The organism is Streptomyces sp. NPDC045846, from assembly GCF_056431605.1.
In genome coordinates, this window is the sequence record NZ_JBWKKJ010000001.1 from 1 (window position 1) to 225,319 (window position 225,319).

203 protein-coding genes and 2 rRNA genes (1 of these 205 cut by a window edge) are annotated in these 225,319 nt (G+C 72.0%); 116 read left to right on the plus strand and 89 right to left on the minus strand.

What is annotated here, in order from left to right; translation table 11 throughout:
* Window positions 1-1,173: ribosomal RNA gene (locus AC07F3_RS00005) — 23S ribosomal RNA — on the plus strand; the annotation flags it as partial.
* A 72-nt stretch (window positions 1,174-1,245) separates the two neighbouring features.
* Window positions 1,246-1,362, plus strand: a 5S ribosomal RNA gene (gene rrf / locus AC07F3_RS00010).
* 179 nt (window positions 1,363-1,541) lie between these two features.
* Here rrf and AC07F3_RS00015 read toward each other — a convergent pair.
* Entirely contained in the window at window positions 1,542-1,940 is a 399-nt protein-coding gene (locus tag AC07F3_RS00015) for a VOC family protein (protein ID WP_479108828.1), read from the minus strand.
* Window positions 1,941-1,998: 58 nt separating this feature from the next.
* Here AC07F3_RS00015 and AC07F3_RS00020 point away from each other — a divergent pair, with 58 nt between their 5' ends.
* From AC07F3_RS00020 to AC07F3_RS00030, 3 genes are all read left to right on the plus strand, one after another.
* Window positions 1,999-2,631: a nucleoside/nucleotide kinase family protein gene (locus AC07F3_RS00020; protein ID WP_479108829.1), complete on the plus strand. Its 633-nt coding sequence runs from the start codon at window positions 1,999-2,001 to the stop codon at window positions 2,629-2,631.
* A 41-nt stretch (window positions 2,632-2,672) separates the two neighbouring features.
* Entirely contained in the window at window positions 2,673-3,626 is a 954-nt protein-coding gene (locus AC07F3_RS00025; RefSeq protein ID WP_479108831.1) for a DUF1444 domain-containing protein, read from the plus strand.
* Between the two features lie 82 nt (window positions 3,627-3,708).
* Window positions 3,709-4,839, plus strand: a complete 1,131-nt coding sequence (locus AC07F3_RS00030; RefSeq protein ID WP_479108833.1) for an aminopeptidase P family protein — start codon at window positions 3,709-3,711, stop codon at window positions 4,837-4,839.
* A 36-nt stretch (window positions 4,840-4,875) separates the two neighbouring features.
* Here AC07F3_RS00030 and treZ read toward each other — a convergent pair whose 3' ends face one another.
* Together treZ and AC07F3_RS00040 are read right to left on the minus strand one after the other, a co-directional pair.
* Entirely contained in the window at window positions 4,876-6,615 is a 1,740-nt protein-coding gene (treZ, locus tag AC07F3_RS00035; RefSeq protein WP_479108835.1) for a malto-oligosyltrehalose trehalohydrolase, read from the minus strand.
* 72 nt (window positions 6,616-6,687) lie between these two features.
* Complete coding sequence (locus tag AC07F3_RS00040; RefSeq protein ID WP_479108837.1) at window positions 6,688-7,641, minus strand: N-acetyltransferase family protein; 954 nt, start codon at window positions 7,639-7,641, stop codon at window positions 6,688-6,690.
* Between the two features lie 190 nt (window positions 7,642-7,831).
* On the opposite strand from AC07F3_RS00040, the gene AC07F3_RS00045 reads away from it, so the two are divergent.
* From AC07F3_RS00045 to AC07F3_RS00055, 3 genes are all read left to right on the plus strand, one after another.
* Window positions 7,832-8,386 (plus strand): DUF1707 and FHA domain-containing protein, encoded by a 555-nt coding sequence (locus AC07F3_RS00045; RefSeq protein WP_479108838.1) that lies wholly within the window; start codon window positions 7,832-7,834, stop codon window positions 8,384-8,386.
* A 101-nt stretch (window positions 8,387-8,487) separates the two neighbouring features.
* Window positions 8,488-9,345, plus strand: coding sequence for a LysR family transcriptional regulator substrate-binding protein (locus AC07F3_RS00050; RefSeq protein ID WP_479108840.1), 858 nt, complete (start codon window positions 8,488-8,490; stop codon window positions 9,343-9,345).
* Window positions 9,342-10,382, plus strand: coding sequence for a cytochrome P450 (locus tag AC07F3_RS00055; protein ID WP_479108841.1), 1,041 nt, complete (start codon window positions 9,342-9,344; stop codon window positions 10,380-10,382). Before AC07F3_RS00050 ends, AC07F3_RS00055 begins: the two co-directional genes overlap by 4 nt.
* Here the strand turns inward: AC07F3_RS00055 and treY are convergent.
* Window positions 10,342-12,693, minus strand: a complete 2,352-nt coding sequence (treY, locus tag AC07F3_RS00060) for a malto-oligosyltrehalose synthase (RefSeq protein WP_479108843.1) — start codon at window positions 12,691-12,693, stop codon at window positions 10,342-10,344. The two genes, AC07F3_RS00055 and treY, sit on opposite strands and share 41 nt — an antisense overlap.
* 81 nt (window positions 12,694-12,774) lie before the next feature.
* Here treY and AC07F3_RS00065 point away from each other — a divergent pair, with 81 nt between their 5' ends.
* Window positions 12,775-14,130 carry an MFS transporter gene (locus AC07F3_RS00065; RefSeq protein ID WP_479108845.1) on the plus strand — a complete coding sequence of 452 codons (1,356 nt, stop codon included), beginning with the start codon at window positions 12,775-12,777 and terminating at the stop codon, window positions 14,128-14,130.
* Window positions 14,131-14,138: 8 nt separating this feature from the next.
* On the opposite strand, the gene glgX is transcribed toward AC07F3_RS00065, so the two are convergent.
* Window positions 14,139-16,259 carry a glycogen debranching protein GlgX gene (gene glgX, locus AC07F3_RS00070; RefSeq protein WP_479108846.1) on the minus strand — a complete coding sequence of 707 codons (2,121 nt, stop codon included), beginning with the start codon at window positions 16,257-16,259 and terminating at the stop codon, window positions 14,139-14,141.
* A 325-nt stretch (window positions 16,260-16,584) separates the two neighbouring features.
* Here glgX and AC07F3_RS00075 point away from each other — a divergent pair, with 325 nt between their 5' ends.
* Window positions 16,585-17,820 (plus strand): SAV2148 family HEPN domain-containing protein, encoded by a 1,236-nt coding sequence (locus tag AC07F3_RS00075; RefSeq protein WP_479108848.1) that lies wholly within the window; start codon window positions 16,585-16,587, stop codon window positions 17,818-17,820.
* Between the two features lie 106 nt (window positions 17,821-17,926).
* Window positions 17,927-18,649: an exonuclease domain-containing protein gene (locus AC07F3_RS00080; protein ID WP_479108849.1), complete on the plus strand. Its 723-nt coding sequence runs from the start codon at window positions 17,927-17,929 to the stop codon at window positions 18,647-18,649.
* Window positions 18,650-18,686: 37 nt separating this feature from the next.
* Here the strand turns inward: AC07F3_RS00080 and AC07F3_RS00085 are convergent, their stop codons facing one another.
* Together AC07F3_RS00085 and AC07F3_RS00090 are read right to left on the minus strand one after the other, a co-directional pair.
* The gene (locus AC07F3_RS00085) at window positions 18,687-19,598 is read right to left on the minus strand and encodes a phosphotransferase enzyme family protein (RefSeq protein WP_479108851.1); all 912 of its coding nucleotides are present in this window, start codon (window positions 19,596-19,598) and stop codon (window positions 18,687-18,689) included.
* Between the two features lie 185 nt (window positions 19,599-19,783).
* Window positions 19,784-20,092 (minus strand): hypothetical protein, encoded by a 309-nt coding sequence (locus AC07F3_RS00090; RefSeq protein WP_479108853.1) that lies wholly within the window; start codon window positions 20,090-20,092, stop codon window positions 19,784-19,786.
* Window positions 20,093-20,510: 418 nt separating this feature from the next.
* Here AC07F3_RS00090 and AC07F3_RS00095 point away from each other — a divergent pair, with 418 nt between their 5' ends.
* Both AC07F3_RS00095 and AC07F3_RS00100 read left to right on the plus strand, forming a co-directional pair.
* Window positions 20,511-21,719, plus strand: a complete 1,209-nt coding sequence (locus tag AC07F3_RS00095; RefSeq protein ID WP_479108855.1) for a S8 family peptidase — start codon at window positions 20,511-20,513, stop codon at window positions 21,717-21,719.
* Between the two features lie 77 nt (window positions 21,720-21,796).
* Window positions 21,797-22,354 (plus strand): DUF1697 domain-containing protein, encoded by a 558-nt coding sequence (locus tag AC07F3_RS00100; RefSeq protein WP_479108857.1) that lies wholly within the window; start codon window positions 21,797-21,799, stop codon window positions 22,352-22,354.
* 9 nt (window positions 22,355-22,363) lie between these two features.
* Here AC07F3_RS00100 and AC07F3_RS00105 read toward each other — a convergent pair whose 3' ends face one another.
* Window positions 22,364-23,212 (minus strand): aldo/keto reductase, encoded by an 849-nt coding sequence (locus AC07F3_RS00105; RefSeq protein WP_479108859.1) that lies wholly within the window; start codon window positions 23,210-23,212, stop codon window positions 22,364-22,366.
* A gap of 171 nt (window positions 23,213-23,383) precedes the next feature.
* On the opposite strand from AC07F3_RS00105, the gene AC07F3_RS00110 reads away from it, so the two are divergent.
* From AC07F3_RS00110 to AC07F3_RS00120, 3 genes are all read left to right on the plus strand, one after another.
* Entirely contained in the window at window positions 23,384-24,046 is a 663-nt protein-coding gene (locus AC07F3_RS00110; protein ID WP_479108861.1) for a mycothiol-dependent nitroreductase Rv2466c family protein, read from the plus strand.
* Window positions 24,047-24,117: 71 nt separating this feature from the next.
* Entirely contained in the window at window positions 24,118-24,696 is a 579-nt protein-coding gene (locus AC07F3_RS00115) for a TIGR03086 family metal-binding protein (RefSeq protein WP_479108863.1), read from the plus strand.
* A gap of 202 nt (window positions 24,697-24,898) precedes the next feature.
* Window positions 24,899-27,580, plus strand: coding sequence for a fibronectin type III domain-containing protein (locus AC07F3_RS00120; RefSeq protein ID WP_479108865.1), 2,682 nt, complete (start codon window positions 24,899-24,901; stop codon window positions 27,578-27,580).
* 112 nt (window positions 27,581-27,692) lie between these two features.
* Here AC07F3_RS00120 and AC07F3_RS00125 read toward each other — a convergent pair whose 3' ends face one another.
* Complete coding sequence (locus AC07F3_RS00125; protein ID WP_479108867.1) at window positions 27,693-29,030, minus strand: tetratricopeptide repeat protein; 1,338 nt, start codon at window positions 29,028-29,030, stop codon at window positions 27,693-27,695.
* A gap of 183 nt (window positions 29,031-29,213) precedes the next feature.
* Here AC07F3_RS00125 and AC07F3_RS00130 point away from each other — a divergent pair, with 183 nt between their 5' ends.
* Both AC07F3_RS00130 and AC07F3_RS00135 read left to right on the plus strand, forming a co-directional pair.
* A complete protein-coding gene (locus tag AC07F3_RS00130) occupies window positions 29,214-29,558 on the plus strand; it encodes a hypothetical protein (RefSeq protein ID WP_479108869.1) in 345 nt (114 codons plus the stop codon).
* Window positions 29,551-29,910: a hypothetical protein gene (locus AC07F3_RS00135; protein ID WP_479108871.1), complete on the plus strand. Its 360-nt coding sequence runs from the start codon at window positions 29,551-29,553 to the stop codon at window positions 29,908-29,910. The genes AC07F3_RS00130 and AC07F3_RS00135 overlap by 8 nt, the downstream gene beginning before the upstream one ends.
* A 93-nt stretch (window positions 29,911-30,003) precedes the next feature.
* Here AC07F3_RS00135 and AC07F3_RS00140 read toward each other — a convergent pair whose 3' ends face one another.
* The 14 genes from AC07F3_RS00140 to AC07F3_RS00205 all read right to left on the minus strand — a co-directional run bounded on the left by AC07F3_RS00140 (window position 30,004) and on the right by AC07F3_RS00205 (window position 43,447).
* A complete protein-coding gene (locus tag AC07F3_RS00140; protein WP_479108873.1) occupies window positions 30,004-30,744 on the minus strand; it encodes a sirohydrochlorin chelatase in 741 nt (246 codons plus the stop codon).
* A gap of 7 nt (window positions 30,745-30,751) precedes the next feature.
* Window positions 30,752-31,642 carry an ABC transporter permease gene (locus tag AC07F3_RS00145; protein WP_479108875.1) on the minus strand — a complete coding sequence of 297 codons (891 nt, stop codon included), beginning with the start codon at window positions 31,640-31,642 and terminating at the stop codon, window positions 30,752-30,754.
* Window positions 31,629-32,423, minus strand: coding sequence for an ABC transporter ATP-binding protein (locus AC07F3_RS00150; protein ID WP_479108877.1), 795 nt, complete (start codon window positions 32,421-32,423; stop codon window positions 31,629-31,631). Before AC07F3_RS00150 ends, AC07F3_RS00145 begins: the two co-directional genes overlap by 14 nt.
* A gap of 44 nt (window positions 32,424-32,467) precedes the next feature.
* Window positions 32,468-33,577 (minus strand): aliphatic sulfonate ABC transporter substrate-binding protein, encoded by a 1,110-nt coding sequence (locus AC07F3_RS00155; RefSeq protein WP_479108879.1) that lies wholly within the window; start codon window positions 33,575-33,577, stop codon window positions 32,468-32,470.
* Window positions 33,578-33,813: 236 nt separating this feature from the next.
* Window positions 33,814-35,163: a sulfate adenylyltransferase subunit 1 gene (locus AC07F3_RS00160; RefSeq protein WP_479108881.1), complete on the minus strand. Its 1,350-nt coding sequence runs from the start codon at window positions 35,161-35,163 to the stop codon at window positions 33,814-33,816.
* Window positions 35,164-36,099: a sulfate adenylyltransferase subunit CysD gene (gene cysD, locus AC07F3_RS00165; protein WP_479108883.1), complete on the minus strand. Its 936-nt coding sequence runs from the start codon at window positions 36,097-36,099 to the stop codon at window positions 35,164-35,166.
* Window positions 36,096-36,641 (minus strand): adenylyl-sulfate kinase, encoded by a 546-nt coding sequence (gene cysC, locus AC07F3_RS00170; RefSeq protein WP_469842064.1) that lies wholly within the window; start codon window positions 36,639-36,641, stop codon window positions 36,096-36,098. The genes cysD and cysC overlap by 4 nt, the downstream gene beginning before the upstream one ends.
* Window positions 36,642-36,670: 29 nt before the next feature.
* The gene (locus AC07F3_RS00175) at window positions 36,671-37,372 is read right to left on the minus strand and encodes a phosphoadenylyl-sulfate reductase (RefSeq protein WP_479108885.1); all 702 of its coding nucleotides are present in this window, start codon (window positions 37,370-37,372) and stop codon (window positions 36,671-36,673) included.
* Window positions 37,369-37,548: a hypothetical protein gene (locus AC07F3_RS00180; protein WP_388983630.1), complete on the minus strand. Its 180-nt coding sequence runs from the start codon at window positions 37,546-37,548 to the stop codon at window positions 37,369-37,371. Before AC07F3_RS00180 ends, AC07F3_RS00175 begins: the two co-directional genes overlap by 4 nt.
* Complete coding sequence (locus AC07F3_RS00185) at window positions 37,545-39,242, minus strand: nitrite/sulfite reductase (RefSeq protein WP_479108887.1); 1,698 nt, start codon at window positions 39,240-39,242, stop codon at window positions 37,545-37,547. Before AC07F3_RS00185 ends, AC07F3_RS00180 begins: the two co-directional genes overlap by 4 nt.
* A 114-nt stretch (window positions 39,243-39,356) precedes the next feature.
* Entirely contained in the window at window positions 39,357-39,440 is an 84-nt protein-coding gene (locus AC07F3_RS00190; protein WP_310591794.1) for a putative leader peptide, read from the minus strand.
* A 175-nt stretch (window positions 39,441-39,615) separates the two neighbouring features.
* The gene (locus AC07F3_RS00195; protein WP_479108889.1) at window positions 39,616-40,179 is read right to left on the minus strand and encodes a GNAT family N-acetyltransferase; all 564 of its coding nucleotides are present in this window, start codon (window positions 40,177-40,179) and stop codon (window positions 39,616-39,618) included.
* A 43-nt stretch (window positions 40,180-40,222) separates the two neighbouring features.
* On the minus strand, window positions 40,223-41,476 hold the full coding sequence (locus AC07F3_RS00200; RefSeq protein WP_479110549.1) for a helix-turn-helix domain-containing protein: 1,254 nt from the start codon (window positions 41,474-41,476) through the stop codon (window positions 40,223-40,225).
* A 336-nt stretch (window positions 41,477-41,812) separates the two neighbouring features.
* Entirely contained in the window at window positions 41,813-43,447 is a 1,635-nt protein-coding gene (locus tag AC07F3_RS00205; RefSeq protein WP_479108891.1) for an acyl-CoA dehydrogenase family protein, read from the minus strand.
* Window positions 43,448-43,464: 17 nt separating this feature from the next.
* On the opposite strand from AC07F3_RS00205, the gene AC07F3_RS00210 reads away from it, so the two are divergent.
* Both AC07F3_RS00210 and AC07F3_RS00215 read left to right on the plus strand, forming a co-directional pair.
* Window positions 43,465-44,646, plus strand: coding sequence for a YihY/virulence factor BrkB family protein (locus tag AC07F3_RS00210; protein WP_479108893.1), 1,182 nt, complete (start codon window positions 43,465-43,467; stop codon window positions 44,644-44,646).
* Between the two features lie 38 nt (window positions 44,647-44,684).
* Window positions 44,685-45,407 carry a helix-turn-helix domain-containing protein gene (locus AC07F3_RS00215; RefSeq protein WP_479108895.1) on the plus strand — a complete coding sequence of 241 codons (723 nt, stop codon included), beginning with the start codon at window positions 44,685-44,687 and terminating at the stop codon, window positions 45,405-45,407.
* On the opposite strand, the gene AC07F3_RS00220 is transcribed toward AC07F3_RS00215, so the two are convergent.
* The gene (locus tag AC07F3_RS00220; protein WP_114041065.1) at window positions 45,347-45,739 is read right to left on the minus strand and encodes a VOC family protein; all 393 of its coding nucleotides are present in this window, start codon (window positions 45,737-45,739) and stop codon (window positions 45,347-45,349) included. The two genes, AC07F3_RS00215 and AC07F3_RS00220, sit on opposite strands and share 61 nt — an antisense overlap.
* Before the next feature lie 85 nt (window positions 45,740-45,824).
* Between AC07F3_RS00220 and AC07F3_RS00225 the strand changes: the two genes are divergently transcribed.
* Window positions 45,825-46,229: an ArsR/SmtB family transcription factor gene (locus tag AC07F3_RS00225; protein WP_479108897.1), complete on the plus strand. Its 405-nt coding sequence runs from the start codon at window positions 45,825-45,827 to the stop codon at window positions 46,227-46,229.
* 117 nt (window positions 46,230-46,346) lie between these two features.
* On the opposite strand, the gene AC07F3_RS00230 is transcribed toward AC07F3_RS00225, so the two are convergent.
* Window positions 46,347-47,750 (minus strand): ABC transporter ATP-binding protein, encoded by a 1,404-nt coding sequence (locus AC07F3_RS00230; RefSeq protein ID WP_479108899.1) that lies wholly within the window; start codon window positions 47,748-47,750, stop codon window positions 46,347-46,349.
* A 28-nt stretch (window positions 47,751-47,778) separates the two neighbouring features.
* Window positions 47,779-49,527, minus strand: a complete 1,749-nt coding sequence (locus tag AC07F3_RS00235; RefSeq protein WP_479108900.1) for an ABC transporter permease — start codon at window positions 49,525-49,527, stop codon at window positions 47,779-47,781.
* A 773-nt stretch (window positions 49,528-50,300) separates the two neighbouring features.
* Between AC07F3_RS00235 and rsgA the strand changes: the two genes are divergently transcribed.
* The 4 genes from rsgA to asnB all read left to right on the plus strand — a co-directional run bounded on the left by rsgA (window position 50,301) and on the right by asnB (window position 56,270).
* Window positions 50,301-51,407, plus strand: a complete 1,107-nt coding sequence (rsgA, locus tag AC07F3_RS00240) for a ribosome small subunit-dependent GTPase A (RefSeq protein WP_479108902.1) — start codon at window positions 50,301-50,303, stop codon at window positions 51,405-51,407.
* 314 nt (window positions 51,408-51,721) lie between these two features.
* Window positions 51,722-53,092, plus strand: a complete 1,371-nt coding sequence (locus tag AC07F3_RS00245) for a DNA-3-methyladenine glycosylase 2 family protein (protein WP_479108904.1) — start codon at window positions 51,722-51,724, stop codon at window positions 53,090-53,092.
* A gap of 42 nt (window positions 53,093-53,134) precedes the next feature.
* Window positions 53,135-54,235 (plus strand): calcium:cation antiporter, encoded by a 1,101-nt coding sequence (locus AC07F3_RS00250; protein WP_479108906.1) that lies wholly within the window; start codon window positions 53,135-53,137, stop codon window positions 54,233-54,235.
* Window positions 54,236-54,428: 193 nt separating this feature from the next.
* Window positions 54,429-56,270: an asparagine synthase (glutamine-hydrolyzing) gene (gene asnB, locus AC07F3_RS00255; RefSeq protein WP_479108908.1), complete on the plus strand. Its 1,842-nt coding sequence runs from the start codon at window positions 54,429-54,431 to the stop codon at window positions 56,268-56,270.
* A gap of 10 nt (window positions 56,271-56,280) precedes the next feature.
* Here the strand turns inward: asnB and AC07F3_RS00260 are convergent, their stop codons facing one another.
* The 3 genes from AC07F3_RS00260 to AC07F3_RS00270 all read right to left on the minus strand — a co-directional run bounded on the left by AC07F3_RS00260 (window position 56,281) and on the right by AC07F3_RS00270 (window position 58,265).
* The gene (locus AC07F3_RS00260) at window positions 56,281-56,646 is read right to left on the minus strand and encodes a PPOX class F420-dependent oxidoreductase (RefSeq protein ID WP_479108910.1); all 366 of its coding nucleotides are present in this window, start codon (window positions 56,644-56,646) and stop codon (window positions 56,281-56,283) included.
* A 76-nt stretch (window positions 56,647-56,722) separates the two neighbouring features.
* Entirely contained in the window at window positions 56,723-57,205 is a 483-nt protein-coding gene (locus AC07F3_RS00265; protein WP_479108912.1) for a DUF456 domain-containing protein, read from the minus strand.
* 79 nt (window positions 57,206-57,284) lie between these two features.
* Window positions 57,285-58,265, minus strand: a complete 981-nt coding sequence (locus tag AC07F3_RS00270) for a helix-turn-helix domain-containing protein (protein ID WP_479110551.1) — start codon at window positions 58,263-58,265, stop codon at window positions 57,285-57,287.
* Window positions 58,266-58,706: 441 nt separating this feature from the next.
* Here AC07F3_RS00270 and AC07F3_RS00275 point away from each other — a divergent pair, with 441 nt between their 5' ends.
* From AC07F3_RS00275 to AC07F3_RS00285, 3 genes are all read left to right on the plus strand, one after another.
* Window positions 58,707-60,311 (plus strand): protein phosphatase 2C domain-containing protein, encoded by a 1,605-nt coding sequence (locus tag AC07F3_RS00275; protein WP_479108914.1) that lies wholly within the window; start codon window positions 58,707-58,709, stop codon window positions 60,309-60,311.
* A 27-nt stretch (window positions 60,312-60,338) separates the two neighbouring features.
* The gene (locus tag AC07F3_RS00280) at window positions 60,339-62,081 is read left to right on the plus strand and encodes a pyruvate dehydrogenase (protein WP_479108916.1); all 1,743 of its coding nucleotides are present in this window, start codon (window positions 60,339-60,341) and stop codon (window positions 62,079-62,081) included.
* A gap of 166 nt (window positions 62,082-62,247) precedes the next feature.
* A complete protein-coding gene (locus AC07F3_RS00285; RefSeq protein WP_479108918.1) occupies window positions 62,248-64,104 on the plus strand; it encodes a serine/threonine-protein kinase in 1,857 nt (618 codons plus the stop codon).
* A 22-nt stretch (window positions 64,105-64,126) separates the two neighbouring features.
* Here AC07F3_RS00285 and AC07F3_RS00290 read toward each other — a convergent pair whose 3' ends face one another.
* Complete coding sequence (locus tag AC07F3_RS00290; protein WP_479108920.1) at window positions 64,127-67,216, minus strand: alpha-mannosidase; 3,090 nt, start codon at window positions 67,214-67,216, stop codon at window positions 64,127-64,129.
* Between the two features lie 140 nt (window positions 67,217-67,356).
* Between AC07F3_RS00290 and AC07F3_RS00295 the strand changes: the two genes are divergently transcribed.
* Window positions 67,357-67,824, plus strand: coding sequence for an ATP-binding protein (locus tag AC07F3_RS00295; RefSeq protein WP_479108922.1), 468 nt, complete (start codon window positions 67,357-67,359; stop codon window positions 67,822-67,824).
* 71 nt (window positions 67,825-67,895) lie between these two features.
* On the opposite strand, the gene AC07F3_RS00300 is transcribed toward AC07F3_RS00295, so the two are convergent.
* Together AC07F3_RS00300 and AC07F3_RS00305 are read right to left on the minus strand one after the other, a co-directional pair.
* Window positions 67,896-68,957: a DUF2637 domain-containing protein gene (locus tag AC07F3_RS00300; protein WP_479108924.1), complete on the minus strand. Its 1,062-nt coding sequence runs from the start codon at window positions 68,955-68,957 to the stop codon at window positions 67,896-67,898.
* Window positions 68,958-69,150: 193 nt separating this feature from the next.
* Window positions 69,151-69,987 (minus strand): (2Fe-2S)-binding protein, encoded by an 837-nt coding sequence (locus tag AC07F3_RS00305; protein WP_479108926.1) that lies wholly within the window; start codon window positions 69,985-69,987, stop codon window positions 69,151-69,153.
* A gap of 124 nt (window positions 69,988-70,111) precedes the next feature.
* On the opposite strand from AC07F3_RS00305, the gene AC07F3_RS00310 reads away from it, so the two are divergent.
* Window positions 70,112-70,870: a GntR family transcriptional regulator gene (locus AC07F3_RS00310; RefSeq protein ID WP_479108928.1), complete on the plus strand. Its 759-nt coding sequence runs from the start codon at window positions 70,112-70,114 to the stop codon at window positions 70,868-70,870.
* A gap of 152 nt (window positions 70,871-71,022) precedes the next feature.
* Window positions 71,023-71,307 (plus strand): hypothetical protein, encoded by a 285-nt coding sequence (locus AC07F3_RS00315; protein WP_479108930.1) that lies wholly within the window; start codon window positions 71,023-71,025, stop codon window positions 71,305-71,307.
* Between the two features lie 7 nt (window positions 71,308-71,314).
* Here AC07F3_RS00315 and AC07F3_RS00320 read toward each other — a convergent pair whose 3' ends face one another.
* The gene (locus tag AC07F3_RS00320; RefSeq protein ID WP_479108932.1) at window positions 71,315-72,088 is read right to left on the minus strand and encodes a hypothetical protein; all 774 of its coding nucleotides are present in this window, start codon (window positions 72,086-72,088) and stop codon (window positions 71,315-71,317) included.
* Window positions 72,089-72,230: 142 nt separating this feature from the next.
* Window positions 72,231-73,901, minus strand: coding sequence for a PucR family transcriptional regulator (locus AC07F3_RS00325; protein WP_479108933.1), 1,671 nt, complete (start codon window positions 73,899-73,901; stop codon window positions 72,231-72,233).
* A gap of 263 nt (window positions 73,902-74,164) precedes the next feature.
* Between AC07F3_RS00325 and AC07F3_RS00330 the strand changes: the two genes are divergently transcribed.
* From AC07F3_RS00330 to AC07F3_RS00360, 7 genes are all read left to right on the plus strand, one after another.
* A complete protein-coding gene (locus tag AC07F3_RS00330) occupies window positions 74,165-75,061 on the plus strand; it encodes an FAD binding domain-containing protein (RefSeq protein WP_479108935.1) in 897 nt (298 codons plus the stop codon).
* Window positions 75,062-75,063: 2 nt separating this feature from the next.
* The gene (locus AC07F3_RS00335) at window positions 75,064-75,657 is read left to right on the plus strand and encodes a (2Fe-2S)-binding protein (RefSeq protein ID WP_479108937.1); all 594 of its coding nucleotides are present in this window, start codon (window positions 75,064-75,066) and stop codon (window positions 75,655-75,657) included.
* A gap of 2 nt (window positions 75,658-75,659) precedes the next feature.
* A complete protein-coding gene (gene pucD / locus AC07F3_RS00340; RefSeq protein ID WP_479108939.1) occupies window positions 75,660-78,065 on the plus strand; it encodes a xanthine dehydrogenase subunit D in 2,406 nt (801 codons plus the stop codon).
* 397 nt (window positions 78,066-78,462) lie between these two features.
* Window positions 78,463-79,926: an NCS2 family permease gene (locus AC07F3_RS00345; protein WP_479108941.1), complete on the plus strand. Its 1,464-nt coding sequence runs from the start codon at window positions 78,463-78,465 to the stop codon at window positions 79,924-79,926.
* A 46-nt stretch (window positions 79,927-79,972) separates the two neighbouring features.
* Complete coding sequence (locus AC07F3_RS00350) at window positions 79,973-81,124, plus strand: XdhC family protein (protein ID WP_479108943.1); 1,152 nt, start codon at window positions 79,973-79,975, stop codon at window positions 81,122-81,124.
* Between the two features lie 129 nt (window positions 81,125-81,253).
* Complete coding sequence (locus AC07F3_RS00355; protein ID WP_479108945.1) at window positions 81,254-82,486, plus strand: GNAT family N-acetyltransferase; 1,233 nt, start codon at window positions 81,254-81,256, stop codon at window positions 82,484-82,486.
* Window positions 82,487-82,858: 372 nt separating this feature from the next.
* Entirely contained in the window at window positions 82,859-83,740 is an 882-nt protein-coding gene (locus tag AC07F3_RS00360) for a polysaccharide deacetylase family protein (protein ID WP_479108947.1), read from the plus strand.
* 118 nt (window positions 83,741-83,858) lie between these two features.
* Here AC07F3_RS00360 and AC07F3_RS00365 read toward each other — a convergent pair whose 3' ends face one another.
* The 4 genes from AC07F3_RS00365 to AC07F3_RS00380 form a co-directional block, all read right to left on the minus strand.
* A complete protein-coding gene (locus AC07F3_RS00365) occupies window positions 83,859-84,497 on the minus strand; it encodes a GOLPH3/VPS74 family protein (RefSeq protein ID WP_479108949.1) in 639 nt (212 codons plus the stop codon).
* Between the two features lie 120 nt (window positions 84,498-84,617).
* Window positions 84,618-85,277: a response regulator gene (locus AC07F3_RS00370; protein ID WP_479108951.1), complete on the minus strand. Its 660-nt coding sequence runs from the start codon at window positions 85,275-85,277 to the stop codon at window positions 84,618-84,620.
* A gap of 470 nt (window positions 85,278-85,747) precedes the next feature.
* Complete coding sequence (locus AC07F3_RS00375; protein WP_479108953.1) at window positions 85,748-86,821, minus strand: sensor histidine kinase; 1,074 nt, start codon at window positions 86,819-86,821, stop codon at window positions 85,748-85,750.
* Window positions 86,822-86,943: 122 nt separating this feature from the next.
* On the minus strand, window positions 86,944-87,708 hold the full coding sequence (locus AC07F3_RS00380) for an SDR family NAD(P)-dependent oxidoreductase (protein ID WP_479108954.1): 765 nt from the start codon (window positions 87,706-87,708) through the stop codon (window positions 86,944-86,946).
* A gap of 426 nt (window positions 87,709-88,134) precedes the next feature.
* Here AC07F3_RS00380 and AC07F3_RS00385 point away from each other — a divergent pair, with 426 nt between their 5' ends.
* From AC07F3_RS00385 to AC07F3_RS00425, 9 genes are all read left to right on the plus strand, one after another.
* Window positions 88,135-88,338 (plus strand): cold-shock protein, encoded by a 204-nt coding sequence (locus AC07F3_RS00385; protein ID WP_100580096.1) that lies wholly within the window; start codon window positions 88,135-88,137, stop codon window positions 88,336-88,338.
* Window positions 88,339-88,725: 387 nt separating this feature from the next.
* Window positions 88,726-90,243 (plus strand): DEAD/DEAH box helicase, encoded by a 1,518-nt coding sequence (locus AC07F3_RS00390; protein ID WP_479108956.1) that lies wholly within the window; start codon window positions 88,726-88,728, stop codon window positions 90,241-90,243.
* 416 nt (window positions 90,244-90,659) lie between these two features.
* Window positions 90,660-90,749 carry a K(+)-transporting ATPase subunit F gene (gene kdpF / locus AC07F3_RS00395; RefSeq protein ID WP_063801986.1) on the plus strand — a complete coding sequence of 30 codons (90 nt, stop codon included), beginning with the start codon at window positions 90,660-90,662 and terminating at the stop codon, window positions 90,747-90,749.
* A gap of 8 nt (window positions 90,750-90,757) precedes the next feature.
* Entirely contained in the window at window positions 90,758-92,422 is a 1,665-nt protein-coding gene (gene kdpA, locus AC07F3_RS00400) for a potassium-transporting ATPase subunit KdpA (RefSeq protein WP_479108958.1), read from the plus strand.
* The gene (gene kdpB, locus AC07F3_RS00405; RefSeq protein WP_479108960.1) at window positions 92,419-94,545 is read left to right on the plus strand and encodes a potassium-transporting ATPase subunit KdpB; all 2,127 of its coding nucleotides are present in this window, start codon (window positions 92,419-92,421) and stop codon (window positions 94,543-94,545) included. The genes kdpA and kdpB overlap by 4 nt, the downstream gene beginning before the upstream one ends.
* Window positions 94,546-94,567: 22 nt before the next feature.
* A complete protein-coding gene (locus tag AC07F3_RS00410) occupies window positions 94,568-95,242 on the plus strand; it encodes a potassium-transporting ATPase subunit C (protein WP_479108962.1) in 675 nt (224 codons plus the stop codon).
* Window positions 95,243-95,334: 92 nt separating this feature from the next.
* Complete coding sequence (locus AC07F3_RS00415; RefSeq protein WP_479108964.1) at window positions 95,335-96,018, plus strand: response regulator; 684 nt, start codon at window positions 95,335-95,337, stop codon at window positions 96,016-96,018.
* A 269-nt stretch (window positions 96,019-96,287) separates the two neighbouring features.
* The gene (locus tag AC07F3_RS00420) at window positions 96,288-97,649 is read left to right on the plus strand and encodes a hypothetical protein (RefSeq protein ID WP_479108966.1); all 1,362 of its coding nucleotides are present in this window, start codon (window positions 96,288-96,290) and stop codon (window positions 97,647-97,649) included.
* Window positions 97,649-98,203 (plus strand): NUDIX hydrolase, encoded by a 555-nt coding sequence (locus tag AC07F3_RS00425; protein WP_479108968.1) that lies wholly within the window; start codon window positions 97,649-97,651, stop codon window positions 98,201-98,203. The genes AC07F3_RS00420 and AC07F3_RS00425 overlap by 1 nt, the downstream gene beginning before the upstream one ends.
* Here the strand turns inward: AC07F3_RS00425 and AC07F3_RS00430 are convergent.
* Window positions 98,200-101,448 carry an ATP-binding protein gene (locus AC07F3_RS00430; protein WP_479108970.1) on the minus strand — a complete coding sequence of 1,083 codons (3,249 nt, stop codon included), beginning with the start codon at window positions 101,446-101,448 and terminating at the stop codon, window positions 98,200-98,202. The two genes, AC07F3_RS00425 and AC07F3_RS00430, sit on opposite strands and share 4 nt — an antisense overlap.
* A gap of 273 nt (window positions 101,449-101,721) precedes the next feature.
* Here AC07F3_RS00430 and AC07F3_RS00435 point away from each other — a divergent pair, with 273 nt between their 5' ends.
* Entirely contained in the window at window positions 101,722-102,300 is a 579-nt protein-coding gene (locus AC07F3_RS00435) for a helix-turn-helix transcriptional regulator (protein ID WP_479108972.1), read from the plus strand.
* Between the two features lie 74 nt (window positions 102,301-102,374).
* On the opposite strand, the gene AC07F3_RS00440 is transcribed toward AC07F3_RS00435, so the two are convergent.
* The 12 genes from AC07F3_RS00440 to AC07F3_RS00495 all read right to left on the minus strand — a co-directional run bounded on the left by AC07F3_RS00440 (window position 102,375) and on the right by AC07F3_RS00495 (window position 116,329).
* Window positions 102,375-103,448 (minus strand): hypothetical protein, encoded by a 1,074-nt coding sequence (locus AC07F3_RS00440; RefSeq protein WP_479108974.1) that lies wholly within the window; start codon window positions 103,446-103,448, stop codon window positions 102,375-102,377.
* Window positions 103,449-103,486: 38 nt separating this feature from the next.
* Window positions 103,487-104,773 carry an MFS transporter gene (locus AC07F3_RS00445; RefSeq protein ID WP_479108976.1) on the minus strand — a complete coding sequence of 429 codons (1,287 nt, stop codon included), beginning with the start codon at window positions 104,771-104,773 and terminating at the stop codon, window positions 103,487-103,489.
* 53 nt (window positions 104,774-104,826) lie between these two features.
* Complete coding sequence (locus tag AC07F3_RS00450) at window positions 104,827-105,987, minus strand: ATP-grasp domain-containing protein (protein ID WP_479108978.1); 1,161 nt, start codon at window positions 105,985-105,987, stop codon at window positions 104,827-104,829.
* Window positions 105,980-107,146, minus strand: a complete 1,167-nt coding sequence (locus tag AC07F3_RS00455) for an ATP-grasp domain-containing protein (protein WP_479108980.1) — start codon at window positions 107,144-107,146, stop codon at window positions 105,980-105,982. Before AC07F3_RS00455 ends, AC07F3_RS00450 begins: the two co-directional genes overlap by 8 nt.
* Window positions 107,134-107,622 carry a GNAT family N-acetyltransferase gene (locus AC07F3_RS00460; RefSeq protein WP_479108982.1) on the minus strand — a complete coding sequence of 163 codons (489 nt, stop codon included), beginning with the start codon at window positions 107,620-107,622 and terminating at the stop codon, window positions 107,134-107,136. The genes AC07F3_RS00455 and AC07F3_RS00460 overlap by 13 nt, the downstream gene beginning before the upstream one ends.
* Window positions 107,615-108,406 carry a class I SAM-dependent methyltransferase gene (locus AC07F3_RS00465; RefSeq protein ID WP_479108983.1) on the minus strand — a complete coding sequence of 264 codons (792 nt, stop codon included), beginning with the start codon at window positions 108,404-108,406 and terminating at the stop codon, window positions 107,615-107,617. Before AC07F3_RS00465 ends, AC07F3_RS00460 begins: the two co-directional genes overlap by 8 nt.
* Before the next feature lie 6 nt (window positions 108,407-108,412).
* Window positions 108,413-109,795 carry an LLM class flavin-dependent oxidoreductase gene (locus AC07F3_RS00470; protein ID WP_479108985.1) on the minus strand — a complete coding sequence of 461 codons (1,383 nt, stop codon included), beginning with the start codon at window positions 109,793-109,795 and terminating at the stop codon, window positions 108,413-108,415.
* A 32-nt stretch (window positions 109,796-109,827) separates the two neighbouring features.
* On the minus strand, window positions 109,828-110,661 hold the full coding sequence (locus AC07F3_RS00475) for an isocitrate lyase/phosphoenolpyruvate mutase family protein (protein ID WP_479108987.1): 834 nt from the start codon (window positions 110,659-110,661) through the stop codon (window positions 109,828-109,830).
* 9 nt (window positions 110,662-110,670) lie between these two features.
* Window positions 110,671-111,246: an NADPH-dependent FMN reductase gene (locus AC07F3_RS00480; protein WP_479108989.1), complete on the minus strand. Its 576-nt coding sequence runs from the start codon at window positions 111,244-111,246 to the stop codon at window positions 110,671-110,673.
* A complete protein-coding gene (gene acnA / locus AC07F3_RS00485) occupies window positions 111,243-113,915 on the minus strand; it encodes an aconitate hydratase AcnA (protein WP_479108991.1) in 2,673 nt (890 codons plus the stop codon). The genes AC07F3_RS00480 and acnA overlap by 4 nt, the downstream gene beginning before the upstream one ends.
* 84 nt (window positions 113,916-113,999) lie before the next feature.
* Complete coding sequence (locus AC07F3_RS00490; protein WP_479108993.1) at window positions 114,000-115,145, minus strand: homocitrate synthase/isopropylmalate synthase family protein; 1,146 nt, start codon at window positions 115,143-115,145, stop codon at window positions 114,000-114,002.
* 305 nt (window positions 115,146-115,450) lie between these two features.
* Window positions 115,451-116,329 (minus strand): uracil-DNA glycosylase, encoded by an 879-nt coding sequence (locus AC07F3_RS00495; RefSeq protein ID WP_479108994.1) that lies wholly within the window; start codon window positions 116,327-116,329, stop codon window positions 115,451-115,453.
* Window positions 116,330-116,523: 194 nt separating this feature from the next.
* Here AC07F3_RS00495 and AC07F3_RS00500 point away from each other — a divergent pair, with 194 nt between their 5' ends.
* A complete protein-coding gene (locus AC07F3_RS00500) occupies window positions 116,524-117,657 on the plus strand; it encodes a winged helix DNA-binding domain-containing protein (RefSeq protein ID WP_479108996.1) in 1,134 nt (377 codons plus the stop codon).
* 184 nt (window positions 117,658-117,841) lie between these two features.
* Here AC07F3_RS00500 and AC07F3_RS00505 read toward each other — a convergent pair whose 3' ends face one another.
* Window positions 117,842-118,192, minus strand: coding sequence for an SAV_915 family protein (locus AC07F3_RS00505; RefSeq protein ID WP_479108998.1), 351 nt, complete (start codon window positions 118,190-118,192; stop codon window positions 117,842-117,844).
* 245 nt (window positions 118,193-118,437) lie between these two features.
* Window positions 118,438-119,097, minus strand: coding sequence for a LysE family translocator (locus tag AC07F3_RS00510; protein WP_479109000.1), 660 nt, complete (start codon window positions 119,095-119,097; stop codon window positions 118,438-118,440).
* 507 nt (window positions 119,098-119,604) lie between these two features.
* Here AC07F3_RS00510 and AC07F3_RS00515 point away from each other — a divergent pair.
* Window positions 119,605-120,489 (plus strand): LysR family transcriptional regulator, encoded by an 885-nt coding sequence (locus tag AC07F3_RS00515; protein ID WP_479109001.1) that lies wholly within the window; start codon window positions 119,605-119,607, stop codon window positions 120,487-120,489.
* Between the two features lie 148 nt (window positions 120,490-120,637).
* A complete protein-coding gene (dmpI, locus tag AC07F3_RS00520) occupies window positions 120,638-120,820 on the plus strand; it encodes a 4-oxalocrotonate tautomerase DmpI (protein ID WP_114036089.1) in 183 nt (60 codons plus the stop codon).
* A gap of 36 nt (window positions 120,821-120,856) precedes the next feature.
* On the opposite strand, the gene AC07F3_RS00525 is transcribed toward dmpI, so the two are convergent.
* Window positions 120,857-122,080 carry an MFS transporter gene (locus tag AC07F3_RS00525; protein WP_479109003.1) on the minus strand — a complete coding sequence of 408 codons (1,224 nt, stop codon included), beginning with the start codon at window positions 122,078-122,080 and terminating at the stop codon, window positions 120,857-120,859.
* A 63-nt stretch (window positions 122,081-122,143) separates the two neighbouring features.
* On the opposite strand from AC07F3_RS00525, the gene AC07F3_RS00530 reads away from it, so the two are divergent.
* Together AC07F3_RS00530 and AC07F3_RS00535 are read left to right on the plus strand one after the other, a co-directional pair.
* On the plus strand, window positions 122,144-122,959 hold the full coding sequence (locus AC07F3_RS00530) for a helix-turn-helix domain-containing protein (RefSeq protein WP_479109005.1): 816 nt from the start codon (window positions 122,144-122,146) through the stop codon (window positions 122,957-122,959).
* 125 nt (window positions 122,960-123,084) lie between these two features.
* Window positions 123,085-124,626 (plus strand): AMP-binding protein, encoded by a 1,542-nt coding sequence (locus AC07F3_RS00535; protein WP_479109007.1) that lies wholly within the window; start codon window positions 123,085-123,087, stop codon window positions 124,624-124,626.
* Window positions 124,627-124,731: 105 nt separating this feature from the next.
* On the opposite strand, the gene AC07F3_RS00540 is transcribed toward AC07F3_RS00535, so the two are convergent.
* Window positions 124,732-125,673 carry a ScbA/BarX family gamma-butyrolactone biosynthesis protein gene (locus AC07F3_RS00540; protein ID WP_479109009.1) on the minus strand — a complete coding sequence of 314 codons (942 nt, stop codon included), beginning with the start codon at window positions 125,671-125,673 and terminating at the stop codon, window positions 124,732-124,734.
* 353 nt (window positions 125,674-126,026) lie between these two features.
* On the opposite strand from AC07F3_RS00540, the gene AC07F3_RS00545 reads away from it, so the two are divergent.
* From AC07F3_RS00545 to AC07F3_RS00565, 5 genes are all read left to right on the plus strand, one after another.
* The gene (locus AC07F3_RS00545; protein ID WP_479109011.1) at window positions 126,027-126,650 is read left to right on the plus strand and encodes a ScbR family autoregulator-binding transcription factor; all 624 of its coding nucleotides are present in this window, start codon (window positions 126,027-126,029) and stop codon (window positions 126,648-126,650) included.
* Window positions 126,647-127,552 (plus strand): NAD(P)H-binding protein, encoded by a 906-nt coding sequence (locus AC07F3_RS00550; RefSeq protein ID WP_479109013.1) that lies wholly within the window; start codon window positions 126,647-126,649, stop codon window positions 127,550-127,552. Before AC07F3_RS00545 ends, AC07F3_RS00550 begins: the two co-directional genes overlap by 4 nt.
* Window positions 127,553-127,920: 368 nt before the next feature.
* Entirely contained in the window at window positions 127,921-128,691 is a 771-nt protein-coding gene (locus AC07F3_RS00555; protein WP_479109014.1) for an SDR family NAD(P)-dependent oxidoreductase, read from the plus strand.
* Between the two features lie 192 nt (window positions 128,692-128,883).
* On the plus strand, window positions 128,884-130,140 hold the full coding sequence (locus AC07F3_RS00560; RefSeq protein ID WP_479109016.1) for an MFS transporter: 1,257 nt from the start codon (window positions 128,884-128,886) through the stop codon (window positions 130,138-130,140).
* Between the two features lie 180 nt (window positions 130,141-130,320).
* Window positions 130,321-131,928 (plus strand): AMP-binding protein, encoded by a 1,608-nt coding sequence (locus tag AC07F3_RS00565; protein WP_479109018.1) that lies wholly within the window; start codon window positions 130,321-130,323, stop codon window positions 131,926-131,928.
* Here the strand turns inward: AC07F3_RS00565 and AC07F3_RS00570 are convergent.
* Window positions 131,916-132,638 carry a hypothetical protein gene (locus AC07F3_RS00570; RefSeq protein WP_479109019.1) on the minus strand — a complete coding sequence of 241 codons (723 nt, stop codon included), beginning with the start codon at window positions 132,636-132,638 and terminating at the stop codon, window positions 131,916-131,918. The two genes, AC07F3_RS00565 and AC07F3_RS00570, sit on opposite strands and share 13 nt — an antisense overlap.
* Before the next feature lie 284 nt (window positions 132,639-132,922).
* On the opposite strand from AC07F3_RS00570, the gene gcl reads away from it, so the two are divergent.
* Window positions 132,923-134,710 carry a glyoxylate carboligase gene (gcl, locus tag AC07F3_RS00575; protein ID WP_479109021.1) on the plus strand — a complete coding sequence of 596 codons (1,788 nt, stop codon included), beginning with the start codon at window positions 132,923-132,925 and terminating at the stop codon, window positions 134,708-134,710.
* A gap of 66 nt (window positions 134,711-134,776) precedes the next feature.
* Here the strand turns inward: gcl and AC07F3_RS00580 are convergent, their stop codons facing one another.
* Window positions 134,777-135,577: an ArsR/SmtB family transcription factor gene (locus AC07F3_RS00580; protein WP_479109023.1), complete on the minus strand. Its 801-nt coding sequence runs from the start codon at window positions 135,575-135,577 to the stop codon at window positions 134,777-134,779.
* 185 nt (window positions 135,578-135,762) lie between these two features.
* Here AC07F3_RS00580 and AC07F3_RS00585 point away from each other — a divergent pair, with 185 nt between their 5' ends.
* Together AC07F3_RS00585 and AC07F3_RS00590 are read left to right on the plus strand one after the other, a co-directional pair.
* A complete protein-coding gene (locus AC07F3_RS00585; protein WP_053725806.1) occupies window positions 135,763-135,984 on the plus strand; it encodes a hypothetical protein in 222 nt (73 codons plus the stop codon).
* A 278-nt stretch (window positions 135,985-136,262) separates the two neighbouring features.
* On the plus strand, window positions 136,263-137,435 hold the full coding sequence (locus AC07F3_RS00590; RefSeq protein WP_479109025.1) for an alpha/beta hydrolase family protein: 1,173 nt from the start codon (window positions 136,263-136,265) through the stop codon (window positions 137,433-137,435).
* 88 nt (window positions 137,436-137,523) lie between these two features.
* Here AC07F3_RS00590 and AC07F3_RS00595 read toward each other — a convergent pair whose 3' ends face one another.
* The 3 genes from AC07F3_RS00595 to AC07F3_RS00605 form a co-directional block, all read right to left on the minus strand.
* Window positions 137,524-138,180: an HAD family hydrolase gene (locus tag AC07F3_RS00595; protein WP_479109027.1), complete on the minus strand. Its 657-nt coding sequence runs from the start codon at window positions 138,178-138,180 to the stop codon at window positions 137,524-137,526.
* Window positions 138,181-138,253: 73 nt separating this feature from the next.
* Entirely contained in the window at window positions 138,254-138,439 is a 186-nt protein-coding gene (locus tag AC07F3_RS00600; protein ID WP_479109029.1) for a hypothetical protein, read from the minus strand.
* 202 nt (window positions 138,440-138,641) lie between these two features.
* Window positions 138,642-139,109, minus strand: a complete 468-nt coding sequence (locus AC07F3_RS00605) for a hypothetical protein (RefSeq protein WP_479109031.1) — start codon at window positions 139,107-139,109, stop codon at window positions 138,642-138,644.
* 265 nt (window positions 139,110-139,374) lie between these two features.
* On the opposite strand from AC07F3_RS00605, the gene AC07F3_RS00610 reads away from it, so the two are divergent.
* A complete protein-coding gene (locus tag AC07F3_RS00610) occupies window positions 139,375-139,554 on the plus strand; it encodes a hypothetical protein (protein ID WP_479109033.1) in 180 nt (59 codons plus the stop codon).
* 143 nt (window positions 139,555-139,697) lie between these two features.
* Here the strand turns inward: AC07F3_RS00610 and AC07F3_RS00615 are convergent, their stop codons facing one another.
* Window positions 139,698-139,889 carry a hypothetical protein gene (locus AC07F3_RS00615; RefSeq protein ID WP_479109035.1) on the minus strand — a complete coding sequence of 64 codons (192 nt, stop codon included), beginning with the start codon at window positions 139,887-139,889 and terminating at the stop codon, window positions 139,698-139,700.
* Complete coding sequence (locus AC07F3_RS00620) at window positions 139,886-140,374, minus strand: hypothetical protein (protein ID WP_479109037.1); 489 nt, start codon at window positions 140,372-140,374, stop codon at window positions 139,886-139,888. Before AC07F3_RS00620 ends, AC07F3_RS00615 begins: the two co-directional genes overlap by 4 nt.
* A 322-nt stretch (window positions 140,375-140,696) precedes the next feature.
* Here AC07F3_RS00620 and AC07F3_RS00625 point away from each other — a divergent pair, with 322 nt between their 5' ends.
* Window positions 140,697-141,452, plus strand: coding sequence for a DUF6879 family protein (locus AC07F3_RS00625; RefSeq protein ID WP_479109038.1), 756 nt, complete (start codon window positions 140,697-140,699; stop codon window positions 141,450-141,452).
* Between the two features lie 14 nt (window positions 141,453-141,466).
* Complete coding sequence (locus tag AC07F3_RS00630) at window positions 141,467-142,324, plus strand: helix-turn-helix domain-containing protein (protein WP_479109040.1); 858 nt, start codon at window positions 141,467-141,469, stop codon at window positions 142,322-142,324.
* A 438-nt stretch (window positions 142,325-142,762) separates the two neighbouring features.
* Here the strand turns inward: AC07F3_RS00630 and AC07F3_RS00635 are convergent, their stop codons facing one another.
* The 3 genes from AC07F3_RS00635 to AC07F3_RS00645 form a co-directional block, all read right to left on the minus strand.
* A complete protein-coding gene (locus AC07F3_RS00635) occupies window positions 142,763-144,220 on the minus strand; it encodes a catalase (RefSeq protein ID WP_479109042.1) in 1,458 nt (485 codons plus the stop codon).
* Between the two features lie 204 nt (window positions 144,221-144,424).
* Window positions 144,425-145,315, minus strand: a complete 891-nt coding sequence (locus tag AC07F3_RS00640; RefSeq protein ID WP_479109044.1) for a 2-hydroxy-3-oxopropionate reductase — start codon at window positions 145,313-145,315, stop codon at window positions 144,425-144,427.
* A gap of 50 nt (window positions 145,316-145,365) precedes the next feature.
* Window positions 145,366-146,199 (minus strand): TIM barrel protein, encoded by an 834-nt coding sequence (locus AC07F3_RS00645; protein ID WP_479109046.1) that lies wholly within the window; start codon window positions 146,197-146,199, stop codon window positions 145,366-145,368.
* A 124-nt stretch (window positions 146,200-146,323) separates the two neighbouring features.
* Here AC07F3_RS00645 and AC07F3_RS00650 point away from each other — a divergent pair, with 124 nt between their 5' ends.
* The 8 genes from AC07F3_RS00650 to AC07F3_RS00685 all read left to right on the plus strand — a co-directional run bounded on the left by AC07F3_RS00650 (window position 146,324) and on the right by AC07F3_RS00685 (window position 153,650).
* A complete protein-coding gene (locus AC07F3_RS00650) occupies window positions 146,324-146,575 on the plus strand; it encodes a YkoF family thiamine-binding protein (RefSeq protein WP_053725798.1) in 252 nt (83 codons plus the stop codon).
* The gene (locus AC07F3_RS00655; protein ID WP_479109048.1) at window positions 146,572-146,949 is read left to right on the plus strand and encodes a helix-turn-helix domain-containing protein; all 378 of its coding nucleotides are present in this window, start codon (window positions 146,572-146,574) and stop codon (window positions 146,947-146,949) included. The genes AC07F3_RS00650 and AC07F3_RS00655 overlap by 4 nt, the downstream gene beginning before the upstream one ends.
* Before the next feature lie 167 nt (window positions 146,950-147,116).
* Entirely contained in the window at window positions 147,117-147,629 is a 513-nt protein-coding gene (gene uraD, locus AC07F3_RS00660) for a 2-oxo-4-hydroxy-4-carboxy-5-ureidoimidazoline decarboxylase (protein ID WP_479109050.1), read from the plus strand.
* Window positions 147,629-148,018, plus strand: coding sequence for a hydroxyisourate hydrolase (gene uraH / locus AC07F3_RS00665; protein ID WP_479109052.1), 390 nt, complete (start codon window positions 147,629-147,631; stop codon window positions 148,016-148,018). The genes uraD and uraH overlap by 1 nt, the downstream gene beginning before the upstream one ends.
* 5 nt (window positions 148,019-148,023) lie before the next feature.
* Window positions 148,024-148,947, plus strand: coding sequence for a factor-independent urate hydroxylase (gene pucL, locus AC07F3_RS00670; protein WP_114036149.1), 924 nt, complete (start codon window positions 148,024-148,026; stop codon window positions 148,945-148,947).
* Window positions 148,948-149,015: 68 nt separating this feature from the next.
* On the plus strand, window positions 149,016-150,416 hold the full coding sequence (locus tag AC07F3_RS00675; RefSeq protein ID WP_479109054.1) for a nucleobase:cation symporter-2 family protein: 1,401 nt from the start codon (window positions 149,016-149,018) through the stop codon (window positions 150,414-150,416).
* 51 nt (window positions 150,417-150,467) lie between these two features.
* Entirely contained in the window at window positions 150,468-151,859 is a 1,392-nt protein-coding gene (locus AC07F3_RS00680; protein WP_479109056.1) for an 8-oxoguanine deaminase, read from the plus strand.
* Between the two features lie 381 nt (window positions 151,860-152,240).
* The gene (locus AC07F3_RS00685; RefSeq protein WP_479109058.1) at window positions 152,241-153,650 is read left to right on the plus strand and encodes a nucleobase:cation symporter-2 family protein; all 1,410 of its coding nucleotides are present in this window, start codon (window positions 152,241-152,243) and stop codon (window positions 153,648-153,650) included.
* Between the two features lie 174 nt (window positions 153,651-153,824).
* Here AC07F3_RS00685 and AC07F3_RS00690 read toward each other — a convergent pair whose 3' ends face one another.
* The gene (locus tag AC07F3_RS00690) at window positions 153,825-154,244 is read right to left on the minus strand and encodes an excalibur calcium-binding domain-containing protein (RefSeq protein ID WP_479109060.1); all 420 of its coding nucleotides are present in this window, start codon (window positions 154,242-154,244) and stop codon (window positions 153,825-153,827) included.
* Between the two features lie 187 nt (window positions 154,245-154,431).
* Window positions 154,432-155,298, minus strand: coding sequence for a chitosanase (locus tag AC07F3_RS00695; RefSeq protein WP_479109062.1), 867 nt, complete (start codon window positions 155,296-155,298; stop codon window positions 154,432-154,434).
* Between the two features lie 366 nt (window positions 155,299-155,664).
* Between AC07F3_RS00695 and AC07F3_RS00700 the strand changes: the two genes are divergently transcribed.
* The gene (locus tag AC07F3_RS00700) at window positions 155,665-156,525 is read left to right on the plus strand and encodes a pentapeptide repeat-containing protein (protein ID WP_479109064.1); all 861 of its coding nucleotides are present in this window, start codon (window positions 155,665-155,667) and stop codon (window positions 156,523-156,525) included.
* Between the two features lie 21 nt (window positions 156,526-156,546).
* Here AC07F3_RS00700 and AC07F3_RS00705 read toward each other — a convergent pair whose 3' ends face one another.
* A complete protein-coding gene (locus tag AC07F3_RS00705) occupies window positions 156,547-157,155 on the minus strand; it encodes a TIGR03086 family metal-binding protein (protein WP_479109066.1) in 609 nt (202 codons plus the stop codon).
* Between the two features lie 150 nt (window positions 157,156-157,305).
* Window positions 157,306-158,505, minus strand: coding sequence for an FAD-dependent monooxygenase (locus AC07F3_RS00710; protein WP_479109068.1), 1,200 nt, complete (start codon window positions 158,503-158,505; stop codon window positions 157,306-157,308).
* A 168-nt stretch (window positions 158,506-158,673) separates the two neighbouring features.
* Here AC07F3_RS00710 and AC07F3_RS00715 point away from each other — a divergent pair, with 168 nt between their 5' ends.
* Together AC07F3_RS00715 and AC07F3_RS00720 are read left to right on the plus strand one after the other, a co-directional pair.
* Window positions 158,674-160,032 (plus strand): M20/M25/M40 family metallo-hydrolase, encoded by a 1,359-nt coding sequence (locus tag AC07F3_RS00715; RefSeq protein ID WP_479109070.1) that lies wholly within the window; start codon window positions 158,674-158,676, stop codon window positions 160,030-160,032.
* Between the two features lie 20 nt (window positions 160,033-160,052).
* Window positions 160,053-161,633, plus strand: coding sequence for a YfcC family protein (locus AC07F3_RS00720; RefSeq protein ID WP_479110553.1), 1,581 nt, complete (start codon window positions 160,053-160,055; stop codon window positions 161,631-161,633).
* Window positions 161,634-161,697: 64 nt separating this feature from the next.
* Here AC07F3_RS00720 and aceB read toward each other — a convergent pair whose 3' ends face one another.
* Together aceB and AC07F3_RS00730 are read right to left on the minus strand one after the other, a co-directional pair.
* Window positions 161,698-163,317: a malate synthase A gene (gene aceB, locus AC07F3_RS00725; protein WP_479109071.1), complete on the minus strand. Its 1,620-nt coding sequence runs from the start codon at window positions 163,315-163,317 to the stop codon at window positions 161,698-161,700.
* A gap of 264 nt (window positions 163,318-163,581) precedes the next feature.
* Complete coding sequence (locus tag AC07F3_RS00730; RefSeq protein WP_479109073.1) at window positions 163,582-164,208, minus strand: nucleotidyltransferase family protein; 627 nt, start codon at window positions 164,206-164,208, stop codon at window positions 163,582-163,584.
* Between the two features lie 153 nt (window positions 164,209-164,361).
* Here AC07F3_RS00730 and AC07F3_RS00735 point away from each other — a divergent pair, with 153 nt between their 5' ends.
* Window positions 164,362-164,679, plus strand: a complete 318-nt coding sequence (locus AC07F3_RS00735) for a DUF5955 family protein (RefSeq protein ID WP_479109075.1) — start codon at window positions 164,362-164,364, stop codon at window positions 164,677-164,679.
* 49 nt (window positions 164,680-164,728) lie between these two features.
* On the opposite strand, the gene yczR is transcribed toward AC07F3_RS00735, so the two are convergent.
* The 3 genes from yczR to AC07F3_RS00750 form a co-directional block, all read right to left on the minus strand.
* Window positions 164,729-166,216 carry a MocR-like transcription factor YczR gene (gene yczR, locus AC07F3_RS00740; RefSeq protein ID WP_479109077.1) on the minus strand — a complete coding sequence of 496 codons (1,488 nt, stop codon included), beginning with the start codon at window positions 166,214-166,216 and terminating at the stop codon, window positions 164,729-164,731.
* 407 nt (window positions 166,217-166,623) lie between these two features.
* Window positions 166,624-167,265 carry a response regulator gene (locus tag AC07F3_RS00745; protein WP_479109079.1) on the minus strand — a complete coding sequence of 214 codons (642 nt, stop codon included), beginning with the start codon at window positions 167,263-167,265 and terminating at the stop codon, window positions 166,624-166,626.
* The gene (locus AC07F3_RS00750; protein ID WP_479109081.1) at window positions 167,262-168,443 is read right to left on the minus strand and encodes a sensor histidine kinase; all 1,182 of its coding nucleotides are present in this window, start codon (window positions 168,441-168,443) and stop codon (window positions 167,262-167,264) included. Before AC07F3_RS00750 ends, AC07F3_RS00745 begins: the two co-directional genes overlap by 4 nt.
* Before the next feature lie 133 nt (window positions 168,444-168,576).
* Here AC07F3_RS00750 and AC07F3_RS00755 point away from each other — a divergent pair, with 133 nt between their 5' ends.
* The 3 genes from AC07F3_RS00755 (at window position 168,577) to AC07F3_RS00765 (ending at window position 172,131) form a co-directional block, all read left to right on the plus strand.
* Window positions 168,577-169,620, plus strand: coding sequence for an ABC transporter permease (locus AC07F3_RS00755; RefSeq protein ID WP_479109083.1), 1,044 nt, complete (start codon window positions 168,577-168,579; stop codon window positions 169,618-169,620).
* Entirely contained in the window at window positions 169,617-170,321 is a 705-nt protein-coding gene (locus AC07F3_RS00760) for an ABC transporter ATP-binding protein (RefSeq protein ID WP_479109085.1), read from the plus strand. The genes AC07F3_RS00755 and AC07F3_RS00760 overlap by 4 nt, the downstream gene beginning before the upstream one ends.
* Before the next feature lie 160 nt (window positions 170,322-170,481).
* Window positions 170,482-172,131, plus strand: a complete 1,650-nt coding sequence (locus AC07F3_RS00765; RefSeq protein WP_479109087.1) for an alkaline phosphatase family protein — start codon at window positions 170,482-170,484, stop codon at window positions 172,129-172,131.
* Window positions 172,132-172,181: 50 nt separating this feature from the next.
* On the opposite strand, the gene AC07F3_RS00770 is transcribed toward AC07F3_RS00765, so the two are convergent.
* Complete coding sequence (locus AC07F3_RS00770; protein ID WP_479109089.1) at window positions 172,182-172,985, minus strand: IclR family transcriptional regulator; 804 nt, start codon at window positions 172,983-172,985, stop codon at window positions 172,182-172,184.
* 310 nt (window positions 172,986-173,295) lie between these two features.
* On the opposite strand from AC07F3_RS00770, the gene allB reads away from it, so the two are divergent.
* On the plus strand, window positions 173,296-174,633 hold the full coding sequence (gene allB / locus AC07F3_RS00775) for an allantoinase AllB (RefSeq protein ID WP_479109091.1): 1,338 nt from the start codon (window positions 173,296-173,298) through the stop codon (window positions 174,631-174,633).
* 4 nt (window positions 174,634-174,637) lie between these two features.
* On the plus strand, window positions 174,638-175,753 hold the full coding sequence (gene alc / locus AC07F3_RS00780) for an allantoicase (protein WP_479109092.1): 1,116 nt from the start codon (window positions 174,638-174,640) through the stop codon (window positions 175,751-175,753).
* 100 nt (window positions 175,754-175,853) lie between these two features.
* Here alc and AC07F3_RS00785 read toward each other — a convergent pair whose 3' ends face one another.
* On the minus strand, window positions 175,854-176,594 hold the full coding sequence (locus tag AC07F3_RS00785) for a 3-oxoacyl-ACP reductase family protein (protein WP_479109094.1): 741 nt from the start codon (window positions 176,592-176,594) through the stop codon (window positions 175,854-175,856).
* A 190-nt stretch (window positions 176,595-176,784) separates the two neighbouring features.
* Here AC07F3_RS00785 and AC07F3_RS00790 point away from each other — a divergent pair, with 190 nt between their 5' ends.
* Window positions 176,785-177,597, plus strand: coding sequence for an AIM24 family protein (locus tag AC07F3_RS00790; RefSeq protein WP_479109096.1), 813 nt, complete (start codon window positions 176,785-176,787; stop codon window positions 177,595-177,597).
* 101 nt (window positions 177,598-177,698) lie between these two features.
* Complete coding sequence (locus tag AC07F3_RS00795) at window positions 177,699-178,325, plus strand: dihydrofolate reductase family protein (protein WP_479109098.1); 627 nt, start codon at window positions 177,699-177,701, stop codon at window positions 178,323-178,325.
* Between the two features lie 254 nt (window positions 178,326-178,579).
* Here AC07F3_RS00795 and AC07F3_RS00800 read toward each other — a convergent pair whose 3' ends face one another.
* A complete protein-coding gene (locus AC07F3_RS00800; RefSeq protein ID WP_479109100.1) occupies window positions 178,580-178,786 on the minus strand; it encodes a hypothetical protein in 207 nt (68 codons plus the stop codon).
* 147 nt (window positions 178,787-178,933) lie between these two features.
* Here AC07F3_RS00800 and AC07F3_RS00805 point away from each other — a divergent pair, with 147 nt between their 5' ends.
* Genes AC07F3_RS00805 through AC07F3_RS00815 form a run of 3 tightly spaced genes read left to right on the plus strand, consistent with a single transcriptional unit; the run spans window position 178,934 to window position 182,051 of the window.
* Window positions 178,934-180,157 (plus strand): sensor histidine kinase, encoded by a 1,224-nt coding sequence (locus AC07F3_RS00805; RefSeq protein ID WP_479109102.1) that lies wholly within the window; start codon window positions 178,934-178,936, stop codon window positions 180,155-180,157.
* Window positions 180,154-180,837 (plus strand): response regulator transcription factor, encoded by a 684-nt coding sequence (locus AC07F3_RS00810; RefSeq protein ID WP_479109104.1) that lies wholly within the window; start codon window positions 180,154-180,156, stop codon window positions 180,835-180,837. Before AC07F3_RS00805 ends, AC07F3_RS00810 begins: the two co-directional genes overlap by 4 nt.
* A gap of 26 nt (window positions 180,838-180,863) precedes the next feature.
* Complete coding sequence (locus AC07F3_RS00815; RefSeq protein ID WP_479109106.1) at window positions 180,864-182,051, plus strand: cytochrome P450 family protein; 1,188 nt, start codon at window positions 180,864-180,866, stop codon at window positions 182,049-182,051.
* Between the two features lie 12 nt (window positions 182,052-182,063).
* Here the strand turns inward: AC07F3_RS00815 and AC07F3_RS00820 are convergent, their stop codons facing one another.
* Window positions 182,064-182,837, minus strand: a complete 774-nt coding sequence (locus AC07F3_RS00820) for a hypothetical protein (protein ID WP_479109108.1) — start codon at window positions 182,835-182,837, stop codon at window positions 182,064-182,066.
* 86 nt (window positions 182,838-182,923) lie between these two features.
* Here AC07F3_RS00820 and AC07F3_RS00825 point away from each other — a divergent pair, with 86 nt between their 5' ends.
* Window positions 182,924-183,361, plus strand: a complete 438-nt coding sequence (locus AC07F3_RS00825; protein WP_479109110.1) for a PaaI family thioesterase — start codon at window positions 182,924-182,926, stop codon at window positions 183,359-183,361.
* Between the two features lie 11 nt (window positions 183,362-183,372).
* Window positions 183,373-184,575 (plus strand): cytochrome P450 family protein, encoded by a 1,203-nt coding sequence (locus AC07F3_RS00830; RefSeq protein WP_479109112.1) that lies wholly within the window; start codon window positions 183,373-183,375, stop codon window positions 184,573-184,575.
* A gap of 1 nt (window position 184,576) precedes the next feature.
* Here AC07F3_RS00830 and AC07F3_RS00835 read toward each other — a convergent pair whose 3' ends face one another.
* Window positions 184,577-185,578: a Gfo/Idh/MocA family protein gene (locus tag AC07F3_RS00835; protein ID WP_479109114.1), complete on the minus strand. Its 1,002-nt coding sequence runs from the start codon at window positions 185,576-185,578 to the stop codon at window positions 184,577-184,579.
* A gap of 155 nt (window positions 185,579-185,733) precedes the next feature.
* On the opposite strand from AC07F3_RS00835, the gene AC07F3_RS00840 reads away from it, so the two are divergent.
* From AC07F3_RS00840 to AC07F3_RS00870, 7 genes are all read left to right on the plus strand, one after another.
* Window positions 185,734-186,453 (plus strand): GntR family transcriptional regulator, encoded by a 720-nt coding sequence (locus AC07F3_RS00840; RefSeq protein ID WP_479110555.1) that lies wholly within the window; start codon window positions 185,734-185,736, stop codon window positions 186,451-186,453.
* 122 nt (window positions 186,454-186,575) lie between these two features.
* On the plus strand, window positions 186,576-187,580 hold the full coding sequence (locus AC07F3_RS00845) for a sugar ABC transporter substrate-binding protein (protein ID WP_479109116.1): 1,005 nt from the start codon (window positions 186,576-186,578) through the stop codon (window positions 187,578-187,580).
* 98 nt (window positions 187,581-187,678) lie between these two features.
* The gene (locus tag AC07F3_RS00850) at window positions 187,679-188,692 is read left to right on the plus strand and encodes a sugar ABC transporter substrate-binding protein (RefSeq protein WP_388973804.1); all 1,014 of its coding nucleotides are present in this window, start codon (window positions 187,679-187,681) and stop codon (window positions 188,690-188,692) included.
* A complete protein-coding gene (locus tag AC07F3_RS00855) occupies window positions 188,689-189,726 on the plus strand; it encodes an ABC transporter permease (RefSeq protein WP_479109118.1) in 1,038 nt (345 codons plus the stop codon). The genes AC07F3_RS00850 and AC07F3_RS00855 overlap by 4 nt, the downstream gene beginning before the upstream one ends.
* A complete protein-coding gene (locus AC07F3_RS00860; RefSeq protein ID WP_479109120.1) occupies window positions 189,723-190,577 on the plus strand; it encodes an ATP-binding cassette domain-containing protein in 855 nt (284 codons plus the stop codon). Before AC07F3_RS00855 ends, AC07F3_RS00860 begins: the two co-directional genes overlap by 4 nt.
* Window positions 190,578-190,653: 76 nt before the next feature.
* Window positions 190,654-191,823 (plus strand): ROK family glucokinase, encoded by a 1,170-nt coding sequence (locus AC07F3_RS00865; protein WP_479109122.1) that lies wholly within the window; start codon window positions 190,654-190,656, stop codon window positions 191,821-191,823.
* Entirely contained in the window at window positions 191,823-192,410 is a 588-nt protein-coding gene (locus tag AC07F3_RS00870) for a hypothetical protein (protein ID WP_479109124.1), read from the plus strand. Before AC07F3_RS00865 ends, AC07F3_RS00870 begins: the two co-directional genes overlap by 1 nt.
* Before the next feature lie 201 nt (window positions 192,411-192,611).
* On the opposite strand, the gene AC07F3_RS00875 is transcribed toward AC07F3_RS00870, so the two are convergent.
* The gene (locus AC07F3_RS00875) at window positions 192,612-193,616 is read right to left on the minus strand and encodes a GlxA family transcriptional regulator (RefSeq protein ID WP_479109126.1); all 1,005 of its coding nucleotides are present in this window, start codon (window positions 193,614-193,616) and stop codon (window positions 192,612-192,614) included.
* A gap of 74 nt (window positions 193,617-193,690) precedes the next feature.
* Here AC07F3_RS00875 and AC07F3_RS00880 point away from each other — a divergent pair, with 74 nt between their 5' ends.
* The gene (locus tag AC07F3_RS00880) at window positions 193,691-194,278 is read left to right on the plus strand and encodes a cysteine hydrolase family protein (protein WP_479109128.1); all 588 of its coding nucleotides are present in this window, start codon (window positions 193,691-193,693) and stop codon (window positions 194,276-194,278) included.
* A gap of 109 nt (window positions 194,279-194,387) precedes the next feature.
* Window positions 194,388-195,110 (plus strand): dienelactone hydrolase family protein, encoded by a 723-nt coding sequence (locus AC07F3_RS00885; RefSeq protein ID WP_479109130.1) that lies wholly within the window; start codon window positions 194,388-194,390, stop codon window positions 195,108-195,110.
* A gap of 991 nt (window positions 195,111-196,101) precedes the next feature.
* On the opposite strand, the gene AC07F3_RS00890 is transcribed toward AC07F3_RS00885, so the two are convergent.
* From AC07F3_RS00890 to AC07F3_RS00910, 5 genes are all read right to left on the minus strand, one after another.
* Window positions 196,102-196,551: a hypothetical protein gene (locus AC07F3_RS00890; RefSeq protein ID WP_479109132.1), complete on the minus strand. Its 450-nt coding sequence runs from the start codon at window positions 196,549-196,551 to the stop codon at window positions 196,102-196,104.
* A 72-nt stretch (window positions 196,552-196,623) separates the two neighbouring features.
* Window positions 196,624-197,694: a hypothetical protein gene (locus AC07F3_RS00895; RefSeq protein WP_479109134.1), complete on the minus strand. Its 1,071-nt coding sequence runs from the start codon at window positions 197,692-197,694 to the stop codon at window positions 196,624-196,626.
* Window positions 197,691-199,706 (minus strand): hypothetical protein, encoded by a 2,016-nt coding sequence (locus AC07F3_RS00900; RefSeq protein ID WP_479109136.1) that lies wholly within the window; start codon window positions 199,704-199,706, stop codon window positions 197,691-197,693. Before AC07F3_RS00900 ends, AC07F3_RS00895 begins: the two co-directional genes overlap by 4 nt.
* A complete protein-coding gene (locus AC07F3_RS00905; protein ID WP_479109138.1) occupies window positions 199,703-200,461 on the minus strand; it encodes a toll/interleukin-1 receptor domain-containing protein in 759 nt (252 codons plus the stop codon). Before AC07F3_RS00905 ends, AC07F3_RS00900 begins: the two co-directional genes overlap by 4 nt.
* Before the next feature lie 13 nt (window positions 200,462-200,474).
* Complete coding sequence (locus AC07F3_RS00910; protein WP_479109140.1) at window positions 200,475-201,767, minus strand: helix-turn-helix domain-containing protein; 1,293 nt, start codon at window positions 201,765-201,767, stop codon at window positions 200,475-200,477.
* A 305-nt stretch (window positions 201,768-202,072) separates the two neighbouring features.
* On the opposite strand from AC07F3_RS00910, the gene pcaDC reads away from it, so the two are divergent.
* From pcaDC to AC07F3_RS00950, 8 genes are all read left to right on the plus strand, one after another.
* Window positions 202,073-203,371, plus strand: a complete 1,299-nt coding sequence (gene pcaDC, locus AC07F3_RS00915) for a bifunctional 3-oxoadipate enol-lactonase/4-carboxymuconolactone decarboxylase PcaDC (RefSeq protein ID WP_479109142.1) — start codon at window positions 202,073-202,075, stop codon at window positions 203,369-203,371.
* A 44-nt stretch (window positions 203,372-203,415) separates the two neighbouring features.
* Window positions 203,416-204,054 carry an MBL fold metallo-hydrolase gene (locus AC07F3_RS00920; protein ID WP_479109144.1) on the plus strand — a complete coding sequence of 213 codons (639 nt, stop codon included), beginning with the start codon at window positions 203,416-203,418 and terminating at the stop codon, window positions 204,052-204,054.
* A gap of 30 nt (window positions 204,055-204,084) precedes the next feature.
* A complete protein-coding gene (locus AC07F3_RS00925) occupies window positions 204,085-204,864 on the plus strand; it encodes an exodeoxyribonuclease III (protein WP_479109146.1) in 780 nt (259 codons plus the stop codon).
* An 83-nt stretch (window positions 204,865-204,947) separates the two neighbouring features.
* Window positions 204,948-205,382 (plus strand): DUF6278 family protein, encoded by a 435-nt coding sequence (locus AC07F3_RS00930; RefSeq protein WP_114036194.1) that lies wholly within the window; start codon window positions 204,948-204,950, stop codon window positions 205,380-205,382.
* A gap of 147 nt (window positions 205,383-205,529) precedes the next feature.
* Window positions 205,530-206,273 carry an amino acid ABC transporter ATP-binding protein gene (locus AC07F3_RS00935; RefSeq protein WP_479109148.1) on the plus strand — a complete coding sequence of 248 codons (744 nt, stop codon included), beginning with the start codon at window positions 205,530-205,532 and terminating at the stop codon, window positions 206,271-206,273.
* A gap of 18 nt (window positions 206,274-206,291) precedes the next feature.
* Window positions 206,292-207,197 carry a glutamate ABC transporter substrate-binding protein gene (locus AC07F3_RS00940; protein ID WP_479109150.1) on the plus strand — a complete coding sequence of 302 codons (906 nt, stop codon included), beginning with the start codon at window positions 206,292-206,294 and terminating at the stop codon, window positions 207,195-207,197.
* Between the two features lie 7 nt (window positions 207,198-207,204).
* Window positions 207,205-207,849, plus strand: a complete 645-nt coding sequence (locus AC07F3_RS00945; protein WP_479109152.1) for an amino acid ABC transporter permease — start codon at window positions 207,205-207,207, stop codon at window positions 207,847-207,849.
* Entirely contained in the window at window positions 207,846-208,730 is an 885-nt protein-coding gene (locus AC07F3_RS00950) for an amino acid ABC transporter permease (protein ID WP_479109154.1), read from the plus strand. The genes AC07F3_RS00945 and AC07F3_RS00950 overlap by 4 nt, the downstream gene beginning before the upstream one ends.
* 55 nt (window positions 208,731-208,785) lie before the next feature.
* On the opposite strand, the gene AC07F3_RS00955 is transcribed toward AC07F3_RS00950, so the two are convergent.
* Complete coding sequence (locus tag AC07F3_RS00955; RefSeq protein ID WP_479109156.1) at window positions 208,786-210,393, minus strand: CocE/NonD family hydrolase; 1,608 nt, start codon at window positions 210,391-210,393, stop codon at window positions 208,786-208,788.
* Window positions 210,394-210,504: 111 nt separating this feature from the next.
* Window positions 210,505-211,746 carry a L,D-transpeptidase gene (locus AC07F3_RS00960; RefSeq protein WP_479109158.1) on the minus strand — a complete coding sequence of 414 codons (1,242 nt, stop codon included), beginning with the start codon at window positions 211,744-211,746 and terminating at the stop codon, window positions 210,505-210,507.
* 202 nt (window positions 211,747-211,948) lie between these two features.
* Here AC07F3_RS00960 and AC07F3_RS00965 point away from each other — a divergent pair, with 202 nt between their 5' ends.
* The 8 genes from AC07F3_RS00965 (at window position 211,949) to AC07F3_RS01000 (ending at window position 220,299) form a co-directional block, all read left to right on the plus strand.
* Complete coding sequence (locus tag AC07F3_RS00965) at window positions 211,949-213,109, plus strand: lipid II:glycine glycyltransferase FemX (RefSeq protein ID WP_479109160.1); 1,161 nt, start codon at window positions 211,949-211,951, stop codon at window positions 213,107-213,109.
* Complete coding sequence (gene murJ, locus AC07F3_RS00970; protein ID WP_479109161.1) at window positions 213,106-214,746, plus strand: murein biosynthesis integral membrane protein MurJ; 1,641 nt, start codon at window positions 213,106-213,108, stop codon at window positions 214,744-214,746. The genes AC07F3_RS00965 and murJ overlap by 4 nt, the downstream gene beginning before the upstream one ends.
* A gap of 33 nt (window positions 214,747-214,779) precedes the next feature.
* On the plus strand, window positions 214,780-215,472 hold the full coding sequence (locus AC07F3_RS00975; RefSeq protein ID WP_479109163.1) for a response regulator: 693 nt from the start codon (window positions 214,780-214,782) through the stop codon (window positions 215,470-215,472).
* A complete protein-coding gene (locus tag AC07F3_RS00980; protein ID WP_479109165.1) occupies window positions 215,469-216,935 on the plus strand; it encodes an ATP-binding protein in 1,467 nt (488 codons plus the stop codon). Before AC07F3_RS00975 ends, AC07F3_RS00980 begins: the two co-directional genes overlap by 4 nt.
* The gene (locus tag AC07F3_RS00985) at window positions 216,932-217,426 is read left to right on the plus strand and encodes a hypothetical protein (protein ID WP_479109167.1); all 495 of its coding nucleotides are present in this window, start codon (window positions 216,932-216,934) and stop codon (window positions 217,424-217,426) included. Before AC07F3_RS00980 ends, AC07F3_RS00985 begins: the two co-directional genes overlap by 4 nt.
* 97 nt (window positions 217,427-217,523) lie before the next feature.
* Window positions 217,524-218,126 carry a hypothetical protein gene (locus tag AC07F3_RS00990; protein ID WP_479109169.1) on the plus strand — a complete coding sequence of 201 codons (603 nt, stop codon included), beginning with the start codon at window positions 217,524-217,526 and terminating at the stop codon, window positions 218,124-218,126.
* Between the two features lie 116 nt (window positions 218,127-218,242).
* A complete protein-coding gene (locus AC07F3_RS00995; RefSeq protein ID WP_479110556.1) occupies window positions 218,243-219,016 on the plus strand; it encodes an alpha/beta fold hydrolase in 774 nt (257 codons plus the stop codon).
* Window positions 219,017-219,027: 11 nt separating this feature from the next.
* On the plus strand, window positions 219,028-220,299 hold the full coding sequence (locus AC07F3_RS01000; RefSeq protein WP_479109171.1) for a cytochrome P450: 1,272 nt from the start codon (window positions 219,028-219,030) through the stop codon (window positions 220,297-220,299).
* On the opposite strand, the gene AC07F3_RS01005 is transcribed toward AC07F3_RS01000, so the two are convergent.
* Entirely contained in the window at window positions 220,296-221,039 is a 744-nt protein-coding gene (locus AC07F3_RS01005; RefSeq protein WP_479109173.1) for a hypothetical protein, read from the minus strand. The two genes, AC07F3_RS01000 and AC07F3_RS01005, sit on opposite strands and share 4 nt — an antisense overlap.
* 104 nt (window positions 221,040-221,143) lie before the next feature.
* Here AC07F3_RS01005 and ggt point away from each other — a divergent pair, with 104 nt between their 5' ends.
* Entirely contained in the window at window positions 221,144-222,958 is a 1,815-nt protein-coding gene (gene ggt, locus AC07F3_RS01010) for a gamma-glutamyltransferase (protein ID WP_479109175.1), read from the plus strand.
* A 154-nt stretch (window positions 222,959-223,112) separates the two neighbouring features.
* Window positions 223,113-223,817, plus strand: a complete 705-nt coding sequence (locus tag AC07F3_RS01015) for a glycoside hydrolase family 75 protein (RefSeq protein ID WP_479109177.1) — start codon at window positions 223,113-223,115, stop codon at window positions 223,815-223,817.
* A gap of 128 nt (window positions 223,818-223,945) precedes the next feature.
* On the opposite strand, the gene AC07F3_RS01020 is transcribed toward AC07F3_RS01015, so the two are convergent.
* Window positions 223,946-225,115 (minus strand): thiolase family protein, encoded by a 1,170-nt coding sequence (locus AC07F3_RS01020; protein ID WP_479109179.1) that lies wholly within the window; start codon window positions 225,113-225,115, stop codon window positions 223,946-223,948.
* 109 nt (window positions 225,116-225,224) lie between these two features.
* On the opposite strand from AC07F3_RS01020, the gene AC07F3_RS01025 reads away from it, so the two are divergent.
* On the plus strand, window positions 225,225-225,319 hold the 5' portion of the coding sequence (locus AC07F3_RS01025; RefSeq protein WP_479109181.1) for a winged helix-turn-helix transcriptional regulator. It continues 412 nt past the right edge of the window; 95 of the gene's 507 nt are visible here — the first part of the coding sequence; it begins with the start codon at window positions 225,225-225,227; its stop codon lies beyond the right edge, outside the window.

Here is a 225,319-nt window from a genome sequence, read left to right on the forward strand (position 1 = left end):
TGAGCTGGGGGTGGCCGCAGAGACCAGCGAGAAGCGACTGTTTACTAAAAACACAGGTCCGTGCGAAGCCGTAAGGCGATGTATACGGACTGACGCCTGCCCGGTGCTGGAACGTTAAGGGGACCGGTTAGTCACATTTCGGTGTGGCGAAGCTGAGAACTTAAGCGCCAGTAAACGGCGGTGGTAACTATAACCATCCTAAGGTAGCGAAATTCCTTGTCGGGTAAGTTCCGACCTGCACGAATGGCGTAACGACTTCTCGACTGTCTCAACCATAGGCCCGGTGAAATTGCACTACGAGTAAAGATGCTCGTTTCGCGCAGCAGGACGGAAAGACCCCGGGACCTTTACTACAGTTTGATATTGGTGTTCGGTTCGGCTTGTGTAGGATAGGTGGGAGACTGTGAAGCGGCCACGCCAGTGGTTGTGGAGTCGTCGTTGAAATACCACTCTGGTCGTGCTGGATGTCTAACCTCGGTCCGTGATCCGGATCAGGGACAGTGTCTGATGGGTAGTTTAACTGGGGCGGTTGCCTCCTAAAGAGTAACGGAGGCGCCCAAAGGTTCCCTCAGCCTGGTTGGCAATCAGGTGTTGAGTGTAAGTGCACAAGGGAGCTTGACTGTGAGACCGACGGGTCGAGCAGGGACGAAAGTCGGGACTAGTGATCCGGCGGTGGCTTGTGGAAGCGCCGTCGCTCAACGGATAAAAGGTACCCCGGGGATAACAGGCTGATCTTCCCCAAGAGTCCATATCGACGGGATGGTTTGGCACCTCGATGTCGGCTCGTCGCATCCTGGGGCTGGAGTCGGTCCCAAGGGTTGGGCTGTTCGCCCATTAAAGCGGTACGCGAGCTGGGTTTAGAACGTCGTGAGACAGTTCGGTCCCTATCCGCTGCGCGCGCAGGAACATTGAGAAGGGCTGTCCCTAGTACGAGAGGACCGGGACGGACGAACCTCTGGTGTGCCAGTTGTTCTGCCAAGGGCATGGCTGGTTGGCTACGTTCGGAAAGGATAACCGCTGAAAGCATCTAAGCGGGAAGCCTGCTTCGAGATGAGTGTTCCCACCTCCTTGAGAGGGTAAGGCTCCCAGTAGACGACTGGGTTGATAGGCCAGATGTGGAAGCCCGGTAACGGGTGGAGCTGACTGGTACTAATAGGCCGAGGGCTTGTCCTCAGTTGCTCGCGTCCACTGTGTTTGTTCTGAAGCAATGAACTCCCATGCCGGTTGAGTTCAACTTCATAGTGTTTCGGTGGTCATAGCGTTAGGGAAACGCCCGGTTACATTCCGAACCCGGAAGCTAAGCCTTTCAGCGCCGATGGTACTGCAGGGGGGACCCTGTGGGAGAGTAGGACGCCGCCGAACAAATTGTGGGGAAAGCCCCGCACCAGACCCGTAGGAATACGGGTCCATGGTGCGGGGCTTTTTCGCGTTCTGCGGCATGAGCCGGGACGTCGATAAGCGGCGGGCCCGGCAGGGCACCTCGTGCCGCCGGGCCCGGGCCGCGCAAGAAGCCCTGACCGGGCAGGCGGACCGCAGCGGCTCTACCCCGCCGCCGGCTCCAGCAGGTCCCAGCGGTTTCCGTAGAGGTCCTCGAACACCGCGACCGAACCGTACGGCTCGTGCCGGGGCTCCTCCAGGAAGCGCACCCCGGCCGCCAGCATGCGGGCGTGGTCGCCCCCGAAGTCCTCGGTGTGGAGGAAGAAGCCGACCCGGCCGCCGGTCTGGGCGCCCACGCTCGCCCGCTGGGTCTCGTCCTTCGCGCGGGCCAGGAGCAGTGAGGCCGCGCCGACGCCGGTACCGGGCGGGCGGACCACCACCCAGCGCGAGCCGTCCCCGCGGTCGGTGTCCTCGATCAGTTCGAAGCCCAGGGCCCGGGTGTAGAAATCGATGGCCTCGTCGTAGTCGCGGACGACGAGCGTGATCAGTGCGATGTGCGGCATGCCGCCAAGGTTATACGTACTACGTGGGTCAGCCGGGAGGCGATGGAACAATGCGGGGATGGAACTCGACCTTGAGCGACTGGTCGGGCGGGCCCGCGGGCTCGTCGTTCCCGGCCGTCGCCGCATCCTCGGCATCGCCGGGCCGCCCGGCGCCGGAAAGTCCACGCTGGCCGGGGAGGTGGTGGAGCGGCTCGGCGGAGAGGCCGTCCTCGTGCCGATGGACGGATTCCACCTGGCCAACCGCGAGCTGCGCCGTCTCGGACGTACCGAACGCAAGGGGGCGCCCGACACGTTCGACGCGGCGGGATACGCCGCGCTGCTCGCCCGGCTGCGTACACCGGAACCCGGCACGGTGGTCTACGCGCCGGACTTCGACCGGTCGTTGGAAGAGGCGCTGGCCGGAAGCATTCCGGTGGCGGCGGAGGTGCCGCTCGTCGTGACCGAGGGCAATTACCTGCTGCACGACGAGGGGCCCTGGGCGAAGGTCAGGGATCTCGTCGACGAGATCTGGTACCTCCATCTCGACGACGGCGAGCGGGTGCGCAGACTCGTCGAGCGGCATGTGCGGCACGGCAGACCCCGGCCTCGCGCGGAGCGGTGGGTCAGCGAGTCCGACGAGGTCAACGCACGTCTCGTGGCCGAGGGGCGCGCGCGGGCGGATCTTGTCATCACGGACCCGCTCACTGGGTAGGCTCGCAGCTCTGGCGACCGTGCGAGGGGAAGGCAGCAGACGTGGGGATATTCCGACGAGGGCCCAAGCGGGACGCGAGTGACGTTCCCAGGGACCCCGAGTTCGGCTTCTTCTCGAACGACGAGGGCGCCCGTTTCCGTGCCGTGGTCCGGGAGGCGTTCGCCGAGCTGGGTCTGGAGGTCACCGTCTACGCGGACATGGTCAAGGACAGCGCCGGCCGCCAGTTCGGTCTTGGCAATCTCGCGGCGGTCTGCCACAACGAACCGCGCGGCCCGCGTGTGTGGCCGGAACTGATCCGCAAGCACGTCGGCATGGTGCTGCGCACCATGGACGCGCCTTCCGCGCTCGAAACCATGGCGCCCGAACAGATCCGGGCCCAGCTCTATCCCCGGGTGATCAGCGGAGACGGGCTCGACGCACAGAGCTTCGGCTATGCCCGCAGCGTCGCGCCCGGCCTCTACGAGATCCTCGCGCTCGACCTCCCGGAGAGCGTCATGATGCTCACCGACGAGGCTCTGGAACCGCTCGGCAAGGTGCCTGACCTGCGTGAGCAGGCCCTGCGCAATCTGCGGGAGCTGCCCGTCGAGGCGCATGAGACGGTCAAGGGCGACGACGGGATGCGCTTCGACCTCGTCGTCGGAGACTCCTTCTACACGGCCAGTCGCGTGCTCGCCCTGGAAGCCGTCGTGCGTCAGGTCACCGGGCGCGAGCTCCCGCCGGAGGGGGCCCTGGTGGCGATGCCTTTCCGCCACCAGCTCGCCTTCCACGTCATCCGCGATTCCGGCATGGTCCTCGCCCTCAACGCCATGGCCTCGTTCGCGGCCTCGGGATACGAGGACACTCCCGGGTCGATCAGCCCGTACGTCTACTGGTGGCGCGGCGGCATGCTCACCCAGCTCAGCGACCGGGACGGCGACGGGCTGCGCATCGTGGTGGGCGAGGAGTTCGGCGAACTGCTCGAGCGCCTCGTCGACGAGGAGACGGAGGGACTGTGACCGGCTGAAGGGGATCGCGGGGACGGGCGGCAGCGCGTTCATTCCCCTCGCGTGCGCCGGGGCGTGCGGGCAGGATGAGGCCATGCCTACGACGCCCGCCCCCGCGCCCTTCACCGCCGACGACTACCGGGCCCGGATGGCCCGCGCCGCCGAGTCCGCCGCAGACGCTGGACTCTCCGGTGTGCTCGTCGCGCCCGGCCCCGATCTGGTCTACCTCACCGGCTACCAGCCGACCGCGATCACCGAGCGGCTCACCGTCCTGGTGCTGGCGGCCGGTCAGGACCCGGTCCTCGTCGTGCCGACCCTGGAGGCGCCCGACGCCGCGCACGCCGCCGGAGCCGCCGCGCTGACCCTGCGGGACTGGACCGACGGCAAGGACCCGTACACCGTGACGGCCCCGCTCCTCGATGTCGACGGGCGTTTCGGAGTCAGCGACAACGCGTGGGCGATGCATCTGCTGGGCCTGCAGAAGGAGTTGCCCGGCACGTCGTACGTCTCGCTGACCGAGGCGCTGCCCATGCTGCGGGCCGTCAAGGACGAGCACGAGCTGGCCCGCCTGGAGGCGGCGGGCGCGGCGGCGGACGAGGCGTACGGCGAGATCGTGAAGGTACGTTTCGCGGGCCGCAAGGAGACGGAGGTGGCCGCCGATCTGGCCGCACTCCTGCTGAAGTACGGTCACGCACAGGTGGACTTCACCGTCGTCGGCTCCGGGCCCAACGGGGCCAACCCGCACCACGAGGCCGGTGACCGCACGATCGAGCAGGGCGACATGGTCGTCCTCGACTTCGGCGGCCTCAAGCACGGCTACGGCTCCGACACGACCCGCACCGTCCACGTCGGCGAGCCCAGCGACGAGGAGCGGCGCGTCCACGACGTGGTGCGCGCGGCGCAGCAGGCGGGCTTCGACGCGGTCCGGCCCGGCGTCGCCTGCCAGGACATCGACCGTGCGGCCCGCGCGGTCATCGCGGACGCCGGATACGGCGAGTACTTCATCCACCGCACCGGCCACGGCATCGGCGTGACCACGCACGAGCCGCCGTACATGATCGAGGGCGAGGAGCGGCCGCTCGTGCCCGGGATGTGCTTCTCCATCGAGCCGGGCATCTATCTGCCCGGCCGGTTCGGCGTCCGGATCGAGGACATCGTCACCGTGACGGATGACGGCGGTCGGCGTTTGAACAACACCGACCGCGCCATGGCCATCGTCGAATAACCACCGCCGCTGGCAAGGGCGTTGGGCGAGCCGGCTTCAGCGGGCGAGGACCGCGCACGACTCCGGCGGCATCAGCAGCACCCCGTCCGCGCCGGGCGCTCCGACCGGCTCCCAGGCCGCGAGGACCCGGCCGCCGCCCCCGAGACCGATCCTGACCGGCTCCTTGGAGAGGTTGACCACGATCCGCAGGTCGCCGCGCCGGTAGGTCAGCCAGCGTGCCTCCTCGTCGTACGCCACCTTGACGGCCGCCAGGTCGGGGTCGGTCAGATCGGGCCGGGCGTGCCGCAGGGCGATGAGCTCGCGGTACCAGGCGAGCAGCCGGGCGTGCGGCTCGCCCGCGGGCTCCGTCCAGTCCAGGCACGAGCGCTGCCGTGTCGCCGGGTCCTGGGGGTCGGGGATGTCCTCGGCGGCCCAGCCGTGGGACGTGAACTCCCGGCGCCTGCCCTCCCGTACGGCCTGCGCTAGGTCGGGGTCGGTGTGGTCGGTGAAGAACTGCCAGGGGGTGCGCGCGCCCCACTCCTCGCCCATGAAGAGCATCGGCGGGAACGGTCCGGTCAGCGTCAGCGTCGCCGCGCAGGCCAGGAGGCCGGGCGACACGGAGGCCGAGAGGCGGTCGCCCTGGGCCCGGTTGCCGATCTGGTCGTGGGTCTGCGCATAGCCGAGGAAGCGGTGGGCGGGGGTGCGGGCGCGGTCGACGGGGCGCCCGTGCACGCGGCCGCGGAAGCTCGAATACGTACCGTCGTGGAAGAACACCCTGGTCAGGGTCTTGGCGAGGGCGGAGAGCGGGGCGCGTGCGAAGTCGGCGTAGTAGCCCTGGGATTCGCCGGTCAGGGCGGTGTGCAAGGCGTGGTGGAAGTCGTCGTTCCACTGGGCGTGCAGGCCGAGGCCGCCCTCGCCGCGCGGGGTGGTGGTGCGCGGGTCGCAGGTGTCGGACTCGGCGACGAGGAAGAGCGGCCGGCCCAGTTCGGCGGCGAGCACGTCGACCGCCGTGGAGAGCTCTTCCAGGAAGGTGAACGCGCGGGTGTCGGCCAGCGCGTGCACCGCGTCCAGCCGCAGCCCGTCCAGGCGGTAGTCGCGCAGCCAGGCCAGCGCGCTCTCCAGCAGGTAGGCGCGCACCTCGTCGGAGCCGGCGGCGTCCAGGTTGACGGCCGAGCCCCAGGGCGTGTGGTGGGTGTCCGTGAAGTACGGCCCGAAGGCGGGCAGGTGGTTGCCGGACGGGCCGAGGTGGTTGTGCACCACGTCCAGGACCACGCCGAGCCCCTGGGCGTGCGCCGCGTCGACGAACCGCTTCAGCGCGTCTGGCCCGCCGTAGGGCTCGTGCACGGCCCACAGGGAGACCCCCTCGTACCCCCAGCCGTGGCGTCCCGGGAACGGGCACAGCGGCATGAGCTCGATGTGCGTGATCCCCAACTCGGCCAGATGGGGCAGCCGTTGGACGGCCGCGTCCAGGGTGCCCTCGGGTGTGAAGGTGCCCACGTGCAGCTCGTACAGGACGGCCCGCTGGAGGGGGCGGCCTGCCCAGGGGTGCTGCCAGGTGAAGGTGTCGTGGACGACGACCGCGCTGAGGCCGTCCGGCCCGTCGGGCTGGCGGCGCGACCTCGGGTCGGGCCGCACCGGCCCGTCGTCCAGTACGTATCCGTAGCGGTCGCCGGGATGCCCTTCGGCCTCGGCCAGCCACCAGCCCGCGCGCACGGGATGGCGGCTCATGGGATGGGTCGCGCCCTCCAGGAGAAGGGCGGTCCGGTCGGCGTTCGGCGCCCACACTTCGAACAGCACTGGCGGTCCCCCTGTCGTAGCCGGTTGCGACCATGGTGCGACACGGGAGGGGGACACGCCCGCAATTCGGGACTACTTCCAGACCATGTTGATCGCGCGCTCGAAGGTGACGTAGCCCGCGCGGGCGAACGCGTTGGCCATGGGGACGTTCGGCAGGTCCGTGGCGGCGCGGATGCGGGGCACGTCCTGCGCGGCCAGGACGCGCGTCCCCTCGGCGAGCAGGTCGTCGATGTAGCCGTGGCCGCGGTGGGCGGGCAGCACCCCGATGTAGGCGATGATGGGGTTGTAGTTGTTGCGGGCCGGGATCACGAAGCCGACGGGCCCGCCGCCGTCCGTGAGCTCGGCGATCCGCCACCACGTGCGCGGCGACCTGAAAGCCTCGAACTCCTCCTCGTACATGAGCTCCGCGCTTTCGCGCGGGGTCATGGTGAGCAGTTCCTCGCGGGTGTGCTCGTCCAGCGAGTTCTCCACGGCGAGCGTCATCAGAGCGATGAGTTCCTCGCGGTCGGTGGCCGGCCGGAACGACAGCCTCGTGGAGGGCTCGGGGACCGGGGTGCCCGGACGCCACTCCAGGCGCAGCCGCTCGACGAGCGGGGTCGCGCCGGAGGCGGTGAGGATGTTCAGCCTGGTCTCGACGACCTCGCGGGCGGCGGCGTCCTCGCGCCAGTCGCCGGGCACGAAGCGGCCGTACTCGGGGCGGTCCGCGCCCGCGGGCACGACCTCGGCGGTGGCGGTCTCCAGGAGCCGCAGGCCGATCTCGTGGCGCTCCGCCGCGGGCAGGGCGTCGTCGACGTCGAAGAAGTCGAGACTGAGCGGCGGCTCGCCGCTCTTCCCGGTCCACCACGCGATGCGGGCCAGCACCCGGCCGTCGCGCACCGCCACCCACATCCAGGCCGGGATGCGGCGGCCGGTGGTCAGATCGTCCTCGAGTTCGTGGTCGAGAACGTAGGAAAGCTGCTGGAAGAGCCCGAGTTCGTCGGGCCCGGCGAGCGGACGAATGGTCACGTCCGACGCGGAAGTCGTCAAGAGTGTCCCCTCAGAGGTTTACGAAGTCGGCAGACCCTAACAGGGCACGAGGTGCGAGGGGCAAGGGAATTGTCGAGACCGGGCCTGGCTGCGCCGCAGGTCAGCGCCCGGGCGGACGTGGGGGCGGGCTCGCGGACGAGGGCGGCCCGCTGCTGGACACGTCCGGCCCCGGCGAAGGACAATCGCTGATGTGACGCCCTCCTTCGAGTTCCAGACCTCCTCGGCACCCGCCCGGCTCTCCGACGCGGAGCGCGACCGGGTGCTGGAGGTGCTGCGCGAGGGCGCCGCCGAGGGCAAGTTGTCGCACGACACGTTCCTGCGCCGGATGGAGCTGGCCCTGGCCGCCCGCCGGTCCGACGAACTGGTCGCCCTCACCGCGGACTTGGAGAGCGGCGGCCGCTGGTCGAAGGCGGTGTTCGGGGCGGTCAGCCGGGTCTCGGAGTTCTCCGTCTCGCTGCGCAGGGCCTGGCAGGGCGAGCGGCTGCCGAAGCTCCTCTTCCCCGCGCCGGGACCGTATCCGCTGCGGATAGGCCGTGACCCGGCCAACGGGCTCCGGCTGAGCCACGAGACGGTGTCGCGGGTGCACGCCGAGCTCGTCTTCCAGGCCGGGATGTGGCAGTTGCGCGACCTCGGCTCGACCAACGGGACGTGTGTGAACGGGCGTCGGGTGACGGGAGCCGTGGCCGTGGCCGACGGCGATCAGGTCAGCTTCGGCCGGATGGCCTTCCGGCTCGCCACCCACTGAGCCGTTCCGCTCCCGTAACCCCGCGGACCAGGGTGCACGCTGATGCCTCGGGGCGTTGTCAGTGGGGTGTCGCATCAGGGCGGCATGAACGATCAGCCTCGGTGCGGAACGCCCGCCCCGCCGATCTGCCGCGCCTGGCCGAACTCGCCGCGAGCGCGCTCCAGGCCCAGCGCGCGGTCCGCGCGGCGGCCGGTGCCGAGGGCGGCGAACCGCACATCGCCTCCGTGCACGCGATCGCCGTCGGCGTGCTGCCCGACGCCTTCGCCCGCCGGCGCCGCACCCACCCCGGCGTGCGGCTGATCCTTCATGAGGACGCCACCACCGAGACGCTCGCACGGAGCGCCGACGACCTCGGCGTCGGGCCCCCTCCGCAGCGCTGGGAGGGCCCCGTCGTCCCCGTCAGCGAGGAGGAGGTCGCCCTCGTCGCCGCCTTCGACGATCCGCTCGCGGGCCGCTCGTCCGTCCGGCTCGAAGAGCTCGCCGACCACGACCGGGTGCGGTGCGCGACGGAGCCCGTCGTCAACGGTCGGCCCTTCCTCGACCTGGTCTGCGAACGGGTGGGCTTCGCCCCGCGCGCCGTCGTGCGCACAGAGCACACCTCGACGGCGGTACGGATGGCCGCGGCCGGGGGAGGTCTGGTCGCCGTCCCGGCCCACGTGGTGCGCGGCGCACTGGGCGAGGACCGTGTGCTGCTCCGCGTCGAACCCTCCTGGACGCGTCCTCTGACCGTGTTCTCGTGGCGAGCCGGTCCGCGCCGCGGCCTCCTTCACCGAGCCGCTGCGCAGCTCAGCGCCGTACGGCGGCGCCGAGCTCTCACCCGTACGGCCGAACGCCGATCGCGACGGCCCGGCGGAGGTGGTCCGCTGAGAGCAGTCACCGGGCCCGGCGGCGCCCGGGCGGGACCGCTCGAAGCCGCCCGACCGCGCCCCGCCGGGCGCCGAACGGGGAGGCGCGCATGACGACCGTCGAGCCGCCCGAGGCGGCACCGGCCCCGGCCCTCGCCGCCGCGCCCAGCACCCTCTCGCTGCTCGCCCCCGCGTCCCGCCGCGATCCGTACGCCTTCTACCGGACCCTGCGCGAGGACCACCCGCTGCTGTGGGACGACAGGCTGGAGGCCTGGCTGGTCAGCCGGTACGCGGATGTCGCCCCCGCGTTCGTCGACCCCGGCCTCGTCGGGCCCCGCCACGGGCCCTGCTGCGGACCGGGCACCGTGCGCTGCGCCCAGGAGTACGCGGCGCCCGAGAGCGCCTTCGCGCTGCTGCGCGAGGTGTGCGCACGCACCGCGTACGTGCTGGCCCGTCGGCTCGCTGGACGCCAGGAGGCCGACCTGGTCGAGGAGTTCTGCCGCTGGCTCCCGACCGGAACGATCGCCGCCGCGACCGGACTCTCCTACGCCGCCGTGATGGGCCGCACCGGTTCGGCCCCCGACCGCAGCCGCGCGGAGGCCCCTGCCGCCACCGACCTGGGCCGCCGCCGGGGCGGCACCGGGGTGGCGCTGCTCGCGGCGCGCTGCGCGGACCAGGCGGCGCTCACCGGCCAGGCCCTCGCCTCACTCATGGCCAACCTCCTTGACCATCCGGAGCAGTTGGAGCTGGTGCGAGCGGTCCCGGCGCTGATCGGGCAGGCGTGGGACGAGGCGCTGCGGCGCAACCCGCCCGTCCACGTGGTGCTCCGCCGGGCCGTCGGCGACCTTGCGATGTCCGGCGGCACCGTCCCGGCCGGGGCCGCGGTCGCCCTGCTCGTCGGGGCCGCGAACCGTGACCCCGACCGCTTCCCCGACCCCGACCGCTTCGACCTGCACCGCACCGCCCCCGGCGGCCTCGCCCTCGGCCCCGCCGACTGCCCGGCCGCCCGGGTCGCCGAACTCCACGCGGAGTGCGCGGTCACCGCCCTGCTCACCGCCATGCCCGGGCTGCGCAGGGCCGACGCCTTCGAGCCGACCGAGAGCGGCCTGCTCACCCGCTCCCCGCGCCGTCTCCTGGTGCGGCCTTCCTGAGCAGCGCCACGGGGAAGGGGGTGAACAGTTCCGCCAGGTCCACCGCGCCGGTGAACTGCCGCCCGGGCTCCAGGACATCGGCCCAGCGGCCCTCCGGCAGCGGCAGTCGCGTGCCCGCCCAGCCGCCCGCTTCCGCGAGGCGCAGCGAGAGCCGGGTCACGGCCGTCACCACCTCGCCCGAGCGGCAGAACACCACACAGTGCGCGGCGCGCGGCCCCCGGGCCGTCAGCTCCGCGTAGGTTCCCGACTCGCCGAACACCCCGGGAAGTTCACGCCGTAGCCGTACTGCCGCCAAGGTCACCCGGAGCTTGTCGCCGGGGTCGGCGAGGGCGGCGCGGTCGAACCGCACCGGGCGCCGGTTGTCCGGGTCCACCAGCGCCGCGTACTCGGCCTCCGTGCCCTGGTAGAGGTCCGGCACGCCCGGCATCGTCAGATGCAGCAGCGCGGCGCCGAGGCGGTTGGCGCGAGCGGCGGATTCCGTCTGCCGGGCGAACTCCTGGACGAAGGGCGCCAGTTGGCCGCCCGGGCCCGCCGCGACGAAGTCGCTCACCGCCTTCTCGTAGCCGGGGTCCTGTTCCGTCCAGCCCGTGTGCAGACCGGCCTCGCGCACCGCCTTGAGCAGCGCCGCCCCGAGCCGCTCCGGTTCCGCCGCGCCGCCGAGCCCGACCGACGTCTGCCACGCGACCCAGGCGAGATGCGGGTCGGGCGCCCGCGCCCCCGCCACCCGTTCGAGCAGGGCCGCCCAACGCTCCGGGCACTCGGAGAGCACCGCGATGCGGGCCCGCACCTCCGCGCTGCGCTTGGTGTCGTGCGTGGACAGCACCGTGCCGGTGCTCGGCCAGTCGCGGGCGAGGCGGGAGCAGAACGCGTGGAACTCGCCCGGCTCCACCGAAGGCCGCCCCGGGTCCCCGCCCACCTCGTTCACCGACAGCAGGGGCGTGTACCGGTAGAAGGCGGTGTCCTCGACGGACTTCGCGTGCAGCGCCGACGACGTCTGGGCGAAGCGGGTACGGAACCGGTCCCGCTCCGGGCCCTCGCCGAGCCGGCCGAGGGCCAGGTCCCGCACCACGTCCACCGCCGCCGACTCCTCCGCGACCGGGAACGCCGCCTTCGCCTCCAGCGCCGCCGAGGCGGGCAGCACCAGCTCGGCGCCGAAGCGGTAGGGGCGGTAGACCGGCACGCGGACGAGAAGCTCGCGCAGGGCGAGCCGCAGCGCCCAGGGTGCGTGATCGCGCAGCTCGGGTTCGCCCGCCGCGCAGACGCGCCCCGCCAGGCGCACCAGGTACTCGGTCTCGGCCGCCAGCTCGTGCGTCAGGACCCGATAGGCCGCGCGGCGAACCGTCGGCGCCCAGTGGCCGCCCCGGTCGCCGCTCACCCCGGTGAACTCGCGGTACTGGGCGGCGAGTTCCGCCACTCCGGCCGGGTCGGCGAACAGGCCGTCGATGTGCCGCAGCGCGTCGTATCCGGTGGTCCCGGCGACCGCCCAGCCCGCGGGCAGCCGCTCGTCGCCGGTGAGGATCTTCTCGACGACCGTCCAGCGGCCGCCCGTCGCCTCGTTCAGGCGGTGCAGATAGGCCTCGGGGTCCGCGAGGCCGTCCGGATGATCGACGCGCAGCCCGTCCACGACGCCGTCGTGGACCAGCTCCAGGATCTTGGCGTGCGTCGCGGCGAAGACGTCCTCGTCCTCCACCCGGATGCCGATCAGGTCCGCGATGGTGAAGAAGCGTCGGTAGTTGAGCTCGGTCCTGGCCAGCCGCCACCAGCCGAGCCGGTACCACTGGGCGTCGAGCAGTTCCGGCAGCGGCAGGCCCGCCGTGCCCTCCCGCAGGGGGAAGCACTGCTCGCCGTAACGCAGTACGCCGCCGTCCACCGTCAGACGGTCCAGCTCCGCGCCCAGCGGCCCGGCGAGCACCGGCAGCAGGACCCGCCCGTCGCCCGCCTCCCAGTCGATGTCGAACCACGACGCGTACGGCGAGGCCGGGCCCGCGCGCAGCACGTCCCACAGCTGACGGTTGTGGCGGGCGGCGGCCGACATGTGGTTCGGCACGATATCCAGGATCAGACCGAGCCCGAACTGCCGTGCCCGCGCCGCCAGTTGGCGCAGGCCGGGCTCGCCGCCCAGCTCCTCGCGTACGGTGGAGTGGTCGGTGACGTCGTATCCGTGGGTCGAGCCGGGCACGGCCTCCAGGACCGGCGACAGGTGCAGATGCGAGACTCCGAGCTCCGCCAGGTAGGGCAGCGCCTCCTCGGCGGCGGCGAACGGGAAACCGGGCTGGAGCTGGAGCCGGTAAGTCGCGGTGGGCTGGGTCATATGAACGTACGTACCCCGTCCGGCCGCTTCTGTTCCTTCGGTCCCTGTGTATGCCCCGGTCGGCGGCGTTAGCTTCGCCTGATGGCCGGATCCCCGCAGACCTACCGCAAGGTGCTCGCCCTGACGGGGCCCCTGCTGCCCGTGCTCTCCTTCCTCGGACGGCTGCCGACCGCCATGTGCCAGCTGGGCAGTGTGCTCCTGGTCGCCGAGACCAGTGGCAGCCTGGCGACCGCCGGGCTCGCCGGAGGCGCGCTCGCCGCCGGGCAGACGGTGGCGGGCCCGCTCCTGGGGCGCGCGGCCGACCGCCACGGGCAGCGCACCGTGGTGCTCGCGGCGGCGCTCGTCAATGCCGTCGCCGTGACCGGACTGGTGCTGGCCGCGCTCTCCCGTCTCGCGACCGGCCAGCTGATCCTGCTCGGCGCCCTGGCCGGGGCGAGCGTGCCGCAGATCGGCCCGCTCGCCCGGAGCCGGACCGTGGCGCTCGCGCACCGGGCATGCGCCGACGAGCGGACCGTGGCCGGCGCGCTCTCCTTCGAAGGCACCCTGGACGAGGTGTCGTTCGTCCTGGGCCCGGCCCTGGTGGGCCTCGCGGCGACGCTCGCCCACCCGGCCGCCGCCCTCCTGACGGCAGCGGCCCTGCTCGCCGTCTGCGGCACCGGCTTCGCGCTCCATCCGACGGCCCGTCAGGTGACCGCCGCCCGGCGGTCCGGTGCGGGGCGCACCCGGCTGCCCGGAGCGGTGTACGCCCTGCGGGCCACGATGGTGCTCCAGGGCGCGATGTTCGGCGCCTCGCAGGCGGGCATCACGGCGCTGACCGAGGAGCTCGGCCGGCCTTCGCAGACCGGACTGGTGTACGCCGCCATGGGGGTGATGAGCGCGGCCGCCGGGCTCGCCATGGTCGCGGTGCCGGAGCGGCTCGCGCTGCCGGTGCGCTGGCGGATCGCCACCACGGCGCTGGTCGTGCTCTGCGTACCGCTGCTGTTCGTGCACACGCTGACGGGTCTGTACGCGACCGTGACCGTTCTCGGCGTGGCGTACGCGCCGCACCTGATCACGGTGTTCGGGCTGACCGAGCGCCTGGTGCCGGTGGGCCGGCTCGCCGAGTCGATGGCCTTTCTCACCAGCGGTGTCGTCGGCGGTCAGGCGCTGGCGCTCGCGCTGTCCGGACGGCTCGCGCAGGACCACGGGGCGGTCGCCGCGTTCGCCGTGATGGCGGGGGCCGGGGCGTTGTGCGCGGTGTTCTCCTGGTCCGTGCGCGGGCTCGGCGCACGGCGGGCGCAGGCGGCCACCGCCGACGCCGTTCCCCACGGCGTCGCGGCGGCCCCGGCAACCCCGGTCGACAGCGGACCGGACGGTGGTCGCGTTCATGGCCCCACTGTGCCGGAGCCCACTGACAATCGAACTCCGGCACAGGTCAGAGCCGTTGAGGGGCCCTGAAGGTCACGCTAGGCGGGGCGCCGCAGCACCGTCAGGCTCCGCCCGATCAGCACCACCCGCTCACCCGCGGCCACCTTGGGACCGTCGCCCGGCGGCACGCCCTCGGGCCGCGCGGTGTCGACGACCACCTGCCACTGCCGGCCGTGGTTGACCGGCACCACGAAGTCGATCTCCTCCGCGCTGGCGTTGAACATCAGCAGGAACGAGTCGTCACCGATCCGCTCGCCGCGCGGCCCCGGCTCGGAGATCGCGTTGCCGTTGAGGAACACCGACAGCGCCTTCGCGTTGGCCGACTGCCAGTCCCGGTCCGCCATCTCCTCGCCCTCGGGGGTGAACCAGGCGATGTCGGAGAGCTCGTCGTGGGTGCCCTGTACGGGGCGGCCGTGGAAGAAGCGCCTGCGCCGGAAGACCGGATGGTCCCGGCGCAGCCCCACCATGGCCCGGGTGAACGCCAGCAGCGTGCCGTCGGCGTCGTCACCGGGGTCCGGCCAGTGCACCCACGACAGCTCCGTGTCCTGGCAGTACGCGTTGTTGTTGCCGCCCTGGGTGCGGGCGAACTCGTCGCCGTGGCTGAGCATGGGCACGCCCTGCGACAGCATCAGGGTGGCGACGAAGTTCCGCATCTGCCGGGCGCGCAGCTCCGTCACCTCACCGTCGTCGGTGGGGCCCTCGACGCCGCAGTTCCAGGAGCGGTTGTGGCTCTCGCCGTCCCGGTTGCCCTCGCCGTTGGCGTCGTTGTGCTTGTCGTTGTACGAGACGAGGTCGTTGAGGGTGAAGCCGTCGTGGCAGGTGTGGAAGTTGATGGAGGCCAACGGCCGCCTCCCGTCGTCCTGGTAGAGGTCGGACGAGCCGGTGAGGCGCCCGGCGAACTCGGCCAGCGTGCGCGGCTCGCCGCGCCACAAGTCCCGTACGGTGTCGCGGTACTTGCCGTTCCACTCGGTCCACAGCGGCGGGAAGTTGCCCACCTGGTAGCCGCCCTCGCCCACGTCCCACGGCTCCGCGATCAGCTTGACCTGGCTGACCACCGGATCCTGCTGGACCAGGTCGAAGAACGAGGAGAGCCGGTCCACCTCGTGGAACTGGCGGGCCAGCGTCGCCGCGAGGTCGAAGCGGAAGCCGTCCACGTGCATCTCGGTCACCCAGTAGCGCAGCGAGTCCATGATCAGCTGGAGGACGTGCGGGGACCGCATGAGGAGGCTGTTGCCGGTGCCGGTGGTGTCCTCGTAGTAGCGCGGGTCCTCGGCGAGCCGGTAGTACTGCGCGTTGTCCAGGCCGCGGAAGGAGAGGGTCGGGCCGAGGTGGTTGCCCTCGGCCGTGTGGTTGTAGACGACGTCGAGGATGACCTCGATGCCGGCCTCGTGCAGCGCCCGGACCGCCTGCTTGAACTCCAGGACCTGCTGGCCCCGGTCGCCCCAGGAGGCGTAGGCGTTGTGCGGGGCGAAGAACCCGATGGTGTTGTAGCCCCAGTAGTTCGACATCCCGGCGTCCGCGAGCCGGTGGTCGTTGACGAACTGGTGCACCGGCATCAACTCGAGCGCCGTGACGCCCAGTTGCGTCAGGTGATCGATGACGGCCGGGTGGGCGAGGGCCGCGTAGGTGCCGCGCTGGTCCTCGGGGAGCTCCGGATGGAGCATCGTCAGGCCCTTGACATGGGCCTCGTAGAAGACGGTGTGGTGGTAGTCGGTCCGCGGCGGCCGGTCGTCTCCCCAGTCGAAGAACGGGTTGACCACCACCGAGGCCATCGTGTGCGGCGCCGAGTCCAGGTCGTTGCGGCTGTCGGGGCGCCCGAAGTGGTAGCCGTAGACCGCCTCGTTCCATTCGACGCTGCCGCTTATGGCACGTGCGTACGGGTCGAGCAGCAGCTTCGCCGAGTTGCAGCGATGCCCCTGCTGCGGCTCGTACGGTCCGTGCACCCGGAAGCCGTAGCGCTGGCCCGGCAGGACGCCGGGCAGATAGGCGTGGCGCACGAACGCGTCGGACTCGCGCAGTTCGACGGCGGTCTCCGAGCCGTCGTCGTGCAGCAGACACAACTCGATCCGACGGGCGGCCTCGGAGAAGACCGCGAAATTGGTCCCGGCGCCGTCGTACGTGGCGCCGAGTGGGTAAGCCTGTCCCGGCCATACCTGCATGGGCAAGACTCTTCCACTTCCGCTCGGGGTGCTGAGGGGCTGTTCGGCCAGATCCTCCCTGAAAAGACGACGGTCACCCAGGACGTGCGCGTGCGCCAATGGGTGACCCCGGTCCGCTCGGCTCGGCGCAAGCGCTATGAATCCGCTCACCCCGTCAGATAGTGCCCATCAGAACAGGCCGTATCCTCTGGCGAGTTGGGAAACTCGACTCGGCATCGGGCTGCAGGGCCTCCGGCTCCCGGAGTACCCTTCCTTGATCGTTGAAGGCTGTGCGGGGCGGGTCGGGCCCGCAGGGGTTTGCCGGGGGGCGGAAGGCGGTGCGCGGGTGAGCTCGGGAGGTCTTGAGCTGCCCCCTGGTGACACGGGTCATGAGGGGGAGTCCGGCGACATCCCGCCCGGGGCGGTCTCCCTCGCGCGTCCGATGGAGATCGGGGCGGAGCTGGACTGGGGCGCGGACGCCTGGAGCGAGGTGCGTACGCGAGCCCAGCGGGCCGGGCGCGCCTACATCTGGCTGAACCTGGTGGAGCAGCGGCTGCGCGCCGTGGTGGCTGCCGTGCTCCGGCCGATCTACGAGCCGGTCCACGGCGACGACTGGGTGGTCGCGGCGGCCGGACCGGCGGGCCAGGAGTGGGTGCAGCGCGCCGTCGCGGTGCGCGAGGTCTCGCGCCGCAAGGGCTATCTGCTGGACCCCGCCGACGACAACGTGCTCAGTTTCCTCACGCTCCCGCAGCTGCGCGAGCTGATGGTGCAGCACTGGCCCTGCTTCGAGCCGTACGTGGACGACCGGCGCGACGTCGAACTCGCCCTGGACGAGCTGGAGGTGGCGCGCAACGTCGTCTCCCGCAACCGGGCGCTGAACGAGGCCGTGCTCGCCCAGGCGGAGCGGGCCTCGGCGCGGCTCCTGGACGTGCTCGGCGGTGCGGGCGGAGCTCCCGGCGCGCACCGCCTGCCCATCGACGCGGTGGAGGACCTGGTCGGCGACCGGTACGCCGACGTCGTCTCCGTGCACTCCGACCGGGTACGCCTCCAGCGCCAGCTGCCCGCCGAGGACCTCTTCGGCGGCGCCCGCCGGCTGGACGCGATAGGCATCGGGCTCAACCTGCTGGTGCAGAACTACTCGGGCCGCCGACTGGTGCGGCTGGCCGAGTCGGGCTGCCGCGTGCGGCTGCTCTTCCTCAACCCGGCGAGCAGCGCGGTCAAGCGCCGCGAGCGTGAACTCGGCCTGAAGAAGGGCGAGTTGAGCCGTTCCGTGGAGATGAACATTCTGCACATGCGGCGGGTGCGGGCCCGGCTGCGCGATCCGGGGGCCTTCGAGATCCAGGTCTTCGACGAGACGCCGCGCTTCACCGCCTACCTCGTGGACGGAGACGGCGCGGACGGCGTCGCGGTCGTGCAGTCCTATCTGCGGCGGGCGCGGGGGATGGAGGCGCCGGTGCTGGTGCTGCGCGGGGGCGGGCGGCGGGGCGTGGTGCGGCCGGGGCAGGACGTGGAGCACGGGCTCTTCGAGACGTACCGCGAGGAGTTCGAGTCCGTGTGGGCGGATTCGCGCCCTGTGTCCTGAATTGTGGTGAGACTTCCCCGGTGCATTCCGGCCGCCCGGCCGATTGTCAGTGCCGCGTGCGAGGGTGGTCGTCAACTGGGGGAAAGCACCACGAAGGAGGGGCAGCATGAGCTGGCACCTGGAGCCGCTGGTCGGCTTCGACCTGGAGACGACCGGCACCGAGCCGCGCGAGGCGCGCATCGTGACGGCCGCGATCGTCGAACTGCGGGGCGCCGACGTGGTGGGGCGGCGCGGCTGGCTCGCGGATCCGGGGATACGGATCCCGGCGCAGGCCTCCGCGGTCCACGGGATCAGCACCGAACGGGCGTCGGCGGAGGGCAGGCCCGCCGCCGAGGTGGCCGACGAGGTCGCCGACGCGCTGACCGGGCACTGGCGCCGGGGCGTGCCCGTGGTGGCCTACAACGCGGCCTTCGACCTGACGCTGCTCGCCGCCGAACTGCGGCGGCACCATCTGCCCTCGCTGACCGACCGGCTCGACGGGGCGCCCATAGGCCCCGTCGTCGATCCGTACACGATCGACCGCTCCGTCGACCGCTACCGCAAGGGCAGGCGCACCCTCGAAGCGGTGTGCGCCGAGTACGGAGTGGTCCTGGAGGCGGCGCACGACGCGGGCTCCGACGCGCTGGCGGCGGCCCGGGTGGCCGTGGCGATAGCCGAGCGCCACCCCCAGGTGGCGCGGCTCGCCCCCGGAGAGCTGCATGACCGTCAGATCCACTGGTACGCCGAGTGGGCGGCCGACTTCCAGCAGTTCCTGCGCAAGAAGGGCACGGCCGACGCGGTCGTCGACGGCTCCTGGCCGCTGCGCGAACTGGCCCCGGCCCAGGGCTGAGACCAGAGCCGGGGACGGGGCGCGCTCGGCGGGCGGCTCAGAACGGATACCAGCGGACCTCGGGGTCCTCGTCACGCAGTGAGGCCACACGGCGGCGGAATTCGTCGAGCGCCTTCGGGTTGGTGGGGGCGTGCTGGGCGACCCAGGCGCAGCTGGCCGTCTCCCGCGCACCCCGCAGCACCGCGCAGCCGTCCCACTCGCGTACGTCCCAGCCATAGGCGGTGACGAACGCGTCGTACTGCTCGGCGGGCAGGCCGTACCGGTCGCGGGACAGCGCCATGACGACCAGGTCGTGTTCGCGGAAGTCGGCGGAGAAGGTCTCCAGGTCGACCAGGACCGGCCCTTCGGGACCGATGTGCACATTGCGGGGGAGGGCGTCGCCATGGATGGGGCCGAGCGGCAGACGGGGGGTGAGCGCCGCGGCCGCGGCCGCGAAGCCGTCCCTGCGGGCCCGCAGATACGCGGCGTCGGCCGGGTCGATCGCGTCACCGGCCAGACGCAGCCAGCGCTCGACACCGCCGAGGAGTTCGCGGCGGGGCAGCGGGAAGGCGGGCTCCGCCAGGGCGTGGACGCGTCGCAGGAGTGCGGCCAGGTCGGCCGGGGTGGCCGGGCGTTCGGCGGCGGGCAGCCGGTGCCACACGGTCACCGGGTGCCCCTCGACCAGCCGCGGCTCGGGCTCGGCGGCCCGGACCGCGGGGATGCCGGCCTCGGCGAGCCAGTGGGCGATGGCCAGTTCCCGCTCGGCGCGATCGAGGAGCTCGGGATGGGCGGTGGCATCGCGGCCGACCTTGACGACCAGCGCGGCCGCCGGGGTGTGCGCGGCGCCGGGCAGTGCGAAGACCGCGTTCTCGCCCAGGGCCAGCAGCTCGGCCTCGGCGGCTCCGGCGAGACCGCCGGGGTCGCTCAGTGCCGCCGCGGCCAGCAGTTCGCGCGCCCGTGCCTCGTCCATGCTCGTCTCCCGGTGCTCGTCCCGTACCGGCCAAGTCTCGCATTCACGCAGGTTGCCTGGACGACCGAGCTCCAGGAGGACATCCCGCGCGGAGCGCACTCCCCGGCTGCGCCTGCTTCGCGCAGTCCGCGCAGTCCGCGCGGCAGCCGGAAGGGGAGGACGGGCAACGAGAATCCGGCGCGCCGTCAGCTGTCGGGGTGACGGCGCGCCGGGTTCTGAACCGGGGGCGGCTCCTTGAGTCCGCCCGCGGGAGGCGGCCGGGTCCGTCGGACCCGTACCGCTCCCTCCGGGTGCCCCGGCCCGTCCCCCGAACGGGCCGGGGCGGTCTGGGTCGGCGCGGCGTGCGCCGGGTCCTCGTGGGTGAGGTCCGGCAGCAGGCGCAGCCGCGTCGGGAAGCACCAGTCGCGGTCGCCGAGCAGGACCATCGCCGCCGGGAGCAGGGCGCAGCGCATCGGGTTCCCGGGCGGCGACGCCGCGCACCTTCGTGACCCCACGCTCCATGTCCCGCTTCCCCCTGGTGGTGGTCGACGGCCGGGTGCCGTCGTCCACCCTTCGACGCTAGGGGCGCGATCCGGCCGCCTCGTCCTGCTCCCAGGTGAACTCGTGGGGCTCCGGCTCATCCCCGCGGTGTGGCGGCATCCCCACCGAGGAGTACCGAAGCCCCTTACACGTAAAGGGAGTTGGAGCAGCCTCAAGGTCGGCGGGTTCACACAGAGTGTCCACCGGCCCTTCACGGGGCCCGAGTTGTTCCCTGCCGACCGGTTTCTGATTACAGAAGCTTGTTGAGTAAGTCACAGCTGAATGAAGGCCTTGATCTGCGCGCGTCAATCGGCAAGGGTTTCGAACCAGCCCCGGAAAGTTTCCCTCCGGTAGGCAAACCCCCCACAAATAGTGACGAGGAGACCCCTCTTCATGGCATCTCACAAGCGTGCGAGCAAGAAGATCAAGCTCACCGCAGCCATAACCGCCGTCGTGGCGGCGGCCGGAGTGACCGCGCTGAACTCCCCGTTCGCCGGAGCCGCCCCCGCCGAAGGCACGGTCTACGGACTGAACGCCCAGGACGCGGTCGACGGAAGCTACATCGTCCTCCTCGACAAGTCGGCGACGGCCGACTCCAAGCGCAAGCTCGCCGAGGAATACGGAGGCACGCTGCGGCGCGACTACTCCTCCTCCCTCAACGGCTTCTCCGCGAGCGGGCTTTCGCAGACCGAGGCCAAGCGTCTCGCCGCCGACCCCTCCGTCGGCAAGGTCGTACAGAACAAGAAGTTCCACATCAACGCGGAGCAGGCGAACCCGCCGTCGTGGGGCCTGGACCGGATCGACCAGGCCGACACCAAGGGCGACGGCAAGTACACCTACCCGGACAGCGCCGGGGACGGCGTCACCGCGTACGTGATCGACACCGGAGTCCGCATCTCCCACAAGGACTTCGGCGGGCGGGCCTCCTACGGCTTCAACGCGGTCGACAACAACGACAAGGCCGACGACGGCAACGGCCACGGCACGCACGTCGCGGGCACCATCGCGGGAACCGAGCACGGCGTGGCCAAGAAGGCGAAGATCGTCGCGGTGCGGGTCCTCGACAACCAGGGCTCCGGCAGCACCGAGCAGGTCGTCGCGGGCATCGACTGGGTCACCAAGAACCACAAGGGTCCTTCGGTCGCCAACCTCAGCCTCGGCGGCACCGCCGACCCGGCGCTCGACGAGGCCGTCCAGAAGGCGATCGCCTCAGGTGTCACCTTCGGCGTGGCGGCCGGAAACGAGTCCGCCGACGCGGGCAACGGCTCGCCGTCGCGCGTCAAGGAGGCGATCACCGTCGCCTCCTCCACCAAGGACGACCAGCAGTCCAGCTTCTCCAACTTCGGCTCCGTGGTGGACCTTTACGCCCCCGGCTCGGACATCACCTCCGACTGGAACACCAGCGACACCGCCACCAACACCATCTCCGGTACGTCCATGGCGACCCCGCACGTCGTCGGCGCGGCCGCGGTCTACCTCGCCGGGCACAAGGACGCCAGCCCGGCCCAGGTCTCCGACGCCCTCACCAAGGGCGCCACGGCGGACAAGATCTCCAACGCGAGCCCGGGCACCCCGAACAAGCTGCTGAAGATCGTCGAGTAGACGGCGCCCGGCAGCGCTGAACGGCGGCCCCCGCGCCCGTCCCCCACGGGGCGCGGGGGCCGCCCTAGGGTGGGTCCATGACGACGACGTACGCCGCTCTGCTGCGCGGCATCAATGTGGGCGGGAACCGGCGAGTTCCCATGGCGGAGCTCCGAAGAATCCTGGGCGAGCTGGGCCACGATGCCGTGAAGACGTACCTCAACAGCGGGAACGCCGTCTTCACCGCCGCCTCCGACGACCCGGACGCGCTCGCCGCCGACCTGGAGGCCGCCCTTGAGAAGCACTTCGGCTTCCACGTCGACTGCATGGTGCGCGGCGGCCCCTATCTGCGGTCCGTCCTCGACGCCTGCCCCTTCCCGGCCGGCGAGCTGGAGGGCAAGCAGCTGCACGCGACGTTCTTCGCGGGCCCGACGGTCACCGCCGACCGCTTCGCCTCCATCGACCAGGCCGCCTTCCTCCCCGAGGAGTTCCGCCTGGGTGACCAGGTGCTCTATCTGTACGCGCCCCAGGGCCTCGGGAGGTCGCCGCTCGCCGCCGCTCTGTCGCGGCCCGGTCTGCTCAAGGGGGTCGACGCGACCTCCCGCAACTGGAACACCGTCAAGGCGCTGGTTCAGCTGACGGAGGCGGGAGCCTGAGCCGGGGCATCATGCTTCGACTGCGGCCAGCTCCTCCAACTCGGCCTGGCGCAGATGGATGTGGGCCGCGTCCAGGTTCTCGTCCAGATGATCGAGGGAGCCGGTGCCGGGGGTCGGGCACAGGACGGGGGAGCGGTGCAGCAGCCAGGCCAGGGCGATCTGCCCCCTGGTCGCGCGGTGCCGGCCCGCGATGCGGTCGAGCGCGGCGGCCGCGTCGCCGGTGAGGGCGCCGTTGGCCAGCGGGAACCAGGGCAGAAACGCCAGGCCGTGTGCCTCGCACAGGGCCAGGACCGCCTCCGACTCCCGGTCCAGGAGGTTGAAGCGGTTCTGCACCGAGGCGATGGGGGTCAGCCGCAGGGCCTGTTCCACCTGTTCGGCGGAGACGGTGTCCAGGCCGATGTGCCGGATCTTGCCCTCCCGCCTCAACTCGTCGAGCGCGCCCAGCTGTTCGGCCAGCGGCACCTCGGGGTCGAGCCGGTGCAGCTGGTACAGGTCGATCGTCTCCACCCGCAGCCGGCGCAGGCTCGCCTCGCACATCGCCCGCAGCTGCTCGGGCCGCCCCGCGATGTGCCAGGCGCTGTCACTGGTCCGTACGACACCGCCCTTGGTCGCGACCACCACCTCGGCGGGGTAGGGGTGGAGGGCCTCCGCGACGAGCTCTTCGGCCAGGCCGGGACCGTAGTTGTCGGCGGTGTCGATCAGCGTGACGCCGCGCTCGACCGCCCGGCGCAGCACCGCGAGGGCGTGGGCCCGATCGCCCCGGGGCCCCCAGTAGCCGGGGCCCGTGAGCTGAGCGGTGCCGAAGCCGAGCCGGCGCAGGGGGCGGTTCCCGCCGAGCGCAAAGGTCTCAGAGGTCATGGCGGGACCGTATCGGACCCCGGTGGGCCCCGGCCCGCGCGCCCCTTCGCGATCACGGGCGCATGGCTGCGGCGTGCCGGGAGCCGGGAGCCCGACCGTCATCAAATGGCCCAGTGAATGTAGGGGGCAATGGCCCATGGCCGAGGGCCATTGCCGGGCTAGGGTCGAGCCATGACCAACACGACGACGGACACCACGACCACCACCACGACGGACGCCCCGCAGCGCACCACCGTCGACTTCTACTTCGACCCGGCCTGCCCCTTCGCCTGGATCACCTCCCGCTGGATGCTGGAGGTCGAGAAGCACCGCGACATCGACCTGAGATTCCGGCCGATGAGCCTGTACCTGCACAACATCGGCAACGAACTGCCGGACTGGTACCGGGACTTGGTGGACCGCTCGATCGGACCCGTCCGGGTCGCTGTCGCGGTCGCGGCGGCCGCGGCGGACGGCGACCTCGTGCTGCGGGACCTGTACACCGCCTTCGGCACCCGCATCCACCAGGACAAGAACAAGGACTTCGACGAGGTGATCGCCCAGTCCCTCGAAGAGCTCGGCCTGCCCGCCTCGTTCGCCGCCGCGGCGCACGACCCGGCGTACGACGAGGCCGTGCGCCGCAGCCACGACGCGGGCAAGGACCCGGCCGAGGACGGCTACGTCGGCACCCCGACGATGCACCTGGACGGCAAGGTCTACTTCGGGCCGGTGCTCAGCTCGATTCCGCGCGGCGAGGAGGCCGGGCGGCTCTTCGACAGCGTGCGCACCATCGCGGCGTACCCGGACTTCTTCGAGCTCAAGCGGACCCGGACGGGATCGCTCAACTTCGACTGAGGCCGTCGGCGGGGGGACTGCTGTCGCGTTTTTTCAATACGGGCCGAGCGGCGCGACGGGACGCTGTTCCCATGAAGAGCGAACACCGTGCCATGACCGAATGCGCAGCCGAGGCCGCCCGCATCGCGCGCGGCGTCACCCCCGACCGGCTCGCCGGGCCCACTCCCTGCGCGGAGTGGGACGTGCGGGCGCTGGTCAACCACTGGGTCCTGTACACCTCGCACGGCCTGGAGCACCGCGCCCTGCGCAAGCCGCTGCCGGACGAGCTCGGCGCGCGCGACTTCACCGCCGACGCCGACTGGGCGGAGCGGTACGCCGCCCAGCTCGACCGGGCCGTGGCCGCCTGGGCCGATCCGGCGGTGTGGGAGGGCGACGTCGATCTGGGCGGGGCGGCGCTGCCCGCCCGGCAGATCGCTTCGATGATCGTCAAGGAGATGGTGGTGCACGGCTGGGACGTCGCGCGCGCCACCGGACAGCAGGTGCGGCTCTCCGAGGAGTCGGCCGCCTTCGTCCTGAAGGTCGTCGAGGACAACGCCGAGCTCTACCGCCAGTACCAGGGCTTCGCCGACCCGGTCGCCCCGCCCGCCGGCGCCGACACCCTGGAGCGGGCCCTGTCCGCCTCGGGCCGCGATCCGCACTGGGCCGCCTGAGCTCCGCCGGGCCCAGGGTTCGTGGATGTCGGCGCGGTCTGAAGGCGTCCGCCCCCTTCGGCCAGCTCATTGATCCGATGACTAAGAGAAGATGGGGAGAATTCGAGGACGGTTCTGGGCGATGTGTTGACCGTGCCGCATCAATGCTCCTACCTTTCCAGTGGCTCAAGGGGTCGATCCCGTGAGCCCCTTGGGAGGGAACATGCCCGCATCCCGGAGCGCGCCGCGGACGGCGCCCCGAAGAGCCGCCCCGATCGTCACGCTCGCCGCCGCCCTGGCCCTGGGGGTCCCGGGCCTCGTGCCCCCGGCCACGGCGCACACGCACGCGGCATCCGCCGACGTATACGTGTCCCCCTCCGGGAGCGACTCCTTCGACGGCACCGCCCAGCACCCCGTGAGCACCCTGCCGCGCGCCCGCGACCTGGCACGCGGCAGGGTGGCGCACCAGAGCGCCGACCTCACCGTCCACCTGGCCGCCGGAACGTACCGCATGGACAAGCCGCTCCAGCTCGACGCCCGCGACTCGGGCCAGGGCGGGCACCGCGTCGTCTGGCAGGGTGCGGGCGCCGGGACCACGGTGATCAGCGGCGGCCGCAAGGTCGAGGGCTGGCAGCCGGTGCCGGGCCGCCCCGGTCTCTGGTCCGCCCCGGCACCCCAAGGCCTCACCGACACCCGGCAGTTGTACGTCGACGGAGTGCGCGGCCAGCGGGCCAGGGGTGAGGTGCCGGTCGGTCTCACCCTCACACCCACCGGCTACACCGCGAGCTCCGACGCCATCGCGCACTGGCGCCACCCCGGCGACGCCGAGTTCGTGTACACCGGCGGGGAAGCGCTCTGGAACGTCGAGCGCAACGGCCTCGGCCAGTGGACCGAACCCCGCTGCCGGATCGCCGCCGCCCAGGGCACCACGATCACCATGGCCCAGCCGTGCTGGGACAACTCCACCAGGCGCGTCGAGTTCCCCGACCGGCCCGGACGCACGGTGAGCATGGTCGGCCCCGGCAGACTCACCAACAACGGCAAGGCGTCCTACGTGGAGAACGCCTTCGAACTCCTCGACCAGCCGGGCGAGTGGTACCTCGACCGTTCCGCCCACACCGTGTACTACCTGCCCCGCCCGGGCGAGGACCCCAGGAGCGCGGACATCGAGGCGGCCTCGGCCGAGAAGCTGGTCGACGGACGCGGCACCGCGAAGGCGCCGCTGCACGACGTCGCCTTCCAGGGGCTCCAGTTCAGCTACGCGACCTGGCTGACGCCCTCCGGGCCCGAGGGCTTCTCCGAGATCCAGGCCGGCTACACCATCACCGGCGCCAAGGGCTGGGCGACCCAGGGGCTGTGCGGTTTCACCCCGGGCGGCACCTGTCCCTTCGCCTCCTGGACGAAGATGCCGGGCAACGTGTCCTTCTCGTACGCGCGGGGCATCGACATCAGCGACAGCACCTTCGCGCACCTGGGCGCCGCCGGGCTCGAACTCGGTGCCGGTACCGCCGACTCCACCGTGCGGACCAGCGTGTTCACCGACATCTCCGGCAACGGCCTGGAGATCGGCGGAGTGGATGGACAGCCCACCGCCTCCGGAGTCGAGGTGACGAACAATCACCTTTACGCGCTGCCACGGGAGTTCCACGGCGGCGTAGGCATCCTCAATGGCTACACGCAGCACACCACGATCGCGCACAACCAGCTCGACCACCTGGGCTACAGCGCGATCTCCATGGGCTGGGGCGGCTGGCCCGACAAGATCGGCTCGCCCGCGACCCCCAACCCCAGCCACGACAACGCGGTGCGCGACAACCTGGTCTTCGACCACATGCAGCTCCTCGACGACGGCGGGGGCGTCTACACCCAGGGCCTGACCGGCACGTCGATGGCCGACGGCGAGAAGGTCACCGGCAACGTCATCCACGACCAGTGGGGCCTCGGCAAGAGCGTCTACACCGACAACGGCTGCACCTACGAGACCGTCCAGGGCAACGTCCTGTACGGCGCCGCGTACGCCAACGTCGCCAGCCGCCACACCGACTACCGCGACAAGCTGGGCAACAACGACCCCACGCTCGTCAAGGACAACTGGTGGGAGGAGGGCACCGCAGACGGCGACAGCAAGGGCCTGGTGACCACGGGCAACCACATCATGTCCTCGCTCGCCGACGTGCCGCCGGACGTCCTCGCCGGTGCCGGGATCGAGCCCGCCCAGCGCTCCGTCCTCGACCGCGTGACCCAGGCGATCTCGGTGCCCGAGGCCCCCGCGCGCGTGGGCACGAGCACCGGGGGCGCCGACGCGCTGTACGTCATCTTCAACCCGGGCTCCGCGGACGGCGGCTCCCCGGTGACCGGCTACACCGCGCACGCGCTGCGGCCCGACGGGACGCAGGCCGCGACCGCGAGCGTCACGGCGACGGACTTCGAACGACAGGCGTACGTACGTCTCGGCCAACTCCCCGCCTCCGAGGGGCCGTTCACCGTGACCGTCACCGCGCGCAACGCCCACGGCGAGAGCGCGCCGTCACTCGCCTCGGCGCCCCTCGCGCCCACCGGGGCCGTCGCGCTGCCCGGTGCGCCCACGGGCGCCAAGGTGCGGGCGGGGTCGCATGCCGTCACCGTCGCCTGGACCCCGCCCGCCGCGACGGGTGACGCCAAGGTCATCGGCTACCGGATCACCGTCTCCGACGGACGGGTCATCGAGGTCGCGGGCCGGGACGTGCTCGTGACGCAACCGTCAGGGAAGGGGATGTTCCGGGTGGTGGGAGGCCTGGTGCCGGGGCAGGCATACACGTTCTCGATCGCGGCCGTCACAGCGGCGGGTGCGGGCCCATCGACGACCGCCCCCCGCCCCTTCCCGATGTCCCAGAGTCCTAGTTCTGGGGTGGACGAGAAGTGGTGACGTCTTTTCAGGTCCAGTAGGGCTCGCCTGTTCAGGTCCTGTAAAGGCTCGGCTGCTGTGGTGGAGGAATTCCCCGTCGCTTTGAAGAGGGGAGTGGCGGGGCGCTGGGGCGTCAGGTGTGAAGTCGGCTCGGCACCACAGCATGTGCGCGCTCGTACAGATCACGAGCGGTGGCATTTTTGACGTACGGCCGCAGTAGCCCGAACATTCGGGCCATGCGGTCATCTGCACGGCCCGACTGCACCAATGGGTAATCGTCGAGCGCCAAATGCCAGGTCTGGCAAGCTGCTTCGAGGTGACCTACCTGTAGCTGTTGTTCTGCGAGGAGTCCCCGACGATGCACGCGCGAGCGCCGATACGCGCTGTAGCGGGTCCTGTCGGACTCCTGCATCGCCTCGACCGCACCCGCGACGTCGCCGAGTTCATAGCGCACCTGACTGACGTGATAGTGGAGTGAGGCCGGATCGTACGAGCCGAACGCCTTTCCGCGAGATTCGGCTCGGTCCATGGCGGCCTCCGCTTCACGGATGTACCGCATGGCGCTTGTTCGGTCTCCAGTCTGCGCGGCCGCATGGGCTTGTTGGCCCGCGAGGAATGCTCGCATGCGCGGACCTGCCTTGGGGGAAGCGGCCGCTGCCGCGTCGGCCAGTTCCACGGCTTTGTTGCCGTGCCGGAGATCGACTGCCTGAACGCTCATCCCTCGGAGCGTGGTGCAGTAGGTCAGGTGGTCTTCTGCGGCTCCGGCCAGTTCCAGTGCTTTGATGTAGTAACTCTGCGCCAGTCCGTGCAAGCCCTCGTCAACGGCCATGTATCCCGTGAGGTACGAGAGGTCGGAAGCGGCCGACAGCATGGCTTGCCGCACCTCTGGAGCAGCGTCGGCGCTCAGGTAGCTCGCAACAGTGTTGACCATGAAACTTGCGGCCATGGGTCGTGCATGGCGTCCTCCGAACTGATCGTCAAGGTCGGACACCCGCTCGGTCATGGCCGAGACCAAGTTGACCTCGTTCATGCCAATCCGAGTGGATCTTCCGCTGTGAATCGCTTCGACCCTGTCGACCACATCGGGCCACCCGGGGATCGTCAATGCAACGGAGAACAGCCCCGCCCCGAGGACGCTCCGTCGCGACGGGTCCATGTCCTGTCTCCCCAGCTCGATCAGTTCCGCAACCGTATCCGGCTGGTCGGAGCTTCGATCGACTGGAGATGAGTAACCCAATTCCGGCAGTGTCACCGTGCGCCCGAGCCGCCGGGAGAACGCCTCGACGATGAAAGACTGAACCTCTCTGCGCGGCTTGGTGCCCTTGAGCCAGTGATGGACGGCCGAAGCGTTGTAGCGCAGGGGTGTACCGCTCTCGGTACCCAGCCGGTTCACGGCCCGCGCGCACTGGCTCAGTGTCCAGCCGCTCTCTGTGAACAAGCGTTGCAAGTGATCGTTGAGTTCGGTCGCCACTGCCGCCAACTCCCCGGGCTGGTAGGCGCTTTAAACGCTTTAAAACTGCCGCGCTGCGCCAACGGTACCGCCGTGCGTGTCCGTGCGGTTGCGTAGAGGCAGGACAGATCACCTAGCGGCGGGAGCCGATCCGTGAACGCCAACCGTGAAGCGCAGCCCCCTCCACGGAAGCGCGGGGGCGCTGTGACCGGCCGTCTCGCGTGTCGCGGGTTCGGACGCCTCCGCCGCTGGTGGCTCGGCGCGGGGCAGTTCTCGCTCGCGGTGCGCGCCGTCAGTCCGAGCCGGCGCCGCGCGTACGCATCCGCGGTCGAGGCTGTGGAGCAGTACGAGCGATGGCAGAGCGAAGCCGCATTCGTGCGGCAGGCACTCGACAGCGTCCCGCTGTGCGCTTCGGTGCTCGCGCAGGAACTCGACCGCGCCGAACGCGCCCTACGCGCCCCCGGTCAGGAAGCCGCACTGCTCGTGGCCGTCTTCGGCGGCGACGAGGCGGCGCGGTTCGAGGAGCGGAAGGAGTCCGGCCATGGATGACGCGGAGTACCGGTGCAGTGTCCGTGCCGTCCTACGGCTTGAGGCCCAGAACGTCGAGCTGCTGACCAACTCCCACGGCACGCCCTCGCCTGCTCTCGCCGCCTCTTGGATGCGGGCCCAAGTGGACTGGTGCGCGGCCCGGTTGGGTGCGAACGATTACGCGGCCGACGAACTGCGCGCCTGGCTGTCGAGCGAGACCGCGCAGTGGGCCCTGTACGCAACCCTCACGGCCAGTCGGCGCGCCCATGTACGCGTCTGCCAAGGGGCGGCCACGGTGGAACTGCACGCACGCTCCGTGATGACAGCGCCGCTCACGGACGGGCGAGACCCGACTTCCGCCGCATCCCTCTGACCCGCGCGAGGGGCGGGCTCCACGCCGGTCGACGGGGCGCGAAGCAGCGGAGGTGGCGATCCGGCGGGGCGGGGCCTCCGCACTCTACGTGGCTCAGGCAGTCAGTGCCGGGGTGTGCGTGGCGGCTCTCGCCTCCTCGTAGCGGGTCAGCAGGAGGCGGGCCAACTCCGGTGCCGGGCCCAGGACGTCGGACAGGACGTCGGCCTCCGCGGCGCCCCGGGCTATGCGGTCGGGGAGGAAGCCGGGGGCTATGACGTAGGGGGCGACCGCTGTGCGGCGCACGCCCTGGGCCCTCAGCTCCCGTACGGCGTCTTCCGTACGGGGCAGGGCCGCGGAGGCGAACGCAGGTCGCACGGCGCACCAACCGGTGTGCCGCAGCTCCCGCGCGATTTCAGCGATCACTGCGATCGCCTCCGGGTCGGTGGAGCCCGCCGAGGCCAGGACGACCCCGGTCGAGCGCTTGTCGGCGGGGCTGAGCCCCGCCTCGTACAGCCGTCGCTCCAGCGCGGCGAGCAGCAGGGGCGAGGGGCCGAGGACATCGGCGAGGCGGATGTTCAGGCGGGCCGGGGCCTGGCTCAGCACGGCCGGGATGTCCGCCTTGGCGTGGAAGGCTCGGGTCAGGAGGAGGGGGAGCGCCACCACGTCCCGTACGCCTTCCAGGGCGAGGCGGTCCAGGACCTGCGGGACGGACGGCGCGTTGAAGTCCAGGAACCCGGTCTCCACGCGCAGACCGGCATGCAGCGACCGCACCCGCCGCACCAGGGCGTGCACGGTCGCGGCGTGCCGCGGGTCGCGGCTGCCGTGGGCGATGACGAGGAGGACCGGGCGGTGCACGGGCGGCTCAGCCCTTCACGAGCAGCCCGCGGCCGCGCAGCACACGGCGCTCCAGCGGGCTGAAGATCAGCAGGTCGATGGCGATGCCCACGAGCAGGATCAGGACGATCGCGAGGAAGATGCCGGGCATGTCGGAGTTGTTGCGACCGTTCTCCAGCAACTGGCCGAGCCCCAGACCCAGATCGGGCGAGGAGGCGATGATCTCGGCGGCCATCAGCGAACGCCAGGAGAAGGCCCAGCCCTGCTTCAGGCCGGCCAGATAGCCCGGCAGCGCGGCGGGCATCAGGATGTGCCAGGCGCCCCGCACCCCGGTCGCGCCCAGCGTGCGGCCCGCCCGCAGGTACAGCGGCGGCACCTGGTCGACGCCGGAGACCAGGCCGTTGGCGATGGAGGGAACCGCGCCGAGCAGGATCACGGCGTACATCATCGAGTCGTTGAGGCCCAGCCAGAGCACGGCCGGGGGGACCCAGGCCACCGACGGCAGGGACTGGAGGCCGGACAGGATCGGGCCGATGGCCGCCCGCACGAACTTGACGCGGGACACGAGCAGCCCGAGCGGGGTGCCGATGGCCAGGGCGAGCAGGAAGCCGAGCAGGCCGCGCGAGACGCTGGTCCACACGACGTCGAGCAGGGTGCCCTGGAGCCACATGTCCCGCAGGCTCGACCAGACCGCGGCCGGAGCGGGCAGCTTGTACTCGTCGGTGACCTTCGCCGAGACCAGGACCTGCCACACCACCAGGACCAGGGCGACCGCGGTCAGCGGGGGCAGGACCTTCCTGACGAACACCTCGCGCAGCGGCGTGCGGTGCGTCTGGACGGTTTCGAGCGCGTCGAGCCCCGCTTCGAGGCTGCCGAGCTCCGGGGCGTCCTTGACCTCGGTGGTCTCAGTGCTGGCCATGGCGGCGGATCTCCCCACGCAGTTGTTCAGTGATCTCGACGGAGAGCTCCGCCACTTCGGCGTCCTCGATGCGGCGCGGCTGGTCGATGTCCACCGTCCACTCGTGCGCCACCCGGCCCGGCCGCGAGGAGAGCAGCACCACCCGCTGGGCGAGCCGGACCGCCTCGCGCACGTTGTGCGTCACGAACAGGACCGACAGGTGCGTCTCGTGCCAGATGCGGGTCAGCTCGTCGTGCAGCACGTCGCGGGTGATGGCGTCCAGGGCCGCGAACGGCTCGTCCATCAGCAGGAGTTGGGAGTCCTGCGCGATGGCGCGGGCCATCGCCACGCGCTGGCGCATGCCGCCGGACAGCTCGTGCACCCGCTTGCCGTACGCGCCCTGGAGGCGGACCAGGGCGAGGAGCTCCTCGGCGCGCTCGCGCCGGTCGTTCTTGGGCACCCCGCGCAGCCGCAGGGCGAGCTCGATGTTCTTGCCCGCGGTCAGCCACGGGAACAGGGCGTGCTCCTGGAACATCAGGGCGGGCCGCCCGCCCGGCGTCTCGATGGTGCCCGCGGTGGGCGCGTCCAGGCCCGCGACCAGGTTGAGCAGCGTCGACTTTCCGCAGCCGGAGGCGCCCAGGAGGGTGACGAACTCACCCGGAGCGACATCGAGTGAGATGTCGTCGAGGACGAGCTGCGGTCCCGTGGGACCGCCGAAGGACTTCGAGACATGCTCGATCCGGGCGGCGTACTCGTGCGCTGCCGCCGTGCGGTCCGTGGCCTTGGCGAGTGCGGTGGCCATGGTCGTCACCTCCTGGGAAACCTGAGAACCGGCTGGTTGGGGGACTAGTTGGCGCCGAGACCGGCGTCGCCGACCTCGGGCCTGCCCAGGGACTTGAGGACCTTGTTGAGCGGGTCCAGGTCGTAGATGCCCTTGAGGTCGGGCTTCTTGAGGAGGCCGGCCTTCACCGCGTGGTCGGCCTGCGCCTGGAGGCTGGCGGCCAGCGGGTCGTCCAGGGTCTGGATCGACTTCCACGCCGGGTCGATGATGTCCGCCGGCAGCTCCTTGCCGGAGAGCTTCTTGAGCGCGGCGTTCGCCGAGGCCTTCGCCTGGTCGGGGTGGGTCGCGATCCACTCGTTGGTCTTCACCGAGCCGCGCAGGACCGCCTCGACGACGTCGGGGTGCTCCTTCAGGAACTTCTGCGACACGATGATGTTGGTGATCACGAACTGGTGGTCGGGCCACAGGTCGGACTCGTCCAGAAGGACCTTGCCGCCTTCCTGGACCAGCTTGGACGCCGTCGGCTCGGGCACCCAGGCGCCGTCGATCGAGCCGGACTTGTAGGCGTCCGGGGTGATCTTGTTGTCGGTGCGGACCACGTTGACGTCGCCCTTGCCGCTCTGCGCGTCGACCTTCCACCCCTTGTCGGCCAGCCAGTTGAGGAAGGCCACGTCCTGGGTGTTGCCGAGCTGCGGCGTCGCGATGTTCTTGCCCTTGAGCTCGTCGACCGACTTGATCTTGCTCGGGTTGACCACGAGCTTCACACCGCCGGACGCGGAGCCGCCGATGATGCGCAGGCTCTGCCCCTTGGACTTGGTGTACCCGTTGATCGCGGGCGAGGGGCCGATCCAGCCGATGTCGATCGAGCCCGCGTTGAGGGCCTCGATCTCGGAGGGCCCCGCGTTGAAGGTGGACGTCTTGACGGCGGTGCCGCCCAGCTCCTTCTGGAACAGGCCCTCCTGCACACCGACCAGCGCCGTGGCGTGGGTCAGGTTGGGGAAGTAGCCGATCTTCACGGAGTCGGCGGAGAGCTTCTTGCCGTCCGCGGCGGGCGCGGCCTTGCCCGCGTCGTCCTTGGCGGCGGAACCGTAGCCGCAGGCGGCGAGGGCTCCGAAGAGCAGGGGCAGGGTGGCGGCGGCGACGAGGCTGCGTTTCACAGCGGAGCTGGCAGGCACGGGAGGGTGTCCTCTCGGAGGCCCGGTGCTTACGTCTCGCGGAGTCTCAACTCCGGGACGCGGCCGGGGAGTCGGCGGGTCTTCGGCGTGGGGGAGGGTGGTGCCTCGGGGCGCGCGAGCGGTGCGCGTACGTCATCGCGCACATCGGGCCACCCCGCCCTGGCCGCTGCCGAGGACGCCGCTGCCCACGCGGCCGCCCTCCTTCGCGAACGTCGAGTAGATGTCGTGGTGGGCCATCAGAAGTCCCAGCCCTCTTCGTCGTCGACGGTGGTGAGGACCTTGTCGGTGGCGAAGGAGGCGCCCGCCATGCCGGCCGTGAGCGTGGTGCCGTCGGCCGGGTCGATCAGCAGGAACGACCCGGTGCGCCGCGAGTCGGCGTAGGAGTCGAGCGCGAGCGGCTCGGCGGTGCGCACCAGGACCCGGCCGATGTCGTTGGCGACGAGCTGGCCCGGGTTGGGGTGCTGCGAGAGGTCGTCCAGGGTCAGCCGGGACGGGATCTCCTTCACGATCGCCTTGACGGTGCGCGTGGTGTGCTTGAGCAGCACTCGCTGACCCACCGTCAGGGGCTGGTCGGCGACGTGGCAGACGGTCGCCTCGACGTCCTGGGTGGTGGCGGGCGCGTCCCCGCTCGGCACGATCAGGTCGCCGCGCGAGATGTCGATGTCGTCCTCGAGCAGGAGGGTGACGGACTGCGGCGTCCAGGCGACGTCGACGGACTCGCCGAGCAGGTCGATCCCGGCCACCGTGCTCGTGCGCCCCGAGGGCAGCACGGTCACCGGCTCGCCGACCCGGAACGTACCGGCGGCGATCTGGCCCGCGTATCCCCGGTAGTCGGGGTGTTCGGCGGTCTGCGGCCGGATCACGTACTGCACGGGCAGCCGGGCGTGGCAGCCGGTCAGGTCGTGGCTGACCGGGACCGTCTCCAGGTGCTCCAGGACGGTGGGGCCGCCGTACCAGTCCATGTGGGCGCTGGGCTCCACCACGTTGTCCCCGGCGAGCGCCGAGATCGGGATCGCGGTGATCTCGGGAACGCCCAACTCGCCCGCGTACGCGGTGAATTCCTCGGCGATGGCCGCGAAGACCTTCTCCTCGTACGCCACCAGGTCCATCTTGTTGACGGCGAGGACCACGTGCGGGACGCGCAGCAGGGCGGCGACCGCGGCGTGCCGGCGGGTCTGCTCGATGACGCCGTTGCGGGCGTCGACCAGGACCACGGCGAGGTCGGCGGTGGACGCGCCCGTCACCATGTTGCGGGTGTACTGCACGTGCCCGGGGGTGTCGGCCAGGATGAACCGGCGCCGCGGGGTCGCGAAGTAGCGGTAGGCCACGTCGATGGTGATGCCCTGCTCGCGCTCGGCCCGCAGGCCGTCGGTGAGCAGCGCCAGGTCCGGTGCCTCCTGGCCGCGCTTGAGCGAGGCCGCCTCGACGGCTTCGAGCTGGTCGGTGAGGACCGACTTGGAGTCGTGCAGCAGGCGGCCCACCAGGGTGGACTTGCCGTCGTCGACGGACCCGGCGGTCGCGAAGCGGAGCAGCGTGGTGGCCGACAGGTCGGCCAACTGCACCGCAGTGTCAACGGAGTTGGACATTTAGAAGTACCCCTCGCGCTTGCGGTCTTCCATCGCGGCCTCGGACAGCTTGTCGTCGGCGCGGGTGGCGCCCCGCTCGGTGAGCCTCGACGCGGCGATCTCGGTGATGACGGCGTCCAGCGTCGTCGCGTCGGAGTCGACGGCGCCGGTGCAGGACATGTCGCCCACGGTGCGGTAGCGCACCAGACGGGTCTCGACGCTCTCGTCGGCCTTGGGGCCGCCCCACTCGCCGGCGGTCAGCCACATCCCCGACCGCTTGAACACCTCGCGCTCGTGGGCGAAGTAGATCCCCGGCAGGGCGATGTCCTCGCGGGCGATGTACTGCCACACGTCCAGCTCGGTCCAGTTGGACAGCGGGAACACCCGGACGTGCTCGCCGGGGGCGTGCCGGCCGTTGTAGAGCTGCCACAGCTCCGGGCGCTGGCGGCGCGGGTCCCACTGCGAGAACTCGTCGCGCAGCGAGAACACCCGCTCCTTGGCGCGTGCCTTCTCCTCGTCGCGGCGGCCGCCGCCGAACACCGCGTCGAAGCGGTGCTGCTGGATCGCCTCGGTGAGCGGCACCGTCTGGAGCGGGTTGCGCACTCCGTCGGGCCGCTCGCGCAGCTTGCCCGCGTCGATGTACTCCTGCACCGAGGCGACGTGCAGGCGCAGGCCGTGCTCGGCCACGACCCGGTCGCGGTAGGCGAGGACCTCGGGGAAGTTGTGCCCGGTGTCCACGTGAAGCAGCGAGAACGGCACGGCGGCCGGCGCGAACGCCTTGAGGGCCAGGTGCAGCATGACGATGGAGTCCTTGCCGCCGGAGAAGAGGATCACCGGCCGCTCGAACTCGCCCGCCACCTCGCGGAAGATGTGCACCGCCTCGGACTCCAGGGCGTCCAGGTGGCTGAGCGCGTACGGGCTGTCGACGCCCTCGGTCACGCTGACTGCCGACGTCATGCCAGGCCCCTCTCGGTGAGCAGCGCGAAGAGGGCTGCGGCGGACTCCTGCACGGTCTGGGTGTGCGACTCGATCCGCAGGTCCGGCGCCTCGGGCGCCTCGTACGGGTCGTCCACGCCGGTCAGGCCGCTGATCTCGCCCGCCGCCTGCTGGGCGTACAGGCCCTTCACGTCGCGGACGGCGCAGACCTCCACCGGGGTCGCGACGTGCACCTCCAGATAGGCGGTGCCCTCGTTCTGGTGGCGCTTGCGCACGGCCTCGCGGCTGTCGGCGTACGGCGCGATCACCGGGACCAGGGCCTTCACGCCGTTGGCGGCGAGCAGTTCGGCGACGAAGCCGATGCGCTGCACATTGGTGTGCCGGTCCTCGCGGCTGAAGCCGAGGCCCGCCGAGAGGAACTCGCGGATCTCGTCGCCGTCGAGCACCTCCACCCGGTGCCCGCCCTCGCGCAGCCGGCCCGCGAGCTCGTACGCGATGGTGGTCTTGCCGGCGCTCGGCAGACCGGTCAGCCAGATGGTGGCTCCCGCCTCCGTCACGCTCATCGAAGTCTCCTGATCGTTCTGACTGGCCGTCATCCGTGCAGCCCGCACTCGGTCTTGTTGCGTCCGGCCCAGCGCCCGGCCCGCGCGTCCTCGCCCTCGGCGACCCGGCGGGTGCAGGGCGCGCAGCCGATCGACGGGTAGCCGTCCATGAGGAGGAGGTTGGTGATCACACCGTGCTCCGCGACGTAGGCGTCCACGTCGTCCTGCGTCCAGCGGGCGATCGGCGACACCTTGACCTTCTGCCGCTTCTCGTCCCAGCCGACCACCGGGGTGTTCGCCCGGGTCGGGGACTCGTCGCGGCGCAGCCCGGTGGCCCAGGCGGCGTACGGACGGAGGCCGTCCTCAAGGGGCTTGACCTTGCGCAGCGCGCAGCACAGGTCGGGGTCGCGGTCGTGGAGTTTGGGGCCGTACTCGGCGTCCTGCTCGGCGACGCTCTGCCGCGGGGCCAGGGTGATGACGTTGACGTCCATCACCTCGGCGACCGCGTCCCGGGTGCCGATCGTCTCGGGGAAGTGGTAACCGGTGTCGAGGAACACCACGTCCACGCCGGGCAGGGCGCGCGAGGCGAGGTGCGCGACGACCGCGTCCTCCATGGAGGAGGTGACGCAGAACCGCTTGCCGAAGGTGTCGGCGGCCCACTGGAGGATCTCCAGGGGGGAGGCCTCTTCGAGGTCCCGGCCCGCCTGCTCGGCGAGCGCCTTGAGGTCTTCGGCGGTCTGAGTGGCCGTCATATCGCTTCCCCTCCGCTGTCGTTGCGCTGGACTCCGCGGGCGAGCAGCCCGAGGAACTTCAGCTGGAAGGCCCGGTTGCACGCCGCGCATTCCCAGGCGCCGTGGCCGCTCTCGTTGGGACGCAGGTCCTCGTCCCCGCAGTAGGGGCAGTAGAAGGGCGCCGCACGCTCGCTCACGACAGGGCCTCCTCGCTCGCGCGGGCGGCCCAGGCGGCGAACCGCTCGCCCTCGGCGCGCTCCGCCTGGAAGCGCGTGAGGACCCGCTCGACGTAGTCGGGCAGCTCGGCGGAGGTGACCTTCAGGCCGCGGACCTTGCGGCCGAACCCGGCCTCCAGGCCGAGCGCGCCGCCCAGGTGCACCTGGAAGCCCTCGACCTGGTTGCCGTCGGCGTCCAGGACGAGCTGGCCCTTGAGGCCGATGTCGGCGACCTGGATGCGGGCGCAGGAGTTGGGGCAGCCGTTGATGTTGATGGTGATGGGCTCGTCGAACTCCGGGATGCGGCGCTCCAGTTCGTCGATGAGCGAGGCGCCGCGCGCCTTGGTCTCGACGATGGCGAGCTTGCAGAACTCGATGCCGGTGCAGGCCATGGTGCCGCGGCGGAACGGGGAGGCGTTGACCTTGAGGCCGAGCGACTCCAGTCCGGACACGAGCGAGTCGACCCGGTCCTCGGCGACGTCGAGCACGATCAGCTTCTGCTCGGCGGTGGTGCGCAGGCGGCCCGAGCCGTGCGTCTCGGCGAGCTCGGCGATCTTGCTCAGGGTGGCGCCGTCGACGCGGCCGACCCGGGGCGCGAAGCCGATGTAGAACCGGCCGTCGTTCTGGCGGTGCACGCCGAGGTGGTCGCGCCAGACGTCCTTCGGCTGCTCGGGCGCGGGCCCGTCGAGGAGCTTGCGGCCCAGGTACTCGTCCTCCAGGACCTGGCGGAACTTCTCCGGGCCCCAGTCGGCGACGAGGAACTTCAGGCGGGCGCGGGTGCGCAGCCGCCGGTAGCCGTAGTCGCGGAAGATGGAGATGACGCCCTCGAAGGCGTCCGGCACCTCGTCGAGCGGCACCCAGGCGCCGAGCCGCACGCCGAGCTTGGGGTTGGTGGACAGGCCGCCGCCGACCCACAGGTCGAAGCCGGGCCCGTGCTCGGGGTGCTCGACGCCGACGAACGCGACGTCGTTGATCTCGTGCGCGACGTCCAGCTGCGGGGAGCCGGAGACGGCCGTCTTGAACTTGCGGGGCAGGTTGGAGAAGGCCGGGTTGCCGATGAAGCGGCGGTGGATCTCCTCGATGGCCGGGGTGCCGTCGATGATCTCGTCCGCCGCGATGCCGGCGACGGGCGAGCCGAGGATGACGCGTGGGGTGTCGCCGCAGGCCTCGGTGGTGGACAGGCCGACCGCTTCGAGGCGGTTCCAGATCTCGGGGACGTCCTCGATGCGGATCCAGTGGTACTGGATGTTCTGCCGGTCGGTGAGGTCGGCGGTGCCACGCGCGAACTCCTGGGAGATCTCGCCGATCACCCGGAGCTGCTCGGTGGTCAGCCGGCCGCCGTCGACGCGGACGCGGAGCATGAAGTACTCGTCGTCCAGCTCCTCCGGCTCCAGGACCGCGGTCTTGCCGCCGTCGATGCCCTGCCTGCGCTGGGTGTAGAGCCCCCACCAGCGCATCCGGCCGCGCAGGTCGCTGGGGTCGATGGAGTTGAAGCCGCGCTTCGAGTAGATCGTCTCAATACGTGTCCGCACATTGAGACCGTCGTCGTCCTTCTTGACCTGCTCGTTCCCATTGAGCGGCGTGAAGTGGCCCACGGCCCACTGGCCTTCACCGCGGTGGCGGCCCGGCTTGCGGCGGGGCGTCGCGGCGGCAGGGTTTTCAGGGGTGGAGGCCATGTCTTATGTCCTTCGGGACTGCAGGAGGGCGGCTCTGACCTGCACACTCGCGCTTCGGCGCGGCGGTGCGCAGTCAGGACAGAGGGAAAGAGTTTCGCGGCGGTGCTGAAGGTGTCAGCGTGCCGGACAGATGGCGCTGGACATGCGGCCGAGGTCGACGTGCCGCCGACTCACCAAGGCAATTCCAGTTCCAGACATGAAGGAAGCGTGTCACGGGACTTTAGACCCAGTCCACCACTATCCAGAATGTGGACAAAGCTGTCCTGCATCATGAGACGGTGTGGCCCGGGTCACTGGTGGAGGTGGTGGCTCCGCTTCATCGGAGCCCGTCCCGGACGCTCCGGAGCCGCCTTCCGGCGGCCCGGCCGTCCGCTCAGAACGCGCCCGGCCACGGCCCCGGCGCGGCGGTGTCCTCGGCCTGCTCCTCCTTGGTCTCGAAGAGCTTGAACCCGCGCCGCAGATAGTTGTCCATGGCGTGCTCCCCGTCCAGCGAGCAGGTGTGCAGCCACACCCGCTCGGTGGCCGGCAGCCCGGGCCAGCGCTCCGCCAGGTCCCAGGCCCGCCGGATCCCGTACGTCAGCAGGTGGCCGCCGATGCGCCGGCCGCGGAAGGCGGGGATCAGGCCGAAGTAGACGATCTCCACCGAGCCACCGGGCTGGGCCTCCAGCTCGACATAGCCCGCGGGCGTGCCCCGCTCGTAGGCCACCCAGGTCTCCGTGCCCGGCTTGTCGAGCGCCCGCTCCCACTCGGCGTACGTCATGCCGAGCCGGTCGATCCACTTGATGTCACCGCCGACCGCCGTATAGAGGAAGCGGCTGAACTCCGGTGAGGGAACCTCGGCGCGCACGATCCGGACGTCGCCGGACGGCTCGGCGGCCGGCCGCAGATCATCGACCGAGGTCTGTTCGAGGGACCAGGTGGTCACGGTGATACTCATGGACGCCAGGCAATCATGCGTCCCGCACGGCTTCCAACGCAGGTCAGGGGTGGCGGCCGCGGGCCAGTCTGACCGCCGGGGCCGCGGAGTGGGGGAGCAGGTCCGCCGGCCGGTCCGGCTCGACCACCTCCACCCGCACGTCCTCGCTGAAGCGGTACGGGCGGTGCGCGAGCACCTCCGCGAGATGGCGGCGCAGGCGCGACATCTCGGCCCGTACGGTCACCGTGCGCGTCGCGTCCTCGAAGATGTCCTGCGCCAGCTCGGCCGCGCTGCGCCCCTCCCGGTTCAGCGCCAGGAGGAACAGCAGCTCCGCGTGGCGGGGGCTGAGCTCCTGCGTCCAGCTGCCCGCGTCGCCCGTGACCGTCACCGAACAGCGCCGGGGCCGGCTGAGGTCGAGCACCACCCGCCGGGCCGTCGCGGCACCCGGACCGCCCGACTCCTCGGCCACCTGCACGAGCCGGCCGCCCGGCAGCGGCTCGATCGTGCACATGCCGAGGGAGGGCAGCCACACGCGGCCCCTGCGCGGCGACTTCGGCAGCGCGAGCCGCTCCGTCGGCGGCATGCCCGTGACCGCCGCGACCCAGCCGTTGTCGTCGACGGCCAGCGCCCGCCCGCCCACCCGGCACAGCACCGGCGCGGCCACCGTGCGCAGCCGCTCCAGGGCCGCGAAGTGCCGGTTGCGCAGCTCGGCCGCGGCGAGCCGGGTCACCGAGGTCACGAAGGACAGGGTGGCGGGGTGCATGGTGCTGAGCGGGCCGCTGATGTCCACCACCCCGATCAGCCGTCCGTCGCGCGGGTCGACGACGGGCGCGCCCGCGCACGTCCAGGTGTGGTGGGCGGCGACGAAGTGCTCGGCCGAGAACACCTGCACGGGGCGGCCGGTCACCAGCGCGGTGCCCACCCCGTTGGTGCCGACGACCGCCTCGCTCCAGTCGGCCCCCACCTGGAAGCCCAGACGGTCCGCCTGCTTCAGGACGGACGGGTGGCCCTCGCGCCACAGCAGCCGCCCGTCGGCGTCGGAGACGACCATGATGTGCTGGGCCGCGTCCGCGACCGACACCAGCGCCTCGCGCAGCACCGGAAGGACCTCCGTCAACGGCGAGTCGCGTCTGCGCCGTTCGACCTCGTCCAGCGGGAGCAGACCGCCGTGGTGGTCCCCGTCCGGGTTGAGGCCGCTGCTCAGCATCCGGCGCCAGGACTCCTCGATGTCCGTACGCGGCACGACCCTGGTGCGCCGGCCCTCCAGGGCGGCCGCGCGCATGCTCTTCAGGAGCCGGGTGGCCTCCTTGGAGTCCATCGCGGCCAGCCGGGCCACGTCGAGCGTGTTGGTCCCCACGGAATCCTCCTGCTGTCGACACCGGCGTCCGGCACGTGCTGAGCCCGCGTGTCCTGAATTCATCGTGCCCGTCCGGGAGTTGGCGCGGGGCGATATGCCCCACATGGTTGCAACCCTTTGCAACTCTCGCGAACGGCCGTGCGTGCGTACGAAAGTGAAGGAGCACCGGAAGTCCGGTCGTCATGCTCCGTCGTCGGACGCATGAGAGCGCGGGGGTGGTGCCGTGTCGGCGCAGCACCACCCCCGACGGACCTCCCGGCGCGGGCACCGGTTTTCAGCCGCGGCGCGGCCCGCCGCTCACACCTCGACGCGGGCCCGCTCCACCACGGACGCCAGATCCAGGGTGTGCGGCAGCGTCCCGAACGCCGTCCCCCAGTCGCCGCCGAGCCGCGAGGCACAGAACGCGTCCGCGACCTCGGGCGGCGCCCAGCGCACCAGCAGCGAACCCTGGAGCACCAGCGCCACCCGCTCCACCAGCCGCCGCGCCCGCGCCTCGATGCCGTCCAGATCGGCGAGTTCGGTCAGCAGGTCCTTGATCGCCCCGTCCAAGCGGTGATCCGCGCCGCGCGCCCTGCCGACCTCCTGGAGGAAGGCGTTGATGGCCTGCGGCTCGCGTTGCAGGGCCCGCAGGACGTCGAGGGCCTGGACGTTCCCCGAGCCCTCCCAGATCGAGTTCAGCGGAGCCTCGCGCAGCAGCCGCGGCATCCCGGACTCCTCCACGTAGCCGTTGCCGCCGAGGCATTCCAGCGCCTCGCCCGCCACCGGCGTACACCGCTTGGTGACCCAGTACTTGGCGGCAGGCACCGCGAGCCGCAGGAACGCCCGCTCCTCCTCCGTGTCGGCGTCGTAGGCGGCCGCGAGGCGCAGCGCCAGCGTGGTCGCCGCCTCCGACTCCAGCGCCAGATCGGCGAGCACGTTGCGCATCAGCGGCTTGTCGACGAGCAACCCGCCGAACGCACTTCGGTACGAGGCGTGGTGGACCGCCTGCGCCACGGCCTGCCGCATGATCGCCGCCGAGCCGATGACGCAGTCGAGCCGGGTGGCCGCCACCATCTCGATGATGGTGCGCACCCCGCGCCCCTCCTCACCGACCCGGCGCGCCCAGGTCCCGTCGAACTCGACCTCGCTCGACGCGTTCGACCTGTTGCCCAGCTTGTCCTTGAGCCGCTGGATCGCGAACGCGTTGCGGGTGCCGTCGGCGAGGACCCGCGGCACCAGGAAGCACGTCAGGCCGCCGGGAGCCTGGGCGAGCACCAGGAACCCGTCGCTCATCGGCGCGGAGCAGAACCACTTGTGCCCGGTCAGGACGTACTCGCCGGCGGCGGCCAGCGGGGTCGCGGCCGTGGTGTTCGCCCGTACGTCGCTGCCGCCCTGCTTCTCCGTCATGCCCATCCCGAAGAGCACCCCGCCCTTCTCGGCGGCGGGCCGCAGCCCCTCCTCGTACACGTGCGAGGTGAGCCGCGGCTCCCACTCGGCGGCCAGCGCCGGGTCGGTGCGCAGCGCGGGCACCGCCGCGTGCGTCATGGAGACCGGGCAGCCGTGGCCGCCCTCCGCCTGCGTCCACACCAGGAATCCGGCGGCCCGCCGCACATGCCCGGCGGGCCGCCCCCAGGCGTCGGTGAGCCCGGCGGAGACGGCCTTGCCGAGCAGCCGGTGCCAACTGGGGTGGAACTCCACCTCGTCGACGCGGTTGCCGTACCGGTCGTGGGTGCGCAGCTTCGGCGGATTCTCGTTGGCCAGCACACCCCACTCCTGCGCCTGGGCCGATCCCGCCGACCGTCCGAGGACCGCGAGCTCCTCGCGCACCTCGTCGGCGAGCTCCGGCGCGATGTGCCGCCCGACCGCCTCGGTGAGGGCCCGGTCGGCGGTGAAGACGTCGTACCCGACCAGGGGCGGAGCCTGGTTGGTCACTGTGTGGGTGGTGGGTGCCATGCCGATACGGTAAGGACGTGCAGCCAGCAAATGAAACACCCGAGCGGACATCCGGCCGCCTTCATCGGGCCCGCGTCATCTACCGCAATGTCTCCAAGCGGAAATTGGGCTGGCTGCTCCTCAAGGACACCGTCAACTCCTGTGTCGAGTACCGCATCCTGGGCCTGGCCGCCGAGGCCGCGTTCTTCACGCTGCTCTCGCTGCCCCCGCTCCTGCTCAGTGTCATCGCGCTGCTCGGCTACGTGGACGGCTGGACCAGCACGCACACGGTGGCCAGCATCGAGCAGAACATCCTGAACGCGGCCGGGACCGTCCTTTCCGATCGCGGCGTGCACGAGTTCGCGCAGCCGCTCCTCGACGACGTCACCAAGGGCAAGCGTCCGGAAATCGTCTCGATCGGCTTCGCCATCGCCCTGTGGTCGGGCTCGCGCGCCGTCAACGTCTTCATCGACACCATCACCGTCATGTACGGGCTCGACGGGACCCGGGGCATCGTCAAGACGCGGCTCCTGTCGCTGCTCCTGTACGTCGTCGCGCTGCTGATCGGCGCGGTCGTGCTGCCGCTCGCGGTGGTCGGCCCGGACCGGGTGGTCGAGCTGATCCCGTGGGGCACGGACGTGATCAGCTTCCTGTACTGGCCGACGATGATCCTGCTGTCCATCGCCTTCCTCACCACCCTCTTCCACGTCTCGGTGCCGGTCCGCTCCCCGTGGATCGAGGACGTGCCGGGCGCGCTGGTCGCCCTCGCGATGTGGGTGCTGGGCTCGTTCCTGCTGCGGATCTACCTGACCAGCACGGTGGAGGGCCCCACCATCTACGGTTCCCTGGCGGCGCCCATCGCGGTGCTGCTGTGGATCGGCATCTCGGCGTTCGCGGTGCTGGTGGGGGCGGCCGTCAACGCCGCCATCGACCGGGTCTGGCCGTCGGTCGCCACGGCCGCCGCCCGCGAGGCGAGCGACCGGGTGCGCACCGCGCAGGCCGCCCACCTCATGGCCCGCGCCCACCCCGTCCAGCCGATGCTCTTCGACGAGAGCGAGGACGGCGACGAGGCGCTCGACCCCGGGATGCCGTCCGAGTTCCCCGAGCGCTGGTCGAAGTTCCTGCCCCCGGCCGACGTCAAGTCCCGGCTGCACCACGCGAAGAGGCCCGAGGAGAAGGCGCCGCGCGAGCACGAGAGGCTCCCGCGCGACCCCGACTGACCGGCGGCCCGCGCGCGGCCGGAGCTACCCTCGACCGCATGTACCGAGAGCGGCCGTCGCGGGTGCCCGGCGCCGTGGTCTGGACCAGGACCGTGGCCGCGGGCGACGAGCGCCCCGTCCTTCCGGACGGCTGCATGGACCTGCTCTGGTGCGAGGGGCGCCTCCTGGTGGCGGGACCCGACACCCGGGCGTACGTGCCCGACACCGCCCCCGGCACGCGGTACGCCGGGATCCGCTTCGCGCCGGGCGCCGGGCCCGCCCTGTTCGGCGTCCCGGCCCACGAGCTGCGCGACAGCCGGGTGGCGCTCGACGACCTCTGGGCCGGCGCGGAGGTGCGCGCGCTTGCCGAGCGGATCGGCGCGGCCGCCGCCCCGGCCGCCGCCCTCGAAGCCGCGGCCCTGGCGAGGGCGCCCGGCCCCGACCCGCTGACGCGGGCGGTGGCGGAGCGCCTCGCCGCCGGGTGGAGCGTCACGGCGACCGCCGCCGAGGCCGGGCTCGGCGCCCGCCAGCTGCACCGCCGCTGCCTCGACGCCTTCGGCTACGGACCCAAGACGCTGGCCCGCATCCTGCGCCTCCAGCGCGCGCTGGGCCTCGTACGGCGGGGCGTGCCGTTCGCCGAGGCCGCGCTCACGGCCGGCTGCGCCGACCAGGCACACCTGGCACGGGAGATGCGCTCGCTGGCCGGGATGACGCTGACCGACTACGCGAGCGCGGCGAACAGCGAGACCTCGACGCCGTCCGGATCGTGGACGACCGCGTAACGCTGTCCCCAGAACGCGTCCCACGGCTTGAGGTGGCCGTCGTACCCGGCCGCCGTCAGCGCGTCATAGGTCGCGTCGACCTCGGCGGGCGAGTCGCATGCGAAGGCGAGTCCGGTACGGGCGCTGCCCTCGGGGCGCGTCCAGTCCGGGTCGAAGGAGCGGATGGTGTCCTCGGTGTCCCACAGCACCCGGGTGCCGCCGGGGAGCGTGCACTCCACATGCGGCTGGGTGTCCGCGTCGGCCGGAACGTCCAGGCCGAGACGGCGGTAGAAGGCGAGGGATGCGGCCATGTCGGCCACTACCAGGCCGATGGAGTCGAGTCGTGGAGTCATGGCTTCACGGTAGGCAGCGCGGCGCGCGGGGGTCTTGTACGAAACGGACAGGCCCGCCGGGCCCCGGCTCCGCTACGCTATTTGCATGGGAGCGCAAATGGAGAGCTGGGACGCGGAGCGGGCCGACCGGGCGGTCGCCGTCCTGAAGGCGGTGGCGGACCCCTCGCGGTACCGCCTGCTGTGGGCGCTCAGCGGGGCCGAGCTGCCGGTGAGCGCGCTCGCGGACGTCATCGGCGCGCATGTCGCCGCCACCTCGCAGCACCTGGCCAAGCTGCGTGCGGCCGGGCTCGTCACATCGCGCCGGGACGGCACGCGGATCTTCTACCGGGCGGCCGGGCCGGGCGTGCGCTCACTCCTGGAGGAGGCGTCCGTGGTGGCCCTCGCCGTATCGCCCGAGGGAGCCGCGTCGGCGCCCGCCGCGGCGCAGGGTGCCGTGCCGGTGCGAGCCACCCGCAGAGCCAGGGCCCCGCGCCCGGTCACCGAGCAGTGACCTGCCCGGGCCGAGGATCTGAAGAGGGCTGCTCCCGGATGTAGGGGAGTTCCCCCGCGGGCCGTCCGCAGCTGATCGCGCGGCCCTTCAGGGCGCTTGCCGTGCGGAGGAGGAGAGTCACGCGGCACTCTCGTCCAGCCGGTACTCCTCCCGCTCCGCGTCGTAGCCGTACAGCTCCGCGTACCGGCCCCAGTCCGTGGCCGTCTCCAGCTGCTGGGCCACCTGCTCGCTCGTGTAGTGGTGGGCCAGCACGTCGCGGAAGAAGCCCGCGCGCAGGGTGGCCCCCGGGCTCTGGCGCAGGCTCGTGGTGATCAGCCGGACCAGCGGCGCCTCCAGGCCGGCCTCCGCGAAGATCTGCTTGGAGCTGCGTACGTCGGCGCCCGCGAACGTCGTGCCCCGGTCGGTGAGCATCAGGTCGTCGTCGCTGACGGCGGCGAAGCCGAGCAGTTCGAGCGCGTCCACCAGCGGCAGCACGTCGTCGATCTCCAGGCCGAGGTCGTCGGCGAGGTCCGCCAGGTCGCAGCTCCCGCCGCGGTGGGCGACCATCTCGGCCAGACCGGACAGGCCGTCCACGCTCGCACCGGGCAGCGGGGTGTTCGCGGGGGTGCGCCGGTCCACCTCGACGCCCTCGGCGCGGCCCGAAAGCGCCTCTCCCGTGCGTACCGCCTCCTTGACCGACTCCTTCGGGCGGCCCGTCATCGTGCGGTAGACCCGGTCGATGAGCTCGTCGAAGGCGGGCGCGTCGCGGTCGCGGGGCCTTTCGAGACCCACCTCGAAGGTCTCGCGGATCGTGCCGTACGGCCGCGAGCCGAGCACCACGATCCGGTCGGCCATCAGGACCGCCTCCTCGATGTTGTGGGTCACCAGGACGATCGCCCGGGTCGGGAACTGGCCCGACTCCCACAGTTCCATCAGCTCGCCGCGCAGGTTCTCCGCGGTCAGCACGTCGAGCGCGGAGAACGGCTCGTCCATCATCAGGACGTCCGGCTCCACCACCAGGGCGCGGGCGAAACCGACGCGCTGGCGCATGCCGCCCGAGAGCTCCTTGGGGTAGGCCGACTCGAAGCCGTCGAGACCGATCAGGTCGATGGCCTGGCGGGCCGCGTCCGCCCGCGCGTCCGCCGGTACGCCCCGGGCCTCGAGACCGAGCTCGACGTTCTGCAGCACGGTCAGCCAGGGCAGCAGCGCGAAGGTCTGGAACACCATGGCCGTGCCCGGGTTGGCACCCTTCAGCGGGGCGCCGCGGTAGGACACCGTGCCGGAGCTCGGCGGCACGAGCCCGGCCAGGCAGCGCAGCAGCGTCGACTTGCCCGACCCCGACTTGCCGAGCAGCGCGACGACCTCGCCCGCCCGCACCTGGAGGTCGATGCCGCCGAGGACGGGCAGCTCGCCGTCGGCGCCGGCGTACGCCTTGGTCAGACCGACCGTTTCGAGCAGGATCTCGCCGTCGGCCGGGCGGGGAGCGGCCGGGGCGACCGCGTGCCGTGCGTTGCGCAGGGCGCGAAGGGTGTTCAGCACCATGAGGGGGCTCCAGGAAAGGTCAGGGGTGTCAGAGGGCGTAGCGGGTGTCGGCCAGCCGGTACAGGCGGCGCCACAGCAGGCGGTTGAGGCCGACGACGTACAGGCTCATCACCGCCACGCCCGCGAGCAGGTGCGGGAAGTCGCCGGATGCGGTGGCCCGGGCGATGTAGGCGCCGAGGCCGGTGGCCGTCAGGGTGGTGCCGCCGAAGGTGACGACCTCCGCGACGATCGAGGCGTTCCAGGCGCCGCCCGACGCGGTGATGCCGCCGGTGACGTACGAGGGGAAGATGCCGGGCAGGATCAGCCGCTTCCAGCGCTGCCGGCCGCGCACGCCCAGGTCGTCCATGGCCTCGCGCAGGTCGCTGGGGATCGACATGGCGCCCGCGATGGTGTTGAAGAGGATGTACCACTGGGCGCCGAGCGCCATCAGCAGGATGCCGCCGATGTTGATGGACAGGCCGGTCCTGAGGAAGAACCAGACGGCCAGCGGGAAGAGGAAGTTGGCGGGAAAGCTCGCGAGGACCTGCACGACGGGCTGGGCGATGCGGGTGAGGCGCGGCGAGAAGCCGATCTTCACGCCGATCGGCACCCAGATCACGGTGGCCGCGGCCACCAAAACCACCACCCGGGCCAGCGTCGCGAGGCCGAGCAGGAGGGGTTCGCCGAAGACGCCGAGCCCGGTCTCGTCGTGGAGGTAGCGGCCGAGGTCGAACAGGCCCCACAGGATGAGCGCGCCCGCGACGACGGTGAAGGTGATGTCCCCGGTGCGCCGGCGCGCCCCATCGACGGCCAGCGGCCGGTCGTCGGTGCCGAAGACGCGTCCCGCGCGGCCGAGCGCCCGCCCCATCGGGCGCAGCGCCTTGCCGAGCAGTCGCGGCCAGGCGGAGCGGCGCAGGAAGTCGAGGACCACGGAGCGCTGGATCTCGCTGGCCTCGGACTGCTCGTTCTTGAACTTCTCGGCCCAGGCGGTCAGCGGCCGCCAGAAGAAGAAGTTCACGCCGATGACCATGATCGCCATGGTGAGAATGGCCCAGCCGACCCGGCCGAGGTCACCGTCCGCGATGGCCGCGCCCGCGTAGGAGCCGACGCCGGGCAGCGCGTAGTCCCTGTTGTTGACGCTGATGGCCTCCGAGGCCACGAGGAAGAACCAGCCTCCGCCGAAGCTCATCATGCCGTTCCAGATGAGGCCGATCATCCCGGAGGGCAGCTCGACCCGCCAGAACCGCATCCACCGCGTGAATCTGAACGACCGTGACAGCTCGTCGAGTTCGCGGGGGAGCGAGGTCAGGGAGTGGTAGAAGCCGAACGTCATGTTCCAGGCCTGCGAGGTGAAGATCGCGAAGATCGACGCGCACTCCAGGCCCAGCATGGAGCCGGGGAACAGGGCGATGAACCCGCTGACGGCGACCGTGAGGAAGCCGAGCACCGGCACCGACTGGAGGATGTCGAGCGCCGGGATCAGGATGCGTTCCAGGCGTCGGCTCTTGGCCGCGGCGAGGGCGTACACGAAGGTGAACACGATCGAGGCGGCGAGCGCGATGAACATCCTCAGCAGCGAGCGCGCGGCGTCGTAGGGCAGTCGGACCGGATCGGTGTCGACCTTGAGCGACTGATCGGTGGAGAACCGGACCGTGGTTCCGTGGCCCACCTGGAGGACGACGTAGAAGAGCACGAGCACGGCCGCGGCGACCACCGCGTCGACCCAGCTCAGCCGGGCCAGGCGGCCGGCGAGGCGGGAGGTGGCCCGGGTGGGGGGACCGCTCGTCCGGAACGACATCACAAGAAACCTCCGACCACACTGTGGGCACAGGAGTCCCGGGGGCGCGACCGCGCACCCCGGCGCGGCGGAGCCCGACGTGGTGAGAAAGGAAAGGGGAGGGCGCGGGGCCCGGAGAATCAGGCCGCAGCGCCCCGCCGCACCGGCCCCGTGGCGAGGGGCGGCAGGCGAAGGGAAAGGTCAGAGACGCCCGGCGGGGCGGCGCGGACTGGGAGGATCTGCGTCCATGGCTGCCCCCTTCGGCGATGTGGTTTCCAGTGGCCTGTGCAGTGTGCCTTTTCTTGCACTGATGTGCAAATAAGGCTCTGGGTGGCCGGTACGGAGCGGTCGGCCCGGGATGCCCGGTCCGCGCGGGCCGAGACGTACGACTGGGCCGCGCCCGGCGGGAGTCGGGGTGGCGGTGCGGAATCGGATCCCGAAGTCCCTTGAACCGGCGGCGAGTTGACGGATGCGGCGGGAAGTGGCGACCCGCCGCCTGCCCAAGCGCGTCCGGGGTCACAGTCACAGGCTTCAGTCACGGTCACGGTCACGGAAATTAAATCGCTGGCGCCCCGGCCGAGGTGTCTCTAGAGTCGGGGACTGTTCGAGCGGCGACGCAAGGTCGCCGCGGTTGGTGTGTGCCGGTTGGGGAGGTGTGAACGATGGCTGTCGCTGCGAAGGGCGCTGCCCGCATCCCGAAGCTCATCCCTCACATCCCCGTGGTCTCCGGCTGACCGACTACTGCCTCCACGCCTGAGCGCGTGGCGCCGGGACCGCCCTTCGAAGGGTCCCCCTTGTCTTCCTCTGCTTTCAACACCTCCACTTCGTCGCGCCCGCTCGCCGCATACGGCTGGGACGACGCCTGGGCGGCCGAGTTCGCCCCGTACGCCGTGCAGGGCCTGGTGCCCGGCCGGGTCGTGCGGGTCGACCGCGGCCAGTGCGACGTGGTGACCGCGGACGGCACCCTGCGCGCCGACACCGCCTTCGTCACCCCGCACGACCCGATGCGGGTCATCTGCACCGGCGACTGGGCCGCCGTCGAGCCGGGCGGCGACCCCCGGTTCGTCCGCGCCTACCTGCCGCGCCGCACCGCGTTCGTGCGCAGCACCTCCTCCAACCGGTCCGAGGCGCAGATCCTCGCGGCCAACGTCGACAGCGCGATCATCGCCGTGTCGCTCGCCGTCGAGCTCGACCTCGGCCGCATCGAACGCTTCCTGGCCCTGGCCTGGGAGTCGGGCGCGCAGCCGCTGGTCGTCCTCACCAAGGCCGACCTGGTCCCCGACCCGGTCGGGCTCTCCTACCTCGTCCGGGACGTGGAGGCCAGCGCGCCCGGGGTGCAGGTCCTGCCGGTCAGCGCGGCCACCGGCGAGGGCGTCGAGATCCTCGCCGCGGTCGTCGCGGGCGGTACGAGCGTGCTGCTCGGGCAGTCCGGCGCGGGCAAGTCCACGCTCGCGAACGCCCTGCTCGGCGCGGAGGTGATGGCGGTCCAGGCGGCCCGCGAGGTCGACGGCAAGGGCCGCCACACCACGACCACCCGCAACTTGCTGGTGCTGCCCGGCGGCGGTGTCCTCATCGACACCCCCGGGCTTCGGGGGGTCGGCCTCTACGACGCGGAGTCGGGCGTCGGCCAGGTCTTCTCCGAGATCGAGGAACTGGCCGCCGACTGCCGCTTCCACGACTGCGCGCACGAGGCGGAGCCGGGGTGCGCGGTGCTCGCCGCGATCGAGGACGGCTCGCTCGCGCAACGTCGCCTGGAGAGCTACCGCAAGCTCCTGCGCGAGAACCAGCGGATCGTCGCGAAGACGGATGCGCGGCTGCGGGCGGAGATGCGGCGGGACTGGAAGGCGAAGGGGGCGGTTGGGCGGGCGAACGCGGAGGCCAAGCGGGGGCGCCTCCGCTGACCCTCACCCTGCGGGGCGCGGGGGCTGCCCCCGCGCCCCCTCGCGGCGCCGCCCCGCCCGCACCCGGTCGCGCAGTTCCCCGCGCCCCTAACCCCTCGTTCGTGTGCGGACCGTGCTCGCTTCTCGCGCAGTTCCCCGCGCCCCTTAACAGCATGGTGCTGGTCGGCATGGGCATTTTTAGCCCGTCCGGCGATTGAGGACGAGCGCCCTTTAGGCGCGAACGGGGTCTGGGGCGGAGCCCCAGGGGGTGGGGGGAGCGCGGCGTCTGAAATCCGCCAGCCACCCCCGGAGGGGCGCCGCACACTGCAAGGGTGATGGACGACGACACGCGGTACGAGGCGGTCACCAGCCGGGACGCCCGGTTCGACGGCGAGTTCTTCTTCGCCGTCTCAACCACCGGCATCTACTGCCGCCCGAGCTGCCCCGCCGTCACCCCCCGACGCAAGAACGTCAGGTTCTTCCCCAGCGCGGCCGCCGCCCAGGGCCACGGCTTCCGGGCCTGCCGCCGCTGCCGCCCGGACGCGGTGCCCGGCTCCGCCGAGTGGAACGCGCGGGCCGACGTCGTGGGCCGGGCCATGCGGATGATCGGGGACGGCGTGGTCGACCGCGAAGGCGTGCCCGGCCTCGCCGGACGGCTCGGCTACAGCACCCGGCAGGTGCAGCGCCAGCTCACCGCCGAGGTGGGCGCGGGCCCGGTCGCCCTGGCCCGCGCGCAGCGCGCCCACGCGGCCCGGGTGCTGCTCCAGACCACCGCGCTGCCGGTCACCGAGATCGCCTTCGCCTCCGGGTTCGCCAGCGTGCGGCAGTTCAACGACACGATCCGGCAGATCTACGCCCGCACCCCCAGCGCCCTGCGCGAGGAGGCCGGCACCCGGGCGACGAAGGCCGGGGTCGCGGCGAGCGCCGGAGTGCCGCTCAGGCTCGCCCACCGGGGCCCGTACGCGAGGAAGGAGACCTTCGACCTGCTGGCGGCCGAGGCCGTGGCCCGGGTGGAGGAGGTCGTCGGAGCGCCGGGCGCTCGCACCTACCGCCGCACCCTGCGCCTGCCCCACGGCACCGCCGTCGTGGCCGTCGACGAGGCCGCGCCCGCGCACACCCCGGCCCGGCAGGGCTGGCTGGACGCCCGGATCCACCTCACCGACCTGCGCGACCTCACCACCGCCGTGCAGCGCCTGCGCCGCCTGTTCGACCTGGACGCCGACCCGTACGCCGTGGACGAGCGGCTCGGCGCCGATCCGCGGCTGGCCCCGCTCGTCGCGCGGACCCCGGGGCTCCGCTCGCCGGGCGCGGCGGATCCCGACGAGTGCGCGGTGCGCGCGCTGGCCGGGAGGGACCGCGCGGCCGCTCTCGTGGAGACGTACGGCAAACGGCTCGACCTGCCCTGCGGCACGCTCACCCATCTGTTCCCCGAACCCGACGTGCTCGCCGCCCACCCCGACCCGCACCTCGCGGCCCTCGCGGCCGCGCTCGCCGACGGCGTCCTGCGGCTGGACGCCGGTGCCGACCGCGAGGAGGCCGCGCGGATCCTGCGCACGCTCCCCGGCATGGCCGAGACGACCGTCCGGACGATCCGGACCCGGGCGCTCGGCGACCCGGACGTGGGCCCGGCGGGGGCGGACGCCTGGCGGCCCTGGCGCTCCTACGCCCTGCGCCACCTGGAGGTCGAGGCCGCCGGAGAGCAGTAGTCCGACGGGCGGGCCCGGGGCACTTCTGGGAACGTCGAAGGCATGATCCGTCTCGCGCGCCTGCCCCTGGACCGCTGGTCGGCCGTGCTGCCGCCGCTCGCCCTCGCGCTGCTCGCGCTGACGTGGGGGCGCTCGCTGCCCGCCGCGGTCGTCGCCCTGGTGGCCTGCTTCCTGGCCGGTGCGGTGCTCGCCGCGGTCCACCACGCCGAGGTCGTCGCGCACCGGGTGGGCGAGCCGTTCGGGTCGCTGGTGCTCGCGGTCGCGGTGACCGTCATCGAGGTGGCCCTGATCGTCACCCTGATGTCGGACGGCGGCGACAAGAGCGCCTCGCTCGCCCGGGACACCGTCTTCGCCGCCGTGATGATCACCTGCAACGGGATCGTCGGGGTGTGCCTGCTCGTCGGCGCCCTGCGCCGCAGGCTCGCCGTGTTCAACGCCGAGGGGACCGTCACTGCCTTCGCGACGGTCACCACCCTGGCGGGTCTCAGCCTCGCGCTGCCGACGTTCACCACCAGCAAGCCGGGCCCCGAGTTCTCGCCCGCGCAGCTCGTCTTCGCCGCGATCGCCTCGGTGTTCCTGTATGGGCTCTTCGTCGCCACCCAGACCGTGCGCCACCGCGACTACTTCCTGCCGGTGACCCAGCAGGGCGACGTCATGCGGGAGGACAGCCACGCCAACCCGCCCTCCGTGCGCACCGCCTGGACCAGCGTCGCCCTGCTCGCAGTGGCGCTGGTCGCGGTCGTGGGCCTGGCCAAGGGGGTCTCGCCCACCATCGAGAGCGGGGTGGCCGCCGCGGGTCTGCCCGCCTCGGTCGTCGGCGTCGTGATCGCGCTGCTCGTGCTGCTGCCGGAGACCATCGCCGCGGTGCGCGCCGCCCGCCGCGACCGCGTACAGACCAGCCTCAACCTGGCCCTCGGCTCGGCCATGGCCAGCATCGGCCTGACCGTTCCGGCCGTCGCGCTCGCCACCATCTGGCTGCCCGGGCCGCTGGTGCTCGGGCTCGGTGCGAGCCACATGGTGCTGCTCGCCCTGACCGTGGCGGTCGGCATCCTCACGGTGGTGCCCGGCCGCGCCACCCTGATGCAGGGCGGCGTGCACCTCTCGCTGTTCGCCGCGTACGTCGAGCTCGCGGTCAACCCCTGACTCCTTCCGCGTCTCCTGCCCCGCCCGGCGTACGTTCCCGGCCGACTAGGCGATGCATTCAAGTCAGCGCCGTTACGGCCTTGTTGACGGCATGCCCTCCCGGTCGGACGATCGAAAGGTAGTTGCTCAATACATCCGATTCGGCCGGCGGAACGTCCCCCCACCGTCCGGAGAGGCCGAGCAGGAGGCACGTATGTGTGGCATCACCGGCTGGATATCCTTCGACCGTGAACTGCGCGCGGAGCGGGACACCCTCGACGCGATGACCGAGACGATGGACTGCAGGGGGCCCGACGACCGCGGCGTCTGGGCCAACGGACCGGCAGCTCTCGGCCATCGCAGGCTAGCGATCATCGACCTTCCGGGCGGGCGCCAGCCCATGACCGTCGAAGCGGGCGGTCGGACCGTCGCCCTCGTCTACTCGGGCGAGACCTACAACTACACCGAGCTGAAGGCCGAACTCACCGCGCGCGGGCACCGGTTCACCACCGACTCCGACACCGAGGTCGTCCTGCACGGCTACCTGGAGTGGGGCGAGGCCGTCGCCGAACGCCTCAACGGCATGTACGCGTTCGCGATCTGGGACGAGCGCAGCCGGCGCCTGGTCATGATCCGCGACCGCATGGGCATCAAGCCCTTCTACTACTACGAGACCGCCGACGGCGTGCTGTTCGGCTCCGAACCCAAGGCGATCCTCGCCAACCCGCTGGCCCGCCGCTCGGTCTCGCTCGACGGCCTGCGCGAGCTGTTCACCTTCGTCAAGACGCCCGGCCACGCCGTGTGGGACGGCATGAAGGAGGTCGAGCCCGGCACCGTCGTCACCCTCGACCGCGGCGGCCTGCGCACCCACACCTACTGGTCCCTCCAGACCCGCCCGCACGAGGACGACCGCGACACCAGCGTCGCCCGCGTGCGCGAGCTGCTCGACGACATCGTCCGGCGTCAGCTCGTCGCCGACGTACCGCGCTGCATGCTGCTCTCCGGCGGCCTCGACTCCTCCACCCTGACCGCGATCGCCGCCCGCCAGCTCGGCGAAGTCGGCCAGCAGGTGAGGAGCTTCGCCGTCGACTTCGTCGGCCAGACCGAGAACTTCGTCGCCGACGAACTCCGCGCCACCCCCGACACCCCCTACGTCCACGACGTGGCGCGCGGCTCCGGCACCGTCCATCAGGACATCGTCCTGGACGCGCTCTCGCTCGCCGACCCCGAGGTCCGCGCCAAGGTCATCCGCGCCCGCGACATCCCCATGGGCTTCGGCGACATGGACGCCTCGCTCTACCTGCTGTTCAAGGCGATCCGCGAACACTCCACGGTCGCGCTGTCCGGCGAGTCGGCCGACGAGGTCTTCGGCGGCTACAAGCAGTTCTTCGACGAGGCCGCCCGCCAGGCCGACACCTTCCCCTGGCTGGTCAGGTTCGCCGAGCAGTTCGGCGACGACTCCGGCCTGATACGTCCGGACCTGGCGGCCGCGCTGAACGTCCCCGCCTACGTCAAGGACTCCTACGACAAGGCCGTCGCCGGCATCCAACGCCTGGACGGCGAGAGCGACTTCGAGTACCGGATGCGCAAGATCTGCCACCTCCACCTGACCCGCTTCGTACGCGTACTGCTCGACCGCAAGGACCGCGCGAGCATGGCCGTCGGGCTCGAAGTGCGGGTGCCGTTCTGCGACCACCGCCTCGTCGAGTACGTGTACAACACGCCCTGGTCGCTGAAGTCCTTCGACGGCCGTGAGAAGAGCCTGTTGCGCGAGGCGGCCCGGGACGTCATCCCGCGGTCCGTGTACGACCGGGTCAAGAGCCCCTACCCCTCCACGCAGGACCCGAAGTACGCCACCGCCCTCCAGGGCCACGCCAAGGACCTGCTGGCCCAGCCCTCCCACCCCGTCTTCGACCTCATCGACCGCGAGGGCCTGCGCCGGGCCGCCGAGGCGAGCGCCCCGCAGATCCACCAGGCCTCGCGCCGCGGCCTGGAGCGCACGCTCGACCTGGCGATCTGGCTCGACCTGTACAAGCCGGAGCTGAAGACGGCCTAGCGGCCCGGGCCTACTCCAGGCCCCAGCTGTGGATCTTGTCGGGGTGGACGCGGATGAGCTCCTCGCTGAAGTGCGGTCCCAACTCGTGTGGCCCGGTGAGGAGTTCGGCCCGGCCGCGGATCTCCACCCCGCGCACCTTCCACGGCCGCACGCTCACCACGTCATCGACCACCAGGGCGGCCCTCGGGTTGCCCTGGAGGTTGCGCCACTTCTTCGTGGTGCCCAACGCGTACCCGCCGATCAGGATCGTCCCGTCGTCCTGCGGGAAGAACCCGACGGGGTTCGCCTGCGGCTGCCCCTTCCCGTCCACGGTGGCGAGCCGGCCAAGGCGCTGGCTCTTGAGGTACGCGCGCTCGGCCTCGCTGAATTCGGTCATGGGGCCACCCTCACACGCCCGCCGCCACACGTCACCAAGATGCCGTCACGGGTCTTCGGACCGCGGCCGCCCCGGTTCAGCCCCAGACCACCGCGCCCAGCCACGCCCCGGCCACCAGCAGGCAGGCGAACAGCTCGGCCATCACCGAGTAGCCGCCCGCGCGCAGCGCGGTGCGGGCCGACGCCCAGCCGTCCCCGCGGCTGCCGAGCCGTACCCGCTCGGCGGCGTAGAGCCCCCCGACGAACCCGGCGATCCCGCCGATCACCGGCAGCACGAAGAACCCCGCGACCGCGGCCGCCGCGGCGGTGAGCACCGACCGCTTGACCACCCCGGCCGCCTTGAAGCGGCGCGGGGGCAGGAAGGGCCGCAGGGCCTGGTTCAGCAGGAGCACGCCGGTGGCGCCGGCCAGGATGCTCCAGGCGAGCCCGGTGATGTCGTCGAGCGCCCACCACAGCACGGCCGCCCAGACGATCGCGGGCCCGGGGACGCCTTGGACCAGCACGCCGCACAGGCCCATCAGCATCACCGCCCCGACCGCGAGGAGCTGCCACACGCTCATCTGCCCAGGGTGCGGTAAACGGCGCGTTCCCGCAGTTCCGGAGCGTTCGCGCCCGCCGGGTCCCGGGGGAGTGGGGTGCTCAGCGGGCCACCCAGCCCCGTTCGTAGGCGTGCCAGCCCAGCTGGAGTCGGGTCGTGACGCCCGTGAGCTCCATCAGGCCCTTGACCCGGCGCTGCACGGTGCGCAGGCCCAGCTCCAGCTGCTTGGCGGCGCTGGCGTCCGTCATCCCGGCCAGCAGCAGCGACAGGATCTCCAGGTCGGTCGCGTCCGGGCCCCGGTCCTCCTCGACGATGCCGTGGCCCCCGCCGCCGAGCCGCAGTGGCACCGCGTCCTTCCACACCGCCTCGAAGAGCCCCGTCAGGGATGCGAGCAGCCCGCTGGCGTGCACCACGAGCGCGGCGGGCTCGGCACCCCGGCCGGTCAGCGGCACCATCGCGAGGCCGCGGTCCACGACCACGAGCTCGGTGGGCACCCGGTCCACCGTGCGCACCTGCTCATCGCGGCCGAGCGTGGCGGACAGCTCGACGATCCCGGCGGGCAGCGACAGCACCTCGCGCTCGACCACCACCCGGTGGACCACCCCGCGGTCCGGGGCCCGCTCCTCGGGCTCGTTGTCCATCCCGGTGGCCGCGAGCGGCTTCCCCGTCACCAGCGCGCACACCTCGTCGGCCGCGCCCAGCCGCAGCTGGCGGAAGCGGTGGGCGACCGCGCTCGCCCCGGTCACCACCTCGACCAGGTCGTGCACGGCCGGCGCGGAGGCCTCGGCCCGGTACTCCGAGGCCAGCAGCCCCGCCGCCTGCTCGGCCTGGTCCAGCTCATGGCGCTGCCGGGTGAGCAGCGCGCCGAGCGCGGCACCGGGCGGCGCCGCGACCCAGCGCCCGGTGCGGGCCGAGGACCGGGCGGCCAGGCCCTGGCGTTCCAGTCGGCGCAGCGCCCGCTCGGTCTCGTTCTCGGGCAGTGCTAGCCGGTGCGCGAGGTCCGTCACCTCGGCCGCGCCGACCGCGACCAGCGCGCGGTACGCCGACTCCTGTGTCTCGTCGAGCCCTATCGCTCCCAGCACCACGGACCGCCTTCCTCACCTGCGCGACGGCGGGAGACCGCCCGGCGCAAAACCGCCGCACGACATCATCCCCGGACCGCCCGCCGCGCGGCCAGCGCCGAGCCACCGCAGCCCCAACAGCCGCTGGGGGCGCGGCACTTGGGACCATCGGGAATGATCCCCTTTGTTCTGGAATGATCCAGTGGGAGCGATCCGCCCGATATCGCGTACGGCCTCGGGGGTGGCCATCGCGGCCGCTCTCGCCTCAATCGCCGGAGGCAAGGCTGTGGTGGGCGGGGACGGTTCCAGGTCGTGCGGAACGCGCACTCCGTGCGCCCACCGCGCGACCGGTTGTCCCTCGGGGGGCCCGCCGGGCCTCCGGCCCCGTTGCCACACTTGTCCGTTGAGCACATTTTCCCGATGCCCCGTTTTCGTATGCCTCCAGCGGTGGACAATAAGGGCATGAGCCAGCAGGGGGAGAGGCCAACGCGGGACGACGACTGGTGGAACCGGCTGTACGACGAGTCGGCACCGGACGCCGGGCCCGACCGTTCGGGCGACAGTCTCGACGACCGCTTCAACTCGGCGGCGGACACGGTGAGTTCGGCCGTGGTGGCGCCGGGCCCGGCCGACGCGGCGGGTGCGAAGGCGACGCATCCGCCCGCGGAACACGCCGCGTCACCCGCCACCGCGCAGGACGCGGCCGCAGCCCCGGCTCCCCAGCCCCGGGCGCCCTGGGAGCCGCCCGAAACCCCGCCCGAACCGCGAAAACCCGCGGCCTGGTGGGAATCCGTCCCGTCGGCCCCACCCCCGCCGTCGGCCCCGGCCCCGCTGCCCGACCTGCCGCCGGGCTGGACGGAGGGCGCCCCGCCGGATCCGGGCGCCGTGGCCGAAGGCACACCCCCCGATACGCCGCCGATCACCGCCCCGCCCGATCCGGCCAGAGCCGCCCACGAGCCGCGCCGCGCGAGCACCCGGCGCGACCGCCGCGCCCCGATGATCGACCCGTCCGGCCCACCGATGACCGCCCCCGACGAACAGTTCGGCCCGCCCGAGACCGCGCCGCCCGAGCAGTTCGTCCCGGTGCCCCGGCCCCGTACCGGCCATGTGGGTGACGGTCCGCCCACCTACGACGCCGAGCCCACCGCGCTGCCCGCCGCCCGGCCCGACGAGCTCGGCGAACTCGTCGCCGACACGGTGCTCGACGGGGCCCGCTACGGCGCCTACGTCCTGCGGGCCGCCTCCTCACGCGGGGACTCCGCGCGCTTCCGGGGCGAGCCGCGCCGCGACGCCCTGCTCACCGCCCGCTTCGGCGCCGACGAGAACGCCCTGGTCCTGGTTGCCGTGGCCAGCGGCGCGCGGACCAGCGACCGGGCCCACCTCGCCGCCGCGGACGCCTGCCAGTGGATCGGCGGCGCCATCGGCCGCAGCCACGTCCGCCTCGCCGAGGACATCAGAGCGGGCCGGCGCGGCGACCTCAAGTCGGGCCTGCACCGCCTCACCGACCGCAGCTACGGAATGCTGCGGGCCCGCGCCGCCGAGCTCGGGGCCGAGCCCGAGGAGTACACCGCGAGCCTGCGCTGTCTGCTTCTTTCCGCGGACCCCGCCTGCCGCACCCGGGTGTTCTTCGGCATCGGCCACGGCGGGCTCTTCCGGCTGCGCGGCGGCGTCTGGCAGGACATAGAGCCGGCCGTGCCCGAGCCCGGCGAGGTCCTCGGGGCGCCGGTGGTCGGCTTCGGCTCGGCGCCCGCCGAAACCCCGCAGGGCGACCGCCTGACCATGGACCTCGGCACCGTCGAGCCCGCCCGCCCCTACATCGACCCGCCCCCGCCGCCCGGCGAACCGTTCCGCTTCCGGGCCTCCGTGGCCCGCCCGGGCGACACCCTCCTGCTGTGCAGCGGCGGCCTCGCCGAACCCCTGCGCGGCGAGGCCGCCCTCGCCAAGGAACTCGCCGAACGCTGGGCCCGCCCCGAGCCGCCGGGGCTCGCCGGATTCCTCGCCGACGTGGGGCTGAGGGTGAAGGGATACGCCGACGACCGCACGGCCGTCGCGGTCTGGGAGGCGTGACGGCCACGGGCATGGGTTGATGGACCCATGGCCAAGCAGAATGTTGCAGAGCAGTTCGTCGACATCCTCGTCCGCGCGGGCGTGAAGCGGTTGTACGGAGTCGTCGGCGACAGTCTGAACCCCGTCGTCGACGCCATCCGCCGCACCTCCGCCATCGACTGGATCCAGGTCAGGCACGAGGAGGTCGCCGCGTTCGCGGCCGGCGCCGAGGCCCAGCTCACCGGGCAGCTGGCCGCGTGCGCCGGGTCGTGCGGCCCCGGCAACCTCCACCTCATCAACGGCCTGTACGACGCGCACCGCTCGATGGCCCCGGTCCTCGCCCTCGCCTCGCACATCCCCTCCTCCGAGATCGGCCTCGGCTACTTCCAGGAGACCCACCCCGACCAGCTGTTCCGGGAGTGCTCGCACTACAGCGAGCTGATCTCCAGCCCGAAGCAGATGCCCCGGGTGCTCCAGACGGCGATCCAGCACGCGATCGGCCGCGGCGGCGTCAGCGTCCTGTCCCTGCCCGGCGACATCGCCTCCGAGCAGGCCCCCGCCAAGGCGATCGACCACGCCCTGGTCACCTCCCGGCCCTCGGTGCGGCCCGGCGACAGCGAGATCGACCAGCTCGCCGCGCTCATCGACGCGGCCGACCGGGTCACCCTCTTCTGCGGCAGCGGCACCGCCGGGGCGCACGCGGAGGTCATGGAGTTCGCCGAGCGGATCAAGTCGCCCGTCGGGCACGCGCTGCGCGGCAAGGAATGGATTCAGTACGACAACCCCTACGACGTCGGGATGAGCGGCCTCCTCGGGTACGGCGCGGCCTACGAGGCGACCCACGAGTGCGATCTCCTGGTCCTGCTCGGCACCGACTTCCCGTACAACGCCTTCCTGCCCGACGACGTCAAGATCGTCCAGGTCGACGTGCGCCCCGAGCACCTGGGCCGCCGCTCGAAGCTGGACCTCGCGGTGTGGGGCGACGTGAAGGAGACCCTGCGCTGTCTGATCCCGCGCGTGAAGACCAAGACGAACCGCCGCTTCCTCGACAAGATGCTGAAGAAGCACGCGGACGCGCTGGAGGGCGTCGTCAAGGCGTACACCCGCAAGGTCGACAAACACGTCCCGATCCACCCCGAGTACGTGGCCTCCGTGCTGGACGAACTCGCCGACGACGACGCCGTGTTCACGGTCGACACCGGCATGTGCAACGTGTGGGCGGCGCGCTACATCTCACCGAATGGCAGGCGCCGGATCATCGGTTCCTTCAGCCACGGCTCGATGGCCAACGCGCTGCCGCAGGCGATCGGCGCCCAGTTCATCGACCGGCGCCGCCAGGTGATCTCGATGTCCGGGGACGGCGGATTCTCCATGCTGATGGGTGACTTCCTCACCCTGGTCCAGCACGACCTGCCCGTGAAGATCGTGCTGTTCAACAACTCCTCGCTCGGCATGGTCGAGCTGGAGATGCTCGTCGCCGGGCTGCCCTCGTACGGGACGACCAACCACAACCCCGACTTCGCGGCCATCGCCCGGGCGGCCGGGGCCTACGGGGTGCGCGTCGAGAAGCCCAAGCAGCTCGCGGGCGCCCTCAAGGACGCCTTCAAGCACAAGGGCCCGGCCCTGGTGGACATCGTCACCGACCCCAACGCGCTCTCCATCCCGCCGAAGATCAGCGCCGAGATGGTGTCGGGCTTCGCGCTCTCCGCCAGCAAGATCGTCCTGGATGGAGGGGTGGGCCGCATGCTCCAGATGGCCCGCTCCAACCTGCGCAACGTGCCGAGGCCGTAGGGAGCGGGCGCGGAGGGGCGAGAAGGTCACCACTCCTTCACCGCGCCGCACCGAACCGCCTGCCCACCCCCCGCGTCCTCACCTTCACCCGGTACCTCAACAGCGGCTACGCTCAACCGGGTTACGCCGATGACCAGGCGAGAAGGGCCGGGGGACGCACACCATCATGAGCGGTACGAACGGGGACGAGCACGTCGAGAAGGACGATTACGTCAACGGCGGCATCAAACCGCTGGCGGTGAGCGACCCGGCCCGCATCGGGCCGTATCTCCTCCTGGGGCGGCTCGGCGCCGGGGGCATGGGGCGGGTGTTCCTCGCCCGGTCGGACAGCGGGCGCACCGTCGCCGTGAAGGTCGTGCACGAGGAGCACGTGTCCGACGAGCAGTTCAGGGAGCGGTTCCGCCGGGAGATCGAGGCGGCGCGCAAGGTCGGGGAGCGGTACACGGCGCCGGTGCTCGACGCGGGCCCCGAGGACGAGCCGCCGTGGGTCGCCACGGGGTACGTGCCCGGGCTCTCCCTCGAACAGATCGTGCGGCGGCACGGGCCGCTGCCCACCGACTCCCTGCACGCGCTGGCCGACGGGCTGTTGAAGGCGCTCAAGGACATCCACGGCGCGGGGATCGTGCACCGCGACCTCAAGCCGTCCAACGTGATGCTCACCGTGGACGGCACGAAGGTCATCGACTTCGGGATCGCGCGGGCCCTGGAGACGTCCGTCGAGTCGTTGCTGACCAGCACGGGCATGGCCGTCGGCTCTCCCGGCTTCATGTCGCCCGAGCAGGTGCGCGGCCAGAGCGCGGGCGTCAAGAGCGACGTGTTCACCCTCGGGTGCGTGCTGACGTACGCCGCGACCGGGCAGCTGCCGTTCGGGCAGGGGGCCAGCAACCAGCACGCCGTGATGTTCCAGATCGTGGAGGGCGAACCCGATCTGGCCGGCGTCGAGGACGAGGCGTTGCGGTCGCTCATCTCCCGCTGCCTGGCCAAGGAGATCGACCAACGACCGGGCGTCGACGAGCTGTTGGCCGACCCGGACCGGCCGCGTCCGGCTGCCGCGCGCGGCGCCTGGCTGCCCGCCCGCGTCGTCGCGCGGCTGGCGCAGCAGTCCGCGCGGCTGCTCGACGCCGAGGCCACGCCGCTGCGGGAGGAGCCGGTCGACCGGGCGACCGTCGGGCTGCGGCCGGGGGCCCTGCTTCCTGGCGTCGACCCGGCGGCGGGGGGCAACACCCGGCGGGAGGGCGAGGAGCGGCCCCGCCGTCGCCGCAGACTCGTCGTGCTGCCCGTCATCGCCGTCCTCACCGTCGGCGGCGGCACGATCGCCGTGCTCCAGCCGTTCGCGAACGGCGACGGGGGCAGCGCCCGCGCCCAGACGCCCGGAGTCACCGCGAGCGCCACCCCCGGCAGCCTCAACTCGCCCAGCGCCAACGGAAGTTCCCCGTCACCGAGTCAGAGCGGCAAGGGTCCGGACGACGGCAAGGGCAAGGGCGAATCGAAGGGGCCGAGCGCCCCGCCGAGCGCGAGTCAGCCGGCCCCGGGCGGCGCCAACGGTGGCGGCAGCGCACCCGGTGGCGGCTCCACCAAGGGCGCCGGAGGCGGTGCGGGTGGCGGCGCCGGTGACGGGTCCGGGGCGTCCGGGCGGACGGGATCGTCGGGGGCGTCCGGCTCATCCGGGGCGTCCGGCTCGTCGGGCCCGGCCGATTCGGGCGGCTCGTCCGCCGGGTCCCCGCCGCCCGCCATGACCGGATACAAGGTCGAGTACACCAACTCCTGCGTCGGCGCGTGCTCCATGCCGCTCGCGGTGAGCTGGTCGGGGGTCTCGGGCGCGACCCGGTACGACGTCCACTACACCAACAAGGGCAGCAACTTCACGAAGAAGAGCGTGGACACCATCTACTCCACCGGCGGCTCCAGCTACACGATCAACGGCCCGTTCTCCGGGGACGAGATCTGCGTGGCGGTGCGCGCGGCCAACCAGTACGGCGCCTCGGCCTGGGCCCAGACCTGGTGCGGCACGGTGCCCTACTAGACGAGCCTCCCCGGCCGAGCGGTCAGCCCCTGCGCAGCCGCAGCGTCACGATCTGGAACGGCCGCAGCTCCAGGGCGATCCCGCCCGCCGAGAGGGGGGCCTCGTCCAGCGGCCGTTCCAATAGATCGGTGAACTGCGCGCGGACGCAGGGGAATCCGGGCCGCAGCGTCGCCCGGGCGCGGCCGCCCGCCGACTCGTACAGCCGGACCACCACGTCGCCGCCGCGGTCCTCCGCGAGCTTCACCGCCTCGACCGTCACCGCGGGCGAGTCCACGGTGACCAGCGGCGCGGTCTCGGCGGCCGGTGCGACGCGCAGCGGCAGGTTCAGCGCGAGCCCCTCCGCGACGGCGTCGCTCACCTCGGCGCCCGGCAGCAGGGCGTAGGTGAAGCGGTGCCGGTCCACATCGGTCGCCGGGTCGGGGCTGTGCGGGGCCCGCAGCAGCGTCAGCCGCACAGTGGTGCCGAGCCCGCTCCCGTGCGGGACCCGGGTGACGTCGTGCCCGTACGTCGAGTCGTTGAGCACGGCCACCCCGTACGAGGGCTCGGCGACCCGCAGCCAGCGGTGCGCGCAGATCTCGAACCGGGCAGCGTCCCAGCCTGTGTTGTCGTGCGTCGCGCGGTGCACATGGCCGAACTGAATCTCGGCGGTGGACCGTTCGGCGTGCACGTCGAGCGGGAACGCAGCCTTGAGCACCTTCTCCGACTCGCGCCAGTCCACCTCCGTGACGACGTCGATCCGCGGGCTGCCGCAGCTCAGCCGGATCTCCTGCACGAGCCGTGAACTCCCGAAGCTCCGCGCCACCCGCACGGCCGCCCGCAGCGGCCCCTGTTCGACCAGCTCGACCGAATCGGCGCCGGTGAGGTCGGTGTGGCGGCGCCGGTAGTGCCGGTCGATGTCCCAGGCGTCCCACTGGTTGGGATGATCGGGGTGCAGCTGGAGGAGGTTGCCCCGGCTGCCAGGAGCGAGCACCTCACGATCGGCGGTGAGGTCGCGGACCGAGCGAAGCAGCCCGTCGGAGTCGACGCCGACCCGCACAAGTCCGTTGTCCAGTACGAGAGTTGAGCCGTCCCGCGTCACCGTGACCGGGGGCTGCCGGGTGGCCGCCCGGGTCAGTGCCGTGGCCGCGAGGGGCGGGGCCTGGACCGCGATCAGCGACCGGCCGCCGGGCAGCGGCTGGCCGTCCGGCGCGTCCTCGGCGGCGACCTCGACCACCGCGGCGCGCGCGTAGGGCGAGGCGTTGAGCACGGCGGGCCGCCGCTCCCCGCCCAGCGCCCGGACGGCGTGCGCGACGACGCCCTCCAACTCCTCGCGTACCCGCGCGTACGTCTCGCGCGCCTCGCGGTGGACCCAGGCGATCGACGAGCCGGGCAGGATGTCGTGGAACTGATGCAGCAGCACCGTCTTCCACAGCCGGTCGAGAGCGTCGTACGGCGGGCTGTAGTCGGGGGAGCGCAGGGCCGCGGCGGTCACCCAGGACTCCGCTTCGCGCAGCAGGTGTTCACTGCGGCGGTTGCCCTGTTTGGTCTTGGCCTGGGTCGTGTACGTCGCCCGGTGCAGCTCCAGATACAGCTCGCCCGACCACACCGGGGCCCGCTCCCCGTACTCGGCGTGCGCGGCCTCGAAGAACGCCGACGGCTTCTCCACGGTGACCCGCGGCGAGCCCTCCAGGTCGCGCAGCCGACGCGCCTTCTCCAGCATCTCCCGGGTGGGCCCGCCCCCGCCGTCGCCCCAGCCGAACGGGACCAGGGAGCGCGTGGCCAGGCCCTTCTCGTTGAAGTTCCGCTCCGCGTGGGCGAGTTCGGCCCCGTGGAGGCGGGAGTTGTAGGTGTCCACCGGCGGGAAGTGCGTGAAGACCCGGGTGCCGTCGATGCCCTCCCACCAGAAGGTGTGGTGCGGCATCCGGTTGGTCTGGTTCCACGACAGCTTCTGGGTGAGGAACCACTTCACCCCGGCCAGCTTCGCTAGCTGCGGGAAGGCCGCGGTGTAGCCGAAGGAGTCGGGCAGCCAGATCTCCTCGGTCTCCACGCCGAGCTCCTCGAGGAAGAAGCGCTTGCCGTGCACGATCTGGCGGGCCAGTGCCTCACCGCCCGGCATGTTGGCGTCCGACTCCACCCACATCGAACCGACCGGCGCCCAATTCCCCTGTTCCACAGCCTTTTTGACGCGCCGCCAGATGTGCGGCTGGTGGTCGCGCACCCACGCGTACTGCTGCGCCTGGGAGCAGGCGAAGACCAGCTCGGGGTAGTCGTCGGCCAGCGCGGTCACATTGGCGAAGGTGCGCGCCGCCTTGCGGACCGTCTCGCGCAGCGGCCACAGCCAGGCCGAGTCGATGTGCGCGTGGCCCGCCGCCGAGACGCGGTGGGCGCTCGGGCCCGCCGGCCGGGAGAGGGCGTCGGCCAGCTCGCGGCGCGCGGCCGCCGCGGTGCCGGCCACGTCGTGCAGGTCGAGCGCGTCCAGCATGCGCTCAAGGGCCCGCAGGATCTCGTGCCGGCGGGCCCGGTCGGCGGGCAGCTCGTGCATGAGCTCCGACAGCACCTCCACGTCCAGCACCAGGTGCCACACCTCGTCGTCGAGTACGGCGAGATCGGCAGACGCGAATCGGTAGATCGGCTGATGCCCCGCGGTCCGCACGTCCCCGAGCGGGGTCGGCTCGAAGTCGTGCAGCACCGCCGGATTGGCGGCCGCCTCAAGGAGCAGCCGGACCTCTTCCCCGCCCGTCGCACGCGCTGCCACCGGGATATGCCGGTTGCGGGGGTGGATGCCCTTGAGCGGGACGCCCGCGGCGTCGTACACCAGACCCTCGGCCTGGAAGCCCGGCCCCTCCCCGGTGAAACCGGGGTCGATGACCGCCTCGACCCTGCGACCCGCCCACGCCGCGGGCACCCGCCCTTCGATCCGGAACCAGCTCGTCGACCACGGCCGCCCCCACCGCGTACCGGGCGCGAACGGCTCGTATGCCGCCGTCAAGGCCTCGGCGACGGGCACCGGCTCGCCCGGGGCGTGCCAGACGGCGAGGGTCAGCGGCGTCCGGGCGGCGTACCGCGCCGGGCGGACGAACTGGCGCAGCGCCCGCTCCAGCCGTCCCTCCACCAGAGCTCGGTCGTCATGCATGCGGTCTCCTCCCGCGGGTCCCTGAAGGCATGCCCGTTCGGTCGTTGAGGAATCACCATGAGTGACCACGGCCCGGTTGGGCATGCATCCCGTGTGCGTGTTCGAGGGGGAAGGGTCGTCGCATCGTGCAGGTGGGGGTTATGACAGGGCATCAGGCAGGGCTCGGCGCCGCGGGGAGCGGGCCCGTCCGGACACCTGATGCGCAGCAGGGGGACCAGCGCCTGTTGCGCAGGAGAGTGGGGCACGCGGATCTGACCGCCGTGCGGGAGATACGTCGCGCGCTGAGGGAGTTCCTCGGTCCCTCGCGGCACGCGGGCGCGGCGGACGTGGCCGAACTGCTCACCAGTGAGCTGGTGACCAACGCCCTGGTGCACACCGATCACGGAGCCGTGGTGACGGCGACCGTGGGGGAGTCCGGGCTGCGCGTGGAGGTACGGGACTTCGTGGCCGCGCTGCCGACGCCGCACGCACCGTCCGCCGACGACGGTACGCACGGGAGGGGGCTGCTGCTCGTCCAAGCGCTCGCGGACGCCTGGGGCGTGCGCGAGCACGGCATGGGAAAGGTGGTCTGGTTCGAACTCGGGGACGCGACGGTGTCGCGGTACTGAGGCGCCCCCGGGGGAGCCTGCCGCGCACCGCTTGCCCGGCCGGGTCGCGGGGGACCGCACGACCCGGCGGGCTAACCGAACTGCTGCTCAAGGTCCTTGAGCTTGCGCTCCAGGGAGTCGAGCCGGGGAAGCGCCTGGGTGTCGTCCTCGGCGGTGAGGTCCACGGTGCGGGCCGCCGAGGTCTCAGCGGTCCCGACGGCCAGGAGGGAGGGCCGGTTGCGCAGCGGCAGCTGTCCCGGCTCCGCTATGGCCGGCTCCGCGACAGCCTTGGGCTGCGCGGAGCCCTGCCCGGCGCCGATCCCCGGGACGTCGACCTGGCGGCCGCCGTTCCTGCCGCGCCCCCAGGTCCGGTTCTGCCGGCTGAGCGCCTTGAAGTGCGCCCGGTCCAGCTTCTCCTGGTCCCGCCTGCGGAGCTTGTTCTCCTCCTTGGCGCGCTTGTCCTCGCGCACCTCCTCGACCGCCTCGTCCAGGGTCCGCACGCCCTCCAGGAGCATCAGCGACCAGGCGCCGAAGGTCTCCCGGGGGGCCCGCAGCCACCGGACGATCCGGATCTGCGGCAGCGGCCGCGGCACCAGGCCCTGTTCGCGCAGGGCCGCCCGGCGGGTCTGCTTCAACGCGCGGTCGAAGAGCACCGCCGCCGAGAGCGACATGCCGGCGAAGAACTGCGGGGCGCCCGCGTGGTCCATGCCGCGCGGCGCGTGCACCCAGTTGAACCAGGCCGCGGCGCCCGCGAACGTCCACACGAGCAGGCGCGAGCCGAGCGCCGCGTCGCCGTGACTGGCCTCGCGCACCGCGAGCACGGAACAGAACATGGCCGCGCCGTCGAGGCCGAACGGGACCAGGTACTCCCAGCCGTCCGTCAGGTTGAGGTTCTGCCGGCCGAAGCCGACCAGACCGTGGAAGGAGAGTGCGGCGGCCACCGCCGCACAGCAGAACAGGAGCACGTAGGAAGCGGTGCCGTAGACCGCCTCCTTCCTTCTGCGGCGCTCCTCGCTGCGCTCCCAGGAGTCGTCGCCGGTGGCGTTGTCACCGGCGCGCTTGCCGCGCGCGAGCACTACCAGAGCCACGACGACCCCCACGATCATCACGCCGCCCGGAAGCAGCCAGTCCAGCGATATGTCGGTCAGTCGCATGCGGTGTCCCTTGCATCGCGTAGGGCGTATCGGCCGCCATACTGCTCCTGCCGTACGGGGCGGCAGGGGGTTTCGGGGCAAGAGGGCGCCAACGGATCGCGAGGGCAGTCGGATAGGGGGGAATCGTTCGAACTGCCGTGCCCGGCGCGCGAGTTGAGTTCGACTGGCGCTCACCCGGACGGGTGGCATGGTTTCAGGAGGCGGCGCTGAGCCGCCGCACCCGGTCGGCGTCGCAGGTGCGCGGGCAGGTCACGCAGGTGTCCTCGGGGCGCACCGTGTAGAAGAAGCAGCAGCTCGCCCGGTCGCGGGTCGCCAGGCGCCGCCCGTCGGGCGCGGTCAGCTCCCGGAAGCCCGGCGTGCCGACATAGGGCTTCGCGGTGCCGGGGAGCAGCGCGTCGAGCTCGGCCATCGCGCGGGGCTCCTCGCCGAGCAGGGAGCCGATGTACCAGAGGCCCTCGACGATCTCGTCCGTGGCCATCCCCCACAGGGCCCGCCGGCCCCGCCGCATGCGCGGACCGAAGCCTTCGAGGACCGGCCCGAGGTGCTCGGCCACCGCGGCCCGCACCTCGCCCCGCAGTGCCTCCTCGTCGGCGACGACCCGGGCGCCGGGCAGCGCGGCCGCCGGATCGTCCGGCAGGCAGGCGAACTCCCGCACCCGCACGGCGATGTGACCCGTCGTCCGCTGGAACGCCACGTCGGCGACCGGCACCCGCGGCACCCGGCGGTGCAGGAACCACGGCACCGTCACGAGCAGGCAGGCGGGCCAGGCGTAGCGGTGGAAGCCGAAGGAGGCGATGACGTCGGGACGGGCCTGGTGGCCGTAGTCCCGTACGACCTGCGCGTGGTCCCAGGCGAGGAACGCGTCCAGGGCCGCGCCGCCGGCCGCGAGTTCCGCCGCGCCGACCCAGCCCGCGCCGCTCGGCGCCTGCTCCGAACCGGTCAACTCCCTGATCCCGAGACCGGGGAAGACCTCGGCGAGGCGGGCGTAGGAGGGGGCGAGGGGACTGGGCAGCAGGGTGGAGACGGTCATGCGGAACCACCGAATCACGATCGTTGGCAGGTAAGCCTTACCTTAGCGGATGAGGGCGATGTTTGAACTCGCGCTTTGTCCGCCTATGGTCTGTGTGGGGCAGGCGGAGCCGTAGGAGGCCGGGGTGGAGCAGGGCAGAGCGCGCGAGGCGGTGGTGCCTCCATACGGGTCACCCCGGATCCCCGGCCAGCCCCGCGGCGGGGAGCGCCTCGGCGACGCGCGCGGCGAGCACACCCACGGCGAGCTCCCGGCGCCCCGCGCCGTTCACCGCCACTCGGTGCGCGGCCAGATCCTGGCCGCGCTGCGCACCGCCCTGGTCGACGGCGAGCTGGTGCCCGGCGAGGTGTACTCGGCTCCGGCGCTCGGCGAGCGGTTCGGCGTCTCCGCCACGCCCGTGCGCGAGGCGATGCAGCAGCTCAGCATCGAGGGCGCCGTCGAGGTCGTCCCGAACCGGGGGTTCCGGGTCACCGAGCGCAGCCCCCGCGAGCTCGCGGAGCTCGCCGAGGTGCGCGCCCTGATCGAGGTCCCGGTGATGCTGCGGCTGGCCCGTACCGTCCCGGCGGCCCGCTGGGCCGAGCTGCGCCCGCTCGCCGAGGCCACCACCGAGGCGGCCGCCACCGGCGACCGGGCGGGCTACGCCGAGTGCGACCGCGCCTTCCACCGGGCGGTCCTCGCCCTGGCCGGGAACCAGCAGCTCGTCCAGGTCGCCGACGACCTGCACCGGCGCGCGCAGTGGCCCTTGACCGCGGCGCCCGTCGCGCGCCGCGCCGACCTGGTCGCCGACGCCGCCGAGCACCTGGCCCTCCTGGACGCGCTGTGCGCCCAGAACCTGCCCGTCGTGCAGTCGCTGGTACGGGAACACTTCACGGGCTCCGCGCTCTGAGCGGAGCCCGTGGCGCCTGGCCCCGGCCCGTCACGGCCGCGTCCGCGCCGTGCAACAGAGCCGCCGCCGAGGAACCCGGGCCGTCGACCGCCGCGTCCCAGGCCCTACAGGGACACAGCGCACCTCGGGGGACCACCATGCCGGATCCGTGGATGCAACAGCAGCAGATACAGCAGCAGCAATGGCAGAGCCGACAGGCCGCCGACGCGGCCCGGCGCGCGTCCGACCAGGGGCGTGAGGCGCACCGGCTGGCCCAGGTCTCCGGTCGTCGTGGCTCCTCGGGCCGGCTCACCTGCCTGCTCCAGCTCGTCCTGCTGGTCGCGGCGGTCGTCTACCTCGCGGGCCACCCGGAGGTCCGGGCCACGCTGTGGGGATACGCCCAGCACGCCGCGAGCCATCTCAAGTCCCTGGTGGACGACGCCCGTTCGTCCAACTGACGGACCGTCACACGGCGGACGGCCGGGGCGGCGCGGCGCCCAGATGCGCCGCGAGCCAGGTGGGGACGCCGAGCAGGCGCACCAGGCGGGCCGCCTCCGTGCGCAGCCGGGTCGAGACCGGCTCCTCCTCGGTGTCGGCGAGCGCGGCGAGCGCGGGAGCCGTGCCGATGAGGTAGCCGAGCTCCTCCCGGATGCGCAGGGACTCGGTGAAGCCGTGCCGCGCCTCCGCCAACTCCCCCTCGCGCAGGGCGAGTCCGGCCAGATGGCGCCAGGTGAAGGACAGCAGCAGGGTGTCGCCGTGCGCGGCCGCGCCCTCGTGGGCCCGGACGTAGGCGGCGCGGGCGGCCTGCGGCGCGTCGGCGACGTTCTCGGCGAGCAGCCCGCGCCGGAAGTCGAGCAGTGCCCGGCCGCGTCCCGCGAGCGCGGTCAGGGCGGCGGCCCGGCCGAACGCGGAGCGCGCCTCGTCCGCCCGGTCGCGCACCCCGAACAGCGTGGAGGCGTAGGCGAGATAGCCGCGCTCGCAGGCGGCGGCGCCGCGCTCCTCGTCGCTGCGGGCGACGGCCTCCGCGGCCCGCAGCGCCTCGTCGGCCTCGGCCCAGCCGGACTCGGTGTACACACAGCGCTCGGTCAGCAGGGCGCTGCGCTGGAGCGCGCCGGATGCCCGGCCCGCATGAGGTTCGAGCAGCGCGGCGGCGTCCGTCCAGCAGCCGCGCGAGCGCAGCCGCCATACCGCGGTCTGGAGCGGATCCCCGTCATCTGCAGTCGTTCCGGAACCAGACATGGCGGTATGCGCCACGTTGCCCTCCCCGAGCGCGCCATCGAGCTGCTGAGTCGCGCTCGCATCTCAACACGGAATGGCACGCCGGGCCAAGGGGGGTGCGTGAATGAGTTCACAATCGTCCGGCACCGGCCGGGACCGACGGTCAGCTCATGCGGAGCGCCAGGAAGAAGTCCAGCTTGTCCTCGAGCCGGGACAGGTCACGGGCCGTCAACTGCTCGATCCTGCCCACCCGGTAGCGCAGCGTGTTGACGTGCAGGTGCAGTCGCGTCGCGCACCGCGTCCACGAACCGTCGCAGTCCAGGAAGGCCTCCAGGGTCGGGATGAGCTCGGCCCGGTGGCGCCGGTCGTAGTCGCGCAGCGGGTCGAGCAGCCGGGCCGTGAAGGCGCGCCGCACGTCGTCCGGCACGAACGGCAGCAGCAGGACGTGCGAGGCCAGCTCGTGGTGGCCGGCCGCGCACACCCGGCCGGGGCGGGCGGCGGCGACCCGGCGGGCGTGCCGGGCCTCCTCCAGGGCGCCGCGCAGCCCCTCGGCGGAGTGCACCGCGGCGCTGACACCCAGTGTCAGGCGGCCGTCGTCGGCGAGGCCCGCCGAGAGCGGCGCGCGCACGGTGGACAGCAGCGCGTCGGCGTGCAGGCCGCCCTCCGCGCCCTCGGGCGTGACGGCGGGCAGCGGTACGAGCGCGATCGCCTCGTCGCCCGCGTGCGCCACCGCGATCCGGTCGGAGGACTCGGGGCCCACCACCGCGGGGTCGACCAGGATCTCCTCCAGGAGCGACTGGGCGACCGGTCCGCCCGCGATCTCGGCGCCCGAGTCGCGCTCCCAGTCCACCCGGGCCACCACGACCTGCCAGTGCGGCGCCGAGCCGAGGCCGGGCAGCAGCACCGGGGCCGCGACTCTGAGGCGGGCCGCGATCTCGGCGGGCGCGGCGCCGGTCTGCACCAGCTCCAGGACCTCCTGGGCGAGCCGGCGGCGCACCGTGCGGGCCGCGTCGCGCCGGTCGCGCTCGACCGCGATGAGCTGGGTGACGCCCTGGAGGAGGTCGAGCCGGGCGGCCGGCCAGTCGCTCGCGTCGGCCTCGACGGCGAGCAGCCAGTCCGAGAGCACCGTCTCGCGCACGTCCCGGGCGGCGGGCGCGGCGCCCCGTCCGTGGTTGCGGATCGGGAAGAGCGAATAGGTCACGCCGCCGACGGTGGCCCGGTGCGGGCCGCGGCGGCCGGTGCGGGTCGCACCCAGGTGCTCGGCCGCCAGGGCGGCGCCCACCGCGGGGGTCAGCGGGTCGCCTGCGCCGGCGATCCGGCGGCCGGTGGGGGAGAGCACCCAGGCCCGCAGGTCGAGGTCCGAGCCGAGCAGGTCGAGGACCACTTCGGGGCCGCCGCCCGCCGGGCCGGACGTCATCAGCCTGCGGTGCCGGTCGACGACGGCCGCGAGGTCGCCCGCGCGCTCGCCGGAGACCTGCCGTACGACGTGCTCGGTGATGGTCGCGAACGCGACCGACTCGTTCACCGCGAAGAGCGGGAGCCGATGGCGAGAACAAGCCATGACGAGATCGTCGGGAATGGCGCCGAGCTCGGCCTCGCCCGCCGCCAGGCCCGCCACCCCGGCACTCGCCAGGATGCGTACGAATGGCTCAGAATCCTCGGCGTCCCGGCGCCAGGCGAGACCCGTCAGGACGAGCTCGCCACCGGTCAGGTAGCGGCTCGGATCCCGCAGGTCAGTGGTCATGACTCCCCGCACCGTGCGGTCCAGCTCGTCCTCGCCGCCGAGCAGCCGCAGCCCCAGCGCGTCGGTTTCCAGAAGTGCGCGCAGCCGCATCGCGTGTCGCCGCCGATCTGTCTTGATGTTGCCGTTGGAAAGCGGTGAGGTAACGGAGCACCGCCTTTCATACGAATCTACAAGACGTGAGCGGAGACCAGCCAACTCCTTCATGGTTTCGGTGACTGCACCCGAGGGATCGGGACTTGTGTACTGATTCCACACCGCGTTAACAGCACATGAACGACTGAGATGTCGAGGGCCTGCCGTCCCCGGGACCCGCGCGAACGACCCCGAATTTGAGAATCGGAAGAGAGCCACTCATGGACTTCCTTCGCCCCGCCAGCTGGGAGGAGGCGCTCGCCGCCAAGGCAGAGCACCCCACCGCTGTGCCCATTGCGGGTGGCACCGATGTGATGGTCGAGATCAACTTCGACCACCGGCGGCCCGAGTACCTCCTGGACCTCAACCGCATCGGCGAGCTGGCCCAGTGGGAGGTCGGGCAGGAGAGCGTCCGGCTTGGCCCCTCCGTCCCGTACACCAAGATCATGGAGAACCTGCGGACCGAGCTGCCGGGTCTGGCGCTCGCCTCGCACACGGTCGCGTCGCCGCAGATCCGCAACCGCGGCGGCGTCGGCGGCAACCTCGGCTGTGCCTCCCCGGCCGGTGACGCCCACCCCTCGCTGCTGTCCTCCGGCGCGGACGTCGAGGTCGAGTCGCAGGCGCGCGGCGTGCGGCTCATCCCGATCGACGAGTTCTACAAGGGCGTCAAGCGCAACGCGCTCGAGGCGGACGAGCTGATCAAGGCCGTCCACATCCCCAAGGCGGACGGCCCCCAGCAGTTCTCCAAGGCCGGCACCCGCAACGCCATGGTCATCGCGGTCTGCGCGTTCGGCCTGGCGCTGCACCCCGAGACCCGTACGGTCCGGACCGGCATCGGCTCGGCGGCCCCCACCCCCATCCGGGCGAAGGCGGCCGAGGAGTTCCTGAACGCGGCGCTCGAAGAGGGCGGCTTCTGGGACAACGGCAAGATCATCACCCCGTCGGTCGCGAAGCAGTTCGCCACGCTCGCCTCGGGCGCGTGCAACCCGATCGACGACGTCCGCGGCACCGCGAACTACCGCCGTCACGCCGTCGGCGTCATGGCGCGTCGCACGCTGATGTGGACCTGGGAGACGTACCGCGGCGGAAACGGCCGCACCCTTGAAGGAGCTGCATAACCATGCGCGTCAATTTCACGGTCAATGGCCGTAAGCAGGAGGCCGACGACGTGTGGGAGGGCGAGAGCCTTCTCTACGTCCTGCGCGAGCGCATGGGTCTTCCCGGTTCGAAGAACGCCTGTGAGCAGGGCGAGTGCGGTTCCTGCACGGTCCGCCTCGACGGCGTGCCGGTGTGTTCCTGCCTGGTCGCTGCCGGTCAGGTCGAGGGCCGCGAGGTCGTCACCGTGGAGGGCCTGGCCGACTACGCCGCCCACCGCGCCGACGCCCACCCCGGCGGCGGCTGCGCCTCCGGTTCCTGCGGCACGTCCATCGACGCCGCCAAGCGGTGGCAGGCCAAGCCCCAGGACGGGCAGACTGGAGAGGCGGGTTCGCTCTCCCCGATCCAGCAGGCGTTCATCGACGCCGGCGCCGTGCAGTGCGGTTTCTGCACCCCGGGCCTCCTGGTCGCCGCCGACGAGCTCCTGGAGCGCAACTCCGAGCCGTCCGACGCGGACATCCGCGAGGCGCTCTCGGGCAACCTGTGCCGCTGCACCGGCTACGAGAAGATCCTCGACGCGGTCCGCCTCGCGGCCGCCCGTCAGGAAGAGGCGGTCTGACCATGGCGCAGAACACCCGCACCACACCGGCCGGTACGCCCACCAACGTCACCCAGAACCACACCAAGGGCGGCATCGGCGAGTCGACGCTGCGCCCGGACGGCACCCTCAAGGTCACCGGTGAGTTCGCGTACTCCTCGGACATGTGGCACGAGGACATGCTGTGGGGCCAGACGCTCCGCTCCACCGTCGCCCACGCCGAGATCGAGAACATCGACATCTCCGAGGCCGTCGCGATGCCCGGCGTCTACGCCGTGCTCACCTACGACGACCTGCCGGCCAAGATGAAGAACTACGGCCTCGAAATCCAGGACACCCCCGTCCTGGCCCACGGCCGGGTCCGCCACCACGGTGAGCCGGTCGCCCTCGTGGCCGCCGACCACCCGGAGACCGCCCGCCGCGCGGCCGCCAAGATCAAGATCGACTACAAGGAACTGCCGGTGGTCACCGACGAGGCCTCCGCGCTCGCCGCCGACGCCCCGCTGATCCACGAGGGCCGCGACGACCACCACGCCGGTCACGTCCCGCACCCGAACATCGTGCACCGCCAGCCGATCATCCGCGGCAACGTGGAGGAGGCGCGCAAGCGCGCCGACGTGATCGTCGAGGGCGAGTACACCTTCGGCATGCAGGACCAGGCCTTCCTCGGCCCCGAGTCCGGCCTCGCCGTGCCCGCCGAGGACGGCGGGGTGGACCTGTACGTGGCCACCCAGTGGCTGCACTCGGACCTCCAGCAGATCGCCCCGGTCCTGGGCCTGCCGCCGGAGAAGGTCCGCATGACGCTCTCCGGCGTCGGCGGCGCCTTCGGTGGCCGCGAGGACATCTCGATGCAGATCCACGCCTGCCTCCTGGCGCTGCGCACGGGCAAGCCGGTCAAGATCGTCTACAACCGGTTCGAGTCCTTCTTCGGCCATGTGCACCGCCACCCGGCGAAGCTCCACTACGAGCACGGCGCCACCAAGGACGGCAAGCTCACGCACATGAAGTGCAAGATCGTCCTGGACGGCGGGGCCTACGCCTCGGCCTCCCCGGCGGTCGTCGGCAACGCCTCCTCGCTCTCCGTCGGCCCGTACGTCATCGACGACGTCGACATCGAGGCCATCGCGCTCTACACGAACAACCCGCCCTGTGGCGCGATGCGCGGCTTCGGCGCCGTCCAGGCCTGCTTCGCCTACGAGGCCCAGATGGACAAGCTCGCGGCGAAGCTGGGCATGGACCCGGTCGAGTTCCGCCAGCTCAACGCCATGGAGCAGGGCACGATCATGCCGACCGGCCAGGTCGTGGACTCCCCGGCCCCGGTCGCCGAGCTGCTGCGCCGGGTCAAGGCCCGCCCGCTGCCGCCCGAGCAGCAGTGGCTCGCGGCCGGCGAGGCGGCGGACGTCCGCGCCCTGCCGGGCGGCCTGTCCAACACCACGCACGGCGAGGGCGTCGTACGTGGCGTCGGCTACGCGGTCGGCATCAAGAACGTCGGCTTCTCCGAGGGCTTCGACGACTACTCGACCGCCCGTGTGCGCCTTGAGGTCATCAACGGCGAGCCCGTCGCGATGGTCCACACGGCCATGGCGGAGGTCGGTCAGGGCGGTGTCACCGTGCACGCCCAGATCGCCCGTACGGAGCTGGGTGTCACGCAGGTGACCATCCACCCGGCCGACACCCAGGTCGGCTCCGCCGGTTCCACGTCCGCCTCCCGGCAGACGTACATGACCGGTGGCGCGGTGAAGAACACCTGCGAGGCCGTCCGGGCCAAGGCCCTGGAGATCGGCCGCCGCAAGTTCGGCTCCTACCACCCCGCCTGGGCCACCGCCGAGCTGCTGCTCGAAGGCGGCAAGGTCGTCACCGACGGCGGCGAGGTCCTCGCCGACCTCGCGGACGTCCTGGAGGGCGAGGAGATCGACGTGGAGCTGGAGTTCCGGCACCGCCCGACCCAGGCCTTCGACCTCGTCACCGGCCAGGGCAACGGCCACGTCCAGTACACGTTCGCCGCGCACCGCGCGGTGGTCGAGGTGGACACCGAGCTCGGCCTCGTCAAGGTCGTCGAGCTGGCCACCGCCCAGGACGTCGGCAAGGCGCTCAACATGCTCTCCGTCGTCGGCCAGATCCAGGGTGGTACCACCCAGGGCCTCGGCGTCGCGGTGATGGAAGAGATCATCGTGGACCCGAAGACCGCGAAGGTGCGCAACCCCTCCTTCACGGACTACCTGATCCCGACGATCCTGGACACCCCGACCATCCCGGTCGACGTCCTGGAGCTCGCCGACCCGAACGCGCCGTACGGCCTGCGCGGTCTCGGCGAGGCCCCGACCCTCTCGTCCACCCCGGCCGTCCTCGCGGCGATCCGGGCGGCGACCGGTCTGGAGCTCAACAAGACCCCGGTCCGCCCCGAGCACCTCACGGGCACCGGAGCCTGATCCCTCCGGGGGTGTGGGTGAAAGAGATTTCTTCGCCGGGGGACTCGCGTCCCCCGGGCCCCCTCCTCCTCACAAGCCCTCCGGGCGGTGCGTGCCACCCAGGAACGTCACACTTCCGACGCCCGCACCGCCCGGAGCAGACCAGTACCGCACCGCTCGCGGTCCTCGCAGTAACCAGCAGTACGAGCACGACACGCACCATCGAGTCACACCAGCAACACCCGTAGCCATCTGCACTGCGGTACCGCGACCGGTACCCCGGCAGGAGCAGACACCGTTCGTCTCGGGCCGTCCCCCGGGTCGTGCAGCCCACGCATCATCCCAAATCCCGCAGCTTGTCTGACCTGAGGACTCAAGTCTTATGCGGGTGCCCCTGTGAACCTTGGGAGTAGGCACCATGACCCAGCAGTCCCTGGAGCCGAAGACCACCGCCGAGGACGCGGGCTCCGGCTCCCGTCCCCCCGCCGGCAGGTCTTGGCTCGACCGGTACTTTCACATATCCGAGCGAGGATCCACGCTCGCGCAGGAAGTGCGCGGCGGCATCACCACCTTCATGGCGATGTGTTACATCCTCCTGCTCAACCCGCTGATCCTGTCGACGCCGGACGTCAACAAGCACACGCTGGGCCACGCGGGCCTGGTGACCGCCACCGCTCTCGCGGCCGCGGCCAGCACCCTGCTGATGGGCTTCATCGGAAAGGTTCCGCTCGCGCTCGCCGCCGGACTGAACGTGTCCGCGGCCCTGACCACCCAGGTGGTCCCGAACATGACCTGGCCGCAGGCCATGGGCATGTGCGTCATGTACGGCGTCGTGATCATGCTGCTCGTCGTCACCGGCCTGCGCGAGATGATCATGAACGCCATCCCGCTGGCGCTCAAGCACGCGATCACCATGGGCATCGGCATGTTCGTCGCCCTGCTCGGCCTCGTGAAGGCCGGATTCGTCGGCAAGGGTCCCGAGCACGGACCTCCGGTCACCCTCGGCGCCACCGGACAGCTCGTCGGCTGGCCCGTCTTCTTCTTCGCGGTCACCCTGCTCCTGATCTTCGCCCTCCAGGCCCGCAAGGTCCCCGGCGCGATCCTGATCGGCATCGTCTCCGGCAGCGTCCTGGCCTTCGTGGTCACCAAGGTCGCCGGCCTGACCGACGCGGACTGGGGCGGCACCGCCCCCGCCCTCAAGGGCAGCGCGGTCTCCACGCCCGACTTCGGTCTCTTCGGCCACGTCGAGTTCGGCGGCTGGGGCTCCATCGGCGCCATCAGCGTCGGCATGATCGTCTTCACCCTGGTGCTGGCCGGCTTCTTCGACGCGATGGCCACCATCATCGGCGTCGGCCAGGAGGCCAAGCTCGCCGACGACCAGGGCCGCATGCCGGGCCTGTCCAAGGCGCTGTTCATCGACGGCGCGGGCGGCGCGATCGGCGGCGTCACCGGCGCCTCCGGCCAGACCGTGTTCATCGAGTCCGCCTCCGGCGCCGGTGAGGGCGCCCGTACCGGCCTCTCCTCGGTCGTCACCGGCCTGTTCTTCGCGGCCTGCCTCTTCTTCACCCCGGTCACCCAGCTGGTGCCCGCCCAGGTGGCATCCGCCGCCCTGGTCGTCATCGGCTCGATGATGATGAGCGCCGCCAAGCACGTCGACTGGAGCGACCGCTCCGTCTCCATCCCGGTGTTCCTCACCGTGGCGCTCATGCCGTTCACGTACAGCATCACCGCCGGTGTCGGCGCGGGCGTCGTCGCCTACACCGTGATCAAGGCAGCACAGGGCAAGTGGCGCGAGATCGGCGGGTTCATGTGGGCCCTGACGGCCGTCTTCACCATCTACTTCGCCCTCCATCCCATCGAGAGCTGGCTCGGCGTCAAGTAGCGGCCATGCCGTTGACGCCCTCCACACATCCGTAAGGAGACCGAACATGCTGGACATCGCCGAAGAGCTGAACCGGTGGGTCGAGCAGGGACGCGAGTTCGCCGTGGCCACCGTGGTGGCGGTCGGCGGGAGCGCGCCCCGGCAGCCGGGAGCCGCCCTCGCCGTCGACAGCGACGGCACGGCGATCGGCTCGGTCTCCGGCGGATGTGTGGAGGGCGCCGTTTACGAACTGTGCCGGCAGGCGCTCGAAGACGGCCAGACCGTCGTGGAGCGCTTCGGCTACAGCGACGAGGACGCCTTCGCGGTCGGACTGACCTGCGGCGGCGTCATCGACATCCTCGTCACCCCGGTGCACGCCGACGCGCCCGCCCGTGCGGTGTTCGCGGCCGCCCTGGCCACCGCCGCACGCGGCGAGGCCGCCGCGGTCGCCCGGATCACCGACGGCCCCGCCGACCTCATGGGCCGCGCCCTGCTCGTCCACCCCGACGGCAGCTACGAGGGCGTGCTCGGCGGACATCCCGAACTGGACCGCGCGGTGGCCGACGAGGCCACCGCCTACCTGGACGCAGGCCGCACCGGCACCCTCTCGCTCGGCGTCGACGGCCGTCTGTGCGGCCAGCCGCTGACCGTCCTGGTCGAATCGAGCGTCCCGGCCCCCCGCATGATCGTGTTCGGTGCCATCGACTTCGCCTCCGCCCTGGTCAGGGTCGGCAAGTTCCTGAACTACCACGTCACCGTGTGCGACGCCCGGCCCGTCTTCGCGACGAGGAACCGCTTCCCCGAGGCGGACGAGATCGTCGTGGAGTGGCCGCACAGGTACCTGGAGCGGACGCACACCGACTCCCGTACGGTGCTGTGCGTCCTGACCCACGACGCCAAGTTCGACATACCGCTCCTGGAGACCGCGCTGAAGCTGCCGGTCGCCTACGTCGGCGCGATGGGCTCGCGCCGCACCCACCTGGACCGCAACGAGCGGCTGCGCGAGGTCGGCGTCACCGAGCTCGAACTCAACCGCCTGCGCTCCCCGATCGGCCTCGACCTCGGCGCGCGCACGCCCGAGGAGACCGCGCTGTCCATCGCGGCGGAGATCGTCGCCAACCGGCGCGGCGGCAGCGGGGTCTCGCTGACCGGCGCGCACACGCCGATCCACCACGACGGCAAGGACACCCCGGTGGGCCGGATCGGTTCGGTGGCCTAGCCTCCCGCGTCCGTCCGGCCGCCGCACACCGGCCCTGGTGTGGTGTCCAGGCCCTGGGAGGGCGCGGCCGTCCCCAGCCTGGGCGATATGCATGTGACCGTCCGGTTTCGACCGGGTTAGGGTCGCCGCATGAGCGAGCTGGAGTTCCGCGACGTGCCCGAGTCCGACGTCGACCGCGCCCTGGAGCTCTGGTGGCTCGTCTTCCACGACCGCCCCGACGAGAAGGAGAAGCGCGCCTACCACCGGGCGATGGTGCTGCGCTGCGACCGCGTAGGCGCCTACGACGGGGACGCGCTCGTCGGCTTCCTCGTCGCGCACCGCCTCACCCTCTCCGTACCCGGCGGTGAACTGCCCTGCCCCGGGCTCACGTTCGTCTCCGTGGCCCCCACCCATCGACGGCGCGGCGTGCTCTCCGGCATGATCGCCGAGGTGTTCCGCCGGTGCGCCGAGCACGGCCGCCCCATCGCGGCGCTGTGGGCCTCCGAGGCCGCCATCTACGGCCGCTTCGGTTTCGGCGCGGGCACCCACGGCACCTCGGTCGAGATCAACTCGACCCGTCCGCTCGCCCTGCGCATCGAGCCGGACCGGCGCCCCCTGCGGCTGATCGACCCCGCCGACGCGCCCGCCGAACTCGGCCCCTACTACGAGGCGACCCGCGCCCGGCGCGCCGGGCGCATCGCGCGCGACACCGGCCGCTGGCGCGGCGAGTGGCTGCCCGAGACCGACGAGGACGACGAGGAACTCGGCCCGCCCCGCATCGTCGGCCTCGGCGCCGCCGGGGAGCCGCTCGCCGGGTACGCCCTCTACCGCACCCGGCGCGAGGACGACCCGGCCAAGCCCGGCACCGTGCAGGTGGCCGAGCTGGAGGCCGACACCCCGGCGGCCGAGGCCGCGCTCTGGAACTACCTCGCCGGCATCGACCTCACCGGCACCGTCCGCGCCTGGGGGCTCGCGCCGGACGACCCACTGCTCCTGTTCGCCACCGACCGGGACCAGGTCCGGGCCGTCGCCGAGTTCCCCGCGCTCTGGATCCGGCTCGTGGACGTCGGCGCCGCGCTCACCGCCCGCTCGTGGGCGGCCGAGGCGTTCCTCGTCCTGGAGGTCCGCGACGACCGCGTCCCGGCCAACGCGGGCCGCTTCCGCCTCGCGGCCTCCCCGCACGGCTGCACGTACGAGCCGACGGAGACCGCGCCCGACCTCACCTTCGACGTCCGCGACCTGGCCGCCTGCTACCTCGGCGGCACCGAGGTACGCCGTCTCGTCCGCGCGGGCCTGGTGACGGAGCACACCCCGGACGCGGCGGCGACCCTGGACGCGGCGCTGCGCACCGAGGAACTGCCGCACACGGTGGACGAGTTCTGACCGGCCGCGGCCGAGGCGGGGGCCGCGCCGCCGGGGAGTGACGAGGCTCTCGTTCGGGGACGTCCGCCGCCGGGCCGAAGGTCCCGCGCCGAACCGCCTGCTCACGGCGGGAACCGGAAGCCCCCTTGGCGCGGTCTTTGCCTGCGTGTTAGGGACGAAAGTCCCGGCGCGCGGTGTCCGCACCGGACCCCTCGTACCCCTGCGGTCGCGTCAACCTCCCTGCTGGCCAGTGAAGTTGCCGGAATTCGGGTGTTTTCCGGCGATACCCGGCTGGAGAATTCACATTTCGGGATTCGGGCGCGATCGTGCGATCGTGGCCAACCGGTGAAGCTCCGCAGCCGCACTGGCACGTATCGAGGGGATGGGGAAACCATGGCGCCACTGGCCGCCCACACACGCCGCATCGTGATGGCCGCAGCAACGGCCGTGGTCCTGACGGGCGGCGTCGCCGCCGCCGTCTTCCTCGGCAGTGACACCTCCGCCGACGGCCCCGGCCCGGCCCTCGCCCACTCCAGCACCACGTCCGACAACAAGCACGGCCACCCCGGCGGCTCGGCCGCGACCTCGGGGCCCGGCGGCGACAGCGCGCCGGACGGCTCGGACGGCTCCGGCGACGCGACGGGTCCGGCCGCGCCGCCCGGCGCCAGCGGGATATCCGAGACGATCGACCACGCCACCGAGAGCGGCGGCAAGTCCGTCTCGATCACCATCGACGACGGGCCGAGCCCGGTCTGGACGCCGAAGATCCTCGCCGTCCTGAAGCAGTACGGCGTCAAGGCGACCTTCTGCATGATCGGCCCGCAGGCCAAGGCCAACCCCGAGATGGTCAAGCAGGTCGTCGCGGCCGGGCACCGCCTCTGCGACCACACGGTCAGCCACGACGAGGCCATGAACAAGAAGCCCGTGGCCTACCAGAGCTCCGAGGTCCTCGACGCCCAGAAGATGATCGAGGACGCGGCCGACGGCGCCAAGGTGCAGTACTTCCGCGCCCCCGGCGGCGCCTTCACGCCCGACAACCGCCACATCGCCGCAGGCCACGGGATGCGGCCGCTCGGCTGGAACGTCGACACCAAGGACTGGAAGCAGCCCGGCACCGCGACGATCGTGAAGACGGTGAAGCAGCAGCTCAAGAACGGCCCGATCGTGCTCTTCCACGACGGCGGCGGCGACCGCGCCCAGACGGTCGCCGCGCTGAAGGAGCTGCTGCCCTGGTTGGCACAGCAGGGCTACACCTTCAGCTTCCCGGCGGTCTGAGCCGCCCGTCGCCCCCGGCGAGCGCCGAACGCCCGCACTCGCCTCGCGGGCACGGGAGTTGACGACCCGTCATATCTCATGACGGGTGCGGCGGTGCGTCCGTCGAACCGTTCGTGCGTCAGCTGCCGCCCATCCCGCCCTGCGCGGCGACCAGCGTGGTCCCGAGGCCGCGCACGGCCTTGCCCAGGGCGGGTGCGAGCGCGTCGAGCCGTCCGGTCGCCGCGTCGATGCGGTCCCGGTGGGCGCGGGCGTCCGCACGGGACACGACATGCCGCACCCCGCCCGCCGCGGCGAGCGCCAGGAGCACGGCGTCGTGCGGCGCGAGCGGCCCCGCGCCGTGCAGTTGCGCGGCGATCCCGTGTTGCAGGGCGCGTACGCCCGCCGCGTCCCGCACCGCCACCGAGCGCCGGGAGGCTCGGGCGAAGGCGGGCCGCTCCTCCACCGTGATCAGGCCCACGGCGGCGAGCCGGTCCTCGACCGCGCCCAGGGTCTCCGCGCGATCGGCCCGGATCCACGCCTTCCAGGTGCGCCGCTGCGCCCCGATTCGGTCGAGCGCGTGATCGAGAACGGGATCGCCCGTACGTCCCGAATCCGCGACCGCCACGTCGCCCGCACCGTCGGCGACGTGGCCCAGGAGGGCCAGCTCGGCGAGGACGGCCGCGCGCAGCAGGAATCCGGTCCTCGTGCGGTCGTACAGGGCTGCGGCATCGGAGTCGTAGGCCGCGAGATACATCCGGCCGTACAGGGTCTGCGTCATACGACCGACGGTACGGAACGCCCGCCGCGCGGGGATCCACCCGGCGGATGGATCCGCACTGGGACCGCGGTATGAGTGGGCGGGCGGCTCATACCGCGGGATGAGGCGGCGCGGATCCGCTCAGCCGCGGCGCGGCTCGACGAGACCGTGGTCGTACGCGGCGACCACCGCCTGCACCCGGTCGCGCAGCCCCACCTTGCGCAGGACCGCCGAGACGTGGGTCTTGACCGTCGCCTCCGAGAGGTGCAGCCGGGCGGCGATCTCGGGGTTGGACAGCGCCTGCCCGATCAGCGTGAGCACCTCCAGTTCGCGCGGCGACAGCCCGGCCAGCGCGTCCGGGGCCGGGGGCGCGGGCGCGGTGTGCGCGAAGCGGTCGAGCATGCGCCGGGTCACGGTGGGCGCCAGCAGCGCGTCCCCGCGCGCCACGACCCGGACGGCCTCGGCGAGCTCGGCGGGCCGGATGTCCTTGAGGAGGAACCCGCTGGCCCCGGCCCGCAGCGCGGTCAGTACGTGCTCGTCGAGGTCGAAGGTCGTGACGACCAGGACCCGGGTGGCACTGCCCGACGCGACGATCGCCCGCGTCGCCTCGATGCCGTCCATCACGGGCATCCGTACGTCCATCAGGACGACGTCGGGGCGCAACTCCGTGACCAGGCGCACCGCGTGCCGACCGTCGGCGGCCTCGCCGACCACTTCGAGGTCGTCGCGGGCGTCGATGATCATGCGGAATCCGCCGCGTACGAGTGTCTGGTCGTCGGCCACCACCACGCGGATCGTCACGCCTCGTACCTTAGGGCCCGCCCTGGCCCGGGGCTCGCCCCGGCCCGCCGCGGTTCCGCTCCCGCCCGGCCGCCGGGGCCTCCGCGCTGTCGGCTGCGGGCCGAGTGCCGCTTGCGCAGTTCCCCGCGCCCCTGATTCCGCCTGTCTGCGGGCCGTGCGTGGTCGTTCCCCGCGCCCCCAACCCCGATTCCATCCGCGGGCCGTGCGTGGCTGGTCGCGCCGTTCCCCGCGCCCCTAACGCCGTTTTCGTCTGCGGGCCGTGCGTGGCTGGTCGCGCCGTTCCCCGCGCCCCTAACCCCTTGTCGTCCGCGCGTCGTGTGTGGCTGGTCGCGCCGTTCCCCGCGCCCCTGATCCCGTTTCCGTCTGCGGGCCGTATGTGGCTGGTCGCGCAGTTCCTCGCGCCCCTAACCCCGTTTCGGCTGGGGGGTCTCGTGGGGCCGAGGGGCGGTTCTCTTGGGCTTCGGGGTGGTTCAGGGGGACGGGCGCGTTGGTAGTACCGCTTGGACTGTGAAGCCTCCGGTCGGGGTGGGGGTGGCCTTCAGGGTGCCGCCCAGCAGTGTTGCTCGTTCGCGCATGCCCGTCAGACCTCGGCCCGAGCCCATGGAGCGCCAACTCCGGCCGGTGGGGCGGCCGTTGTCGGTCACCTCGATGCGTACCGACTCCTCGTCGTAGCGGACCGACACCCGCACCAGGCTCGCCCCGGCGTGCCGCAGCGTGTTGGTCAGCGCCTCCTGGACGATCCGGTAGCCCGCCAGGTCCACGGCGGACGGAGGCGCGGCCACCCGGCCCTCCTCGTGGAGCTCGACGGCGAGCCCGGCGGCGCGGGTGCTCGCGGCCAGCTCGGCGAGGTCCGCGAGCCCGCGCGGTGGACGGCGCCCGTCGTCCCCGTCTCCGTCCGCGTCCGCCTCCGCACGCAGCAGGACCCGCAGCTCACCGAGTGCCGAGCGCCCCGCGCTGTCGATGGCGCGCAGCGCCTGCCGGGCCTGTTCGGGGTGGGTGGTGAAGACGTCCTCGGCGGCGCCGGCCTGGATCACCATCACCGACACCGTGTGGGCCACCACGTCGTGCACCTCGCGGGCGATCCTGGCCCGCTCCTCGGCCACCGCCCGCCGCGTCTCGGCGGCGAGCCGGTCCAGCTGGGCCCGGCGCCACTGCCCCGCGGTCCAGGCCAGCGTCACGGCCAGCACATGGCTGACGAGCACCAGCGCGCTGCCGCCGACAAGGGCGAGCGGGGCGAGTGCGAGCATGCCAAGGAGCCACCAGCGGGACATACGGGCCGGGCGCAGCGCCGACAGGACGCACAGCGCGAGCTGGGCCCCGAGCAGGGAGCCCGTCAGGCTCAGCGCCGGGAGGAGCAGCCACATCGCGGCCCCGAGCGAGGCGCTCACGGCGAGGACGGCACCGGGCCGTGCCACCACCCACCACAGCGCCACGACCTGCAGGACGGCGAGGCCCAGCGCGACGGCGGCCCGCCCGCCGGAACCGGCCCCGGCGGCGAGACAGGCGGGCACGGCCACCCCGAGCACCAGCAGCGCCGAAGCCACCCGCAACGCCCCGACCGCCCGGGCCGGGGGAGGGGATCCACTACCGTCCGGACCGCGCATGTGACCCACGCCGCGACGCTATCAACCCCCGCGCCCGGTGCCCCGCGCACGACGCCCGGCGGTCACTTCGCGGGCCGGCGGGAGCGGGCCATCCGCGCCGCGACCGTGCGCGGCACATGACGTACGGCGAAGGCGTACGCCTTGTACTGGAGCCCCGTGATGCTCACCGGACGCCCGCGGCGCAGGTCCTTCAGGGCCTGCTCGACGACCTTCTCCGCGTCGAGCCAGGCCCACTCGGGCAGCGAGCTCACGTCCATCCCGGCCCGCTCCTGGAACTCCGTACGCGTGAAGCCGGGCACGAGGGCGAGGACGCGGACGCCGTGCGGGGCCAGGTCGACGCGCAGGGACTCGCTGAAGGCGGTCAGCCACGCCTTGGCGGCGCCGTAGGTGCCCGTGGGCAGAAGGCCGGCCACCGAGGAGACGTTGAGGACGACGCCCCGACCGCGCGCGGTCATCCCCGGCACGGCCGCGTGCGTGAGCCGCAGCGGCGCCCGCACCAGCAGGTCGAGCATCCGCTCCTCGTCGTCGACGGGGCTGTGCGGGAAGGGTGCGGGAAGGCCGGAACCAGCGTTGTTGACGAGGACGTCCACCGGGTCCTCGGCCGAGGCGAGCCGCTCCTCGACCCGGCGGCAGTCCTGCGGGTCGACCAGATCGGCGGCCAGCGTCTCGACCCGCACCCCGTGCCGGGCCCGCAGCTCCTCGGCCGTCCGCCGCAGCCGCTCCTTGTCCCGGGCGACCAGCACCAGAGCGCATCCGAAGCCCGCGAAGCGCTCCGTGAAGGCGGCACCGATGCCCGAGGTCGCACCGGTGATCAGGACAGTGGTCATGGCGGCTCTCGTTTCTCCGGGGAGGCGGGCCGGGCGCCCGTGCACCGGACCAGTCTTCGCGGACGCCGCGGAAGATCAAGTGCGAGGGTGCATAACTGGCCAGTTCGGACACCCCGTCGAAGGTGACCCCGGCAGCGGAGAAGCACAATATCTGTCGTGGCGACCACGGAATTTTACGCAAAGTACGGCGAGGCTTCCTGGTGGCGCGCGCGAAATAGCAGTATTCGCCGTGCCGCCCTGCCGGATCCGTGCTACTGTTGATCCCAGTTGCAGTTGTGGTTCCCAAAGACTTCAAGTGCCTTGATGGTTTTATGCCGTCGGGCGCTTTTGTATTTCCGGTGCTTTTTCCGGACGGGGCAATCATCGCGGTAACGACGGGGTCAGCACAGTGCGGACCCCCGGGCATTGCCCCGAAGGAGATATGACATGGCTACTGGCACCGTGAAGTGGTTCAACGCGGAAAAGGGCTTCGGCTTCATCGAGCAGGAGGGTGGCGGTCCGGACGTGTTCGCGCACTACTCCAACATCGCCGCCCAGGGCTTCCGTGAGCTTCAGGAAGGCCAGAAGGTGAACTTCGACGTCACGCAGGGCCAGAAGGGCCCGCAGGCCGAGAACATCACGCCTGCCTGACGCTGAGGCGTTTTCTGCACGCGGCTGGGGCTCGCACCTTGGGGTGCGGGCCCCAGCCCGTTGCTGTTCCACCGGGCCCGCCGTCCCTTCGTGACGGCACTCCACACGGCCCGCGGGACACCGGGCAGCCGCCCGTCTGTCCCGCCACGCAGCGGACGAACCGCCACGGCCACGGCCGGGGCCCGGCTCAGCCCGCTGTCCTGATCCGGCCCGTCCGCCTTCCCAGGCGGCGGATTCCCGGCATTCCGACACCGGGCGGGGAATTTCCACGCCTTCGTGCGGCCGGATCGGAATATTCGACTTCTGTTTCCGGCTCGTTCTTGCGATGTCCCGGTGGTAATTCCACCGGGAGTCCCTCGATACGTGCCATATCGAGGAAGGTTCTCCGTGAACCGTTCAGCTCGCACGAACGACCGCTACTCCGCCGCCCGTAAGAGCGGCGCCGACCGCGGGGCCCGTTTCCGGCCCCAGGGCGCGAACCGCTCCGGCGGCGGCCGCAGGCCCGCCGCCCCGCAGGGCGAGTTCGCCCTCCCCGACACCATCACCCCCGCGCTGCCCCCCGTCGCGTCGTTCGGCGAGCTCGGCATGCCGACCGAGGTGCTCGACCTGCTCGCCGGCCTGGGCATGAACGAGCCGTTCCCGATCCAGGCGGCCACCCTGCCGAACTCGCTGGCCGGCCGGGACGTCCTGGGCCGCGGCCGCACCGGCTCCGGCAAGACCCTCGCCTTCGGGCTCGCCCTGCTGGTGCGCACCGCCGGGCGCCGCGCCGACTCCAAGAAGCCCCTCGCGCTGATCCTGGTCCCCACGCGTGAGCTGGCCCAGCAGGTCACCGACGCGCTCACCCCGTACGCCCGTGCCCTGCGGCTGCGGATGGCCACCGTCGTCGGCGGCATGTCGATCGGCCGCCAGGCCGGTGCGCTGCGCTCCGGCGCCGAGGTCGTCGTGGCCACGCCGGGTCGGCTCAAGGACCTCATCGAGCGCCGCGACTGCCGCCTGGACCAGGTCGCCATCACCGTCCTGGACGAGGCCGACCAGATGGCGGACATGGGCTTCATGCCGCAGGTCACCGAGCTCCTCGACCAGGTGCGCCCGGAGGGGCAGCGGATGCTGTTCTCGGCCACCCTGGACCGCAACGTCGACCTGCTGGTCCGCAAGTACCTGCACGACCCGGTGGTCCACTCCGTCGACCCGTCGGCGGGCGCGGTGACCACCATGGAGCACCACGTGCTGCATGTGCAGAGCGCCGACAAGTACGCCACGACCACCGAGATCGCGGCCCGCGACGGCCGGGTGATCATGTTCCTGGACACCAAGCACGCCGTCGACCAGCTCACCAAGCACCTGCTCCAGAGCGGTGTGCGGGCCGCGGCGCTGCACGGCGGCAAGTCCCAGCCGCAGCGCACGCGCACGCTGGCCCAGTTCAAGACCGGTGACGTGTCCGTGCTGGTCGCGACCAACGTCGCGGCGCGCGGCATCCACGTCGACAACCTCGACCTCGTGGTGAACGTCGACCCGCCGACCGACCACAAGGACTACCTCCACCGCGGCGGCCGCACCGCCCGCGCCGGCGAGTCCGGCAGCGTCGTCACGCTCGTCCTGCCCAACCAGCGCCGCGAGATGAGCCGCCTGATGATGGCCGCCGGGATCACCCCGATGATCACCCAGGTCCGCTCCGGCGAGGCCGAGCTGAGCCGCATCACCGGCGCCCAGGCGCCCTCCGGCATCCCCGTCACCCCCGCGGCGGCCCCGGCGGAGCGCCCCAAGCAGCGCGGCCAGGCCCCGTTCCGCGGCCGCGGCACCGCACGCGGCCAGTCCTCCGGCCGGGTCGGCACCTCGCGTCGCTCGGGCGAGTCCCGCGAGCTGGCCGAGGCCCGCAAGGCCGCCCGGGTCCGCCGGGCCGCCTGACCCGTCCCAGGGCGGCCGGACCCCCACCGGCCGCCCTCGGCTCCGTACCACCCCTCCGAATCCGTCAACGCGCCCCGGACGACCACGAGTTGATCCGCGTGAGGCGGGTTTTCACGGCTCCCCGGCAGCGCCGGCCCATCCCCGCGTCAACGACGCGACAACACGGCCGAACCGCCTCGATGCCCCCGCGGCCCCGCCTGCGGGGGCATCGGCGTATGAGAGCCGTCAAGGACGTGCCGCGGGCCGTCAGAGGGGCGTCAACGGAGGCCGAAAGCGGCTGGTGAGGAGGTTTGCTCAGGGAGTCCGTTCTTTTCGAGCCTCTCTGAGGAGTCCACGATGGCCGACCTGGCCTTCGTCGTCACCACGGTCGCGGTCTTCGCGCTGGTGGCGCTCATCGCCAAGGGGGTGGCGAAGCTGTGACTGCCGAGAACATCGTCGGCCTGATCGTGGCCGTCGCCCTGCTGGGTTACCTCGTCCTCGCCCTTGTGTATCCGGAGAGGTTCTGAGCCCCGCCATGTCTCCTGTTCTCGCTGGTGTGCTCCAGTTCCTCGCGCTCGCGGTGGCCCTGGGCCTGGCATACCGTCCGCTCGGCGACTACATGGCCCGGGTCTACTCCGCCGACAGGCATCTGCGTGTCGAGAAGTGGATCTACCGGGCCATCGGCGCCAACCCCTCCGCCGAGATGCGCTGGCCCGCCTATCTGCGCGGCGTCCTCGCCTTCTCCGCGGTGAGCGTCCTCTTCCTCTACCTGATGCAGCGCCTCCAGGGTTCGCTGCCCGGCTCGCTCGGGTTCGTCTCGATCCCCGCGGACCAGGCGTTCAACACGGCGGCGTCGTTCGTGGCGAACACGAACTGGCAGTCGTACTCGGGTGAGCAGGCGATGGGCCACGTCGTGCAGACGGGCGGCCTGGCGGTGCAGAACTTCGTGTCCGCCGCCGTCGGCATCGCCGTCGCCGTCGCTCTCGTGCGGGGCTTCGCCCGCTCCCGCACCGGTGAACTGGGCAACTTCTGGGCGGACCTGGTGCGCGGCACCGTCCGCATTCTGCTGCCCATCTCGGTGATCGGCGCGCTCGTCCTGGTCGCCTGTGGCGCGATCCAGAACTTCTCCGGCATCCACGAGGTCGGCCAGTTCATGGGCGGCTCGCAGCAGTGGAACGGCGGCGCGGTCGCCTCGCAGGAGGCGATCAAGGAGCTGGGCACCAACGGCGGCGGTTACTTCAACGCCAACTCGGCCCACCCCTTCGAGAACCCCAACGGGTTCACCAACCTCTTCGAGGTCTTCCTGATCCTGGTCATCCCGTTCGCGCTGACCCGCACCTTCGGCCGCATGGTCGGCTCGGTCCGGCAGGGCTACGCGATCCTGGCGACGATGGTGGTGATCTGGGTCGGCTTCACCGCCCTGATGATGTGGACCGAGTTCCACCACGGCGGCCCCGCGTTCGACCTCGCGGGCGGTGCCATGGAGGGCAAGGAGAACCGGTTCGGGGTCGGCGGATCGTCGATCTTCGCGGTCGCCACCACCCTCACCTCCACCGGCGCGGTGGACGCCTTCCACTCCTCGTTCACCGGCTTCGGCGGCGGCCTCACCATGCTGGGCATGCAGCTCGGCGAGATCGCGCCGGGCGGCACCGGCTCCGGTCTGTACGGCATGCTGATCATGGCGATCATCGCGGTGTTCATCGCGGGCCTGATGGTGGGACGTACACCGGAGTACCTGGGCAAGAAGATCGGCACCCGCGAGATCAAGTTCGCGGCCTGCTACATCCTGGTCACCCCCGCCCTCGTCCTGATCTTCACGGCCATCGCGATGGCCATGCCGTCCACGCTGACGTCGATGACGAACTCGGGCGCCCACGGCTTCTCCGAGGTGCTGTACGCCTACACCTCGGCCGCCAACAACAACGGCTCCGCCTTCGCGGGCCTCAACGCCAACACCCCCTGGTTCAACACCAGTCTCGGCCTGGCCATGCTGCTCGGCCGGTTCATCCCCATGGTGTTCGTGCTGGCCCTGGCGGGCTCGCTCGCGGAGCAGCAGCCCATCCCGGAGACGGCGGGCACGCTGCGCACCAACAAGCCGCTGTTCACCGGCCTGCTGGTCGGGACCGTGATGATCGTCGCGGGACTGACCTACTTCCCGGCGCTGGCTCTCGGCCCGCTCGCGGAGGGGCTGGCGTCATGACCACCAATCTGAAGCACGAGGACGAGATGTCCACCGCAACACCCACGCGCGCGCCCCACAGCGACGTCCCCGGCGGGCACAAGGACCAGGGCAAGGTCGGGGGCGGCATGTTCGACCCGAAGGCGCTGGTCAAGTCCTTCCCGGACGCGGTCAAAAAGCTCGACCCGCGCGTCATGGTCAAGTCCCCGGTCATGTTCGTGGTGGAGATCGGCTCCGTGCTCACCACGATCCTGGCGGTCAAGAACCCCGGGGAGTGGTTCGGCTGGGCGATCGCCGCGTGGCTCTGGCTGACCACGATCTTCGCCAACCTGGCGGAGGCCGTCGCCGAAGGACGCGGCAAGGCGCAGGCGGACACCCTGCGCAAGGCCAAGACCGACACCGTCGCCCGCCGCCTGAACGGGAGCGCCGAGGAGCAGGTCCCGGGTACGGAGCTGCGCGTCGGTGACCTGGTCGTCTGCGAGGCGGGCGACATCATCCCCGGCGACGGAGACGTCGTCGAGGGTGTCGCATCCGTCGACGAGTCCGCGATCACCGGTGAATCGGCCCCCGTCATCCGCGAGTCGGGCGGTGACCGCAGCGCGGTGACCGGTGGTACGAAGGTGCTGTCCGATCGCGTCGTCATCAAGATCACGACGAAGCCGGGCGAGACGTTCATCGACCGGATGATCAACCTGGTCGAGGGCGCGGCCCGTCAGAAGACCCCCAACGAGATCGCCCTCAACATCCTGTTGGCGTCCCTCACGATCGTCTTCCTGTTGGCCGTGGTGACGTTGCAGCCCTTCGCGATGTACGCGAAGGCCGAGCAGTCCATGATCGTGCTTGCCGCGCTCCTGGTCTGCCTGATCCCGACCACGATCGGCGCGCTGCTGTCCGCGATCGGCATCGCGGGCATGGACCGCCTGGTCCAGCGCAACGTCCTGGCCATGTCCGGCCGGGCGGTCGAGGCCGCCGGTGACGTTTCCACGCTGCTGCTCGACAAGACCGGCACCATCACCCTGGGCAACCGCCAGGCGTCCGAGTTCGTGCCGGTCCGCGGCACCACGGAGGCCGAGGTCGCCGACGCCGCCCAGCTCTCCTCCCTCGCGGACGAGACGCCCGAGGGCCGCTCGATCGTGGTCCTCGCGAAGGAGAAGTACGGGCTTCGCGAGCGTCACCAGGGCGAACTCGTGGGAGCCGAGTGGATCGCGTTCACCGCCCAGACCCGCATGTCGGGCGTGGACGTGGACGGACGCAAGGTCCGCAAGGGTGCGGCCGGTTCGGTGGTCGCCTGGGTCAAGGAGCAGGGCGGCAGTGTCGCAGAGGACGCCCAGGCGCTCACCGACCGGATTTCCCAGGCTGGTGGCACGCCGCTGCTGGTGGCTGTGGAAGACGCGGACGGCGCGCGGGTCCTGGGTGTCATCCACCTCAAGGACGTCGTCAAGGAGGGCATGAGGGAGCGGTTCGACGAACTGCGCCGGATGGGCATCAAGACGGTCATGATCACGGGTGACAACCCGCTGACCGCGAAGGCCATCGCCGAGGAAGCGGGCGTCGACGACTTCCTCGCGGAGGCCACGCCCGAGGACAAGATGGCGCTGATCAAGCGGGAGCAGGCGGGCGGCAAGCTGGTCGCGATGACCGGTGACGGCACCAACGACGCCCCGGCCCTCGCCCAGGCCGACGTCGGCGTGGCGATGAACACGGGTACGTCGGCCGCGAAGGAGGCCGGCAACATGGTCGACCTCGACTCCAACCCGACCAAACTGATCGAGATCGTCGAGATCGGCAAGCAACTCCTCATCACCCGGGGCGCGTTGACGACGTTCTCGATCGCCAACGACGTCGCGAAGTACTTCGCGATCATCCCGGCGATGTTCGCCGTGGTCTACCCGGGCCTCGACAAGCTCAACATCATGAGCCTGCACAGCCCCCAGTCCGCGATCCTGTCCGCGGTCATCTTCAACGCGCTCATCATCATCGCCCTCGTACCGCTGGCCCTGAAGGGCGTGCAGTACAAGCCGACCAGCGCCGACAAGATGCTCCGCCGCAACCTGGGGATCTACGGCCTCGGCGGTCTGATCGCCCCGTTCGTCGGCATCAAGATCATCGACCTGCTCATCTCCCTCATCCCCGGGCTGCGTTGAAATGAAAGAGTGCTGACCCACGATGAACAACTCTGTTGGAAACACCGCCCGGTTGCTCGGCGCCGGACTGCGCGCGCTGCTCGTCCTGACCGTGGTCTGCGGCGTGATCTACCCGCTCGTCGTCACCGGAATCGCCCAGCTCGCCTTCCCGGGCAAGGCCAACGGGTCCGAGATCAAGGCGGACGGCAAGGTCGTCGGCTCCTCGCTCATCGGGCAGACCTACAACCTCCCGAAGAAGGACCCGAACAACGCCGACGAGGCCGCGCAGCCGGACCTGAAGTGGTTCCAGCCGCGCCCCTCCAACGGGCTCGCCGCGAACAGCGTCAACACCCAGTACAACCTGCTGGTGTCGGGCGCGACCAACCTCTCCGGTGACAACGAGAAGCTGATCAAGCAGGTCAAGGACGCCAAGGACGCGGTCGTCAAGGACAACTCGACGCCCGGCCACCCGGTGGACCCGGCCGACGTGCCCGCCGACGCGGTCACCTCCTCCGGCTCCGGCCTCGACCCGCAGATCTCACCGGCGTACGCCAAGCTCCAGGTGAACCGCGTCGCCGAGCGCAACCACCTCGACGTCAAGCAGGTCGAGAAGCTCGTCACCGACAACACCAGCGGCCGGATCCTCGGCTTCATGGGCGAACCCGGCGTCAACGTCCTCAAGCTGAACATCGCACTCAAGGAACTCACGCAGAAGTGAGCCACTTACGACGGCGGGCGGGAGCCGCGGGTCCGGAAGACCACCGGGCCCCGGCTCCCGCGGCCCGCGCACGACAGAAAGGCGGCACGCCGATGACCCGGGTGCTGGTGGTCGAGGACGAACCACAGCTCGTACGGGCTCTTGAGATCAACCTGAAGGCGCGCGCGTACGAGGTGGATTCGGCGGCGGACGGCGCCAGCGCCCTCCAACTCGCCGCCGTACGGCCCCCGGACGCGGTCCTGCTCGATCTCGGCCTGCCCGACATGGACGGCATCGAGGTGATGCGGCGGCTGCGGAGCTGGTGCCGCGCGCCGATCCTGGTGGTCTCCGCGCGCAACACCTCCGACGAGAAAGTCGAGGCGCTGGACGCCGGCGCCGACGACTACATCACCAAGCCGTTCAGCATGGACGAGCTCCTGGCCCGGCTGCGGGTCGCGACCCGCAGGGCCGAACCGGCCGCGAAGAGCGCGGACGGGGGAGTCGTCACCACCCAGGCCTTCACGCTCGACCTCCTCGCCAAGAAGGCGCGACGCGCCGGACACGACGTGCGGCTCACCCCGACCGAGTGGCACCTCCTGGAAGTCCTGATCCGCAACCGCGGCCGACTGGTGAGCCAGCGCCAGCTGTTGCAGGAGGTGTGGGGCCCCAGCTACCGCACGCAGAGCAACTACCTCCGGGTGTACATGGCCCAGCTGCGGCGCAAACTCGAGACGGACCCCGCGCACCCCCGGTACCTGATCACATCCCCGGGCATGGGGTACCGCTTCGAGGTGTGACGGCCGGGCGCGGTACGCGGACCTCCCCGCACCCTGCCGACCCCGCGACCGGGGGGCGCCGTCCTCAACTCCCTTGGCGTCCTTGACGTCTGGCAGCGGGGACGCCACTGTTCGGCTCGGGGACGTCGGGTCCGAGGCGCCGCCCGTGTGTCCGCCTCCGTGTCGCGTCACGCGACCGGTCGCGTTCGATCCGCGGGGCACGCCGGTACCGGACGTGTGCCCGAGGTCTCCTCCAGGGCGGCGGGCGCGGCACAGGAAGGGGCTGGCACATGACAGCGGTCCTCAGTACGGGGTGGGACAGCGTGCGGCAGCGGGCCAGGCTGAGTGCCTGGGCACCCGGGGGCGACGCGCCCGTGGAGAGGCCGACCGCGCTCGGGCGGGCGGAGCTCCTCGGGCGGCTGCGCTGGGAGGTCATCCAGGGCGGCTCCCTGTTCCTGACGTATCCCCAACTCCTCGACGGAGCCGCCTTCGCGGTGCTGCGGCCCGCCGAACTCCTCGACGAGCTGGCGATCCGCGCGATCGGCGGAGGCGCGGTCCTGCCGATCCGGGTGAACTCCCGGAACGCGGACCTGGCCGGCCAGCTGACGGCGATGCTCTCGACCGGATTCCTCTTCTCCTCGCTCCCCGTCTCCGACGGCCAATGCCTGTGCCTCCAGCGGGAGTTGGCCGCCCGCGCGGACGCCGGCGCCGCTGCCGAAGCCCTCGCGGCCGAGGGACCGGCCGCCGTGGCGGACCGGTTGCTGACGGCCACGGGGGTCCTCGACACCGCGGTGCGGCGGCGCACGGTCGCCCGCTGGCGGGACTGGCTGGACGCCGCCGAGCGCGGCCTGCTGGAGGTCAGCCCGCTGGCACCGGCCGACTACCCGACCGCCTACGCGCTGCGTCCTCTGCCGCGCCCCGACGAGATGGCCGGTGAAGGGGGCCGGGCGGCGCTCGCCGCCTGGACCGGTGGACACCTCGACGTGAACGGCCTGCCCAGCCGGAGCCGCCTGTACGAGAGCCTCGACCCGCTCCTGCGCTCGGACGACCCCGCGGACCGGGCCGACGCGCGGATCCTGCGCGAGTCCTTCGACGAGACGTACTACCGGGCCATCGCGGTGAGCGAGGGCTGCATGCTGGGGCTGGCCTCGCCGCGCCGCGGCATCCGGCGCCGCGAGGCGGCGGCGCTCGTGGAGCGGACACCGGTCGTCCGCTACCCGACCCGGTTCGAACTGCGGCTGGGCCTGATGACCGGTGCGCAATGGCAGCGCTACACGGACGACGCGGCCGACGCGCTGGCCGGTTGGTGGCACCGACGCGACCTCGCCGCCCTGCAGGAGGTGGGCGACCTGCTCGCCGACCGGACGAAGGAGCCCCCGGCCGACGGCGGGGATGAGGCCTCGGTGACCCGGCTCCAGCGGTTCACCCAGGGCGCGCGCGGGGCCACCGCCCAGATGGTCGCGGGCGGCGGGATGAGCCTGGCGACCAGCCTGCTCGGCGAGGGGATGCCGGGAGTCTTCGCCGCCGGCGCGGGCGGGGCGCTCGCCCCGGTGGTCGTCGCGGCCGTGGCGGCCGGGGTGACCCGCCTGACCGACTTCCGGGGCCGGTACGACGTGATAGAGCTTCCCGGGGTACTGGGAAGGAGCTCCTGATGGACACCGAGGCACCCCGCACGCACACCCGCAAGGCCTACACGGACGCCGACGGCGGCCGATGGTGCGAGGTCTACCTGGACACCTACCGGCTGCCCTCCGGCACCGAGACCGTCCGTCACCGCATCCGCGTCGGCGGCGGGCGCACCGGGGTCGTGGTGCTGGCCCGGCGCGGGGACGACGTGCTGCTGGTCCGCCAGTGGCGCCCCACGATCGGCCGCTGGGCCTGGGAGCTCCCGCGCGGTTTCGGGGAGACCGACCCCGTCTCGGACGCGCTGCGCGAACTGGTGGAAGAGGCGGGCCTGGTGGGCTCGGCGGCGGCCGCGGTGGCGTACCTGGACGTCGACTCCGGCTCGCTGGAGAGCGAGGTCGCCGTCGTCGAGGTCGCGGTGCGGGGCGACGCCCCCTTGCGCCCGGGCCCGGCCGGGGACGGGGAGGTCGCCGCCGCGCGGTGGTGGAGCCCCCGGGAGATCGCGCGGGCGGTCCGCGCGGGGGAGCTGCGGGACGGCTTCACGCTGGCCGCGCTCGGGGCGTCCCACGCGCTCCGGAGTTAGCCGGGGGCGTCCGACCGGCAGGGCTCGGCGCCCCGGCCCGCCCCGAGGACGCGTTCCGCCGCGGCCTTCCCCAGCAGCGAGTGGAGCAGGCGGGTCGGGGGCAGGGCCGGGTCGAGGTAGGTGTGTTCCTGGCGGTGTTCGACGACCGCGAGCATCTTGCGCAGGGTGGCGCGCGCGTCCTCCTGGCGGCCCGCGCGGTGCTGGGCCTGGCCCAGGAGCCCCAGGTGGAGGGGCAGGCGGAGGTGGGTCCGGGAAGGACGCAGCTCGGCCAGGGCGGACTGCATCAGCGTGATGCCCTCGGCTTCGCGACGGGAGTGCGCGAGCGCCCAGCCCTCGGGGAGGTTCAGCATCGCCTTCCAGTACAGCAGCCCGTGTTCGCCCGCGAGGCGCGCCCCCTCCGCGCCCGAGTGCAGCGCCGTGTCGACGTCGTCCTCCCAGGCCGCCAGGACCGCGTCCACATAGAGGGCGAAGGCGCGGTCCGACGGCCTGCTCTCGTACGCCGTCAACTGGAGCAGCTGACGGCGGCGTTCGGTCGCGGCGGCCCGGTCGCCGAGCAGCCAGTGCGTGAAGGCGTCGTAGGAACGACAGGAGACGCGCGGGTCGTGCTGGAACGTACGGGCCAGCGCGTGGCCCTCGCGGGCGAAGCGGTCAGCCGTCTCGACGGCGCCCTCCAGTTCGGCGAGCGCTTCGGGGAGCCGGCCGCGGATGTGCAGGACGATGCCCTCGCCGTAGGCCGCGCCCAGTTGGGCGACGGGGTGTCCGGTGCGGTCGGCGAGCGTGCGCAGCAGCGCGGAGAACCGGCGGGAGTCGTCGTAGCGCCCGGTGACCAGGAGGCCCGCGCACAGCGCCCACAGCACCGACGGGTCCTCGGGGGTCCGGGTGACGGCGCTGAGCGCGCGGCCCTGGCCGAGCAGCGCCTCGGCCTCGGCGTCGCCGTAGCCGCGGGTGATGGCCAGGACCTGGCCGAGCTGGATGTGCAGCCGCTGCTCCAGGGCGGGGGCCGCGTCGTCGCCCGGCGGCAGCAGGCCGATCAGGCGCACGGCGCGCCGCAGCCAGCTCTCCACCTGCTCGTACGCGAGGCTCTGTTCGGCCTGGTCGGCGGCGCGCAGCAGCCGGGGGAGGACCTCGCCGGGAGGCAGGGCGTCCTCGGCGCGCCAGCTGTGGTGGGCGACCCGTTCGATCTCCTCTTCCTCCCGCCGCCGGTGCCCCCGCGCACACAGCCCCGCCGCGACGCGCGCGTGCAGGCGGCAGCGCTCCTCGTGCGGGAGTTCGTCGAGGAGGGTCTCCTGCACGAGCGCGTGGGCGAAGTGGAGTCGGCCCGGGCGGTGCGGGTCCTCGTCGAGCAGCTCGGCGCGGAGCGCCGACTCCAGGGCGGTGGCCACCGGTTCGTCCTCGACGGCGGTGAGGTGCAGCAGATCCGTGTCGACCTCGCTGCCGATGACGGCGCACAGCCGCAGCACCCGCAGGACCGGCTCCTCCAGCGCGGCGAAGCGCTGGCGCAGCGCCTCCCGTACGCCCGTCGGGATGCGGGCCAGGAGCATGTCCGCGGCGCCCCGGTCGTGCAGGTGCCGGACGTCGCCGAGCAGGGAGAGGAGCTGCATGACGAAGTACGGGTTGCCGCGGCTGCGCTGGTGCAGCGCCTCGACCACCTCACCGGGCACTCCCGGCCCGGCCTGCGCCCGGACCAGGGCCGCGACCGAGTTCCGGGAGAGGCCGCCGAGCCGGAGCGTCTCCGTCCGCGGGCCGCGTAGCGTCTCGGCGAGGGTGCGGCGGACGGCGGCGTCGGACTCGACCTCGAAGCCGCGGGCGGTCAGCACGACGCTGAGCGGATTGCCCTGGCGGCGGATGGCGAGCAGCCGCAGCAGTTCGAGGGATGCGGTGTCGGCCCAGTGCAGGTCCTCCAGGAGCAGCACGAGCGGACGTTGCGCGGCCAGGGTGAGCAGCACCTCGCAGACCGCGTCGTGGGAGAGGAACCGGGCCTGGGCCCAGTCGACTTCGGAGCCCTGCCCGTCACAGGTGCGCCGCGACCGCTCCGGCATCAGCGGGGCCAGGAGCGTGCCGAAGGGCTCGGTCGCGGCGCGGAACTCCTCCGGCCGGGTGGCCGCGAGCCGGCGCAGCACCTGGGTCCACAGCCAGTAGGGCGGGACCCCCTCGCCCTGGAAGCAGTGGCTCCACACCACTTCCAGGTCGCCGGGGCCGGCCTCCAGGCGGGGGGCGAGCTCCAGCAGGAGCCGCGTCTTGCCGACACCGGCCGGGCCGAGGACGCACGCCACGTGACCGTGGCCGGTGAGCGCGCCGGCCGCCGCGCCCACCAGCCGGTGCAGCTCCTGGTCCCGGCCGGTGAAGGGGGAGGGGACCTCGGGGTCCGGGCAGTCGGGTGTCGGCCCGGCCGTGAGCTCGACCGTCTCCGGCTCGTCCGGGAGCAGCCCGTGCCCGGGCTCCTGGCGCAGGATGGCGTCCCGGACGCGCTGGAGTCCGGGGGCGGTGTCCACGCCGAACTCCTCGGCCAGATGGCTGCGAGTGCGCTCGTACAGTTCCAGCGCCTCGGCCTGCCGCCCGAGGCGGGAGAGCGCGGTCATCAGATGGCCGACCAGGCGTTCGCGCGCCGGGTGCAGGCCCGCTTCCTGGCCGAGGCCGGCCGCCACCTCGTCGGCGGCCCCGAGGGCGAGGCCCGCTTCGGCGCACGACTCCAGCGCGGTGAGCCGGAGCTGTTCGAGGCGGGCGCCCTCGTCGATGAGCCGCGGATGGGCGCCGAACTCGCCGTACGGATGGCCCTGCCACAGCTCCAGTGCCTCGCTGAGCCGGGCCCGCGCGGAGAGGTGGTCGCGCCGGTCCAGTAACTGCCGCCCGGAAGCCACGAGTTGCTCGAAGCGGCAGACGTCGACCTGTTCGGGGGAGAGCTGGAGGAGATAGCCGGGTGCGAGATGCCGCAGCGCCGACGGGGCGCCCGGGCCGCCCACCGGATCGAGGGCGCGCCGAAGATGGGAGACGTGGCTCTGCAACGCGGCGACGGGCCGCCGCGGTGGCTCGTGCCGCCACAGCTCCTCGATGAGCTGCTCGGTGGGCACGACCCGGCCCAGGCGTATGAGCAGCAGGGCCAGCAGCGCCCGGCGCAGCGGCGGGCCCAGCGGCAGGTCCACGTCCGCGTGCCGCACCGACATGGGGCCCATGACCCGCAGCAGCAGCCCGGACGCCGGGTCCCGTTCCGATTGCGGCGGCGGGCCCGGCGTCCGAGGTGTGTACATGTGATCCCCACCGTTCTCGCGCTTGCGGTCGCGCCGGAGGCGGCGGACCGACGAATGCCTGGACCCTCCGTTCGTGATCTTGGCATGCCGACCGGACCGCTCCAAGATCGCGCGGCGGGATTCCGTCACCCGGCGGCAAGCGGACGGCAAGGGGACGGCAACCTCGCGGCAAGGGGGCGGTAAGGGGGACGCAAGAAGCCCACGTGATCCGAACAGGGCGCCGCAAGGGGGGTGTTGCAGGATGTGCCCACTCGAACACCCCGGAGGGTCGCGATGTACGACATCGGTGTGGTCCACGAACACCCGCTGATCGCCTGGGCGGTCGGGCACGCGCTGTCCGCGTTCCCGGACGTACGGGTGCACATGCTGAGTGCGGCGGCGGTCGCCCTGCCGGGCGCTCCCCTGGTGCTGCCCGACCGTCTGGACGTGCTCGTCCTCGACCGGCCGCCCGGGCGGCCCCACCCGGCCGGCATCGAGGCCGCGGCGGGCAGAGCCTCCTGCGTGGTACTGCTCTGCGCCGCGGCCGCCGAGCAGCCCTGGCCCGGGGTGGCCCTCTGTTTGCCCGAGCGCACGGATCCGGTGGTCCTGGCCACTGCCGTGCACCTCGCGGCACGGAACGCGCGGCTGCCGCCCCGGTCGGCCGGGGCGGCAAAGGAGGCGGGGGCGCTCTCGGCCCGGGAGCGGCAGGTGCTGCGCCTGCTCGCCGACGGTCTGACGCACGATCAGGCGGCCCGGCGCATGGGCATCAGCCGCCACACCGTGGACACCTACGTCAAACGCGTCCGGGCCAAACTGGCCCTGGGCAACAAGGCGGAGCTGGTCAAGGCGGCCATGGCCTATGGCTGGAACTGACCCTCGCCCGCCGGGTCACCGGACGGGACGCGCCCCCGTGACATCCGGACCTGGCGCGGTCTGCGTCCGCCGCGTCACCGGAAGGGGTCCGCCTCCTCGGCGAACGGGCCGTGCTCGGCCACCGCCATCCCCTGCGCGTAACCGATGCCCGCGGCGGCCAGCTCCGCCGCGAGGCCCGGCGAGGGGCGTACGAACTCCTCGTACGCGACACCGTCGGGCAGCCGCAGCAACTCGGGCAGCGGCACCGGCACCCCGCTGAGCCGGCCCGCCCGCTCCACGCGCTCCTCGATCTCCCCCCAGTAGCCCGCCATCTTCGCGCCGCCCACCACTCCCGCACAGCCGAGCAGCGAAAGCAGCGCGATGTTCGAGGAGTTGTCGAGGACGAACGCCTCGCCCGGGGTGTCGCAGTCCACCAGCCGGCCTGTGCCGTCGAGCCTCCTGGCCCGCGTCCGCAGCCCGAACAGCGCGGCGGGCCAATCGCCGGAGACCTCGGACCCGACTCCCGTGACACTCGTCCCCCTCGCGGCGGGCTCCGCCCCCGCGAGGCCGTCGCGGAAGAACGCGACGAGCAGGTCCAGCGGCAGGTACAGCGTGCGGCCGGGCACGGTGAGTCCGGCCGCACGCTCCACGGCCGACATCAGCAGCAGGTGCGAGAGCGCGCGATCGGCTCCGTGCAGGGCGAGGCGGGCCGCCTCCAGGTCCGCGCCGACCGCACGCGAGGGCACCTCGGACATAGGCCCCTGCCCGGCGACGACCACGTGCTTGGCCTTCTTGTTCCGGGTGAACAGCGTCTCGCGGGCCAGCGCGCCGTGCCGGTCGAGGAACCACCACGCATAGGGCCGCCACCCGAGGTCCGAGAAGTTCACATGGGTCAGCGCGACCCGCAGATGGAAGGCCGACGGATCGGCGCGCTGAAGGTGGCGCACGTACCAAGAGACGCCGACCCGGGGGAAGAAGACGTTCGGGCTGGCGTGCGGGAGGCTCACCACGACGCGTCGCGCGGCGGCGAACGCGTCCAGGCCCGCGTCGTCCAGACCGAGCGCCCGCAGCGCACGCCCCCGCTCGCCGTCGTCGGCCACGAGCGCGTCGCGCGCCGACCTCAGCCACGCGACGAACGCCCCGCGGCTCTCTCCCGCGTCGAGCACCATGTCTCCGTCTCCTTTCCGAGACCGCGTCGAGGAGCGACTCAGCGCGGCGGGACGCCCGGCGCGTCCCATTCAGGCCGCATCACCAGCCACCCGACGGCGAACAGCGCCGTGCAGCAGGCCAGCACGACAAAGGCCGTGGTCACGCCGTAGACCCCGACCAGCGTTCCCGCGGCGAACGAGAACGCCGCCTTGGCCAGCGACGCCACCACATTGCGGACCACCGCGAACTGCCCCACCTCGTGGTCCGCCGGCACCTGGTTCGTCAGCACCTGCATGCAGATCACGTGACAGGTGACGGCCAGCGAGAGACCGAAGGCGACCACCGCCACCAGATACGCGGCATCGACCAGCGCCAGGGCCAGCGCCAGCACGACCGTCACCGGCAGCGCCCAGCCGAGCACCCGCCGGGACGAGACCGCGCCCGTCGACAGCAGGACACCGGCGAGGAAGCCGCCCGCGATCGTCACGATGTTCAACAGCGCGTAGTACGAAGGCCGTTCAGGGGCCACGGCACTCGCGAGCGGCACCAGGACAGTGTTGAGGAACTGCAGCGCGCCGCTGCTGGGCACCGAGAAGACGAGCACCCCGATCAGGGCGGAGCTCCACCGGATGCGGACCGACGCCCGCCCGCCCTTCGTACGCTCCCCGCCGTCCGCCGGGCCCCCCTTCGGGCCCGGGCCGGGCTCCGCCCGGTCGGCGTACCCCCGGGTGCCGAGAGCCAGCGAGCCCGCGCTCGCGGCGTACGCCAGGGCCGCGCAGACCAGCCCCGCCGTGATCCAGCCCTGGGCGAGCGCCACACCGGCAAGACCCGCGCCGAAGACCTGCCCGGTCAACGAAGCCGACTGGGACACCGCGAGCAGCCGCCCCGCCTCCTCCCGCTCGAACGCGCCCCGGATCAGCCGGTTCAGGGCCGCCTTGTTGAACATCTTCGCGATGGACAGCACCACTTGGCTCAGGGCGATGACGGTGATGGACAGGGCCGTACGCCCGCCCGAGGAGAAGTGCTGGATCGCGAGGAGGAGCGACACCACGGACAGCGTCGTGTTGGTGCGGCGGGCCACCCGCCCCGCCCGGCCCCGGTCCGCGAACCTCTTGAACAGCAGACCGAGCAGGGCCGCGGGGAGGTAGCCGAGCACCACCATCAGGCCGATGAGCAGGGCACTGCTCGTCAACGCGTAGGTGAGCCAGAGCAGGACGACCGCCTGCCCGCCCTCGGCGAACGACGACAGCGTGAAGAACAGGGTGAAGAACAGGCGGGACGAGCGCTGCTCCGGCGCGGGCGGGGGCGGCGCGAGCCGGCGCGAGGGCGGCTTGGCGAACGGCATGGGGGAACGACCTGTCGTGAGGCACCGGTGAGGTGGACGGCGGCGCGGGTGGGTCAGCCGCCGGAGAGCCGGCCGATGCCGGCGAGGGCGGCGCGCACGGCCGCCTCGTCGGGACACGAGAAGAACGCGAGCCGCGAGAAGGCGCACGAACTGCCCAGGCCCGCCTCCGATTCGGCCCGGGAACTGCCGGGCGAGATCCGTACGATGCCGGGCACCGCCAGCAACTCGGAGTCCGCGGGAACGCGGAGGCCGCTGCCCGGGGCGGGCGCCGCCACCCCGATCACGCCGCTGAAACCCTCCGGGCCGCCGCGGTCCGAGGGGCCCGCCCCCGGCGGCCTGCCCAGCTGGATCCGCACGAACTCGCCCCAGAGGTCGACGCCGTGGAAGGTCCGCAGCGACTCGGCGACCCCGCCACCGGCCGGGCGCAGGGCGATCTCGTTGAACAGGAGCCGGTCGCCGACCTGGAACAGCTCCAGATGGAAGACGAAGTCGGCGAGGCCGAGGGCGGCCACGGCGCGTTCGGCAGCCCGGAGCGCGGGCCCGCGCCGGGGATCGTACGGCGGCAGATGCAGGCTCGCCCGGGTCGTACCGGCGGCGCTCAGCACCGGCCGGTCGTAGGCCGACGCGAACGCGGCGCGCAGTCCACCGCCGCGGACCACTCCGTCCACGTGCAGCTCGGCGTCCGCGTCGACGGCCTCCTCGACGAGGAAGAGCTCGTCACCGGCGGCGGCGAGCTTCCGCGCCTGCCCGGCCGGTATCCGGCGCACCCCCTTGCTGGAGGAGCCGGAGAGCGGTTTCACCACCACCTCCTGCGGCAGGTCGGCGGGCGCGGCCGTGGCGAAGTCGCCGGAGAGCCAGCAGCGGGCCGTGGGCAGGAACGGCGTGATCCACTGCTTCATGCGCCACTTGTTGGTGACCGTCAGGGCCGCATCGAAGCCCAGGCCGGGCAGCCCGTACCGGCTGCGCAGAAAAGCGGCGAACGCGAGGTTGCTCTCCGAGGTGGCGAGGACGTGCCGGAAGGGGCGCCGCGCCATGAGCCGGTCGACGGTGTCGAGCGTCTCGCGCTCGTGGTCGAAGGACGGCACGGTGAGCCCGCCGCCCGGGGCCCCGCCCGCGTGGAGGTCCAGGTACTCGACCTCGGTGGCGAAGGGGGCGCGGGCCGCGTCGAAGAGGGGCTTGCCGGTGCTGAGGACGAGGGCGCGGGCGTCAGACACGGCCGGACTCGTTGAACGCGACGATCCTGCCGACGAGTTCGCCCAGCCGGGCGTTGTCGGGGGCGGACACCAGAGCGTGCCCGGCCCGGCCGTACGAACCGGTCCCGGCCCCTCCCGGATGGTCCGGGTAGCTGAGTTCGTGGAACGTGAAGTGCTTCTCGAAGTCCGCCCGGGTCAGCTCCACCCCCTCGAACCGCCGCAGGTAGATGTAGGCGAAGTACGCCTCGGGGTCGCGCGGCGCGAGCAGCTCGTCCGGGTCCTCCCCGAGGGCCAGGCCCACCGTGAGGTCGTAGAGGTCGACGCCGTGGGTCAGCTGCACGATCTCGGTGTGGTGGGCGCCGGGGGTACGGGCGCCGCACTCGCCGAAGACGAGGTCGTCGCCGTCCTCGAACGCCTCCAGGTGGAAGACGCAGTCAGGGGCGCCGAGGCCGCCGAGCGCGCGCTCCGCCATGGCCGCCGCGCGGTCGAGAAAGGGGCCGTTCTCCTTCCGCGAGAGCACCTGCGAGGCCAGTACGGCACCGGAGTTGGTGTGCATCGGGCGCTCGTGGAACCGGGAGACGGCGCACCACCGCAGCCGTCCCCGGGACCAGACGCCGTCGATGTTGAACTCCCGGCCGCCCACGAAGGACTCCGCGACCCAGGCCGCGTCGGCCGCGCCGCGCGAGCCCAGGTGCCGGGCGAACTCCCGCTCCGAGGCGACGGGCGCCGCGCCTATGGACCCGGCCCCGTTGGCGGGCTTGACGACGAAGGGCGTGCCGAGTTCGGCGGCCGCCTCGCCGTAGGTGGCGCCCGGGCCGAGGTACACGCACCGGGCCCGCGGCACGTCCGGGGGCAGCGCGGCCTTCTGGAGGTACTTGTCCCGGAACCGCAGGGTGCGCGCCCAGTCGCGGTCGCCCGCGAGCCCCAGGTGGTCGCGGAGCAGGGCCGCGGTGAACACACCCTGCTCGTGCCCGGTGACGACACCGACGACATCGGTGAGGCCGGCGCCGAGGACCGTCCGGAGCACCTCCTGGGCATCCTCCAGGTCGTCGACCAGCGCGAACCGGGTCCCGGCGAGCGCCTCCTTCATCTTCCGTTCCACGTGGAAGACTTCGAGGCCGCGGCGGGCGACCGCGTCGGCGATGCCCTTCCGGTGGCCCAGGACGATCACGGTGCCCATGGTGGTGCCTCCAGCTTCAGCTCGTACAGGTCGTGCGTGCCGGGGCGGAACGGCGCCACGCGCCGAAAGCCCCGCCGGGTGAAGAAGGCGGTGTTGGCCGCCAGGGATGTGCGCAGCGCGATGCGGATCTCGCGGCGGCCGGCCGCCGCGGCCCGGCCCACCACCGCGTCGACCAGCGCCGAACCGATGCCGCGGCCGCACAGCCGGGGCTCGGTCGCGAGGAAGCACAGGGTGTAGGAGCCGTCCTCGGGGTACTGCAGCACACAGCCGACGGGCCGCCCGTCGAGGCGGGCGACCAGCCAGTGGGAGAGCTCGCGGCGCACGGACTCGGCCGTACGGCCGAGCGCGGTCGGCCGGAACTCTCCCGCGTAGGGGGCGTAGGCGGCGGCCAGCACCGCGAGGATCCCGGCGACGTCCGCCTCGACGGCACCGGCCACCGCTACGCCCCGCACGGCCGCCGGGACCGGGTCATCCATCGCTCTCGGCGGCCGGCGCGGTGCGGGCCGTGAAGAGTTCGCTGTGGTACGGCATCCGAAGCGTGCCGTCACGCTCGGCATGGCGGTCGATGAGGTCCCGCAGCCGGTCGAGCAGCGCCTCGCCGTGGGCCTCGATGCCGCGCTGCACTTGGGTGGAGGACTTCGCCATGCCGACGAAGTCGTCCGCGGCCATCGTCGTCGTCCAGTCGGCGGTCCTGGCCTCGACGGTGCCGCCGCCGGGGGCGAAGACCTCGCGCAGTTCGGCGGCGAAGTCGAAGGCCCGGTAGTGCCGGCTGTAGCCGGGGCTCAGCTCCTCAAGGAGCGATTCGTAGGCGTCCAGGAACGAACTCGCCGCGAAATCACGGTTGTTCTGGATGATGGCGAGCTGGCCGCCCGGGTTCAGGCAGCCCAGCGCCGCGCGCAGGAAGCGCGGCCGGTCCATCCACTGGAAGGACTGGGCGGCGACGATCAGATCGACGTCCCGCGCCTGCTCCAGAAACGGTTCGGCCGGTCCGACCGACCAGCTCACCGAAGGGAACTTGGCCCGGCCCCTGGCCACCATGTCGGTCGACAGATCGACCGCCTCGTACCGGCCGTCCGCACCGAGGACCGGGATGAGCCCCTCCAGGACGATGCCGGTGCCCGCCCCGGCGTCGACGACGTGCGGCCGGGGGCGCCCCGCGAGCGGCGCGGCGAGCTCCTTGAGCAGGGCGGCGGGATAGCGGGGCCGGTGCCGGTCGTAGTCGTCGGCGAGGGTGTCGAACTTCTGCTTGCGCGGTTCCATGCGCGGTCACCTGTTTCCGTAGTGCGATGGGCCGACGTGCCCCGGAGCGCCGCCGGCCGCGGGCGCGTACCGGGAGGGCGGACGGCGCAGGCCGAGCTTGTCGCGCAGGGTGCCTTCCCGGTAGCCATCCTTGTATACGCCAAGCTTCTGTAGCTCGGGCACGACATGATCGACGAATTCGGCCAGTCCGCCCGGGAGTTGGGGCGGCATGATGTTGAACCCGTCGGCGGCGCCCGACCGCAGCCACCGCGCCATCGTCTCGGCCACCCGGCGGTAGGAGCCGACGAGCACCAGATGCCCGCGGGCGACCGTCATGCGCTCGTACAGTTCGCGGATGGTGAGCCCCTCCGCGGCCAGCTTCTCGATGAGCCCGCGCCGGCTCTGGTTGCCGTTCGAGGGCGGAAGCGCGGGCAGCGGACCGTCGACGTCGTACCCGGAGAGGTCGAATCCGCCCACCAGGTCGGACAGCATGGCCACGCCGAGCCCCGGATGGATGAGCCGCTGCAACTGCTCGAACTTCTCCCGCGCCTCCTCGTCGGTGGCACCGATGAACGGGCACAGCCCCGGCATCACCAGGATGTCCTGATTCACGCGGTCGTACCGGTCGAGCCGCCGCCGGAGATCCTGGCGGAAGGCCCGCGCCGCTTCCCTGTCCGGCTGCGCGGTGAACACCACTTCCGCGGTGCGCGCCGCCAGCTCCTTCCCGTCCTCGGACGAACCCGCCTGCACCACCAGCGGGTGGCCCTGCGGCGGGCGGGCCACGTTCAGCTCGCCCCGGACCCCGAAGTGCGCGCCCTGGTGGCCGAGTTCGTGCCGACGGGACGGGTCGTAGAAGACGCCCCGCTCCTTGTCGCGGGGGAAGGCGTCGTCGTCCCAGCTGTCCCACAACCCGGTGACGACGTCAAAGAACTCGGCGGCCCGGCGGTAGCGGTCCCCGTGCTCCGGATGCTCCTCCAGGCCGAAGTTGTGGGCCGCGTCCTTCTTGGACGAGGTCACCATGTTCCAGCCCGCGCGCCCGCCGCTGAGCAGATCCAGCGAGGCGAACTCGCGGGCGACGTTGTACGGCTCCTTGTACGTGGTCGAGGCCGTGGCGACCAGCCCGAGATGGGTGGTCTTCATCGCGAGCGCGGACAGCAGCGTCATCGGCTCGAAGACGACCACGCGGCTGCCGTAGCCGTCCCGGTCGTCGTTGAACACGGACGGCGTGTCCGACAGGAACATGAAGTCGAACAGGCCGCGTTCTGCGGTCCGGGCGAGGTCGACGTAGTGGTCGATGTTCTGCGCGCCGTCCGCCACGGCGTCGGGGTGCCGCCAGGCCGCGGCGTGGTGACCCGTCCCGTAGGACAGATAGGCGCCCAGCACCAGCCCGCGGTCCTCTGACTCGCTCATGAGGGCCGATCTCCTTTCTGTGCGGAAGGGGTTCAGCCCTGCAGCTGGAAGACCTCGCGCAGCTCCGCGATCCCGTCCTCCAGGCCCCGGGTCGAGCCGTGCTCCGAGATGTGCGCGAAGCTCTGCCGCATCGCCGTGATCGAGGCGCGCAGACCCTGGTTGGCGTAGACGGCGAGCGAGAACCCGGCGGCGCGCAGCTGCCCGGCGTCCACGTCCGGGTAGGTCGTCGGCACCGCGATCAGCGGTACGTCGGTGCGCTGCCAGCTCCGCCCGAAGTCCAGGATCTCCTGCCCGTCACGGGACTTGGAGTGGATGAGCACCGCATCCGCGCCGGCCTCGACGTAGGCGTCGGCCCGGCTGATCGCGTCCTGCTTGCTGCCTCCGGCGATGAACGTCTCGATGCGCGCCACGACGACGAAGTCGGAGGTGCGCTGGGCCTTCTTGGCCACCCGGATCTTGTTGCTGAAGCCCTCGATGGTCTCCTGGTGCTGGGTGCCGTCGCCGAGCGAGTTCCGCTTGGGGAAGACCTTGTCCTCGATGCAGACGCCCGCGATGCCGACGCGCTCGTACTGGTCGACCATGCGCGCCACGTTGCGCGCGTCGCCGAAGCCCGTGTCGCAGTCCGCGAGCACCGGCAGATCGGTGGCGTCGTTCATCATGCGGGCCGCGTTGAGGAACTCGGTCATCGTCAGGATGCTCTCGTCGGGCACCGCGTGCGAGGCGGAGATCCCCAGACCGCTCGCCCACAGCACCTGGAAACCGCTGTTCTGCGCGATCCGCGCGCCCAGCCCGTCGTGCACGCCCGCGGCGAGGGCCAGCTCTCCGTCCCGGGTGATCGCCTCGCGCAGCATGGCTCGCTTGTTCATGATGGCTCCTCAGATATGGCGTACGAGAGGGTGGTTGGCGGAGCGGCGGGCGAAGTCGACCACCTGCTCCGCGACACACGTGAGTTGTTCTTCGATGCGCGGGTCGTCGCACCGCCCGGCCGGGGTGAAGCCGGTCTGCGTGCTGTTGAGCGCCACGCCCAGCGGGGTGGGCCAGCCGCGCAGCGTGTGCGTCACGGCGCGCAGCGCGCCGAGGGTGACGACCGCGCCCTGGTGGCCCTGCCCGACGGCCAGACAGCCGACGGCCCGGCCGCTCAGATACGGCCTGACGTCGTCCCGCAGCTCCTCCAGGTGGTCGAGGGCGTTCTTGACGAGCCCGGAGATGCCGCCGTGGTAGGCCGGGCTGGCCAGCACCACTCCGTCGGCCCCGGCCGTCGCCTCGATCAGCCGCAGGGCCGGCCCCGAGAGCGGCGCGCCGCCGGGGTCGTACAGGGGCATGACCAGATCGGCGCCCGCGAACAGCCGGACCTCGGCGCCCTGCCGCTCGGCCTCGGCCAGGACCACCCGCAGCGCCCGCTCGGCGGTGGAGCCGGGCCGGTTCGATCCGCCGATCCCGACGATCCTCACGACGCGCCCCGCCCCGCGGTCTCGGCCGCCGGCGGACGGGCGGGGTCGAGCAGCGGGGCCGCCACAGCGCGCAGGAACCCGCCGCGCCGTACGTAGTCGAGCTCGCGGGCGGTGTCCACGCGGGCCACCATCCGCCAGGCGCCGACCAGTTGGCCCCCGGGGCCGAGCGCCCGCACGGTGACCTCGCCGCGCGGCCGCAGCGTCGCGAGACCGCTGATCTCGAAGGTCTCGCGGCCGGTGAGACCCAGCTCCTTCGGACCCCGCCCGGGCGGGAACTGGAGCGGGACGATGCCCATGCCCACCAGGTTGCTCCGGTGGATCCGCTCGAAGCTCTCGGCCAGCACGGCCCGCACGCCGAGCAGCGCGGGCCCCTTGGCCGCCCAGTCGCGGGAACTGCCGAACCCGTAGTCGCGGCCCGCCAGGATGACGACCGGAGTCCGCTCGGCGGCGTAACGGGACGCCGCGTCGTACACGCTCATCTCCTCGCCGCTGGGCACATGGAGCGTGCGGCTGCCGCCCCGGGACGGGGTGAGCTTGTTGCAAAAGCCCGGATTGGCGAAGGCCCCGCGCACCAGCACCTCGTGGTTGGCGCGCCGGCAGCCGTACGAGTTGTAGTCGGCGCGGGCGATCCCGGCCCCGGCCAGATGGCGGCCGGCCGGTGAGTCCTCGGCGATGGTTCCGGCGGGGGAGATGTGGTCGGTGGTGGTCGAGTCACCGGCGAACACCAGGACCCGAGCGCCGCGCAGATCGGTGGTGCCGGTCCGCCCGTCGGGGTCGAAGAACGGCGAGCGCACCAGATAGGTGGACTCCCGCGGCCAGTCGTACACCGGCCCTTCGGGGAAATCCAGGTCCTGCCACTCGGCGCCGCCCTCGAAGAGCGCGTCCTTCTCCCGTACGAAGTGCTCGCGGGCCACGTGCGCGACCGCCTCGGCGATCTCCGCCGGGGTTGGCCACAGCTCCGCGAGCCGTACGCCGTGCCCGTCCGCGCCGGTGCCGAGCGGTTGGCCGCTCAGGTCGGTCCGTACGGTTCCGGCGAGGGCGTACGCCACCACGAGCGCCGGGGAGGCGAGGTAGGCGGCCGCCACGTCGGGGTGGATGCGGCCCTCGAAGTTGCGGTTGCCGGAGAGGACCGCCGCGAGCCGGGTGCCGTCGCGCCGCACGGCCTGCTCGGCGGCGGGTGCGAGCCCGCCCGAGTTGCCGATGCACGTGGTGCAGCCGAAGCCCGCCACCGCGAAGCCGAGCTTCTCCAGGTACGGCAGGAGCCCGGCGGCCTCCAGATAGCGCGGCACCGCGCGGGACCCCGGGGCCAGCGTCGTCTTGACCCAGGGCGGCACGCTCAGCCCGCGCTCGACGGCCTTGCGCGCCACGAGACCGGCGATGACCATCGACTCGGGGTTGGACGTGTTGGTGCAGCTGGTGATCGCGGCGATGCCCACTGCCCCGTCCGCCAGCGCTCCTTGACCGCCGCCCGACCGGGCGCCCTCGGGGAAACTGTCCGCGACCGCGGGCAGCGGCAACCGCTCCTGCGGCCGGCGCGGTCCCGAGACACTGGGCTCCACCGACGACAGATCGAACTCGACGGTCCGCGCGCACCGGGGCTCCTCGGCACTGCCCAGCGGCACGAACAGGCCCTGCTCCTTCGCGTACGCCTCCACCAGGGCGACGTCACGCTCGGGGCGGCCGGTGAGCCGCAGATAGTCGAGGGTCGCCTCGTCCACCGGGAAGAAGGCCACGGTGCAGCCGTACTCCGGCGCCATGTTGGACACCGTCGCCCGGTCCGGGACGGAGAGCGTGGGCACTCCGGGGCCGAAGAACTCCACGAAGTGCCCCACCACACCGGTGTCGCGCAGGAACCGCGTCATGGTGAGGGCCAGATCGGTGGCGGTGCTGCCGACGGGCAGTTCACCGGTGAGCCGTACGCCCACCACCGGCGGGCTCAGCAGGGACACCGAGTGCCCGAGCAGCGCGGTCTCCGCCTCGATGCCGCCGACACCCCAGCCGAGCACGCCCAGGGCGCCGACCATCGGGGTGTGCGAATCGGTGCCGAGGACGAAGTCCGGGGCGAGCAGGCCGTCCGGGTCCGGCATCACGACCTGGGCCAGGTGCTCCAGGTTCATCTGGTGCACGATGCCCCGGCCGGGCGGCACGACCCGCAGCCCGCTCATCTCGCGCTGTGCCCAGCGCAGGAACCGGTAGCGCTCGCGGTTGAGTTCGTACTCGCGGGACATGTTCAGGGCGACCGCGCCGGGCCGGGCCCACGCGTTCACCTCCACCGAGTGGTCCACGACGATGTCCACCGGCAGCGCGGGCCGCGCGCGGCGAGGGTCGAGACCCCGCTCGGCGAGCAGCGACCGCAGGGACGCCAGGTCGGACAGGACGGGGACGCCGGTGTGGTCCTGGAGGATCAGCCGGGTGGGGCTGAAGGCGATCTCCTCTTCGGGGCCCGCACCGGCGCAGGCGGAGATCAGCGCGGCGGACGAGGCCAACGCCCGCCCCAGAGCCGCCTCGTCATGGCTCTTCACGGCGGCCCGCAGGACGTTCTCCACCAGGATGCGCACGCTGCGGGGCGCGGCATGAAGACCGGTGAGGCCGTTCTCCTCGGCTGCGGCCAGGCTCACGTACCGGCCTGCTCCCCGCGCCCGGGGCAGGGAGCGCAGCATGTCGTGCATGGTTGACCCTTCTCGCTTCGTCGGGGGTCGCCGGCCCGGCGCCCGAGGGGGGAGGGCGCCGGACCGGCGGGCGGGAGGGAAGGGTCAGGCGGCTGCCGCGGCGCGGGCCAGCGCCCGGCGGTAGATGTCGGCCAGGTCCTCCGGCGGAACGGCGCTCGCCGTACGGATGGACATGTGGCGGACCTCGTCCAGGCAGAGCCCGAGCAGGTCCTCCCTCGGCTCGATGCCCTGCTGCTCCAGCGACCAGGCGATCAGCGCGCGGCCCGAGTGCTTGCCCAGCACGTAACGCCGCTCACCGCCCACGTGCTCCGGCGGGAAGGGCTCGAAGGTGGAGGTGTCGCGCAGCATGCCGTTGGCGTGGATGCCCGACTCGTGGGCGAACACGTTGTCCCCGATGACCGGCTGCCACGGCAGCACGGGGTGCTTGGCCGCGTCCGAGACGAGCCGGCTCAGGTCCTTGAGCTTGGTCATGTCGATGCCGAGGTCACGGTCGTACAGCTTCTTGAGCGCGACCACGACCTGGGCGAGGTCCGCCATGCCCGCGCGCTCGCCGATGGCGTTGACCGTCACGTGGAAGTACCGGGCACCGGCCTTGAGCCCCGCGATGGTGTTGGCGGTCGCCAGGCCGAAGTCGTTGTGGGCGTGGCACTGGGTGTCGATCGGCGCCGCCGCACCCACCGCGGCGACCCGCTCGCCGTACGCCTCAGGCCCGAGCAGGCCGACGGTGTCCGAGAGCCGCAGCCGGTCGGCCCCCGCCTCGTGCACCACACCGGCGTACTCCTGAAGGAACGAGATCTCGGTGCGGGCGATGTCCTCGGCGCTGATGGACACGTAGGCGCCGCGGTCCTTGGCCATCTTGATCAGGTCGGTGGCGGTGGCGAGCAGCCAGGTGCGGTCCTTGCGGACACTGGCCTTGAGGTGCCCCGCGGAGGTCGGCAGGCCGATGTGAACGGCCTTGAACCCCATGTCGATCGAGCGCTCGACGTCCTCCCGGACACCCCGGTGCCACACGACGAGCCGGGCCTCGTCCTGCCGGTCCACACAGGACTTGATGAAGTCCAGCTCCTCGCCGCCCATGGCCGGAATACCGATTTCGACGGAGGTCACCCCGGCGGCTATGAGCGCGTCAAGAATCTTGGTCTTGGTCTCCTTGGAAAAGGCTACGCCCGGCGTCTGCTCGCCATCCCGGAGAGTGGTGTCCTCGAGAATCAGATCATCGCGAATGGCCATGGTTGGCTCCTGAATCATTCCGGCGGAACGGGGAATGAGAGGATGATCCACAGCGGGAGCCGACAGGGTCAATCCCCGTATGCGTCCCACGAATCGGGGACAGGTGGGCCGGGGAGAAGGGGCCTAACCTCTTGCGGTCCAGGGCGGCATCGAACGCTGTCCCGGGTGGCTGGAAATCGATGAATTGAAGGATGGTGGGGGGCGCGCCCGGGCCTACGCGACGAGGCCCGGCAATTCATTACCGCCCCGGCCGATAAGCGACTCGGGTCACCGGCGCACGCATGATGAGCGGCAAAATGACCCACCTATTCGGATGGCCTGAGCGGGGTGCCCCTCTGGTCCACCGACATGGCCTGTTCGCTCAGGCCCGCGAGGCCGGCCGCCTGGTGGAGCAGGTCCACCAGCATGGGAGAGGTCAGGCGCCCGGTGAAGGTGTTGCGCTGGCTGGGGTGGTAGCACCCGACCAGATGGAGTTCGTCGGCGGCGGCCGCGTCATGACGCTCGCCCCGGCCCCCTGCCTGTGGGTGTGCGGCATCCGTCCCGGCGCGTCGCAGTGTCACCGCGGTTCCGTGTCCGAACCGGGGCCGGGGGCGGGGCAGTTGCCAGCCCGCGTCGGCGAGGACGGGCAGGAGGGCCTGCCAGCCGAAGGCCCCCAGGACGACGATCGCCCGAGGCTTCAGCAGAGTGATCTCGGCTGCCAGCCAGGGCCGGCACGTGTCCCGCTCGTCAGGTGTCGGCTTGTTCGCGGGAGGAGCGCAGTGTACGGGGGAGGTCACCCTGACCCCGTACAGCTCAAGGCCGTCGTCGGCCGTGGTGGCCGTGGGCCGGGAGGCGAGGCCGACGGCGTGCAGCGCCGCGAAGAGGAAGTCCCCCGACGCGTCACCGGTGAACATGCGGCCCGTCCGGTTGCCGCCGTGCGCGGCAGGAGCGAGCCCGACCACCACCAGCGGCGCGTCGTGCGGCCCGAAGCCGGGGACCGGCCTGGCCCAGTACTCCCACTCCCGGAACGCGGCCCGCTTCGTCGCGGCGACCTCCTCGCGCCAGGCGACCAGCCGAGGACAGGCCCGGCACCCGGTGAGCGCGCCGTCCAGTTCGCCGAGCCCACCGCAGCGCGCCGCGTGGAACACGGGGAAGCCGCGATCCTCGGCGCCGGGTTGCCCATCTGGGGTGCCGACCTCGTCCATGGGTTCACGCTACCTGCGTGTGCACGGGGGCAACCTCGACGGGGCGACGGCCTCAAGGTCCGGGTGCGCTACGGATTTCAAGGCGGTCCGCCCGCGCGGAGTCCTCCCATCGCCTGTGCCGGCCACGTGGCCAGCACCCGCCCGTGACCCACAGCGGACAGGACCTGTCCTCAAGGATCGGTACCGTGCTCCGCATGGCCTCCAAGAACGGCATCGGCACTCACCCCGTCCTCTCCCGCCGCGCCCTCAACCGCGCCACCCTCGACCGTCAGCTCCTGCTGCGACGCAGCGACGCGCTCTCGCCCAAAGGCGCTGTCGCTCACCTCCTCGGGCTTCAGGCGCAGAACGTGAAGCCGCCCTACTTCGCGCTCTGGTCGCGCCTCGCCGGGTTCCGGCCGGAAGCGCTCTCAGAGCTGATGGAGGCGCGCGAAGTGGTGCGGATCGTCACCCTGCGGTCCACCATCCACACGAACACCGCGGACGACGCGCTCACCCTGCGCCCGCTGGTGCAGGCGGCTCGGGACCGGGAGCTGAACACCTTCCGGAAGGGCCTCGTCGGGGTCGACACGGACCGGCTCGGCGCCATCGTCCGCGCGCTGGTCGAGGAGCGGCCGTACACGATGAAGGAGCTGCGGGAAGAACTGGCGAAGGAGTGGCCCGAGGCGGATCCCACCGCGCTCTCCGTCGCCGCGCGTTGCGTACTGCCGCTGGTGCAGGTCACCCCGCGCGGGATGTGGGGCCGCAGCGGACAGGTCGCGCTCACCACCGTCGAGCACTGGCTCGGCCGCCCGCCCCGGCCCGTGCCCGCCCCCGACGAGACCGTCCTGCGCTATCTCGGCGCCTTCGGCCCTGCCTCCGTGAAGGACATGCGGACCTGGTCCGGGCTCACCCGGCTCGGCGCCGTGTTCGAGCGGCTCCGGCCCCAACTCGCGGTCTTCCAGGACGAGAACGGCGTCGAGCTCTTCGACCTGCCGGACGCCGTCCGGCCCGCCGAGGACACCCCCGCCCCGCCGCGGTTTCTGCCCGAATTCGACAACCTGCTGCTCTCGCACGCCGACCGCGGCCGGGTCGTACCGGCCGAGTACAAGGGGCGCAGCTGGACCGGCAACCAGGCCCACTGCACGCTCCTCGTCGACGGTTTCCTCGCCGGGATCTGGCGCATCGAGGAACACAAGGACGGCGCGGCTCTCCTCACCGTGCAACCCTTCGGGGCGCTCGGCAGGGAGAGCCGCGCCGCGGTGGCCGAGGAAGGGGCACGGCTCCTCGCCGACCTGACCTCGGCCACCTCCTACGACGTGCGCTTCGGGGAGTTCACCAGCCAGAGGTGACATCCCGAGGCCGGAAGTTCCAGGGGTGACGGCCCCCATGCGGAGGCGTTGGCCCGTTGCCCGAAGGGCTCTCACCCCTGCCCTTCGAGAGTCGGGAGAGCCCTCTCCTGAAGGGGTCGTCCCGCAGAACCGGCCCCCACAAGAACCGCCCCGAACCGTCCGGCGAACCGGAGCCGAACCCGCTCTACCGGCTCAGCGCGTGGTCCCGGCGGGTGCACGCCGACGGGGTCTGGTTGTGGCGTCTGCGCGGGGCGGGAGGGGCGAGCAGGGGGTCGACCGTCACCACGGTCACTCCGAGCGGCGCCGAGAGCGCTCTCAGGGCGGGCTCGGCGAGGCGGATCCAGTTCTGGTCGCGGCCCAGGACGGCGTTCAGCCGGTCCGGGCTGGTGAACCCGACGGCGGTGCGTGTGCCGAACTCGTCGCGCAGGAAGCGCAGTTGGTGTCCTCCGGCAGAGCCGAGCCGAACCGGCACGTACAGCGGCCCTGCCGGGCGGCGTTCTTCGGGATCGGCGTCCTCGATGGCGAGGCTGTCCATGGTGTCCTCCGGTGCGGAAGTGCGGATGCCGTACGCGTCATGCGCCCGTACGCCCGAAGGTATGCCCCCGGCACTGGCGCCCTGTCCCGCCATGACGCGGCATTGACCCCGACGCCCCGGATTTTTACGCGCTCCTGGCGCAGGTGGGCACGGGAGCGTCGGCCGACCGGGTGGAGGCGGCTCCCGGGAACGATTTCATCCCACCGGGTGGTGGCCGCGGGGCGCCCGCCGAGGCCGGTGCAGGCTCAGTCGGCCCGGCCCGTTGCCGCGACCGTCACGCCGAGGCCGATCATCGCGAAGCCGCCCGCCCCGCCGATCAGCGAGAGGCGCCGTTCGGAGCGGGCGAACCAGCCGCGGGCCGCCGCCGCGCCCAGCCCCCACAGGGTGTCCGTGACCAGGCCGATCGTGATCGGGACCAGGCCGAGCAGCAGCATCTGGGACGGCAGGTGCCCCGCCGCGTGGTCCACGAACTGCGGCAGCACCGCCGCGAAGAAGACGATCCCCTTGGGGTTGGTGACGCCCACCAGAACGCCGTCCGCGACGGTCCGCAGGTCGCCGTGGGCCGGCCGGACCGTGGCCGCGGCCTCACCGACGGCAGCCACTCCCAGCCGCATGTCCTTGCGGTGCCGGTACGCCTGCACCCCGAGCAGGACGAGGTACGCGGCGCCCGCCAGCTTCACCGCCATGAACACCGACGCCGAACGCTCCACCAGGGCGCCGATGCCGAGCGCCACCGCCACCACCAGCACGTACGAGCCGAGCACGTTGCCCAGGACCGTCGCGAGGGCCGTCCGGCGGCCGTGCGCGAGGGCGCGGCCGATCACGAACAGGACGCTCGGTCCCGGGATCACGATCACCAGGAGGGACATCGCGGCGAAGGCGAGGAATCGGTCGGTCGACACCATGTCCGTCATTCAACCTCACCCCTGTGCGACGCGACCAGGGCACGGACATCACACACGCGGTCCGCACCCATACCAGCGGCCCGAGTTGTCCGTGCCGTGCCGTGCCGTGCCGTGCCGGATCGGGCCATGCCATGCCATGCCGTGCACTGCCGCGCCGTGTGTGGCCATGCCATGCACTGCTGCCGTGCCGAGCCCGGTCGGCTGTCGCCGCCGCACACCTTCTCGTCCGCGCGGTGTGCGGCGAGGCCAGGGCTCCGGCTCGCACGGGCGCTGATCGTAGAGCGGCACCCGCATCAGATCAGCCCCTGCGGGGCCGGGCAGGCCCCGCATGCGGCCGAGGCCGCCCCTGCCTCAGGGCAGCCCCGATGCGGCCAGGGCAGCTCGTGCACGCCCCAAGGGAGGCCGCACGCCCCCAGGGAGGCCGCACGCGCCCAGGGCCGCCCGGCCCCTCACGGCAGTCCGCATGCGGCCAGGGACACCGTCCGCCCCCTGGATACAGTCGCCCGCATGGAATTGCGGCAGCTCAGCTACTTCGTCACCGTCGCCGAGGAACTGCACTTCGGGCGGGCCGCCGAGCGGCTGCACATCGTCCAGTCGGCGGTGAGCCAGCAAGTGCGGCGTCTGGAGCGGGAGTTGGGGTGCGAGCTCTTCGACCGGTCGCCCCGGCACGTGCGGCTCACCGGGGCGGGGGAGCGGCTGCTGCCCGAGGCGCGCGAGGTGCTCGCCGCGGCCGAACGGGCCCGGGCCGCCGTCCGTGAGCGCACCACCCTGCGGCTCGGCACGAGCACCGGACTCGGCGAGCACCTCGACCGCGTGCTCGGCACCTTCGCCGAGATCGCCCCGGACATCCCCGTCGAGCTGGTCTCCGCGCCCACCCGTGACCGGCTCGCCCAGGTCGCCGACGGGCGGCTCGACGCCGCGTTCGTCCGCTCCCCGCAGCCCGCGCCGGGCCTGCGCGTCCTGCCGTTGTGGGAGGACCCGCTGGTCGTGGCTCTCCCCGCGGCCCATCCGCTGGCCCGCCAGGACGAGATAGCGCTCTCAGAGCTGGCCACGCTTCCGCTGTGCATCACCGCACGGCGCAACAATCCCGCCCTCGTCGACCTCGTCGTCGGCGCCTGCCACGCCGCGGGCTTCGAGCCCGTGCCGGGCCCGGTCGGCGGCTCGCTCCAGGACGTCCTCGCCACCATCGGACTCGGCTCGCTGTGGACGGTGGTGTACGCCGCCCACTCCCGCGTGCTGCACAGCCCCCGTGTCGCCTTCCGGCCGGTGCGTGCTCCCGGGCTCGCGCTGCCCACCGGACTCGCGGTGGGCGCGGGCCGTACGCCCGCCACGGTCGAGCTGTTCCTGAGAGCGTGTTCAGCCTCCGTGAGCAGCCCGGCCAGCCGTCCCTAGAAGCCGCCTGAACTGCGACGATCACGAAAGCAGATCGCTGCGGTCGCAGTCTGCTTCTTGGTCGGGCGGACCGGATCCGGTGGACTGAGGTCACGCCGGTGAGCGACCCGGGAAGGCCGGGAAGCCGCCGCTGACACAGGAGTTGGCCATGCCCATCGTCACCGTTCAGCAGGGTCCCCGCGACGTCGAGCTCAAGCGCGAGCTGGTCAAGCGCGTGACGGACGCCTTCGTCGACGCGTACAAGATCCCGGCCGAGACCGTTCAGGTGTGGATCCACGAGGTCCCCACCGACAGCTGGGGCGCGGCGGGCACGCTGACCGCCGACAAGTAACCGCGTCCGCCGACAAGGAGCCGCGCCCCGGCGGGCTCACCGCCGACGGGCCGGGCCGTCCGTACGGGGGTCGGACGGCAGCGGGTCCGCCGCCCGCCGAGAGCGCTCTCGGCGCGGCGGCCCGCCGTCCCCGTAGCGACGCCGGCCGTACGCCGCGAGGGCCGTCAGCGGTACGGACAGGGCCGCCGCCACCCCGAACAGGGTCTGGAAGTGGCCCAGTTGAGCCGAGGTGGCGGCAAGCCCCGTGCCCAGCGCGCTGCCCACGTACAGGGCGACGCCGAAGAAGGCGACACCGGTCGCCCGGGCCGTCGGGACCAGCAGCGTCGCCCACGCCTGCACCGTCGAGTGCAGGAACGCCCAGCCGCCGCCGAGCAAGAGCGCGCTCAAGCCCAGCGCCAGCGGGGACGGACGCAGGGCCGGGGCCGCGTACGCGAGGGTCAGCTGGGCGCCGCCCGCCACGATCAGTGCGACCGGGCCGGGCCGGCCCGCGAGGCGCCGCACCACCTGGGCGCCGACCATGGCCGCCACCCCGTACAGCGCCGCCACCGCGCCCGCCGTCGCCGGAGCCGCGCCGAGCGACTCCAGGGCGGCCGGCAGATAGGTGAAGCAGCCGAGCAGCACGCCTCCTTCGAGGAGGGCCACCCCCATCACGTACCACTGCCAGCGTGAGCGCAGGACCGTGCGCAGCGCGCCGCCCTCGCGCGGGGCGAGGGCCGGTTCGGGCAGGCGGCGCAGGGCCAGCGCCAGATACCCGGCGAGCAGACCGGGCAGCGCGAACACCAGCCGCCAGCTCACCCAGTGGGCCAGCGTCCCGGCGACGACCGTGGCCAGCGCGGTGCCGAGCGCGAACGCGGTCATCAACGAGCCGAGCGCCCGCTGCCGTCCGGCCGGGGCGACCACATCGCCCACATACGTCAGCGAACCCGCGATGGCGGCCGCGAAGCAGACCCCCGTGAACCCCCGCGCCGCGATGAGCGACGCCGCGTCCGGCGCCGCCGCCGACGCGAGGGCGCCGACGGCCGAGGCCGCGAGCGAGAGGCGCATCACCCGCACTCTCCCGAACCGGTCGCTCGCCATGCCCCAGAACGGCTGCGCGAGCCCGTACCCCAGGGTGTACGCGCTCGCCGCGAGCGCGGCCGTGCCGAGCGGCACCCCGAAGGCCGAGCCGATCAGGACCAGCATCGGAGCGATGGAGAAGCGGTCGAAGTTGCTGACGAAACCGGCGGCGCCGAGCAGCCCCCGGGGCGGTGAAATGGTCATGCCCCCAGCTCAGCAGGGGGGCCAACGGCCGTGGGGGCTCAGCCGATTAGCATCACTCACACTGTGACGAACCCACCGGACCCCCGAGCGGAACTCGGCGCGTTCCTGCGCTCGCGCCGTGAGCGCCTGGCCCCGGCCGCGCTCGGGCTGCCCGTCGCGCCCCGCCGCCGCACCCCCGGCCTGCGCCGTGCGGAGGTGGCCGAGACCGCCGGAATCAGCTCCTCCTGGTACACGTGGCTGGAACAGGGCCGGGTGCGGACCTCGGAGCAGGTACTGCGGGCCGTCGCGCGGGCGCTGCGGCTCGACCCGGCCGAGACCGCGCACGTGCTCTCCTTCGCGGAGGACGCCCCCGCCCCGGGCACCACCCCGGCCAGCTGGGTCTCGCCCCATCTGCGCTCGCTCGTCGACGCGCTGCTCCCGCATCCCGCGATGGTCGTCGACCCGCACTGGGACCTGCTCGCCTGGAACACCGCGTACGCCGTGCTCCTGACCGACCTCGCCCGGCTGCCGCCCAAGCGGCGCAACATGCTCTGGCTGGTGTTCCGCTGGCCGCCGTGCCGGACGCTGCTCGCCGACTGGGAGCCCGAAGCCCGTTCGCTGCTCGGCCAGTTCAGGGCCCGGGCCGCGCACCACCCGCGCGATCCCCGGTACGCCGAGATCATCGAGGAGATCCGGGCGGACCCCTGTGCGGCACGCTGGCTCGACGAGCGGGAGACCGCCGTCTTCCGCCCGGCCGTCAAGCACTTCCGGCACCCGGTGGCGGGCGAACTGCGGCTGCGCTCGGTCAAGCTCGCCGCTGTCGACGAACCGGGCCACCACTTCCTGGCGTACCTGCCCGACGGACCGGAGACCGAGGCGGCCCTGCACCGGCTGAGCTGAGCGGACGCCCTGTTCGACGGCCCGGGCAGGCCGATTCGGGGTTTCGGCCACTGCCCGCGTCGGTAGGTACCAGACTCCCCACCTGACAGCTGTTGCTGATGACGTCGATACAGGAGAGAAGAACGATGCGGATTCCGATGACGGTCTCGGACTTCCTCGACCGGGCAGAGCTGGGTTTCTCCTCCAGTACCGGCGTCGTCGACGAGCCGGATCAGCCCGCCCCGCCAGTCCCTGGCCTCACCTATGGGCGGTTCGCGGAGCGGGTCCGCGCCTGGCAGGCCGGGTTCGACGCGCTCGGCGTCGGCGAGGGCGAGCGGGTGGCGGTGGTCAGCCACAATTCGGCCCGCATGCTGGAGTTGCTGTTCGCGGTGCCGATGAGTGGCCGGATCTGCGTGCCGGTGAACTTCCGCCTCAAGCCGGAGGAGGTCGATTACGTGGTGCGGCAGAGCGGGGCCTCGGTCCTGCTCGTCGACCCGGAGGTGGACGACGAGCTCTCCGCCGTCAAGGCACGCCACCGGTTCGTGCTCGGCGAGCGGACCGAGAGCGATCTCATGCGGTTCGGCGTCGAGCCGCGCCCGTGGTCGCGGCCCGACGAGGACGCGACGGCCACGATCAACTACACCTCCGGAACGACCGCCCGCCCCAAGGGAGTTCAGCTCACCCACCGCAACATCTGGGTCAACGGCCTGACGTTCGGACTGCACACCCGGGCCTGGGAGGGTGACGTCTACATGCACACCCTGCCGATGTTCCACTGCAACGGCTGGGGCATGCCGTACGTGATGGCCGGACTCGGCGTCAAACAGGTGGTGCTGCGCAAGGTCGACGGGGCCGAGATCCTGCGCCGGGTGGCCGAGCACGGCGTCACGCTGATGTGCGGGGCGCCCGCGGTGTGGAACCTCGTCCTCGACGCGGCGGCGTCGTGGCAGGGCGAGATCCCCGGGCGCGACCGCGTGCGGGTCGTCTGCGCGGGGGCGCCGCCGCCCACCCGGATGATCCAGCGGATGGACGAGGAACTGGGCTGGGAGTTCACCCAGATCTACGGGCTCACCGAGACGTCCCCGCTGCTCACCATGAACCGCACCCGGCCGGCCGACGCCGGGCTGCCCGCCGAGGAGCGGGCCCGCAACCTGTCCAGGGCCGGAGTGCCCGCGCTCGGCGTCAAGCTGAAGGTGTCCGGCTCCGGCGAGGTCCTGGCCCGCTCCAACGTGGTGCTCGACGGCTACTGGGAGAAGCCCGAGGAGACCGCGGCGGCCCTGGAGGGCGGCTGGTTCCACACAGGAGACGGCGGCACGATCGACGCCGCAGACGGCTCTCTGACGATCTCGGACCGCAAGAAGGACGTCATCATCACGGGCGGTGAGAACGTGTCCTCGATCGAGGTGGAGGACACGATCTTCAGCCACCCGGCGGTCGCCGAGGTCGCCGTGATCGGCGTGCCCCACGAGAAGTGGGGCGAGACGATCAAGGCGCTCGTGGTGCTTGCCCCGGGCGCGTCCGCGACGGAGGCCGAGATCATCGCGTACTGCAAGGAGCGCGTGGCCCGCTACAAGGCCCCGACCTCCGTCGAGTTCCGCGACGCGATCCCGCGGACGGCCACCGGAAAGATCCAGAAGTTCAAGCTCCGCGAGCCGTACTGGTCCGGCCTGGAGCGGGAGATCAACTGACCTCCCCTCCTGTCAGTGGCGTACGTTTTTGACCGCGGCCGTGGCCGTCAACCGAGCTTTCCGCGTGCCCAGTTGGCGGCCTGGTACGACATGGGCGTCAGGCGGTCAGACGTGCCACATGGCGCCGGGGGAGTCGAGTCTGTGGTGGGTGAGGGTGGCGGTGAAGTGCGGGGTGTTGTTCTGGTGGAAGGTGACGGTGGCCCGGGGACGGCCGTAGGCGTCCGGAGGTAACTCGCGGGTGTCGATCCAGCAGGGCACGTGGAGTTCGACATAGCGGTGGAACTGGCAGTCCATGGCTGCGAGAAGGGTGGGCTCGGGGTGGTGCAGGTGGTGGGCGGCCTGGCGGGCCGCCTCAAGGAGGAGCATCCCGGGCGCGTGGTCGACCGGGTGGTCGAACAGGATGGGGTGCTCGGGGTCGATGCGGAGTTGATGGCGGTGGGGGGTGTGGGCGGGCGACAGCACCACATCGTTGCCGTGGGTGCGGGCCACACGTGCGGGGGGAACAGGGGGGCCGAGCCGGGGTGCGGGCCACGCGTGGGCGTCGACGAACCGGGCACGCAGCCTGCGGTACACGGGCGGCGGCTGGATGGTGAAGCGGGTGTGGGCCGTGGCCAGTTGGGTGTCGCCACGGAAAGCGCGGATCAGCAGCGTCAGGGCGGCGGTACGCCCGTTGCGGCGCACCGCCTCCAGGCAGGTGACGTGCAGGTCGACGACGGCCGGAAGCAGCATCACGTCCAGGGCGTCGGGTTGCAGGGTGAAGCGGTAGTGCTCCCATAACAGGTGGTGTCCGAACGGGACGTCGTAGGCCGCGTGGGAGAGCAGCGGGAAGATCTGGCGGATCGTCTCGCTCAGGATCAGCGGGTCGTGCCGACCGAGGCGCATCTCATAGAAGGAGTGGACCTCCGGCCAGCGGGCGGTCACGGCGAAGGCGTCGGGGGCGGTGCGGCGCCAACCGGTCAGCAACACCTCGTCGGGATTGGTCTTGTGGACCAGTTCGCCTGGCACCGTGGGCGCGGGTGGCGCGGGGCATAGAGGCAGGGGCGGCATGGGTACTCCTCACAGACGGCCGGTCGGCGTGGGGGCCGACGGGCTCACGGGTGGGGTGCGTGCAGTGAGTCGGATGTGCCGAAAACGAAGGAACGTGCTTGTTAGGAGGGGGAGTTGAGGGAGGGGCAGAGGCAGCTTCCGCGATGCCGGAGGAACCCGGTGGAGTGCCGCGGATCGGTAGTGCCTCGCTGGAGCGCGGCGACGAGCGCGCGCTGGATCTCCGACATCATGCGGCCCCCCGGGCACAAGTCGAAACGGGCGGTGCGTCACCGTGAGTGATGGACCGGTGCGGCAATGGCCGATAATATAAAAGGCGTTCTCTATTTTTGTCGAACCCATATGGGGGCGGAGCGATGGCTGAAATCAGACAGGAGCGGGCGGTGAGGACCCGCGAGGTGCTCCTGCGGGCCGCGGCGGAGGAGTTCGACGAGAAGGGGTACGCGGCGGCGCTGATCAACCAGATCCTGGCGCGGGCCGGGCTGACGGCCGGGGCGATGTACTTCCACTTCAAGTCGAAGGAAGATCTCGCCGTCGCGGTGATGAACGCGCAGAAGCACACCATAGAACCGCGGCTCAGCTCGCGGGGGTTGCAGCGTCTCGTCGACATCACGCTGGTCTGGGCGCACCGGCTGCGCGTCGATCCGCTGCTCCGCGCGGGGGTCCGACTCGCCGTTGAGCAGGGCAGTTTCGGCATGCACGACCCCTCCACCTTTCTGGAGTGGCGCGAGATCATGATCGAGTGCCTGGCCGACGCGGACGAGGACAAGGAACTCATGCCGGGTGTGGTGCCCGAGCACGTCGCCGAGTTCGTCGTCGGAGCGTGCACGGGAATCCAGCTGTACGCGAACCTCGTCAACGGCCGCGAGGACCTGGTCGAGCGCACGGTCCGGATGTGGGAGCTGCTGCTGCCGGGTCTCGCCGTGCCCACCGCAGCGCGGGCGATCAGCCTGGAGGCCGAGCGGGGCCAGGTCTCATGAGCGAGCGGATCTTATGGCCGGATCACGTCGGTGAAAACCTGAGCGGCGAGCGGCGCATGCGCATCGTGGTCACCGGAGCCGGCGGCACCGTGGGCGGAATGGTGGCGAGTCTGCTCGCCCCGCATCACGACGTACGGTCCCTTACCAGGGACCCGGAGCGCGCTGCCCGGGACGGGGTCGCGGGGGAGATCGTGGGCGCCGACCTCGGCGATCCCGCCGGGCTGCGCCACGCGCTGTGTGGGGCGGACGCCCTGCTGCTCGTCACCTTCGACCCGCTGCGGCCCGCACACGACGCCAACGCGCTGGCCGCCGCCCGGGCGGCCGGAGTCCGGCACGTGGTGAAGCTGTCCGCGGCGGCGGTCTTGGACCCGCTGGCCCAGGACCGGATCACCTCCTGGCAGCGTGCGATGGAGGAGCAGGTCAGGGCGTCGGGCCTGGAGTGGACGCTGCTGCGGCCCCGGTCCTTCATGTCCAACGCCCTGGGCTGGGCGACCGGAGTGCGCAAGGAGGGCGTGATCCGCGCGCTGTACGGGGACTCCCGCAACTCGTGCGTCGACCCCGAAGACGTGGCGCTCGCCGCGGCCCGGGCTCTCGTCGCCGACGAGGCGGGCCGGATCCACGCGCTGACCGGCGGGGAGGCGCTCAGCGTACGCGACCAGACGGATCAGCTCGCCGAGGCGTTGCAACTCCCGCTGAAATACGAGGAGTTGACGGTCGAGCAGGCATTCGGTGCCTGGCGTGACCGGTTCGGGGAGCTGCTCGCCCAAGACCTGCTCGCCAGCGCCGAACGGCAGGCCGCGGGCGCGAAGGAGGGGCTCACCGACGGGGTCCGTGAGGCCACCGGCCGGGAGCCGGGCACGTTCAGGGACTGGGCCGCTCGACACGCGGCGGCGTTCCGCTGACGCGGGCTCGTGCCGGGCGCGGGGGAGGAGCTGGCCACATGTGGCGGGGCGACATGGGAGGTGGCCACATGTTTTGGACCCACATGTCCAGGGCCAGGTGTCCAGGGCCTACGTAACAGCCCCGGGTCGCCACATGAGGCGAGGCCACCCAAGCTCGCCCACATGTGGCAACTCCCCACACCGGGTTTCCCCATCCCGTAAAACCACACCACTTCGGACCACATGGAGCAATTGCCCACCCAGGGCCGCCAGATGGGGCGCGGCAGGATGGGAGTGCCGGGCGCGCGCCCGCGTCACACGCGTACGTACACACACCGGCCGGTACGGCCCGAGCGGCACCGGCAGCGGCATCGGAAGGAAGCGGAACCATGGCTGAAGCGCAGGGCATGCTCGAAGGCAGGACCGTTCTGATCACGGGGGCGTCCAGCGGCATCGGGGAGGCGGCGGCCCGCCTCTTCGCGGCGGAAGGGGCGGCGGTGGTCGTGATGGCACGGCGCGCGGCACGTCTCGACGCGCTCGCCCACGACATCGTGGAGGCCGGGGGCAGGGCCGAGACCGCGGCGGGTGACGTGGTGAGCGAAGAGGACGTGGCCAACGCGGTCAAGATCGCGGTGGGCCGGTTCGGCCGTCTGGACGGGGCGTTCAACAACGCGGGCTGGGCCACGGCGGGGACACCGCTGCACGAGACGGACACGGCGATCTTCGACCGGACCATGGATGTGAACGTGCGCGGCACCTGGAACTGTCTGCGGCACCAGATCCCCGCCATGCTGGAGGCGGGAGGCGGCTCCATCGTCAACACCTCCAGCGTCGCGGGCCTCCAGGCGACAGGGGCGTCGGCTGCCTATGTGGCTGCCAAACATGCCGTGTTGGGGCTCACCCGGGCGGCCGCCGCCGACTACGGGCGCCAGGGAATCCGGGTCAACGCGCTCGTGGTGGGCAGCACGCGTACCGAACTGATGGAGGAGGTGCTGGCCGGGACGCCGCAGCTGGAGGAGAGCTTCGTGGCCCGCTCGGTCCAGCGCAGGATGGCGGCTCCGGTGGAGATCGCCCAGGCCGCGGTCTGGCTGTGCAGCGACCGCGCCACGTTCGTCACCGGCGCCGCCATGCCGGTGGACGGAGGGTGGACCGCGGCGTAGAGGCGAAGGCGGCCCGCAGCGTACGGCCCCCGCCGCGAGTGCGCGACGCGACCCGCGCCCGGCCACCGCAACGCATCGCCCCACCGAAACACCGCAAGCGGCACCGCGGCCGCACACGTGGCGCGCATGTGACGCAGCCCACACGCCTTCTCGTTGACCCTCACACCGGTGTGAAGGTTCGAGCATTCCACCATGTCAATCAGCGAGAAGCAGAACACAGTTGGCCCCCGAGCCTCCGACAACCACCAGAACGACCAGATCAACCAGAACGACCAGAACGACAGTCAGAAGCTGCCCTGGCTCGCGCTGCTCGCGCTGGCCACGGCGGTCTTCATCACCAGCCTCACCGAGACGCTGCCCGCGGGCCTGCTGCCCGCGATGAGTTCGGACCTGCGGGTGAGCGAGTCCGCGACGGGGCAGACGGTCACGATCTACGCCCTCGGTACCGCGCTCACCGCGATCCCGCTCACCGCCGCGACGGCGGCCTGGCGGCGCAAGCGTCTGCTCCTCGTGTCGATGGCCGGGTTCGCGGTGGCCAACACGGTGACCGCGCTCTCGGCCGACTACGCCCTGACGATGGCGGCCCGGTTCGGCGCCGGGGTGGCCGCGGGCCTGGCCTGGGCGCTGCTCGCCGGGTACGCGCGCCGTATGGCCCCGGCCCATGCGCAGGGCAGGGCCATCGCGATCGCGATGGCCGGTATCCCGGTCGCCCTGTCGCTGGGTGTACCGGCGGGCACCTTCCTCGGCAGGGCCGTCACCTGGCAGGTGGCCTTCCTGGTGATGACCGGACTGACCGTGGCCCTGCTCGGCTGGATCGGCGCGGCGGTGCCGGACTTCCCGGGCCTGCGGCGGAGCGGCAGGACGCCGATGGCCGCCGCCCTGAAGGTGCCCGGCGTCGTGCCGGTCCTGTTCGTCACCCTGGTCTTCGTCCTGGCCCACACCATCCTCTACACCTTCGTCGCGACCTTCCTCGACGGGCTCGGCATGGGCGGCTCCACCGATCTGGTGCTCCTGGTGTTCGGGGCGGCCTCGCTCGTGAGCATCTGGGTGGTGGGCGCACTGATCAACCGTCGTCTGCGTCAACTGACCATCCTGAGCGCGCTGTTGGTGGCCGCCGCGGCCGCCGTTCTCGCCCTGCTCTCCGACAGCACCGCCCAGGTGTACGTCGCCGTCACGCTGTGGGGACTCGGCTGGGGCGGCGCACCCACCCTGCTCCAGACCGCGGTCGGGGACGCCGGCGGCGAGCACGCGGACGCCGCGCAGGCCATGCTGGTGACGCTGTGGAACGTGGCGATGGCCGGGGGCGGCCTCGTCGGCGGCATCCTCCTGAACGCGCTCGGTTCGGGCTCCTTCCCGTGGAGCGTCCTGGCCCTCCTCGCGCCGGTGCTCCTCGTGGTCCTGACCGCCCGCGCGCACGGATTCCCCGTCACCCGCGGCGGCGCCGCCTGAGCGCCGACGACGCCGGGCGCCGCGGCCCCCCGCCGCGGCGCCCGGCGTTCGCCGTCCCGGCCCCCGTCGGGCAGCCCGGTGCGGCTCCTGCGATTCGATCTTCCCGGCGCGCGAGCCTAGGCAGGTCAGGGCCGGTCGGGGCATGCTGGGGCCACGGTTCAGAAAGTGAGGCGAGCTGCGATGGTGACTCTGTCGTACGCCCACGGGGTGAGCGCCACCGCCCTGCTCGGCGACACGATCGGCGACAACCTGGACCGCGCGGTCCAGGCGTACGGGGAGCGCGAGGCGCTGGTCGACGCCGCCTCCGGGCGGCGCTGGACGTACGCCCAATTCGGCGCCGCCGTCGAGGAGTTGGCCCGCGCGCTGCTCGCGGACGGCGTCGCCAAGGGTGACCGGGTCGGGATCTGGGCGGTGAACTGCCCCGAGTGGGTCCTGGTCCAGTACGCGACCGCGCGGATCGGCGCGGTGCTGGTGAACATCAACCCGGCTTATCGCGTGCACGAGTTGGAGTACGTGCTGTGCCAGGCAGGGGTCTCGGTCCTGTTCGCCTCGCTGTCCCACCGGTCGAGCGACTACCGGGCGATGGTCGAGCAGGTGCGGGGCGCCTGTCCGGCCCTGCGGCGGACCGTCTTCATCGGGGACCCGGGATGGGACCGGCTGCTGGCCGAGGGCGCCGGGCGGACCCGCGCCGACCTGGCGGCGCGCGAGGCGGAGCTGTCCTGCGACGACCCCGTCAACATCCAGTACACCTCGGGCACGACGGGCTTCCCCAAGGGGGCCACGCTCTCGCACCACAATGTGCTCAACAATGGTTATTTCGTCGGGGAGTTGCTCTCCTACACGCAGGCCGACCGGATCTGCGTCCCGGTCCCCTTCTACCACTGCTTCGGCATGGTCATGGGGAATCTGGCCGCCACCTCGCACGGGGCCTGCGTGGTGATCCCGGCGGCGTCCTTCGACCCCGAGGTGACGCTGCGGGCCGTCGAGCGGGAGCGCTGCACCTCGCTGTACGGCGTGCCGACGATGTTCATCGCCGAGCTGAACCTCCCCGGTTTCGCCGCGTACGACCTCTCCTCGCTGCGTACCGGAATCATGGCGGGCTCACCGTGTCCGGCGGAGGTGATGAAGCGGGTGGTCGCCGAGATGCACATGGCCGAGGTGTCCATCTGCTACGGCATGACGGAGACCTCCCCCGTCTCCACCCAGACCCGCGCGGACGACGACCTGGAGCGGCGCACCGGCACGGTCGGCCGGGTCATGCCGCACGTCGAGGTGAAGGTCGTCGACCCGGCCACCGGCGTCACCGTCCCGCGCGGCGAGCCGGGCGAGCTGTGCACCCGCGGCTACAGCGTGATGCTCGGCTACTGGGACGAGCCGGAGCGGACCGCCGAGACCATCGACGCGGGGCGCTGGATGCACACCGGTGATCTCGCGGTGATGCGCGAGGACGGGTACGTCGAGATCGTCGGCCGCATCAAGGACATGATCATCCGCGGTGGTGAGAATGTGTACCCGCGGGAGATCGAGGAGTTCCTGTACCGGCATCCCAAGATCGCCGACGTGCAGGTCGTCGGGGTGCCGGACGAGCGGTACGGCGAGGAGATCCTGGCCTGCGTCATCCCGCGCGACCCGGCGGACCCGCCCACTCTGGACGAGATCGCCGCGTACTGCCGCGAGCGGCTGGCCCACTACAAGATCCCGCGCCACCTGCGGGTTCTCGACGCCTTCCCGATGACGGTCAGCGGCAAGGTCCGCAAGGTGGAGCTGCGGGAGGGCTACGGCGCCTGAGGGCCGGGCGGGGCGCCGGCGCCCCGGGAGACCAGCTCCCGGGCCGCCTGGTTCACCGGCTGGGGCGTCCCCGTCAGATCCAGGACGAACAGCGGGACGCACAGCTGGTCGGCGCGCTCCCTGGCGTCCCGCGCGTACCCGGCGAGCGAGAAGTGCACGCTGCGCGCGGACGCGGTCATCCCGTGCAGCCACAGGCACTCGACGGCCTTCAGTGAGGCCGGTCGTGTCGTCGGGTCCACCCGGGCCACCAGGCCCCGGCCGCGCAGGTCGATGCCGGAGGCCGCGGGCGCTTCGGCGTGGAGTATGTCGCTGAAGCCGAGCCAGGTCAGATAGAGCCCGGCCGCCGTCACCGCGTCCCGCGCGGTACGGATCGTGAGCGGCCGGAACGCCCGGCGGTCCCGCGCCCCCGGCGGCCGCGGCACGGTCACGGGGGCGGGCGGCGCCGTCACCGGCCGGACGGGCACCTTGAGGACCACTCCGCAGGAGCAGCCCAGCTCGGGCTGCGGCCACTGGCTCTGCCGCCCGCAGGCCCGGCACCGGACCGTGACCCAGGTGTCCGTCCAGGTCCGGTGGGTGATCGGCGAGGGTGCGGCGCCGGGCTGGATGGGCGGCGCGAGCGGGGCCCCGCAGGCGCAGGGGAAGGCGGGCGGCACGTAGACGTGATCGCGCCGACAGGTCGGACAGCGCACCGGCACGCCGTCACCGCTCATCCGCCCCCACCTCCATGACGACGCGGCCCGCATCGGGGTCGGGTCCGCGCCGGACGAGGCCCCCGGCGGCCCGCCCGGGGGTTCCGCGGTCCATGGTCCATCAACCGCGACCGCGGCGTGGCGCATTCGCACATCCCGGCACTCCCTTGACGGGCTGGCCGAGCCCGTCCTACATTGCTTCCACATAGCAGAATGAAACTTCCGCATTACGGAATCAGGTTCAAAAGTGGCGCGGCCAGGTGGCGCGCCGGAGCCGATTTCGCCGGCCGAAGCAGGAGCACCCCATGCCTCGTATGACCGCTGCCCGAGCGGCAGTTGAGATCCTCAAGCGCGAAGGCGTCAGCCACGCCTTCGGTGTGCCGGGCGCGGCGATCAACCCCTTCTACAAGGCGCTCAAGGAGGGCGGTGGCATCGACCACACGCTCGCCCGCCACGTCGAGGGCGCCTCCCACATGGCGGAGGGATACACGCGCTCCAACCCGGGCAACATCGGTGTCTGCATCGGCACGTCGGGCCCTGCGGGCACCGACATGATCACCGGCCTGTACTCCGCGATCGGCGACTCGATCCCGATCCTCTGCATCACCGGCCAGGCCCCGGTCGCGGTGATCCACAAGGAGGACTTCCAGGCGGTCGACATCGCCGCGATCGCCCGTCCGGTCACCAAGGCCGCGACGACCGTTCTGGAGGCCGCGCAGGTCCCCGGCGTCTTCCAGCAGGCCTTCCACCTGATGCGCTCCGGCCGTCCCGGCCCGGTCCTCATCGACCTGCCCATCGACGTCCAGCTCACCGAGATCGACTTCGACCCGGACACCTACGAGCCGCTGCCGGTCTACAAGCCGGCCGCGACCCGGGCCCAGATCGAGAAGGCCATCGGCTTCCTGCTGGAGTCCGAGCGCCCGCTGATCGTCGCCGGTGGCGGCATCATCAACGCGGACGCCAGCGACCTCCTGGTCGAGTTCGCCGAGATCACCAACACGCCGGTCGTCCCGACCCTCATGGGCTGGGGCACCATCGCGGACGACCACGAGCTGAACGCGGGCATGGTCGGCCAGCAGACCGCCCACCGCTACGGCAACGCCACGTTCCTGGAGTCGGACTTCGTCCTCGGCATCGGCAACCGCTGGGCCAACCGCCACACCGGGTACAAGCTCGACGTCTACACCCAGGGCCGCAAGTTCGTCCACGTCGACATCGAGCCCACCCAGATCGGCAAGATCTTCGCCCCGGACTACGGCATCGCCTCCGACGCCAAGGCCGCCCTGGAGCTCTTCGTCGAGGTCGCCAAGGAGCTGAAGGCCGCGGGCAAGCTGCCCGACCGCTCGGCGTGGGTCGCCTCCCACCTGGAGCGCAAGTCGACGCTGCTGCGCCGCACGCACTTCGACAACGTCCCGATGAAGCCGCAGCGGGTCTACGAGGAGATGAACAGGGCCTTCGGCCCGGAGACGCGCTACGTCACCACCATCGGCCTCTCCCAGATCGCCGGCGCGCAGATGCTGCACGTCTACAAGCCGCGCCACTGGATCAACTGCGGCCAGGCCGGTCCGCTCGGCTGGACCATCCCGGCCGCGCTCGGTGCCGCCACCGCCGACCCGGAGACCCCGGTCGTCGCCCTGTCCGGCGACTACGACTTCCAGTTCATGCTGGAGGAGCTGGCGGTCGGCGCGCAGCACAAGATCCCGTACGTCCACGTTCTCGTGAACAACGCCTACCTCGGTCTGATCCGTCAGGCGCAGGTCGGCCTGGACATCAACTTCCAGGTCAACCTGGAGTTCGAGAACATCAACTCCCCGGAGCTGGGCGTCTACGGCGTCGACCACGTCAAGGTCGTCGAGGGCCTGGGCTGCAAGGCGATCCGCGTCACCGAGCCGGACCAGCTGCTGCCCGCGTTCGAGGAGGCCAAGAAGCTGGCCGCCGAGTTCCGCGTCCCGGTCGTCGTCGAGGCGATCCTGGAGCGGGTCACCAACATCGCGATGAGCCCGACGTCCGACATCAGCGCGGTCAAGGAGTTCGAGGAGCTCGCCACCGAGCCGGGCCACGCACCCACGGCGATCCGCCGGCTCGCCGTCTGAGCCGCCCCGCAAACGGTCCGGCCCCCGTTCCCCCGCACTGGGGAGCGGGGGCCGGACGCATGCGGCTCACCCGAGCGTGGTCTCCTCGTGCTCCAGTAGCGTCTTGAGCGTGGAGAGGATCATCACCCAGCCGCCGCTGACCCCCTTGAGCATCTCGCTGTCCGGGCTGTCGAAACCGTCGTGCGTGAGGGTGAGCCGCACCCCGAGCGAGGAGGGATCGGCGGGCTCGATGTCGAACGCGACCTGGGACTGCTCCGTTTTCGCGGCCTCGAACTCACGCTCCGTGTCGAAGAGTTGACGGTGCATCGGAAGAAGTCGGTGCCAGGTGTACGCGAGCTTACGGCCCGGCACCGCTTCGAGCACCGCCTGTCCGAGATCCTCGTACGCCCCGTCCGGGCCCATCTTCCACAGCACCGGCGAACCCACCTGCCAGTCGGACATCGGTCCCCAGCCGCCGAAGTAACGCTGGGCGAACTCGGCGTCCGTCAGGGCCTCGTAGACCCGCTCGGGGGTGGCCTGGATGTAGATCACGTAACTGAACTCGGGCTTGTCCATGGCGAGTTGCTCCTCCATGCTCCGCTTGGTCCGGCCGTGCGCGTCGGGTCCGCCGTGTTCGTACTTGCCGATCCAGCGGTCGGACAGCTCCCGGATCGGCGCCGGATCGAGGTAGTGGAGCTTCTCCCGGCCCTGCCGCGCCGACGTGACCAGACCGGCCGCTTCGAGCACCGCGAGATGCTTGCTCACCGCCTGCCGCGACATGGCGAGGCCCTCGCCCAGCTCCCGCAGCGTCTGCCCGCTCCGCGCCTGGAGCCGGTCGAGCAGGCGCCGCCGACTGGCGTCGGCCAGCGCCCTGAAGACGTCGTCCACACCCACCTCCGACGCCGTGCGTACAGGGCTTCCTCTCCAGATTTGCAACCTGCGGGTTGCGTGTCAATTCGTGACGAATTTCGCACCTGGATGCGTTCCGGTCGGGGCAGATACCGGATCGATTCCCCATCGTCATCCGGCGGGCCTGCCCTTCGGGCCGTTCGGCGGCGCATACTGGGGTGACGATGACGAAGCCATCCGCGCCCCGGCGCCACCTGCCCACCAGCCCCTTCAAAGCCCCGGACGCTCCGGCGGCCAAGCACTTCATCCTGGGAGACCGGGTCACACACGACCAGTTCGGCCTGGGCACCATCATCGGGGTCGAGGACGGCGTCGCGATGCTCGTCGACTTCGGCTCCCGCCAGGCCCGAATCGTCAGCCCGTACACGCGCATGGACAAGCTCTAAACCTCGCCCCCAGGGGAGAGCCCCGGTCCGGATCGCCCTCGCGGCCCGGCCCGGGGGCGCGTCCCCGCCCCGAAGCGCCGCCGTGCGCACTGCCCTTCCGGGTGAAACCCGGGCCCCACGACCGCAGACCGAGCCGTACCTCCGCGCCCACGTCCCGCATCCGACCGCGGGCGTACGGGCCGGGCCGCCTCGGTCGGCCATGGGGTGTACGCCTTCGCGGACGTCGCGCGACCTGAGCCGGATGTGCGCGTCCGCCGGGCCCCCGTAGCGTGTCGGCCATGGTCAACTTCTCCCGCGCGGCCACCGCCGTCGCGCTGTCCTTAGCCCTCGCGACGCCGCTGGCCGCCGCGACCGCCGCCCAGGCCGCCCCGGCCCCCGTTCGCGCCACCGCGACCGCCGAGGCCCGGCCCATCGAACTCCCGCGCCCCACCGGCCCGTACGCGATCGGCGCCGACACCCTCCACCTCGTCGACCACTCCCGCCGCGATCCCTGGGTGCCGACCCAGGACCGCGAGCTCATGGTCACCCTCACCTACCCGGCGGCCCGCCCCGGTGTGGGCCAGTCCGCTCCGTACACCACCACCGCCGAGGCCCCGGCCCTGCTCAAGACACTGCAAGTCGACCCCGCGCGGGTGGACGAGGTCACCGGAGCCCGCACGCACGCCCGGCCGGGAGCACGGCCCGCGCGCGGCGGTCACCCCCTGGTCGTGCTCTCACCCGGTTTCGGCGCCCCGCGCTACTCCCTCACCACCCTCGCCGAGGACCTCGCGAGCCGCGGCTACGTCGTGGCGTCGGTGGACCATGCCTACGAGTCGCTCGGCACCAGCTTCCCGGGCGGCCGCCTGCTGACCTGCGTGGCCTGCAAGGCGATGCAGGACGGCGCCCCCGGCAGCCTGGTCACCTCGACCCGCGCGGCGGACGTCTCCTACCTCCTGGACCGCCTCACCGGACGCCACCCGGCCTGGCGGTACTCCGCCGCGATCGACGGGAAGCGCGTCGGCATGGCGGGCCACTCCATCGGCGGGGCCTCCGCACTCGCCGCGATGGCGCGGGACGGGCGCATCGGCGCCGGCGTCAACATGGACGGGGCGTTCTGGGACGCGCTGCCGTCCCAGGGGCTCGGCGGGCGGCCGTTCATGATGCTGGGCGCCGACGACGAGACGCACCGCCCGGGCGGCAAGGACAGGACGTGGGACGCGACGTGGCCCACCTTGGACGGCTGGAAGCGCTGGCTGACCGTCGCGGGCGCCGAGCACATGACCTTCTCGGACGCGCCCGTCATCGACGACCACTTCGGCCTTCCGCACTCAGCGCTGCCCGCGCAGCGCTCCGTCGCCCTGATCCGGACGTACGTCGGCGCCTTCTTCGACCAGGAGTTGCGGGGCATCGACCGCCCGGTCCTCGCGGGGCCGACCGCGGCCAACCCGGAGGTGACGTTCAACAACCCGTGAGGGGGCGGCCGCAGCCGGACCGGTGAACCGGATACCGCGGCAGGGCTCCACCCGCACCGGCGGGGGAGCCCGAGCCGCCTCTGCTCGGCTACCCGACCGCGACGTCCTCGGCGACGATGGATGCGAGTTGGACGAGTGAGTCGATGCGCCAGTCCGCCGCCGCGACGACCTCCGGGTCGTCCGCCCACCAGTGCCCCCACGGCCCGCGCCTGAGATGGGCGACGCGCAGCCCGGCAGCCTTGGCCGGGAACACGTCGTTCGCGGGGTGGTCACCGACGTACACGGTCTTGTGAGGAGCCGCCTCGGCCACCTCCAACACCCGCTCGTAGAAAGCGGGTTGGGGTTTGACGGCGCCCCACTCGGCGGAAGTGACCACCAGGTCGGCGGGCAGGTCGAGGCCGCGCAGGAGCTCACCCGCCCGGGCGGTCTGGTTCCCGGCGACGACGACCCGGATCCCGAGCTTGCGCAGCCCGCCCAGCGCGGGCCGTACGTCGTCGTACAGGTCGGTCTCGTCGAGGTGCTCACCGCGCCCCGCGGCCTCCCGGGCCAAGTGGGCCTCGCCCACGTCCATACCGGGTTTGAGGATGCGCAGCGCGTCCGAGCAGTCGCGCCCCTGCGTGACCACCGCCCCGACCAGGGCGGCGAGGGTATGTCTGGGCACGCCGATCCAGTCGGCCCACGATGCCCAGTAGCGGTCGTCGCGTACCAGTGTCTCGCCCATGTCGAACACGATGGTCTCAATCATCGAGGCCGATCCTAGGTGGTGGTGGGGTCACCTTCGTGGGACAACGCCATGGTCCGGCGGGCCGTGGCGCGCCCTACAGCGCGGACTGGAAGGCCGAGGCGGACGGCACCGCGCCGCCCGCCGCGGTGACGCGGTCGAGGGCGGCGGGGGTGCGCCCGGCGTGCTGCGCGGCGGCGCGGGCGGCGAGCGCCACCCGGCGGCCGGTCGCGGCGACCGGGAGAGGACGGCGGGACGCGGCGGACACGAGCTTCGTAGTCATGCCTCATTGTGCATGGCGAAGTCGTGCGCCGAGCACGTTTCGGTCGGCCCAAGTGGGCTGTGGTTGCGGGTGGTTGAGTCGAGCGAGGTGGGTCGGCTCACTTTGCCACCGCCGACAACAACCGGCAATCCGCGTGCGGTTACTGCTCGCGCGACCCGAATGGCCACTCTTTACGTGGAGTTGGACGGAGCGGCATGCCACGTCACTTCACTTCAACGGTGACCTTCCAGGGCGCGACGACCATGGGGCAGACGCGGCCGGGGTCCGGTCGACAGGCGCGTGCCGAGGTGATGGTGGCGGTTCCGGGGTGTTCGGCGTGGAAGACCGCGCTGGCGCCGCCCGACGGTGTGGCGCTGCCCGCGGTCCGGTGGAGCACGCTCGCGTCACTGCTCTGAGGAACGCGCCAGGTGTGGTTGAGCCCCTGGGAGCGGGAGGCGGTGAGGCGGACCTCCAGGTCGTCACCGGCGGCCAGGGCCACGGCCCGCCCGTCGTCCGAGTTCGTCAGCACGACGCGTTTGGCCGCCGCGTGGCGTGTGGAGTGGGCCGGGGAGAGTTGGGGGCTGGCGGTCGCCGGGACGGCCGCGGCCGCAGCGGCGAGGGCCAGGCTCAGAGCCAGCGGGAAGGCCATGCGGGCGGATGCCTTCCTGGCCGTCTGCGTCATCTTCGTCATGTTCGTCTTCAAGACCCCTCCGAGGGCGCTCGGACCAGGCAGAACGGGTGTCTGCGCTCAGGGAAGAGGATGGCTCGCCAGGGGCGCGGAGTCGCGGTCTTTGGGGCTGAATGCCCCGAAATGGTGACAGCGGGGGAGGGCTCCCACCCCGCGCATGACAGATGTCATCGCCAGGACGTCACTGACGGCAGTGCCGAGCCGTGCCCTCCGGAACCTAGCCTGAAGCCAGGGCACGGACCTCGGGGAATCGCGAAAGAGGAACGTCATGCGCAACGCACGGAACGACGACCGCGGGCGCGGTGAATCGTCGGTGAACGCCGCGGTGGGGACGCTGCTGTCGTGGATCGCGGGGAAGAACTCGGTGAAGCGGGGTTCGTCCCCGGCCGACGGAGCCGCCGGTGAGCTGCTGTCCTGGATCACGGGCAGGAAGAACCGGCGGGGCTGAACCCCGGGCCCGCCGGACGGCGTGCGTCGCGGGTCGGCCCGGCGGCGAGCGGGCGACGGGTGATCGCGGCGGATGGTGCATCTGCGGGCGGTGGCCGCCAGTGCTGGGGGTCAGGAGCGGTGGGCCGGGTGACAGCGGCATGGTCATGCGGCGGCTTCGGGCAAGGAGGTGTGGCAGGGGCAGGCGCACTGGAGCACCTCGACAGCGACCGTGCCCGGCGCCTGGCGCACTTCGAGGGAACCTGGACAGTGCAAGTGCCCCTTGTCCCAACCGAGTTGGCGTGCCTCGCGGCACTCGGGTGTCACGTAGGCCGGGTTGGTCCGGTGCTGGGTCACGACTCGTCCTCGCCGCCGAGTGCCGCGGTACCCGCTTCGACGAGTGCCGTCAGACGGGTCGGGTCGCACAGGTCGCCGGGTGCCCGCATGGGGACGGTCCAGTAGCCGGCGTGGGTTTTGTTCGGCTCGTGGTCGCCGACGCGCGGGACGCCGACGTAGTGGCCGAGGCCCAGGTGCTTCGCGCACGGGCCCAGATCCGAGGCGGGTGAGGAGGGCATCAGGGCGTAGTACCGGTGGCCGTACGGGTCGTGGATGACGGGCCCGTTGAGTGTGCGCAGGACTGCGGTCGCGGTCGAGCAGTCGGCGGCGGCCACCGCGCACACCAGCTCCTCCGCGAGACGGACGGCCGAGAAGCGGCGCCCGAGGGCGAGGACGGCGATGTGACTTTCCTTCCACTGCTGGCGCGCGTCGCCGGGACGGTTGAGACTGGCGGCGAGCCACGCGGCGACGAGGTCGCTCCGCGCGGCGTCGATCGGAGTGCTCACGAAGACTCCCTGTCCCTCGGGTCGGGCTGTGTGTACCGGTGGTGGCTGCGGGGTTTGGGTGGGTGGGTTGCGCGCGTCGGCCTGGCGGTCCGCCTTGCCGGTACGTCTCCGTGGGAGGACCCACGGCCTGCTGGGACTGCTGCTGGCCACCAACCGGAAGGTATGCAGGGGGAGTTGGCTTCTTCTCGCGAGTTAAGCGAAGTTTCTTGACCACCTGACTGAGTTGCGCGATGTTATTCAGGAAGGCCAGGTCGATCAGGCCCATGGGGCGTTGGTCCGCAGGATGCTTACGGGATCAGTCCCCCGAGGAAAGGAACTGATCATGGCGCGACGGTTGCGCTTCAACGGCACCGGCAGTGGTGGCGGCTCCTGTCCCGCTGTGCACGAAGACCTGGACACTGGTGAGGTCATCGTGCACGGCCGCCGGCTCACGGACCCCGAGGACATCGCCCAGCTCCAGCACCTGGACGAGGACGAGATCCCGATCGTGGTGCCGCGCAACACGCTGATCGACTTCGGCCCCAAGGACCGGGACACGGAGCCCCGCATCCTCGACCCGGACACCTTTGCCCGCATGTTCGAGAACTTCCGGCACAGCGCCTGGCACCTGGAGATGCGCAAGGGGTACGCGGTGGACCGGGCCGACGCCACCTACGCCCAGTTCGTCCGGGGCGAGACGCCTGCGTGGGACCTGGATTCTCCGTGGGCTCGTACGATCGGGGCCAAGACGCGCGATGGTGCGTACGTCGGACGGGTCCGGATCGTCGACAACCCGCCGACCGAGGGCCAGCGGTACTTGCTGGCGCACGCCGAGCACAACACTGAGCTTGGTGAGGAGGTCCGGAACATGTGGCGTGCGGACGCCCTGCGTGCGAACCTTCCGGACGAGGACTTCTGGATCTTCGACTCCCACATCGTCGCGCTGTGCCTGTTCGACGACGAGGACAACCTCACGGGCGTCGAGCTGATCACCGAACCGGCGCGCGTCAACCAGTACAACCGGCTGCGTGACGTGGCGCAGCACTACGCCGTCCCGACCGGGCGATTTGTGGCTGAGCTGGCCGCACAGGAGGACTGAGCAGGTGAGTACCGGTGAGCACGGACTACCAGAAGGCGCGCGAGGATCTCGGCATTCGGCTCCGGGAACTGCGATTCACGGCACCTGGCGGGCGGCTCACCGGTACGCAGCTCGCTGAGCGGCTCGGACCGGGATGGACCAAGGTCAAGATCAGCAAGCTGGAGAACGGCAAACAGACCGCGACGGCCGAAGACCTGCGGGCCTGGGCGGACGGAACCGGCCAGCCGGACACCTGCGACGAACTGATCGCCCGGCTGCGGGGGTTCGAGTCACACATCCGCTCGTGGCGCCGCCAACTGGCCGCGGGGCACCGACCCGTGCAGGACGCCGTCACGGTGGAGCACGAGCGGACACGTGTCCTGACCATCTGGGAGAACGTCCTCATCCCCGGCATGGTGCAGATCCCCGATTACGCGCGGTACACCTTCAACCGGCATGCCGAGCTGATGCGGTCACCGCGGGACACCGAGGACGCCGTACGTGCCCGGATCCAGCGGCAGGAAGGGCTGTACCGGGCCGGCCGCACCTACCGGATCATGTTGTGGGAAGGCGCCTTGCGGTCCCTGGTCTGCCCTACTTCCGTGCTCGCCGCCCAACTGCACCACCTCGCCGGGGTCATCGGCCTGGACACCGTGGAACTCGGCATCATTCCCTTCACCGCCCCGCTGAAGATCTGGCCGGGCAACGGCTTCTGGGTCTACGACGAGCGGCTCGTGGTCGTGGAGGACTGGCACGCCGAGCTGTGGATCGACGACGCCGACAGCGTCGCCACCTACCTACGGGTCTGGAACACCCTGCGCGAGTCAGCCGTCTACGGGGCGGATGCCCACCGGGTCATCGCGCGTGCCCGGAGCGCGCTGGACGGGGCCTGAGCCGTCACGGGTACTCGCGTGGGCCTGCCCCGGCCGGAGTGTTCCCGGAGCCGCACAACGATCAAGGCCCCACCCGAACACGCAGGTAGGGCCTTGATCAGCGGACGCTCGGTTCGGGACCGTAAACCGAACCCAGCGTCCTGGTCCGGGGGTTGTGACCGCCCGGCGGGACGAGGCTGGCGCGACAGGACGTTCGCACCGCCGGGCGGAGTCTGCCGGGATCGCGGCGGCGGCGATTGGTGTGGGCGCCAGGGGCCCTTCCTTCAGGTCAGGAAGGGAGGCACACACGCCTTCACCACCGCACTGGCATCGCCACACCGCCGCGATCCTCGGGTTGTCCATATCCGCCGACCACCCCTCATCCGGGTCGGCGGATCGGACTGTGCAAGAGAGTTGACCTCCCGTCAATTCCCTTGCACGGTCTGGGAGTCGAACCGACTAGTCCTCGCGCAGGGCGCGGACGGCCTCCTCGACACGCTTGCCGTACTCGGGGTCGGCGGCGTGGAAGTGGGCCAGGTTCTTCTCGATGACGTCGTCGCGGGAGACCTGCGAGAGGCCACCGGCGATGTTCGCGATGAGACGGGCCTTCTCGTCGTCGGACATCAGGCGGTAGAGCTCGCCCGCCTGGAAGAAGTCGTCGTCCTTCACATGGGCCGGGGCCGCGTGCGTGCCCGTGTAGCCGTGGATCGCGAGGGGGGCCGACAGGGCGGCGTCCGTCTGGGCCGGACCGGAGTACGAGTTGGGCTCGTAGTTCTTGTCCGTGCGGCGGCCGTTGCGGGTCGCCATCAGGCCGTCACGGCCGTAGTTGTCCGCCTCGGTCGCCTTCGGCGCGTTGACGGGCAGCTGGGTGTGGTTGACGCCCAGGCGGTAGCGGTGCGCGTCCGCGTAGGCGAACAGGCGGCCCTGGAGCATCTTGTCCGGCGAGGGACCGATGCCCGGAACGAAGTTGTTCGGGGAGAAGGCGGACTGCTCGACCTCGGCGAAGACGTTGTCGGGGTTGCGGTCCAGGACGAGGCGGCCCACGCGCTGCAGCGGGTAGTCGGCGTGCGGCCACACCTTGGTGAGGTCGAACGGGTTGAAGCGGTAGTCCGCGGCCTCGGCGGCGGGCATGATCTGGACGTACAGCGTCCAGGACGGGTTCACGCCGCGCTCGATCGCCTGGAGGAGATCGGTCTGGTGGCTGTTCGCGTCCTTGCCGACCTGCTCGGCGGCCTGCTCCGAGGAGAGGCAGCGGATGCCCTGGTTCGTCTTGAAGTGGTACTTGACGAAGAAGGCCTCGCCCTGCGCGTTCGTCCACTGGTAGGTGTGCGAGCCGTAGCCGTTCATGTGACGGTACGAGGCCGGGATGCCGCGGTCGCCCATGAGCCAGGTGATCTGGTGGGTGGCCTCGGGGGCGTGCGCCCAGAAGTCCCAGACGTTGTCCGGCTCCTGCTTGCCCGTGAACGGGTCGCGCTTCTGGGAGTGGATGAAGTCGGGGAACTTGATCGGGTCCTTGATGAAGAACACCGGGGTGTTGTTGCCGACGAGGTCGTAGTTGCCCTCTTCGGTGTAGAACTTCAGGGCGAAGCCGCGGGGGTCGCGGACCGCGTCCGCGCCGCCGAGCGAGTCGGCCACGGTGGAGAAGCGGATGAACGTCTCGGTCCGCTTGCCCACCTCGTTCAGGAAGTCGGCCTTGGTGAAGCCGGTGACGTCGTCCGTCACCTCGAAGTATCCGTACGCACCGGAGCCGCGGGCGTGCACCACACGCTCCGGAATGCGCTCACGGTTGAAGCGCGCGAGCTTCTCCAGGAGGTGCTGGTCCTGGAGCAGGATGGGGCCACCGACGCCGGCGGTGGCGGAGTTCTGGTTGTCGGCGACGGGGGCGCCGGACTCGGTCGTAAGCACGCGCTTCGACATCGTGACCTTCCGTACTGGAGCTGCACCGCTGACTGTGTTCCGCGGTTCCTGGAGCGTAAGGACGCCTGGAACGGAACGTCAACAGTTTGTTGAAAAACGAGATGTGAGCTTCCGGGCGGCAGCGGTGCCTGGGCGCGACAGGACAGGTGTCAGCACCGCCGCCGCCCGGAAATCAGTGGCCCCCGAGGGGGGTGTTTCCGTCGGTCAGACCTGCGAGCCGGAGAGGCGCTCGACGGCACGGAGCAGGGCGGAGTGGTCCAGGCCGCCGTCGCCCTGGGCGCGCAGCGAGGCGACCAGCTGGGCCACGACAGCGCCGACCGGAAGGGCCGCGCCCACGTTGCGGGCGGCGTCGGTCACGATGCCCATGTCCTTGTGGTGCAGGTCGATCCGGAAGCCGGGCTTGAAGTCCCGGTTCAGGAAGTTGTCCTTCTTGCGGGTCAGCACGGTCGAGCCGGCCAGACCGCCGTTGAGGACGTCCAGGGCGGCCGTGAGGTTCACGCCGGACTTCTCCAGGAAGACGACGGCCTCGGCGCAGGCCTGGATGTTGACCGCGACGATGAGCTGGTTGGCGGCCTTCACCGTCTGGCCGGAGCCGTGCGGACCGCAGAGCACGATGGTCTTGCCGAGGGCCTGGAGGATCGGCAGCGCCTCGTCGAAGTCGGCCTGCTCGCCACCCACCATGATCGACAGGACGGCCTCGATGGCACCGGCCTCGCCGCCGGAGACGGGGGCGTCCAGGACGCGGATGCCCTTCTCCGCGGCGTTCTTCGCGAGGTCGACCGAGGTCTGCGGGGTGATCGACGACATGTCGATGATCAGCGCGCCCCGCTTGGCGTTGGCCAGGATGCCGGCCTCGCCGTACGCGATGGCCTCCACCTGGGGGGACGCCGGGACCATCGTGATGATCACGTCGGCGTCCTTGACCGCCTCGGCGATCGAGCCCGCCGCGGTGCCGCCGGCCGCCGCGAGGCGGTCCAGCTTGTCCTGCTCCAGGGTGAAGCCGGTGACCGAGTAGCCGGCCTTGATCAGGTTCTCGGACATGGGGGAGCCCATGATGCCGAGGCCGACCCATGCGATCGTGGGGAGGTTGCTCATGAGGGTGCCTCTCTAACTGCGGTGGTACGTCAAGAAGTTCGGGTGCGCGGTCAGCTGGCCGCGCGGGCCTCGGCGGGGAGCCACGCGAAGGAGGCGGCGGCGTCGGGGGCCTTGTACTCCAGGCCGACCCAGCCGTCGTAACCGGCCTTGGTCAGCTGGTCGAGCAGCTCCTCCAGCGGCAGCGAGCCGGTGCCCGGAGCGCCACGGCCCGGGTTGTCGGCGATCTGCACATGGCCGGTCTTGTCGGCGTACGCCTCGATGACCTCGGAGACGTTCTCGCCGTTCATCGACAGGTGGTAGATGTCGAGGAGGAACTTGGCGTTGCCAAGACCCGTCGCGGCGTTCACCTTGTCGATGACCTCGATGGCCGAGGGCGCGCTCACCAGCGGGTAGAGCGGCGACTCCGGCTTGTTGAGGGTCTCGACCAGGAGGATCGCGCCGATCCGGTCGGCCGCGCGGGCCGCCAGGACCAGGTTCTCCAGGGCGAGGGTGTCCTGCACCTGCGGGTCCGCCCCCTCGACGCGGTTGCCGTAGAGCGCGTTGAGCGCCTTGCAGCCCACCGAGGCGGCGAAGTCGGCCGCCACCTCGATGTTGGCGCGGAAGCGGTCGGACTCCTCGCCGGGCACCGACAGCGCGCCGCGGTCCGGGCCCGGCAGGGCGCCGGCGTAGAAGTTGAGGCCCACCAGCTGGGTGCCGGCGTCGTCGAGCGCCTTCTTGAGGGCGTCGAGCTCGGCCTGCTCGGGGGTGGGGGTCTCGATCCAGGGCCACCACAGCTCGACCGCCGTGAAGCCCGCCGCGGCGGCGGCCGCGGGGCGCTCCAGGAGCGGGAGTTCCGTGAAGAGGATCGAGAGGTTCACATCGAAGCGCTGGTTCGAGTAGCCCATGAGGGGTGTGCGCTCCTTCCGTATTGCGGAAGTTGTTTTCTGCTTGATGGAAGGTTGCAGGGGGACTGGCGAGCTTGTCAAGGGGGCCTCCCGGATTTCGTCCAGCGCGCAGTAGGTTGAGCGCGTGCGATTGAGAGTGGAGTTCACGACCGAGCCCTTCGACCTCGACGAGGCGCCCCCGCACGCCGTGGTCGCCCGCGACGTCATCCAGGCGGCCCGGCTCGACGCGGTCGACGTCGGCCCCTTCGGCAACACCGCGGAGGGCGGCGCCGACGAGGTGCTGACCGCGGTGGACGCGCTGCTGCGCAAGGCTCTGGCGGCGGGCGCCACCCGGGTCTCGCTCCAGGTCAACGTGATCGGGGAGGGTGAGAAGTGACCGAGCCGACGGACCACCCGCTGATCCAGGCCGTCAAGCCGCTCGTCGACGCCATGGGTGCCGAGATACTGGCGCCCGACCGCGCCCAGCCCGACGACGTGCTGCTGGCCTGGGAGGGCGAGGACGTCCTTGCCGTGCGGCTGCCGCAGCTCTCGGACTCCCTGGATCACATCCTGGCCGCCATGGAGCGCCGCCACGGCATGCCGCTCGCGTCCCTGGACCGCAAGGCCAAGCAGTCCGCCGTGCGGACCCTGGAGGCGCGCGGAGCCTTCTCGGTGCGACACGGGGTCGAGACGGTCGCCTCGGCCCTCGGGGTCAGCCGGTTCACCGTGTACAACTACCTGAACAGGGAAAACGCCGCCAAGGGCGACTGAGTGAGCACGCTCGGTGCCCGCCTGGGCGCCCCTCGCGCAACGAACCGCCGTCCGGGCACCGGGCGGCGGTTTTTGTCTCCCCAAGTTTTCAACAAAGTGTTGACGGGATGTTTCTCAGGGCGTTAGCTATCCGCAGCCCGTTCAGCACCAAGGCCACGGAGGCCGCCGTGACTTCGACTTCGACGCCGGGCCTCGCCCGGTTCAACACCTCACAGGACAGTGCGGCGCTCGCCGCGCTCCACGAGGTGTGCGCCAGTTCGGCGTGGGGGAGCAAGGTGCTCGCCCAGCGCCCGTACGCCACCGCAGAGGACCTCTTCGCCGCCAGCGACGCCGCTCTGGCCGAGCTCGGTGTTCAGGACCTGGAAGAGGCGATGGCCGGGCACCCGCCGATCGGCCGCCCGAAGCCGGGTGACCCCACCTCCGCGCGTGAACAGCGCGGCATGGCCGGGGCCTCCGAGGCCCTCAAGGCCGAGCTGCTCGAACTGAACCTGGCCTACCAGGAGAAGTTCGGCCACGTCTTCCTGATCTGCGCGACCGGTGCCACCGGCGAGCAGATGCGCGACGCGGTGAAGACCCGGATCGGCAACACCGCCGAGGAGGAGCGCGAGATCGTGCGCACCGAACTCGGGAAGATCAACCGAATCCGGCTGACCCGTCTCGTAGAAGAGGACAAGGACTGATGAGTACCGCGACCACGGCCTCGGTGTCCACGCACATCCTGGACACCAGCATCGGACGCCCCGCCGAGGGCGTCGCCATCTCGCTCGCGGCCCGCTCGGGCTCCGACGCCGAATGGACCGCACTCGGCGGCTCGGCCACCGACGCGGACGGGCGCTGCAAGGACTTGCCGGCCCTGCCGGAAGGCACCACCCACGTACGGCTCGACTTCGAGGTCGAGCAGTACTTCGACAAGAAGCAAGCCGAGGCGCAGCAGGACGCCCCCCGCGTAAGGGACAGCGGTGCGTTCTTCCCGGAGGTGGCGATCACGTTCGCCGTCACCCCGGGCGAGCACTATCACGTACCGCTGCTGCTCAACCCGTTCGGCTACTCCGTTTACCGAGGGAGCTAGCAGACATGCCCACGATTCTCGGCCAGAACCAGTACGGCAAAGCAGAGAACCGCGTCGTCAAGATCACGCGGGACGGCGACACGCACCACATCAAGGACCTCAACGTCTCCGTCGCCCTGTCCGGCGACATGGAGGACGTGCACTACTCCGGCTCGAACGCCAACGTGCTCCCGACCGACACCACCAAGAACACGGTGTACGCGTTCGCCAAGGAGTACGGCATCGAGTCCGCCGAGCAGTTCGGCATCCACCTCGCGCGGCACTTCGTGACCTCGCAGGAGCCGATCAAGGTCGCGCGCATCCGGATCGAGGAGTACTCCTGGGAGCGCATCGAGACCTCCGAGGCCAACTCGAAGTTCATCGGCTCCGACGACGTCAAGCACTCCTTCGTCCGCAAGGGCCAGGAGACCCGGGTCACCCAGATCACCTACGACGGTGAGAAGTGGGAGGTCATCTCGGGCCTCAAGGACCTCGTGGTGATGAACTCGACGAACTCCGAGTTCTGGGGTTACGTCAAGGACAAGTACACGACGCTCCAGGAGGCCTACGACCGGATCCTGGCGACGCAGGTCTCGGCCCGCTGGCGCTTCAACTGGAGCGACGACGAGCAGAAGGCGCCCAACTGGGAGAAGTCCTACGAGCAGGTGCGCAAGCACATGCTGCAGGCCTTCGCCGAGACGTACTCGCTCTCGCTCCAGCAGACCCTGTACCAGATGGGTTCGCGGATCATCAACAACCGGTCCGAGATCGACGAGGTTCGCTTCTCGCTGCCGAACAAGCACCACTTCCTGGTGGACCTCGAGCCGTTCGGGCTCAAGAACGACAACGAGGTCTACTTCGCGGCCGACCGTCCGTACGGTCTGATCGAGGCGACCGTCCTGCGCGACGGCGTCGAGCCGCAGATCCCGGTCGACATGACCAACCTCTGACGCGGCACTGAGCCCGCCCCCGCCCGCCCGCAGTCGGGCGGGGGCCGGCCAGACCGGAGGGAAATCCCATGGCACAGCCCGCAATGGGGCCGGCATCAGCCGACGGCCCATGTCCCACCCCACCTGAAGGTGCCGTGCACCCGGTGGACGAAAAGCTTCCTGCCGCGCGGCTCGTCCCCGCCGCGCTCCAGCACATCGCCGCCATGTACGCGGGCGTCGTCACCCCTCCGCTCATCATCGGCCAGGCCGTCGGCCTGGACACCGCGGGCCAGACCCGTCTGATCGCGGCCAGCCTGCTCATCGCCGGGCTCGCCACCGTCCTGCAGACCCTCGGCGTCGCGAACTTCGCCGGCAACCGGCTCCCGTTCGTCAACGCCGCCTCGTCGGCCGGCATCGCGCCCATGCTCGCGATCGCCGAGACCAGCGCCAAAGGCCACCAACTCCCCGCCATCTACGGCGCGGTGATGGTCGCCGGAGTCTTCTGCCTCCTGGTGGGCCCCTTCTTCGGCCGGCTGCTGCGCTTCTTCCCGCCGCTGGTGACCGGTGTCGTGATCACGCTCATCGGCGTCACGCTGATGCCCGTACCCGTCTCCTGGGCCCAGGGCGGCGACAAGAACGCCGCCGACTTCGGGTCCATGAGCCACCTGGCGCTCGCCGCCTTCACGCTCGTCGTGATCCTGCTCTTCCAGCGCTTCGGCCGCGGCTTCCTGCGCCAAGTCGCCCTGCTGCTCGGCCTGTTGATCGGCACGCTCGCGGCCGTCCCCTTCGGCATGGCCGACTTCTCCGCCCTGAAGTCCGCGCCGATCGCCGCCCTGCCGACCCCCTTCGCCTTCGGCGCCCCCGAGTTCCAGCCCGCCGCCGTCCTTTCGCTCTGCATCGTCATGCTGGTCCTGATGACCGAGTCCAGCGCCGGCATGCTGGCCATCGGCGAGATCTGCGAGCGCCGCACCGACGGGCGCACCATCGCCCGCGGGCTGCGCACCGACGGCATCGCCACGCTGCTCGGCCCCGTCTTCGGCGGCTTCCCCACCAGCGCGTTCGCCCAGAACGTCGGCGTGGTCTCGCTGACCCGCGTACGCAGCAGGTACGTGGTGGCCGTCGCGGGCGGAGCGCTGCTCGTGCTCGGCGCCTTCCCGGTGCTCGGTGCGGTCGTCTCGCTGGTTCCGATGCCCGTCCTCGGCGGCGCCGGAATCGTCCTGTTCGGCTCGATCGCGGTGAGCGGCATCCGCACCCTCTCCGAGGCCGGGCTCGACGACAGCTCCAACATCATCCTGGTGGCCGTGGCGCTCGGGGCGGGGATCATCCCGCTCGCCGCGCCCACCTTCTACGCCGGATTCCCCGCCTGGGCACAGACGGTGCTCGGCTCCGGCATCAGTGCGGGAGCGCTCACCGCGGTCCTGCTCAACCTTTTCTTCCACCATCTCGGCACCCGGAGCCGCGTCGCGGCCCCGGCACTCAAATCCTCGTAGGGTCCTGCCGTGCCCAATCTGCAGCCGCCACTGAACGAAGAAGGAAGCACCATGGCACCTTCGGCAGCCCCCCAGCGCATCGTCATCGAGAACTGTGCGATCGCCACCGTGGACGCGAACGACACCGAGTACGCCTCCGGCTACCTGGTCGTCGCCGACAACAAGATCGAGTCGATCGGAGCCGGTCAGGCCCCGAAGGGCCTGGAGAACGTGGTCCGCCGCATCGACGCCACCGGTCACCTGGTCACCCCCGGCCTGGTCAACACGCACCACCACTTCTACCAGTGGATCACGCGCGGTCTGGCCACCGACCACAACCTCTTCAACTGGCTGGTCGCCCTCTACCCGACGTGGGCGCGCATCGACGAGCGGATGGGGCGCGTCGCGGCCCAGGGCTCGCTGGCGATGATGGCCCGCGGCGGTGTGACCACCGCGATGGACCACCACTACGTCTACCCGCGGAACGCGGGCGACCTGTCCGGCGCGATCATCGGCGCGGCCTCCGAGATGGGCGTGCGCTTCACCCTGGCCCGCGGTTCCATGGACCGCAGCGAGAAGGACGGCGGCCTGCCGCCGGACTTCGCCGTCGAGACCCTCGAAGGCGCCCTGTCGGCGACCGCCGAGACCGTCGACCGCTTCCACGACGCCTCCTTCGGCTCGATGACCCAGGTCGCCGTCGCGCCGTGCTCGCCCTTCTCGGTCTCCACCGAACTCATGAAGCAGGGCGCCGAGTTGGCGCGCGCCAAGGGCGTACGCCTGCACACCCACGGCTCGGAGACCGTGGAGGAGGAGCAGTTCTGCAAGGAGCTGTTCGGCATGGGCCCGACCGACTACTTCGAGTCGACCGGCTGGCTCGGCGACGACGTGTGGATGGCGCACTGCGTCCACATGAACGACTCCGACATCGCCGCGTTCGCCCGCACCGGCACCGGCGTCGCCCACTGCCCGTCCTCCAACGCGCGCCTGGCCGCGGGCATCGCCCGCGTCCCGGACATGCTGAAGGCGGGCGTCCCGGTCGGCCTCGGTGTCGACGGGACCGCCTCCAACGAGTCGGGCGAGCTGCACACCGAACTGCGCAACGCGCTGCTCATCAACCGCCTCAACGCCCAGCACCGCGAGGCCGCGCTCAACGCCCGCCAGGCACTGCGGCTCGGCACCTTCGGAGGCGCCCAGGTGCTCGGCCGCGCCGACCAGATCGGTTCGCTGGAGGCGGGCAAGCTCGCCGACTTCGTGCTGTGGAAGCTGGACACCCTCGCCCACGCCTCCATCGCCGACCCGGTCACCGCGCTGGTCTTCGGCGCGGCGGCCCCGGTCACCGCCTCGTTCGTGAACGGCAAGCAGATCGTCGAGAACAGCCGTCTCACCACGGTCGACGAGGACGCCATCGCGGTGGCGACCCGCGAGGAGGCCCAGCGCCTCGCCCGGATCGCCGCGCAGGCCTGACCCCAAGGAGTCCGGCCGAGGGGGACGGCCCTCGGCCGGTCGCCGTGGACCCGAGCGGGGTCCGCGGCAGCTGGGCCGGGGGGTGCGTACTACAAGGACGTACGCACCCCCCGGAACGGTGAAACCCGTCCCGAACCACCGTGCACGCACAAGCAGTTGACGTTCCGTCACACCGCACGCCCGGCGCCACCCGCGCCTCCGCCCGACCGGGATCCGCCCGCACCGGAAGCCGCCACCGCGCGCCGTCCGGGCCCCCGCGCCCCACCGACAGCAGAGCCGCGCTGTCCGCACTGCCTGCCCCACCTGCTCGACGCACCACACCGCACCACCTCCCTGACACCCGCGTCCACCGCCGACGTGTAACCGACCGGAGGAACCGCCGTGGCCGCACAGCCCAGGTTTCGCAACTTCGCAGTCAGCCCCGCCCAGACCGGCGAGAAGCACCCGGTCGACGAGACGCTCCCCCCGCTGAAAATGTTCACCAGCGGCCTTCAGCACGTGGCCGCCATGTACGCGGGTGTGGTGGCCCCGCCCATGATCGTCGGCCCCGCCGTGGGGCTCAGCACCAAGGAGACGGCCTTTCTGGTCGCCGCGAGCCTGTTCACCGCGGGCCTCGCCACACTTCTGCAGACCCTCGGGATCTGGAAGATCGGCGCCAAGCTGCCCTTCGTGAACGGGGTTTCGTTCGCCGGGGTCACCCCGATGATCGCCATCGGCAAGGAGCACGGGACCAACGCGATCCCCGTCATCCTCGGGGGTGTCATCGTCGCCGGACTGCTCGGCTTCATAGCCGCCCCCTACTTCGGCAGGCTCGTCCGGTTCTTCCCGCCGGTCGTCACCGGCACCGTGATCACCCTGATCGGTGTCTCGCTGCTTCCCGTCGCCTTCAACTGGTCATCCGGCGGCAACGAGAAGGCCGCCGACTACGGCTCGCTCTCCAACCTCGCGCTGGCGGGGATCACCCTGGTCATCGTGCTCGCGCTGCGCAGGATGCTGCGCGGGTTCCTGCAGCAGATCGCGATCCTGCTCGGTCTGGTGGCCGGTTCGATCATCGCGATCCCGATGGGCAAGACCAGCCTGGACACCATCAAGAACGCGGACGTCATCGGCTTCCCGACGCCGTTCCACTTCGGCGCCCCGCAGTTCGACGTCGCCGCGATCGTGTCGATGTGCATCGTGATGCTGGTCTGCATGACCGAGTCCACCGCCGACATGCTGGCCCTCGGAAAGATCGTCGAGCGGCCCGCCGACCAGGAGACCATCGCGGCCGGCCTGCGCGCCGACACCCTGGGATCCGTCCTGAGCACCGTGTTCAACGGCTTCATGGCCAGCGCCTTCGCCCAGAACATCGGGCTCGTCGCGATGACCAAGGTGCGCAGCCGCTTCGTCGTCGCGACCGGCGGCCTCATCCTGGTCGTCATCGGCCTGTGCCCCGTCGCCGCCTCGGTGATCTCCCTCGTACCGCTGCCGGTGCTCGGCGGCGCGGGCATCGTGCTGTTCGGTTCGGTCGCCGCGAGCGGCATCCAGACGCTGTCGACGGCGGCCCTGGAGAAGGGGGAGAACGCGCTGATCGTGGCCGCCTCGGTCGGCATCGGACTGATCCCCATCGCCAAGCCCGACTTCTACCACGCCTTCCCCGACAAGCTCCTCGTCGTGCTCGACTCCGGTATCTCCACCGGTTGTGTGGTGGCCATCGTCCTCAACCTGGCCTTCAACCACTTCGGCAAGAGGCGGGACGAGAGCGAGGTCGAGGCGCTCCAGGCGGCCGAACCGGCGGTCGCCCTGCACTGAGGGCCGGCCGTTCGGCCCGTTGGGCCCCGGCTGGTCACGCGACCTGCGGCTCGACCTGTCGGGCCCTGGGCCGTCCCGCGCCCGCGCCCACCCGCGGGCGCCGGTTCGCGGTGGTGGAACGCAAGGGCCGCATCCCGTCACGGGGTGCGGCCCGTTCGGATCTCGCGCCGGGGGTTACCGCTCGCAGGCGATGCCGTCGCCGTCGCGGTCCAGGTGGGCGGCGTAGCCGGGGTCCCCGCGGTGGAGCGGGGCCACTCCGGCGGCGCGGGCGGCGGCGCAGTTCTTGTAGAAGACGGTGCTGTCGCCGCCCTTGTCCCCGGCGCCGTCCATCGGCGGCGGGAGGCTGGGGGCCGCCGGCTTGGGCTTCGGCGGGGTCCTGGTCGCCGGAGGCGTCGCCGTGGCGGAGGGCGTCGCGCTCGGGCTCGCGGGGGGCGTCGGTGAGGGCGACGACGAGGGTGGCGTGGCCGGGGTGCTCACCACGGGCCGCTTCACCGGCTCGGGCTTGTCGTCGTTGCAGCCGGTCGTGGTGAGGGCGAGCGCACCGAGCACGCCGGTCAGGAGCACGGTGCGGACGGCGGGGCTGGATATGCGCATGCGGCGGCTCTCTCGAACGATCGGGTGCTTGTGATGATCGGGTGAAGGAGAGAATACGGGCCGCAAAGGTTTCGTAAAGGGAGATGGGTCAACTCGGCCGAATCCAGCCGCGGTACGTGCCAGAACGTACGGAAAGGGCGGGTGAGGCGGCTCTCCGCCGCTCCACCCGCCGTCCCCGTGGGGGCCGTTACCCGATGTGGTACGGGTCGCCGTACACCTTCCAGTCGAGCGGGGTGTCCAGGTTCAGGTTCCCCTTCTTCAGGAAGACCCGCTGCTCGGTGTCGACGCGGCTGGTGTCGCTGTGCGCCTCCTCCTGCTTCATCGCCCACACCCGGGCGTCCAGGAACGCGTTCAGGTACGTCGTCTCGTTGCCGCCCTGCGACGGCGGCTTGGCCTTGGCGAGTGCCTTCTTGCGGATGGAGCTGAAGCTGGTGGGGTCGCTTCCGTCGCCGTGCATCACGATGGCGTCGTAGTAGATGAACTGCCCGAGCGTGCCGACCCCGTCGGACTTGCCCTGGCTGACGGCGGGGTTGAAGTAGACCCGGTCCCGCTCGTCGTTCTGGGCCTCCTTGAAGGCCGTCTCCGAGGCGGCGGTCTTCCAGTCCTTGGGGAAGCCCGGGTCGAGCCCCTTGTGCGAGTCGGTCCCGTTGACCTTCTCCAGGGCGGGCAGGTACTTCGCGAGGACGTTGCCGGGGTTGCGCGCGGTGTAGAGCTTGACGAGGTCGAGCATGTCGCCGGTACCGGAACAGAATCCGATGATGCCGGCGGTGTAGCCGCGCCCGTCCTTGATGTCCTCGATGTACTTGTACTGCGCCTTCCAGTTCAGCGAGGAGTTCTCCGCACTGGAGACGAGCTGCATGGCTATGTCCTTCTTCGCCGGGTCGTCGAGCCCGGTCGCGGCGGCGTTGTTCACCGTCGCATTGTCCGCTGTCGGGACGGCCGGGTTCTCGGCGGCGTAGGCCGTGACCGGAACCGCGAGCAGCGCGGTGCCGAGCAAGGCGCGTACGGCGATCTTGGTGCGGCGTGCGGTGGTCTTGCGGTGGGGGGTGTGCACCTGGACCTCCAAAAGGAGTTGGTCGCTCCGGTATTCTGTTAGGAAACTTTCCTACCATTGTCGCGAAGCGGCCGTACACCCCTGCGGCACAAGGAAGTTGAAGTGTCCGGACACCGGAATGTCCTGTCGCTCCCACCGAACAGGGCCTGGGAGTAGGGGAGTTGGCGGAATGCATGGAACGTCCCGCCGTGTCGGCCGCTTGCGGCCGGGCGGCGCCTGGGGGCGAGGGGTGCCGTCCCGGGCGCTGGACAGGCCCTCCTCGCCCCTCGGCCGACCACGGACAGCTACGGACCGTCCGGCGGGAGGCCCTCTCGGGGGCGGGCGGGACGGGGGCCCCCGCGTAGACTGAGGGGCTGTCGTCACCGCATGTCAGAGGAGTCCCGCACGTTGTCCGAGCACCACGAGGTGGTCGCCCCCGCCCCCGGCGCGACCCGGCTCGCCCTCGCCTCCGACTGCGGCAACTGCTTCGGCCTGTGCTGTGTCGCCCTGGCCTACGCGAAGTCCGCCGACTTCGCGATCGACAAGCCGGCCGGAAAGCCCTGCCCCAACCTCCAGCAGGACTTCCGCTGCGGCATCCACCGCGAGCTGCGCACGAGCGGCTTCCAGGGCTGCACGGTGTACGACTGCTTCGGCGCCGGCCAGAAGGTCTCCCAGCAGACCTTCGAGGGCCGCGACTGGCGTTCGGCACCCGAGACCGCCGCGTCGATGTTCGCGGTCTTCCCGGTGATGCGCCAGCTCCACGAGCTGCTCTGGTACGTCACGGAGGCGCTCGCCCTGCCGAAGGCGGGGCCCGTCCACGCCGACCTGCGTGCCGCGCTCGAGGAGACCGAGGCGTTCACGGCCCTCGCCCCCGAGGCCCTGGGAGAGCTGGACGTGCCCGCCCACCGGGACCGGGTCAACCAGCTTCTGCTGCGGGCGAGCGAGCTGGTCAGGGCCGACTTCAAGGGCAAGAAGAAGGACCGGCGCGGCGCCGACCTCATGGGCGCCAAGCTGAAGGGCGCCGACCTGCGCGGCGCGAACCTGCGGGGCGCCTTCCTGATCGCCGCCGATCTGCGCGGCGCGGACCTGCGCCTGGCCGACCTGATCGGCGCGGACTTCCGCGACGCGCGGCTGGCCGGCGCCGATCTCACCGAGGCGTTCTTCCTCACCCAGGCCCAGCTGAACGCGGCGAAGGGCGACGCGACGACGAAACTCCCGCCGTCGCTGACCCGGCCCGCGCACTGGTAGCCGACCGGGTCGCGCACGGACCTACGGCGTCCAGCCCGGGTCGCGTCCGCTCATGCCGATGAGGCGGTCGAGCGGCGGGGCGTCGGCCGGGACGGCGACGGGCGGGCCGAAGGCGCCGCCGCGGGAGGCGGGGTCGTCCTTCGACGGGGCGAGGAACGCGTAGGAGACCTCCAGGTCGGCCGGGGCGGGCCGGTAGTCCTGACCGGTGGCCCGGGCCACGTCCCAGGCGTGGACCACGAGCTCGTCGAGGGCGACGCACCCCGCGACCGAGGCGGGCAGGGTGAGGCCGCCGATCTGGGTGGTGCCCGCCCATGCCGCCTGGTCGCGCCAGGCCGCGGCCATCGCGGCCAGCCCCAGCGGCAGCGAGCCGCGCCAGTCGGCGGGCAGCTCGGGCGGGCGGGCGCTGCTCGGGGCGGTGCCGGTGGCCGGGCCGAGGTCCTTGCGGGCGGCGTCCTGGAAGGCGGCGCTGAGCCCCGCGATGTGGGAGAGCAGATCGCGCAGGGTGTACTCGGGACAGGGCGTGGGTCCCTTCAGCTGATCGTCGCGTACGCCCGCGACGAGGCGGGTCAGTTCGGCCGCCGCGTGGCCGAGGTCGGGCAGGGGCGCCGGGATGCTCGTATCGCTGCTCATACAACGAAGACGGCGCGCGGACCGGAAACTCATCGGCGGGCGCCCCGCGCCTTCGCCCGTTGCCGAGGCGGGGCGGTCGTCGGCCCGGTCGCCGTCCTGTCGCCGCGGCTCAGCGCGTGCGGCGCGGGGGCCGACCGGGCCGCACGCGGTTCAGGAGAGCTTCCGGCCGCCGAACGCGCCCGATCCGTCCGCCCGCTGCCACCACTTCTCCAGGCCCGGCTCGTCCATCGCGCTCCAGTCCGGGCTCTCCTGCACGAGTCCGAGACCCAGGCTGCGCCCGAGGTCGACCATGCTGCGCCCGACCGCCGAGCGCCCGGCGTCGTAGGCGGCCAGCGCCTCGGGCCAGCTGGCGGCCGACGTCAGCGCGGACTCCAGGGCGGTCGCGTCCTGGAGCGCCTTGACCGCGCCGCCGCCGGTGTGCGGGCGGGCCACCGTGGCGGCGTCCCCGGCCAGCACGAGCCGGCCGACCGCGTACCGGGGCGCGGTGAAGTCGTACATCGGCTGGACGAAGAGTTCCTCCGGCGCCGTCAGGTGCATCAACTGGCCCCAGTACGGCGCGAGTCGGGTGTCGGCGATCTCCAGGGCCCGGGCGCGCAGTGCGTCGGTGAGGGTGCCGGGCGGCAGGCTGGTGGGGGAGTCGAGCGGCAGTCCGTGATCGGCCGGCGGGGCCGCGTACAGCACCCAGTTCACGCGGTGGCCGCCCCGGCCGTCCGGGATCCGGTAGATGATCGCGTGCCCGCCCGAAAAGACGGCGTACACGCAGTCCTCCACCGGCCACAGGCCGGGATCGGGGAGCCGCTCGGCGGGGAAGGCGCCGCGCCAGGCGAGATAGCCCGCGTAGGCCGGGCCCACCTCCGGGCAGGCGGCGGTGCGGACCACCGAGCGGTAGCCGTCCGCGCCCACGACGAAGTCGAACCGCTCGGTGCCGCCGCCCGTGCTCAACTCCACGTCGTGCGGGGTGACATGGAGCCGGTCGACCGCCGTGCCCGCGCGGAACTCCACCGACTCCGGTACCCGGGACCGCAGTTCGCGCCAGAGCGGGCCCCAGTTGTACGTGCGGAAGGGGAACGGCAGCGCCCCGACCAGGCGGCCGAGCGGGGCCGCGCCGTCGCGAACGTACCAGCTGCGCCTGGCCAGTTGGATCCACGGCATCGACGCGTCCACGTACCCCGCCGCCTCCAGTTCGGCATAGCGGTCGTTGTGCATCGCGAGCCCCACCCCGCGGTCGGCCAACCGCCCCGCGGCCCGCTCGTACACCGTGATCGTCTCGGCGCCCCCGCGGTGCGCGGCCAATGCCGCGGCGCACCCCGCGACGCTCCCGCCCACGACGGCAACTCGCCCTCCACGCATCCCCAACGTCCTCGCAGTCTCGTCAGACGGGGTGCCGGGCCCCCGGCCCGGCGGACGCCCCCGCCGGATTGTCGCAGCAAGGCGCGGTCCGCGCAGGGGGCGTGGGGGACGGGGCACTCGGGCGATCACGGGATGCGCCGCCGTGCCCCGCATGGTCCATTGAGTCCCATGGACGCGGACCAGGACCTGCGAGCGAGGGTCGACGCACTGATGGACGGGCTGCGGGCAGACCTGGAACGGCTGGCCCGCATCCCCTCGATCGCCTTCCCCGGCTTCCCTCCCGAACCGGTGCGCCAGGCGCACGACCTGGTGGTGGAGCTGCTGCGGGGCGCCGGCGTCGAGCGGATCGAACGGCTCGACCTGCCCGGCACCGCCCCCGTCGTCCACGCCGAGATCCCGCCGCCGCACCCGGCCGCCCCGACGGTGCTGCTGTACGGCCACTACGACGTCCAGCCGCCCGGCGACCCCGCGCTGTGGCTCTCCCCGCCCTTCGAGCCGACCCCGGTCGAGGGCGGGCTGCGCGCGCGGGGCATCGCGGACGACAAGGCCAACATCCTGGTCCATGTGGGCATGCTGCGGGCGTACGGCGGCCGCCCGCCCACCGGCATCAAGATCGTGATCGAGGGCCAGGAGGAGTACGGCAGCGCCTTCGACGACTATCCGCCCACCGACCCCGAACGCTTCGCCTGCGACGCCATGGTCATCGCCGACATGGGCAACATCCGCCCCGGCTCACCCACGCTCACCACCGGGCTGCGCGGCGCCTGCGAGGTGGTCGTCGAGGTGCGCACCCTGGCCGAGGCGCGGCACAGCGGAGAGTTCGGGGGCGCGGCGCCCGACGCCCTCCTTGTCCTGCTGCACGCCCTCGCCACCCTCCATGACGACGGTGGCGACGTGGCCGTCGCGGGGCTGCGCCGCGAGGAGTGGTCCGGCACCTCGTACACCGAAGCGGAGTTCCGCGAGCTCGCGGCCGTGTGCGAGGGGGTGCCGCTCCTGGGCACCGGCAGCCTCGGCGAACGCCTGTGGAGCGGGCCCGCCGTCACCGTCATCGGCCTGGACGCCCCGACCGTCGATCACGCCGCGTCCGCGGTGGTCCCGTACGCCCGCGCCAAACTGAACCTCCGCATCCACCCGCGGCAGGATCCGAAGGAGGCGCAGGGCCGACTGGTCGCCCATCTGGAGGCACTGCGCCCCTTCGGCATCGCGCTCACCGTCACCGCGGGCGACGCCGGGCCCGGCTTCGAGCCCGCGACCGGCGGCCCGGCCTACCGCGCGGCGCTCACCGCGCTGCGCGAGGGCTGGGGCGCGGAGCCCGCCTTCGCGGCGAGCGGCGGCTCGATCCCGCTGGTCAACGGGCTCGCGAAGGCGGTGCCCGGGGCGGAGGTGCTGCTCTTCGGGGCGCAGGACAGCAAGTGCGCCCTGCACGCCCCGAACGAACGCGTCCTCTTCTCCGAACTGCGCGGCGCCGTGATCGCGGAGGCGGCCTTCCTGCGGGAGTACGCGGCGGCGTTCGGAGCCGGGTCGTGACGGCCCCGGCCCCGTCCGCGGTGCCGCCCCCGGACCCGCCCTTCGAGGAGCCACGGGCCACGAGCGGGGGGCCGCGCTTCCCGAGCGCGCTGACGGTCCTCGCGATCGTCACGCTGGCCGTGTGGGTCCTCGCGTTCGTCATCCCGCCCGGCGCGTACGACCGCGATGGCAAGGGGGCGCCGGTCGAGGGCACCTACCACCGGGTCGACAACGGCCAGAGCTTCGTGGACCGCCTGAACGACCTCTTCCTCTCCCCGGTCAACGGCCTGTACGGCATCCAGGACGCCGAGTCCGGCCGGGTCGGACCCACGATGGCCGGTGAACTGTACGGCAGCGCGGGGGTGTTCCTCTTCGTCCTGGCCATCGGCGCGTTCATCACGGTGGTCTTCAGGACCGGCGCGCTCGACCGCGGGATCGGGCTGCTCGCGCACCGGCTGCGCGAACGCGGCGCACTGCTCATCGCGGGTGTGATGACGGTCTTCTCGGTGCTCGGCACGGTCGAGGGCTTCGCGGAGGAGACCCTCGGCTTCTACGGACTGATCGTGCCGTTGATGCTGGCGCTCGGCTACGACCGCCTGGTGGCGACCGGCACCATCATCGTGGGCGCGGGCATCGGCGTGCTGTGCTCGACGGTCAACCCCTTCGCGACGGGCGTCGCGTCCTCCGCGGCCGGGATCTCCCTGGGCGACGGCATCGTCCTGCGCTTCGTGATGTGGGCGGTCCTGACCGCGGTGTCGATCCTGTACGTGGTCCGCTACGGGCGGCGCGTGCAGCGGGACCCGTCGACGTCCCTGACGGGCTTCCTGCCGGGCGACCTGGACCACCGGGACGCCGGGGCGCCCTCGGCGGACGGCGGCGGCGAACCCCCGGCGGCGTCGGCAGCGGCCTCGCCGACGGACGAACCCCCGGAGCTGACCCGCACCCACCGGCTGGTGCTCGTCCTCCTCGCCCTCGTCTTCGCCTTCATGATCTTCTCGGTGGTGCCGTGGTCCAGCGCGCTGACGGGCAAGGCCGACGCGACGCCGTACGGCTGGGAACTGGGCTGGTCCTTCCCGCAGTTGGCGGCCCTGTTCCTGGTGGCCGCGGTCCTGGTGGGGGTGGCGGCCCGGCTCGGCGAGGCCGAACTGAGCTCGACGGTCATCCAGGGCGCGGCCGACTTCATCTCCCCGGCACTCGTCATCGTGCTGGCCCGGGGCGTCACGGTCATCATGAACAACGCGCGGATCACGGACACGGTGCTGCACTCGATCGAGGGCGTGGTGAAGGGCGCCCCGTCCGCGCTGTTCGCGGTGATCGTCTTCGTGGTGAACCTTCCGCTGGCCTTCCTGATCCCCTCGACCTCGGGCCACGCGACCCTCGCGATGCCGATCCTGGCCCCGCTGGCCGACTTCGCGGGCGTCTCGCGCGCGGTGGTGGTGACCGCCTGGCAGGCGGCGAGCGGCTGGATGAACCTGTGGGTCCCCACGACCGCCGTGACCATCGGCGGCGTGGCCCTGGCGAAGGTCGGCTACAACAAGTACCTGCGCTTCGTGGCCCCGCTGCTCGGCATCCTGCTGATCCTGATCTGCGCGTTCGTGGCGGCGGGCGCGGCCCTGACGTGACACGGCTCCGCCCCCGGTGCTGTGCGGTACCGGGGGCGGAGCCGAAGAGGTCCAACCAGCCTTGTCAGCCGACCAGTTGGTCGTACGCCGGGAGCGTCAGGAAGTCGGCGTAGTCGGCGTCGAGGGAGACCTTCAGGAGGAGGTCGTGGGCCTGCTGCCACTTGCCGGCCGCGAAGGCCTCCTCGCCGATCTCCGCGCGGATCGCGGCGAGCTCCTCGGCCGCGACCTTGCGGGCGAGCTCGGCCGTGGCCTTCTCGCCGTTCTCGAAGACCACCCCGGCGTTGATCCACTGCCAGATCTGCGAGCGCGAGATCTCGGCGGTGGCCGCGTCCTCCATGAGGTTGAAGATGGCGACCGCGCCGAGGCCGCGCAGCCACGCCTCGATGTAGCGGGTTCCGACCTGCACGGCGGAGACCAGGCCGCCGTAGGTGGGCCTGGCGTCGAGCGAGTCGATGGCGATCAGGTCGCCGGGCGCCACCGAGACGTCCTCGCGCAGCCGGTCCTTCTGGTTCGGCTTGTCGCCGAGGACCGCGTCGAAGGAGGCCATCGCGATCGGGACCAGGTCGGGGTGGGCCACCCACGAGCCGTCGAAGCCGTCGCCCGCCTCACGGTCCTTGTCGGCCTTGACCTTCTCGAAGGCGACCTTGTTCACCTCGGCGTCCCGGCGCGAGGGGATGAACGCGGCCATGCCGCCGATCGCGTGCGCGCCGCGCTTGTGGCAGGTGCGGACCAGGAGTTCGGTGTAGGCGCGCATGAAGGGCGCCGTCATCGTCACCGCGTTGCGGTCCGGAAGGACGAACTTCTCGCCGCCGTCGCGGAAGTTCTTCACGATGGAGAAGAGGTAGTCCCAGCGGCCCGCGTTCAGGCCCGCCGCGTGGTCCTTGAGCTCGAAGAGGATCTCTTCCATCTCGTACGCGGCCGTGATCGTCTCGATCAGGACGGTGGCGCGGACGGTGCCCTGCTCGATGCCCACGTAGTCCTGCGCGAAGACGAAGATGTCGTTCCAGAGGCGGGCCTCCAGGTACGACTCCGTCTTGGGGAGGTAGAAGTACGGGCCCTTGCCGAGGTCGATCAGGCGCCGGGCGTTGTGGAAGAAGTACAGGCCGAAGTCGACGAGCGCGCCGGGGACCGGGCGGCCGTCGAACTGGAGGTGGCGCTCCTCCAGGTGCCAGCCACGCGGGCGCATGACGACCGTCGCGAGCTGGTCGGCGTCCTTGAGGGCGTACGACTTGCCGGACTTCGCGTCGGTGAAGTCGATGCGGCGCTCGTACGCGTCGATCAGATTGAGCTGGCCGAGGACGACGTTCTCCCAGGTGGGAGCGGAGGCGTCCTCGAAGTCGGCGAGCCAGACCTTCGCTCCCGAGTTCAGGGCGTTGATGGTCATCTTGCGGTCGGTCGGACCGGTGATCTCCACACGGCGGTCGTTCAGCGCGGCCGGGGCCGGCGCCACCTTCCAGTCGGTCGCGCGGATCTCGGCGGTCTCGGGACGGAAGTCGAGCGTGGAGGTGCGGGCGATTTCGGCCCGGCGGTCCTGGCGGCGGGCGAGGAGCTCGTCACGGCGGGCCGTGAAGTTCCGGTGCAGCTCGGCCACGAAGGCGAGGGCCGCGTCGGTGAGTACCTCCTCCTGCCGGGGCAGGGGCTCGGCATCGACGATGGCCAGCGGGGACGGCGCTGGTGCGGACATGAGCTGTCACTCCTTCGCGGGCGGTGCCCTGACGGCCGCCGGGTCGCCCATCATGGCACTCAGTGCCAGGGCTCCGAGATACGACTGCGGGCGCCGGCTGATCTGACGGGCGCTTCTGAACAGTGGATACTAGTTTCCTCATGGTGGAAGTTCAATGGTTTGTTGATGTCGAGATTCTCCGGGTCGACAGACCATGGCGCTGGGTGCCACCCCGTTCACTCCACGTCTCCACCGGACCCCACGCCCTTCCTGTGTACTCCACATCTAGGCGAGACGGCCCAGATCCGCCTCCGTGTCGATGTCGTACGGCTCCGCCACGTCCCCGCACTCGACCAGAACGATCTCCCTCTCGTGGGCCTTCAGATACGTGCGGGCGCCGCGGTCACCGGTCGCGTCGGCGGCGATGTCCGCCCAGCGGTCCGCGCCGAACAGCACCGGATGGCCGCGCTTGCCGTCGTACGAGGCGGCCACCAGCGCATCGCCCGAACGGTGGGCGGCGAGCACCCGGGCCACCGCCTCGGCGCCGATGCCGGGCTGGTCCACCAGCGAGACCAGCGCGGCCCCCGGCCCGCCGTCCGCCCCGGGGTCCGACTTGGCCAGCGCTTCGAGCCCGGCCCGCAGCGAGGAGCCCATGCCCTCGGACCAGTCCGGATTGTCGACCAGCACGCAGCCCGCCAGGTCCGCACGGGCCCGCACCTCGTCGGCCGCGGCCCCGAGCACCACGTACACCGTGCGGCAGCCGCCCTCATGCAGGACCCGGACCGCGTTCTCCACCAGCGGGCGGCCGCGGTGCGTCAGCAGCGCCTTGGGGCGGCCGCCGAGCCGCCGCCCGCCGCCCGCCGCGAGCAGCAGCCCTGTGACCTGTGCGGCATTTGTCATCGGTTGCGTCATGCCCCCAGATATACCCAATGCTTCTGTCGAATTCCGTCCGCGCAGTGGCGCACGGCACACCGCATGGCGTTAACTGACCCGCGAATCCCGGCAGTTGACCTTCGCTGTACGGGTTCTCAACACCTGCACAAGGACGTGCGTGGGGGAGGGCTTTTGTTGCGAGGCGTGGAGCAGAGGGCCGTGGCCGGCAGTGGTGAGGACCCCAGAGTGAGCGAGTTGCGGGCCGCCGTGTCGCGGCTGCGCCGGGAGCTGGCCGGTCATCCGGCGGAGTTTCCCGACCGGGCCGTGGCCGAGGACGAGCTGGCCGCGCTGGACGCGATGGCGATGAGCGGCGTCCCGGAGGTTCCCCGGCTGCGCCGCTCGCTGCTGCTGATCGCGGGCTCGATCGGCTCGGTCAGCGCGCTGGCGGCCGCGGTGGGCGACGTACGCAAGGCGGTAGAGCTGTTCGGCGAGCCGCCGGGCCGGTACTGAGCGGTCGCCCCTGAGCCACGGGGTGAACTCCCGCGACTCAAGAGCGAGTTCACGCCACCCAGTGCGGGCGGTTCTGCTCGCCGATGACGGCGGGCAGGCCCGCGTCGAGGGTGGCGGCCAGGCGACGGACCGCCTCCTCGGCCCGCTCGGGCTCGTGCACGAAGGGGATGCGCAGCCGGTGTTCGTGCGTGCCGGGATCCGCGGCGAAGCGCGAACCCGGCTGGAGGTTCACCCCGTGGGCCAGCGCCGCCTGGGCCAGTGCCCCCGCGACCGGGCGGCCCAGGTCGACCCAGAGGCAGAGCCCTCCGGTCGGCGACTGCCAGCGCCACTCGGGGAGATGGCGGGCCAGTGACGCGGCCAGCGCGTCGCGCCGCTCGCGCAGCCGCGGCAGCCGGGTGCGCAGGACGTCGTCCATGCCGGGCAGCAGCGTCTTGGCGAGCACCTGGTCGACGAGCGAGGGCGCCAGGTCCACATGGATGCGCAGCGAGGCCAGCTCGTTGACGAGCCGGGAGCTCGCCCGCACCCAGCCGGTGCGCAGCCCGCCCCAATGGGTCTTGCTGAGCGAGCCGACCGTGACGATCTGCTCGGCCTCGCCCTGGTGGGCGAGGGACACGAAGGGCGCGGGGGCCGGGCCCTCCAGGGACATCTCGGCCATGGTCTCGTCGATCAGCAGCCAGGTGCCCGTCGCCCGGGCCGCGCGCAGCAGCCGGGTGCGCTGCTCGGTGCTCATGAGGGCGCCGGTCGGGTTGTGGAAGTCCGGGATGAGGTAGGCGAGCCGGGGTGCGGTCTGGCGCAGGGTGCACTCCAGGAGCTCGATGTCCCAGCCGTCCTCGGTCACCGGCACGGGAGTGATCCGCAGCCCCGCGTGGCGCACCGCGTCGAGGGCGTTGGGATACGAGGGGCTCTCCACGAGGGCCCGGTCGCCCGGCCGCCCGAGGAGGTTCACCACCAGCGACACCGCGGACTGGGCGCCCGTGGTGATCAGGATCTGCTCGGGCAGGGTGGGCAGACCGCGCCGGGTGTAGCGCTCGGCGACGGCGGCGCGCAGCTCGGGCAGGCCGAGCGGGTGGTAGCCGTTGGTGGTGGCGTGGCGGGCCACTTCCTGTGCGGCCTGCGCGAAGGCCGCCGCCAGCTCCGCGGCCGGGGCGGCCGGCGAGGCCATCGCCAGGTCGATGACGCCGTCGGGCGCCTGATAGCGGGCCACATTGGCCGGGGTGGTGCCCTCGGGCAGCTCGGTCCAGGTGCCCGCGCCGCGCCGGCTGAGCGCGTATCCCCCCTCGCGCAGCAGGTCGTAGGCCGCCGTGATGGTGGCCCGGCTGACCTCCAGTGCGGTGGCGAGCTCGCGCTCCGCGGGCAGCCGGGTGTGCAGCGGGATGCGGCCGTCCAGGAGCAGGGAGCGCACGGCCTGGGCGAGCGCGCGGTAGCCGGGGCGCGGGCCCGTGATGGCGGTGACCTGACCGGCGAGCTGGCGGCTGCCCAGCGTGCGCGCGGCGCTGCTCACGGTGTCCAGGGACCGGACCACCCGCATGCCTGCCATACCAACCTCCATGAATTGGCCATGCCTTCCAGGCCAATCAGCGTACAAACTCGCATCCTGTCCGCACATTGGCCTGCAAGCGGTGGTCGGGAAAGGTGAGTTGGCATGGAACGCGATGTGGCGGTTACGGACCGGTTCGAGCGGGAGATGCAGCGACGTCACGAGGAAGGTCCGCGGGGCGTCTGGCTGCTCCGTCTGCGCGGACTGCGACGGCGGCGCTCGGGGCGCGCGAAGTGACCGCGGGACGCGTGGTCGTGCTCCCTCGGCGCGCGGTGCGGGCCCTGCGGCGCGCGACGGCCGTGGACTTCGCCCCGCACCGGTGAGGCGAGCGGGGGCCGGGCCGTACGGGGGGCGGCCCGGCCCCGTGTTCGCCCGGCCGCCCGTGGTCCGGGGCGGGCGCCAAGGGTTCAGCCCGGCTGGCGGATCAGACGGCGCGCGCTCGCGGCGGCGACCGCCGCCGTGCGCGAGTCCACCCCCAACTTGGCGTAGATGTGGACCAGATGGGACTTGACGGTGGCCTGGCTGAGGAACAGCCGCTTGCTGATCTGCTGGTTGGAGAGTCCGTCGCCGACCAGCTGGAGGACCTCCAGCTCGCGCCGGGTCAGCGCCTCCGCGGGCGTCCGCATCCGGTCCATCAATCGGTGCGCCACTGCGGGGGCGAGCGCCGACTGGCCCGCGGCCGCGGTGCGGACCGCCGCCGCCAGCTCCTCGGGCGGGGCGTCCTTGAGCAGATAACCCGCCGCGCCCGCCTCCACCGCGGCCAGGATGTCCGCGTCCGTGTCGTAGGTGGTGAGCACCAGGACGCGCGGGGCGCCCGGTCCGGCGGTGATCGCCGCGGTCGCCTGCGCGCCGTGCATCCCGGCGCCGAACTGGAGGTCCATCAGGACCACGTCGTACGCGCCGGAGGCGGCCAGCTCCACCGCGCGCTCGGCGGTGGCGGCCTCCCCGGCCACCGTGAAGTCCGGCTCGGTGTCGAGGACCGCCCGCAGCCCGGCCCGCACGATGGGATGGTCGTCGGCGAGCAGCAGCCGGATCGGCGCCGCGCTCACCGGGCACCCGCCACGGGCAGCGGCAGCGTGATCGCGACGGCCGTGCCCTGGCCCGGCGCGGACTCCACGCTCAGGGTGCCGCCGAGCGAGTGGGCGCGCGAGCGCATCGCGGGCAGGCCGAAGCCGCCGGTGTCACGCGGCCGCCGGTCCGCCGGGTCGAACCCGCGTCCGTCGTCGACGACGTCCAGGGCCACCGAGGTCTCCATGAAGCTGAGGGTGATCTCGGCACGGTCCGCCCCCGCGTGCTGCACGGTGTTGGCGAGCGCCGACTGGGCGATGCGCAACAGCGCCACCTCGTACGGGGTCGGCAGCGCGACCGGGGTGCCGCTCACGCCGAACTGGACGGCCGGGCCGGGGGCCGCCGCGCACAGCCGCTCCAGGGCGCCGGACAGCGAGCCTTGCTCCAGGTCGGGCGGGGTGAGCGCCCGCACGAACCGGCGGGCCTCGGCCAGGTTGTCCTGGGCCGCGCGGCGGGCCTGCTCGACGTGGCCGCGGGCCGGGTCGCCGGCGGGCAGCGCGCGCTCGGCGGCGCGAAGGAGCAGCTGGATCGAGGAGAGGCCCTGGGCGAGCGTGTCGTGGATCTCGCGGGCCAGGCGCTCGCGCTCGGCGAGGGTGCCCGCCGTGCGCTCGGCCTCGGCGAGCTCGGCCCGCGTCGCCACCAGCTCGTCGATCAGCTCGCGGCGCCGCTCGCTCTCCCGGTACAGCGCGTCGTACCCGAGCACGGTCGCCACGGCGACCGCCGCGCCGAGCAGCGGCCCTATGAAGGCGCCCGGCGTGACCTGCTGCCCGTGCAGCAGGAAGCTCGCGATGGCCGCGCCCGCCGTCGCGAGCACGGCGGGCAGCGCCCAGCGCAGCGGCAGCAGGTGGAGCAGCAGGAAGTAGAGCGGGAAGGCGGCCCACAGGGCGTCGGGGGAGAACACGAGCAGCACCAGCCAGGACGCCCCGAGCGCTCCGAGCCACAGCGCCGCCGCCGACGTCCGCGGCCGCACCGCGGGCAGGGCGACGCCCACCGCGTACACGGCGGTCATCAGGACGACCGCCCCGAGGACGGCCGCCGGCCGCGGCGAGCCGCCGCCCACGGCCCGCACCGCGGCGAGCGCGAGCAGCCCGCCGAGCAGCGCGTGCAGGCACAGCCGCAGCAGGGCGGCGACAGGGGTGTGGGGGCGTGCGGGATCCATAGGACTTCCAGCGTACGGGCCCCCCGGGCGGCCCCGGTCAACCGAAAGTTTGATGTGCGGATGCGTCCTTCGATCCGCTCACGCATGCCCGGGCGCGATGTGCCCCGGGCCCCCGAAGACCACGCTTGAGCCCATGTTCGTCGCATGGAGAGACCTCCGGTTCGCCAAGGGCCGGTTCGCGCTGATGGGTACGGTCGTGGTGCTCATCACCCTGCTGGTGGGGCTGCTTTCCGGGCTCACCGCCGGGCTGGCCAGGGACAACACCTCGGCCGTCAGCGCGCTGCCGGCCGACCGGCTCGCCTTCGCCGCGCCGCCCTCCGGGCAGTCGGTGTCGTTCACCAACTCCGTTGTGCCGAGCGGGACGTGGCACCAGTGGCAGAAGGCGCCGGGGGTGCGGGAGGCTCAGCCGATCGGTGTCTCCACGCTGAACGCGAAGGCGGGCGAGCGCACGGCCGCGGTGTCCTCGTTCGCGGTACCGGCGGGTTCCGACCTGGCCCCGTCCGCGGTGCGCGCCGGCTCCGTCGTCCTCTCGCACGGCGCGGCCGAGGACCTGCACGCGAAGGCGGGCGACCGCCTGACGCTGGGCGGCCGCACCCTGACCGTGTCCGCGGTCGCGGGCGAGGACTCCTACAGCCACACCCCCGTCGTGTGGACGGCGCTGGCCGACGACGCGCCCGCCACCGTCGTCGCGCTCACCCTCGACGGCGGCGCGGACCTCGCGGCCACCGACCGGCGGCTCGCCACCGAGAGCCTGACGCTCTCCGACGCACTCGCCGCGCTGCCCTCCTACCAGGCCGAGAACGGCTCGCTCCAGCTGATGCGCGGCTTCCTCTTCGTCATCTCGGCGCTGGTCGTCGGCGCGTTCTTCACCGTGTGGACGATCCAGCGCAGCGGCGACATCGCCGTCCTGAAGGCGCTCGGCGCCTCGACGCCCCACCTCCTCAAGGACGCGCTCGGCCAGGCCTTCGTGATGCTGACGGCGGGCACGCTGCTCGGCACCGGACTCGCCTCGCTCGCCGGGGGGCTCGTCGGCGGCGCGGTGCCCTTCGTGCTCGACCCCACCACCACGCTCGCCCCGGCCGCCGTACTCATCGTGCTCGGCGTGCTCGGCGCCGCCCTGTCCATCCGGCGCATCACCGCCGTCGACCCGCTGACCGCGCTCGGGAGTGCCCGGTGAACCCCTCTGTGACCCCGTCCCTGCTCCTCGACGACATCACCCTGACCTACCCCGACGGCGAAGGCCGCCTCACCGCCCTGGACGCGGTCTCGCTCGCGGTCGGCGCCGGTACGGTGACGGCCTGCGTCGGCCCGTCCGGATCCGGCAAGTCCAGCCTCCTCGCGGTCGCCGCGACGCTGGTGACCCCGGACAGCGGGCGCGTCGTGGTGGCCGGGACCGACACCGCCGGGCTCGGCCCGGCCGAGAAGGCGGCGCTGCGCCGCGACTCCATCGGCATCGTCTTCCAGCAGCCGAACCTGCTGCCCTCGCTCACGGCTGCCGAACAGCTCCAGGTGATGGTGCACCTCGCGGGCCGCAGGCCGCGCGAGGCGCGCGGGCGCGCCCTGGAGCTCCTGGCCGCCGTCGGCCTCGGCGACCAGGCCCACCGCCGCCCCCACCAGCTCTCCGGCGGCCAGCGCCAGCGCGTCAACATCGCCCGCGCCCTCATGAACGAGCCCGCGGTGCTCCTGGTCGACGAGCCGACCAGCGCCCTCGACCACGAGCGGGGCGCCGCGGTGCTCGACCTCCTGCTCTGCCTCACCCGCGACCGCGGCACGGCCACCGTCCTGGTCACCCACGACCGCGCCCACCTGGAGCGGATGGACGCCGTGGTGACCATGGCCGACGGGCGGCTGAGCGCCGCGCGGGCGGTCGCGGGCTGAGCCCCGCGATCCACGCGGCACACTCTTGGCCGGCGCATGGGAGGCTCCATACCGCCCGTGCGCCGGGGGTTCACCCGCACGGCCACGGCGGTACACAGGGCGCCACTACTCATGAGCGCGCACCCCCCAACCCCGGTTCCACCAACGTCAGGGGATACCTGTGAACCGCCCGCTCCTCCGGCTGGCCGCGACCTTCGGCGCCGCCGGCGCGCTCGCCGGAACGACCGTGCTGCACGCCGACGCCACCCCGGCGCGCCCGCACCGAGCCGCCGCCCAGCACGTCCTGCTCATCTCCGTGGACGGCCTGCACCAGGCCGACCTCGACCGGTACACCGCCCAGCACCCGCACTCCGCGCTGGCCCGACTCGCGCACGGCGGTGTGCAGTACACCCACGCGAGCACCACCACGCCCTCGGACTCCTTCCCCGGCATGACCGCCCAGGTCACCGGCGGCGGCCCGGGCACCACCGGGGTCTACTACGACGACTCCTACGACCGCACCCTGCTCCCGGCCGGGACCACGAACTGCGCGAAGGCCGTGCCGGGCGCGGAGGTGGACCTCACCGAGGACCTCGACAAGGACAAGTCGGCCCTCGACGCCGGCCAGGGCCTCGCCGGACTGCCCGGCAGCATCCTGCACATGACGGGCAACCCGGGCACGCTGCTCAACCCGGCCGCGCTGCCCGTCGACCCGAAGACGTGCAAGCCGCTCGCCCCGCACTCCTACCTGCGCGTCAACACCGTCTTCGACGTGGCCCGCCGGGCGGGGCTGCGCACGGCCTGGTCGGACAAGCACGCGGCGTACGACATCCTGCAGGGGCCCTCGGGCCAGGGCATCCAGGACCTCTTCACGCCCGAGATCAACTCCGACGCCATCGGCTACCCCAAGGGCACCGACTGGACGAAGGACAACAAGGCGACGCGGCAGTACGACGACTACAAGGTCCAGGCCGTTCGCAACGAGATCGACGGCTACGACCACAGCCGCGGCCACCGCACCGGCACCCCGGCCGTCTTCGGCCTCAACTTCCAGGCCGTGTCGACCGCCCAGAAGCTGCCCGCCTCCGACGGCCTCAAGGGCGGGTACTCGGCCAAGGGCGTCCCCGGGCCGCTGGTCGAGAAGAGCATCGACTTCGTCGACTCCGAGATCGGCTCGCTGGTCGCCGAGCTCAAGGCCCGCCACCTCGACACCAGCACGACTGTCATCCTGTCCGCCAAGCACGGCCAGTCGCCCACCGACCCGGCCGCGCTGACCCGCATCGACGACGCCCCGCTGCTCGCCGGTCTCGACGCGGCGTGGAAGAAGGCCCACCCGGGTGCCGGCGCCCTCGTCGCGCACTCCGCGGACGACGACGGCGTGATGCTGTGGCTCACCGACCACTCGCAGGCCGCCGCCGACTTCGCCAGGGCCTACCTCCTGGCCCAGCACGGCACCGGCACCGACATCGACGCCAAGCCGAAGGCCTTCACCGCGTCCGGCCTGACCAAGGCGTACGCGGGCGGGGAAGCCGCGCGCTACTTCGGTGTGAAGGCGGGCGACGCCCGGGTCCCCGACGTCTTCGGCATCGCCCGCGACGGCGTCGTCTACACCGGCGGCACCAAGAAGATCGCCGAGCACGGCGGCGCCAACGCCGACGACCTCGACGTTCCGCTGGTCGTCTCCGGCGCGGGCACCCCGGCCGGGGTGCGCGAGGAGGGCCGCGTCCACACCACGCAGATCGCGCCCACCATCCTGGCCCTGCTGGGCCTGGACCCGCGGGACCTGCAGGCCGTGCGCCGTGAGCACACCCGCGTGCTGCCCGTGCGCTGAAACGGCGGTGGGCCCCCTGCCGCGACGACAGGGGGCCCACCGAGGGCGGCTCAGGCCTGGGCGGCCGTGTTCGCCAGGGCCGTCGAGAGCTCCTGGGCGATGCCCTGGAGGATCGGGACGATCCGGTCCGTGGCCGCCTCGGTGACCCGGCCGGCCGGTCCCGAGATCGAAATGGCCGCGGCGGTGGGGGAGTTGGGGACCGACACCGCGAGGCAGCGGACTCCTATCTCCTGCTCGTTGTCGTCCACCGCGTACCCGGCGCGCCGCACCTGCTCCAGGGCGTCCAGGAAACCGTCCGCCGTGGTGATCGTCTTCTCCGTCGCGGCCGGCATGCCGGTGCGGGCGAGCAGCGCGCGGACCTCCTCCGGCGGGGTGTGCGCGAGCAGCGCCTTGCCCACGCCCGTGGAGTGCGGCAGGACCCGGCGACCCACCTCGGTGAACATCCGCATGGAGTGCTTGGAGGGCACCTGCGCGACGTACACGATCTCGTCGCCGTCGAGGAGCGCCATGTTCGCGGTCTCGCCGGTCTCCTCGACGAGGCGGGTCAGATACGGCCGCGCCCAGGTGCCGAGCAGCCGGGACGCGGACTCGCCGAGCCGGATCAGGCGGGGGCCGAGCGCATAGCGCCGGTTGGCCTGCTGGCGGACGTAGCCGCAGGCCACGAGCGTACGCATCAGGCGGTGGATGGTTGGAAGGGGAAGGCCGCTGCTCGCGGAGAGCTCGCTGAGGCCGACCTCGCCCCCGGCGTCGGCCATCCGCTCCAGGAGATCGAAGGCGCGCTCGAGGGACTGGACGCCTCCGGTGGCGGGGGAGGATTTGGAGGCGTCGGTGGTGCTGGCGCTTGACGTCGGCACGGCGCGTTCCTTTCGATGCTGGCAGGCGAAGGAGCAGACTACCGGGCGGTTGTCCGTCCTACCCTGGACAGGGCAGGTGTCCTCGCCGGTCAGAGCGGGTTTGTCCGGTCGTCGGCGGTACTCCGTGGCGATACCTACATTCTGCTTGGTGAAATTCTAATTCCATTCTGTGGAAACCTCCAAGACTCGCCCCCGTGTCGGCCGTCACGCCTCGGCCACCCTTGACGGCTTCGTCGGCGAGCGCGCAAACTCCTTCAACAGATCGTTGAATTCCGGTGTACGGAAGAATCCGCTGGGAAGTGAGGCTCGGGTGTCCGACGTCAACCTGGTACTGCGCTCGACGCGCGTCATCACCCCCGAGGGGACGCGCCCGGCGACGGTCGCCGTCGCCGACGGGAAGATCGCGGACGTACTGCCGTACGAGGCCGAGGTCCCGGCCGGCGCGCGCCTCGAGGACTTCGGCGACGACGTGCTGCTGCCCGGCATCGTCGACACCCATGTGCACGTGAACGACCCCGGCCGCACCGAGTGGGAGGGCTTCTGGACCGCCACCCGCGCGGCGGCCGCCGGGGGCATCACCACCCTGATCGACATGCCGCTCAACTCGCTGCCCCCGACCACCACGGTCGAGAACCTGCGCGTCAAGCAGGAGGTCGCCGCGAGCAAGGCGCACATCGACACCGGTTTCTGGGGCGGCGCGCTGCCCGACAACGTCAAGGACCTGTTGCCCCTGCACGAGGCCGGTGTCTTCGGCTTCAAGGCGTTCCTCTCGCCCTCCGGCGTCGAGGAGTTCCCCGAGCTCGACCAGAAGCAGCTGGAGCGCTCGCTCGCCGAGATCGCCGGGTTCGACGGCCTGATGATCATCCACGCCGAGGACCCGCACGAGCTCGACGCGGCCCCGCACCTCACCGGCCCCAAGTACGCCGACTACCTGGCGACCCGGCCGCGCGTCTCGGAGAACACCGCGATCGAGGGCCTGATCAACGCGGCCAAGCGCGTCGGCGCCCGCGTCCACGTGCTGCACCTGTCGTCCTCGGACGCGCTGCCGCTGATCGCCGCCGCCAAGCGCGAGGGCGTCAAGCTCACCGTCGAGACCTGCCCGCACTACCTCACCCTGACCGCCGAGGAAGTCCCGGACGGGGCGAGCGAGTTCAAGTGCTGCCCGCCGATCCGCGAGGCCGCCAACCAGGACCTGCTGTGGGCGGCGCTGGCCGACGGGACCATCGACTGCATCGTCACCGACCACTCGCCGTCCACCGCCGACCTCAAGACCGACGACTTCGCGACCGCCTGGGGCGGCATCTCCGGCCTCCAGCTCAGCCTCCCCGCCATCTGGACCGAGGCCCGGCGGCGCGGCCACAGCCTGGAGGACGTGGTGCGCTGGATGTCGACCGCGACCGCCAACCTGGTGGGGCTCACCCAGAAGGGCGCCATCGAGGCCGGCCGCGACGCCGACTTCGCGGTGCTCGCCCCCGACGAGACCTTCACCGTGGACCCGGCCGAGCTCCAGCACCGCAACCGCGTCACCGCCTACGCGGGCAAGACGCTGCACGGCGTCGTCAGGTCGACCTGGCTGCGCGGCGAGCGCATCCAGCACGACGGCGTCATCGCCGAGCCCACCGGCCGCCTGCTCGAAAGGAACAACTGACACCGTGAGCACCCTTCCCTCCTTCACCGGTGACGCCAGCCCCTTCGGCGGCGGCGACCCGTACGCGGACTACCGCACCGCGGACTTCGCCTTCACCCAGTACGTCGACCTCGCCGACCGGCGCCTGGGCGCGGGTGTGATCGCCGCCAACGACGAGTTCTTCGCCGAGCGCGAGAACCTCCTCAAGCCCGAGCCCGCCGAGTTCGACCCCGAGCACTTCGGCCACAAGGGCAAGATCATGGACGGCTGGGAGACCCGGCGCCGCCGCGGCGTCTCGGCTCAGCAGCCGCATCCCACCGACGAGGACCACGACTGGGCGCTCATCCGCCTGGGCGCGCCCGGCGTGGTGCGCGGCGTCGTCGTCGACACCGCCCACTTCCGCGGCAACTACCCGCAGGCCGTCTCGGTCGAGGCCACCTCGGTGCCGGGCTCCCCCTCGCCCGAGGAGCTGCTCGCCCCGGACGTGAAGTGGACAACCCTCGTGCCCCGTACGGCGGTTGGCGGCCACGCGGCCAACGGCTTCGCGGTCGACGTCGAGCAGCGCTTCACGCACCTGCGCCTGAACCAGCACCCCGACGGCGGCGTGGCCCGCCTGCGCGTCCACGGCGAGATCGCCCCCGACCCGCGCTGGCTGGCCGCGCTCGGCACGTTCGACCTCGCGGCCCTGGAGAACGGCGGCCAGGTCGAGGACGCGTCGGACCGCTTCTACTCTCCCGCCACCAACACCATCCAGCCGGGCCGCTCCCGCAAGATGGACGACGGCTGGGAGACCCGGCGCCGCCGCGACAAGGGCAACGACTGGATCCGCTACCAGCTGGCGGCCCAGTCGGAGATCCGCGCGATCGAGATCGACACCGCGTACCTGAAGGGCAACTCGGCGGGCTGGGCGGCGCTCTCGGTCCGCGACGGCGAGTCGGGCGAGTGGGCGGAGGTCCTGCCGCGCACGCGACTGCAGCCCGACACCAACCACCGCTTCGTCCTCGACGCCCCCGCCGTGGGCACCCACGTACGGATCGACATCTTCCCCGACGGCGGCATCTCGCGGCTGCGCCTCTTCGGCTCCCTGACGGCCGAGGGCGCGGCGCGGCTGACCGCCCGCCACCAGGAACTGGGCGGCTGAGCCGGCCCGACCCCCTAGAGCAGGGCGGCACGACACCCGCCCGCGCGCGAGGCACCCCGACCCGACAGCACCGGGGTGCCTCGCGCTTTTCCCGTGCGCGCTAGGCCGCGTAGCCCCCGTCCACCGAGAGTTCGGCGCCCGTCACGTACGCCGCCTCCTCGCTCGCCAGGAACGCCACGGTCGAGGCGACCTCGTCGGGCGTTCCGTACCGCCCGAGCGAGGTCATCGCGGCCTGGTCCGCGGCGTACGGCCCGTCGGCCGGGTTCATGTCGGTGTCGACGGGGCCCGGGTGGACGACGGTCGCGTTGATCCCGCGCGGTCCGAGCTCGCGCGCCAGCGCCCTGGTGAGCCCGATGAGGGCCGACTTGCTGAGGGTGTACAGCACGCCCCCGGGCCCCGGCGCGTGCTGGGTCAGGCACGAGCCGATCGTGATGATCCGCCCGCCGCGCGGCATCCGGGCCGCGGCGGCCTGCGACGCGAGGAAGACGCCGCGCACGTTCACCGCGAGCACCCGGTCGACGTCCGCGAGGCTCAGCTGGTCGAGCGGGGCGAGCACGCCCACGCCCGCGTTGTTGACCAGCACGTCGAGGCCGCCGAGCGCCCCGGCCGCCCGCTCGACGCTCTCCACGGCGTCCGCCGCCAGGGCCTGGTCCGCGCGCAGCGCGACCCCGCGCCGCCCCATCGCCTCGATCTTCGCGACGACCTCCCGGGCCCCCTCCTCGCCCTGGACGTAGGTGACGGCGACATCGGCGCCCTGCTGGGCCAGGCGCAGCGCGGTGGCGGCGCCGATGCCCCGGCTGCCGCCCGTGACCAGGGCCTTCTTGCCGTTGAGCGAGTTCATCGTGGGGTCCTCTTCCCTCGGCGGGTCCGGTGCGGTGCGCCCGGACCGGTTGTTGTTGCGGCTTCAAGCAAAGCCGTCACCGGGTCCCCGCGCTGGCGGCCATCGGACACCGAGTCCCGCTGCTGGAACCCGGCGCTCCGTGTCGTACGTTGACCCCCGGCAAGCACCCCGCACACGTCAGGAGAGCGCCGTGACCCTTCGGCAAGAGATCGTCGGCAACGCCATGCAGATGGCCGTCGTGAACCTCACTCCCGGCCAGACCGTCTACTGCGAGGCCGGGAAGTTCCTCTTCAAGACCGCCAACGTGTCGATGGAGACCCGGCTGTCCGGACCCGACCGGGGCGGGCGCGACCAGGCGGGCCAGGGCGGCGGCATGGGCGGCATGCTGCGCCAGGCCATGGGCACCGCGATGCAGGTCGGCCAGCGCGCGCTGGCCGGCGAGTCGCTCGCCTTCCAGTACTTCACCTCCACCGGCGGCGAGGGCACCGTCGGGTTCGCGGGCGTGCTGCCCGGCGAGATGCGCGCCCTCGAACTCACCGGGAACCGGGCCTGGTTCGCCGAGAAGGACGCCTTCGTGGCCGCCGAGTCCACCGTCGACTTCGGCATCGCCTTTCAGGGCGGCCGCACCGGCATGAGCGGTGGCGAGGGCTTCATCCTGGAGAAGTTCACCGGCACCGGCACCGTGATCATCTGCGGCGCGGGCAACTTCATCGACCTCAACCCGGCCGACTTCGGCGGCCGCATCGAGGTCGACACGGGCTGCATCGTCGCCTTCGAGGAGGGCATCGAGTACGGCGTGCAGCGCATCGGCGGCCTCAACCGCCAGGGCCTGATGAACGCCGTCTTCGGTGGCGAAGGCCTCTCGCTCGCCACTCTGGAGGGCAACGGCCGCGTCATCCTCCAGTCGCTCACCATCGAAGGCCTGGCCAACGCCCTGAAGAAGGCACAGGGCGGCGACAAGCAGGGCCCCACGGGCGGCCTGTTCTCCACGCACGCGGGATGACGCGCCGCGGGAGCGATGAGTTCCGGGGGAGCGCGCGGTCTCAGCTGGTGTGAACGGCGCGGCACGACCGCGCCGGAGCGCCCCTCAGGAAGGCTCGGACCATGAAGCTCACCTTCACCACGTTCCTCACCCTCGACGGCGTCGTCCAGGCACCCGGAGGGCCCGAGGAGGACCCCGGCGGCGGCTTCGCGCACGGCGGCTGGCAGGTCCCGTTCGGCGACGACGAGACGGACCGGCAGATCATCGAGTGGTTCGCGGGCGCGGAGGCCTTCCTGCTCGGCCGGCGCACGTACGACATCTTCGCCGGGTACTGGCCGCGCGTCACCGAGCCGGACCATCCGATCGCGGCCCCCCTGAACGGGCTCCCCAAGTACGTCGTCTCGAACACGCTGAAGAACCCCGAGTGGCACGGCACCACGGTCCTCGCGGGCTCCGACTCGGACGTGGCCTCGGCGGTCCGGACCCTCAAGGACCGGCCCGGCGGCGAACTCCAGGTGCACGGAAGCGGCACCCTGGCCCGGTTCCTGATGGGGCACGGCCTCATCGACGAGTACCGCCTGCTGACCTACCCGGTGGTGCTCGGCGAGGGCCGCCGCCTGTTCACCGACGGCGTCCCCGCGACCTCCTTCGCGCTGGCCGCGTCCCGCACCACTCCCAGCGGCGTCACCATCACCACCCTGTGCCCCACCGGCCGCCCCACGTACGGGAGTTACGACCTCGACGAGTGAAGCCCGGCCTGCTGGGCGGAATGGCCTTTCCCGGCCCGCCCGCCGCCCGGGCCTCACCCACCTCTCCGCCAAGGACACGTTCTCCGCGCGGATGTGGGCGGTCCGGTGCACCTTCCCCTCCCGCGTCGGCCCCCCTCCTCCGCACCGAACCGCTGTGGGCCGCACCCGGCGGCGAACGCCTGGGCGTGCAGGGCCTGTTGGAGACGCTCCTGGTCCTCGCGGGCACCGGCCGCGGACGCCGGGCCGCGGTCCGACTACTGCCTCGGGGCCCGTTCCGACGCGATCAGTACCGCCACGCCCGCGGCCGCGAGCACGATGCTCGCGAAGACCTCGTGGCCGGTCAGGGCGTCGGGCCGGTGCACCAGCGTCCACAGGCTGAACCAGCCCGTCCACTCGTGCAGCAGCCCGCCGACGCCCTGCACGAGCAGCAGGCACCCGGCGACCTCCAGGAATCTCCTCATGCCCCGAAGCCTGCCCGCGCCGGGCGCGCCTCCGCGTCGGCCGCAGGGACACCGCTCCCGCATCGAAAGTCTCGGGCTCCGCGACTTTGGTAGCGTCCCGCCCCCACAGCGGGCCGCCGGGCTTTCCCGCTGCGTAACTTTGTCGACATGACACGTGCCGGACCCGAGTTCCGCTGGTTGCTGCCCTCGGCGGTGGCCGACCCCGAGCTGCCCGGTGACCGGGCCCGGCCCCGGCGCACCGTGCGCGACTGGGTCGTCGACATCTGCGCCTTCCTCTGCGCCGCCCTGATCGCCCTGCTCACGGCCGACGCCCTCGACAAGACACCGGGCTACTCCGACACCGTCCTGTTCCTCGACCAGCTGGTGGGCGCGGCGGCCTGCTGCGCGGTGTGGCTCAGGCGGCGCCGGCCGGTGGGGCTTGCCGCGGTGCTCGTCGTGGTGTCGACCGTGGCGCCGGTCGCCTCGGGCGGGCTCCTGGTCGCCCTGTTCAGCCTCGCCGTGCACCGGCCGTTCAAGCCCGCCGTGCTCGCGGTGGGCAGCGCCGCCGCGGTGAGTTCGGTCCTCCAGCCGGTCCTGCGCCCCGACCCGACGACCAGCCTGCTCACCAACGCCGTCATCGGCACCGTCCTCATCCTGCTGGTCACCGGCTGGGGCATGCTCGTACGCTCCCGGCGCCAGCTCGTCGTGGCGCTGCGCGAACGGGCCGCGCGCGCCGAGACCGAGGCGGCGCTGCGGGCCGAGAACGCGCAGCGGCTCGCCCGCGAGGCCATCGCCCGCGAGATGCACGACGTGCTCGCCCACCGGCTCACCCTGCTCTCGGTGCACGCGGGCGCCCTCGAATTCCGGCCCGACGCGCCGCCCGCCGAGGTCGCCCGGGCCGCCGGGATCATCCGGGACAGCGCCCACGAGGCGCTCCAGGACCTGCGGCAGATCATCGGGGTGCTGCGCAGTCCCGGCGAGGGCGCCGACGACCGGCCCCAGCCGACGCTCGCCACCCTGGACGCGCTCGTCGCCGAATCCCGCGAGGCCGGGATGAAGGTCGCCCTGGACAGCCGGATCCCGGACCCGGCCGGTGTTCCGGTCGCCACCGGGCGCAACGCCTACCGCATCGCCCAGGAGGCGCTGACCAACGCCCGCAAGCACGCGCCCGGCGCCGAGGTCACCGTCACCGTGTCGGGCCGGCCGGGCGACGGGCTCACCATCGAGGTCCGCAACCCCGCGCCCCCGGGCCCCGTGCCGGCGGTGCCCGGCTCGGGCCAGGGCCTCATCGGGCTCACCGAGCGCGCCACCCTGGCGGGCGGACGGCTCGACCACGCACGCGGGCCGGACGGCTCGTTCGCGGTCGTGGCCTGGCTACCGTGGCCGTCATGACCATCCGCCTGCTCATCGTCGACGACGACCCGCTGGTCCGCGCCGGACTCACCTTCATGCTCGGCGGCGCCGAGGACATCGAGATCGTCGGCGAGGCCGCCGACGGCTCCGGCGTCGACCGGCTGGCCGGGGAACTGCGCCCGGACGTCGTGCTCATGGACATCCGCATGCCCCGCGTCGACGGCCTGACCGCCACCGAGACGCTGCGCGCCCGCCCCGACGCGCCCGAGGTGATCGTCCTGACCACCTTCCACGCCGACGAGCAGGTGCTGCGGGCGCTGCGGGCCGGAGCCGCCGGATTCGTCCTCAAGGACACCCCGCCCGCCGAGATCGTCGCCGCCGTACGACGGGTCGCCCAGGGTGACCCGGTGCTCTCGCCCGCCGTCACACGGCAGTTGATGGCCCAGGTGTCCGGCGGCGCGGCCGGCCCCGGTGACCGGGCGGCCCGCGCCCGCGAGCGCGTCGCGCTGCTCGCGGAGCGCGAACGGGAGGTCGCGGTGGCCGTCGGCCGGGGCCACTCCAACGCGGAGATCTCCGCCCGGCTGTACCTGAGCGTGCCCACCGTCAAGACCCATGTCTCCCGCGTCCTGGCCAAGCTCGGCCTCAACAACCGCGTGCAGATCGCCTTGTTGGTGCACGACGCCGGGCTGCTCGACGAGGCGGACGGCGACGTAGGCTGAGACGAAGCGAGCGGAGGGGCGGGGACATGAAGGTCATCGATCTTGGGGAGTACGGCGAGGAGTTCAACGCCGATCCCCATCCGGTCTACACCAAGCTGCGGGCCGAGGGCCCCGCGCATCTCGTGCGCACCCCCGAGGGCGGCGAGGTGTGGCTGATCGTCGGTCACGAGGAGGGCCGGGCCGCACTCGCCGACCCCCGCCTGTCCAAGGACTGGCGGAGCAACGGCGACTGGGAGTACGGCGCGCTGCCGGCCAGCGCCAACATGCTGGAGACCGACCCGCCGCAGCACACCCGGCTGCGCAAGCTGGTGGCGCGGGAGTTCACCCCGCGCCGCATCGAGGCGCTCCGGCCGCGGGTCCAGGAGATCACCGACCGCCTGCTCGACACCATGCTGGCCGCGCCGGGCCGCACCGCCGACCTGGTCGACTCGCTCGCCTTCCCGCTGCCCATGACGGTGATCTGCGAGCTCCTGGGGGTGCCCGACCTCGACCAGGACGCCTTCCGGGTGCTGTCCAACGCGGCCGTCGCGCCCGCCGTGGACGACGGCAAGAACACGGCCGTGCGCGAGATGGGCGAGTACCTCATCGGTCTGATCGAGGACAAGCGCTCCGCCCGCCCCGGCGACGACCTGATGAGCGCGCTGATCCGCGCCCGCGACGAGGACGGCGACCAGCTGTCCCCGGACGAACTCATCGGCATGGCCTTCCTGCTGTTGGTCGCGGGCCACGAGACGACGGTCAACCTGATCTCCAATGGCATACGCGTGCTGCTGGGCCACCCCGATCAACTGGCCGCGCTGCGCGCCGACTTCGACGGTCTCCTCGACGGTGCGGTGGAGGAGGTACTCCGCTACGAGGGCCCGGTCGAGACCGCCACCTACCGCTTCGCCCGCGAGGAGGTCCGGATCGGCGACGTGCTCGTCCCGGCGGGCGCGCCCGTGCTGGTCTCGCTCGCCTCGGCGGGCCGCGACCCGCTGCGCCACCCCGACCCGGACCGCTTCGACATCCGCCGCGCCCCGCAGGGACACCTCGCCTTCGGCCACGGCATCCACTTCTGCCTCGGCGCCCCGCTGGCCCGGATGGAGGGCCGGATCGCCATCCGTACCCTCCTGGAGCGCGCCCCGGACCTCCAACTGGCGCCCGGAGCAGGCGCGTTGGAGTGGCTGCCCGGCCTGCTCATCCGGGGCGTCCGGCACCTGCCCGTCCGCTGGTGAGCCGCGGGTGAGTCACCCCTTGCGGGCGGCGGCCGCCCGCTTGCGGTGCTCGCCGCGCAGCACCAGCGCGGGCCACTCGTCCCCGTACGCCCCGCAGGCGCAGACCGACCACAGCGACCACTGCTGGGGCACCGAGTAGTACGGCACGAGAACCCTGGCCGTGCGCAGCCGCGACAGCTTCACCGGGACGAGCGCGGGCAGGACGTCCGGGGTCTGCCCGGCCAGGATCGCCCGGCGGCACGACGGGCAGGCCGGGCGCCGGTCGGCGGCCGCCTCGCGCGGCCCGGTGCGGCGCCTGGCCTGCTGGCGGTGCTGCTTGCGGACCGCGGCATGCATCTCCTCGGCCGCCGTGTGCAGCGGGTTGTAGAAGCAGCGCTGGGCGGCCTTGGGGACCGGCTGCCCGGCCGCCCGCGCGTGCACCGCGGCGAACCGTTCAAGGGCCCGGTCGGCGAGGACCGCCGCGGCCGCGAGGTCCGGCAGGTCGGCCGCCTCGTCGAGCAGCTTGCCCGCCGCCTGGAAGGCGTCGAAGGCCCACGCGCAGTCGCCCCGGGCGCGCGGATCGGAGCCGGCGGGCGCCGACGGGCCCGCGGCGGGCGGCAGTTCGGCCGTGCGCAGCACGTCGCCGACGGCCGTCACCCGCGCCGACACCAGCCGGTCGAGCCGCTCGCGGGCCGCCGCCCACTCGTCGAGGACGAGCTGCTGCCGTTCCTTCGACAGCTCCCCGCGCCGCTGCTCGGGTACGGCCGGGCGCAGCCTCTCCATGAACCACCAACGCCTCAGCACCATGCCTCCCTCGCTGTGACCAGGGTAGAAGCCCCTTAAGCTACTGGAGAGTTAGGGTGTGGCCGATCACACGACGAGAGGTGGAGGGCATGGGGGAACTCGATCTCGAAACCGCCAGGGCGACGCTGGACAGCCAGCCGTTCAGCCGTCTCCTGGACGCGCGGATCACCGCGTTCGGCGACGGCGGCGCCGTCCTCGAGGTGGACATCCGCGAGGAACTGCACCAGCAGAACGGCTTCCTGCACGGCGGGGTCCTGGCCTACGCGGCCGACAACGCCCTGACCTTCGCCGCCGGGACCGTACTCGGCCCGGCGGTGCTCACCAGTGGCTTCTCCATCCAGTACGTGCGCCCCGCGCGGGGGCGCACCCTCGTCGCCCGGGCCACGGTCGTCCACGGCGGACGCCGCCAGGCCACCGTCCGCTGCGACCTGTTCACCCTGGACGCGGCCGGTACGGAAAAGCTGTGCGCCGTCGCGCAGGGCACCGTACTGTCCGCGGTGTCCGCCGCATCTGCCGAACCGTCCTGAAGGGACACGCGTTGACCAGCGACGCCATAGTCGATCTCGCCGCGCTGGGCGAGGACTTCACCCGCGACCCCTACCCGGTCTACGCCGGGCTGCGGGAGCGCGGGCCGGTGCACCGCATCCGGATGCCCGAGGGCTCGGACGCCTGGCTCGTCGTCGGGTACGAGGCGGGCCGGGCCGCCCTCGCCGACGACCGCCTGTCCAAGCAGTGGTCCAACGCCGCGCCCGACCTGGGCGTGAAGCAGGTCTCCTCCGGGCCCACCATGCTGAACTCCGACGCGCCCGTCCACACCCGGCTGCGCAAGCTGGTGACCCGGGAGTTCACGCCCCGCCGCGTGGAGGCGCTCGCGCCGCGCATCCAGGAGATGACCGACGGCTTCGTCGACGCGATGCTGGCGGCGCCGGACCGCCGGGCCGACCTCGTGGAGGCGCTGTCGTTCCCGCTGCCCATCACGGTCATCTGCGAACTCATCGGCGTTCCCTCGCTCGACCAGGACAACTTCCGCCAGTGGTCCAACGCCTCCGTCTCCGCGCCCTCCCTCGAAGACCGCCTCGCCGCCGCCAAGGCGACCAACGAGTACTTGACGCACCTGCTCGACGAGAAGCGCGCCGCCCCCGGTGACGACCTCATCAGCGCGCTGATCCGGCGCGCCGACGAGGAGGACGGCGACCACCTGTCCGGCCCCGAACTGCTCGGAATGGCCTGGCTGCTGCTGGTCGCGGGCCACGAGACCACCGTCAACCTCATCTCCAACGGCATGCTCGCGCTGCTGAGCCACCCCGACCAACTGGCGGCGCTGCGCGACGACTTCGACGGACTCATCGACAACGCGGTCGAGGAGATGCTGCGCTACGACGGCCCGGTCGAGACGCCGACGTACCGCTTCACCCAGGAGCCCGTCGAGATCGCCGGAACGCTGATCCCGGGCGGTGGCCGGCTCGTCCTCGTCGCCCTGGCCGACGCCAACCGCGACCCGGCGCGCTACGAGGACCCGCACCGCTTCGACATCCGCCGCGACGCCCGGGGCCACGTCGCCTTCGGCCACGGCATCCACTACTGCCTGGGCGCCCCGCTGGCCCGCCTGGAGGCCCGGATCGCGGTGCGCACCCTGCTCGACCGCTGCCCGGACCTGACCCTGGACATCCACCCGGCAGCCCTGCGGTGGCGCACCGGGATGCTGGTGCGCGGGCCCGAGAGCCTGCCGGTGCGCTGGTAGCTCAGCCGCCCGCGATCTCCGCCACCCGCACCACCCGCCGCTGACGGCGCGACACCTCGCACGCCTCCGCGATGCGCAGGGCGTGCAGGGCGTCGCGCCCGTCGCAGGGGTTCGCCGCCTCGCCCCGTACGAGCCGGAGGAAGGCGTCCAGTTCGGCCTTGTACGCGGGGGCGAACCGTTCGAGGAAGCCGGTCCACGGCTTGTCCGGGCGCCCGGGGCCGTGCGGTTCGGCCGAGGTCAGCGGGGTGCGGTCGTCGAGCCCGACCGCGAACTGGTCGTGTTCTCCGGCCAGTTCGAGGCGTACGTCGTAGCCCGCGCCGTTGCAGCGGGCGGCGGTCGCCGTCGCGAGGGTGCCGTCGTCCAGGGTGAGGACGACGGCCGCCGTGTCGACGTCACCGGCGGCACGGAACATCGCGGGCCCGGCGTCCGAGCCCATCGCGTACACCTCGGTCACCTCGCGGCCGGTCACCCAGCGCACGATGTCGAAGTCGTGCACCAGGCAGTCGCGGTAGAGGCCGCCGGAGAGCGGCAGGTAGGCGGCGGGCGGCGGAGCCGGGTCGGAGGTGACGGCCCGTACGGTGTGCAGCCGGCCGAGCCGCCCCGAACGCACGAGGTCGCGGGCGGTGCGGTAGCCCGCGTCGAAGCGGCGCATGAAGCCGAGCTGGAGCTCGGTGCCCGCCGCCTCCACCGCCCCGAGCGCGTCGAGCGTGCCCGGCACGTCCAGGGCGACGGGTTTCTCGCAGAAGACGGGCAGCCCGGCGCGGGCGGCGGCCGCGATGAGTCCGGCGTGGGCGGCGGTCGCGGAGGCGATGACCACCGCGTCCACCCCGGTGAGGGCCTGGGCCACGGTGGCGGCGGCCGTGGCGCCGGTCAGCGCGGCCACCTCGGCGGCCCGCGCGGCGTCGGCGTCCGCGACCACCAGCCGTCCGACCTGGGGATGGCGGGCCAGGACCCCCGCGTGGAAGGCGCCGATCCGTCCCGTTCCGATCAGTCCGATACGCATGGGCACACCGTGGCCGGGGCGGGTCATCCTGTCAAGACTTTGTCCTGACAATCGAACTTCACGACTTCCCGTCAACATCCCCGGCGCACTACGCTCGCTCCGTGCCCAAGCAGCCCAGACCCGTGCCGGACTTCCCGAAGCCGCTCCAGCTCAGCGTGGACCGCACCAGCCCGGTCCCGCTCTACTTCCAGCTCTCGCGGCAGCTGGAGGCGGCCATCGAGAAGGGCACCCTCACCCCCGGCAGCCTCCTCGGCAACGAGATCGACCTGGCCCACCGGCTCGGTCTGTCCCGTCCCACCGTCCGCCAGGCCATCCAGGCGCTGGTCGACAAGGGCCTCCTGGTCCGCCGCCGGGGTGTCGGAACGCAGGTGGTGCACAGCCAGGTCAAGCGCCCGCTCGAACTGAGCAGCCTGTTCGACGACCTGGAGGCGGCCGGCCAGAAACCCGCCACCACCGTGCTGCGCAACACCTTCGAGCCGGCCACCGCCCAGGTCGCCGCCGCGCTCGGGGTGCCGGAGGGCAGCGACGTCCACCTGGTGGAGCGGCTGCGGTACGCACACGGCGAGCCCATGGCGCGGCTGCGCAACCACCTCCCGGCCGGGCTGCTGCCGCTGGACACCGAGTACCTGGAGGGCACCGGCCTGTACCGGTTGATGCGGGGCGCGGGCATCACGCTGCACAGCGCGCGCCAGACCGTGGGGGCGCGGGCGGCCAGTGCGCAGGAGGCCGACCTGCTCACCGAGACCGAGGGCGCGCCGCTGCTCACCATGGAGCGCACCACTTTCGACGACACCGGCCGGGCGGTGGAGTTCGGCTCGCACATCTACCGGGCCTCGCGCTACTCCTTCGAGTTCCAGCTGCTCGTACGCCCCTGAGGGGTGCGGCGGCGGGGAGCACACGTGAGTAAGAATGTTCGGACAAAGTATTGACGGTGTCGCGGAACCGCCGCTAGAACTCACGTGCCGCAACCGGGCGGCCGGGACAGAAGGCGGAACCCATGCGCACACCCCGCACGGCAACCACGGCGGCCGTGGCCGTCGCCGCACTGGCGCTCGCGCTCGGCGGGTGCAGCAGCTCGGGCGGCAAGAGCTCCGAGGACAAGGGTTCCGGGTCGCCGAGCGGCGGCAAGGCCGTGAGCACCCCCCGCCTCAAGATCGCGATGGTGACCCACTCCGGCGAGGGCGACACCTTCTGGGACATCGTCCAGAGCGGCGCGAAACAGGCGGCCGCCAAGGACAACGTCGACTTCCTGTACTCCGCGAACAAGGAGGGCAACCAGCAGGCGCAGCTGGTGCAGGCCGCCATCGACCAGAAGGTCGACGGCCTCGTCGTGACGCTCGCCAAGCCCGAGGCCGTCAAGGACGTGGTCAAGAAGGCCGTCGCCGCCGGGATACCCGTCGTCACCATCAACTCGGGCGCCGACTCCTCCAAGGAGGTCGGGGCGCTCGGCCACATCGGCCAGGACGAGGGCGTGGCCGGTGAGGCGGTCGGCGACGAGCTCACCCGGCGGGGCCGCAAGAAGGTGCTCTGCGTCCTCCACGAGCAGGGCAACGTCTCGCTCGAACAGCGCTGTGCGGGTGTGAAGAAGACGTTCCGGGGCAGCGTGGAGAACCTGAACGTGGACGGCACCAACACGCCCGCCTCCACCTCGTCCATCGAGGCCAAGCTCCAGTCGGCCAAGGACATCGACGCGGTCGTCACGCTCGGCGCGCCGATGGCGGCGGCCGCGGTCAAGGCGAAGGGCGACGCGAACAGCACGGCCGAGATCGACACCTTCGACCTGAACGCGGCCGTGACCAAGCAGCTCAAGGCGGAGGAGATCGGCTTCGCCGTCGACCAGCAGCCCTACCTCCAGGGCTACCTCGCGGTCGACGAACTGTGGCTGAACAAGACCAACGGGGACGTGATCGGCGGCGGCCGGCCGGTCCTCACCGGGCCCGCGATCGTCACCGAGAAGGACGTGCCGACGCTGGAGAAGTACACCGCCCGCGGTACCCGATGATCGCCCGCCGACCCCGCGTGACCCATACTTGGGCGGCCGGGGCAGGTCTGAACCAGCCCCGGCGGCACCCGGTGGTACAGCAAGAAGGGCACGGCGTCGTGGCAAGGGTTCGGACAGGGGTACGCGTCATGGGCGCGGTGCTGGCAGCGGTGCTCGGGGCCTCCTTGGCGGGGTGCAGCAGCACGGGCGGCAAGCGCGCCGAGGACGCGCGCAAGTCCGCGCAGGCCGAGGGCAGGGCCGCGGTGAACACGCCCCGCTGGAAGTTCGCGATGGTCACCCACTCGGGCGACGGCGACACGTTCTGGGACATCGTCCAGAGCGGCGCCAAGCAGGCGGCCGTCAAGGACAACATCGACTTCCTCTACTCGCACAGCGACCAGGGTCAGCAGCAGGCCCAGTTCGTGCAGGCCGCCATCGACCAGAAGGTCGACGCCCTCATCGTCACGCTCGCGAAGCCGGACGCCCTCAAGGACGTCGTGGCCAAGGCCGAGAAGGCCGGCATCCCGGTGATCACCGTGAACTCGGGCTCGGAGAAGTCCAAGGAGTTCGGGGCGCTCACCCACATCGGCCAGGACGAGACCATCGCGGGCGAGGCCGTCGGCGACGAACTCACCAAGCGGGGCAGGAAGAAGGCGCTCTGCGTCCTGCACGAGCAGGGCAACGTCGGCCACGAGCAGCGCTGCGCGGGCACCAAGAAGACGTTCAAGGGCGAGGTCCAGAACCTCTACGTCACCGGCACCAACATGCCCGACGTGCAGTCCTCCATCGAGGCCAAGCTCCAGGCCGACCCGTCCATCGACGCGGTGGTCACCCTCGGCGCGCCCTTCGCGGACACGGCCGTCAAGGCCAAGCAGTCCGCCGGGAGCTCGGCCGAGGTCGACACCTTCGACCTGAACGCCAAGGTGGCCACCGCCCTGGAGGCCGGCACGCTCGGCTTCGCGGTCGACCAGCAGCCCTACCTCCAGGGGTACGAGGCCGTGGACCTGCTCTGGCTGTACAAGTACAACGCCGACGTGCTCGGCGGTGGACTCCCGGTCCTGACCGGACCCCAGATCATCACCAAGGACCAGGCCGCCCAGCTGGAGGCGTACACGAAGCGGGGGACGCGATGAGCGCGACCGACATCGCCGGGGACGAGCGGCTGCTGCGGCGCTCGGTCTGGAGCAAGATCATCGGCCGCCCCGAACTCGGTTCGGTGGTCGGCGCCGGAGCCGTCTTCCTCTTCTTCTCGGTCGTGGCGGGCAGCTTCCTTCAGCCCTCCAGCCTCTCGACCGTGCTGTACGCGGCCTCGACGATCGGCATCATGGCGGTGCCGGTGGCGCTGCTCATGATCGGCGGCGAGTTCGACCTGTCGGCGGGCGTCCTGGTGACGACGTCCGCTCTCGTCTCGTCCATGTTCAGCTATCAGATGACGGCGAACGTCTGGGTGGGCGTGGGGGTCTCCCTGCTCGTCACCCTCGCCATCGGCGCGTTCAACGGCTTCATGCTGACCCGCACCAAGCTCCCGAGCTTCATCATCACGCTCGGCACGTTCCTGATGCTGACCGGTCTCAACCTCGGCTTCACCAAGCTGATCAGCGGCACGGTCTCCACGAAGTCCATCGCCGACATGGAGGGCTTCGAGTCCGCGAAAAAGCTCTTCGCCTCCCAGCTGACCGTCGGCTCGGTCGACCTGAAGGTCACCATCCTGTGGTGGTTCGCCCTGATCGCGGTCGCCACCTGGATCCTGCTGCGGACCCGCTTCGGCAACTGGATCTTCGCGGTCGGCGGAGAGGCGGACGCGGCCCGCGCGGTCGGCGTACCGGTCTTCAAGACGAAGATCGGCCTCTACATGGGCGTCGCCTTCGCGGCCTGGGTCTCCGGCCAGCACCTGCTGTTCTCCTTCGACGTGGTGCAGTCCGGCGAGGGCGTCGGCAACGAGCTGATCTACATCATCGCGGCCGTCATCGGCGGCTGCCTGATCACCGGCGGCTACGGCTCGGCGATCGGCTCCGCCGTGGGCGCCTTCATCTTCGGCATGACCAGCAAGGGCATCGTGTACGCGGAGTGGAACCCGGACTGGTTCAAGTTCTTCCTCGGAGCGATGCTCCTGCTGGCCACCCTGCTCAACGCGTGGGTGCGCAAGCGGGCGGAGGCGACAGCATGACAACGACCCCGGAGCAGACGGACGCGGAGCGGGACGGGCGGACCGCGCTCGTCGAGCTCGACGACGTCAGCAAGTACTACGGCAACATCCGCGCCCTCGAAGGGGTCTCCCTGGAGGTCCACGCCGGAGAGATCAGCTGCGTCCTGGGTGACAACGGCGCCGGCAAGTCGACCCTCATCAAGATCATCGCGGGACTGCACCGGCACGACGCCGGCGCCTTTCGCATCGAGGGCGAGGACGTCTCCCTGAACAACCCGCGCGAGGCCCTGGACCGCGGCATCGCCACCGTCTACCAGGACCTGGCCGTCGTCCCGCTGATGCCGGTCTGGCGCAACTTCTTCCTCGGCTCCGAGCCCACGAAGGGCAAGGGCCCCTTCAAGCGCCTCGACGTCGAGAAGATGCGCGCCACCACCCGCGCGGAGCTGCTGCGCATGGGCATCGACCTGCGCGACGTCGACCAGCCCATCGGCACCCTGTCCGGCGGTGAGCGCCAGTGCGTCGCCATCGCCCGCGCGGTCTACTTCGGGGCCAAGGTCCTGGTGCTCGACGAGCCGACCGCTGCGCTCGGCGTGAAGCAGTCGGGCGTCGTTCTGAAGTACGTGGCGGCCGCCCGGGACGCCGGGCTCGGCGTGGTTCTCATCACGCACAACCCGCACCATGCCTACCTCGTCGGGGACCGGTTCGTGCTCCTCAAGCGCGGCACGATGACCGGCAGCCACCTGCGCTCCGACATCACCCTGGACGAGCTCACGCGCCAGATGGCGGGCGGCAGCGAGCTGGAGGAGCTCAGCCACGAGCTCCAGCGCGCCCCCGCCCCCGGCCACCTCGGCGGGCCCTCCGACAGCGAGTGAAGCGGCCGCCCCGGGCCACCGGGGCGGCCCCTCCGCGCGAGGTCCGCGTTCCCCAGGGGTGGCAGAATCGGCCCCGATGACCACGTACCGCGACTTCGCCCTAGCCCACCGGGGATCCGCCCGGGCCACCGTGCTGCGCACCGTAGGCACCCGGGAACGCCGCTCGCACCTGACGGCGCCCCGGGTCCCCACCGTCGGGATCGACATCGGCGGTACGAAGGTGATGGCCGGTGTCGTGGACGCCGACGGGAACATCCTGGAGAAGCTCCGCACGGAGACCCCGGACAAGTCCAAGAGCCCCAAGGTCGTCGAGGACACCATCACCGAGCTGGTGCTCGACCTCTCCGACCGGCACGACGTGCACGCCGTGGGCATCGGCGCGGCGGGCTGGGTCGACGCCGACCGCTCCACCATCCTGTTCGCCCCGCACCTCGCCTGGCGCAACGAGCCGCTGCGCGACGCCCTCCAGGCCCGCCTCGCCGTCCCCGTGATGGTCGACAACGACGCCAACACGGCCGCCTGGGCCGAGTGGCGCTTCGGCGCCGGACGCGGCGAGGACCACCTGGTCATGATCACGCTGGGCACCGGAATCGGCGGCGCGATCCTGGAGGACGGGCAGGTCAAGCGCGGCAAGTACGGGGTCGCCGGCGAGTTCGGCCACATGCAGGTCGTGCCCGGCGGACACCGCTGCGCCTGCGGCAACCGCGGCTGCTGGGAGCAGTACAGCTCGGGCAACGCCCTGGTCCGCGAGGCCCGCGAGCTGGCCACGGCCGACTCCCCGGTGGCGTACAACATCATCGAGCGCGTCGGCGGGCACATCCCCGAGATCACCGGGCCGCTCATCACCGAGCTGGCCCGCGAGGGCGACGCCATGTGCGTCGAGCTCCTCCAGGACATCGGCCAGTGGCTCGGCGTCGGCATCGCCAACCTGGCGGCCGCCCTCGACCCCTCGTGCTTCGTCATCGGCGGAGGCGTCAGCGCCGCCGACGACCTCCTCATCGGGCCCGCCAGGGACGCCTTCAAGCGCCACCTCACCGGCCGCGGCTACCGCCCCGAGGCCAGGATCGCCAAGGCGCAGCTGGGCCCCGAGGCGGGCATGGTCGGCGCCGCCGACCTCGCCCGCCTGGTGGCCCGCCGCTTCCGCCGCGCCAACCGCCGCCGCGTGGAGCGCTACGAGCGGTACGCCAAGGCCGCCGAAGCCGTCCGCAGGACGGCCGCCCCCCGCACCACCCAGGAATCCGACTGATGACCCCCTCCGACCGCCCCGCGGTGCCGCGCCAGTCCCCGCCGCCGGACGAGAAGCCCCCCGAGACCCGGCAGCACATGATCCGGCGGCGCTGGATCACCGCCGTGATCATCGTGCTGCTCATCGGCGTGCCCGCGGGGTACCTGGCGATCTCCGCCGAGCAGAGCCGCACCAGCGGCCGCGACAAGGAGTCCGGGGCCGCGGCCCACGGCCTCCAGAACGACTGGCCGTCCAAGACCCAGCGGCGCATCTACGACGTACCGGTCCCCGACGACGCGGTCGCCGTCGCCTATTACGAGACGAACAGCTGGAAGGTCAGCAAGCTGTACGTCCAGTTCAAGACGAGCGCGGCGGGCCTCGCGGAGTTCATGAAGGACGGCGGCACCAGCACGGCCGCGCTCAAGCCGGGCGACGTGACCATCGCCCCGGAGGACGCCGCGAAGGTGGGCTGGACGTTCCCGGCGGGCCACGACTGGGCGGGCACCACCCACGCCCAGAAGGACCCGCTGCCGACCCAGAACATCACCGTCGACGAGACCGACCCGGACAAGCCGGTCGTCTTCGTGGTCTCCACGGCGACTCCCTGACCGAGGGCACGGAGCCGGTGCCGGGTTCGTGGAACGCGTAGGCCCGCGCAGACGTGCGCGCCGTCGCCGCAGGCGGCGGGCCCCGCTTCCCGGCCCCTTGAACTTCGCTGCCGCAACGGCCCGTTCGAGATGGACGGCCGACACGGACAAGCCCCGCTCGTTGGTGACGTACGCCTTCCTGTCCGCCGGGCCGACGCCCAGTCAGGCAGACCCGGGCCCTCCCCGGCGCGGGGTGCCCGCTGCGGCGAACGAGGCCCGGTAGGCGTGCGGGCTGGTGGCGAGGCGCGTCGCGAAGTGCTGGCGCATGGTGACCTCGCTGCCGAAGCCGGACCGGCGGGCAACCTCCGGCATGGGCAGGTCGGTGCGTTCGAGGAGCTTCTGCGCGGCGGCGACGCGGTGCTCAAGAAGCCAGCGCAGCGGGGTGGTGCCGGTGGCCGCCGTGAAGTGCCGGGCGAAGGAGCGCGGCGACATCCCGGCGCGGGCGGCGAGCGCGGCCACGGTGAGCGGCTCGTCCAGGTGCGCCAGGGCGTAGGCGCGCACGGCGGCCAGGGCGTCCGCGTCGCGGTCGGCGCGCGGGGTCGGGTGCTCGATGAACTGGGCCTGGGTGCCGGTCCGGAAGGGCGCCGTGACCATGGAGCGGGCGATCGTCGCGGCCGCCTCCGCGCCATGGGCGGACCGCACCAGGTGCAGACACAGATCGATGCCCGCGGCCGTCCCGGCGGACGTCCACACGTTGCCGTCCTCCAGGAACAGGGCCTCCGCCTCGACCAGCACCCGTGGGTGCCGGGCCCGCAGCAGGTCGGCCAGCGCCCAGTGGGTGAGCGCCCGGCGGCCGTCGAGCAGGCCCGCCTGGGCGAGGGTGAACGCCCCGCCGCACAGGGCGGCGATGGTGGTGCCCCGGGCGTGGGCGCGGCGCAGCGCCGCGAGGACCGGCTCGGGCGCCGGGGCGAGGCGGTCGTCCAGGCCCGGCACCAGGATCAATTCGGCGCGGGGCAGCCAGGCCAGGGTGCGGTCGGGGGTGAGCGCGAGCCCGCCCCGCATCGGGACCGGCTCGGGACCCGCCGCCACCCGGCGCAGCTCGAAGGCGGGCACCCCGCGGTCGGTGCGGTCCGCGCCCCAAACCTCGGTGATCACCGAGACGTCGAAGGCCCGGATGCCGGGGAAGGCGAGCAGCGCGATGCGGTGGGCCGGGGCCGGTCGGGTCATCTTGGCAGTAAACCATCGAGCGCTGTCTTCCTGCCTCCTGGGAACGAGGCCTGACCGGCGGCAGGATCATGGGCATGGAGATCACGCAGAACGCGGCGCTGGTAGTGGTGGACGTACAGAAGGGCTTCGACGAGACGGAGTTCTGGGGCCCGCGCGACAACCCGGCGGCCGACGGGAACATCGCCTCCCTGATCGCGGCCTGGCAGGACACCGGCCGGCCCGTCGTCTTCGTACGGCACGACTCGGACAAGCCCGGCTCACCACTGCGGGCCGGGCACGAGGGCAACGGCTTCAAGGACTACGTCGAGGAGCGGCGGGGCAGGGGCGAGGGGCCGGAGCTGCTCGTCACCAAGTCGGTGAACTCGGCGTTCTACGGCGCCCCCGACCTCGACGCGTGGCTCAAGACGGCGGGCATCACCCAGATCGTGCTGGCCGGCATCCAGACCAACATGTGCGTGGAGACCACCGCCCGCATGGGCGGCAACCTCGGCTACGACGTACTGGTCGCCCTCGACGCCACCCACACCTTCGACCTGACCGGCCCGAACGGCTGGCACCTGACCGCCGCCGAACTGGCGCGGGCCACCGCGGTGTCCCTGCACGGCGGTGGCTTCGCCCGGGTGGTGACGACCGGCGAACTGGCCGCGGCCGCCCGGCCCTGAGCCCCGGCACCGGTGAGCCCGGGCGGACCGCGTCCTGTTCGTTCTCGGCGATTCTCCCGAGAACGAACACCGCACCGGCCGGGCTCCACGCTCCCTACGCTCCCTTGTCATGACGATCACCACGCGGACGATCGAGTACCCCGCCGACGGGCTGACGATGTTCGGTCACCTCGCGCTCCCGGCCGGCGACGGCCTCCGGCCCGCCGTACTGCTCGGCCCCGAGGGCACGGGGCTCAGCGACGTCGAGCGCGGGCGGGCCGACGCGCTCGCCGAACTGGGCTACGTGGCCCTGGCCTTCGACCTCCACGGCGGGCGCTATCTGGGCGATCCCGAGGAGATGCTGGCCCGCTGCATGCCGCTGCTCGCCGACCCCGACCGCATGCGGGCCATGGGCCACGCGGCCCTGGACGTGCTGCGCGCCGAACCGCGGACGGACCCCGACCGGATCGCCGCCGTCGGCTACGGCACCGGGGGCGCGATCGCGCTGGAACTCGGCCGCGACGGCGCCGACCTGCGCGCGATCGGGACCGTCAACGCCCTGACCACGGGCCGACCGGGCGAGGCGGCGAACATCAGCTGCCCGGTGTGGGCCGGGGTCGGCTCGGAAGACCCGATCATGCCGTACGCCCAACGGGACGCGTTCGCCGCCGAGATGCAGGCGGCGGGCGTCGACTGGCGCCTCGTCGTCTACGGCGGCGCCCTGCACGCCTTCCACCACCCGACGGTCGACCACACCGTGCTCCCCGGCGTCGGATACCACCCCCGGCATGCGCGGCGAGCCTGGCGCGACGTCGTCGACCTGCTCGCCGAGTGCGTGCCCGTGACGGGGTAACCACTACGGCAAACGGCGGCACGGCGGCCTCCCTTCCGCTCCGAGGGGTTCAACTCCACCTCTCTGGGCAGCAGTTGGACTTCCGGCGAGGGAGGCGATGCCGCGGCGCTATACCCGCGGCCACGGGTACGGCGTCTCGGCAGACGGGTCCTTCACACGCGCCGCGCAGGCGGCGACCGGCGCGGACCTGACGGTGTTCTGGCAGGAGCACCGCATCCGGGCGCACGACGGGAGCGCGCGGCGGCCCGCGGGCCCGAGCGGCCGCACCCCCGGCCCCGGCGGGGTACGCGGCCGCGGTCGCGGCGGCGGGATATGGGAGCGTAGGGGGGTGAGTGCGACGACGAATGAAACCCTGCAATACCGCCTCGACGGGCCCGAGGACGCCCCCGTACTCGTCATCGGTCCCTCGCTCGGCACGACATGGCACATGTTGGAGAGACCTTCCACGGACGTTCAGCGCTCGGGAAGCCCCCTGGCAGGGACCTCTTGCGCAGACCGTACGGCGACGAAGCCGCACTGGAACGCTCCGGTGCGGCTTCGTCGTGAGATGGGCTGCGCTCGCGCGGTGAGGCGGTCGGCGCCTCATGTGGTCCGGGTTCCTGGAGCACTTTGGGGGTGCGTCTGATGTGCGAACGCACCCGCTCGCTCGTTGGCAGGGATCCGCGCCGCGCAGGGCGCGCCCCGGTCACGGATGGGTGGAGCACGACGAACCGGGTCGTCCAGAGGGTGTCTCGCATGGGATGTGTGTGAGCGCCTTCGACACCTGCTCGCACCCGGCGGTGGGTGGCGTTCTCGGCTTCCCGTCGCGGCTGAGGTGGGTCCGGTCCCGTCGTCGGGTGCCGGATGAGCAGGCCGGTGCCCCGGTAACCGCCCTCGGCGATGATTGGGGTCCCGCGGCAGGGCCGTCCGTTCGCGGACCGACCACCAGTGAAGGACGGCAGGCGGCGTAAGAGGTTGGGAGCCCGGCGTGGACAGGACACCCGGCCGGTCTTCAGCCGTGTTCCCCGCGCGGGGACGGACCGGGCGGGAGAGCCAGGCCGGTGACGGTGCCGGCCTGGACGATCGGACCTTGCTGGGTACCGCCGGAGACGGTGTTGCGCACCGTTGCCGGGCGACCCGCTGCGGCGGCAGTCAGCCGGCGCAGCGACGCTTCGAGAGCGCTCAGGTCCTCGCCCGTGAGCGCCCCGGTTTCCACCAGCCCGCAGAGACGGATCTGCCACTCGGCCGCGATGCCGGACGCGGCGCGCTCGTCCGCCGTGGTGCCGGTGAGGAGTAGCCGCGCACGCGCGTCGTCCAGATCGGTGATCGCGGTGGTGTCTGTGCCCCCACGTGCCAGGAACCGGCCCATCACTGCGCGGGCGTGAGTCCAGGAATCAGTGACCATGAGGGAGACCAGGGTGGTGGCTCCCGATGCCGCCATTGCGGCCAGTTCGGCTTCCATCGTGTCCTCCTGGATGCGCAGGGGTGAAATGTCGCGGTCGGCGGTCGGCGGTCGGCGGTCGGCGGTCGGCGGTCAGGCCGTCTCGGCCGGCGGGACGGGGGCCGGTTTCGCTCCGGTCTCGGGGGCGGGAGGCCTCGGCGGATCGAATCGGCGTAGGAGGTCCTCTGCTGTCTCGTGGCGGTTGTGCTGCTCGATGAGCTGCGAGAACTGTCGGGCCAGCATCGCCCGCCGGTCGTCGTCCTCCGTAAGGCCCATAGCCTCGAAGAACCCCGACAGGTGGTCCGCAGCCGAGGGCTCACGGGCCGGGAGATCGGCAGACTCTGTGCCGATGTCCGGCCTCCCGGGTCCTCCCGGCCTGCTCGGCAGCATCTCAAGCAGGCGCTCGGGGATGTCGGTGTCGTTGGCAGCGGAGGTCAGTTGTGCCAGCAAGGGCAGGTCGGCCACGGTCTTCGCCACGTGCTCGTCGTTCTTGGTGAGCCACCACACGACGGCGCTGCCGGTGTCCTTGAGAACATCCTCGCCCAGATACCGGCGCTTGCTCTGCTCGTACTTGCGCTGGTGCTCCCAGACCGCCTCGTCCTTGCGTACGTCGGCGAGTCGGTCCAGACGCTCCTGGTCCTCGTCGGGCAACGTGAGGCTGATGTCCTCCGCCATCGCCTGGAGATGGCCCGTGGAATCCAGGCACATGTGGCTGAGGGCGCCGCCGAGTTCGTGCTCAAGAAGCGAGGTGTGGCCGGGTTCCCGCTTCTCGGCAATCGCGCGGGCCCGGCTGAGGACCGCGTCGACGGCGAGGCCGGCCGGATTGACGACCGTGCCGCGCCCCGGACCGTCGGGGAAGCACCACCGCACGGTCGCCGAGAAGACGAAGTGGTAGTCGTCCCAGAGGCTCGGGAGCGCGACTCGGTTGACGCGGCACTCGGTCCGTTCCACCGGTGCGGCCGTGAGCTGCTCCTCGAAGCTGACCGGCACCGGGCCTCGGCGCTGCGAGGCCACCCGGAAGGCTACCGCGGGCAGGACGAGAAGAAGCGCGGCCAGCGCCGGCCAGGTCCAGCCGGGCCATCGCTGCACCAGGCCGACGATGGTCAGCAGCAGGCCGCACAGAACAGTGAGGAACACGGTCGTCGTCTTGCGCGCGGTCGTCATGGTCGAGCTCCTCTGGCCGATGCCGACGGGGCGGCAGGACCGAGGTTCTGTGCCACGCCGATCTTGTGGAGCAACAGGTCGGTCGTCTCGGCGGATTGGGCACCGGCGCCCGGAGAAGCGCACTCCGCCTGGCGCGCGGACGCGTACAACGCGGCGAACGCCGCGCCCCGGTCCTCCCCGCATCGGTCGGCGGCAGCGACCAGCAGGTCGAGGAGGACCTCCCCCTTGTCACCGGCGCCCTCCGCCGCGCAGTGCAGCCAGCTCTGTATCTGGGCCCGTGATGCCACGCGTCGTCCTTCCGGCCGTGACACCACGTTGATCAGCACGGCTCGCCAGCACGTGATAAGTGAGCGTCGTACACCGTCCTCGTCGACCAGCGCGCGGGTGGTGACGGAGCGGTCCGTGAGCGGCTCCGGATCGTTGACGCGCAGAAAGATAGCCAGGTCAGTCGGTGCGAGGTCGCCGCGTGCCAGCCGGTCGAGCAGCCTTCGGCGCAGCCGTCGGCTGCCGGCCACCAGGTCGCACAGGGGTTGCAGCGCATGGGCCGTGCCGCGCTCACGCCGGGCGAGATGGTGCAGTCGGATCAGGGCGTGGTCCGGATGGTCCGGCGCGAGAACATCGGCGCAGACCTGGACCAGCACTTGGGCGAACTCATCGGTCAGCCGGCGGTACGCGCACCACTGGTAGATCCGTTCGCGGAAGTCCCTGCCATGCGCGGGGTCCGCGAGCCCGCAGGTGAGCGCCTGGACCGCGGCCTCCGACCGGGCTCTGCCCGCTCCCTGCGCGCTCCACTGTTCGGCGAGGGCGGCGAGCGCGTCCGCCCGCCCGGTCCGCAGGTACTCGCCCGCCAGCCGGGCCACCAGTCCGTCGCGGACGTCCGGCACGAGATGCGGGTCGCTCGACTCGATGACCCGCGCGGCCCACGCGCCGAGGTGGGGCCGTAGGTCGGGCATGTGGTCCCAGAAATGGGCGCGAACGGCGGAGTCGTAGTCCAGCTCGGTGAATCGCACGCGACCGTCCGGCCAGGAGCGGGCCGAGATCTCCGACAGCCGCTGGGCGAGGTCCTTTCGCTGGAGGAGCGGAGTCTCCTCCTCGGGAGCCCCGACCGTGCTCAGCAGAAGCGCGGCCGCCCGGTGGACGACGTCGGCGTGCGAGCCGTGGAGCATGGACACGGCGATCATCAGGGCGCGTTGGGAGGCGTCGGGCAAACCGGCGACGCGGTCTGCGACTTCGGCGCGGCGCCCGGCGCGCGCACGTTTCGCGGCCGCGCACCACGCAGGGAACTCCTCGCCGGGACCGGCCGTTTCGCGGGCCCGGCGTATGCGGTCGGCGAAGTCGGCGAGCTCCCGCATGGGTTTGCGTTCGCTCAGAAACTCGTCGACGGTGACGTCGTTCCGTAGAAACTGCTCGCACGGCACGCCGTGGGCGCGCAGGTGGCGTCTGAGAACCTCCATGGGGAAGGTTGGTGGTCCGATCTCGACACGGTAGCGCTGGAGGTCGGGATCGAGGGCCCCGTCGTGCGGCATGACGACGACGAGATGGGCCCGCCGCTCGTGCACCGTCTGGCGCAGGGCAGGCAGGTCGCCTCGCGCCGCATGCCACAGACCGGTCTTCGCGGTGGACAGGTCGAGCAGCAGCCGGTCGCCCGGGTCGACGAAAGCCGGGTCGTGCAGCGGCAGCTCGTCCCGCTCGTCTTGCAGGAGTTCGCGGAAGGCCCCGCCGGGACGGTGGTGTTCGCGCAACAGTACGCGAGCCGTGGCCGAGCGGCCGCAGCCGGGAGCACCGTCGAGGATGACGGTGCCCGTCTCCTCAAGCGTCGTGCGGGCCCTGCCCATGTTGACCGGAGCGACCAACACCCTTCTCGTCCAGCGCAGTTGGTCGTCGGGAAGCTGCCGGAAGACCGGCTTTCGGGGTTCATGGGCAGTGGCACCGAGGCTGACGAAGATGTGGCCGTCGCCCGTGTGCGTGACGCCCCGGGTACTCTCGACCCGGGTGGTGTGTTCTGCGCTCACCGTCGGTCGTCCTGGGGCCGCTCCGGCTCCCCGAACGTCTGGTGGACGTCCCCTTGGTGGTCGCCCTCGGCGTACGTCGTCCCGGTGCCCGAGATGTAGCGGTCGCCCGACACATGGCGTGAGTTGTTGTAGACGCTGCCGCTTCCCGTGTGGACCGTGCCGTGGGAGTTCTTCACGATCGTGCCGCCGACGTCACCGCTGAAGTCGCGCGCTTGGACGGACGTTCCGCTCACGTCCCCGATCGAGTTGTGCACGGTGGTCGACGCCGGTGACGGCTCGCTCGGCTCGATCAGGTCCCGCAGCTCGGGCACCAGCTCGGCGATCAGATCACCGATACGCTGGACGCCGGCCTCGGTGTCGTGGGTGCTGTCGAACGGTACGGACTGCAGATCGGCGAGCCGGGCCAGCTCCGGGGGCAGGGCCGCTTTGCTCAGCCGGTCGGTCTTGCGGCCGTCCAGAACGGGAACGACGACGAGCCCGCACTCGAACGCGGCCTCGATCTCCTTGCGCACCCAGTCGTCGGGATCCTGAAGCCGACTGCGGAAGTTCGCCCAGTCCGGTCCTACGATGGCCAGCAGCACGGAACTGTGGCGTAACGCGGTCAGGAGAACTTCGGGGTAGGCGTCCCCTGGGGCGATGGACCTGGACGCGCGGAAGACGCGGTCCTGGCCGAAGCGACGTGACAGCTCCTGGTCGAGGAGGGCAGCGGTCCGCTCGCCGTCGCCGGTGCGATAGTTGATGAACACATGGGGCATGCCAGTGACTCCTTCAGATGGTGGACGGGCGCGACAACGTGCCGAGTCGCGGTCCCAGTCGGCGTACGGAGGAATGGTTCGCGTGGCGCGCCAGGGCGCGGGCGAGCCGCCTCAGGTCGGTCGTGACCGTGGCGGAACCCACGGCCTCCACCCCGTCGAGCAGGGGCGCCGCCAGGTCGCAGGCGTGGTCGATCTCGCCGGCCGACGCGTAGGCGAGTGCGCGGCGGACGCCGTACCTGACCTGGGTGCGGACCGCGTCCCCGCCGACCAGGGCGAGTTGTCGGTCCAGTTCCTCGCTCGCCTCGCGCGGCCGCCCGAGATCGACCAGGCACCAGCCGGTGACCATGCCGACCGGATCGGGAAGGTGCATGGTGCCGATCACCGGCTCATCGGTCCCTTCGTCCTGGAGAGAAAGAAGGGCACGCGCGCGATGCAGCGCGTCCAGACAGGCCCGGTGGTCACCCGCAAGGGCGTGGCCCTGGGCTTCGCGCTGTGCGGCGAGCCCACGGATTCGCGGAGGCAGGTCCCTGCTCTGCGCGCGACGGGCCAGAGCGACCGTCTGCTCGGCGTCGTCCCGGTACAGCGTGATCAGGGCCCGGCGGACCAGCGCGTAACCCGCCAGTGCCTGGTGGCCGCCGGCGGCCGCCAGATCGACCGCGCGCTGCGTCCACCACAGAGCCGCCCGCTCGTCTCCGGTCTCCTGCACCAGCCAGCCGACGTATTCGGCGTACCGGGAGCCGAGGGCCAGCAGGTGGCGACGGGTGCCGCTGTCACAGTGGGCGGACAGTTCCCGCAGGGTATGGATCTGTGCGATCAGAACGGGCAGGAGCAGACCGGGCGCCACCGTCTGGCCGAGTCTGCGGTAGTGGGTGAACAGCGAGCGGGAGGCTTCCAGCATTTCCGCGCCAGCGGCCGGCGAGGCCGGGCCCGCGCTGTCGGTCCGCCACGTCATCAGCGAGGCGGCACCGGCGCCCATGACTTCACGTCGGCTCAAGGGCTGGAAGGTGTTCGGTCCGTCCGGCGACAACTGCATGATCCAGTCCTCCTCGTAGACATGGCCCGGCGCCGGATCGACGGGTGGGTCGGTGGACTCTGGTGCGAGCAGGGCCAGCAGGGCCCCGCCGGCCCCGAGGGCGGCGTCGCACAGGCGGGCGAGGTCACGGCTGGGGGCCTTGAGGCCCCGCTCCACCTTGCTCAACTGCGCCTTGCTGTAGTGCACGGAGCCAGACAGGGCGGTGAGACTGAGCCCTGCCTCCAGACGCCGCTTCCTCAACTTCTCGCCGAACCCGGTGGACGGCTGTGGCACGGAAACCTCCAACTCCTCCCGCCTACGGCAGAGTCGGCGCTGCACGAAAGCGTGCGGCAGTCGGGCCGGGGCGGACAAGGCGATCGATGCTGTTTCCCGTTTCCTTCTCCGGCATGGGAACGCGACATGCATGGCAGGGAGGACCGGAGAACCGGACGACCTGGAAGCCGTGCCCAAAGGGGAACCTCCGCGGCGCAGTGACTGGGAGGGCGTGCGAGCCAGGCAGGGGTGAGACCCGCCGGATTCCCCCGGCCGTGTGAGGTCTCGTGAGACGTGAGAGGCTCGGGCGGGTGAGCGAGACACCGATGAACACCTTGCAATACCGCGTTGACGGGCCAGAGGACGCCCCGGTCCTGGTCCTGGGTCCCTCGCTGGGTACCACCTGGCACATGTGGGACCGCCAGATACCCGAGCTGGCCGGCGCCTGGCGGGTCGTGCGGTTCGACCTGCCGGGGCATGGTGGGGCGCCCGCGCAGCCGGCCCACTCCGTCGCCGAGCTCGGCGACCGGCTGATCGCCACCCTCGACGGGCTCGGCGTCCAGCGGTTCGGGTACGCCGGCTGTTCCATCGGCGGGGCGATCGGCGCCGATCTGGCGCTGCGCCACCCGCACCGGGTCGCCTCGCTGGCGCTGGTCGCCGCCTCGCCCCGGTTCGGCACCGCCGACGAGTTCCGCCAGCGCGGGGTGATCGTCCGGGCCAACGGCATGGACCCGATGGCCCGCTCCGCGCCCGAGCGCTGGTTCACTCCCGCGTACGCCGCGGCCCAGCCCGCGATCGTCGAATGGGCCGTGCAGATGGTCCGCACCACCGACCCCGCCTGCTACATAGCGGCCTGCGAGGCGCTCGCCGCCTTCGACATCCGGGCCGACCTCGGCCGCATCACCGCCCCCACGCTCGCCCTGGTCGGCGCCGAGGACCGGGTGACCGGTCCCGGGGACGCGCGCACCCTGGTCGCGGGGATACCCGGCGCCGGCCTCGCCGTGGTGCCGGGCGCCTCCCACCTGGCCCCGGTCGAGCAGCCGGCCGCCGTCACCGATCTCCTCGTACGCCACTTCTCGACGGCCTGGCAGGCCGCGCCCGACGCGACGACCGGGCTCACCGCGATGCCGGTGCCGCCCGCCGCCCCCGTGCCCCTCGCGCCGCCGGCGGTCCCGCTCACGCCGGAGGCCGTGGCCGAGGAGGCGGCCCCCGCGGCCCCCGCCGCCGTCGAGCCGCCCGCGGGCCCGGACCCGTACGAGCTCGGCATGAAGGTCCGGCGCGAGGTGCTGGGCGACGCGCAGGTGGACGCCGAGACGGCCGCCACCGACGGCTTCGGCAGCGGCTTCCAGGAGCTCACCACCCGTCACGCCTGGGGCGAGGTGTGGTCGAGGGAGGGCCTCGACCGGCGGACCCGGGCCGTGGTGGCGCTGACCGCGCTCGCCTCGGGCGGTCACCTCGACGACCTCGCGGCCCACACCCGGGCCGCGCTGCGCGCCGGGCTCACCCCCGACGAGATCGAGGAAGTGCTGCTCCAGACCGGCGTGTACTGCGGGGTTCCCGCTGCGAGCGCCGCGTTCCGCGTCGCGGGGGCGGTCATCCGGGAGGAAACGACGTTCCGGGAATGACTTGATCTTGTGCTCGGGCGGGGGGTCGGGAGCAGGATGGGGGCATGAGCCTGAAGCTGACCAAGAAGACCCATGCCTGTGTCCAGCTGGAGAAGGACGGACGCACCCTCGTCATCGACCCGGGCACCTTCAGCGAGCAGGACGCGGCGCTCGGTGCCGACGCGATCCTGGTCACCCACGAACACCTCGACCACTTCAACGAGGAGCGCCTGCGCAGCGGCCTCGAAGCCAACCCGGCCGCCGAGATCTGGACCCTGCGCAGCGTCGCGGAGAAGATCTCGGCGGCCTTCCCCGGCCGCGTCCACACGGTCGGGCACGGCGACGCGTTCAGCGCGGCCGGGTTCGACGTCCAGGTGCACGGCGAGCTGCACGCGGTGATCCACCCCGACATCCCGCGCATCACCAACATCGGCTTCCTGGTGGACGGTTCGGTCTTCCACCCCGGGGACGCGCTCACCGTCCCCGACCACGCGGTGGACACCCTGATGCTGCCCGTGATGGCCCCGTGGAACAAGATCTCCGAGGTCATCGACTACGTGCGCGAGGTCAAGCCGCGCCGTGCCATCGACATCCACGACGCCCTGCTCACCGATCTCGCCCGGCCCATCTACGACGCGCAGATCGGAGGCCTGGGCGGCGCCGATCACGCCCGCCTGACGCCGGGGGACTCGACGGAACTGTGAGTGTCCGAGCCGGGCGGTAGGTTGGGATCCATGCGCATCGCCACCTGGAACGTCAACTCGATCACCGCCCGGCTGCCCCGCCTGCTGGCCTGGCTGGAGAGCACCGGCACGGACGTGCTGTGCATCCAGGAGACCAAGACCACCGCCGAGGGCTTCCCCGCCGCCGAGCTGCGCGAGCTCGGCTACGAGTCCGCCGTCAACGCCACCGGCCGGTGGAACGGGGTGGCCCTGGTCTCCCGGGTCGGCCTCGACGACGTCGTGCTCGGGCTGCCCGGCGGCCCCGACTACGAGGGCGCGCAGGAGCCGCGCGCCATCTCGGCGACCTGCGGCGGGGTCCGCCTCTGGTCGGTGTACGTGCCCAACGGCCGCGAGGTCGAGCACGATCACTACGCGTACAAGCTGAGCTGGTTCGAGGCCCTCAAGGCGGCCGTCGCCGAGGACGCCGCGGGCCCCCGGCCCTTCGCGGTGCTGGGCGACTTCAACGTGGCCCCGACCGACGAGGACGTCTACGACCCGGCGGTCTTCGCGGGCCTCACCCACGTCACCCCCGCCGAGCGGGCCGCGCTGGCGGCCCTGCGCGAGGCGGGCCTGTCCGACGTGGTGCCGCGCCCGCTCAAGTACGACCGTCCTTACACGTACTGGGACTACCGCCAGCTCGCCTTCCCGAAGAACCGCGGCATGCGCATCGACCTGGTCTACGGGAACCAGCCGTTCGCCAAGGCGGTCAAGGACAGTTACGTCGACCGCGAGGAGCGCAAGGGCAAGGGCGCCTCCGACCACGCGCCGGTCGTGGTGGACCTGGAGGTGTGAGGGCCGGGCGCCCGTCCCGGCGTCGCATCGGCACCCCGCGTGCCTGGTAGTGCAACCGAGCCTCGAATGGGAGTCTGGATCGTATGAACTTCCTCCAGAGCTGGCGAAAGCGGCACACCACGGCGCCCGGGGTGGCGGTCCACGCGGCGGTCAGGGAGGACCCGGAGGGCGTCGCGGAGATGCTCGCGGAGTGCGAGCTGCTGCGGACCAGGGCCTGGCAGAACAAGCTCGAACTCGACGACACCCCGACGTCGTTGCAGGCGCTCGACCAGCTGCCCCCGCGCTGGCGCGAGGACCCGGAGGAACTGCCCTGGCTGGGCAACGACGCCGGTCTGTACCTGGGCACCGTCATCGTGCGGACGATCCCGGGCGCCAGCTGGGACGTGTGGCCCAGCGGCCAGCCGGTGGTGCGGCTCGCCTCCGGGCGCGAGATCGACGTGGTGGACGCGGGGCTGACCTGGGCCGCGACCGGAGCTCCCGAGCTGTTCCAGGTGTACGCCGAGGCCTCGGAGGCCTGACGGGCGGTCCCGCCGCCCCTGCGCCCACTGGGCCACCATGGTCAAAATACGGTTTATGCCCTATTCGTGCGTGTCGAGATGAAGTCCCCTACCCGGCTGGATAGTTTGCGCTGACCTCGACACAGCGATGAGTGGGCAGGACAGCGTATGGCCGTCGATCCGTTGATCCAGCTGCGTGACGTCAACAAGTACTACGGGAAGCTGCACGTCCTCCAGGACATCAACCTCACCGTCGGGCGCGGGGAGGTGGTGGTGGTCATCGGCCCGTCCGGCTCGGGCAAGTCGACGCTCTGCCGGACGATGAACCGCTTGGAGACGATCGAGTCGGGTTCCATCGCGATCGACGGCAGACCCCTCCCGGAAGAGGGCAAGGGCCTCGCCCAGCTCCGGGCCGAAGTGGGCATGGTCTTCCAGTCGTTCAACCTCTTCGCCCACAAGTCCGTCCTCGCCAACGTCTCGCTGTCCCAGATCAAGGTCCGCGGACGCAAGAAGGAGGACGCCGACCGGCGCTCGCGCGAACTGCTCGACCGGGTCGGCCTCGCCACCCAGGCGGAGAAGCTCCCCGCCCAGCTCTCCGGCGGCCAGCAGCAGCGCGTGGCCATCGCCCGCGCCCTGGCCATGGACCCCAAGGTCATGCTCTTCGACGAGCCCACCTCGGCGCTCGACCCGGAGATGATCAACGAGGTGCTGGAGGTCATGCAGCAGCTCGCCCGGGACGGCATGACCATGGTCGTCGTCACCCACGAGATGGGCTTCGCCCGCTCCGCCGCCAACCGCGTCGTGTTCATGGCCGACGGACGCATCATCGAGGACCGCACCCCCGACGACTTCTTCACCAACCCGCAGAGCGACCGGGCCAAGGACTTCCTCTCCAAGATCCTCAAGCACTGAGCGGGGGTGTACGCAACGATGATGGCCAAACGACGCGCGCTGGCCGCCCTGCTGCTCACGCTGGCCGTGGCCGGCTGCGGCAGGTCGGGCAGCCCGCCGGTGAAGGGCCCCAAGGCCGAACTGCTGCCGCACTACACGGTGGCCAAGGACACCAACCTGTCCGGGTCCGCGGTGTGGCGGCGGGCGAAGAGCCGCGGCCACCTGGTCGTCGGCGCCAAGGAGGACCAGCCCTACCTGGGTGAGAAGGACCCGGCCACCGGCGTCTACACCGGCTTCGACATCGAGATCGCCAAGATGATGTCCGCCTCCCTCGGCTTCGACCCCAAGACCATCGAGTTCAAGACGATCGCCTCGGCCAACCGCGAGACCGCCCTGCAGAACGGCCAGATCGACTACTACGTCGGCACGTACACCATCAACGACAACCGCAAGAAGCTGGTCGGCTTCGCGGGCCCGTACTACCTGGCCGGTCAGGGCCTGCTGGTCCGCAAGGACGAGAACGGCGTCAGCGCCCCGCGGGACTTCGACGGCAAGCGCGTCTGCTCGGCCGCCGGATCGACCCCGTACCAGCGGATGGAGAAGGACTACCCGAAGGTCGACATGGTCGCCTACGACACGTACTCCGTGTGCGTGGACAACCTGCTCACCTTCCAGGTCGCCGCCGTCACCACCGACGACACCATCCTGAGCGGCTACGCGGCCAAGGTGCCCGACGAACTCAAGGTCGTCGGCAAGCCGTTCTCGAAGGAGCCGTACGGCGTCGGCGTCCCCCGGAGCGACAGCACGCTGCGGTTCGCGCTCGACGACGCCATCGAGACCCACGAGAAGAACGGCGACTGGAAGAAGGCCTACGCCGCGACGCTCGGCCTGTCCGGGCGCCCCGCGGCCCCCGCCCCGCCCATCGACCGCTACCCGGCGAGCTGAGGCCGCAATGGACGTACTCACCAAGAACTTCTCGCTGTACGGCAAGGGCTTCCTCGGCACCGTCGAACTGACCGTGTACGCCTCGGTCCTGGCGCTGGTGCTCGGCTTCGTCATGGCGTCCTGCCGGGTCTCGCCGGTCGGCTCGTTCCGGGTGCTCGGCACGGTGTGGGTGACCGTGCTGCGCAACACCCCGCTGACCCTGCTGTTCTTCGCGGTGCTGCTCGGACTGCCGCGCTTCGGCCTGGTGCTGCCCTTCCAGTTGTTCGCCGTGATCGCGCTCGGCTGCTACACCTCCTCGTTCATCTGCGAGGCGCTGCGCTCCGGCATCAACACCGTGCCCAAGGGCCAGGGCGAGGCGGCCAGAAGCCTCGGGATGACCTTCGGCCAGACGCTGTCCACGGTGGTGCTTCCGCAGGCGTTCCGCTCGGTGATCCCGCCCATCGGCTCCACGCTGATCGCACTCGCGAAGAACTCCGCCATCGCCGGGGCGTTCAGCGTCACCGAACTCCTCGGCACCTACAAGACGTTGAGCGAGCTCGGCTACAACATCATCTGGACCTTCGTCTGGATCGCCATCGGCTACCTGATCATCACGCTCTTCATCAGCGCCGTCTTCAACCTTCTCGAACAGCGCTGGGGAGTCGCCCGATGACCGCGCCACTGGCCAAGGACTCCACCGCTCTCTACGACTTCCCCGGGCCCCGGACCCAGCAGCGGCACCTGGTCTACGGCGTCATCTCGACGCTCCTGATCCTCGCCCTGTTCGGCTGGGTGGCCTATCTCCTCTTCGACACCGACCAGTTCACCGCCGCGAAGTGGACGCCCTTCGAGTACAAGGGCATCCAGGAGCTGCTGCTCCGCGGACTCGGCAATACGCTGCGGGCCTTCGCGTTCGCCTCGGTGCTCTCGCTTGCGCTCGGTGCGGTGCTCGCCACCGGGCGGCTCTCCGACCACCGGCCGCTGCGCTGGATCGCGACACTGCTCGTCGAGTTCTTCCGCGCGATGCCCGTCCTCGTGATGATCTTCTTCATCTTCGTGGCGCTGAAGGTGCAGCCGCTGCCCGCCCTGGTGGCCGGGCTCACCCTCTACAACGGCTCGGTGCTCGCCGAGGTCTTCAGAACCGGCGTCAACTCCGTGGAACGCGGCCAGAAGGAGGCGGCATTCTCACTCGGCATGCGCAAGACGCAGGTCATGACGTACGTGCTGGTCCCGCAGGGCATCCGGGCGATGCTGCCGACCATCATCAGCCAGCTGGTGGTCGCCCTGAAGGACACCTCGCTCGGCTACCTGATCACCTATGAGGAGTTCCTGCACGCGGGGAAGCTCATCGCGTCGAATCTCGACTACGATTTGCCGTTCATCCCCGTGGTGATGGTGATCTCGCCGATCTACATCGGGATGTGCATGCTGCTCTCCTGGTTCGCCACCTGGATGGCCAGGAGACAGAAGCGCAATCCCAAGACGGAGGCCGTGGACGTCGCACCGGCCGAACCAGGGACCCTGCTGCCGAGGGGGGTCCCCCCTGGACCTTGAGTCCTCGGGGGAGCAGTAGCTGAGGGGCAGGAACCCACCCGGCAGCAGCCGGTGATCACTCCTCGCGGAGAGGGACCGTCAGCCACGACGGGTCTGACGCGGGCGAGGAGAAGGTCAGCTGCGCGCCGAGCGGGTTGTGCTCGATGTAGAGCGGGTCGACGGTGTCCACCACCAGTGCCAGATGATGGCCGGCCGGAACGTCGTACGACGTGGAGAAGAGCTCCAGGTCGACGGGGAACGGCCGGCCGGGCGTCTGTTCGTGGAAGGTGTAGGGGGCGTTGCTGACCAGCTTGCCGAGGCCGAGCGGGCCCACGTCGTAGAGGTATGCGACGAGGGTGCCGCTCTCCTTGGTCGAGGTGAGCGTGGTGTGCAGCTTCGCGGTACCGCGGATCCTGCGGTCCTCGCCGTACGTCCCCGACTGCCACACCGCGGCGAAGGAGCGCGGCAGCAGCGGGATCGACGCCATGGGCGGAAGCTTCGCGAACTGGTCCAGGATGCTGGACAGGAAGATGACTCCGCCGTCGGCGCCCGAGTCGACGTTCGCCCAGATCCGCTGGGTGCCGGACAGCGGCAGTGTCTCCTTGGCCGCGCCGACCGCCTGCCAGTCGGGATAGCCCTCGTAGGAGCCGTCCGACCGGGACTTGAGCTGGACGGGCCGCTCCCTGTCGATGCCGTTGTCGGCGCCCTTGAGGTAGTGGTCGAACCAGCGGTGGGCGTCCGTCCACACGTCGTTGGGCAGGCCGAGCAGGCCGGTCGCCTCGGCCGTGGCGTGGTCGCCCGGGCGGAATTCGAGTCGCTTGGGGCCGGTCAGCCGGGTGAAGAAGTCGGCGTACTGGTTGGGCGGGAAGAGGCTGTCGCCCCACGCGTTGCCCAGCATGAGGGCGGCGCCGTTCTCGTTGATCCGGTCCAGATACGCCGCGGGGGAGCGCTTCCGGCCCCAGTCGATCATGTCCTGTTCCTTGGCCAGGTCGGAGCCGAGGAACTCCTTGAGGATCCGGTTCAGTTCGGCGCTGGGGCGGCCGGTGAGCTGCCCGGCGGCCCCCAGCAGGGCCGCGGCCTGGAGGTGCTGGGTGCGGCCGCTGTAGATGGACTGGATGAGGTCGGCCCAGCCGCTCATCGCCACGACCGCCTTGATCCGCTTGTCGTGTCCGGCCGCGAGGAGGCTGATGCCCGCGCCGTACGAGACGCCGCCCATGCCGATCCTGGCCGGGTCGGCGGGGGTGTGGGCCAGTGCCCAGTCGATGACCGAGGAGACGTCGGCGATGTCCGGCGGGCCCGCGACCTCGATCTCGCCGCCCGAGAGCCAGAAGCCGCGCGAGGTGTAACTGACCACGGTGTAGCCCGCGTCCGCGAGCTTCTGGGCCTGCGCGAGGTACTCGATCTGGGGCATGCCCCAGCTGGTGGGGAAGACGATCAGCGGGTACCGGTCGCCCGGCCTGGCCCCGGCGGGCGTGAACACGTTGCCCTTGAGGGTGATCCCGCCGGAGCCCGGGAGGTCGTGGAACGTCGGGCCGACGCTCGCCGGGGCGATGGCCGCGGCCCTCGCCGGGGCGGCCCCGGCCGCGGGCGCGAGGCCGAGGGCCGCGCCCGCGAACAGGGCCGCGACGGTGAGAGCCGCTGCCGTGGTCCTGGACGGTCGGCCGGACAGGTGGTGGGGGGCCATGCATCGCTCCTCGCTCGCGCCGGTGCAAAGTGACCCGACGGTAACCGCGAAGCCTTACCCGGGGTAACTGGTCGGTAAGTTACGCGAGGGTAACGATTGTTGGACGGCGTGTCAGTTGGCGGTGGCGCCGCCACCCGCCAGCGCGCTCCTGGCCTTCCAGGCGTCGTACGTCAGATTCCACTCGCCGTAGCCGTTGTTGAGCGCCTGGGTGCCCTTGGCGTCGTCACCGGTGATCTCGAACGGGTCGCCGACCTGCACGGAGTCGTACACGAACTTGGCGTCCGCGTCGCTCATGCCGATGCAGCCCGAACTCTTGTTGGCCGAGCCGAAGTAGCCGGCGTTCCACGGCGCGGCGTGCGCGTACATCCCCGACCAGGTGAGCCGCATCGAGTAGTCGACCATCTTGTTGTAGGCGCTGCCGAGGCCGACGGTCTCCGAGTTCATGTTGATCGTCCCCTCCTTCGCCATCAGGACGGTCTTGCCGCGCCACGACGCCTTGTCGCCGCCGGGGGTGCCCGCCGACATCGCGATGTCCTTCACCAACTGGCCGTCGCGGTAGAGCTTGAGGCGGTGGCCGTCGAGGTCGACCTTGACGAGCTGGTTCTTGCCGATGGTGAAGTTGGTCTTGTAGTCCTTCACGAACCAGCCGCCGGAGGCGCCCGAGTCCACCCCGTTGAGGTCGGCCTCCAGGGTCACCCGGGTGCCGGACTTCCAGTAGTCCTTGGGGCGCCAGTCGACCCGGGCGTTGCCCGAGTAGTCCTCCATCCAGCCCCAGGACCCCTCGGTGTTGTCGGAGGTCGTCACCTTCAGGTGCTTCTCCACCTCGGCCTTGTTCTTCACGGGGTGGTCGAACACGATCGAGACCGGCTGGCCGACGCCGACGGTCGAGTCCTTCCCCGGGACCATGCTCACCTTGTTGACCTTCTCGGGCGCCGCCGTGGCGAAGTCGGCCTTCGCGCTGCCGCCCTTGTCGTCCTTGGCCTCGATCGCGTACGAGGTGCCCGGTGCGGCGACCCGGTCGGAGGTCCAGGTCCGGCCGTCGGCGGATATCTTCCCGTCGAGCCTGCCGCCGTCCTTGGCGGCGGTGACCGTGACGCTCTGGAGCCTGCCGTCGGCGAGCGTCACCGTCACCGGCTGCCCCGCCTTCGCCTGCCGGCCCGTCAGGTTCACCGATATCTCGGTCTTCTTGTCGGCCTTGAGGTCGGACTTCGCGCCGCCGGACGAGGAATCGCCGCCCCCGCAGGCGGTCAGAGCGGCGGCGAGGACTGCCGTGCCGGCGATCGCGGCGAGGCGGGCCCGGCGGGGCAGGGTGTGGCGGCGTATGCGGCTCAACTGGAAACCTCCGTAGCACATGCTTTTCCCTGGGTGAGAGTCACCAGCTGGACTTTAGGTTGCGAAAAGTGCTCGCAAACTCTGAATTCGGTGTGTGACAAAGACCGCAGAGGAACGGTCATCGTCCCGTCACATACGGCGCGCGGGCCGGTCATGGATCGCTGTGAGCATCCTGGGCATCCCCGACGGGCCGACGGCGGGGCGCACTTGGGAGGCCACAGACGTGTCCGCACTGCTGGTGACCGGGGACCGCGACCAGGACGCCGGGATCCGCGGCCTGACCACCGCCGAGTACCGCGCTTTTCTCGCGGGCCGCGCCGACGTCAGCTTTCTGCAATGTCCGTCGTGGGCCGAGGTCAAGGACCAATGGGTCTCGAAAAGGGTCGGATGGTCCCTTGACAATGGCGAATTGGCCGGGGTCGCGCAGATCCTGTACCGCCAATTCCCCGGCACCCGCAAATACTTCGCCTATCTGCCGGAAGGCCCGGTGGCCGACTGGTCCGACCCCGAAATGGACCGCTGGCTGGATCCTCTGCTGCGCCATCTGCGCCGGGCCGGCGCCTTCGCCGTGCGGATCGGGCCCGCCCCCGCCTACCGGCGCTGGGACGCCGCCCGCCTGAAGGCCGCCACCGGCCCGGGCCGCAGGATCGGCGACATCCTGGCCACCGAGGTCGACCCGCTAGGCTCCGCCGTCGCCGAACGCCTGCGCACCCGCGGCTGGAAGCGGTGCGGCGGGGACGACGGCGGCGACGCCGACGCCCAGCCCCGCCACGTCTTCCGGCTCCCGCTGGCCGGCCGCACCGACGCCGAGCTGTGGGCGGGCCTCAACCAGGAGTGGCGGCGCAACGTGCGCACCGCCCACAAGGCAGGCGTGCGGATCGTGCCCGGCGGCGCCGCGGACCTCCCCGAGTTCTACCGGCTGCTCAGGATCACCGAGGAGCGCGACGGGTTCCGGCTCGGCCGCTCGCTCGCGTACTACGAGCGCCAGTACGCCGCGCTCAACGCCGAACAGCCCGGCCGGATGCGGCTCTGCCTCGCCGTCCACCAGGGCGAGGTGCTCGCGGCGCACACCATGATCACCGTCGGGCGGCGGGTCTGGTACCAGACCGGCGCCTCCGCCGACCACCGCCGTGAGGTCCGGCCCAGCAACGCGCTGCAATGGCAGATGATCCAGGACGCCCGGGCGCTCGGCGCCGAGGTGTACGACATGCGCGGGGTACCCTCCACTCTCGATCCGCAGGACCGGCCCTTCGGCCTGCTGCGCTGGAAGCTCGGCACGGGCGGCCAGGTCGTCGAGACGCTGGGGGAGTGGGAGACATCCATGGGCGGGACCACCAACAACGCGCTGTACCGCGCCTTCCAGGCGTACCTGGCGCGCCGGTGACCGCGACCGCCCCGCGGGCCGTGGACAAGGGGTCCGGCCTGCTGCGCAGCAGCGCGCTGATGGCGGCGGGCTCGATCGTCTCGCGCGCCACCGGCTTCGTACGCTCCGCCGTCATCGCGGCCGCGCTCGGCGTCGGGCTGCTCGGTGACGGCTACGCGGTCGCCAACAACGTCCCCAACATCCTCTACATGCTGCTCATCGGCGGCACCCTCAACGCGGTCTTCGTGCCCGAGCTGGTGCGCGCCGCCAAGGAGCACGCCGACGGCGGCGCGGCCTACACCGACCGGCTCATGACCGCGTGCGCCACCGCGCTGGTCGCCGTCACCGCGCTCGCGGTGTCCGCCGCGCCCTGGATCGTCGGCGCGTACACCGACTACAGCGGCGCCCAGGCCGACCTCACCATCGCCCTTGCCCGCTACTGCCTGCCGCAGATTCTCTTCTACGGCCTGTTCACGCTGTTCGGCCAAGTCCTCAACGCGCGCGGTCGGTTCGGGGCCATGATGTGGACCCCCGTGCTCAACAACCTCGTCGTCATAGGGGTGTTCGGGCTCTACCTCGCGCTGGCCGCGAGCGGCGGCGGCACGCTCGGCGCGGGCGACGCCCGGCTGCTCGGCTGGGGCACGACCGCGGGCATCGCCGTGCAGGCCCTCGCCCTGGTCCCGTCGCTGCGCTCGGCCGGGTTCCGCTGGCGGCCCCGGTTCGACTGGCGCGGCAGCGGGCTCGGACGGCCGCTCAGGTCGGCGCTCTGGGCGGTGCTGCTCGTCGTCTCCAACCAGCTCGCCTACTGGGTGGTGACCCGGCTCTCCACCACCGCCGGGGCCCGGGCCGCGGCGCAGGGCGTCGGCGGGGGAGCGGGATACACCGCGTACACCAACGCGTACGTGCTGTGGATGGTGCCGCACGGCATCGTCACCGTCTCCCTGGTCACCGCGCTGATGCCGCGGATGAGCCGGGCCGCCGCCGACGGCGACCTCGCGGGGGTGCGCGCGGACCTCTCCTACGGGCTGCGGACCTGCGCCGCGGTGATCGTCCCCGCGGCCTGCGCGCTGTTCGCGCTCGCGCCCTGGATCCTCGGCTCCGTCTACGAGTACGGCAGGACGGGCGCGGGCGACATCACGGTGATGGCAGGCATGCTCATGGCGTTCGCGCCGGGCCTGATCGCGCTCTCGGGACAGTACGTCCTGTCGCGCGGCTTCTACGCCCTCGGCGACACCCGCACCCCCTTCCTGCTCAACCTCGTCATCGCCGGGGTGAACGCGGGCCTCACCGTGGTCGCCTACCTGGTGCTGCCCGCGCGCTGGGCGGTGACGGGGATCGCCGGGGCCTACACCGTGGCGCTGTGCGCCGGGCTCGCGGTCACCGCGTACACCCTCAACCGCAGGCTCGGCGGCGGCCCGCTGCTCCGCTCGGCCGCGCTGCGCGCCCAGCTGCGGCTGCTCCTCGGCTGCCTGCCCGCGGCGGCGCTCGGCCACGCGGCGGCCCGCGCGGCCGACCCGCTCGGCAGCGTCGCGGCGGCCGGCGCCGGAGCCGTCGCGCTCGTCGTGGCCCTCGCCCTGCTCGCCCGGCCGCTCGGCCTCGGCGACATCAACGCCGTGCTCGGCAAGGTGCGCCGCGGCGGCCGCCACCGAGCCCGGTGACGGGACAAAAGAGACGGTTGGGATACTGACGCCATGCCACGCGTGCTCCTCATAGAAGACGACCCCTCGGTGCGCGAAGGGGTCGAGCTCGGGCTGCGGCGACGCGGCCACGAGGTGCGGGCGGCCGGGACCGGCGAGGCCGGACTCGCCTCGCTCAAGGCCTTCCAGCCCGAGCTGGTGCTGCTCGACCTGATGCTGCCCGGCATGAACGGCGTCCAGGTCTGCCGCCGGATACGCGAGACCAGCCAGCTGCCGATCATCATGCTCACCGCGCGCGGCGACGACTTCGACGTGGTGGTCGGATTGGAGGCGGGCGCCGACGACTACATCGTCAAACCCGCCCGCACCGAGGTCATCGAGGCCCGCATCCGGGCCGTACTGCGCCGCCTCGCCGACCCGGCCGCGGCCCGCCCCGGCCCCGAGTTCCACGGCGAGCTCGCCCTCGACCGGGCCGGGCTCACCGCCGCCAAGAACGGCGAACGGCTCGCGCTGGCCCCCTCCGAACTGAAGCTCCTGCTCCATCTCGCGGCCTCGCCCGAGCAGGTCTTCAGCCGCCAGCAGCTCCTCGAATCGGTGTGGGAGCACAGCTACCACGGCGACGCCCGCCTGGTGGACGCCTGTGTGCGGCGGCTGCGGCAGAAGCTCGGCGACACCTCGGGCCCCGACGGAGCCCCCCGCTACATCCAGACCGTGCGCGGCTTCGGCTACCGGTTCGGGCCGCTGTGAGGTTCCCGGCCCGCCGCGCCCTGCGCCTGGGACTGCGGGGCCGGCTGATCGCCGCGTTCCTCCTGGTGGCCGCGGTCAGCGCGGTCACGACGGCGGCCCTCACCTACCAGTCGGCCCGCTCGGCCATCCTCCAGCAGGCCCAGGACCAGGCCGTCGACCAGTTCCGCGAACAGATCGCCCAGCAGTACTTCGCGCTGCCCACCTCCACCGCGGCGATGAAGAACGTCTGCCAGTCGCTCGCCAGGGCGGGCAAGCCGCGCCCCTGGTACGTGTTCGCCGAGTACGGCAGCCTGCGCGCGTCCTCCACCATGCGGCCCACCTCCACCGTGATCACCGACGACCTGCGGCGGCAGACCCACGCCAACGCGCACGGCTCGTTCCAGCGGGTCGTCCAGGACGGCACCCCGTACCTGACCATCGGCATGCCGGTGATGTTCGAGCGGAGCGGCGTCCCGCAGCGCACCGGCGTCTACCTGTACGCCGTGATGGACCTGAGGCCCGAGGGCGTCACCATCCAGGCCATGGTCGCGGCGGCCAAGAACGGCGCCCTGCCCGCCCTCGCCGTCGCCGTGGTGCCCGCCCTGCTCGCGGCGCGCAGCGTGCTGCGGCCGGTGCGCGACCTGCGGCGGGCCGCGAGCAGCATGGGCAAGGGCAAGCTCGACACCCGGATCGAGGTCAAGGGCTCGGACGAACTGGCCGACCTGGCCTGGACGTTCAACGAGTCGGCCGAGGAACTGGAGCGCTCCGTCGAGGAGTTGCAGAAGGCCGAGGCGCGCGCCCGGCGCTTCGCCTCCGACGTCTCGCACGAGCTGCGCACCCCGCTGGCCGGCATGCTCGCGGTGACCGAGGTGCTCGACGAGGACGCCGACGGGCTCGACCCGGACACCGCGCGCGCCGTGCGCCTCATCTCCGCCGAGACCGGCAAGCTCGCCACGCTCGTCGAGGACCTGATGGAGATCTCCCGCTTCGACGCCAAGGCGGCCGAGCTCAACACCGACGAGGTCGACGTCGCCGAGACCATCCGCAAGACCCTCCAGCGGCGGCGCTGGGAGGACCGCGTGGCCACCGAACTCCCGGACGGCGTACGGGCGATGATCGACCCCCGGCGCTTCGACATCGTGGTGGCCAACCTGGTCGGCAACGCCCTGCGGCACGGCGCCGAGCCGGTGACCGTGCGGCTGCGCCCGGGCGCCGGCCAGGGGCCGCTGGTCGTGGAGGTCGCCGACCGCGGTCCCGGCATCGACGCGGCGGTGCTGCCGCACATCTTCGACCGCTTCTTCAAGGCGGACGCGGCCCGTACCCGCTCGGCGGGCAGCGGCCTCGGCCTCGCGATCACCCTGGAGAACGTCCGGCTGCACGGCGGCACCGTGAGCGCGGCGAACGCGCCGGACGGCGGCGCCGTCTTCACGGTCGAGCTGCCCACCGGCCCCCTCGCGGCCGCGTCCGCGGTGGCGGCGCGATGAGGCCGAGGACGACCGGGCCCCGCGCCCTGGCCGCGCTCGCGCTGCTGCCGGCCGGTCTGCTCGCCGCGGGCTGCGGCATCCAGTCCACCGACGTCATCGCGGTGGGCGGGCCCGCGAGCGTGCAGGCCTTTCCGCCCAACGACGACTCCACCGTGCTCTACTTCACGGGCCCCGACGGGCTGATGCCCGTGGTCCGCCCCGGTGGCTACCGGCCGCCGCTGCCGCTGCTCTTCGCGGGACCGGACCAGGACGAGAAGGCGGCCGGGCTCCGCACCGAACTGCCCCCGGCCAAGGGGGCGTTGAAGATGGGCGTGGCCGAGGGCGCGGTGACGGTCGCGCTCGGCCAGGACGTCACCGGGCTCACCCCCACCGCCCAGCGGCAGATCGCCTGCACCGTCCTGCAGGCGGTGGCCCGGGGCGCGCGGCTGAGGGTGACGATCACCGGCCCCGGCGGTCCGAGCTCGCTGAGCCCGCTGGTCTGCCCGCTCTGAGAAGGCGCCGGTGCGCCTGGGAGGGTGTTGACTTCAATTCAGTAAACCCATCGGTAACACTCTGGCGCCCGGCCCGGCGACGGGCCAAGCTCTGCGTGTGGAGAATTCAGCCAGCGCAACGCAGCCGGCGGCCGGCCCGGTCGTCCTGCGGCTGCGGCGCACTCTGATCTGGGTCCCGCTCGCCGCGGTCGCGGTGGCCGTGCTCTGGTGCGTCGCCGCCGCCTCCGTCTTCGGCGGGCCGAACAGCGGCTTCGCGGGCCCGGTGATGGCCGTCTCGGGCGTCGCCGTCCTGGTCGCGGCGGCCACCTTCGCGGGCTACCTGGTACGCCCGCTGCGGATCGAGGCGGACGCCGACGCCCTCACCGTGCGGCTCCCGACCTGGCTCGCGGGCCGCATCGACTGGGACGACGTCAGCGCCGTGACCGCCCTCGCGGTGCGGACCGGGACCCGGGTGCGCCGCTTCCTCGTCGTGGACCTGCGCTCGCCCGCGCTTCCCTACATCAGCCGCCCGCGGTCGATGTACCGTCGCCTGGCCCCCGCGCTCGGCCGCCCCGAGCACGCGCACGGGCTCTGCTTCGAGGAGCAGGTCTTCGACTTCGACGCGGCCGAACTGCTGGGCGTGGTGGCCGCGTTCGCGCCCGACGAGGTCGCCGTGGAGAACCGCACGGTGGAACCGGCCGACAGTCCCTGGGAGTTCTGACCGGCTTCTTGCCTCGTGGCAGGGCGAGCGCCACCGTGTACGCGTACGTCTCGCACGCCGACAGCACCACCGCGAGTCCGTACGCCGACGACCGCTGCCCCGGAACCGGAGTGCCCATGGCCCCCTTCACGCTGCCCCACACGCTGCACGGCGACGGCGCCCACCGGGTCGTCGCCGTGCACGGCTGGCTCGCCGACCGCGGCGACTACGCGGCCGTGCTGCCCGACCTCGACGCCGCCGCCTTCACCTACGCCTTCGTCGACCTGCGCGGCTACGGCGAGGCCAGGGACGCGCCCGGCGCCTACACCACCAGCGAGGGCGCCGAGGACGTCCTGGCGCTGGCCGACCGGCTCGGCTGGCACCGCTTCTCGCTGATCGGGCACTCGATGGGCGGCGCGGTCGTGCAGCGCGTCCTGGCCGCCGCCCCCGACCGGGTGCGGCGCATGGTCGGCATCTCTCCGGTCCCGGCGAGCGGGATGCCGATGGACGAGGCGACCCGCGAACTGTTCACCGAGGCCGCCGAGCACCCCGCCCGGCGCCGGGCCATCATCGACCTCACCACCGGGGGCGAGCGGCCCGACGCCTGGCTGGACCGGATGACCTGGCGCTCGGTGGAGCGCAGCGACCCCAAGGCGTTCCGCGCCTGGCTCGACTCCTGGTCGGGCGAGGACTTCCACGAGGAGACCGAGGGCTCGCCGGTGCCCGCCCTCGCCGTGACCGGCGCGCTCGACCCGGCCCTCAACGCCACGTTCCTGCGCGCCACCTGGCTGCGCTGGTACCCGGCGGGCCAGCTCGTGGAACTGCCCCACGCCGGGCACCACGCCATGGACGAGGCCCCGCTCGACCTGATCCGCACCGTCGAGGACTTCCTGCGGGCCGATCATGTCTGACCCTGCCCACCATGGCTGAACCGCCCGACGTCTTCGACCCCCGGCTGTACGCCGCGGGGCCCCCGTACGCCGCCTACCGCGAGCTGCGCGAGCACCGGCCGGTGGCGTGGCAGGCGGAGCCCGAGGTGCTCGGCTGGCCGGCCGGCCCCGGCTTCTGGGCCGTCACCCGGCACGCCGACGTCGTACGGGTCCTCAAGGACGCGGACACCTTCTCCTCGGCGCTCGGCGCCACCCAGATCCGCGACCCCGACCCGGCCGACCTGCCGTTCATCCGCCGCATGATGCTCAACCAGGACCCCGCCGCGGGTGCTCGGCCCCTCTTCGGCGGGGGAGGCGGCCACGACCACGGGAGGCTGCGCCGCCTGGTGAGCCGGGCCTTCACGCCCGGCCGCGTCGACCGCTTCGAGGCGCTGGCGCGCGAGCGGGCCCGGGCCCTGCTCGGCGCGGCCCGCCACGGCGCCGAGGACGGCGTGTTCGACCTGGTCGCCGACGTCACCGACGACTACGCGCTGCTCAACCTCACGGATCTGCTCGGGGTGCCGCCCGGCGACCGGGGGCTGCTCCTGGAGTGGACCGAGCGCGTCATCGCCTACCAGGACCCGGACGAGCCGCCGGTCCTCGGCCCCGACGGGCGGCCGGTCAACCCGCGCTCGCCCGCGATGCTGGCGGAGATGTTCGCGTACGCCCAGCAGTTGGCCGCGTACAAACGCGCGTGCCCGGCGGACGACGTCATGACCTCACTCGCCCACTCGGAACTCGCCGACGCCGAGCTGGAGATGTTCTTCTTCCTGCTGACGGTGGCGGGCAACGACACCGTGCGCGCGGCGGCGCCGGGCGGATTCCTCGCCCTCGCCGAACACCCCGACGAACAGAACAGATTGAGGGGGCGTCAGGTGTCGGTGGACACCGCGATCGAGGAGCTCTTGCGGTGGCATCCGCCGGTGCTGAGCTTCCGGCGCACCGCGACCCGCGCCACCGTCCTGGCCGGGCAGTCCCTCGCCGCCGGGGACAAGGTCGTCGTCTTCCACGCCTCCGCCCACCGCGACGAGCGCGTCTTCGCCGAGCCGGACCGCCTGGACCTGGGCCGCGGCCCCAACCCGCACGTGGCGTTCGGCGACGGCCCGCACGTCTGCCTCGGGGCCCACTTCGCGCGGCTGCAACTGCGGGTTCTGCACGAGGAGGCGCTGCGCATCCTGCCCGCCGCCGAACTCGCGGCCCCGCCCCGCCGTCTCGTCTCCAACTTCATCAACGGCGTCAAGTCCCTTGATCTGAGGGCTGGTTAGCCGCCCGCGCGGTGGGAGGTGCGGACCACGGGGGCCGGCTCCTGGGCGGCCCGGGTGACATCCGCGACGACCTCCACGACATCGGGCCCGTACGCCTGCGAGTTGACGACCTTGAGGAGGAGGCAGAACGAGGTGTTCCCGTGCTTGCGGGCGAGCTTCTCGGCGTTGCGGGCCAGATAGCGGGTGGCCGCCTGGTTGGTGATCGCGGACTGGCCGCAGAAGAGGAAGACCGGACGGGAGTCCCGGCCGGGCGTGACCCGGGCCAGGATCACGTACTCGACCACACCGTTCTCCAGCCGGTAGCGCTCGGAGCCGATCTGGAAGGCGCCGCGGTCGGGGGTCGGTTCGGGGTCCACGTTCATCTTGACGCCGGGCAGCAGCGAGGCGAGGTGGGCCGCCATGCGGCGGTTCGAGTAGGGCCCGCCCAGGCAGAACTCGGTGCGTTCGCCGAAGCCCTGCTGAGCGAGGTCGTGCTGGATGATCTGGGCGTGCGCCCCGCAGTCCTTGATGAGCGAGGAGAGTTCCAGGAGCGCGAACACGTCGAAGCGGTGTACGGACCCTTCGTGTCCCGCGGCCCGGTTCACGACCAGCAGGCACTCGGAATGGGTCGGCAGCCCGAAGAACGCCTGCTTGCGGCGGAGTCTGCGCTTCCAGAGGTAGGTGCGGGCGAGCCAGCCGAAGGCCGCGCTTATGCCCGCGGCCACCACGCCGAGGACGATGTTGCGTACGTCGTCGTTCATGGGCGGGCATGCTAGCGGGAGTTCGCCCCCGTGTTCGACGTGCTCATGACGCGAACCCGGGCACGGCGTTACGCTGCGCGGACGTTCGCCAACGGGAGGTATGCATGCGTCGACCTGCTGCCCGCACCCTGTCCCTCCTCGCCGCGGCGGCCGCGGTGGCGGCCTCGGTCGCCGCGGCCCCGCCCACCACGGCCGCACCCCCGGGCCGCACCCCCGCCAAGGTGCCCGAGGCGGTCGGCTACGGGGGAGCGGTCTCCAGCGTGGACGCGGACGCGTCCGCCGCGGGCCTGGAGGTCCTCAAGAACGGCGGCAACGCGGTGGACGCGGCCGTCGCCACCGCCGCGGCCCTCGGCGTCACCGAGCCGTACTCCTCCGGCATCGGCGGAGGCGGCTACTTCGTCTACTACGACGCCGCGTCCCGCTCCGTGCACACCCTCGACGGCCGCGAGACGGCGCCGGCCTCGGCCACGTCCTCGCTCTTCCTGGAGAACGGCAAGCCGCTGCCCTTCGCGGACGCCGTGACCAGCGGGCTCAGTGTCGGCACCCCGGGCACCGCGGCCACCTGGGACCGGGCGCTCGACGCCTGGGGCAGCAAGTCGCTGCGCACGCTCCTGAAGCCCGCGGAGCGGCTCGCCCGCGACGGGTTCACCGTCGACGACACCTTCCGCTCGCAGACCAAGGACAACCAGGCCCGCTTCGCCGACTTCCCCGACACCGCCAAGCTGTTCCTGCCCGGCGGGCAGCTCCCGGTGGTCGGCTCCACCTTCAAGAACCCCGATCTCGCGCGCACGTACGAGGAGCTGGGCCGCGAGGGCGTCGACGCCCTCTACCGCGGCGACCTCGGCGAGGACGTCGTCCGCACCGTGCGCAAGCCGCCGGTCGACCCGAAGTCGACCCGCACGGTGCGCGCGGGCGACCTCGCCGAGAAGGACCTGCGCGCCTACGAGGCGAAGTTCCAGGACCCCACCAAGGTCGACTACCGCGGGCTCGACGTCTACGGGATGGCTCCCTCGACCTCCGGCGGCACGACGGTCGGCGAGGCGCTCAACATCCTGGAGAACACCGATCTGTCCAAGGCCTCGGACGTGCAGTTCCTGCACCACTACATCGAGGCCAGCCGCATCGCGTTCGCGGACCGGGGCCGCTGGGTCGGCGACCCGGACTTCGAGAACGTGCCGGTCAAGGGGCTCCTCTCGCAGCGCTTCGCCGACTCGCGGGCCTGCCTGATCAAGGACGACGCGGTCCTCACCAGCCCGCTCGCGCCCGGCGACCCGCGCCATCCGGCGGCGTGCGGGACATCCGGCCCGGCGGCCCCGACCACATACGAGGGCGACAACACCACGCACCTCACGGTGGCCGACAAGTGGGGCAACGTCGTCGCGTACACGCTCACCATCGAGCAGACCGGCGGCAGCGCCATCACCGTGCCGGGCCGCGGCTTCCTGCTCAACAACGAGCTGACCGACTTCTCCTTCGCCCCGGCGAACCCGGCCGTCCACGACCCGAACCTGCCCGGCCCGGGCAAGCGGCCGCGCTCCTCCATCTCGCCGACGATCGTGCTCGACCGGCACGGCAGGCCGGTGCTCGCGCTCGGGTCGCCGGGCGGCGCGACCATCATCACCACCGTCCTCCAGACGCTGATCAACCATCTGGACCGGGGGATGCCGCTGGTCGACGCGATCGCGGCGCCGCGCGCGAGCCAGCGCAACGCGGCCAGGACCGAGCTCGAACCCGCCCTCTACAACAGCCCCTTGAGGGCTCAACTGGAGGCGCTCGGCCACTCGTTCTCGCTGAATCCCGAGATCGGGGCGGCGACCGGGGTGCAGCGCCTGCCGGACGGGCGCTGGCTCGCCGCGGCCGAGAAGGTGCGGCGCGGCGGCGGCTCGGCGCTGGTGGTCCATCCGAGTGGAAAGCGGTAACCCCGGCTGACAGGGCCCAAGAGGCCCGTGGCCCCGGCGTGAACGGCCGGGAACCACGGGCCTCTTGCCGCGGGCGGGGTCGAGGCGGCGATGAGGAGAGACGAGATCGCCCGCGCAAGGGGTAAGGAAACCTTCCTGACAGAAGGGTTCCCCCGTGCGCACCAGAACGCTCGCCCTCGCCGCCGCGTCCGGCGCCGCCCTGCTCGCCACCGTGGCGCTCCCCGCCACCGCGCGGGGCGCCCACGCCCCCCACGCGCCCGCCGGGGCGGAGGAGAGCCCGGTCGGCGCGTCCGAGCTCCTCGCCAAGGTGACCACCTGCGACCAGATCTCCAACGGCACGTACCGGACGCACACCGGGACCTCGGCCACCGTCCCGGTCTGCGGCAAGAACGGGGCCGTGTTCTGGACGGCCGACCTCGACGTGGACTGCGACGGGCAGATCACCACGGCCTGCAACAAGAACACCGACCCGTGGTTCCAGGCCGACACCCGCTTCCACCAGTCGAACGGCAAGCCACTGAGCGCGGAGACGCTGCCGTACGTGGTGGTGCCGGGCTCCAGCCCGATCTGGAACTACGCCTCGGCGGGCATCAGGGGCGGCGGTGTCGTCGCCGTCATCTATCGGGACAAGGTCGAGTACGCCGTCGTCGGCGACACGGGCCCCAGCACCGTCATCGGTGAGGCGTCGTACGCCACCGCCAAGTCGCTCGGCATGGACCCCAACCCGAAGACGGGCGGCGCCGAGTCGGGCGTCACGTACATCCTGTTCAAGGACTCCCAGGTCGTGCCGATCGAGAGCCACGGTGCGGCGGTGTCCCTCGGCGAGGGCCTGGCCCGGCGGTTCCTGGCGAACAACTAGCGGCCCGGCCCGCTGGACCCGGGTGAGGACGGGGGGCCGTGGGTGACGGCCACCGTGTGCTCGGCGTACTCGGCGTACTCGGCCCGCGCGATGCTCGACGTGCAGAGGGCGGGCGGGTCCGGACGCGGTCAGAGGGCCTCCAGGATCGTCGCGTTGGCGAGCCCGCCCGCCTCGCACATGGTCTGGAGTCCGTAGCGCGCCCCGCGTTCGCGCAGGGTGTGCACCAGGGTGGTCATCAGCCGGGCGCCGCTGGCGCCGAGCGGGTGGCCGAGCGCGATCGCGCCGCCGCGCACGTTGACCTTGGCCGGGTCGGCGCCGGTCTCCTGCTGCCAGGCCAGGACCACGCTGGCGAACGCCTCGTTGACCTCGAAGAGGTCGATGTCGCTCAGGTCGAGGCCCGCCCTGCGCAGCACCTTCTCGGTCGCCGGGATGATCCCGGTCAGCATCAGGACCGGGTCGGAGCCGGTCACGGCGAAGCTGTGCAGCCGCGCGAGCGGGCGCAGTCCCAGGCGGGCCGCCGTCTCGCTGGAGGTGATGAGGACCGCGGACGCGCCGTCGTTGGTCGGGCTGCTGTTGCCCGCCGTCACCGACCAGTCGATCTGGGGGAAGCGCTCGGCGAAGGCCGGGTCCGCGAACGAGGGCCGGAGCCCCGCGAGGATCTCGGGGGTGGTGGCCGGGCGCACCGACTCGTCCCGCGTGAGCCCGGCGATCGGCGCGGTCTCCGCCGCGAAGAGGCCGTCCTCCCAGGCGCGCGCGGCCTTGTGGTGCGAGGCGGTGGCGAACTCGTCCATCCGCTCGCGCCCGATCGACCACTTGGCCGCGATGAGTTCGGCGCTGATCCCCTGCGGCACCAGCCCCTCGGGGTAGCGCGCGGCGACGCCGGGCCCGAACGGGTCCGTGCCCGCGGGCACGTTGGACCACATCGGCACCCGGCTCATCGACTCGACCCCGCACGCCACGACCAGGTCGTAGGCCCCCGACATCACGCCCTGCGCGGCGAAGTGCACGGCCTGCTGCGAGGAGCCGCACTGGCGGTCGACCGTCGTGGCGGGCACCGAGTCCGGGAACCCGGCCGACAGCCAGGCGTACCGCGTGGTGTTCATGGCCTGTTCGCCGACCTGGTCGACGGTGCCGCCGATGACGTCGTCGACGAGGGCCGGGTCGATGCCGCCGCGCTCCACCAGGGTGCGCAGGGTGTGGGCGAGCAGCTCGACCGGGTGGGTCCCCGAAAGGGCCCCGCCCGGCTTCCCCCTGCCGATCGGTGTGCGTACGGCTTCCACGATCACGGCGTCACGCATGATGCGCTCCCTCGGCTCTACTCGTGAGTAGGTTGGAAAACTGGACTCACTCTAGCTCGGTGAGTAGGAAAATCCAACGGACCCCGTCGGGCTCGATTACGGTGGGCGCATGAACGTGTCCGAGCAGCAGCACCAGCCCCGCCCGAGCGCCGCCCGTGCCCCGAGGGGCAAGAACCCCCGGCCCTGCTCGATCGCCGACGCCCT

What these genes read in the sequence shown, in the direction of transcription:
- AC07F3_RS00015 (WP_479108828.1), bottom strand. Translation starts at nt 1,940, where the DNA reads ATGCCGCACATCGCACTGATCACGCTCGTCGTCCGCGACTACGACGAG.
- AC07F3_RS00020 (WP_479108829.1), top strand. Translation starts at nt 1,999, where the DNA reads ATGGAACTCGACCTTGAGCGACTGGTCGGGCGGGCCCGCGGGCTCGTC.
- AC07F3_RS00030 (WP_479108833.1), top strand. Translation starts at nt 3,709, where the DNA reads ATGCCTACGACGCCCGCCCCCGCGCCCTTCACCGCCGACGACTACCGG.
- AC07F3_RS00055 (WP_479108841.1), top strand. Translation starts at nt 9,342, where the DNA reads ATGACGACCGTCGAGCCGCCCGAGGCGGCACCGGCCCCGGCCCTCGCC.
- treY (WP_479108843.1), bottom strand. Translation starts at nt 12,693, where the DNA reads ATGACCCAGCCCACCGCGACTTACCGGCTCCAGCTCCAGCCCGGTTTC.
- AC07F3_RS00065 (WP_479108845.1), top strand. Translation starts at nt 12,775, where the DNA reads ATGGCCGGATCCCCGCAGACCTACCGCAAGGTGCTCGCCCTGACGGGG.
- glgX (WP_479108846.1), bottom strand. Translation starts at nt 16,259, where the DNA reads ATGCAGGTATGGCCGGGACAGGCTTACCCACTCGGCGCCACGTACGAC.
- AC07F3_RS00080 (WP_479108849.1), top strand. Translation starts at nt 17,927, where the DNA reads ATGAGCTGGCACCTGGAGCCGCTGGTCGGCTTCGACCTGGAGACGACC.
- AC07F3_RS00085 (WP_479108851.1), bottom strand. Translation starts at nt 19,598, where the DNA reads ATGGACGAGGCACGGGCGCGCGAACTGCTGGCCGCGGCGGCACTGAGC.
- AC07F3_RS00095 (WP_479108855.1), top strand. Translation starts at nt 20,511, where the DNA reads ATGGCATCTCACAAGCGTGCGAGCAAGAAGATCAAGCTCACCGCAGCC.
- AC07F3_RS00100 (WP_479108857.1), top strand. Translation starts at nt 21,797, where the DNA reads ATGACGACGACGTACGCCGCTCTGCTGCGCGGCATCAATGTGGGCGGG.
- AC07F3_RS00105 (WP_479108859.1), bottom strand. Translation starts at nt 23,212, where the DNA reads ATGACCTCTGAGACCTTTGCGCTCGGCGGGAACCGCCCCCTGCGCCGG.
- AC07F3_RS00110 (WP_479108861.1), top strand. Translation starts at nt 23,384, where the DNA reads ATGACCAACACGACGACGGACACCACGACCACCACCACGACGGACGCC.
- AC07F3_RS00115 (WP_479108863.1), top strand. Translation starts at nt 24,118, where the DNA reads ATGAAGAGCGAACACCGTGCCATGACCGAATGCGCAGCCGAGGCCGCC.
- AC07F3_RS00120 (WP_479108865.1), top strand. Translation starts at nt 24,899, where the DNA reads ATGCCCGCATCCCGGAGCGCGCCGCGGACGGCGCCCCGAAGAGCCGCC.
- AC07F3_RS00135 (WP_479108871.1), top strand. Translation starts at nt 29,551, where the DNA reads ATGGATGACGCGGAGTACCGGTGCAGTGTCCGTGCCGTCCTACGGCTT.
- AC07F3_RS00145 (WP_479108875.1), bottom strand. Translation starts at nt 31,642, where the DNA reads ATGGCCAGCACTGAGACCACCGAGGTCAAGGACGCCCCGGAGCTCGGC.
- AC07F3_RS00150 (WP_479108877.1), bottom strand. Translation starts at nt 32,423, where the DNA reads ATGGCCACCGCACTCGCCAAGGCCACGGACCGCACGGCGGCAGCGCAC.
- AC07F3_RS00160 (WP_479108881.1), bottom strand. Translation starts at nt 35,163, where the DNA reads ATGTCCAACTCCGTTGACACTGCGGTGCAGTTGGCCGACCTGTCGGCC.
- cysD (WP_479108883.1), bottom strand. Translation starts at nt 36,099, where the DNA reads ATGACGTCGGCAGTCAGCGTGACCGAGGGCGTCGACAGCCCGTACGCG.
- cysC (WP_469842064.1), bottom strand. Translation starts at nt 36,641, where the DNA reads ATGAGCGTGACGGAGGCGGGAGCCACCATCTGGCTGACCGGTCTGCCG.
- AC07F3_RS00175 (WP_479108885.1), bottom strand. Translation starts at nt 37,372, where the DNA reads ATGACGGCCACTCAGACCGCCGAAGACCTCAAGGCGCTCGCCGAGCAG.
- AC07F3_RS00185 (WP_479108887.1), bottom strand. Translation starts at nt 39,242, where the DNA reads ATGGCCTCCACCCCTGAAAACCCTGCCGCCGCGACGCCCCGCCGCAAG.
- AC07F3_RS00190 (WP_310591794.1), bottom strand. Translation starts at nt 39,440, where the DNA reads ATGTCTGGAACTGGAATTGCCTTGGTGAGTCGGCGGCACGTCGACCTC.
- AC07F3_RS00195 (WP_479108889.1), bottom strand. Translation starts at nt 40,179, where the DNA reads ATGAGTATCACCGTGACCACCTGGTCCCTCGAACAGACCTCGGTCGAT.
- AC07F3_RS00200 (WP_479110549.1), bottom strand. Translation starts at nt 41,476, where the DNA reads ATGGACTCCAAGGAGGCCACCCGGCTCCTGAAGAGCATGCGCGCGGCC.
- AC07F3_RS00205 (WP_479108891.1), bottom strand. Translation starts at nt 43,447, where the DNA reads ATGGCACCCACCACCCACACAGTGACCAACCAGGCTCCGCCCCTGGTC.
- AC07F3_RS00215 (WP_479108895.1), top strand. Translation starts at nt 44,685, where the DNA reads ATGTACCGAGAGCGGCCGTCGCGGGTGCCCGGCGCCGTGGTCTGGACC.
- AC07F3_RS00220 (WP_114041065.1), bottom strand. Translation starts at nt 45,739, where the DNA reads ATGACTCCACGACTCGACTCCATCGGCCTGGTAGTGGCCGACATGGCC.
- AC07F3_RS00225 (WP_479108897.1), top strand. Translation starts at nt 45,825, where the DNA reads ATGGGAGCGCAAATGGAGAGCTGGGACGCGGAGCGGGCCGACCGGGCG.
- AC07F3_RS00230 (WP_479108899.1), bottom strand. Translation starts at nt 47,750, where the DNA reads ATGGTGCTGAACACCCTTCGCGCCCTGCGCAACGCACGGCACGCGGTC.
- AC07F3_RS00235 (WP_479108900.1), bottom strand. Translation starts at nt 49,527, where the DNA reads ATGTCGTTCCGGACGAGCGGTCCCCCCACCCGGGCCACCTCCCGCCTC.
- AC07F3_RS00245 (WP_479108904.1), top strand. Translation starts at nt 51,722, where the DNA reads ATGGACGACGACACGCGGTACGAGGCGGTCACCAGCCGGGACGCCCGG.
- AC07F3_RS00250 (WP_479108906.1), top strand. Translation starts at nt 53,135, where the DNA reads ATGATCCGTCTCGCGCGCCTGCCCCTGGACCGCTGGTCGGCCGTGCTG.
- asnB (WP_479108908.1), top strand. Translation starts at nt 54,429, where the DNA reads ATGTGTGGCATCACCGGCTGGATATCCTTCGACCGTGAACTGCGCGCG.
- AC07F3_RS00260 (WP_479108910.1), bottom strand. Translation starts at nt 56,646, where the DNA reads ATGACCGAATTCAGCGAGGCCGAGCGCGCGTACCTCAAGAGCCAGCGC.
- AC07F3_RS00265 (WP_479108912.1), bottom strand. Translation starts at nt 57,205, where the DNA reads ATGAGCGTGTGGCAGCTCCTCGCGGTCGGGGCGGTGATGCTGATGGGC.
- AC07F3_RS00275 (WP_479108914.1), top strand. Translation starts at nt 58,707, where the DNA reads ATGAGCCAGCAGGGGGAGAGGCCAACGCGGGACGACGACTGGTGGAAC.
- AC07F3_RS00280 (WP_479108916.1), top strand. Translation starts at nt 60,339, where the DNA reads ATGGCCAAGCAGAATGTTGCAGAGCAGTTCGTCGACATCCTCGTCCGC.
- AC07F3_RS00285 (WP_479108918.1), top strand. Translation starts at nt 62,248, where the DNA reads ATGAGCGGTACGAACGGGGACGAGCACGTCGAGAAGGACGATTACGTC.
- AC07F3_RS00290 (WP_479108920.1), bottom strand. Translation starts at nt 67,216, where the DNA reads ATGCATGACGACCGAGCTCTGGTGGAGGGACGGCTGGAGCGGGCGCTG.
- AC07F3_RS00295 (WP_479108922.1), top strand. Translation starts at nt 67,357, where the DNA reads ATGACAGGGCATCAGGCAGGGCTCGGCGCCGCGGGGAGCGGGCCCGTC.
- AC07F3_RS00300 (WP_479108924.1), bottom strand. Translation starts at nt 68,957, where the DNA reads ATGCGACTGACCGACATATCGCTGGACTGGCTGCTTCCGGGCGGCGTG.
- AC07F3_RS00305 (WP_479108926.1), bottom strand. Translation starts at nt 69,987, where the DNA reads ATGACCGTCTCCACCCTGCTGCCCAGTCCCCTCGCCCCCTCCTACGCC.
- AC07F3_RS00315 (WP_479108930.1), top strand. Translation starts at nt 71,023, where the DNA reads ATGCAACAGCAGCAGATACAGCAGCAGCAATGGCAGAGCCGACAGGCC.
- AC07F3_RS00320 (WP_479108932.1), bottom strand. Translation starts at nt 72,088, where the DNA reads ATGTCTGGTTCCGGAACGACTGCAGATGACGGGGATCCGCTCCAGACC.
- AC07F3_RS00325 (WP_479108933.1), bottom strand. Translation starts at nt 73,901, where the DNA reads ATGCGGCTGCGCGCACTTCTGGAAACCGACGCGCTGGGGCTGCGGCTG.
- AC07F3_RS00330 (WP_479108935.1), top strand. Translation starts at nt 74,165, where the DNA reads ATGGACTTCCTTCGCCCCGCCAGCTGGGAGGAGGCGCTCGCCGCCAAG.
- AC07F3_RS00335 (WP_479108937.1), top strand. Translation starts at nt 75,064, where the DNA reads ATGCGCGTCAATTTCACGGTCAATGGCCGTAAGCAGGAGGCCGACGAC.
- pucD (WP_479108939.1), top strand. Translation starts at nt 75,660, where the DNA reads ATGGCGCAGAACACCCGCACCACACCGGCCGGTACGCCCACCAACGTC.
- AC07F3_RS00345 (WP_479108941.1), top strand. Translation starts at nt 78,463, where the DNA reads ATGACCCAGCAGTCCCTGGAGCCGAAGACCACCGCCGAGGACGCGGGC.
- AC07F3_RS00350 (WP_479108943.1), top strand. Translation starts at nt 79,973, where the DNA reads ATGCTGGACATCGCCGAAGAGCTGAACCGGTGGGTCGAGCAGGGACGC.
- AC07F3_RS00355 (WP_479108945.1), top strand. Translation starts at nt 81,254, where the DNA reads ATGAGCGAGCTGGAGTTCCGCGACGTGCCCGAGTCCGACGTCGACCGC.
- AC07F3_RS00360 (WP_479108947.1), top strand. Translation starts at nt 82,859, where the DNA reads ATGGCGCCACTGGCCGCCCACACACGCCGCATCGTGATGGCCGCAGCA.
- AC07F3_RS00365 (WP_479108949.1), bottom strand. Translation starts at nt 84,497, where the DNA reads ATGACGCAGACCCTGTACGGCCGGATGTATCTCGCGGCCTACGACTCC.
- AC07F3_RS00380 (WP_479108954.1), bottom strand. Translation starts at nt 87,708, where the DNA reads ATGACCACTGTCCTGATCACCGGTGCGACCTCGGGCATCGGTGCCGCC.
- AC07F3_RS00385 (WP_100580096.1), top strand. Translation starts at nt 88,135, where the DNA reads ATGGCTACTGGCACCGTGAAGTGGTTCAACGCGGAAAAGGGCTTCGGC.
- kdpA (WP_479108958.1), top strand. Translation starts at nt 90,758, where the DNA reads ATGTCTCCTGTTCTCGCTGGTGTGCTCCAGTTCCTCGCGCTCGCGGTG.
- kdpB (WP_479108960.1), top strand. Translation starts at nt 92,419, where the DNA reads ATGACCACCAATCTGAAGCACGAGGACGAGATGTCCACCGCAACACCC.
- AC07F3_RS00410 (WP_479108962.1), top strand. Translation starts at nt 94,568, where the DNA reads ATGAACAACTCTGTTGGAAACACCGCCCGGTTGCTCGGCGCCGGACTG.
- AC07F3_RS00415 (WP_479108964.1), top strand. Translation starts at nt 95,335, where the DNA reads ATGACCCGGGTGCTGGTGGTCGAGGACGAACCACAGCTCGTACGGGCT.
- AC07F3_RS00420 (WP_479108966.1), top strand. Translation starts at nt 96,288, where the DNA reads ATGACAGCGGTCCTCAGTACGGGGTGGGACAGCGTGCGGCAGCGGGCC.
- AC07F3_RS00425 (WP_479108968.1), top strand. Translation starts at nt 97,649, where the DNA reads ATGGACACCGAGGCACCCCGCACGCACACCCGCAAGGCCTACACGGAC.
- AC07F3_RS00430 (WP_479108970.1), bottom strand. Translation starts at nt 101,448, where the DNA reads ATGTACACACCTCGGACGCCGGGCCCGCCGCCGCAATCGGAACGGGAC.
- AC07F3_RS00435 (WP_479108972.1), top strand. Translation starts at nt 101,722, where the DNA reads ATGTACGACATCGGTGTGGTCCACGAACACCCGCTGATCGCCTGGGCG.
- AC07F3_RS00440 (WP_479108974.1), bottom strand. Translation starts at nt 103,448, where the DNA reads ATGGTGCTCGACGCGGGAGAGAGCCGCGGGGCGTTCGTCGCGTGGCTG.
- AC07F3_RS00445 (WP_479108976.1), bottom strand. Translation starts at nt 104,773, where the DNA reads ATGCCGTTCGCCAAGCCGCCCTCGCGCCGGCTCGCGCCGCCCCCGCCC.
- AC07F3_RS00455 (WP_479108980.1), bottom strand. Translation starts at nt 107,146, where the DNA reads ATGGGCACCGTGATCGTCCTGGGCCACCGGAAGGGCATCGCCGACGCG.
- AC07F3_RS00460 (WP_479108982.1), bottom strand. Translation starts at nt 107,622, where the DNA reads ATGGATGACCCGGTCCCGGCGGCCGTGCGGGGCGTAGCGGTGGCCGGT.
- AC07F3_RS00465 (WP_479108983.1), bottom strand. Translation starts at nt 108,406, where the DNA reads ATGGAACCGCGCAAGCAGAAGTTCGACACCCTCGCCGACGACTACGAC.
- AC07F3_RS00470 (WP_479108985.1), bottom strand. Translation starts at nt 109,795, where the DNA reads ATGAGCGAGTCAGAGGACCGCGGGCTGGTGCTGGGCGCCTATCTGTCC.
- AC07F3_RS00475 (WP_479108987.1), bottom strand. Translation starts at nt 110,661, where the DNA reads ATGAACAAGCGAGCCATGCTGCGCGAGGCGATCACCCGGGACGGAGAG.
- acnA (WP_479108991.1), bottom strand. Translation starts at nt 113,915, where the DNA reads ATGCACGACATGCTGCGCTCCCTGCCCCGGGCGCGGGGAGCAGGCCGG.
- AC07F3_RS00490 (WP_479108993.1), bottom strand. Translation starts at nt 115,145, where the DNA reads ATGGCCATTCGCGATGATCTGATTCTCGAGGACACCACTCTCCGGGAT.
- AC07F3_RS00495 (WP_479108994.1), bottom strand. Translation starts at nt 116,329, where the DNA reads ATGGACGAGGTCGGCACCCCAGATGGGCAACCCGGCGCCGAGGATCGC.
- AC07F3_RS00500 (WP_479108996.1), top strand. Translation starts at nt 116,524, where the DNA reads ATGGCCTCCAAGAACGGCATCGGCACTCACCCCGTCCTCTCCCGCCGC.
- AC07F3_RS00505 (WP_479108998.1), bottom strand. Translation starts at nt 118,192, where the DNA reads ATGGACAGCCTCGCCATCGAGGACGCCGATCCCGAAGAACGCCGCCCG.
- AC07F3_RS00510 (WP_479109000.1), bottom strand. Translation starts at nt 119,097, where the DNA reads ATGGTGTCGACCGACCGATTCCTCGCCTTCGCCGCGATGTCCCTCCTG.
- AC07F3_RS00515 (WP_479109001.1), top strand. Translation starts at nt 119,605, where the DNA reads ATGGAATTGCGGCAGCTCAGCTACTTCGTCACCGTCGCCGAGGAACTG.
- dmpI (WP_114036089.1), top strand. Translation starts at nt 120,638, where the DNA reads ATGCCCATCGTCACCGTTCAGCAGGGTCCCCGCGACGTCGAGCTCAAG.
- AC07F3_RS00525 (WP_479109003.1), bottom strand. Translation starts at nt 122,080, where the DNA reads ATGACCATTTCACCGCCCCGGGGGCTGCTCGGCGCCGCCGGTTTCGTC.
- AC07F3_RS00535 (WP_479109007.1), top strand. Translation starts at nt 123,085, where the DNA reads ATGCGGATTCCGATGACGGTCTCGGACTTCCTCGACCGGGCAGAGCTG.
- AC07F3_RS00540 (WP_479109009.1), bottom strand. Translation starts at nt 125,673, where the DNA reads ATGCCGCCCCTGCCTCTATGCCCCGCGCCACCCGCGCCCACGGTGCCA.
- AC07F3_RS00545 (WP_479109011.1), top strand. Translation starts at nt 126,027, where the DNA reads ATGGCTGAAATCAGACAGGAGCGGGCGGTGAGGACCCGCGAGGTGCTC.
- AC07F3_RS00550 (WP_479109013.1), top strand. Translation starts at nt 126,647, where the DNA reads ATGAGCGAGCGGATCTTATGGCCGGATCACGTCGGTGAAAACCTGAGC.
- AC07F3_RS00555 (WP_479109014.1), top strand. Translation starts at nt 127,921, where the DNA reads ATGGCTGAAGCGCAGGGCATGCTCGAAGGCAGGACCGTTCTGATCACG.
- AC07F3_RS00560 (WP_479109016.1), top strand. Translation starts at nt 128,884, where the DNA reads ATGTCAATCAGCGAGAAGCAGAACACAGTTGGCCCCCGAGCCTCCGAC.
- AC07F3_RS00565 (WP_479109018.1), top strand. Translation starts at nt 130,321, where the DNA reads ATGGTGACTCTGTCGTACGCCCACGGGGTGAGCGCCACCGCCCTGCTC.
- AC07F3_RS00570 (WP_479109019.1), bottom strand. Translation starts at nt 132,638, where the DNA reads ATGAGCGGTGACGGCGTGCCGGTGCGCTGTCCGACCTGTCGGCGCGAT.
- gcl (WP_479109021.1), top strand. Translation starts at nt 132,923, where the DNA reads ATGCCTCGTATGACCGCTGCCCGAGCGGCAGTTGAGATCCTCAAGCGC.
- AC07F3_RS00585 (WP_053725806.1), top strand. Translation starts at nt 135,763, where the DNA reads ATGACGAAGCCATCCGCGCCCCGGCGCCACCTGCCCACCAGCCCCTTC.
- AC07F3_RS00590 (WP_479109025.1), top strand. Translation starts at nt 136,263, where the DNA reads ATGGTCAACTTCTCCCGCGCGGCCACCGCCGTCGCGCTGTCCTTAGCC.
- AC07F3_RS00595 (WP_479109027.1), bottom strand. Translation starts at nt 138,180, where the DNA reads ATGATTGAGACCATCGTGTTCGACATGGGCGAGACACTGGTACGCGAC.
- AC07F3_RS00600 (WP_479109029.1), bottom strand. Translation starts at nt 138,439, where the DNA reads ATGACTACGAAGCTCGTGTCCGCCGCGTCCCGCCGTCCTCTCCCGGTC.
- AC07F3_RS00605 (WP_479109031.1), bottom strand. Translation starts at nt 139,109, where the DNA reads ATGACGAAGATGACGCAGACGGCCAGGAAGGCATCCGCCCGCATGGCC.
- AC07F3_RS00610 (WP_479109033.1), top strand. Translation starts at nt 139,375, where the DNA reads ATGCGCAACGCACGGAACGACGACCGCGGGCGCGGTGAATCGTCGGTG.
- AC07F3_RS00625 (WP_479109038.1), top strand. Translation starts at nt 140,697, where the DNA reads ATGGCGCGACGGTTGCGCTTCAACGGCACCGGCAGTGGTGGCGGCTCC.
- AC07F3_RS00635 (WP_479109042.1), bottom strand. Translation starts at nt 144,220, where the DNA reads ATGTCGAAGCGCGTGCTTACGACCGAGTCCGGCGCCCCCGTCGCCGAC.
- AC07F3_RS00640 (WP_479109044.1), bottom strand. Translation starts at nt 145,315, where the DNA reads ATGAGCAACCTCCCCACGATCGCATGGGTCGGCCTCGGCATCATGGGC.
- AC07F3_RS00645 (WP_479109046.1), bottom strand. Translation starts at nt 146,199, where the DNA reads ATGGGCTACTCGAACCAGCGCTTCGATGTGAACCTCTCGATCCTCTTC.
- uraH (WP_479109052.1), top strand. Translation starts at nt 147,629, where the DNA reads ATGAGTACCGCGACCACGGCCTCGGTGTCCACGCACATCCTGGACACC.
- pucL (WP_114036149.1), top strand. Translation starts at nt 148,024, where the DNA reads ATGCCCACGATTCTCGGCCAGAACCAGTACGGCAAAGCAGAGAACCGC.
- AC07F3_RS00675 (WP_479109054.1), top strand. Translation starts at nt 149,016, where the DNA reads ATGGCACAGCCCGCAATGGGGCCGGCATCAGCCGACGGCCCATGTCCC.
- AC07F3_RS00680 (WP_479109056.1), top strand. Translation starts at nt 150,468, where the DNA reads ATGGCACCTTCGGCAGCCCCCCAGCGCATCGTCATCGAGAACTGTGCG.
- AC07F3_RS00690 (WP_479109060.1), bottom strand. Translation starts at nt 154,244, where the DNA reads ATGCGCATATCCAGCCCCGCCGTCCGCACCGTGCTCCTGACCGGCGTG.
- AC07F3_RS00700 (WP_479109064.1), top strand. Translation starts at nt 155,665, where the DNA reads ATGTCAGAGGAGTCCCGCACGTTGTCCGAGCACCACGAGGTGGTCGCC.
- AC07F3_RS00705 (WP_479109066.1), bottom strand. Translation starts at nt 157,155, where the DNA reads ATGAGCAGCGATACGAGCATCCCGGCGCCCCTGCCCGACCTCGGCCAC.
- AC07F3_RS00710 (WP_479109068.1), bottom strand. Translation starts at nt 158,505, where the DNA reads ATGCGTGGAGGGCGAGTTGCCGTCGTGGGCGGGAGCGTCGCGGGGTGC.
- AC07F3_RS00715 (WP_479109070.1), top strand. Translation starts at nt 158,674, where the DNA reads ATGGACGCGGACCAGGACCTGCGAGCGAGGGTCGACGCACTGATGGAC.
- aceB (WP_479109071.1), bottom strand. Translation starts at nt 163,317, where the DNA reads ATGTCCGCACCAGCGCCGTCCCCGCTGGCCATCGTCGATGCCGAGCCC.
- AC07F3_RS00730 (WP_479109073.1), bottom strand. Translation starts at nt 164,208, where the DNA reads ATGACGCAACCGATGACAAATGCCGCACAGGTCACAGGGCTGCTGCTC.
- yczR (WP_479109077.1), bottom strand. Translation starts at nt 166,216, where the DNA reads ATGGCAGGCATGCGGGTGGTCCGGTCCCTGGACACCGTGAGCAGCGCC.
- AC07F3_RS00750 (WP_479109081.1), bottom strand. Translation starts at nt 168,443, where the DNA reads ATGGATCCCGCACGCCCCCACACCCCTGTCGCCGCCCTGCTGCGGCTG.
- AC07F3_RS00755 (WP_479109083.1), top strand. Translation starts at nt 168,577, where the DNA reads ATGTTCGTCGCATGGAGAGACCTCCGGTTCGCCAAGGGCCGGTTCGCG.
- AC07F3_RS00785 (WP_479109094.1), bottom strand. Translation starts at nt 176,594, where the DNA reads ATGAACTCGCTCAACGGCAAGAAGGCCCTGGTCACGGGCGGCAGCCGG.
- AC07F3_RS00795 (WP_479109098.1), top strand. Translation starts at nt 177,699, where the DNA reads ATGAAGCTCACCTTCACCACGTTCCTCACCCTCGACGGCGTCGTCCAG.
- AC07F3_RS00800 (WP_479109100.1), bottom strand. Translation starts at nt 178,786, where the DNA reads ATGAGGAGATTCCTGGAGGTCGCCGGGTGCCTGCTGCTCGTGCAGGGC.
- AC07F3_RS00805 (WP_479109102.1), top strand. Translation starts at nt 178,934, where the DNA reads ATGACACGTGCCGGACCCGAGTTCCGCTGGTTGCTGCCCTCGGCGGTG.
- AC07F3_RS00810 (WP_479109104.1), top strand. Translation starts at nt 180,154, where the DNA reads ATGACCATCCGCCTGCTCATCGTCGACGACGACCCGCTGGTCCGCGCC.
- AC07F3_RS00815 (WP_479109106.1), top strand. Translation starts at nt 180,864, where the DNA reads ATGAAGGTCATCGATCTTGGGGAGTACGGCGAGGAGTTCAACGCCGAT.
- AC07F3_RS00820 (WP_479109108.1), bottom strand. Translation starts at nt 182,837, where the DNA reads ATGGTGCTGAGGCGTTGGTGGTTCATGGAGAGGCTGCGCCCGGCCGTA.
- AC07F3_RS00825 (WP_479109110.1), top strand. Translation starts at nt 182,924, where the DNA reads ATGGGGGAACTCGATCTCGAAACCGCCAGGGCGACGCTGGACAGCCAG.
- AC07F3_RS00835 (WP_479109114.1), bottom strand. Translation starts at nt 185,578, where the DNA reads ATGCGTATCGGACTGATCGGAACGGGACGGATCGGCGCCTTCCACGCG.
- AC07F3_RS00845 (WP_479109116.1), top strand. Translation starts at nt 186,576, where the DNA reads ATGCGCACACCCCGCACGGCAACCACGGCGGCCGTGGCCGTCGCCGCA.
- AC07F3_RS00855 (WP_479109118.1), top strand. Translation starts at nt 188,689, where the DNA reads ATGAGCGCGACCGACATCGCCGGGGACGAGCGGCTGCTGCGGCGCTCG.
- AC07F3_RS00860 (WP_479109120.1), top strand. Translation starts at nt 189,723, where the DNA reads ATGACAACGACCCCGGAGCAGACGGACGCGGAGCGGGACGGGCGGACC.
- AC07F3_RS00865 (WP_479109122.1), top strand. Translation starts at nt 190,654, where the DNA reads ATGACCACGTACCGCGACTTCGCCCTAGCCCACCGGGGATCCGCCCGG.
- AC07F3_RS00870 (WP_479109124.1), top strand. Translation starts at nt 191,823, where the DNA reads ATGACCCCCTCCGACCGCCCCGCGGTGCCGCGCCAGTCCCCGCCGCCG.
- AC07F3_RS00875 (WP_479109126.1), bottom strand. Translation starts at nt 193,616, where the DNA reads ATGACCCGACCGGCCCCGGCCCACCGCATCGCGCTGCTCGCCTTCCCC.
- AC07F3_RS00880 (WP_479109128.1), top strand. Translation starts at nt 193,691, where the DNA reads ATGGAGATCACGCAGAACGCGGCGCTGGTAGTGGTGGACGTACAGAAG.
- AC07F3_RS00885 (WP_479109130.1), top strand. Translation starts at nt 194,388, where the DNA reads ATGACGATCACCACGCGGACGATCGAGTACCCCGCCGACGGGCTGACG.
- AC07F3_RS00890 (WP_479109132.1), bottom strand. Translation starts at nt 196,551, where the DNA reads ATGGAAGCCGAACTGGCCGCAATGGCGGCATCGGGAGCCACCACCCTG.
- AC07F3_RS00895 (WP_479109134.1), bottom strand. Translation starts at nt 197,694, where the DNA reads ATGACGACCGCGCGCAAGACGACGACCGTGTTCCTCACTGTTCTGTGC.
- AC07F3_RS00905 (WP_479109138.1), bottom strand. Translation starts at nt 200,461, where the DNA reads ATGCCCCATGTGTTCATCAACTATCGCACCGGCGACGGCGAGCGGACC.
- pcaDC (WP_479109142.1), top strand. Translation starts at nt 202,073, where the DNA reads ATGAACACCTTGCAATACCGCGTTGACGGGCCAGAGGACGCCCCGGTC.
- AC07F3_RS00920 (WP_479109144.1), top strand. Translation starts at nt 203,416, where the DNA reads ATGAGCCTGAAGCTGACCAAGAAGACCCATGCCTGTGTCCAGCTGGAG.
- AC07F3_RS00925 (WP_479109146.1), top strand. Translation starts at nt 204,085, where the DNA reads ATGCGCATCGCCACCTGGAACGTCAACTCGATCACCGCCCGGCTGCCC.
- AC07F3_RS00930 (WP_114036194.1), top strand. Translation starts at nt 204,948, where the DNA reads ATGAACTTCCTCCAGAGCTGGCGAAAGCGGCACACCACGGCGCCCGGG.
- AC07F3_RS00935 (WP_479109148.1), top strand. Translation starts at nt 205,530, where the DNA reads ATGGCCGTCGATCCGTTGATCCAGCTGCGTGACGTCAACAAGTACTAC.
- AC07F3_RS00940 (WP_479109150.1), top strand. Translation starts at nt 206,292, where the DNA reads ATGATGGCCAAACGACGCGCGCTGGCCGCCCTGCTGCTCACGCTGGCC.
- AC07F3_RS00945 (WP_479109152.1), top strand. Translation starts at nt 207,205, where the DNA reads ATGGACGTACTCACCAAGAACTTCTCGCTGTACGGCAAGGGCTTCCTC.
- AC07F3_RS00950 (WP_479109154.1), top strand. Translation starts at nt 207,846, where the DNA reads ATGACCGCGCCACTGGCCAAGGACTCCACCGCTCTCTACGACTTCCCC.
- AC07F3_RS00955 (WP_479109156.1), bottom strand. Translation starts at nt 210,393, where the DNA reads ATGGCCCCCCACCACCTGTCCGGCCGACCGTCCAGGACCACGGCAGCG.
- AC07F3_RS00960 (WP_479109158.1), bottom strand. Translation starts at nt 211,746, where the DNA reads ATGTGCTACGGAGGTTTCCAGTTGAGCCGCATACGCCGCCACACCCTG.
- AC07F3_RS00975 (WP_479109163.1), top strand. Translation starts at nt 214,780, where the DNA reads ATGCCACGCGTGCTCCTCATAGAAGACGACCCCTCGGTGCGCGAAGGG.
- AC07F3_RS00985 (WP_479109167.1), top strand. Translation starts at nt 216,932, where the DNA reads ATGAGGCCGAGGACGACCGGGCCCCGCGCCCTGGCCGCGCTCGCGCTG.
- AC07F3_RS00995 (WP_479110556.1), top strand. Translation starts at nt 218,243, where the DNA reads ATGGCCCCCTTCACGCTGCCCCACACGCTGCACGGCGACGGCGCCCAC.
- AC07F3_RS01000 (WP_479109171.1), top strand. Translation starts at nt 219,028, where the DNA reads ATGGCTGAACCGCCCGACGTCTTCGACCCCCGGCTGTACGCCGCGGGG.
- AC07F3_RS01005 (WP_479109173.1), bottom strand. Translation starts at nt 221,039, where the DNA reads ATGAACGACGACGTACGCAACATCGTCCTCGGCGTGGTGGCCGCGGGC.
- ggt (WP_479109175.1), top strand. Translation starts at nt 221,144, where the DNA reads ATGCGTCGACCTGCTGCCCGCACCCTGTCCCTCCTCGCCGCGGCGGCC.
- AC07F3_RS01020 (WP_479109179.1), bottom strand. Translation starts at nt 225,115, where the DNA reads ATGCGTGACGCCGTGATCGTGGAAGCCGTACGCACACCGATCGGCAGG.